The 225,643-nt window shown below is 67.9% G+C and carries 228 protein-coding genes and 4 tRNA genes (2 of these 232 running past the window's edge); 101 read left to right on the forward strand and 131 right to left on the reverse strand.

Translation table 11 applies throughout. From position 1 onward, the window contains the following. Positions 1-447: the 5' portion of an ABC transporter permease gene (locus EV652_RS03440; RefSeq protein ID WP_132207444.1), read on the reverse strand. 549 nt of this gene lie to the left of the window's left edge; 447 of the gene's 996 nt are visible here — the first part of the coding sequence; it begins with the start codon at positions 445-447; the stop codon falls past the left edge of the window. A 1,168-nt stretch (positions 448-1,615) separates the two neighbouring features. Here EV652_RS03440 and EV652_RS03445 point away from each other — a divergent pair. After that, positions 1,616-2,881 carry an MFS transporter gene (locus EV652_RS03445; RefSeq protein ID WP_132207445.1) on the forward strand — a complete coding sequence of 422 codons (1,266 nt, stop codon included), beginning with the start codon at positions 1,616-1,618 and terminating at the stop codon, positions 2,879-2,881. 58 nt (positions 2,882-2,939) lie between these two features. On the opposite strand, the gene EV652_RS03450 is transcribed toward EV652_RS03445, so the two are convergent. Further along, complete coding sequence (locus EV652_RS03450; protein ID WP_132207446.1) at positions 2,940-3,932, reverse strand: TerC/Alx family metal homeostasis membrane protein; 993 nt, start codon at positions 3,930-3,932, stop codon at positions 2,940-2,942. Between the two features lie 428 nt (positions 3,933-4,360). On the opposite strand from EV652_RS03450, the gene EV652_RS03455 reads away from it, so the two are divergent. The 7 genes from EV652_RS03455 to EV652_RS03485 all read left to right on the forward strand — a co-directional run bounded on the left by EV652_RS03455 (position 4,361) and on the right by EV652_RS03485 (position 10,176). Next, positions 4,361-5,632: an ATP-grasp domain-containing protein gene (locus EV652_RS03455; protein ID WP_132207447.1), complete on the forward strand. Its 1,272-nt coding sequence runs from the start codon at positions 4,361-4,363 to the stop codon at positions 5,630-5,632. Continuing rightward, positions 5,629-6,864, forward strand: coding sequence for an MFS transporter (locus EV652_RS03460; protein WP_132207448.1), 1,236 nt, complete (start codon positions 5,629-5,631; stop codon positions 6,862-6,864). The genes EV652_RS03455 and EV652_RS03460 overlap by 4 nt, the downstream gene beginning before the upstream one ends. A gap of 406 nt (positions 6,865-7,270) precedes the next feature. After that, positions 7,271-7,504 (forward strand): RlpA-like double-psi beta-barrel domain-containing protein, encoded by a 234-nt coding sequence (locus EV652_RS45065; protein WP_242001521.1) that lies wholly within the window; start codon positions 7,271-7,273, stop codon positions 7,502-7,504. A 13-nt stretch (positions 7,505-7,517) separates the two neighbouring features. Continuing rightward, a complete protein-coding gene (locus EV652_RS03470; protein WP_132207450.1) occupies positions 7,518-8,120 on the forward strand; it encodes a cell wall protein in 603 nt (200 codons plus the stop codon). Between the two features lie 13 nt (positions 8,121-8,133). Beyond that, positions 8,134-8,967 (forward strand): MauE/DoxX family redox-associated membrane protein, encoded by an 834-nt coding sequence (locus tag EV652_RS03475; RefSeq protein WP_132207451.1) that lies wholly within the window; start codon positions 8,134-8,136, stop codon positions 8,965-8,967. 259 nt (positions 8,968-9,226) lie between these two features. Continuing rightward, entirely contained in the window at positions 9,227-9,574 is a 348-nt protein-coding gene (locus tag EV652_RS03480; RefSeq protein WP_132207452.1) for a helix-turn-helix domain-containing protein, read from the forward strand. Beyond that, a complete protein-coding gene (locus tag EV652_RS03485; protein ID WP_132207453.1) occupies positions 9,571-10,176 on the forward strand; it encodes a mobile mystery protein B in 606 nt (201 codons plus the stop codon). Before EV652_RS03480 ends, EV652_RS03485 begins: the two co-directional genes overlap by 4 nt. 6 nt (positions 10,177-10,182) lie before the next feature. On the opposite strand, the gene EV652_RS03490 is transcribed toward EV652_RS03485, so the two are convergent. Next, a complete protein-coding gene (locus EV652_RS03490) occupies positions 10,183-10,704 on the reverse strand; it encodes an NUDIX domain-containing protein (RefSeq protein WP_199237973.1) in 522 nt (173 codons plus the stop codon). A 78-nt stretch (positions 10,705-10,782) separates the two neighbouring features. Here EV652_RS03490 and EV652_RS03495 point away from each other — a divergent pair, with 78 nt between their 5' ends. From EV652_RS03495 to EV652_RS03515, 5 genes are read left to right on the forward strand one after another with little or no spacing between them, the layout of a single operon-like run. Then, entirely contained in the window at positions 10,783-11,691 is a 909-nt protein-coding gene (locus tag EV652_RS03495; RefSeq protein WP_242001522.1) for a metal ABC transporter substrate-binding protein, read from the forward strand. Beyond that, positions 11,688-12,428, forward strand: coding sequence for a metal ABC transporter ATP-binding protein (locus EV652_RS03500; protein WP_132207455.1), 741 nt, complete (start codon positions 11,688-11,690; stop codon positions 12,426-12,428). The genes EV652_RS03495 and EV652_RS03500 overlap by 4 nt, the downstream gene beginning before the upstream one ends. After that, complete coding sequence (locus tag EV652_RS03505) at positions 12,425-13,294, forward strand: metal ABC transporter permease (RefSeq protein WP_132207456.1); 870 nt, start codon at positions 12,425-12,427, stop codon at positions 13,292-13,294. The genes EV652_RS03500 and EV652_RS03505 overlap by 4 nt, the downstream gene beginning before the upstream one ends. Beyond that, positions 13,291-13,971, forward strand: a complete 681-nt coding sequence (locus EV652_RS03510; protein WP_242001523.1) for a metal-dependent transcriptional regulator — start codon at positions 13,291-13,293, stop codon at positions 13,969-13,971. Before EV652_RS03505 ends, EV652_RS03510 begins: the two co-directional genes overlap by 4 nt. Then, positions 13,972-14,364, forward strand: a complete 393-nt coding sequence (locus EV652_RS03515; protein ID WP_199237974.1) for a VOC family protein — start codon at positions 13,972-13,974, stop codon at positions 14,362-14,364. A gap of 79 nt (positions 14,365-14,443) precedes the next feature. Here the strand turns inward: EV652_RS03515 and EV652_RS03520 are convergent, their stop codons facing one another. Both EV652_RS03520 and EV652_RS03525 read right to left on the reverse strand, forming a co-directional pair. Next, entirely contained in the window at positions 14,444-14,986 is a 543-nt protein-coding gene (locus EV652_RS03520) for a GNAT family N-acetyltransferase (protein ID WP_132207458.1), read from the reverse strand. A gap of 27 nt (positions 14,987-15,013) precedes the next feature. Further along, the gene (locus EV652_RS03525; protein ID WP_132207459.1) at positions 15,014-15,880 is read right to left on the reverse strand and encodes a LysR family transcriptional regulator; all 867 of its coding nucleotides are present in this window, start codon (positions 15,878-15,880) and stop codon (positions 15,014-15,016) included. Between the two features lie 71 nt (positions 15,881-15,951). Between EV652_RS03525 and dapA the strand changes: the two genes are divergently transcribed. Continuing rightward, positions 15,952-16,866: a 4-hydroxy-tetrahydrodipicolinate synthase gene (dapA, locus tag EV652_RS03530; RefSeq protein ID WP_132207460.1), complete on the forward strand. Its 915-nt coding sequence runs from the start codon at positions 15,952-15,954 to the stop codon at positions 16,864-16,866. A gap of 39 nt (positions 16,867-16,905) precedes the next feature. Continuing rightward, complete coding sequence (locus tag EV652_RS03535; protein ID WP_132207461.1) at positions 16,906-17,379, forward strand: iron chaperone; 474 nt, start codon at positions 16,906-16,908, stop codon at positions 17,377-17,379. Between the two features lie 72 nt (positions 17,380-17,451). Here EV652_RS03535 and EV652_RS03540 read toward each other — a convergent pair whose 3' ends face one another. Then, the gene (locus EV652_RS03540; protein ID WP_132207462.1) at positions 17,452-17,940 is read right to left on the reverse strand and encodes a DUF1269 domain-containing protein; all 489 of its coding nucleotides are present in this window, start codon (positions 17,938-17,940) and stop codon (positions 17,452-17,454) included. Positions 17,941-18,185: 245 nt separating this feature from the next. Here EV652_RS03540 and EV652_RS03545 point away from each other — a divergent pair, with 245 nt between their 5' ends. Beyond that, positions 18,186-21,308 (forward strand): ATP-binding protein, encoded by a 3,123-nt coding sequence (locus tag EV652_RS03545; protein WP_242001524.1) that lies wholly within the window; start codon positions 18,186-18,188, stop codon positions 21,306-21,308. A 2-nt stretch (positions 21,309-21,310) separates the two neighbouring features. Here the strand turns inward: EV652_RS03545 and EV652_RS03550 are convergent, their stop codons facing one another. The 5 genes from EV652_RS03550 to EV652_RS03570 all read right to left on the reverse strand — a co-directional run bounded on the left by EV652_RS03550 (position 21,311) and on the right by EV652_RS03570 (position 25,283). Beyond that, complete coding sequence (locus tag EV652_RS03550) at positions 21,311-22,147, reverse strand: DUF4097 family beta strand repeat-containing protein (RefSeq protein ID WP_132207464.1); 837 nt, start codon at positions 22,145-22,147, stop codon at positions 21,311-21,313. Between the two features lie 113 nt (positions 22,148-22,260). After that, positions 22,261-23,010 (reverse strand): ABC transporter permease, encoded by a 750-nt coding sequence (locus tag EV652_RS03555; RefSeq protein WP_132207465.1) that lies wholly within the window; start codon positions 23,008-23,010, stop codon positions 22,261-22,263. Continuing rightward, positions 23,007-23,948, reverse strand: coding sequence for an ATP-binding cassette domain-containing protein (locus tag EV652_RS03560; RefSeq protein WP_132207466.1), 942 nt, complete (start codon positions 23,946-23,948; stop codon positions 23,007-23,009). Before EV652_RS03560 ends, EV652_RS03555 begins: the two co-directional genes overlap by 4 nt. Before the next feature lie 210 nt (positions 23,949-24,158). Next, positions 24,159-24,518 carry a YciI family protein gene (locus EV652_RS03565; protein ID WP_132207467.1) on the reverse strand — a complete coding sequence of 120 codons (360 nt, stop codon included), beginning with the start codon at positions 24,516-24,518 and terminating at the stop codon, positions 24,159-24,161. Positions 24,519-24,710: 192 nt separating this feature from the next. Beyond that, entirely contained in the window at positions 24,711-25,283 is a 573-nt protein-coding gene (locus EV652_RS03570) for a CGNR zinc finger domain-containing protein (RefSeq protein ID WP_132207468.1), read from the reverse strand. A gap of 103 nt (positions 25,284-25,386) precedes the next feature. On the opposite strand from EV652_RS03570, the gene EV652_RS03575 reads away from it, so the two are divergent. After that, positions 25,387-26,559, forward strand: a complete 1,173-nt coding sequence (locus EV652_RS03575) for an epoxide hydrolase family protein (protein ID WP_132207469.1) — start codon at positions 25,387-25,389, stop codon at positions 26,557-26,559. 56 nt (positions 26,560-26,615) lie between these two features. Here EV652_RS03575 and EV652_RS45695 read toward each other — a convergent pair whose 3' ends face one another. Next, on the reverse strand, positions 26,616-26,834 hold the full coding sequence (locus EV652_RS45695; RefSeq protein ID WP_132207470.1) for a lycopene cyclase family protein: 219 nt from the start codon (positions 26,832-26,834) through the stop codon (positions 26,616-26,618). Positions 26,835-27,214: 380 nt separating this feature from the next. Here EV652_RS45695 and EV652_RS03585 point away from each other — a divergent pair, with 380 nt between their 5' ends. Further along, complete coding sequence (locus EV652_RS03585; RefSeq protein WP_242001525.1) at positions 27,215-27,676, forward strand: SHOCT domain-containing protein; 462 nt, start codon at positions 27,215-27,217, stop codon at positions 27,674-27,676. A 172-nt stretch (positions 27,677-27,848) separates the two neighbouring features. On the opposite strand, the gene EV652_RS03590 is transcribed toward EV652_RS03585, so the two are convergent. Continuing rightward, positions 27,849-28,676 carry an MBL fold metallo-hydrolase gene (locus EV652_RS03590; RefSeq protein WP_132207471.1) on the reverse strand — a complete coding sequence of 276 codons (828 nt, stop codon included), beginning with the start codon at positions 28,674-28,676 and terminating at the stop codon, positions 27,849-27,851. A gap of 238 nt (positions 28,677-28,914) precedes the next feature. Here EV652_RS03590 and EV652_RS03595 point away from each other — a divergent pair, with 238 nt between their 5' ends. From EV652_RS03595 to EV652_RS03605, 3 genes are all read left to right on the forward strand, one after another. Next, positions 28,915-29,928 (forward strand): IS110 family RNA-guided transposase, encoded by a 1,014-nt coding sequence (locus EV652_RS03595; protein ID WP_199237975.1) that lies wholly within the window; start codon positions 28,915-28,917, stop codon positions 29,926-29,928. Positions 29,929-30,388: 460 nt separating this feature from the next. Then, positions 30,389-31,111, forward strand: coding sequence for a 4a-hydroxytetrahydrobiopterin dehydratase family protein (locus EV652_RS03600; RefSeq protein WP_242001526.1), 723 nt, complete (start codon positions 30,389-30,391; stop codon positions 31,109-31,111). Between the two features lie 117 nt (positions 31,112-31,228). After that, positions 31,229-32,095, forward strand: a complete 867-nt coding sequence (locus tag EV652_RS03605) for a GNAT family N-acetyltransferase (protein WP_132207473.1) — start codon at positions 31,229-31,231, stop codon at positions 32,093-32,095. A gap of 173 nt (positions 32,096-32,268) precedes the next feature. Here the strand turns inward: EV652_RS03605 and EV652_RS03610 are convergent. The 6 genes from EV652_RS03610 to EV652_RS45700 all read right to left on the reverse strand — a co-directional run bounded on the left by EV652_RS03610 (position 32,269) and on the right by EV652_RS45700 (position 34,628). Continuing rightward, positions 32,269-32,341 (reverse strand) — tRNA-Ala (locus tag EV652_RS03610). Between the two features lie 251 nt (positions 32,342-32,592). Further along, on the reverse strand, positions 32,593-33,240 hold the full coding sequence (locus tag EV652_RS03615) for a histidine phosphatase family protein (RefSeq protein ID WP_132207474.1): 648 nt from the start codon (positions 33,238-33,240) through the stop codon (positions 32,593-32,595). Continuing rightward, the gene (gene rsfS, locus EV652_RS03620; protein ID WP_132207475.1) at positions 33,237-33,620 is read right to left on the reverse strand and encodes a ribosome silencing factor; all 384 of its coding nucleotides are present in this window, start codon (positions 33,618-33,620) and stop codon (positions 33,237-33,239) included. Before rsfS ends, EV652_RS03615 begins: the two co-directional genes overlap by 4 nt. 10 nt (positions 33,621-33,630) lie before the next feature. Continuing rightward, positions 33,631-34,242, reverse strand: coding sequence for a nicotinate-nucleotide adenylyltransferase (nadD, locus tag EV652_RS03625; RefSeq protein ID WP_132207476.1), 612 nt, complete (start codon positions 34,240-34,242; stop codon positions 33,631-33,633). Positions 34,243-34,263: 21 nt separating this feature from the next. Then, a complete protein-coding gene (locus EV652_RS44470; RefSeq protein ID WP_199237976.1) occupies positions 34,264-34,422 on the reverse strand; it encodes a hypothetical protein in 159 nt (52 codons plus the stop codon). A gap of 77 nt (positions 34,423-34,499) precedes the next feature. Continuing rightward, positions 34,500-34,628, reverse strand: coding sequence for a hypothetical protein (locus EV652_RS45700; protein ID WP_255512563.1), 129 nt, complete (start codon positions 34,626-34,628; stop codon positions 34,500-34,502). 149 nt (positions 34,629-34,777) lie between these two features. Here EV652_RS45700 and EV652_RS03630 point away from each other — a divergent pair, with 149 nt between their 5' ends. After that, positions 34,778-35,233 carry an Lrp/AsnC family transcriptional regulator gene (locus EV652_RS03630; RefSeq protein ID WP_132207477.1) on the forward strand — a complete coding sequence of 152 codons (456 nt, stop codon included), beginning with the start codon at positions 34,778-34,780 and terminating at the stop codon, positions 35,231-35,233. Here EV652_RS03630 and EV652_RS03635 read toward each other — a convergent pair. After that, the gene (locus EV652_RS03635; RefSeq protein WP_242001527.1) at positions 35,135-36,358 is read right to left on the reverse strand and encodes an MFS transporter; all 1,224 of its coding nucleotides are present in this window, start codon (positions 36,356-36,358) and stop codon (positions 35,135-35,137) included. The genes EV652_RS03630 and EV652_RS03635 overlap by 99 nt on opposite strands. Before the next feature lie 55 nt (positions 36,359-36,413). Between EV652_RS03635 and EV652_RS03640 the strand changes: the two genes are divergently transcribed. Then, positions 36,414-37,319, forward strand: a complete 906-nt coding sequence (locus tag EV652_RS03640) for a winged helix-turn-helix transcriptional regulator (protein WP_242001528.1) — start codon at positions 36,414-36,416, stop codon at positions 37,317-37,319. On the opposite strand, the gene EV652_RS03645 is transcribed toward EV652_RS03640, so the two are convergent. After that, positions 37,300-38,181 carry an alpha/beta fold hydrolase gene (locus EV652_RS03645; RefSeq protein WP_132207478.1) on the reverse strand — a complete coding sequence of 294 codons (882 nt, stop codon included), beginning with the start codon at positions 38,179-38,181 and terminating at the stop codon, positions 37,300-37,302. The two genes, EV652_RS03640 and EV652_RS03645, sit on opposite strands and share 20 nt — an antisense overlap. 66 nt (positions 38,182-38,247) lie before the next feature. On the opposite strand from EV652_RS03645, the gene EV652_RS03650 reads away from it, so the two are divergent. Both EV652_RS03650 and EV652_RS03655 read left to right on the forward strand, forming a co-directional pair. Then, on the forward strand, positions 38,248-38,817 hold the full coding sequence (locus EV652_RS03650; RefSeq protein WP_199237977.1) for a PadR family transcriptional regulator: 570 nt from the start codon (positions 38,248-38,250) through the stop codon (positions 38,815-38,817). Further along, on the forward strand, positions 38,814-39,446 hold the full coding sequence (locus tag EV652_RS03655) for a 4'-phosphopantetheinyl transferase family protein (protein ID WP_132207480.1): 633 nt from the start codon (positions 38,814-38,816) through the stop codon (positions 39,444-39,446). The genes EV652_RS03650 and EV652_RS03655 overlap by 4 nt, the downstream gene beginning before the upstream one ends. Here EV652_RS03655 and EV652_RS03660 read toward each other — a convergent pair. The 5 genes from EV652_RS03660 to EV652_RS03680 all read right to left on the reverse strand — a co-directional run bounded on the left by EV652_RS03660 (position 39,431) and on the right by EV652_RS03680 (position 43,969). Then, on the reverse strand, positions 39,431-40,675 hold the full coding sequence (locus EV652_RS03660) for a glutamate-5-semialdehyde dehydrogenase (protein ID WP_132207481.1): 1,245 nt from the start codon (positions 40,673-40,675) through the stop codon (positions 39,431-39,433). The genes EV652_RS03655 and EV652_RS03660 overlap by 16 nt on opposite strands. A 49-nt stretch (positions 40,676-40,724) precedes the next feature. Then, complete coding sequence (locus EV652_RS03665) at positions 40,725-42,101, reverse strand: aldehyde dehydrogenase family protein (protein WP_132207482.1); 1,377 nt, start codon at positions 42,099-42,101, stop codon at positions 40,725-40,727. Then, a complete protein-coding gene (locus tag EV652_RS03670) occupies positions 42,098-42,511 on the reverse strand; it encodes a cupin domain-containing protein (RefSeq protein ID WP_132207483.1) in 414 nt (137 codons plus the stop codon). Before EV652_RS03670 ends, EV652_RS03665 begins: the two co-directional genes overlap by 4 nt. A gap of 76 nt (positions 42,512-42,587) precedes the next feature. Further along, the gene (locus tag EV652_RS03675; protein ID WP_132207484.1) at positions 42,588-42,905 is read right to left on the reverse strand and encodes a putative quinol monooxygenase; all 318 of its coding nucleotides are present in this window, start codon (positions 42,903-42,905) and stop codon (positions 42,588-42,590) included. Continuing rightward, complete coding sequence (locus tag EV652_RS03680; RefSeq protein WP_132207485.1) at positions 42,902-43,969, reverse strand: Ldh family oxidoreductase; 1,068 nt, start codon at positions 43,967-43,969, stop codon at positions 42,902-42,904. Before EV652_RS03680 ends, EV652_RS03675 begins: the two co-directional genes overlap by 4 nt. Before the next feature lie 79 nt (positions 43,970-44,048). Between EV652_RS03680 and EV652_RS03685 the strand changes: the two genes are divergently transcribed. Beyond that, positions 44,049-44,705, forward strand: a complete 657-nt coding sequence (locus tag EV652_RS03685) for a GntR family transcriptional regulator (protein ID WP_132207486.1) — start codon at positions 44,049-44,051, stop codon at positions 44,703-44,705. Here the strand turns inward: EV652_RS03685 and EV652_RS03690 are convergent. Continuing rightward, the gene (locus EV652_RS03690; RefSeq protein ID WP_199237978.1) at positions 44,702-45,385 is read right to left on the reverse strand and encodes a response regulator; all 684 of its coding nucleotides are present in this window, start codon (positions 45,383-45,385) and stop codon (positions 44,702-44,704) included. The two genes, EV652_RS03685 and EV652_RS03690, sit on opposite strands and share 4 nt — an antisense overlap. After that, the gene (locus EV652_RS03695) at positions 45,382-46,998 is read right to left on the reverse strand and encodes a sensor histidine kinase (protein WP_199237979.1); all 1,617 of its coding nucleotides are present in this window, start codon (positions 46,996-46,998) and stop codon (positions 45,382-45,384) included. The genes EV652_RS03690 and EV652_RS03695 overlap by 4 nt, the downstream gene beginning before the upstream one ends. A 150-nt stretch (positions 46,999-47,148) precedes the next feature. On the opposite strand from EV652_RS03695, the gene EV652_RS03700 reads away from it, so the two are divergent. The 4 genes from EV652_RS03700 to EV652_RS03715 are packed head-to-tail and all read left to right on the forward strand — an operon-like array spanning position 47,149 to position 50,610. After that, positions 47,149-48,153 (forward strand): Bug family tripartite tricarboxylate transporter substrate binding protein, encoded by a 1,005-nt coding sequence (locus tag EV652_RS03700; protein WP_132207487.1) that lies wholly within the window; start codon positions 47,149-47,151, stop codon positions 48,151-48,153. After that, complete coding sequence (locus EV652_RS03705; protein WP_132207488.1) at positions 48,153-48,686, forward strand: tripartite tricarboxylate transporter TctB family protein; 534 nt, start codon at positions 48,153-48,155, stop codon at positions 48,684-48,686. The genes EV652_RS03700 and EV652_RS03705 overlap by 1 nt, the downstream gene beginning before the upstream one ends. Further along, positions 48,686-50,218, forward strand: a complete 1,533-nt coding sequence (locus EV652_RS03710; protein WP_132207489.1) for a tripartite tricarboxylate transporter permease — start codon at positions 48,686-48,688, stop codon at positions 50,216-50,218. The genes EV652_RS03705 and EV652_RS03710 overlap by 1 nt, the downstream gene beginning before the upstream one ends. A gap of 2 nt (positions 50,219-50,220) precedes the next feature. Then, positions 50,221-50,610 (forward strand): universal stress protein, encoded by a 390-nt coding sequence (locus EV652_RS03715; protein WP_132207490.1) that lies wholly within the window; start codon positions 50,221-50,223, stop codon positions 50,608-50,610. Here EV652_RS03715 and proB read toward each other — a convergent pair. The 7 genes from proB to EV652_RS03750 form a co-directional block, all read right to left on the reverse strand. Further along, positions 50,607-51,722 (reverse strand): glutamate 5-kinase, encoded by a 1,116-nt coding sequence (gene proB, locus EV652_RS03720; RefSeq protein WP_132207491.1) that lies wholly within the window; start codon positions 51,720-51,722, stop codon positions 50,607-50,609. The genes EV652_RS03715 and proB overlap by 4 nt on opposite strands. Positions 51,723-51,728: 6 nt before the next feature. Continuing rightward, the gene (gene obgE / locus EV652_RS03725; RefSeq protein ID WP_132207492.1) at positions 51,729-53,303 is read right to left on the reverse strand and encodes a GTPase ObgE; all 1,575 of its coding nucleotides are present in this window, start codon (positions 53,301-53,303) and stop codon (positions 51,729-51,731) included. 129 nt (positions 53,304-53,432) lie between these two features. Beyond that, entirely contained in the window at positions 53,433-53,693 is a 261-nt protein-coding gene (gene rpmA, locus EV652_RS03730) for a 50S ribosomal protein L27 (RefSeq protein ID WP_132207493.1), read from the reverse strand. A gap of 12 nt (positions 53,694-53,705) precedes the next feature. Next, a complete protein-coding gene (gene rplU / locus EV652_RS03735) occupies positions 53,706-54,023 on the reverse strand; it encodes a 50S ribosomal protein L21 (RefSeq protein ID WP_132207494.1) in 318 nt (105 codons plus the stop codon). A gap of 139 nt (positions 54,024-54,162) precedes the next feature. Beyond that, positions 54,163-57,264, reverse strand: a complete 3,102-nt coding sequence (locus EV652_RS03740; protein ID WP_132207495.1) for an Rne/Rng family ribonuclease — start codon at positions 57,262-57,264, stop codon at positions 54,163-54,165. Between the two features lie 142 nt (positions 57,265-57,406). Next, on the reverse strand, positions 57,407-58,234 hold the full coding sequence (locus EV652_RS03745; protein WP_132207496.1) for a TIGR03936 family radical SAM-associated protein: 828 nt from the start codon (positions 58,232-58,234) through the stop codon (positions 57,407-57,409). Between the two features lie 136 nt (positions 58,235-58,370). Continuing rightward, positions 58,371-58,871 (reverse strand): anthrone oxygenase family protein, encoded by a 501-nt coding sequence (locus EV652_RS03750; protein ID WP_132207497.1) that lies wholly within the window; start codon positions 58,869-58,871, stop codon positions 58,371-58,373. Positions 58,872-58,977: 106 nt separating this feature from the next. Here EV652_RS03750 and EV652_RS03755 point away from each other — a divergent pair, with 106 nt between their 5' ends. Next, positions 58,978-60,171 carry an RNA-guided endonuclease InsQ/TnpB family protein gene (locus EV652_RS03755; protein WP_132207498.1) on the forward strand — a complete coding sequence of 398 codons (1,194 nt, stop codon included), beginning with the start codon at positions 58,978-58,980 and terminating at the stop codon, positions 60,169-60,171. A 152-nt stretch (positions 60,172-60,323) separates the two neighbouring features. Here the strand turns inward: EV652_RS03755 and EV652_RS03760 are convergent, their stop codons facing one another. Continuing rightward, positions 60,324-62,585, reverse strand: a complete 2,262-nt coding sequence (locus EV652_RS03760; RefSeq protein WP_242001529.1) for a M64 family metallopeptidase — start codon at positions 62,583-62,585, stop codon at positions 60,324-60,326. A gap of 149 nt (positions 62,586-62,734) precedes the next feature. On the opposite strand from EV652_RS03760, the gene EV652_RS03765 reads away from it, so the two are divergent. The 5 genes from EV652_RS03765 to EV652_RS03785 all read left to right on the forward strand — a co-directional run bounded on the left by EV652_RS03765 (position 62,735) and on the right by EV652_RS03785 (position 68,505). After that, the gene (locus EV652_RS03765; protein WP_132207500.1) at positions 62,735-63,538 is read left to right on the forward strand and encodes a lysophospholipid acyltransferase family protein; all 804 of its coding nucleotides are present in this window, start codon (positions 62,735-62,737) and stop codon (positions 63,536-63,538) included. Between the two features lie 39 nt (positions 63,539-63,577). Continuing rightward, positions 63,578-64,456, forward strand: a complete 879-nt coding sequence (locus tag EV652_RS03770; RefSeq protein WP_132207501.1) for a prephenate dehydratase — start codon at positions 63,578-63,580, stop codon at positions 64,454-64,456. Between the two features lie 39 nt (positions 64,457-64,495). Next, positions 64,496-65,452, forward strand: coding sequence for a LacI family DNA-binding transcriptional regulator (locus EV652_RS03775; protein WP_255512564.1), 957 nt, complete (start codon positions 64,496-64,498; stop codon positions 65,450-65,452). 10 nt (positions 65,453-65,462) lie between these two features. Next, entirely contained in the window at positions 65,463-66,455 is a 993-nt protein-coding gene (locus EV652_RS03780) for a GNAT family N-acetyltransferase (protein ID WP_242001530.1), read from the forward strand. A gap of 118 nt (positions 66,456-66,573) precedes the next feature. Further along, complete coding sequence (locus EV652_RS03785) at positions 66,574-68,505, forward strand: TIGR03960 family B12-binding radical SAM protein (protein ID WP_132207502.1); 1,932 nt, start codon at positions 66,574-66,576, stop codon at positions 68,503-68,505. Positions 68,506-68,540: 35 nt separating this feature from the next. On the opposite strand, the gene EV652_RS03790 is transcribed toward EV652_RS03785, so the two are convergent. The 7 genes from EV652_RS03790 to pcaD form a co-directional block, all read right to left on the reverse strand. Beyond that, positions 68,541-68,915 (reverse strand): hypothetical protein, encoded by a 375-nt coding sequence (locus tag EV652_RS03790; RefSeq protein ID WP_132207503.1) that lies wholly within the window; start codon positions 68,913-68,915, stop codon positions 68,541-68,543. A gap of 51 nt (positions 68,916-68,966) precedes the next feature. Beyond that, entirely contained in the window at positions 68,967-70,331 is a 1,365-nt protein-coding gene (locus tag EV652_RS45970; RefSeq protein ID WP_132207504.1) for an HAD-IA family hydrolase, read from the reverse strand. Positions 70,332-70,335: 4 nt separating this feature from the next. Continuing rightward, positions 70,336-71,661 (reverse strand): M28 family metallopeptidase, encoded by a 1,326-nt coding sequence (locus EV652_RS03800; protein ID WP_199237980.1) that lies wholly within the window; start codon positions 71,659-71,661, stop codon positions 70,336-70,338. Position 71,662: 1 nt separating this feature from the next. Further along, positions 71,663-71,848 (reverse strand): hypothetical protein, encoded by a 186-nt coding sequence (locus EV652_RS03805; protein WP_132207505.1) that lies wholly within the window; start codon positions 71,846-71,848, stop codon positions 71,663-71,665. A 110-nt stretch (positions 71,849-71,958) separates the two neighbouring features. Continuing rightward, entirely contained in the window at positions 71,959-74,292 is a 2,334-nt protein-coding gene (locus EV652_RS03810) for a DUF8189 domain-containing protein (RefSeq protein ID WP_242001531.1), read from the reverse strand. Positions 74,293-74,566: 274 nt separating this feature from the next. Continuing rightward, positions 74,567-76,765, reverse strand: coding sequence for a KAP family P-loop NTPase fold protein (locus tag EV652_RS03815; protein WP_132207506.1), 2,199 nt, complete (start codon positions 76,763-76,765; stop codon positions 74,567-74,569). Positions 76,766-76,835: 70 nt separating this feature from the next. Beyond that, positions 76,836-77,579 carry a 3-oxoadipate enol-lactonase gene (gene pcaD, locus EV652_RS03820; RefSeq protein ID WP_132207507.1) on the reverse strand — a complete coding sequence of 248 codons (744 nt, stop codon included), beginning with the start codon at positions 77,577-77,579 and terminating at the stop codon, positions 76,836-76,838. A gap of 35 nt (positions 77,580-77,614) precedes the next feature. Between pcaD and EV652_RS03825 the strand changes: the two genes are divergently transcribed. Continuing rightward, on the forward strand, positions 77,615-78,613 hold the full coding sequence (locus tag EV652_RS03825; protein ID WP_132207508.1) for an asparaginase: 999 nt from the start codon (positions 77,615-77,617) through the stop codon (positions 78,611-78,613). Between the two features lie 90 nt (positions 78,614-78,703). Here the strand turns inward: EV652_RS03825 and EV652_RS03830 are convergent, their stop codons facing one another. Next, the gene (locus EV652_RS03830) at positions 78,704-79,114 is read right to left on the reverse strand and encodes a DUF2000 domain-containing protein (protein WP_132207509.1); all 411 of its coding nucleotides are present in this window, start codon (positions 79,112-79,114) and stop codon (positions 78,704-78,706) included. 79 nt (positions 79,115-79,193) lie between these two features. On the opposite strand from EV652_RS03830, the gene EV652_RS03835 reads away from it, so the two are divergent. Next, entirely contained in the window at positions 79,194-79,652 is a 459-nt protein-coding gene (locus EV652_RS03835; protein ID WP_132207510.1) for an Lrp/AsnC family transcriptional regulator, read from the forward strand. On the opposite strand, the gene EV652_RS03840 is transcribed toward EV652_RS03835, so the two are convergent. The 11 genes from EV652_RS03840 to EV652_RS03890 all read right to left on the reverse strand — a co-directional run bounded on the left by EV652_RS03840 (position 79,638) and on the right by EV652_RS03890 (position 89,916). After that, positions 79,638-80,525 (reverse strand): sigma-70 family RNA polymerase sigma factor, encoded by an 888-nt coding sequence (locus EV652_RS03840; protein WP_199237981.1) that lies wholly within the window; start codon positions 80,523-80,525, stop codon positions 79,638-79,640. The genes EV652_RS03835 and EV652_RS03840 overlap by 15 nt on opposite strands. Beyond that, entirely contained in the window at positions 80,474-80,917 is a 444-nt protein-coding gene (locus EV652_RS03845) for a carboxymuconolactone decarboxylase family protein (RefSeq protein ID WP_132207511.1), read from the reverse strand. Before EV652_RS03845 ends, EV652_RS03840 begins: the two co-directional genes overlap by 52 nt. A 55-nt stretch (positions 80,918-80,972) precedes the next feature. Then, positions 80,973-81,740: a hypothetical protein gene (locus EV652_RS03850; RefSeq protein WP_132207512.1), complete on the reverse strand. Its 768-nt coding sequence runs from the start codon at positions 81,738-81,740 to the stop codon at positions 80,973-80,975. 109 nt (positions 81,741-81,849) lie between these two features. Continuing rightward, positions 81,850-83,019, reverse strand: a complete 1,170-nt coding sequence (gene rodA / locus EV652_RS03855; RefSeq protein ID WP_242001532.1) for a rod shape-determining protein RodA — start codon at positions 83,017-83,019, stop codon at positions 81,850-81,852. Positions 83,020-83,026: 7 nt separating this feature from the next. After that, a complete protein-coding gene (gene mrdA / locus EV652_RS03860) occupies positions 83,027-85,084 on the reverse strand; it encodes a penicillin-binding protein 2 (RefSeq protein WP_132207513.1) in 2,058 nt (685 codons plus the stop codon). Next, positions 85,081-85,614, reverse strand: coding sequence for a rod shape-determining protein MreD (mreD, locus tag EV652_RS03865; RefSeq protein ID WP_132207514.1), 534 nt, complete (start codon positions 85,612-85,614; stop codon positions 85,081-85,083). The genes mrdA and mreD overlap by 4 nt, the downstream gene beginning before the upstream one ends. Before the next feature lies 1 nt (position 85,615). Beyond that, positions 85,616-86,581: a rod shape-determining protein MreC gene (mreC, locus tag EV652_RS03870; RefSeq protein WP_132207515.1), complete on the reverse strand. Its 966-nt coding sequence runs from the start codon at positions 86,579-86,581 to the stop codon at positions 85,616-85,618. A 10-nt stretch (positions 86,582-86,591) separates the two neighbouring features. Then, positions 86,592-87,620: a rod shape-determining protein gene (locus EV652_RS03875; RefSeq protein WP_132207516.1), complete on the reverse strand. Its 1,029-nt coding sequence runs from the start codon at positions 87,618-87,620 to the stop codon at positions 86,592-86,594. A 161-nt stretch (positions 87,621-87,781) separates the two neighbouring features. Beyond that, positions 87,782-88,192 (reverse strand): nucleoside-diphosphate kinase, encoded by a 411-nt coding sequence (ndk, locus tag EV652_RS03880; RefSeq protein ID WP_132207517.1) that lies wholly within the window; start codon positions 88,190-88,192, stop codon positions 87,782-87,784. A 39-nt stretch (positions 88,193-88,231) separates the two neighbouring features. Further along, positions 88,232-88,558, reverse strand: a complete 327-nt coding sequence (locus EV652_RS03885; RefSeq protein ID WP_132207518.1) for a DUF4233 domain-containing protein — start codon at positions 88,556-88,558, stop codon at positions 88,232-88,234. Next, entirely contained in the window at positions 88,555-89,916 is a 1,362-nt protein-coding gene (locus EV652_RS03890; RefSeq protein WP_132207519.1) for a bifunctional folylpolyglutamate synthase/dihydrofolate synthase, read from the reverse strand. Before EV652_RS03890 ends, EV652_RS03885 begins: the two co-directional genes overlap by 4 nt. Before the next feature lie 74 nt (positions 89,917-89,990). On the opposite strand from EV652_RS03890, the gene valS reads away from it, so the two are divergent. After that, a complete protein-coding gene (gene valS, locus EV652_RS03895) occupies positions 89,991-92,531 on the forward strand; it encodes a valine--tRNA ligase (protein WP_132207520.1) in 2,541 nt (846 codons plus the stop codon). A 147-nt stretch (positions 92,532-92,678) separates the two neighbouring features. Then, on the forward strand, positions 92,679-93,944 hold the full coding sequence (locus EV652_RS45080) for a hypothetical protein (RefSeq protein WP_242001533.1): 1,266 nt from the start codon (positions 92,679-92,681) through the stop codon (positions 93,942-93,944). 1 nt (position 93,945) lies between these two features. On the opposite strand, the gene EV652_RS03905 is transcribed toward EV652_RS45080, so the two are convergent. Further along, positions 93,946-94,872 carry an AEC family transporter gene (locus tag EV652_RS03905; protein ID WP_132207521.1) on the reverse strand — a complete coding sequence of 309 codons (927 nt, stop codon included), beginning with the start codon at positions 94,870-94,872 and terminating at the stop codon, positions 93,946-93,948. Positions 94,873-95,067: 195 nt separating this feature from the next. Between EV652_RS03905 and EV652_RS03910 the strand changes: the two genes are divergently transcribed. The 7 genes from EV652_RS03910 to EV652_RS03940 all read left to right on the forward strand — a co-directional run bounded on the left by EV652_RS03910 (position 95,068) and on the right by EV652_RS03940 (position 103,451). Continuing rightward, positions 95,068-96,363 carry a phosphodiester glycosidase family protein gene (locus EV652_RS03910; protein WP_199237982.1) on the forward strand — a complete coding sequence of 432 codons (1,296 nt, stop codon included), beginning with the start codon at positions 95,068-95,070 and terminating at the stop codon, positions 96,361-96,363. A 122-nt stretch (positions 96,364-96,485) separates the two neighbouring features. After that, positions 96,486-96,947: a YbhB/YbcL family Raf kinase inhibitor-like protein gene (locus EV652_RS03915; RefSeq protein ID WP_132207522.1), complete on the forward strand. Its 462-nt coding sequence runs from the start codon at positions 96,486-96,488 to the stop codon at positions 96,945-96,947. Positions 96,948-97,042: 95 nt separating this feature from the next. Then, positions 97,043-98,107 carry a LacI family DNA-binding transcriptional regulator gene (locus EV652_RS03920; RefSeq protein ID WP_132207523.1) on the forward strand — a complete coding sequence of 355 codons (1,065 nt, stop codon included), beginning with the start codon at positions 97,043-97,045 and terminating at the stop codon, positions 98,105-98,107. A 98-nt stretch (positions 98,108-98,205) separates the two neighbouring features. Continuing rightward, positions 98,206-99,591, forward strand: a complete 1,386-nt coding sequence (locus EV652_RS03925; protein ID WP_199237983.1) for an extracellular solute-binding protein — start codon at positions 98,206-98,208, stop codon at positions 99,589-99,591. Between the two features lie 74 nt (positions 99,592-99,665). Next, complete coding sequence (locus tag EV652_RS03930) at positions 99,666-100,532, forward strand: carbohydrate ABC transporter permease (protein ID WP_242001534.1); 867 nt, start codon at positions 99,666-99,668, stop codon at positions 100,530-100,532. Continuing rightward, entirely contained in the window at positions 100,529-101,380 is an 852-nt protein-coding gene (locus EV652_RS03935) for a carbohydrate ABC transporter permease (protein WP_199237984.1), read from the forward strand. Before EV652_RS03930 ends, EV652_RS03935 begins: the two co-directional genes overlap by 4 nt. A 25-nt stretch (positions 101,381-101,405) precedes the next feature. Then, the gene (locus tag EV652_RS03940) at positions 101,406-103,451 is read left to right on the forward strand and encodes a beta-galactosidase (RefSeq protein WP_199237985.1); all 2,046 of its coding nucleotides are present in this window, start codon (positions 101,406-101,408) and stop codon (positions 103,449-103,451) included. Here the strand turns inward: EV652_RS03940 and EV652_RS03945 are convergent. Beyond that, positions 103,445-103,942, reverse strand: a complete 498-nt coding sequence (locus EV652_RS03945) for a COG4315 family predicted lipoprotein (RefSeq protein WP_132207525.1) — start codon at positions 103,940-103,942, stop codon at positions 103,445-103,447. The two genes, EV652_RS03940 and EV652_RS03945, sit on opposite strands and share 7 nt — an antisense overlap. An 89-nt stretch (positions 103,943-104,031) precedes the next feature. Between EV652_RS03945 and EV652_RS03950 the strand changes: the two genes are divergently transcribed. Genes EV652_RS03950 through EV652_RS03960 form a run of 3 tightly spaced genes read left to right on the forward strand, consistent with a single transcriptional unit; the run spans position 104,032 to position 105,520 of the window. Then, on the forward strand, positions 104,032-104,535 hold the full coding sequence (locus EV652_RS03950) for a sigma-70 family RNA polymerase sigma factor (protein WP_132207526.1): 504 nt from the start codon (positions 104,032-104,034) through the stop codon (positions 104,533-104,535). Next, on the forward strand, positions 104,532-105,146 hold the full coding sequence (locus EV652_RS03955; protein ID WP_132207527.1) for an anti-sigma factor family protein: 615 nt from the start codon (positions 104,532-104,534) through the stop codon (positions 105,144-105,146). The genes EV652_RS03950 and EV652_RS03955 overlap by 4 nt, the downstream gene beginning before the upstream one ends. Before the next feature lie 14 nt (positions 105,147-105,160). Beyond that, on the forward strand, positions 105,161-105,520 hold the full coding sequence (locus tag EV652_RS03960) for a DUF4345 domain-containing protein (protein ID WP_132207528.1): 360 nt from the start codon (positions 105,161-105,163) through the stop codon (positions 105,518-105,520). Between the two features lies 1 nt (position 105,521). Here EV652_RS03960 and EV652_RS03965 read toward each other — a convergent pair whose 3' ends face one another. From EV652_RS03965 to EV652_RS03980, 4 genes are all read right to left on the reverse strand, one after another. Then, positions 105,522-106,787 (reverse strand): hypothetical protein, encoded by a 1,266-nt coding sequence (locus EV652_RS03965; protein ID WP_242001535.1) that lies wholly within the window; start codon positions 106,785-106,787, stop codon positions 105,522-105,524. Between the two features lie 7 nt (positions 106,788-106,794). After that, positions 106,795-108,336 (reverse strand): alkaline phosphatase D family protein, encoded by a 1,542-nt coding sequence (locus EV652_RS03970; RefSeq protein ID WP_132207529.1) that lies wholly within the window; start codon positions 108,334-108,336, stop codon positions 106,795-106,797. A gap of 143 nt (positions 108,337-108,479) precedes the next feature. After that, entirely contained in the window at positions 108,480-108,854 is a 375-nt protein-coding gene (locus EV652_RS03975) for a DUF1304 family protein (RefSeq protein ID WP_132207530.1), read from the reverse strand. After that, positions 108,851-109,291, reverse strand: a complete 441-nt coding sequence (locus EV652_RS03980) for a cupin domain-containing protein (RefSeq protein WP_132207531.1) — start codon at positions 109,289-109,291, stop codon at positions 108,851-108,853. The genes EV652_RS03975 and EV652_RS03980 overlap by 4 nt, the downstream gene beginning before the upstream one ends. 145 nt (positions 109,292-109,436) lie before the next feature. Here EV652_RS03980 and EV652_RS03985 point away from each other — a divergent pair, with 145 nt between their 5' ends. Next, entirely contained in the window at positions 109,437-110,486 is a 1,050-nt protein-coding gene (locus EV652_RS03985) for a helix-turn-helix transcriptional regulator (protein ID WP_132207532.1), read from the forward strand. Here EV652_RS03985 and EV652_RS03990 read toward each other — a convergent pair. After that, a complete protein-coding gene (locus EV652_RS03990; RefSeq protein WP_132207533.1) occupies positions 110,473-111,384 on the reverse strand; it encodes an AraC family transcriptional regulator in 912 nt (303 codons plus the stop codon). The two genes, EV652_RS03985 and EV652_RS03990, sit on opposite strands and share 14 nt — an antisense overlap. Before the next feature lie 119 nt (positions 111,385-111,503). Here EV652_RS03990 and EV652_RS03995 point away from each other — a divergent pair, with 119 nt between their 5' ends. Then, positions 111,504-112,355 (forward strand): SDR family oxidoreductase, encoded by an 852-nt coding sequence (locus EV652_RS03995; RefSeq protein ID WP_132207534.1) that lies wholly within the window; start codon positions 111,504-111,506, stop codon positions 112,353-112,355. A gap of 156 nt (positions 112,356-112,511) precedes the next feature. Here EV652_RS03995 and EV652_RS04000 read toward each other — a convergent pair whose 3' ends face one another. From EV652_RS04000 to EV652_RS04030, 7 genes are all read right to left on the reverse strand, one after another. Beyond that, positions 112,512-113,636: an N-acetylglucosamine-6-phosphate deacetylase gene (locus EV652_RS04000; protein ID WP_132207535.1), complete on the reverse strand. Its 1,125-nt coding sequence runs from the start codon at positions 113,634-113,636 to the stop codon at positions 112,512-112,514. Further along, entirely contained in the window at positions 113,627-114,370 is a 744-nt protein-coding gene (locus EV652_RS04005; RefSeq protein WP_132207536.1) for a sugar isomerase domain-containing protein, read from the reverse strand. Before EV652_RS04005 ends, EV652_RS04000 begins: the two co-directional genes overlap by 10 nt. 8 nt (positions 114,371-114,378) lie before the next feature. Further along, on the reverse strand, positions 114,379-115,104 hold the full coding sequence (locus EV652_RS04010) for a 6-phosphogluconolactonase (RefSeq protein WP_132207537.1): 726 nt from the start codon (positions 115,102-115,104) through the stop codon (positions 114,379-114,381). Then, positions 115,101-115,922, reverse strand: coding sequence for a fumarylacetoacetate hydrolase family protein (locus EV652_RS04015; protein ID WP_132207538.1), 822 nt, complete (start codon positions 115,920-115,922; stop codon positions 115,101-115,103). Before EV652_RS04015 ends, EV652_RS04010 begins: the two co-directional genes overlap by 4 nt. Continuing rightward, the gene (locus tag EV652_RS04020; protein WP_132207539.1) at positions 115,919-117,445 is read right to left on the reverse strand and encodes a hypothetical protein; all 1,527 of its coding nucleotides are present in this window, start codon (positions 117,443-117,445) and stop codon (positions 115,919-115,921) included. Before EV652_RS04020 ends, EV652_RS04015 begins: the two co-directional genes overlap by 4 nt. Positions 117,446-117,533: 88 nt before the next feature. Then, complete coding sequence (locus EV652_RS04025; RefSeq protein ID WP_132207540.1) at positions 117,534-118,394, reverse strand: carbohydrate ABC transporter permease; 861 nt, start codon at positions 118,392-118,394, stop codon at positions 117,534-117,536. Next, positions 118,394-119,311: a carbohydrate ABC transporter permease gene (locus EV652_RS04030; protein WP_132207541.1), complete on the reverse strand. Its 918-nt coding sequence runs from the start codon at positions 119,309-119,311 to the stop codon at positions 118,394-118,396. Before EV652_RS04030 ends, EV652_RS04025 begins: the two co-directional genes overlap by 1 nt. Before the next feature lie 194 nt (positions 119,312-119,505). On the opposite strand from EV652_RS04030, the gene EV652_RS04035 reads away from it, so the two are divergent. The 7 genes from EV652_RS04035 to EV652_RS04065 are packed head-to-tail and all read left to right on the forward strand — an operon-like array spanning position 119,506 to position 128,330. Beyond that, entirely contained in the window at positions 119,506-120,831 is a 1,326-nt protein-coding gene (locus EV652_RS04035; protein WP_132207542.1) for an ABC transporter substrate-binding protein, read from the forward strand. Continuing rightward, positions 120,828-121,883, forward strand: a complete 1,056-nt coding sequence (locus EV652_RS04040; RefSeq protein ID WP_132207543.1) for a Gfo/Idh/MocA family protein — start codon at positions 120,828-120,830, stop codon at positions 121,881-121,883. The genes EV652_RS04035 and EV652_RS04040 overlap by 4 nt, the downstream gene beginning before the upstream one ends. Next, positions 121,880-124,072 (forward strand): heparinase II/III family protein, encoded by a 2,193-nt coding sequence (locus EV652_RS04045; protein ID WP_132207544.1) that lies wholly within the window; start codon positions 121,880-121,882, stop codon positions 124,070-124,072. The genes EV652_RS04040 and EV652_RS04045 overlap by 4 nt, the downstream gene beginning before the upstream one ends. Then, positions 124,065-124,859, forward strand: a complete 795-nt coding sequence (locus EV652_RS04050) for an amidohydrolase family protein (RefSeq protein WP_132207545.1) — start codon at positions 124,065-124,067, stop codon at positions 124,857-124,859. Before EV652_RS04045 ends, EV652_RS04050 begins: the two co-directional genes overlap by 8 nt. Beyond that, positions 124,856-125,653 carry an amidohydrolase family protein gene (locus tag EV652_RS04055; RefSeq protein WP_132207546.1) on the forward strand — a complete coding sequence of 266 codons (798 nt, stop codon included), beginning with the start codon at positions 124,856-124,858 and terminating at the stop codon, positions 125,651-125,653. Before EV652_RS04050 ends, EV652_RS04055 begins: the two co-directional genes overlap by 4 nt. Next, positions 125,650-127,008 (forward strand): hypothetical protein, encoded by a 1,359-nt coding sequence (locus EV652_RS04060; RefSeq protein WP_132207547.1) that lies wholly within the window; start codon positions 125,650-125,652, stop codon positions 127,006-127,008. Before EV652_RS04055 ends, EV652_RS04060 begins: the two co-directional genes overlap by 4 nt. A gap of 14 nt (positions 127,009-127,022) precedes the next feature. Then, entirely contained in the window at positions 127,023-128,330 is a 1,308-nt protein-coding gene (locus EV652_RS04065; protein ID WP_158441085.1) for an aspartate aminotransferase family protein, read from the forward strand. 259 nt (positions 128,331-128,589) lie between these two features. Here EV652_RS04065 and clpX read toward each other — a convergent pair whose 3' ends face one another. The 6 genes from clpX to EV652_RS04095 form a co-directional block, all read right to left on the reverse strand. Next, positions 128,590-129,885, reverse strand: coding sequence for an ATP-dependent Clp protease ATP-binding subunit ClpX (gene clpX, locus EV652_RS04070; protein WP_132207549.1), 1,296 nt, complete (start codon positions 129,883-129,885; stop codon positions 128,590-128,592). Between the two features lie 279 nt (positions 129,886-130,164). Beyond that, positions 130,165-130,776, reverse strand: a complete 612-nt coding sequence (locus tag EV652_RS04075) for an ATP-dependent Clp protease proteolytic subunit (protein ID WP_132207550.1) — start codon at positions 130,774-130,776, stop codon at positions 130,165-130,167. A gap of 30 nt (positions 130,777-130,806) precedes the next feature. Further along, entirely contained in the window at positions 130,807-131,430 is a 624-nt protein-coding gene (locus EV652_RS04080) for a ClpP family protease (protein ID WP_132207551.1), read from the reverse strand. Between the two features lie 98 nt (positions 131,431-131,528). After that, positions 131,529-131,882 (reverse strand): hypothetical protein, encoded by a 354-nt coding sequence (locus EV652_RS04085; RefSeq protein WP_132207552.1) that lies wholly within the window; start codon positions 131,880-131,882, stop codon positions 131,529-131,531. A 239-nt stretch (positions 131,883-132,121) separates the two neighbouring features. Continuing rightward, positions 132,122-133,516 (reverse strand): trigger factor, encoded by a 1,395-nt coding sequence (gene tig, locus EV652_RS04090; protein ID WP_132207553.1) that lies wholly within the window; start codon positions 133,514-133,516, stop codon positions 132,122-132,124. Between the two features lie 75 nt (positions 133,517-133,591). Beyond that, positions 133,592-133,664 (reverse strand) — tRNA-Pro (locus EV652_RS04095). A gap of 91 nt (positions 133,665-133,755) precedes the next feature. On the opposite strand from EV652_RS04095, the gene EV652_RS04100 reads away from it, so the two are divergent. Both EV652_RS04100 and EV652_RS04105 read left to right on the forward strand, forming a co-directional pair. Further along, positions 133,756-134,613, forward strand: a complete 858-nt coding sequence (locus EV652_RS04100) for a methionyl-tRNA formyltransferase (protein WP_132207554.1) — start codon at positions 133,756-133,758, stop codon at positions 134,611-134,613. Positions 134,614-134,660: 47 nt separating this feature from the next. After that, positions 134,661-134,731, forward strand: a tRNA-Gly gene (locus EV652_RS04105). A 1,230-nt stretch (positions 134,732-135,961) separates the two neighbouring features. Here EV652_RS04105 and EV652_RS04110 read toward each other — a convergent pair. Then, on the reverse strand, positions 135,962-136,375 hold the full coding sequence (locus tag EV652_RS04110) for a cytidine deaminase family protein (RefSeq protein ID WP_199237987.1): 414 nt from the start codon (positions 136,373-136,375) through the stop codon (positions 135,962-135,964). 253 nt (positions 136,376-136,628) lie between these two features. Between EV652_RS04110 and EV652_RS04115 the strand changes: the two genes are divergently transcribed. Next, entirely contained in the window at positions 136,629-136,985 is a 357-nt protein-coding gene (locus EV652_RS04115) for a VOC family protein (protein ID WP_132207555.1), read from the forward strand. Between the two features lie 46 nt (positions 136,986-137,031). On the opposite strand, the gene EV652_RS46110 is transcribed toward EV652_RS04115, so the two are convergent. After that, entirely contained in the window at positions 137,032-137,787 is a 756-nt protein-coding gene (locus EV652_RS46110; protein WP_369409991.1) for an aminoglycoside 3'-phosphotransferase, read from the reverse strand. Positions 137,788-137,876: 89 nt separating this feature from the next. Between EV652_RS46110 and EV652_RS04125 the strand changes: the two genes are divergently transcribed. Continuing rightward, the gene (locus tag EV652_RS04125; RefSeq protein WP_242001536.1) at positions 137,877-138,428 is read left to right on the forward strand and encodes a kinase; all 552 of its coding nucleotides are present in this window, start codon (positions 137,877-137,879) and stop codon (positions 138,426-138,428) included. Here the strand turns inward: EV652_RS04125 and EV652_RS04130 are convergent. Beyond that, positions 138,403-139,623, reverse strand: a complete 1,221-nt coding sequence (locus EV652_RS04130; protein WP_132207556.1) for an MFS transporter — start codon at positions 139,621-139,623, stop codon at positions 138,403-138,405. The two genes, EV652_RS04125 and EV652_RS04130, sit on opposite strands and share 26 nt — an antisense overlap. Before the next feature lie 175 nt (positions 139,624-139,798). Between EV652_RS04130 and EV652_RS04135 the strand changes: the two genes are divergently transcribed. The 4 genes from EV652_RS04135 (at position 139,799) to EV652_RS04150 (ending at position 146,306) form a co-directional block, all read left to right on the forward strand. Further along, positions 139,799-141,697 (forward strand): phage tail protein, encoded by a 1,899-nt coding sequence (locus EV652_RS04135; protein WP_132207557.1) that lies wholly within the window; start codon positions 139,799-139,801, stop codon positions 141,695-141,697. Between the two features lie 326 nt (positions 141,698-142,023). Beyond that, positions 142,024-143,688 (forward strand): ABC transporter ATP-binding protein, encoded by a 1,665-nt coding sequence (locus tag EV652_RS04140; RefSeq protein WP_242001537.1) that lies wholly within the window; start codon positions 142,024-142,026, stop codon positions 143,686-143,688. Between the two features lie 115 nt (positions 143,689-143,803). Further along, positions 143,804-145,675 carry an ABC transporter ATP-binding protein gene (locus EV652_RS04145; protein WP_132207559.1) on the forward strand — a complete coding sequence of 624 codons (1,872 nt, stop codon included), beginning with the start codon at positions 143,804-143,806 and terminating at the stop codon, positions 145,673-145,675. A 130-nt stretch (positions 145,676-145,805) separates the two neighbouring features. Further along, positions 145,806-146,306: a GNAT family N-acetyltransferase gene (locus EV652_RS04150; RefSeq protein WP_132207560.1), complete on the forward strand. Its 501-nt coding sequence runs from the start codon at positions 145,806-145,808 to the stop codon at positions 146,304-146,306. Between the two features lie 228 nt (positions 146,307-146,534). On the opposite strand, the gene EV652_RS04155 is transcribed toward EV652_RS04150, so the two are convergent. Both EV652_RS04155 and EV652_RS04160 read right to left on the reverse strand, forming a co-directional pair. Next, on the reverse strand, positions 146,535-147,056 hold the full coding sequence (locus EV652_RS04155) for a hypothetical protein (protein ID WP_199237988.1): 522 nt from the start codon (positions 147,054-147,056) through the stop codon (positions 146,535-146,537). 395 nt (positions 147,057-147,451) lie between these two features. After that, positions 147,452-148,405: a Gfo/Idh/MocA family protein gene (locus EV652_RS04160; protein WP_132207562.1), complete on the reverse strand. Its 954-nt coding sequence runs from the start codon at positions 148,403-148,405 to the stop codon at positions 147,452-147,454. Between the two features lie 54 nt (positions 148,406-148,459). Between EV652_RS04160 and EV652_RS04165 the strand changes: the two genes are divergently transcribed. Next, positions 148,460-149,611, forward strand: coding sequence for an AAA family ATPase (locus EV652_RS04165; protein ID WP_132207563.1), 1,152 nt, complete (start codon positions 148,460-148,462; stop codon positions 149,609-149,611). On the opposite strand, the gene EV652_RS43915 is transcribed toward EV652_RS04165, so the two are convergent. From EV652_RS43915 to EV652_RS04170, 3 genes are read right to left on the reverse strand one after another with little or no spacing between them, the layout of a single operon-like run. After that, positions 149,608-149,766, reverse strand: a complete 159-nt coding sequence (locus EV652_RS43915; RefSeq protein WP_158441086.1) for a hypothetical protein — start codon at positions 149,764-149,766, stop codon at positions 149,608-149,610. The two genes, EV652_RS04165 and EV652_RS43915, sit on opposite strands and share 4 nt — an antisense overlap. After that, complete coding sequence (locus EV652_RS46455; protein WP_500784484.1) at positions 149,763-149,924, reverse strand: hypothetical protein; 162 nt, start codon at positions 149,922-149,924, stop codon at positions 149,763-149,765. The genes EV652_RS43915 and EV652_RS46455 overlap by 4 nt, the downstream gene beginning before the upstream one ends. After that, complete coding sequence (locus tag EV652_RS04170; RefSeq protein WP_132207564.1) at positions 149,921-150,136, reverse strand: hypothetical protein; 216 nt, start codon at positions 150,134-150,136, stop codon at positions 149,921-149,923. The genes EV652_RS46455 and EV652_RS04170 overlap by 4 nt, the downstream gene beginning before the upstream one ends. Positions 150,137-150,349: 213 nt before the next feature. Between EV652_RS04170 and EV652_RS04175 the strand changes: the two genes are divergently transcribed. Further along, the gene (locus EV652_RS04175) at positions 150,350-151,108 is read left to right on the forward strand and encodes an XRE family transcriptional regulator (protein ID WP_132207565.1); all 759 of its coding nucleotides are present in this window, start codon (positions 150,350-150,352) and stop codon (positions 151,106-151,108) included. A 2-nt stretch (positions 151,109-151,110) separates the two neighbouring features. Here the strand turns inward: EV652_RS04175 and EV652_RS04180 are convergent, their stop codons facing one another. From EV652_RS04180 to EV652_RS04190, 3 genes are all read right to left on the reverse strand, one after another. After that, entirely contained in the window at positions 151,111-152,013 is a 903-nt protein-coding gene (locus EV652_RS04180; protein ID WP_132207566.1) for a 1-aminocyclopropane-1-carboxylate deaminase/D-cysteine desulfhydrase, read from the reverse strand. 222 nt (positions 152,014-152,235) lie between these two features. Further along, positions 152,236-153,072: a hypothetical protein gene (locus EV652_RS04185; protein ID WP_132207567.1), complete on the reverse strand. Its 837-nt coding sequence runs from the start codon at positions 153,070-153,072 to the stop codon at positions 152,236-152,238. Beyond that, on the reverse strand, positions 153,073-153,801 hold the full coding sequence (locus tag EV652_RS04190; RefSeq protein ID WP_132207568.1) for a CDP-alcohol phosphatidyltransferase family protein: 729 nt from the start codon (positions 153,799-153,801) through the stop codon (positions 153,073-153,075). Positions 153,802-153,981: 180 nt separating this feature from the next. Here EV652_RS04190 and EV652_RS45705 point away from each other — a divergent pair, with 180 nt between their 5' ends. Continuing rightward, positions 153,982-154,113 (forward strand): hypothetical protein, encoded by a 132-nt coding sequence (locus EV652_RS45705; RefSeq protein ID WP_255512565.1) that lies wholly within the window; start codon positions 153,982-153,984, stop codon positions 154,111-154,113. Here EV652_RS45705 and EV652_RS04195 read toward each other — a convergent pair. The 6 genes from EV652_RS04195 to EV652_RS04220 all read right to left on the reverse strand — a co-directional run bounded on the left by EV652_RS04195 (position 154,110) and on the right by EV652_RS04220 (position 158,103). Then, positions 154,110-154,550 carry a nitroreductase family deazaflavin-dependent oxidoreductase gene (locus tag EV652_RS04195; protein ID WP_132207569.1) on the reverse strand — a complete coding sequence of 147 codons (441 nt, stop codon included), beginning with the start codon at positions 154,548-154,550 and terminating at the stop codon, positions 154,110-154,112. The two genes, EV652_RS45705 and EV652_RS04195, sit on opposite strands and share 4 nt — an antisense overlap. Positions 154,551-154,587: 37 nt before the next feature. Then, positions 154,588-155,091, reverse strand: coding sequence for an ArsR/SmtB family transcription factor (locus EV652_RS04200; RefSeq protein WP_242001538.1), 504 nt, complete (start codon positions 155,089-155,091; stop codon positions 154,588-154,590). After that, the gene (locus EV652_RS04205) at positions 155,088-155,525 is read right to left on the reverse strand and encodes an SRPBCC domain-containing protein (RefSeq protein ID WP_132207570.1); all 438 of its coding nucleotides are present in this window, start codon (positions 155,523-155,525) and stop codon (positions 155,088-155,090) included. Before EV652_RS04205 ends, EV652_RS04200 begins: the two co-directional genes overlap by 4 nt. 51 nt (positions 155,526-155,576) lie before the next feature. After that, the gene (locus tag EV652_RS04210) at positions 155,577-156,035 is read right to left on the reverse strand and encodes a hypothetical protein (protein ID WP_242001539.1); all 459 of its coding nucleotides are present in this window, start codon (positions 156,033-156,035) and stop codon (positions 155,577-155,579) included. A gap of 82 nt (positions 156,036-156,117) precedes the next feature. After that, entirely contained in the window at positions 156,118-157,212 is a 1,095-nt protein-coding gene (locus tag EV652_RS04215) for a PP2C family protein-serine/threonine phosphatase (protein WP_132207571.1), read from the reverse strand. A 63-nt stretch (positions 157,213-157,275) separates the two neighbouring features. Then, positions 157,276-158,103, reverse strand: a complete 828-nt coding sequence (locus EV652_RS04220; RefSeq protein WP_132207572.1) for an Fpg/Nei family DNA glycosylase — start codon at positions 158,101-158,103, stop codon at positions 157,276-157,278. 10 nt (positions 158,104-158,113) lie between these two features. Between EV652_RS04220 and EV652_RS04225 the strand changes: the two genes are divergently transcribed. Continuing rightward, positions 158,114-158,332, forward strand: a complete 219-nt coding sequence (locus tag EV652_RS04225; protein ID WP_132207573.1) for a hypothetical protein — start codon at positions 158,114-158,116, stop codon at positions 158,330-158,332. Here the strand turns inward: EV652_RS04225 and EV652_RS04230 are convergent. The 3 genes from EV652_RS04230 to EV652_RS04240 all read right to left on the reverse strand — a co-directional run bounded on the left by EV652_RS04230 (position 158,296) and on the right by EV652_RS04240 (position 160,279). After that, positions 158,296-158,763, reverse strand: coding sequence for a ribose-5-phosphate isomerase (locus EV652_RS04230; protein WP_132207574.1), 468 nt, complete (start codon positions 158,761-158,763; stop codon positions 158,296-158,298). The two genes, EV652_RS04225 and EV652_RS04230, sit on opposite strands and share 37 nt — an antisense overlap. Positions 158,764-158,773: 10 nt before the next feature. Then, on the reverse strand, positions 158,774-159,574 hold the full coding sequence (locus EV652_RS04235) for a serine hydrolase (protein WP_242001540.1): 801 nt from the start codon (positions 159,572-159,574) through the stop codon (positions 158,774-158,776). A 90-nt stretch (positions 159,575-159,664) separates the two neighbouring features. Continuing rightward, positions 159,665-160,279, reverse strand: a complete 615-nt coding sequence (locus EV652_RS04240; protein WP_132207575.1) for a mycothiol-dependent nitroreductase Rv2466c family protein — start codon at positions 160,277-160,279, stop codon at positions 159,665-159,667. 109 nt (positions 160,280-160,388) lie between these two features. On the opposite strand from EV652_RS04240, the gene pepN reads away from it, so the two are divergent. The 3 genes from pepN to EV652_RS04255 all read left to right on the forward strand — a co-directional run bounded on the left by pepN (position 160,389) and on the right by EV652_RS04255 (position 164,487). Beyond that, positions 160,389-162,959, forward strand: a complete 2,571-nt coding sequence (gene pepN / locus EV652_RS04245; RefSeq protein WP_132207576.1) for an aminopeptidase N — start codon at positions 160,389-160,391, stop codon at positions 162,957-162,959. A 71-nt stretch (positions 162,960-163,030) separates the two neighbouring features. Beyond that, positions 163,031-163,561, forward strand: a complete 531-nt coding sequence (locus EV652_RS04250; RefSeq protein WP_132207577.1) for a hypothetical protein — start codon at positions 163,031-163,033, stop codon at positions 163,559-163,561. Between the two features lie 335 nt (positions 163,562-163,896). Beyond that, positions 163,897-164,487, forward strand: coding sequence for a hypothetical protein (locus tag EV652_RS04255; protein ID WP_132207578.1), 591 nt, complete (start codon positions 163,897-163,899; stop codon positions 164,485-164,487). On the opposite strand, the gene EV652_RS04260 is transcribed toward EV652_RS04255, so the two are convergent. The 7 genes from EV652_RS04260 to EV652_RS04290 all read right to left on the reverse strand — a co-directional run bounded on the left by EV652_RS04260 (position 164,484) and on the right by EV652_RS04290 (position 170,280). After that, a complete protein-coding gene (locus EV652_RS04260; RefSeq protein ID WP_132207579.1) occupies positions 164,484-165,053 on the reverse strand; it encodes a GNAT family N-acetyltransferase in 570 nt (189 codons plus the stop codon). The genes EV652_RS04255 and EV652_RS04260 overlap by 4 nt on opposite strands. Then, positions 165,050-165,448: a DUF5130 family protein gene (locus tag EV652_RS04265; protein WP_132207580.1), complete on the reverse strand. Its 399-nt coding sequence runs from the start codon at positions 165,446-165,448 to the stop codon at positions 165,050-165,052. Before EV652_RS04265 ends, EV652_RS04260 begins: the two co-directional genes overlap by 4 nt. Continuing rightward, entirely contained in the window at positions 165,435-165,716 is a 282-nt protein-coding gene (ctaJ, locus tag EV652_RS04270) for an aa3-type cytochrome oxidase subunit CtaJ (RefSeq protein WP_132207581.1), read from the reverse strand. Before ctaJ ends, EV652_RS04265 begins: the two co-directional genes overlap by 14 nt. Before the next feature lie 75 nt (positions 165,717-165,791). Continuing rightward, positions 165,792-166,295 (reverse strand): hypothetical protein, encoded by a 504-nt coding sequence (locus EV652_RS04275; RefSeq protein ID WP_132207582.1) that lies wholly within the window; start codon positions 166,293-166,295, stop codon positions 165,792-165,794. Between the two features lie 81 nt (positions 166,296-166,376). Beyond that, on the reverse strand, positions 166,377-166,976 hold the full coding sequence (locus tag EV652_RS04280) for a lytic polysaccharide monooxygenase auxiliary activity family 9 protein (protein ID WP_132207583.1): 600 nt from the start codon (positions 166,974-166,976) through the stop codon (positions 166,377-166,379). A 120-nt stretch (positions 166,977-167,096) separates the two neighbouring features. After that, positions 167,097-169,214: a 4-alpha-glucanotransferase gene (malQ, locus tag EV652_RS04285; RefSeq protein ID WP_132207584.1), complete on the reverse strand. Its 2,118-nt coding sequence runs from the start codon at positions 169,212-169,214 to the stop codon at positions 167,097-167,099. Between the two features lie 64 nt (positions 169,215-169,278). Beyond that, on the reverse strand, positions 169,279-170,280 hold the full coding sequence (locus EV652_RS04290) for a DUF2157 domain-containing protein (protein WP_132207585.1): 1,002 nt from the start codon (positions 170,278-170,280) through the stop codon (positions 169,279-169,281). 66 nt (positions 170,281-170,346) lie between these two features. On the opposite strand from EV652_RS04290, the gene EV652_RS04295 reads away from it, so the two are divergent. Continuing rightward, on the forward strand, positions 170,347-171,147 hold the full coding sequence (locus tag EV652_RS04295) for a mechanosensitive ion channel family protein (protein ID WP_242001541.1): 801 nt from the start codon (positions 170,347-170,349) through the stop codon (positions 171,145-171,147). Here the strand turns inward: EV652_RS04295 and EV652_RS04300 are convergent. From EV652_RS04300 to EV652_RS04320, 5 genes are all read right to left on the reverse strand, one after another. Beyond that, positions 171,047-171,751 (reverse strand): GNAT family N-acetyltransferase, encoded by a 705-nt coding sequence (locus EV652_RS04300; protein ID WP_132207587.1) that lies wholly within the window; start codon positions 171,749-171,751, stop codon positions 171,047-171,049. The genes EV652_RS04295 and EV652_RS04300 overlap by 101 nt on opposite strands. A 93-nt stretch (positions 171,752-171,844) precedes the next feature. Beyond that, positions 171,845-172,276 carry an OsmC family peroxiredoxin gene (locus tag EV652_RS04305; protein ID WP_132207588.1) on the reverse strand — a complete coding sequence of 144 codons (432 nt, stop codon included), beginning with the start codon at positions 172,274-172,276 and terminating at the stop codon, positions 171,845-171,847. Between the two features lie 27 nt (positions 172,277-172,303). Next, positions 172,304-172,723, reverse strand: coding sequence for a globin (locus tag EV652_RS04310; protein WP_132207589.1), 420 nt, complete (start codon positions 172,721-172,723; stop codon positions 172,304-172,306). A 15-nt stretch (positions 172,724-172,738) separates the two neighbouring features. Beyond that, positions 172,739-173,158, reverse strand: a complete 420-nt coding sequence (locus tag EV652_RS04315; RefSeq protein WP_132207590.1) for an acyl-CoA thioesterase — start codon at positions 173,156-173,158, stop codon at positions 172,739-172,741. A gap of 118 nt (positions 173,159-173,276) precedes the next feature. Continuing rightward, the gene (locus EV652_RS04320) at positions 173,277-173,714 is read right to left on the reverse strand and encodes an acyl-CoA thioesterase (protein ID WP_132207591.1); all 438 of its coding nucleotides are present in this window, start codon (positions 173,712-173,714) and stop codon (positions 173,277-173,279) included. A 90-nt stretch (positions 173,715-173,804) separates the two neighbouring features. Between EV652_RS04320 and fabG the strand changes: the two genes are divergently transcribed. Both fabG and EV652_RS04330 read left to right on the forward strand, forming a co-directional pair. Further along, a complete protein-coding gene (gene fabG, locus EV652_RS04325; protein ID WP_132207592.1) occupies positions 173,805-174,560 on the forward strand; it encodes a 3-oxoacyl-ACP reductase FabG in 756 nt (251 codons plus the stop codon). 20 nt (positions 174,561-174,580) lie between these two features. Continuing rightward, entirely contained in the window at positions 174,581-175,036 is a 456-nt protein-coding gene (locus EV652_RS04330; RefSeq protein ID WP_132207593.1) for a MaoC family dehydratase, read from the forward strand. Here the strand turns inward: EV652_RS04330 and EV652_RS04335 are convergent. After that, the gene (locus EV652_RS04335) at positions 175,033-175,917 is read right to left on the reverse strand and encodes a GNAT family N-acetyltransferase (protein ID WP_132207594.1); all 885 of its coding nucleotides are present in this window, start codon (positions 175,915-175,917) and stop codon (positions 175,033-175,035) included. The two genes, EV652_RS04330 and EV652_RS04335, sit on opposite strands and share 4 nt — an antisense overlap. A gap of 137 nt (positions 175,918-176,054) precedes the next feature. Then, complete coding sequence (locus EV652_RS04340; protein WP_132207595.1) at positions 176,055-176,963, reverse strand: GNAT family N-acetyltransferase; 909 nt, start codon at positions 176,961-176,963, stop codon at positions 176,055-176,057. A 285-nt stretch (positions 176,964-177,248) separates the two neighbouring features. Between EV652_RS04340 and EV652_RS04350 the strand changes: the two genes are divergently transcribed. Continuing rightward, positions 177,249-177,794, forward strand: coding sequence for a hypothetical protein (locus EV652_RS04350; protein WP_132207597.1), 546 nt, complete (start codon positions 177,249-177,251; stop codon positions 177,792-177,794). On the opposite strand, the gene EV652_RS04355 is transcribed toward EV652_RS04350, so the two are convergent. Beyond that, complete coding sequence (locus EV652_RS04355) at positions 177,785-178,759, reverse strand: helix-turn-helix transcriptional regulator (RefSeq protein WP_132207598.1); 975 nt, start codon at positions 178,757-178,759, stop codon at positions 177,785-177,787. The genes EV652_RS04350 and EV652_RS04355 overlap by 10 nt on opposite strands. A gap of 53 nt (positions 178,760-178,812) precedes the next feature. Between EV652_RS04355 and EV652_RS04360 the strand changes: the two genes are divergently transcribed. After that, on the forward strand, positions 178,813-179,385 hold the full coding sequence (locus EV652_RS04360) for a TIGR03086 family metal-binding protein (protein WP_242001542.1): 573 nt from the start codon (positions 178,813-178,815) through the stop codon (positions 179,383-179,385). Between the two features lie 2 nt (positions 179,386-179,387). On the opposite strand, the gene EV652_RS04365 is transcribed toward EV652_RS04360, so the two are convergent. From EV652_RS04365 to EV652_RS04375, 3 genes are read right to left on the reverse strand one after another with little or no spacing between them, the layout of a single operon-like run. Beyond that, the gene (locus tag EV652_RS04365) at positions 179,388-180,143 is read right to left on the reverse strand and encodes an SDR family oxidoreductase (RefSeq protein ID WP_132207599.1); all 756 of its coding nucleotides are present in this window, start codon (positions 180,141-180,143) and stop codon (positions 179,388-179,390) included. Continuing rightward, entirely contained in the window at positions 180,143-181,363 is a 1,221-nt protein-coding gene (locus EV652_RS04370) for an acetyl-CoA C-acetyltransferase (protein WP_132207600.1), read from the reverse strand. The genes EV652_RS04365 and EV652_RS04370 overlap by 1 nt, the downstream gene beginning before the upstream one ends. 12 nt (positions 181,364-181,375) lie before the next feature. After that, positions 181,376-182,521: an acyl-CoA dehydrogenase family protein gene (locus tag EV652_RS04375; protein WP_132207601.1), complete on the reverse strand. Its 1,146-nt coding sequence runs from the start codon at positions 182,519-182,521 to the stop codon at positions 181,376-181,378. Positions 182,522-182,592: 71 nt separating this feature from the next. Here EV652_RS04375 and EV652_RS04380 point away from each other — a divergent pair, with 71 nt between their 5' ends. Beyond that, positions 182,593-183,192 carry a TetR/AcrR family transcriptional regulator gene (locus tag EV652_RS04380; protein ID WP_132207602.1) on the forward strand — a complete coding sequence of 200 codons (600 nt, stop codon included), beginning with the start codon at positions 182,593-182,595 and terminating at the stop codon, positions 183,190-183,192. 41 nt (positions 183,193-183,233) lie between these two features. Here the strand turns inward: EV652_RS04380 and EV652_RS04385 are convergent, their stop codons facing one another. Then, a complete protein-coding gene (locus EV652_RS04385) occupies positions 183,234-183,809 on the reverse strand; it encodes a YceI family protein (RefSeq protein ID WP_132207603.1) in 576 nt (191 codons plus the stop codon). 145 nt (positions 183,810-183,954) lie between these two features. Between EV652_RS04385 and EV652_RS04390 the strand changes: the two genes are divergently transcribed. Continuing rightward, the gene (locus EV652_RS04390) at positions 183,955-184,413 is read left to right on the forward strand and encodes a MarR family winged helix-turn-helix transcriptional regulator (protein WP_132207773.1); all 459 of its coding nucleotides are present in this window, start codon (positions 183,955-183,957) and stop codon (positions 184,411-184,413) included. Between the two features lie 13 nt (positions 184,414-184,426). On the opposite strand, the gene EV652_RS04395 is transcribed toward EV652_RS04390, so the two are convergent. Beyond that, on the reverse strand, positions 184,427-185,794 hold the full coding sequence (locus tag EV652_RS04395) for an FAD-dependent oxidoreductase (RefSeq protein WP_132207604.1): 1,368 nt from the start codon (positions 185,792-185,794) through the stop codon (positions 184,427-184,429). A gap of 92 nt (positions 185,795-185,886) precedes the next feature. Between EV652_RS04395 and EV652_RS04400 the strand changes: the two genes are divergently transcribed. Both EV652_RS04400 and EV652_RS04405 read left to right on the forward strand, forming a co-directional pair. After that, positions 185,887-186,342: a MarR family winged helix-turn-helix transcriptional regulator gene (locus tag EV652_RS04400; protein ID WP_199237989.1), complete on the forward strand. Its 456-nt coding sequence runs from the start codon at positions 185,887-185,889 to the stop codon at positions 186,340-186,342. Positions 186,343-186,385: 43 nt separating this feature from the next. Then, the gene (locus tag EV652_RS04405) at positions 186,386-187,279 is read left to right on the forward strand and encodes an aminoglycoside phosphotransferase family protein (RefSeq protein ID WP_132207605.1); all 894 of its coding nucleotides are present in this window, start codon (positions 186,386-186,388) and stop codon (positions 187,277-187,279) included. On the opposite strand, the gene EV652_RS04410 is transcribed toward EV652_RS04405, so the two are convergent. The 4 genes from EV652_RS04410 to ettA all read right to left on the reverse strand — a co-directional run bounded on the left by EV652_RS04410 (position 187,280) and on the right by ettA (position 190,543). Continuing rightward, complete coding sequence (locus EV652_RS04410) at positions 187,280-187,906, reverse strand: dihydrofolate reductase family protein (protein ID WP_132207606.1); 627 nt, start codon at positions 187,904-187,906, stop codon at positions 187,280-187,282. Beyond that, on the reverse strand, positions 187,903-188,379 hold the full coding sequence (locus EV652_RS04415; RefSeq protein WP_132207607.1) for an SRPBCC domain-containing protein: 477 nt from the start codon (positions 188,377-188,379) through the stop codon (positions 187,903-187,905). The genes EV652_RS04410 and EV652_RS04415 overlap by 4 nt, the downstream gene beginning before the upstream one ends. Next, positions 188,376-188,714, reverse strand: coding sequence for an ArsR/SmtB family transcription factor (locus EV652_RS04420; protein WP_132207608.1), 339 nt, complete (start codon positions 188,712-188,714; stop codon positions 188,376-188,378). Before EV652_RS04420 ends, EV652_RS04415 begins: the two co-directional genes overlap by 4 nt. A gap of 146 nt (positions 188,715-188,860) precedes the next feature. Continuing rightward, positions 188,861-190,543: an energy-dependent translational throttle protein EttA gene (gene ettA / locus EV652_RS04425; RefSeq protein WP_132207609.1), complete on the reverse strand. Its 1,683-nt coding sequence runs from the start codon at positions 190,541-190,543 to the stop codon at positions 188,861-188,863. 149 nt (positions 190,544-190,692) lie between these two features. Here ettA and EV652_RS04430 point away from each other — a divergent pair, with 149 nt between their 5' ends. Continuing rightward, positions 190,693-191,250 carry a single-stranded DNA-binding protein gene (locus tag EV652_RS04430; protein WP_132207610.1) on the forward strand — a complete coding sequence of 186 codons (558 nt, stop codon included), beginning with the start codon at positions 190,693-190,695 and terminating at the stop codon, positions 191,248-191,250. 78 nt (positions 191,251-191,328) lie between these two features. Continuing rightward, entirely contained in the window at positions 191,329-191,946 is a 618-nt protein-coding gene (locus EV652_RS04435; protein ID WP_242001543.1) for an SRPBCC family protein, read from the forward strand. 161 nt (positions 191,947-192,107) lie between these two features. Here EV652_RS04435 and EV652_RS04440 read toward each other — a convergent pair whose 3' ends face one another. The 3 genes from EV652_RS04440 to EV652_RS04450 all read right to left on the reverse strand — a co-directional run bounded on the left by EV652_RS04440 (position 192,108) and on the right by EV652_RS04450 (position 198,913). Next, positions 192,108-193,787 carry a P-loop NTPase family protein gene (locus EV652_RS04440; protein WP_199237990.1) on the reverse strand — a complete coding sequence of 560 codons (1,680 nt, stop codon included), beginning with the start codon at positions 193,785-193,787 and terminating at the stop codon, positions 192,108-192,110. Then, positions 193,784-197,359, reverse strand: coding sequence for an AAA family ATPase (locus EV652_RS04445; RefSeq protein ID WP_132207611.1), 3,576 nt, complete (start codon positions 197,357-197,359; stop codon positions 193,784-193,786). The genes EV652_RS04440 and EV652_RS04445 overlap by 4 nt, the downstream gene beginning before the upstream one ends. Positions 197,360-197,449: 90 nt before the next feature. Then, complete coding sequence (locus EV652_RS04450; RefSeq protein WP_132207612.1) at positions 197,450-198,913, reverse strand: PrsW family intramembrane metalloprotease; 1,464 nt, start codon at positions 198,911-198,913, stop codon at positions 197,450-197,452. 147 nt (positions 198,914-199,060) lie between these two features. On the opposite strand from EV652_RS04450, the gene EV652_RS04455 reads away from it, so the two are divergent. Beyond that, positions 199,061-199,134: transfer RNA gene (locus EV652_RS04455), tRNA-Arg, on the forward strand. Between the two features lie 247 nt (positions 199,135-199,381). On the opposite strand, the gene EV652_RS04460 is transcribed toward EV652_RS04455, so the two are convergent. After that, entirely contained in the window at positions 199,382-203,662 is a 4,281-nt protein-coding gene (locus EV652_RS04460) for an nSTAND1 domain-containing NTPase (protein ID WP_132207613.1), read from the reverse strand. Between the two features lie 165 nt (positions 203,663-203,827). Here EV652_RS04460 and EV652_RS04465 point away from each other — a divergent pair, with 165 nt between their 5' ends. The 6 genes from EV652_RS04465 (at position 203,828) to EV652_RS04490 (ending at position 209,308) form a co-directional block, all read left to right on the forward strand. Beyond that, positions 203,828-204,121: a hypothetical protein gene (locus EV652_RS04465; RefSeq protein ID WP_132207614.1), complete on the forward strand. Its 294-nt coding sequence runs from the start codon at positions 203,828-203,830 to the stop codon at positions 204,119-204,121. Between the two features lie 341 nt (positions 204,122-204,462). After that, a complete protein-coding gene (locus EV652_RS04470) occupies positions 204,463-204,777 on the forward strand; it encodes a hypothetical protein (RefSeq protein ID WP_132207615.1) in 315 nt (104 codons plus the stop codon). Positions 204,778-205,047: 270 nt separating this feature from the next. Continuing rightward, on the forward strand, positions 205,048-205,638 hold the full coding sequence (locus EV652_RS04475) for a dihydrofolate reductase family protein (RefSeq protein WP_132207616.1): 591 nt from the start codon (positions 205,048-205,050) through the stop codon (positions 205,636-205,638). A gap of 278 nt (positions 205,639-205,916) precedes the next feature. After that, positions 205,917-207,521: a multicopper oxidase family protein gene (locus tag EV652_RS04480; RefSeq protein WP_132207617.1), complete on the forward strand. Its 1,605-nt coding sequence runs from the start codon at positions 205,917-205,919 to the stop codon at positions 207,519-207,521. Then, on the forward strand, positions 207,518-208,594 hold the full coding sequence (locus EV652_RS04485; protein ID WP_132207618.1) for a flavin-containing monooxygenase: 1,077 nt from the start codon (positions 207,518-207,520) through the stop codon (positions 208,592-208,594). Before EV652_RS04480 ends, EV652_RS04485 begins: the two co-directional genes overlap by 4 nt. A 135-nt stretch (positions 208,595-208,729) precedes the next feature. Then, positions 208,730-209,308, forward strand: a complete 579-nt coding sequence (locus EV652_RS04490; RefSeq protein ID WP_132207619.1) for a hypothetical protein — start codon at positions 208,730-208,732, stop codon at positions 209,306-209,308. Between the two features lie 56 nt (positions 209,309-209,364). On the opposite strand, the gene EV652_RS04495 is transcribed toward EV652_RS04490, so the two are convergent. Continuing rightward, complete coding sequence (locus EV652_RS04495) at positions 209,365-210,123, reverse strand: DinB family protein (RefSeq protein WP_132207620.1); 759 nt, start codon at positions 210,121-210,123, stop codon at positions 209,365-209,367. A gap of 217 nt (positions 210,124-210,340) precedes the next feature. Between EV652_RS04495 and EV652_RS04500 the strand changes: the two genes are divergently transcribed. After that, positions 210,341-210,955, forward strand: a complete 615-nt coding sequence (locus EV652_RS04500; protein WP_242001544.1) for an AAA family ATPase — start codon at positions 210,341-210,343, stop codon at positions 210,953-210,955. A gap of 9 nt (positions 210,956-210,964) precedes the next feature. On the opposite strand, the gene EV652_RS04505 is transcribed toward EV652_RS04500, so the two are convergent. Next, positions 210,965-211,288 (reverse strand): hypothetical protein, encoded by a 324-nt coding sequence (locus tag EV652_RS04505; RefSeq protein ID WP_132207621.1) that lies wholly within the window; start codon positions 211,286-211,288, stop codon positions 210,965-210,967. Positions 211,289-211,427: 139 nt separating this feature from the next. On the opposite strand from EV652_RS04505, the gene EV652_RS04510 reads away from it, so the two are divergent. The 3 genes from EV652_RS04510 (at position 211,428) to dnaN (ending at position 215,257) form a co-directional block, all read left to right on the forward strand. Further along, positions 211,428-213,362, forward strand: coding sequence for a sensor histidine kinase (locus EV652_RS04510; protein WP_132207622.1), 1,935 nt, complete (start codon positions 211,428-211,430; stop codon positions 213,360-213,362). Then, positions 213,350-213,985, forward strand: a complete 636-nt coding sequence (locus EV652_RS04515; RefSeq protein ID WP_132207623.1) for a response regulator transcription factor — start codon at positions 213,350-213,352, stop codon at positions 213,983-213,985. Before EV652_RS04510 ends, EV652_RS04515 begins: the two co-directional genes overlap by 13 nt. A gap of 138 nt (positions 213,986-214,123) precedes the next feature. Next, a complete protein-coding gene (dnaN, locus tag EV652_RS04520) occupies positions 214,124-215,257 on the forward strand; it encodes a DNA polymerase III subunit beta (RefSeq protein WP_132207624.1) in 1,134 nt (377 codons plus the stop codon). 57 nt (positions 215,258-215,314) lie between these two features. On the opposite strand, the gene EV652_RS43920 is transcribed toward dnaN, so the two are convergent. Next, on the reverse strand, positions 215,315-215,488 hold the full coding sequence (locus tag EV652_RS43920) for a hypothetical protein (protein WP_158441087.1): 174 nt from the start codon (positions 215,486-215,488) through the stop codon (positions 215,315-215,317). Here EV652_RS43920 and EV652_RS04525 point away from each other — a divergent pair. Continuing rightward, the gene (locus EV652_RS04525) at positions 215,409-215,855 is read left to right on the forward strand and encodes an ElyC/SanA/YdcF family protein (protein WP_242001566.1); all 447 of its coding nucleotides are present in this window, start codon (positions 215,409-215,411) and stop codon (positions 215,853-215,855) included. The two genes, EV652_RS43920 and EV652_RS04525, sit on opposite strands and share 80 nt — an antisense overlap. Positions 215,856-215,908: 53 nt before the next feature. On the opposite strand, the gene EV652_RS04530 is transcribed toward EV652_RS04525, so the two are convergent. Beyond that, positions 215,909-216,679, reverse strand: a complete 771-nt coding sequence (locus EV652_RS04530; protein ID WP_158441088.1) for an alpha/beta fold hydrolase — start codon at positions 216,677-216,679, stop codon at positions 215,909-215,911. A gap of 193 nt (positions 216,680-216,872) precedes the next feature. On the opposite strand from EV652_RS04530, the gene EV652_RS04535 reads away from it, so the two are divergent. The 4 genes from EV652_RS04535 to EV652_RS04545 all read left to right on the forward strand — a co-directional run bounded on the left by EV652_RS04535 (position 216,873) and on the right by EV652_RS04545 (position 220,367). Further along, positions 216,873-217,823: a LysR family transcriptional regulator gene (locus EV652_RS04535; protein WP_132207627.1), complete on the forward strand. Its 951-nt coding sequence runs from the start codon at positions 216,873-216,875 to the stop codon at positions 217,821-217,823. A 105-nt stretch (positions 217,824-217,928) separates the two neighbouring features. Continuing rightward, the gene (locus tag EV652_RS04540; protein WP_132207628.1) at positions 217,929-219,095 is read left to right on the forward strand and encodes an NAD-dependent formate dehydrogenase; all 1,167 of its coding nucleotides are present in this window, start codon (positions 217,929-217,931) and stop codon (positions 219,093-219,095) included. Between the two features lie 149 nt (positions 219,096-219,244). After that, positions 219,245-219,406, forward strand: a complete 162-nt coding sequence (locus EV652_RS43925; RefSeq protein WP_158441089.1) for a hypothetical protein — start codon at positions 219,245-219,247, stop codon at positions 219,404-219,406. Between the two features lie 205 nt (positions 219,407-219,611). Further along, the gene (locus tag EV652_RS04545; RefSeq protein WP_132207629.1) at positions 219,612-220,367 is read left to right on the forward strand and encodes a GntR family transcriptional regulator; all 756 of its coding nucleotides are present in this window, start codon (positions 219,612-219,614) and stop codon (positions 220,365-220,367) included. A gap of 128 nt (positions 220,368-220,495) precedes the next feature. Here EV652_RS04545 and EV652_RS04550 read toward each other — a convergent pair whose 3' ends face one another. The 4 genes from EV652_RS04550 to frc form a co-directional block, all read right to left on the reverse strand. After that, entirely contained in the window at positions 220,496-221,029 is a 534-nt protein-coding gene (locus EV652_RS04550; RefSeq protein WP_132207630.1) for a hypothetical protein, read from the reverse strand. Between the two features lies 1 nt (position 221,030). Next, positions 221,031-222,530, reverse strand: a complete 1,500-nt coding sequence (locus EV652_RS04555; protein WP_132207631.1) for an Nramp family divalent metal transporter — start codon at positions 222,528-222,530, stop codon at positions 221,031-221,033. A gap of 163 nt (positions 222,531-222,693) precedes the next feature. After that, positions 222,694-224,850 carry an acetate--CoA ligase family protein gene (locus tag EV652_RS04560; RefSeq protein ID WP_132207632.1) on the reverse strand — a complete coding sequence of 719 codons (2,157 nt, stop codon included), beginning with the start codon at positions 224,848-224,850 and terminating at the stop codon, positions 222,694-222,696. Between the two features lie 50 nt (positions 224,851-224,900). Continuing rightward, positions 224,901-225,643: the 3' portion of a formyl-CoA transferase gene (gene frc, locus EV652_RS04565; RefSeq protein ID WP_132207633.1), read on the reverse strand. The gene runs 496 nt beyond the window's last position; the window shows 743 of its 1,239 coding nt (coding positions 497-1,239); its start codon lies off the right edge, out of view — the gene reads right to left on this strand; its stop codon occupies positions 224,901-224,903.

A 225,643-nucleotide genomic window follows, 5' to 3' on the forward strand; every position in this document is an offset into this window, starting at 1 on the left:
GATGAAGTACGGCGCGTAGGTGACCAGCTGGACGGTCTTCTTGAACCGGCCGTTGCGGATCTCGTTCAGCGCGATGGCCAGGATGATCGGGATCGGGAAGCTGGCCAGCACGGTGTAGGCGGCCAGGATGAAGGTGTTCTTCACCAGCGTCCAGAACACCGGATTGGCGAAGAACAACTCGAAGTTGCGGAACCCGACCCACTCGCTGCCCCACGGCCCCTTGACCGGGCTGTAGTTCTTGAACGCGATCACCGCGTTCGCGATCGGGATGTACTTGAAGATGACGAAGTACGCGAGCGGTACGAGGACCAGCAGGTACAGCTGCCAGTGCCTTCGCAGACTGCGGTGGGCCGCGGTCCGCCGGCTCGGGCGGGGTATCCGGGCGGGCGTCACCTTCTCCCCGCGGACCGGCGCGGGCGGCGCCGCCGGCTTCAACGTTGTGCTCACTCCTCATCCTTTCCAACCCAATATCCGATAGGATCCTAGGTTCTACTTCCGGGAGGATGACACAGAACCTCCGGCAGCGGAAGAGCCTCACCCCGGCCGAGACCAGACCTTGACCGATCGACTCAGATCCCTTGTTTTCAAGGGCTTTCCCACGTTGCTTCAGGCAACTAATAGGCGGGATGCACCGAATGATCCGATGGCTGGGCCACCGGATCCGGGCATGCGCCAGTCCCGGACGGAGTCGCTCTGAGCCGCCGACCCCGGTCCGAACTGCTGCCACCTCCCCCACCCCGGAACGAGGTACGGAGGCTTTTATTTCCTTTGTGAACTATATCGCAGTCAACCCGTCCGCCCCCATCGCTGTCAACCCGTCCAGCACGCTGAGGTTGGGATAGTTGGGTTGTGGAACTGACGTGGTGGGACGAGGCGGATGGGACGCGGCTGTATCTGCTGAGTGGATCGGCGCAGCTTGCCGGGCAGGAGGAACCGGCGCGGCTGCACGCGGCGGGTGAGGGGGGCGTCGGTAGGCCGGTGTTCGGGGTCAACCCGGAGTCGGAGCGGGATCGCGCGATGGTTGAGGCAGCCGGGTATCGGGTGGCCTTCACCATGATTCGGATGCAACGGGCGCTGAGCGAACCGGCAGCGGTTGCGTTGCCTGCCGGCGCCGAGGTGCCCGGCATCCGGCCGACTGGTGCCGTCGCGGCCTGGCCTCAGCACTGCTCCGGACCAACCACTCCCAGCTCTGGCAGTACGGCGTACGCGCGACCTCACTGTGGACGATCATGGAGAACCCGACCGGCAGTGTGGCTCTGTACGAAAGCCTGGGCTACCGCATCGCCGAACGGCTGCCGAGGTATCGCAAACCGTTCTAGTCCGCGATCGCACCGCGATTCTCTGGATCGGGGCGCGAAAAACCTGACCCGACCATCACGGGGGAACGGCCGGGCCAGGCACTATCGATGGTACCTCTGATCACCGCTCGTGGTTGCCTAAATCGGAGGCGGACTCGCCGGATCCTGCCCTACTCTGACGCCATGCAACGTCGATCCTGAAAGCGCACCTCCGCACTCGCCCACCGGGTGGGTCGCCGTCGTGCGTCACGCAAGCGTTTGACCTGTAGAAGGTCGCGCTTCGTCATGCCCGCACACGCTTTCGGGAGCGACCCACGATGCCTGTCTTCCGTTCGGCCGATCCGGTCCGGACCTATTACGCCTTCAACACCGCCTGGGCCTTCTTCGGCGCCCTCGCCTTCACGCTCAGCATGGTGTACTACGTCCGCGACGTCGGACTGGATCCACTCCAGATGGTCCTGGTCGGCACCACTCTCGAGCTCGCCTGCTTCCTGTTCGAGGTACCCACCGGCATCGTCGCCGACCTGTACAGCCGCCGGCTGTCCGTCATCATCGGCTTCGCCCTGATCGGCGCCGGTCTCCTGCTGCAGGGGCTGGTGCCGACGTTCCTGGCGATCCTCGCCGCTCAGGTGCTCTGGGGTGTCGGCTACACCTTCACCTCCGGCGCCGACCAGGCGTGGATCACCGACGAGGTCGGCGTGGATCGCGCGGCCAAGGCGTTCGTCCGGGGGCAGCAGTTCGCCCTGGCCGGCACGATCGCCGGGACCGTCTCCGCCGGCGCGCTCGGTCTGATCAGCTTGCCGCTGCCGATGGCGCTGGCGGGTGCCGGGATGATCCTGCTCGCGCTGGTGCTGGCGATGGTGATGCGCGAGGACAACTTCCACCGCACACCGAAGGGCGAGCGGGAGACGTTCAAGCAGATGGCCGAGACGTTCAAGCACGGTCTCGGGGTCGCTCGGCGGCGTCCCGTCGTACGGACGCTGGTGCTGATCAGCCTGATCTCCGGGCTGGCCAGCGAGGCGTTCGACCGGTTGTGGTCGGTGAAGATCCTGGACTTCCAGTTCCCGACGGTCTTCGGTACGTCGGCCCCCGCGTTCTGGTTCACGGTGTTCGCCCTGGTCGGGACGCTGCTGTCCCTGATCACGTCGGTGGTGCTGAACAAGCTGTCACCGGAGCGGCTGAGTGCCACGCATCCGAACGGCATCCTCGCGGTGCTGAGTCTGTTCGAGGTGGCCGCCGTGATCACGTTCGCGCTGCTGGACCACCTCTGGCTGGCGCTTGCCGTGCTGTGGATCAAGACGATCGCCGGCACGCTCGCGTGGCCGATCGAGTCCGCCTGGCTGAACCGGCACGTCGACTCCCGGTCCCGGGCCACAGTGATCTCGATGGTGTCGCAGGCCAACGCGATCGGTCAGGTCGTCGGCGGACCGCCGCTCGGCGCCGTCGGCCGCTCGTCCCTGCGCGCCGCCCTGCTCGCCTCAGGCCTGATCCTCACCCCCATCCCGCTCCTCTTCCTCCGCCTCCGCCCAGCCCGCGACAGCGCGCTTTCCGGAGAGAAATCGTCACTGGGGGCCGCCGATTAGTTTCCGCAAACCGGCCGCGACTCCACGGCGGTGGGTCGCGGCCGGCGTCGTACCGGAGTTACTCGTCGATCTTGATGCGGACCTCGATGCGGCGGCGGTCGTACGACGACTTGATCAGGCTGGCGCCCGTGGTGACGAACAGGGTGCCGGCGATGAAGCCGAGGGAGGTGAGGATGCCGATGTGCGGCAGGTGGATCGCGCCGATGTCGTCGATATGCGAACCGTGCAGCGCCTCGATGATCAGCTTCACGCCGATGAAAGCGAGGATCACCGACAGGCCGACGTTCAGGTAGATGACCCTCTCCAACAGCCCGCCGATCAGGAAGTACAGCTGGCGCAGACCCATCAGCGCGAACGCGTTGGCGGTCAGCACGATATAGGCGTCCTGGGTGAGCCCGAAGATCGCCGGGATCGAGTCGAGCGCGAAGATCACGTTCGCCATCCCGATCGCGGCGATCACGATCACCAGCGGCGTCACCATCCGGCGGCCGTCGATGCGAGTGGTCAGCTTGGCGCCGTCGTAGTCGTGCGACAGCGGCAGGATCCGGCGCATCCCTCGCAGTACGGCGTTCTCCTGGAAGTCCGTCTCGTCGTTGTCACCCTCGAGCGCCAGCCGGACAGCGGTGTAGACCAGGAACGCGCCGAAGAGGTAGAACACCCAACTCGCGGCCGCGATCGCCGCCGCGCCGGCCAGGATGAACACCGCCCGCAGCACCATCGAGACCACGATGCCGACGTAGAGCACCTTGTCCTGCGCCAGACTCGGTACGGCGAACCTGGCCATGATGATGACGAACACGAACAGGTTGTCGACGCTCAGGCTGTACTCGGTGATGTAGCCGGCGACGAACTCACCACCGGTCGTCCCCGACCCTGGGCTGAACAGGAACAACCCGACCGCGAACAGTGCCGCCAGGCCGACGTAGAACAGCACCCACCGGGTCGCGTCCTTGATCGTCACGGTGTGATCGCGCCTGGCGATCACGATCAGGTCGAAAGCGACGATCGCCAGCAACCCGACGATGGTCAGGACCCAGACGGCAGGGGGCATGACAGAGACCATGACGAACCTCCGGACGACGGCAACAGAGCTTGGTCCGGAGGTCTCTTCCGCCCGGTGGTCCGGGCCGGCAGCACCGGTTCGGCCGCCCAGGCCTCCCGTGATGACGACACTGCCGCGTTCGGGCGCACGTCACCGCGGCCCGAGAGGAATACTCCCCTCCACAAACACGCCGAGTGTATCCGTCACCAATGGAAATTACCGTGCACCAGGTCACAGCCAGCGTGTTCCGAACGATCGTATACCGCATACAGACTTCAGCGCTAGTTGGGGCGCTTCTCCCGCCGTGACGCCACGCCCGACTCCCTAGGACCTCCTCAGGACCAAGGATAGGGAGGAGTGCCTATGCGCCGGCCGACCTCAGACGAGCAGATTCTGGGATGCCCGGCAGGGAGCCGGCCGCCCCAGAGGAGCACCAGATGGTTACGAACGACTCGGTCAAGGCCACCACCGGACGGCGTCGCGTCCTGGTCATCGGCGGCAAGCTCAAGCATGTACGCAAGGCCCGGGAGCTCGGCCTGGACGTGGTTCACGTCCAGTTCCCGGACGAGTACGACCGCGGCCACTGGCCCTACGTCGATCAGGCACTGCTGCTCGACTACGGCGACATCGACCGGCTCCTGCCGCTGGTCCGGGTGTTGCACGAGGCGTACCCGTTCCAGGCGGCCGTGTCGCTGTTCGAGCTCGGGCTGCTGCCGGCGGCGCGGATCAACGAGGCACTCGGCCTCGACGGCGAGTCCGTCGCCACCGTGGAACTGCTGCTGGACAAGTGGCGGATGCGCCGGCACCTGGCCGCACGGGGCATCAGCCCAATGGCCTCCGCGGTCGGCCGTTCCGCGCAGGACGTTCGGGACTTCGTTCAGGCGCACGGGCTCCCGATCATCGTCAAGCCGATCCGCGAATCGGGCAGCCTGGGGGTGTTCCGCATCCGCGACCAAGCCGACGTGGACGTCGTCGCCGAAAGGTTCCGATCCCTCGACGACGGGCAGTGGGCCGCCAAAGACCTGTTTTCCGCCGACTCCTTCGACGAGTTCCTGATGGAGGAGTTCCTGGACGGCCTGGAGATCAGCGTGGAGACCCTGAGCTTCGACGGCCGGCATGTGGTCGTCGCGGTGACCGACAAAGAGATCGGCGGCTCCGGTTTCGTCGAGATCGGACATTCGCAGCCCAGCGGCTACTCGGCCGAGACGCTGCGCGAGGTCACGCGCTTGGTGACGGACTTCCTCGACGCGGTAGGGCTGCGCAACGGTCCAGGGCACACCGAGGTCAAGCTGACCTCGCGCGGCCCGCGGATCGTCGAGTCGCACAACCGCGTTGGCGGTGACCGGATCAACGAACTGGCCGAGATCGCCTACGGCGTTGACATGGAGCGGTACGCGCTGGGCGCCGGGTTCGGCCTGGTGGAGCCGCTGACCGCATCGCCCGAGCCTCGGGGCGGAGCAGCCGTCCGGTTCCTCACGCCGGAGCCCGGACGCGTCGTGGAGGTCACCGGCGTCGACGCCGTACGCGCGGACCCGGCGTTCGTCGACCTCCAGTTGGAGGTGGGGCCGGGTGACGACGTACCACCGCTGACCTGGAACGAGGACAAGGTCGGTCACGTCGTCGCCCGCGGCTCCACCGCCACCGAAGCGATCGCCCACGCCAGACGGCTGGCCGCGGCGATCCAGGTGCGTACCGAGGCCGTCGCGTGAGCAGCAGGCAGCCGGACCAGCCGGGCGTCGACGAGCCGCGATTCCGCGACGCGGTGCGCACCCTGCCCGGCCGGGTGTGGATCATCAGCGTCGGCATCCTGGTCAACCGACTGGGCAGCTTCCTGCCGGTGTTCATCGTGCTGTACCTGACCCAGCGCGGCTATTCCGCCGGCGCCGCGGGGTTCGTGCTGGGCGTGGCAGGTCTGGCCAACGTCCTCGGCAACGCCGTCGGCGGCTACCTCGCCGACAAGATCGGCCGGCGCTGGACCATCGTGGTGTCCGCCGTGCCCACCGCCGGTCTGACGGCGATGGTGCCGTTCGTCGAACCGTTCCCGATCCTCGTCGCGGTGGTAGGTCTCATCGGCGTGACGTCGCAGATCTACCGGCCGGCCGCGGCCGCCGTACTGCTCGACTCGGTGACGACCAACCAGCAACGACTCGCGGCCTTCGGGGTGTTCCGGTTCGCGATGAACCTCGGTTCGGCCCTGGGCGGCGTGATCGGCGGCGTACTGGCCAGCACCTCCTATGCGGGGCTCTTCCTGGCAAACGCCGCCGGATGCCTGCTGTTCGGCGTGGTCGTGGCGGTGCTGCTGCGGGACAAGCCCCAGCCGCCGTCCGGCCCGGACGACGCGGGCGCGCAGGCGGTGGGGTACCGGCAGGCGCTCGCCGACCGCACACTGGTGCGCTTCCTGGTGATGACCCTGGTCGCCGAGTTCGTCTACATCCAGTCCACCGTCGGCCTGCCCCTGCACGTCAACGCGGTGGACCTGAGCGCGCGCGACTTCGGTCTCCTCATCGGGCTCAACGGTCTGCTGGTGCTGGTGCTGGAGTTGCCCATCACCGGCGCGGTCTCCCGCTACCGGCCGGAGTACGTACTGGCCATCGGCAACCTGATCGTCGGAGTCGGTCTCGCGCTGACCGGGTTCACGACCGACATGGTCCTGCTGGCAGCGACGGTGGTGATCTGGACCTTCGGCGAGATGGTCACCAGCACCTACTCCCAGGCCTACCTGGGAAGCCTGACTCCGCCTGGGATGGTCGGGCGCTACCAGGGGTTGCACGGCGTCGCGTACACGATCGGTACAGGCGTCGGACCGCTCATCGGCGGCGCCGTGTACGCGATCGGCCCATGGGCACTGTGGGCCCTGGTCGCCGCGGCCGGACTGCTGTCCGCCCAGCTCTGTCTCCCGCGCCGCCGCGCGGCGTCCACAGTGAACGAACCAGATTCCTGACCATCAGCAGCCACGACGACGACCGCGGCAATCCAGCGAGCTCGCGAGCGCCTGGCTGCCGGCGTGGCACGCGACGGAGGAGCGTGCGTAGCGGGCTACGAGGGTCATCCTTGCGACCGTGGTCAAAAAGTTTCCGTTTCGGGGCTGAAGTCTGTGAGATTTCCCGCGATCGCGGTACAAAGAATTCCAGAAGGTCTGTCCGCCCCTAGACCTGGAGGAAATCGTCATGGCCGGAATCAACGGCGAAGTCTCATGGTTCTGTTGCGGTAACGCATGGGGACCCTGTGCGAGCACCGGACGAGGTGCTTGCGGAACCTGTCACTCGGGGAACTTCCAGCACGCCTGGCCGAACACCTCGGACGCGTGCTACGCCATCACCCGGCCGGACTCGTGCGGAATCACCGGGATGTCCCGGCGTACCTGCGGGTTCCGGCACTCCACGACCAACCTGTGCAACGGCGCGCGGGTGGTCACGTCGATCGCGGACTGCGGTCCGCAGACCGACCTGTTCTGTGGTGAGCGTGCCTGCTGCGGCGGCACGTGCGCCTCCAACCGGATCATCGACCTCACTCCGGCCGCGTTCTCCGCGATCGCGAGCCTGAGTGCCGGTCTGATCCCCTGCACCGTCGACGTCGGCTGAGGGGTGAGCTGAGATGACCACAACAATGGATCGCCGGTCCTTGCTCACCCGCGCCGCTCTCGGCGCCACCGGCCTGGTGGCCGCCAGCGCCATGGGTTCACTGGCCCCCGAGACCGCGTTCGCCGCGGCCACGCAGTACCCGGATGCCGACCAACCGGACCCGAACTTCGCCGAGGGCCTGATCATCGGCCGGAACCGGGATCTCCTGCAGGTGCAGGGCTCTGACGGCCGGATGCACCGGATCCAGCTGACCGGTGTGACCAGTGTCTGGAAGTTGCGGCCCACCACCCTGGACCAGGTCCGGGTCGGTGATGGCCTGTACGCCCGCGGCGTCCTGATGCCGGACGGAATCCTCGCCGCCGAGTCGGTGTGGGTGAACATCGTCAACCTCACCGTCGGCATCAACTCGATCGGGCGCTCGGCACTGCAGCTCGACCACCACGGCCAGAAGGTCGTCGGGCATCTGCAGCCCGGCCTCACCGCGGCCGTCTACAACGGCACTCCCGCGGTGTCGGACCTGTCGATGCTCAAGGTCGGCCGGCACGCCCAGGTGATCGGCGCCTGGCGACCGGGGACCAACGAGATCGACATCGCGACCATCTACGCCTCGAACTGACCGGGAGGCCGTGATGTTCGCACATCAGGTGGCGGCTGCCCAGCCGCTGCTCATCGGGTTGCTCTTGCTCTGGTCGTCATACGGCAAAGTCGTACGGCGGGACAGCGCAGAGCAAGCGAAACGTACGGCGTTGCCTGGGCTGGTCGGCGAGAAGCGTGCCGCACCGGTGTACCGCTTCGTCGGTGGAGTCGAAGCCGTGATCGCTCTGGCGCTGCTCGCGCCGCCGGTCTGGACTGTTGAGGCGATCCCGGCCGTGGCTCTGGCCGTTGGCTTCACCGGGTATCTGATCTACGCCAAGATCGTTGTCCCGGAGGCGTCCTGCGGCTGCGTCGGTTCGTCGGCCAAACCCGTCGACCGGCGGGCGATCGGCCGATCACTGTTGCTGCTGGCAACAGCATTGGCAGCGACCACGGCCAGCATCGAATGGTGGTCGGCCGGATCCGGAGCGGTCGTCCTGGTGCTGGAGGCCGCGGTGTTCGTCATGTTGTCCGCCGAGCTGGATCGGTACTGGCTGCTCCCTTTGCGTCGGCTGCGGTTGCGGATCACCCATCCACTCAGCGGCACCGCGACTGACGCCGTACCACTGGCTGCGACGCAGCGACGGCTGCTGCTCAGCCCGGCGTACCGTGCGGTCAACGGATTGCTGCGGTCCGATATCCACGACTACTGGGACGACGAGGACTGGCGGTTCGTCAGTTACACCGCCAGGTACGACGGCCGGCCGGCGACCGCCGTCTTCGCCGTACCGCATCACGACTCCACGCCGGAGTCCGTCCGGGTCGCCGTCGTCGACGAGACGTCGGGTCAGACCCTGTACCGCCCCACGGTGCTGGCCACCGCCGGGTAGGCGACACCTCGAGCCCTCGCGGAGCTGCTGACCGGCTCCGCGAGGGCTTCGTGCTGTTGACACCGATTGAGCGGCGGTGGCGTGACGCCGGACGTCATTAGGAAGGTTTCCTAATGATTGATTGACTCCCCTGCAAGAACGGCGGCACCCCGACCATCCTCATCGTCCGCCTCAAGTTCCCCTGATGCTTTGCGACGGTACTGTCACAGGGGCTACTCTGTGACAGTACCGTCACAGCAGGCGGGGACGGAGGATGGGCATGTCGATCCAGCAGATGGCTGGCCTGGGTGCGGCCGTTCGCGCCGAGCGACGTCGGCGCGGGCTGTCTCAGGCTGCCCTGGCCGCGCAGGCGGGCGTGTCGCGGGAATGGCTCAGCCGCCTGGAGAACGGGGCTCCCCGCCTCGAGGCGGACAAGGTCCTCACCATCATGGGTGTGCTCGGCTTCGCCGTACTCGCCCGCGACGAACAACCCACGCAGGCCGACATCGCGAAGGCTCAGAAGGTGGCTTGGACGATGGCCCTGGAGGCGCAGCCACTCACCGACGAGGGCTTCCAGCGAGTGCTTCGTAAAGTCGTCGCACGCCGCCAGGGTCGCTCCGCCGCGTGACGCAGCTCAGTAGCCACGAGGACGGTCAGACCCCAGTCGACGCCGACGATGCGCAGCACCTGACAGACAGCTACGCCTGGATCGGGACCCGCGACGAGCTGAACGACGCCGAGGCGTCGAACATCACCGATGCTCTGCTCTGGCTCGAGGATCAGGAGCTTGGAGCGAATGACCTGCTCAACCAGTCCGTGCTCCGCGAGCTGCACCGCCGGATGTTCGGCGAGGTGTGGAACTGGGCGGGTCTCCTCCGCCGGCGTGACACCACCATCGGCGTCCCGCCGGTCCAGATCCAGGAGCGGTTGCAGACGCTGCTCGGTGACACCCTCTTCTGGATCGAGCAAGGTACGTACGGCGCATCGGAGATCTGCATTCGGTTCCACCACCGGCTCGTCTTCATCCACCCGTTTGTGAGCGGCAACGGCAGACACGCACGCCTGGCCGCCGGCGCACTCGCCGACTCGCTCGGCCTCGGACCCGACCATCTGTCCTGGGGCGCACGCAGCGGTCAATCGCCGATCGAGGCTCGCCGTCGGTACCTCGATGCCCTTCGTGCCGCGGACAGAGGCGACTACACCGATCTACTGGCAACTGCCGTCCGCTAAGCGCGTTCAGCGGCCGAAGTCGGCGTACTTTGGGGTGCCGTCGGTGAGGGCCTGCTGGGCCAGGGTGAGGCGGCGGGTCAGGGAAGGGCGGAGGCGGTCGCGCGCTTCGTCGAGGGTGAGGAAGTCGTGGGCTCGGGCTTCCACCGGGTCGATCTTCAGTTGGGCGATGGTTGATGGATCGAGTACGCCGCCGTCGAAGATGAAGGCGAGGGCGTCGGACCAGACGCCGAGGGCCGGGACCCAGTCGACGACGAGGAGGGGGCCGATCTCCAGGGCCAGGCCGAGTTCCTCCTGGATCTCGCGCCGGCAGGCCTCGTACGGCGATTCGTCGTACTCGGCGATCCCACCGGGGATGTCCAGGGTCGGCTTGTAGGTCGGCTCGAGGAACAGGATGCGGCCGGCCTGATCGCGGATCAGCGCCCCGCCGGCCGCGGTCTTCCGCGGAAACCGGCCCGCGATCCCGGGATGGAACTCCTGCTCCGGCTCGCCCTCGGCGAGCAGATCGCCCCGGCGGATGTCGTCGTCCACGGCTCGCACCCTCCCAGTCGCGGTGCCGATCCGCAATCCGGCCTTGTTTTCGGTCCACCGAACTCTTATGTTTTCGGTGTGCCGAAAACAGTCGCGATCCTGCCGTTGCTGCTGGCTCTCGGGGTGTTGCCCGCGTGCTCGCCGAGCCAGGCCTCCGGCACCGACGAGCCGGTGGTGCTGACGACGTTCACCGTGCTCGCCGACATCGCGCGGAACGTGGCGGGCGACCACCTGAAGGTCGAGTCGATCACCAAGGTGGGTGCCGAGATCCACGGGTACGAGCCGACACCGGGTGACATCCGGAAGGCTTCGGACGCCGATCTGATCCTGGACAACGGTCTCAACCTCGAGGTGTGGTTCCACCAGTTCGTCGAGTCGGTCGACGTACCGCACAAGATCGTCTCCGACCGCGTCGCGCCGATGGACATCACCGAGGACTCGTACGCCGGCAAGCCGAATCCGCACGCGTGGATGAGCCCCAAGAACGTTCAGATCTACGTCGACAACATGGTCGACGCGTTCTCCGAGCTCGATCCCGAGAACGCGGCCGCCTTCGCCGCGAACGGCAAGACCTACAAGGCGGAGCTGCAGAAGGTGCAGGACGAGCTCGTGGCGGAGTTGTCGGCGGTGCCGAAGAAGCAGCGCGCACTGGTCAGCTGCGAGGGCGCGTTCTCCTACCTGGCGCGCGACGCCGGGCTCACCGAGAAGTACATCTGGCCGGTCAACGCCGAACAGCAGGCCACACCGCAGCAGATCGCCTCGACGACCGAGTTCGTGAAGACCAACGCCGTACCCGCGGTGTTCTGCGAGTCGACCGTGTCGGACAAGGCGATGCGACAGGTCGCGTCCGGCACCGGCGCCGAGTTCGGCGGCACCTTGTACGTCGACTCGCTGTCCGAGGCGGACGGCCCGGTTCCGACGTACCTGGACCTGATCCGGTACGACGCGGACACGATCATCCGCGGTCTGACGGGACGCACCTCATGACGGCGATCGAGGTCGAGAACGTCGTCGCTCGGTACGGCGACGTGGTCGCGCTGGACGGGGTGTCGCTGACCGTCGGGCCAGGCAAGGTGACCGGCCTGATCGGCATGAACGGATCCGGCAAGACCACGCTGTTCAAGGCGATCATGGGCATGATCCGTCCCGACCAGGGGCAGGTCCGGCTCGACGGCATCGACCCGGCGGTCGCACGCAAACGGGGCCGGATCGGCTACGTCCCGCAGAGCGAGGACGTCGACTGGACGTTCCCGGTGTCGGTGCGCGACGTGGTGATGATGGGCCGGTATGGGCATCAGGGCTTCACCCGTCGCACTCGTCCGGCCGACCAGGCCGCGGTGGCCGAGGCGCTGGAACGCGTAGAACTGACCGAGTACGCGGACCGGCAGATCGGCCAGTTGTCCGGCGGGCAGAAGAAGCGCGCGTTCGTTGCCCGCGGCATCGCTCAGGGCGCGCAGATCCTGCTGCTGGACGAGCCGTTCGCCGGTGTGGACAAGCGGTCCGAGGCCACCATGGTCGGCCTGCTGAGGGAGTTGGCCGCCGACGGCCGGACCATCCTGGTGTCGACTCACGACCTGCACGCCCTGCCCCAGTTGGCGGACGAGGCGATCCTGCTGCTGCAGCGGGTGCTGTTCCACGGCTCGGTGTCCGACGCGCTGCGTCCGGCCAATCTCGCCCGCGCTTTCGGTCTCGACGTACTCGAGCAAGAAGAGGGTGCGGCGTGAATCCGCTCGACTTTCTGCTGGAGCCGTTGCAGTACGACTTCATGGTCCGCGCCCTCATCACCACGGTGTTCGCCGCCGTCGTGTGCGCGGTGTTGTCGTGTTGGCTGGTGTTGCTCGGCTGGTCACTGATGGGTGACGCGGTCTCCCACGCCGTACTGCCCGGCGTCGTGATCGCTTACATCATCGGAGCCCCGTTCGCCCTCGGTGCGGTGGTGTTCGGGTTTCTCGCGGTGGCGCTCATCGGGATCGTCCGCGACACCAGCAGGGTGAAGGAGGACGCTGCGATCGGGATCGTGTTCACCACCCTGTTCGCCTTCGGTCTGGTGCTCGTCTCCGTCACCCCGAGTCAGACCGACCTGAACCACATCATCTTCGGCAACATCCTCGGCGTCTCGACCACCGACCTGGTCCAAATCGGCGTCCTGGCCGCCGTCGGCCTTGTCATCCTGGTGCTGAAGCGCCGCGACCTGACGCTCTATGCGTTCGACCCCATCCATGCCCACGCGATCGGCCTGTCACCGCGCCGGCTCGGCGCGCTGCTGCTCGGCATGCTGGCGCTCACAGCCGTGGTAGCGCTCCAGGTCGTCGGTGTCATCCTGGTGGTGGCGATGCTGATCATCCCGGGCGCTACGGCGTACCTGCTCACCGATCGGTCCGGCCGCATGCTCCTGATCGCGCCGATCATTTCCGCCGTATGCTCGGTCCTCGGCATCTACCTCAGCTACTGGTTCGACGCCGCCTCGGGTGGACTCGTCGTCGTGGTCCAGGGTGTCGTGTTCGCCTTGGTCTATCTGTTCAGCCCACGCCACGGCGTACTCGGCAGACACCTGACGACCAGTCGCCGGCGGGCGGCCGCGGTGGGATGAAGCGGAAGGACGCGATGGAATCCAGAGTCGTCGAGAACTACCTCAAGGCCGTCTTCAACGCCCGGGAGTGGTCCGAGGAACCGGTGACCGTCGGCGGTCTCGCCACCCGGCTGGGCCTGTCACCCTCGTCGGTGTCCGAACTCGTCCGCAAACTCACCGAGCGTGGGCTGCTCTCCCATGCCCGGTACGGCGCGATCGAACTGACCCCGGAAGGACAGCGGATCGCGCTCGCCATGGTCCGCAAGCACCGGCTGATCGAGACGTTCCTGGTCGACTACCTCGGCTACACCTGGGACGAGGTGCACGAAGAGGCGGAGATCCTCGAGCACGCGGTCTCCGACACCTTCATCGACCGGCTGGCGAGTCGCCTCGGCGAACCCGACCACGATCCTCATGGCGATCCCATCCCCCGCTCGGACGGCACCCTCCCGGACAACGACCAACTCCGGCTGGACACGGTTGGAGAAGGCGTACGGGCGCGGGTCGCGCGAGTTTCCGACAGCGACCCTGAGGTCCTCCGGCACCTCGACCAGCTCGGCATCACGATCGGCACCACTCTCACGGTCAACGGCCGCCATGACACCGCCGGCACGATCGACGTCGACCATGACGGGACGCCGGTAACCCTTGGTCTCGCGGTCGCTGATGCGATCCGCGTCGTACCCAAGGAGCGTTAAGTGTTGCGTGGACGATCAGACAAGGGGCATTGGTTCGGCACGGTGATCGACGCGCCGGATCCGCGGGCGCTCGGGCTGTTCTACCACCAGGTGTTGGGGTGGAAGGTCCACAAGAACGAGCCCAACGAGTTCGTCCTGGCGGTGCCGGGAAACTCGGAGACGTACCTGTCCTTCCAGTCGCAGACCTCGGCGAAATGGGTCCGGCCGATGTGGCCCGCTGTCGACGGTCAGCAGCAGATGATGATGCACCTGGACATCGAGGTCGGTGACCTCGACGCCGCCGTCGAGCACGCCCTCGAACTGGGCGCAACCCTCGCCGACGTCCAACCCCAGCAGGACGTCCGCGTCCTCCTGGACCCAGCCGGCCACCCGTTCTGCCTGTACGTCGGCTAGTTCGTAGCCGGGGTCTCAGGACGCGAAGGTGAGGCCTCGGGCGGTTAGTTCCTCCTCGAGGATGCGGATGGCCACGTCCTCAGGCATTCCGGGTCTCCAAGTCGCACGTCATCCAGATGGTGTTGCCACGCTGCGGGTCCTCGGTCACGCGACCGCTGTCGTGGAAGCCGAGCTTCTCGAGGACGCGGAACGAGGCCGCATTCCAGTCCCTCACCGTGGCCCACAGCCGCCGCCGACCGGTTGCTGCCGCGGCCTCCACGACAGCCTTGCCTGCTTCGGTCGCGTAACCGAACCCGTGAGCCCGTTGCGCTAGCTCGTAAGCGATCTCGGGCTCCTCGAAGCTTCCACGCCCGACCGTGAGTCCGCAGTACCCGATCAGGTCGCACTCGTTCCGCCGTACGATCGGCAGCAATCCCAGGCCAGGCTCTGCGGCGAGCGGATTCTTCACCAGCCACCCACGAATCTCCTCGACCGTGGGCCGCCCGTCGTCATCGATCCTGCGAACCGACCGGGGGTCGCGCTCTGCCCACAACCCTCGGTAGTCCTCGGCATCCGAAGGCTCCCAGACCCGCAATCGCAACCGCTCGGTCTCCAGCTGCTGCGGAAAGGCTTCGAAGCTCACCCCGCAACCCTATGCCGCGACTAGGCGTCAGGATGGTGCGGCGGCTTGCAGGGCGGTGCGTGCGGCCGAGATCGCTGGGTGGTTGCCGGTGCCTCGGCGATACGCCAAATGCGTTCTGCGTCGGATGGGTAGAGGGGTCAGCACGACGCTGGCGGGCGGCGCCACGGCGCCCAGGTCGGGGACAAAGGCAACGCCTTGACCGGCAGCCACCAACGCGAGTACGGCGCCGAAGTCGTCGGCGTGATGGCGGATGCGCGGCGTGAAGCCCGCTGCCTCGCAGGCCCTGATGGTCAGGGAATGGCAGAGCGTCCCCGGGGTGCCGGCGATCCAGGAGGTGTCGCGCCGGGCGGCCAACGGCTCGGCGGTCAGCGCGGCCAGGTAGACGGTCTCTTCCAGGAGCGGTTCGGTCTGCAAACCCTGATCAGATGCGATCGGTACGTAGTCGTACTCCTGGATCAGCGCGACATCGAGGCTTTCGTCGCGGAGGGCATCGGGCACCGCGGCCGGATCCAGTTCGGTGACCGTCAGATCCAGGCCGGGGTGGTCGGTGCTCAGGGCGACGAGGGCGGGCGTCAGGATCGTCTGTACCGCTGTCGGGAAGACCCCGATGCGCAGTGTTCCGGTGAGCGTTGAAGCGGTAGCCGCCAGGTCGGCGGCGGCCTCTTGCAGCGTTGCGAGGATCTCCTCGGTGCGCTCGACCAGCCCCAATGCGGCCGGGGTCAACTGCACCCGTCGGCCGGTCCTTTCCAGCAGCGGTACACCGGTCTCGCGCTCGAGGGCCGTGAGCTGCTGCGACACGGCCGACGGTGTGTAGGCGAGCGCCTCTGCGACGGCCGCGATCGTCCCGCGGTGAGCGAGTTCGCGGAGAAGCCGGAGTTTCCGTACGTCGAGCATAAGGGGAGCTTACGCTCGACGACAGAAATGCGAACTGGACCTGAACAGCAGACCTGGGTGATCGTCGAGGCATGTCACTCACTGGTCTCTACGTTCCGCTGGTCACGCCGTTCACACCGACAGACGAACTCGCTTCCGACGCGTTGGAGGCGCTAGGGCACGCCGTACTCGATGATGGAGCGGCCGGGATCGTTGCCTTGGGCACGACCGGCGAGCCGGCGACACTGACGGCCGCGGAGCGCCGCAGGGTCGTCGACATCTGTGCCGGTGTGTGCGTGCAGCGCGACGCTCAGTTGATCGTCGGTGCCGGGTCGAACTCGACCGCCGACTCCGCCGACCTGCTCGCCGACCTCGATCCGCGAGCCGCCGCCGCGCTCACCGTCGTTCCCTACTACACCCGCCCGTCCGAAGACGGCGTCGTCGAGCATTTCCGCCGGCTCGCAGCCGTCAACCCGGTGCCGTTGATTGTCTACAACGTCCCCTACCGCACCGGCCGATCCTTGGGAGCCGATGCTCTCGGCCGGCTGGCCCGCATCCCGAACGTTGCCGGGTTCAAGCACTCGGTCGGCAGCATCGACGACGCCACGATCGCCTTCATGAGCACCAGGCCGGCCGACTGCGCGGTCCTTGCCGGTGACGACCTGTACGTCGCTCCACTGCTGGCACTCGGCGCGACCGGAGCGATCCTGGCCAGCGCCAATGTGGCCACCCGCGCCTACGCGGACCTGGTCACGACCTGGCGAGACGGCCCGACCGACCAGGCCCGCCGCCTCAACAACCGCCTGCTCCCGCTGTCCCAAGCCCTCTTCGCCGAGCCCAACCCGGCTGTCATCAAGGCTGTCCTGTCAGCTCATGGCCGGATCCCCAGCCCACACGTCCGCCTACCGCTCCTGCCTGCCAGCACTCAAGCAACCACCTCGGCACTCGAGGCTGCGGAATCGATCAGTTTTCGAGAAGCCGCTGCAGTGGGTGGCTCCCTAGCATGAGAAGTGTTCCCCACCGGACCAGGTAGACAGGATCCTCCAATGACCCCGAAGAAGCGCACGGCGAAGAAGACTTCCACCTCGGCCTCGGGCCAGAAGTCGTACGAAGGTTTCACCGAGGAGGAGCGCGGCGCGATGAAGGAGCGCGCGCGGGAGCTGAAGGCATCCTCACGGGGCGGCAAGGTGGACGAGGAGGAGGCTGTGCTGGCGAAGATCGCCGAGCTGCCGGAAGCGGAGCGCCTCATGGCCGAACGGATCCACGAGATCATCAAGGCCAACGCACCCGAGCTCAAGCCGAAGCTCTGGTACGGGATGCCGGCGTACTTCAAGGACGGCAAGAACGTCTGCTTCTTCCAGGGCGCGGACAAGTTCAAGGCCCGCTACTCGACCTTCGGCTTCAACGACCCGGCCAAGCTCGACAACGGCACCATGTGGCCCACCTCCTACGCCCTGACCAAACTGACCCCCGCCACCGAAAAGCAACTAACCACCCTCATCAAGAAGGCCGTGAGCTAGGGCCGAGTTGGCCCGGTGTGGCCGTACGTGAAGGGAACGACCTGAGGTCGCAGCACCGGCGAGCGCCCGGTGTCACTTGCCGCCGAACGTTTCCATCAGCACCGAACGCTCGGCCTCGGTGAGGTTCGTGTCGATGAGCTTGCTGTGCATGCCATGGAAGCGTTCGCCCACCCGGTCGAGATCGCCGTGGTCGGTCACCACGAAGAGGGCCGAGGTTCCTGGTGTCACCTCGGTGCGGATCTTGTGCAGTTGCTCCTTGGTGATGCCGGCATCCTGTGTCATCTTGCTGATCGCACCGATCGCGGCCCCGGCCACGCCACCGATCACGGGCACGAAGAAGAGGGCCCCGAGGAGGATGCCCCAGAAGGCTCCCCACCCGGTCCCGCGCCAGTTCTCCTCGTGTCCCTGCTTGGTGGTCGGCTGCGAAGCGTCTTTGGGCCAGGAGACGATCGCGTGGTCGACGATCTTCACCAGCCCGTCCCGCGCGCAGTCCTTGAGGACCGATTCGGCGTGCTGAGCTCCATCCGGACCATCGAACTTCCACACCGTAAAGGTGGTCATGTCGCACTCCTCGCCTTCGATCAAACCGCGCACCCGTTGCCTCGGGTCACCACGGTTCCTGCCCAGTTCTCGTCCAGCCCGGCCGCGGTGTCGATGGCCAACCCGCCGCACCGCCCCCATCGTCTGCGCCAGAGGCCACCGCAACGTCACCCCGCCAGGATGAATCCGCCGCCCGAACTCATGCGCTGACGCGATGTCGGGGGCGTGCGACTGCCCATGGCAAGATCAGGCAGGTGCAGATCGGGATGCTTGGACCATTCGAGGTTCACACGGACGACGGTGTCTTGGTCGACGTACCGGGCGCCCGGTTGCGCGGGCTGTTGGTCGCCCTCGCCCTCACGCCAGGTCACGTGGTCCCGAAGGCGACGCTCGTCGACTGGATCTGGGGCGAGCACCCGCCTGCCGACGCGGCGAACGCCCTGCAGCGCTTGGCCTCCCGACTGCGGAAGGCGCTGCCGGGAGGCGTGGTCGAGGGGCAGACGGGCGGCTACCGGTTGGCGGTGGAGCCTGACGCTGTCGACGCCCTGCGGTTCGAGCGTCTCGTCGGTCAGGCCCGCAACGAGGAGGATTCACTGCGGGTACGGCGGCTGCGCGAGGCTCTCGCCTTGTGGCGTGGCGCGGCTATGCAGGATGTCGGGTTGGAGGACAGCGAACCGTTCGACGCGGCGGTCACTCGGCTCGAGGGGCTGCGCCTGGCGGCGATGGAGGATCGGTTCGACGCGGAGGTCAGTCAAGGTCACGGCGCCGAGGTGGTCGCGGACCTGACCGACGCGGTCACCGCGCATCCCCTGCGGGAGCGGCTGGTCGCTGCGCTGATGCGCGCTCTGGTGGCAGCCGGCCGCGACTCCGAGGCTCTGCTCGCCTACGAGCGACTGAGGGAAGCCCTGGCCGATGCACTGGGGGTCGACCCCTCGCCGGAGGTATCGGCTCTGCACGTCGCACTGCTGCGGGGCGAGTTGGGCCGGCGAGAGGAGAAGCGGAAGTCCAACGTTCGGGCCGAGCTCACCAGTTTCGTCGGCCGGGACGCGGACATCACCGCGGTCCGCGAGCTCATCTCTGCGCATCGACTGACCACCCTGATCGGGTTTGGCGGCTCGGGCAAGACCAGGCTGGCCACGGAAGCCGCACGGACGATGATCGGCGACCTGCCGGACGGGATCTGGTTGATCGAGTTCGCCCCCATCGGCACCGATGGTGACGTGGCGCAGACGGCACTGACCGGGCTCGGGCTCCGGGATGCCCTGCTCGGCGCGTCACCGAGCGCGGACCCCGTGGACGGGCTGATCGCTGCACTCCGCGATCGGGAGATGCTGCTGATCCTGGACAACTGTGAGCATGTGATCGAGTCGGTGGCGGCGCTGGCCGAACGGGTGCTTGGAGAATGCCGACGGCTGCGGATCCTGGCGACCAGCAGAGAGCCGCTCGGCATCACAGGTGAGGCGTTGTGGCAGGTCGAGCCGCTGGCCCTGCCGGCAGACGCCGGCCTGGCTGAGGTCGCCTCCTCGCCGGCCCTCCGGTTGCTGCGGGACCGGGCCGGCGCGGTGCGCAGGGACCTCGAGATCGACGAGCACACCACGGCGTTGATGGTTCGGATCTGCCGGGCGCTGGACGGAGTACCGCTGGCGATCGAACTCGCCGCTGCTCGGTTGCGCACCATGACCATCGAGCAGCTCGCCAACCGGCTCGACGACCGGTTCCGCCTGTTGACCAGCGGGAGCCGTACCGCATTGCCGCGACACAAGACGTTGCGCGCGGTGGTCGACTGGAGCTGGGAGTTGCTCACCGATGCCGAACGGACGGTGCTACGCAGGCTGTCGGTGTTCTCGGGCGGAGCGGGCCTGGAGGCAGCCGAGCGCGTCTGCCTCGGTGATGCCGTCGAGCGAGATCAAGTGCTGGAGTTGCTCACCTCGCTGGCCGAGAAGTCGCTCCTGGTCACCGCGGGCGACGGTGCTCCGCGCTATCGGATGCTCACCACGATCAAGGAGTACGCCGCGGATCGGCTCGCCGAAGCGGGAGAGTCAGACCAGGCCCGGCAGGCGCACCTCGCCTACTTCACCGAGCTCGCCGAGACCGCGGAGCCACATCTGCGCCGCGCCGAGCAACTGGAGTGGCTCGCTACGCTCGAGGCCGACCACGACAACCTCAGCGCCGCGGTGCGAGGGGCGATCGCGGCCGGTGACGCCCAGGCGGCGATGCGGCTCGCGGCCGCGGCCGGCTGGTACTGGTGGCTCGGCGGGCGCCGGACCCAAGGCCTTGAGCTGCTGGTCGCGGCCGCCAACCTCCCGGGCGAGGTGACCGATGACATCCGGGCCATCACGTACGGGCTGGTGGTGCTCTACGTGACCTCCGGACAGGGCGACGAACACCTGGGCGCGGAATGGATCCATAAGGCGTATCGGTTCAGCCAGCAGAGCCGGCACGACAACCCGCTGCTGGGATTCGTGGTCCCGCTGGAACGCCTGCTGCAGGCACCGGAGGAAGCAGTGACCGCGTTCGAGTCATTGCTGGACAGCGTTGACCCCTGGGTACGCGCCATGGCCCGGTGGCAGGTCGGCAAGATGCGAACCATGCTCGGCCAGGGCGGCCGGGACGTGGAGGCCCATTTGGAGCTGGCGCTCGCGGAGTTCCGGACGCTCGGCGAACGGTTCGGGATGTCGCTGGCCCTGTCCGAGCTGGCGAACCAACTAGCCATCCGGGGCGAATTCGCAGGTGCCTGCGAGTACTACGACCAGGCGATCGCGGTCCTGACCGAGGTCGGCGCCGTCGAGGATGTCATCGAGGTGCGGACCCAGCAGGCCCTGCTGTACTGGCTCAACGGCGATCGCGATGCCAGCGCCGCCACCATCGCCGCGGCGGAGCGGAGCGCCGAAGGTGTCGCCTGGCCGTACGCTCTGGTCTCCTTGGCGCTCGCCAAGGCGGGGCTTGCTCGCCTGGACGGCGACGCCGAGGAGGCTCGCCGTCAACTCGGCCTCGCGACCACCCTGTTGGGCGATGCTGCGGAGCAGGCGAGCGTTCGCGCCCAGATCTATGACCTGCACGGCTACCTGGCCGACGATGTGCGGGAGGCCCGGACCCACCGAATGGCTGCCTGGCAGGCGGCATCCGAGGCGGGACACGCCTTTGTGATCGCCCGGATCCTCGTCGGCGTCGCGGACCAGGCGGTTCGCCTCGACCAGTACGAACAGGCAGCGCGGTTGCTGGCGGCCAGCGTCGGCGTACGCGGACTGCTGGATCTCTCCCAACCGGATGCGGCCAGGATCGAGCGGGACGTACGACGTCACCTCGGCGAAGCACGCTTCGCCGAGGTGACGCAGGAGGGTACGCAGACGAGCTGGTCCGAGCTGGTCGAGGTCACGCTCGCGTCCTGAGGTCAGCCTGCCGCGCGTTGAAGGGTGATGTCGCCGTGCCGCGTGCGGGCGTGGACCGAGACCTTGGCGTCGGACGGGCCCGGCTCGCCCTGCGAGGAAACGAAGTTGTGCACCGCCCCGCGCTCGCTGTTGACGTCGATGGAGACCGCGGTTCCCTCGCTGATGCCGACCTCGATGTCTCCCGAGCCGTTCGTCAGCTTCGCCTGACCGTTGCTCATCCGGCCGATCCGGATGGCACCGCTCGCAGTCGAGCCGATGACGCTGCCGTCGGCGCGGTCGATGTCGAAGTCGCAGCTGGCGCTGCCGAGATCGACGTCGGACCAGGCATGGCCGATCCAGACCTGCCCGCCCGAGTTAGAGAGCCCGACCGTGCCCTCGACCTCGCCGATCCGCAGCGCGAACGCCCCGCCGTCGACCTTGGCGGGCCCGGCGATGTGGCCGATGGCGACCTCACCGGAGGCGATGTTCGCTTGCAGCTCGTCGATGCGATCCAGCTGGACCTGACCCGAGGCCATGTGCAGCTTGCACTCACCGAACGAGCCGCCGGTGTGCACGGCCGAGTGCGCGAGGTAGGCGGCCAGACTGGAGCCGGTGGGCAGGTCGATCGTGATGGTGACCGACCCGTTCTTGTTCCCGGAAACGGTCGTCTTGACCGACAGCTGACCGTCGGCGAACTCGACCTTGGTCTTGTCGGCCACCTTGACGTCCGACCGGTTCGACGCGTCGATGGGTTCGACCAGCACCACGGTGTCGGACCGGTCGGTCGCGGTGACCCGTACCTGAGCTCCGGCGACCTCCACGGTCGCGGCGATGGGCCCTGGGGTGGCGAATGTAGGCATGACAATTCTCCTCTTGACTCGTACCTGATCTGTTGGTGTGCGCCGCATCAGCTCGTCGCTCGCGGCTTCGGGTCAGCCCGATCGTGGTCCTCGGAAAGCCATCACCCGGGAGGTCACGCTCGCTTCGTGAAGGTGGAACGCGCCCACAGGTACCCGACGAGTGCGATCCCGAGGCACCAGGCGACGGCGGTGATCGCGTCGCTGGACGACGGTGTGCCGGCGAGCAGCCCACGGATGGTTTCGATGATCGGCGTGAAGGGCTGATACTCCGCGAACTGCCGGACGCCCGGCCCCATCTTGTCCGCCGGCACGATCGCGCTGCTGAAGAACGGCAGCATGATCAGCGGCACCGCGGCCAGCCCCGCCGTTTCCGGAGTCTTCGCCGCCAATCCCAAGGCGACCGTGAGCCAGGCGGTCGCGAACCCGAGCAGTACGACGATGCCCACCACGCCGAGCCAGTCGACGAAACTCGCCGACGGGCTGAATCCCAGCAGGAAGGCCACCCCGAGGAGGGCGGCGATGGCGACCAGGTTGGTCAGCACGCTGGCGACGACCTTGCCGGTCAACACCGCGCCACGGGGGACGTCCATGACCTTGAACCGGTTGATGATGCCCTTGGTCATGTCGGAGTTCGCCGAGATCGCGGTCGACCCCAGCCCGTAGCAGACGGCCAGCAGCATCATTCCCGGCGTCGCGTAGTCGACGTAGTCGACACCGACGCTGAAAGCGTCTCCGAGCAGGTACACGAACATGAAGAGCATCACGACCGGCATCAGGACCGCGTTGAACACCGAGGTCGGATTCCGGGCGATGTGGGTGAAGTCGCGACGCAACATGACGATCGAAGGGGACTTGGTGCTCATTTCGCGACTACCTCCGTGGTGTGGCCCGTCAGGGCGAGGAAAACGTCATCAAGGTCAGGTGTGTGCACCGAGAACTCCTCGGCACTGAGTGAGGACTCGTCGAGCCGGTCGAGCAGAGCCCGCAGCGACTTCGTCCCGCCGTCGCTGGGGACCCGCAGGGTCAGCGCCTCGTCGTCCCGGGTGGAGTCGGTGAACAGACGCGCGGCCGCGTCGAGTTGGTCGACGGTGGTGAACCGGAGCCGGACGTGCGTCCCGGGGAGCTGGCGTTTGAGCTCGTCGGGGGTGCCCTCGGCAACCAAGCGGCCCTGATCGAGGACCGCGACCCGGTCGGCGAGCTGATCGGCTTCATCGAGGTACTGGGTGGTGAGGAAGATGGTCACACCATCGGCCACCAACTCGCGGATGATGGTCCACATCGTGCGCCGGCTGCGCGGGTCCAGTCCCGTCGTCGGCTCGTCCAGGAAGATGATCCGCGGGTTGCCGACGAGCGTCATCGCCAGGTCCAGCTTCCGGCGCATACCCCCGGAGTACGTCGAGGCGGGCTTCTGCGCCGACTCCACCAGATCGAACCGTTCGAGCAGGTCCTTGACGATCCCCGTGCCGTCGCCGGAGGTCGCCCGGTTCAGGTCCACCATCAGCTGCAGGTTCTCCTGCCCCGTCAGCAGCTCATCCACTGCCGCGAACTGGCCGGTGACCCCGATCGCCTTGCGCACTGCCCGGGCCTCGGTCGCGATGTCATGCCCGGCAACGAATGCCGTCCCACCGTCGGCCTTCAGCAACGTGGTCAGCACGTTCACCGTCGTCGTCTTGCCCGCCCCGTTCGGGCCGAGCAGGGAGAAGACCGTGCCCGCCGGAACATCCAGATCGATGCCATCGAGGACGGTCTTGTCCTTGAATGCCTTGCGCAGCCCCGAGACTGCAATCGCCGAAGTTGTCATGCAGAAACCATCGCGAGCCGGCCAGCCACGCCCCTGACACGCCCCTGACACGCCCGCTGACACCGTCCTACCTCGTTGCAGCGACGGGCAGACCAGCGACTTCGACGGGGCGACGTACTCTCCGGTGAGTCACGCAAGAGGCCGGTCGCCCAAGCGGGAAACCGGCCTCTCACCTGACCGTGCGCGGACAGCTGCCGCGTCAGCGTGATCTCATTCGATCAGGTCCGGGTCGTACATGAACTTGCGGATGTCTTGCGCACAGCGGCAGGCGACCGCGATCTTTGCGGCCCACTCCAGGGCGGCCTCCCGGGTGGGTACGTCGACGATCATGACGCCGCCGATGAGCTCCTTGCTCTCCGGGTACGGGCCGTCGGTGACCACCCCGTCCGTGCCCACCACGGCGTGCTCCACGTCGCCGTCGTCGTACCTCAGCCCGCCGCCGAAGAGGAACACGCCGGCGTCCTTGGCCTCCTGGATCACGGCGTGGGAGGTCTTGCCCACCTCGGGGAAGTCCTCCTCGGGGATGTGGTCCATCGCACCCTTCTCGAACGAGATCAGGTATCGCGGCATCTCATCACTCCTTGTCCCGGCGGCCTCCCTCCGGCCGCCTCTCACCCCTGCAACGAACGCCTCACCCCGGATCCGACAGTCTCCCGGCAGAAATTCTCACAATCCGATCCATGGTCTCGCGTTCTCCACAGCCCTGGCAGCCCGAGGGCATCGCCAGCACGGAGTTAGGCGGGGCGGTCAGACCGCGAGGGATCATGCCGGCGTGGGGTTTTTGCGCCGGTTGGCATTGAAGCGCGCCTTCTTCTGACGATTCCCGCACGTGTTCATGTCACACCATTTGCGGGTGCGACTCTGGCTGGTGTCGAAGAAGGCGGCTTGGCAGGTTGGCGATGCACACAAGGCCAATTTTCCGTCTCGTTCGCCCGCGATGATGCTGATCGCGTCGGCGGCGATCACGCTGAGGGCATCTTCCACGCAGGAAGCCGAGCTGAGCCTCCATCGCCGCTCACCCTCGGGTGTCAGGATGGCCGCGGCCCGACCCTGAGCGCTGCAGTCGTTGATGACTTGGACAGCAGATGCAGGGAGAGCGTCCTGGATCGCGGCCGCTGTCGCGGCGGCGTGAATCGACTCCCTCAGTTCCCGGGCGAGTTCGAGCTGGGCGGTGGTGCAGGAGTCCACGGCGAGGCCGTTCACTGCCAGCCAGTCGACGAGTCGGTGCGGCGTGGGAATGCGCTCCACAGCGTCGCCATGACGCTCCGACAGAGTCCCCGTGAAGCTGGTCGCTAGCACGCTACCGAGGCGAAAGTCAGGGAACCCAGCACGCATGGAACCACCTTAGCTGGTTGCGCGCCGGCAGGAAGGCCTGGTAGAACCGTCTTAGCCGGTTCGCAACGGTTCGCAGCCGGTTCCGCGATGGCCAGGAGGTCTCATGCCCCGTCCAACCAGCGACGTGCAAGCATTTGAAGCCCACGCGACTGACGCTGACCTCGACGATCTGCGCGCCCGACTAGCCGCGGCGCGGCTGCCGGAGGCCGAGACGGTCTATCGCGCCGCGCCCGACCCTCGCCGATGGGAACAGGGCGTTCCTCTCGCCGACCTCGTCGACGTCGTGAACTACTGGCGCACCGGGTACGACTGGCGGTCGTTCGAAGAGCGCCTCAACTCGATTGGTCAGTTCCGCACGACCATTGATGATCTGGGAATCCACTTCCTGCACCGCCGATCCGCGCGCGCAGAGGCCACTCCTCTGATCCTGACGCACGGCTGGCCGGACAGCATTGCTCGGTTCGTCGACGTAGTAGACGAGCTGGCAGACCCGAAAAATGCGGACGCACCGGCGTTCCACGTCGTGGTTCCGTCGCTACCAGGCTTCGGCTACAGCGACAAGCCGGCCACCACCGGGTGGGGAACCGAAAAGATCGCGGCCGCCTGGGTGGAACTGATGGGAAGGCTCGGCTACAGCAAGTTCGCAGCCCACGGCGGCGACTGGGGAGGAAATATCACCACGGTCCTCGCCGGCAGGTTCCCGGCCCACGTTCTCGGCATCCACTCAACGTTCGCGGAGGGACCGCCCGGTCTGACAACCGACGGGCTGACGGCGGTCGAGCGCAAGTGGGCCGAGGAAACCCGCGATTTCTGGCGCCACCGCGCGGCGTACGCGAAGCAGCAGGCGACCCGGCCGCAGACCATCGGCTACTCGCTCGTCGACTCACCGGTCGGGCTGCTCGCCTGGATCCTTGACAAGTTCGCCGAGTGGTCAGACACCGAAGACAGCCCGTTCGAGACGATTTCCAGAGACCGCGTTCTCGACGACGTCACCCTGTATTGGCTGACGCGGACCGGCGCATCGGCGGCCCGCATCTACTACGAAAGCCACAACTCGCTGGACCCCGAACTTCGGGTCGACGTCCCGTCAGCAATCACTGCGTATCCCCGCGACGTCGAGAAGTGTCCGCGCCCTTGGGCACAGGAGCGGTACCGGCAGATCGTCCGATGGAGGTCGCCCGAAACCGGGGGACATTTCCCGTCGCTGGAGGTTCCCGAGTATTTCGTCAAGGATCTCCAAGAGGGCCTCGCGGCAGTGCTGGCCGCTGATCGGTGAACGCGGCCGGGTGCCGGCACCCCTGGCAACGTTTGCCAGGGGCACCATCCGCTGCTTCAGCCCGCGAGGCCGAACGGCCGGGTGGGGTAGTGCCACGCGGTTGCCGGGTCGCCCATTAGCTCGGTCGCGCCTCCCGGCATGGCGATGAGCGGGCTGGTGTCCTGACCGCCTGCCTCGACCAGCAACACGTTGACGGCAGGATTCTCGGAGAGTCGGTTGGCGAGCTCACACCCAGCTGAGCCTGCTCCGGCGATGACGTAGTCGAACCGAGTCACGGATTCCCTTCCTTCTCGGTGTTTCGCCTGACGACTTGCTCTCCCGGCCCGGTGTCAGAGCAAGTGAGGTCCTCGAAGTCGCAGCCTGGGGGAACCACGCACCGTCAGGGTCAAGTCACAGCCCGTGGGCACTGAGGCTGCCGAGCATCGACACATATTCGACACGGACACTCCCGGTCTGCCGACTCCGGTCACTCACTGTGATCCGACAACAACAGATCCGCGCCATATGTCCGCCGATTGAGGTGCGACAGGTCTAGGAGCCTGACGACCACGAGAGGGCGGCGACGCACCCCGATAGTTCATCCCTCGTGAGTGACGCACTGGACAGTCCGGACATGCTGCAATGCGAAGCGTGACGCCTGTCGGAGGCGCAGGTCATGAGGGCCGACCTGGGTGAACCGGGCGGCGCGTGCGCTCATCTCTTGGAGGGAATGGCCGTGGACGCAATGACGAATGACTTCGGGGAAGTTCTCCTATGGAGCTTCTGGTTCTTCATCTGGATCGCCGCACTGATGGTGTGGTTCCGTTGCCTGTGGGACCTGTTCGGTGACCGCGAGCTCAGCGGTTGGGCAAAGGCCGGCTGGGCGATCCTACTCATCTTCGTGCCGTGGCTGGGGGCACTGATCTACCTCATTGCTCGGGGCCGGAGCATGAACGAGCGGCAAAGGACGGCGCTTGCGCAGCGGCAGGCCGAGCAGGAGAAGTACATCCAGGAGGTTGCAAGCACTTCCACTTCCAAGAGCCCGGCCGAAGAAATTGCCAGCGCCAAGGAATTGCTCGATTCCGGAACGATCACGCAGACGGAGTATGACTCCCTCAAGGCCAAGGCGCTTGCCTGACCACACCGGACAGGAAGGAACTGGAGTCTTAGCCTCCCGGGTCAAACAGCAGGGGTCCTTTCCCAGTCGGGGAAGGGCCTCTGACTGCGGTGGAGCTTAGGGGATTCGACCCCCTGACCTCTTCCCATGCCATGGGCGAGGGTCATGATGGTTCGCTGGGCGGATCGGATCGCTAGTCGGGCGTCCCGTCGCCCTCGCTTCGTCGGGCGAGTTGCTGGAGTTGCCCTTCGTGTATGTCGCTCACCCACTCCCAGCCGGGCTTAGCCGATGGGCCGAGCCGCGGGTCGCTGGGAACGCGGCCGTCACGCAAGGCATGCAGGTACGCCCGATCCTGGTCGATCCGTGCGCGTACCTGATCAGCTCTGCCGACGGACCCGTGACCGGGGATGACGACATCGACGTCGTCCGCCACGCCCTCGAGCAGCTGCAGCCCAACGAGGTAGTCCTCGATCACGTCACCGGAGTCGTCGAGCATCGGAATCAGGACATCAGAAAGCATGTCGCCGGCGACGAGAACCCTGCGTTCCTCGATCAACAGCGCCGCATGGCCCGGGGCATGTGCCGGATGCTCAATAATCCGGACTTTAGGGCCATCCCAAGGAATCTGCGTCGTTCCGGCAGGCAGACCGGTAATGAGGCCGAACAGGTCCAGCGGTGTGTCCTCGGCGATTTCCGGCGGTAACCCCTCGGCGACGCGTGCCTTCCAGTCCGGGTTCGACCGCAGATCTCGCATAAAGGCCGCGCAGCGGGCGGTACCGTAGCGGGGCGCTTCGCCGAGCTTGGGGTGCCAGAGCACGTGATCCCAATCGGGATGCGTCGAGAAGCCTGCCACAACGGGCTGGCCCACATCGGACAGGTCGTTCGCGAGGCAAGCCATTTCATCGCCCGTTATGCCGGCGTCGATGAGCAACACGCCGGCCTTGCCTTGGACGACGACGGTGTTGTTCGCGATCAACTCGCTCTGGTGGATCAGCACACCCTCCGCGACCTGCTTCAGCACGGGTGGCTCCTTCCCCTGGTTGTTTGCAACCGCTGGTCGAGACCTTAGGCCAAGGTAGTGAACCAGGCCGGGCACGTCGCGTCTACGAGAACAGGTCAGGGGGCGGGAGTGCCTCCTGATGCGATGAAGGAGCGGGGCCTCCGCTCCTCGTGGGTCCCCGGCGGATGCTGGGGTTGCTCGCGTTTCACGACGAAGGAGGCCCCTGATGGAAGGCTACGCGGGACGGCAGTTTGTGGGTATGGATCTGCACCGTCGCCGGTCGGTGCTGGTGCGGATGACGGCCGCGGGGGATGTGCTCGAGCGGGTCCGGATCGTCAACGACGTTGATGGTTTGGCGGCGGTGATCGCCCGGGCCGGGGAGAGCCCGGAGGTGGTGTTGGAGGCCACCTATGGCTGGTATTGGGCGGTCGATGCTCTGCGGGAGCAGGGCGCGAGGGTGCATCTGGCGCATCCGTTGGGAGTGAAGGCGTTTGAGTACCGGCGGGTGAAGAACGATGAGCGTGATGCCGCTGACCTGGCTGATCTGTTGCGGATGGGGCGGCTGCCCGAGGCGTGGATCGCGCCACCGGCGACCCGGGAACTTCGTGAGTTGGTCCGGCACCGCCAGAAGCTGGTCGGGTTGCGTTCACACTGCAAGGCCGAGGTGCACGCGGTCCTGGCCAAGTGCGGGGTGCAGGTGGCGGTGAGCGACCTGTTCGGTGTCGAGGGCACCGCGCTGCTGGACCGGCTGGAGCTCGCGGCGCCGTATGCGGCCCGGATCGGGTCGCTGCGCCGGATCATGGACGCGCTCGACTTCGAGATCGATCACGTCGCCGGCATGGTGCGGGGCCGGCTCGCGGGCGATCCGGGCTATATCGCGGTGCAGCAGATCCCCGGGATCGGCCCGACCCTGGCCGCGGTGCTGGTTGCCGAGATCGGCGACATCGACCGGTTCGCGCGGCCGGAGCAGCTGACCTGCTGGGCCGGGCTCACACCGACCCATCACGAGTCCGATGCCCACGTCCATCGCGGCCGGATCACCAAGCAGGGCTCGCGGCTGGTCCGCTGGGCGGTGGTGGAGTCGGTGCAGATCCTGCCCGAAACCAGCGTGGTCGGGCAGTTCCGCGACCGGGTCGCTGCCCGCCGCGGACACAACATCGGTGTCGTCGCGGCCGGGCGCCGACAACTGGAGTACGTCTACTACTCGCTGCGCGACCACCACGTCCGCGCCCTGAACCATCAAACGAACCCTCCCGCGAGGACGGCGGCATGAGCCGCCAGTCTCGCCCCGGAACCGGTCGGCGCGGGTCGTGCAGGTCAAGACCCCCACTCGTGGCGTGGTCGCCCTTCTGATTGACCCCGCCGACCCAGGACCGCGAACCCCATCATGCCGCCCCGCCGCGGCGAAGGGATGACAGCAGCCCCCACCAGGACTGCCACCACCGGGACACCGGCCATGACGAGCGCTACGCCCAACCCATCCGACTCAGCAACGGAGCCCACCGCAAACTCCTTCTCCGCCGCCCACATCGTGCGCCGAACGACGCCGACGTCAAGGCCCTTCGGCCGCTATCGCGGTCGGGCTACGCCCGAGCCCTGACCCCGACGCCCTACTTCGGCGCGTCCCAAACCTCAGCGGAGAAGCAGAACAACGGTCACCAGCAACTCTTGACCGGCCCCGCTCCTTCAGGGATGACCTGCGGATCCTGCTGGTGGAGCTTAGGGCAGGCGGGGTGACCGTGGGGGGCTGCAAGGATGCGGCCATGGAACAGATATTGAGTCGGCAGAAAGCGTCGGAGGCGGTGCAGGACTCTGGGTGGCGCTACTTGCTGGGCACTTTGCGAACGTCGGTCCCGGTCGGGTCGTTGGCTCGGGCGATCGGCTTGGCAGCGGACGCTGTCGCGGCGTGCGGCGACGACGCCGACCGGCACCTTCGGGTCGATGTCCGCCCCGATCGGGTCGTCTTCACTCTGCAGTCGTTGGAGCGCGCAGCGGTTACCACCCGGGATGTCGAACTCGCGCTTCGGATCTCTGCCACCGCGGACAGGTCCGGGTTTCTGGCGGAGCCCGAAATCGGAACAGGGGCACCGCGATCCGTCCAGATACTGGAGATCGCGATTGATGCACTGGACATTGCCGGGATTCGGGCGTTCTGGAAGGCGGTGCTGGGCTACACCGATGAGGCGGGGGCCGAGGGACCGGAGGATCCGCTCGTCGACCCGGTCGGGCAGGGCCCGGCCATCTGGTTCCAGCAGATGGACCGGGCGCGGTCGCAGCGCAATCGCATCCACTTCGACATCTGTGTTCCGCATGACGAGGCACCACGGCGCGTCGAGACCGCACTGGCGGCTGGCGGCCGACTTGTGTCCGCGACGCGTGCCCCCGCTTTCTGGGTGCTTGCCGACCTGGAGGGGAACGAAGTCTGCGTGACCACATGGCAGGGCCGAGACGGCTGAAACTTCCGTGCTGACCGAGGGCGCCGAAGCGATGGACAAGATCCTGTCCCGAAACCGTTAGTCACTCAGTTACTTAATCGGTTGCACGCCACCGAGACGGGGTGTCAGATCCCGGCTATGACGATTTTGCTGAGTACGCCGACGGCCGACGGGGTGCGCGAGGCTATTGCGGCGCTGCGGGAGTGGCAGCACGACGAAGCGCCGATGCAGCTGCATCCCGGGGACATCGGCTGGAACTACCGGTTCGGAACGGCCGAGACGGCCGCGGTGGTCCGGACCTGGAGCCGGGACGGACGGATCCTCGCCGTCGGGATGCTGGATTCGCCGACACTGGTGCGGATGACAGTCGCTCCCGACGCTTTCCAGGACGAGGACTTGGCGCGGCGGCTCGTCGAGGACTTCTCGCTGCCTGAGCGCGGCGTGCTGCCGGAAGGAGCGGTGTCCATCGAGGCGCCGCAGGGCCTGCTGCTCCACGACCTGTTGACCAAGGAGGGCTGGGGTGTCGACGAGCCGTGGACGCCGCTCTTCCGCGACCTCGCCGAAGCGGTGGAGGACCCCGACGTGTGGATCAAGGCGATCGGCCTGGAACAGGCACAGGACTTCGCCGACGTCCTGCGGTCCGCGTTCAACACCACGAGGCCCACGCGCGAATACCGGCACGAGCTGTCCGCGGGACCGTTCTACGCCGACGCCCGATGCCTGGGTGCTTACGACGACCAGGGCAACACCGCGGCGGTGGTGACGGTCTGGTCGGCCGGCCCGGGGAAGCCGGGACTGGTCGAGCCGATGGGCGTCCATACGGACCACCGCGGCCGCGGCTATGGCCGGGCGATCACCGTCGCCGGGGCGGCCGCACTGCGAGAGATGGGCTCGTCGAGCGTGCGCGTGTGCACGCCGAGCTCTAACGTCGGCGGCGTCGCGACGTACAAGGCGGCCGGGTTCGCGGCGAGGCCGGAGATCGCCGACCGGATCCGGAAGGTCTGACGTCGGGGTCTCCGGACCATCTACCATGCCGCAGCACCACGTACGGCGGCCGTGCGCGGCAGCACCTCTCTGCCGCGCACGACGTGCTCTGCTCTCGACTCGATCGAACAGCCACTAGTCAGGTCATGCAAAAGGCCGGTGTCCCGAGTGGGAAACCGGCCTCTGAGCTGCGGTGGAGCTTAGGGGATTCGAACCCCTGACCTCTTCCATGCCATGGAAGCGCGCTACCAACTGCGCCAAAGCCCCGCGGTGTCTTGCGACTCCGGAAGTTTAGCGGATGAGTGGCGTCAAAGAAAAATCGGGTGGGGCCCCTCCACGGCAGTCGCCGGAGGCGGCCAGAAGACCTCCCGCGAAGCACCGACGTTGCCTTCAGTCACCCCTCCCAGTGCGCCCACTGGCCTCCCCAGGAGAGCCACCGAACACAGCGTGCCGGACAACGGTTCTCGGCTGCCGCCGGAGGCGGCGCGAAGAAGAGCCGCCGTGGAGCAGGTGTCGTTTCAGCGTTGGGGGTCGTCGCTCATGACGGGTTCGGGGAGGGAACCGGCGTTCCATTCTTCGATGCGCCAACGGTGGTTGCGGCTGGGGAGCAGGGACACCCAGTTGCAGTTGGAGAGACCGCCGAAGGCGGGCCAATGGTCCTGGGGGATGCCGAGGAAGAGGCAGATGCCGACGCGGGCGGCCAGGCCGTGGGTGGCGACGACGATGGTGTCTTCCGAGGTGCCCTGGGAGGCGACCCGGCCGAGGGCCTCGGAGAAGCGGAGGGCGACTTCTTCGACGGTTTCGCCGGCGGTGCCGCGGCGCTGGGGTTCGCCGGAGCGGATGCGGGCGGCGGCCTCGGGGTGGATGGCGGCGAGTTCGGCCATGGTCATGCCGGCCCAGTCGTCGACGTCGATCTCGCGGAGCGCTTCGTCGTACTCGATCTTCAACCCGGTGAGCGCGGCCAGTTCACGAGCGGTGGCGGCGGCGCGCTGGAGGTCGCTGGCGAAGAGGCGCGTCGGAGCCAACGATGCCAGCCGAGCGGCCGCGGCCTGGGCCTGGGAGACGCCGACGTCGTCGAGCGGGATGTCGGCCTGGCCCTGGATCTTGTCCTGCAGATTCCACTCGGTCCGGCCGTGACGCCAGACGATCAGACGGCCGGCGCTCATTCGGCGGCGGAACCAGGGACCGGCGACGGCAAGGCGATCGTCGGGCAGTCGCGCCAGAGCCGCTCGAGGGAGTAGAAGCTGCGCTCCTCGGAGTGCTGGACGTGGATGACGATCTCGAGGTAGTCGAGCAGCACCCAGCGGCCTTCGCGGGCGCCTTCACGGCGGACCGGCTTGGCGTCGAAGTCGACCCGGAGCTTCTCCTCGACCGCGTCGACGATGGCGCGGACCTGGCGGTCGTTCGAGGCGGACGCGACCAGGAAGGCGTCGGTGATGGCGAGCTGCTCGGACACGTCGAAGGCGAGGACGTTCTCGGCCTTCTTGTCGTGGGCAGCTTCCGCCGCCGCGGTGAGCAGCTCGATGGCACGTTCGCTGGCTGGCATGTAGTTCCTTCTAACGGTTGGTGTAGAGCTCACGCTTGGCGATGTACTGGACGATGCCGTCCGGGACGAGGTACCAGGTCGGATTCCCCTTCGCGACCCGCTCCCGGCACTCGGTCGACGAGATCGCCAGCGCGGGTACCTCGAGCAGGGTGATCCGATCCATCGGCAGCTTGTCGAGCGGCAGTTCGAGACCCTCGGTGCCGGGCCGGGTACAGCCGACGAACTGGGCCAGTTTGAACGTCTCGTCCACGTCGCGCCAGGTCAGGATCTGGGCGAGCGCGTCGGCGCCGGTGATGAAGAACAGCTCGGCGTCCGGGTACAGCTTGGACAGATCGCGCAGGGTGTCGATCGTGTACGTCGGCCCGGGCCGGTCGATGTCGACCCGGCTGACCGAGAACCGGGGGTTCGACGCGGTGGCGATGACCGTCATCAGGTAGCGGTCCTCGGGCGGCGAGACCTTCCGCTCGGATTTCTGCCACGGCTGGCCGGTCGGGACGAAGATCACCTCGTCCAGGTCGAAGTACGACTGCACCTCGCTGGCCGCGACCAGGTGCCCGTGGTGGATCGGGTCGAACGTGCCGCCCATCACGCCAAGGCGCCGTACCCGCTCCACAGATGCCACGTCAGCCCTTCGTCAAGCCGCTCAGCTGTGCGGCCGGCCGTTGCCCATGATGACTGTGATGACGAGGAGCAGGACGAGCACGAACAGGGAGAACCCGCCGTACCACCACGGCGAGATGTGCGACGCCTCGGAGCCGGCCTCTTCGACAGCCGCGAGCAGCGGCAGCAGGTGCGTTTGCATGACGCAGAGCCTATCTCGTGATCACCGACACGAGCGCGACCGGGCGCCCGGGCGGGCTACCGGTCGCGCGCATTGGGTCAGCTGTGGCGGATGTAACGGGTCAGCAGCCGGCGCCAGGCGGACGGTGCGGCGTGGGCGCGCTGGTACTGCGCGGCGACGCGATGCAGCTCGTCGATATGGGCACGGGCGACTTCGGGGGTGATCATGATTCCTTCACTGGGTTGATACGACGGTCTCGGGACGGACGATCCCGACATCACAGATTCTACGACGAACGTGCAGGCTATACAAACGAATTAAAGGTAGGCTAGGCCGCAGACCTTTGAATCTGTGGTGAACGGGGAGGTTCGTGCCGATGGACGCAATCGACCGCCAGCTGATCGAGGCACTCCGGGAGAACGGCCGGTCCAGCTGGGCCGAGCTCGGTCGCGTGGTCGGCTTGTCCGGCCCGAGCGTCCAGGAACGGGTCCGCCGGCTCGAGGAGCGCGGCGTGCTGCTCGGGTACCGGGCGGTGGTGGCGCCGGACCAGGTCGGGCTCGGCACCAGCGCGTTGATCGGGCTGTTCCAGCGCGACGACGTGGAGACCGACGACATCGTCGACCAGGTCCGCGAGATCGTCGCGGTCGAGGACTGCTGGTTCGTGGCCGGCGACCAGGAACTCGTGGTGAAGGTCCGCGTACCCGACGTCACCCAACTCGAGGCGGTCGTGGGTTCATTGCGCCGCGTCAACGGTGTGGTCCGCACCCGGACGACGGTCGTCCTGTCGACCCGCTGGGAGAGCCGCCCGGCGCCGCTCCCCGACCAGGATTAGTACGACGCCTGCCGCAAGTGCGAGCGCGGCAGCGACCGGAAAGAGCAACCCCGGCGCATGTTGATACGCCGATCCACCGAGAGCAGGCGCGAGGAACATGCCGCTGATCGACGCGGCGGCGTACAGACTCGAATACCTGCCGACCATCCCGATCGGCGCCGCGTCGGCGACGTGAGCGGTGGCCGTCGGCTTGTAGAGCATCTCCCCCGCCGTGATCACCACGATCGCAACCGTCGCCCCGGCCAACGCCGGCCAGATGCCGAGCACCGCCAACCCCGCCCCCACCAGCGCGAATCCCACCGCGATCACGCGCAAGGCCCGATGACCTCGCAGCCGTACGGCGAGCGGCGCCTCACAGCAGACGATTACCACCGAGCTCAACCCGATCAGTACGCCGTACGCGACCGCAGGCGACCCGGCATCCCGCAACAACAGCGGCATCGTCGCGAACACCTGCCGATACACCGTGTCCACCACCACGATCGTTGCCAGCAGCACCACCACGGACCGGTCCCGCACCAACGCCCGCCACATCCCTGCCGACGCGACAGCGACGGTACGACGCCCAGCCGGCACCCACCGCCACACGATCGCCGCGAGCACCAGACTCGACACCGCATCCAGGACGAAGACCAGCGAGAAGTCGTACGCCGCCAGCAGTCCGCCGAGCGGAGGCCCGATGGTGAAGCCGGCGTTGCTCGCCGTACGCGACAACGCGATGCCCTCCCGCCGACGCTCATCCGGCAGCGCGGTGGCGACCAGCGCACTCAGATTGGGCCGACTCGCTCCCCCGAAGAGCCCAGCCACTCCAGCCACAACTCCAAGACCAGCAGGGGGCACGACAGGCATCGCCACACACGCCACCGCCCACAACAACTGACTGGCCACCGCGGCTGACCGAAGGCCGAAGCGATCACCGAACCAGCCACCACCCAGATTCCCGCCGAGCAACCCCACGCCGTAGGCCGCCGCCGCGAAGCCGGCCTGTTGCGCGGACATCCCGCGGTCCTCGACCAGGTAGAGCGTCAGGTAGATCCACGCCAGCGCCCCTGCGGAGCTGACCAACTGACCGAGCATCACCGCCTTGAGCCAGCCCGGCAGTTCCGCGATCCGTCGCCAGTACATGGCACCCCCAGGTAGAGTGAGTTCCTAATAGGAACTTAGTTGCCGGGCTAGCGTGGTGGCAACCGGATTGGGGGTCGACGTGCGGCGGAGCAGCTTCGAACCCGAGCCGGACTGTGCGATCGCGCAGTCCCTCGGTGTGATCGGCGACGGCTGGGAACTGCTGATCGTCCGCGACCTGGCCCGCGGCCTCGATCGCTTCGACCAACTCGCGGAGTCGCTGCACATCTCCCGCAAGATCCTGACCGAGCGACTGACCGGCCTGCTCGACAGCGGGATCGTCGAACGGTCGGCGTACCAGGACCGCCCGACCCGCTACGCCTACCGCCTCACTCCACGCGGCCGCGCGCTGCTGCCCGTGCTGGTCGCGCTCCAGGACTGGGGCGACCGCTGGCTCCTCGGCGACGGCTCACTCACCGGCACCAACGCGGATGACGAACCGCCTGCGCAGCGACTCCACCAACTCGTCGGCCACCGGGTACCCGGGATCGAACTGCCTTCCACAGCCGGTACGACGCTCGACGTGGTGGACGCGGACGCCCGGGCAACCGTGCTGTTCGGGTATCCGGCAACCGGCCGGCCGACCCCGCTGCCGGACGGCTGGAGCGAGATCGCCGGCGCCAGCGGGTGCACCTTGGAGAACCGCCTCTTCGCCGCGCGGTACGACGAGTTCGCCGCCGAACGGATCGCGGTCCGCGGCGTCAGCACCCAGCGCCCGGACGAGCAGCGAGCCTTCGCAGCGTCCGAGGAGATAGCGCACACGCTCCTGTCCGACCTGGATCTGGAGCTGGCCGCCGCACTTCGGCTGCCGACCTTCCGCGCCGGCGGTTACGAACGCTTGAAGCGAGTCGTGCTCGTGGTCGGTCAGGACCGCGTCGTACAGGCAGTCCGCTATCCCGTCACCGATATCGCAGAAGCCGTCGACTGGGCCTACCAAACGGCCATCAAGACAAGAACGCCTTGATCTCTGCCGCGATCCGGCCGACCGCCTTCGCGCTTCCCCGCGGATTGGTCCCGCCCGGGTCACTCGACGCGCCGTGGTCGAGGCCGTCGAACTCGATCCGCCGGCAGTGCGGCAGCGCCTTCTCCAACGTGTCCCGCCACGGCTTGAGCGCCGCCAACCCCTTGCTGCCACCCATCAGCAGCACCTCCGCGGACACCTCGCGGTACGCGTCGAACGTCCCGGCCAGCTCGGCGATCAGCGCACCTTCCTGGTGGATGGTCGGTGCCAGCTTGCGCATGGTGATCGCGTCGGCGCCGAGCTGACGCTCTTCCTTGGCCAGCATCCTTTCGGTCATCCCCGTCAGCATCCGCCGCGGCATCACCTTCAGGAACGACGGCGCCAGGTGCAGACCGAACATGCTGGTGACCATCGCGCCCGGAATATCACCACGGGCGATCTCATGGTCGAAGCGCGCCAGCCAGACGCGATGGCTGTCGCCTTCCATCACCAGCGCAGGCTCATACACCGCCACCTTGCGAAGGACCGGCAGCGTGCGCGCCGCCTCCATCACGACTGCACCACCCGCACTCACCCCGAACGCCAACTCGGCATCAGCCAGTGTGAGCACGGCTTCGACGTCTTCCACCTCGGTACGGACGCTGTGGTCCGGCCGGTGTGGACCGGACAGCCCTCGCCCGCGCCGATCCAGCAGGTAGACGGTGAAGTCGTCGGCCAGCGCCTGGGCGAGCAGCGTATGGCTGCGGCTCGACTCCATGCTGCCGTGCACGAAGACGACCGCGGGGCCGTGACCGGTCTTCCAGTACCCGATCCGGGTGCCGTCGCGGGATTCCACCGCGCCCTGAGTGAGTTCCGTTGTCTCCATGGCTCGATAGTCACACACGATCTAGTTTCATTGCAACTAGTTTCGCAAACACGTAAGCTGACGCGCGTGACCCTTCGCCGTTCCCCTTTGGCCCTCGCGATCCTCGGCCTGCTCGAGAACGGGCCGCTGCACCCGTACGGGATGCAGCGGCTGATCAAGCAGTGGGGCAAGGACCAGGTAGTCAACGTCGGCCAGCGCACCAGCCTCTACCGGATGATCGACCGGCTGGAGGACGGCGGATTGATCGCGATCGGCTCGACCGAGCGGGACGAGCGCTATCCCGAGCGGACGACGTACCACCTGACCGAGGAAGGGCGCACCGTTTGCCGGCAGTGGCTCACCGAGATGCTCACCACGCCGCGCAACGAGTTCCCGGAGTTCCCGGCCGCGTTGTCGTTCGTGATGCTGCTGATGCCGGAGACCGCGGGCGAACTGCTTGCCGACCGCCGGGACCGCTTGACGCAACGCATCGCCGACTTCGACGCCGAACTGACCGGCGACCACGACATCCCCCGGTGGGCCCTGCTCGAGACCGAGTATCTGAGGGCGATCACCGAGGCCGAGGTGCGCTGGATCGACACGATCGTCGACGAGCTGCGGAGTGGTTCGCTGACCTGGAAGCCCGGACCGGTATGACCGAGGTCGAGGTGTGGTGGGGCCGGATCGAGCAGGTGCGGGACGAGTTCGCCGACGACCTGGATCCGGTCGAGCGGGGAAGGTACGCAGCCTACGTACGCGCCGACGACAAGGCCAGATTCCTGCTGGGATGCACGATCGTACGTCGGTTGCTGGCCAACCGACTGTCGTTGCCTGCAGCAAGTATCAGGCTGGATCGGACCTGCCCGGAGTGCGGGAAGCCACACGGCAAGGTGCGCGCCGACGGTGCCGAGTTGTCGGTGACGCATTCCGGTGACCTGGTCGGCGTTGCGATCGGCGACCGCCCGGTCGGACTCGATGTGGAGAAGGTCGATCCGGGCCTCGATGTTGACGGCCTGGCGAGGATCAGCCTGTCAGAAGCCGAGCTGGCGGCGCTCCCCCGGAACGGCGAGCGGGCCCGCGAGTTCACGACGTACTGGACGCGCAAGGAGGCGGTCGTGAAGGCTACCGGAGACGGGCTTCGCGCTGATCTGCGAACGATCACTGGTCCACCGGCTGGGTTCCAGCTCGTTGAGCTCGAGGTTGACGCCGGGTACGTGGCGACCCTGGCGGTGATGTCTCCAGAGCCGCCCGGCGTACGGACGAGGTCGGCTCAGGTCCTGATCTGACCCTCGCCGGTGACGACGTACTTCGTCGACGTCATCTCCGGCAGGCCCATCGGGCCGCGGGCATGCAGCTTCTGGGTGGAGATGCCGATCTCCGCGCCGAAGCCGAACTCGCCGCCGTCGGTGAACCGGGTGCTGGCGTTCACCACCACCGCCGCCGAGTCGACCGCGGCGACGAACCGGCGGGCCGCGGCCTGCGAGCGGGTGATGATCGCGTCGGTGTGACCGGAGCTGTAGCGGCGGATGTGTTGCACGGCCGCCTCCAGCGAGTCGACCACGGCCGCCGACAGGTCGAGCGAGTTGTACTCCTTGCCGAAGTCGTCCTCGGTCGCCGCGACCACATCCTTGCCAGCGGCAACCACTGCCGCATCGCCGTGGACCGTCACCCCCGCCTCGGCCAGCGCCGGCAGCGCTCGGGCCAGGAAGTCCGAGGCGACCGACGAGTGCACCAGCAGGGACTCGGCCGCGTTGCAGACGCTCGGACGCTGGGTCTTGGCGTTCAGCAGGATCGTCAGCGCGAGATCCAGATCCGCCTCGGAGTCCACGTACACGTGGCAGTTGCCGACGCCGGTCTCGATCACCGGCACGGTCGACTCGGTCACCACGGTCTGGATCAGCCCGGCACCACCGCGCGGGATGAGTACGTCGACCAGCCCGCGTGCCTGCATGAGCTCCTTCACCGCGGCCCGGTCCGTCGGCACGCCTTGGATCACATCAGCCGGCAGACCGGCTTCGGTGGCGGCTTCCCGCAGTACTGCGATGATCGCCTCGTTCGACGAAGCGGCCGATGACGAGCCGCGGAGCAGCACCGCGTTGCCCGACTTCAGGCAGATGCCGGCCGCGTCGGCGGTCACGTTCGGGCGGGCCTCGTAGATGATCCCGACCACGCCGAACGGCACCCGCACCTGACGAAGCTCCAGCCCGTTCGGCAGCGTGTAGCCGCGAACGACCTCACCGACCGGGTCGGTCAGCCCGGCGAGCTGCTCGAGACCGGCGGCCATCGCGTCCACCCGGGCCGGGTCCAGCGCCAGCCGGTCGACCGTGGACTCCGGCGTACCGGCGTCCCGCGCGGACGCCACGTCCTTTGCGTTCGCCGCGACGATCGCGTCCGTGTTCGCCCGCAACGCCGCCGCCATCGCGTGCAGCGCCGCGTCCTTGGTCGCCCGGGAGGCCTCCGCCAGTGCGTACGACGCCTCCCGCGCCCGGCGGGCCAGCTCGATGATCTCGCTCACCCTCCCATCGTAGGGTGAATCCCCGCCGGCCCGCCCAACCGTCTCAACCTCAGCCGGCCACCCAGTAGGTCCGGATGTTGGTGAACTCGCGGAGCCCGTGGGCAGCCAACTCACGTCCGTAACCGCTCCGCTTCGTCCCGCCGAAGGGAACCCGAGGATCAGAGGCCACAACAGCATTGACGAAGGCCGCGCCCGAGGTGATCTGCCGCGCCAGCTCGACGCCTCGAGAAGCATCCCGAGTCCAGATACTCAGGCCCAGCCCGTACTGCGTCGCACCGGCCAACGACGCCGCATGCGCAGCATCGCGAGCCACCGCCACCGCGGCGACCGGGCCGAACGTCTCCTCGTCGAACGCCGGCATCCCCGGAGCGGTCCCGGTCAGCACCGTCGGCTCGAAGAAGTACCCAGGCCCGTCGATGCTTCCGCCACCCGTCGCCAGCACCGCCCCAGCCGCAACGGACTCGTCCACCTGCCGCTGCAGGGCAGCCCGCAGATCGTCGCGAGCCAGTGGACCAACCGCCACACCACGATCGGTGGGATCGCCGACCGCCAGCCCTTTGACGCCGACGACGAAGCGGTCGATGAACTCGTCGGCCACCGCCGCCTCGACGATGAACCGCTTCGCGCACACACAGCTCTGCCCGGAGTTCGTGAACCTGGCCCGGACCGCCGCCGCGGCAGCCGCGTCGACATCCGCGTCGGCGAGCACCACGAACGCGTCCGAGCCGCCCAACTCGAGCACGGACCGCTTCGACGCGCGCCCGGCGGCCGCACCGACCGCGGCGCCGGCCCGATTGCTGCCGGTCAACGTGACCGCCGCGATCCGGTCGTCCGCGATCAGCCCTTCGATCGTCGCCGGTACGTCGGGCTCGTCCACCACCAGCGTGCGGACCAGATGCTCGGGGAACCCCGCGGCCCGGAACACCTGCTCGATCGCGAGCGCGGACCCGGTCACGTTGGGCGAGTGCTTCAGCAGGACCCCGTTGCCAGCGGCAAGCGTCGGTATGGCGAACCGCATGACCTGCCAGACCGGGAAGTTCCACGGCATCACCGCGAGCACCACACCGATCGGCTCGTACGACACCCAGGCCCGCGCACCGTCGACCGCGACCGGCTCGTCCGCGAGGATCGCGCCACCCTGAGCCGCGTAGTACTCAGCAGTGACGGCGGACTTCTCGACCTCGCCCTCGGCCTCACCGATCGGCTTGCCCATCTCGGCCGTCATCAACTCGGCGAGCCCGTCACCAGCGGCTCGAAGCTCCGCAGCCAGCCGGGTCAGCGCCTCCAACCGCGCACTGACCGGCACCGCTCCCCACGACGCCGCCGCCTCCGCAGCGTGTACGACGACCTGCTCGAGCTCGGCCGGGGTCATCGCGCCGTACTTCGCCAGCGTCTTCCCGGTGGCCGGATTGATCGTGGTGATCATCGGGCGCTCAGCCCGCCGCGGTCGTTCTCCGACAGGTGCTCGAAGGTCTCGCCCGTCGCGGTCATGGTGCGGGTGACGTCGCGGCCGCCGTACACCCAGTAGATCCGCATCGGGGTGGTGCCGCGGTTGAGGAACCGGTGCGGCACGCCGGCCGGGACCCAGGTCGCGTCGCCCGCGACCAGGTCGAACTGCTCACCGTCGATCTCCGCGATGGCGTCACCTTCGAGGATCAGAACCGACTCCTCGACGTTGTGGCTGTGCAGCGGAAGTCCAGTGCCCGGGGCGAAGACGGTCTGCCCGGTGGTGATCCGGTTGATCTCAGAGTTCCACCGGCCGACGTACGGCAGGGTGACGACCCCGTTGCCGCGGTCGAACGGGACGATCTCGCCCGGACGGATCAGGAAGCTCATCCACGTCCTCGCTTCGCTCCGGGCGCGGATGAGGCGCGAAGGATGCTGTCCTTGATGATGAACTCGCTCCGCTCGTTCATGAGTTGTCCTCGGATGCGTGGTGGATGAGACGGCGGGCCACGGTGACGGCCAGGCTGCCGGGTACGACGTGCTCGGCCATGGCTTCCCGCCACACCTTGAAATGCGGGGTCGATCGATGCGCCTCGAGCGCGGCCTCGTCGGCGTACAACTCGTACAGAGTGAAGTGGTCGTCGTCGGTGGTGTCCTGGCCGGCGTCGAAGTAGAAGCAGCCCGGCTCTTTGGTGAACGAGTTCTCGGCCTGGGTCCGGATCGCGTCGGCGAAGGCATCGCGATGTCCAGGGAGCACCTGGAAGGAGACGGTGAGGCTGATCATGCGGCGAGTTCCTCCGTGGGTGGTAGGTCGACCTGGGTCTCGGCGCCGAGGGTGACCAGGCTGGTCCAGGTGGTGGCGGTCAGGGTGATTCCGGTGACGATGTGCTCGGCGAGGTTCCGGTCTTCCAGTTCGCCCGGCACGAGGATCCGGTCCGCCCACGCGGCGGTCTCGGCCGATCGGGTCGCGTCGACGAGCGCTTCGACGCGTTCGGCGTACGACGCCGGGTCGTCCATCGCGGCGATGTCGATGGTGAGCAAAAGGTGCCCGACCCCACTCGGCGCATCCGGCTGGTAGGGCCCGGCGACATCGGCGCCGAAGGCACTGCCGGTGAGCACCCCGGCGAGTACGTCGAACATGAACGCCATCACGTAGCCCTTGGGCCCGGCCATCGGCAGGATCAGTCCCTCGATCGCGCGGCGCGGGTCGGTGGTCGGGTTGCCGTCGGCGTCAGCGGCCCAGCCCACGGGGATCTCGGTCCCGCGCTCCGCCGCGAGGTAGACCTTGCCGCGGGCAACGGCCGTGTTGGCCAGGTCCATCACCACGGTCCCGTGCCGTCCGGCAGGGGCCGCGATCGACCAGGGGTTGGTCCCGATGCTCTTGTGCCGACCTCCCCACGGCGCCATCGCCGGGCTCGCGTTCGTGCTGAGGAGGGCCACGCAGCCCTGATCGGCGGCCTTGCGCGTGAAGTACGCCGCGGTGCCGAAGTGGCCCGAATTCCGGACGCCGATCGCGCTCACGCCGTACTCGCGAGCCCGCTCGACGCCCAACGAGATCGCGTGGTCGGTGACCACCTGCCCGATGCCATTGGCACCGTCGAGCACCACCAGCGCACCGGAGTCGCGGACGCGCTCGATCCGGGTGACCCGTGCCATCGCGCCGCTGCGGAGGCGGGCGACGTACCAAGGCAGCCGCAGCATGCCGTGGGACGCGTGCCCCCAGAGCTCGGCGGTCACCAGGGTGTCGGCCAGGAGGTGTGCGTCGGACTCGGGCACACCTTCGGCGCGCAGGACGGCCTCGGTGAACGACAGCAGCGCCTCCGGGCGGGTCCGCTGCGCTGATGCCATCCGCTGCTCCGATCTGGCGGTTACGATGACTAGACTAAAGAAGCATACTTGTATACAAGTGTGCAAAGGGAGAGACCAGATGACGGACAAACTGCGGCGCGCCTCCGGCGGCCAGGTCGTGTACGCCGAGCTGAAGCGGCAGATCCTGTCGCTCGAGCTGCCACCGGGCCGCCGGCTGTTCGAGCCGGAGCTCGCCCAGCAGATGCAGGTGAGCCGTACGCCGCTGCGTGAGGCCCTCCGCCTGTTGCTCGCCGAGGACCTGGTGGATCAGCTGCCTACCGGCGGGATGGTGGTGCGGTCGTTGTCCGCCCAGGAGATCGACGAGCTCTACACCGTCCGGGCAGCGCTGGAGGGGTTGATGGCCGCGGAGGCGGCCGAGCGGATGACCGATGAGGCGGCGGAGACGCTCACCCGGCTGGTGGCGCGGAACGAGCGGCTGGTCGAGTTCGCCGAGGACGCGATGAACGCCGGTCACGACTTCCACCTCGAGATCACCGAGATCGCGGCCCACGGGTGGGCGGCCAGGCTGCACGAGCAGGTCGATGGTCAGATGGCGCGGTATCGAGCCTTCACGAACCAGTCGCAGCTGCGCCGGACCGCCGCGCTGGAAGAACACCGCGGCATCCTCGACGCGCTGATCACCCGCGACGCCGCCCGGGCCCGCGAACTCGCCGAGGCCCACGTCCTGACTGCGCGCGACACAGCCCTCGCAGCGATCGGCGAGCGACTCCCCTAGCGTCGCAGGAGGTGGTATCGACGCTCGGGCCGGCCGGCCACGCCGTACCTGGGCCGCATCTCCGCTTTGCCGATGGTCACGAGGTGTTCGAGATACCGACGCGTGCTGCTGCGGGACAGGCCGGTCACCGCCGCACAGTCGCTCGCGGACATGCCGTCGTCCGGCGCGTCTCCCAGCGCCTGGACCACGAGGTCCGTCGTCTCCGGGCTGATCCCCTTGGGCGCGGTCGAAGGCCCGCGGCTCCCCTGCGCGCGGAACACCCGATCGACTTCCGCCTGGTCGATGTCCGTCAGGCGCTGCAGCTCGGACCGATGCTCGGCGTACTCCGTCAGCTTGCTCCGCAGCGACTCGATCTCGAACGGCTTCACCAGGTACTGGAACACTCCGCCGCGCAACGCCGTACGCAGGCTGTCGAGATCACGCGCCGCGCTGATGACGATCACATCGACCGGGTAGTCGGCCGACGACTCGCGGAACCGCCGCAGTACCTCCAGACCGCTCATGTCCGGCAGATGGATGTCCAGCAGGACCAAGTCCGGCCGCAACGAACGTACGGCGGCGAGCGCCTCGGTGCCGTTGCGCGCGGCACCGACCACCTCGAACCCGGGCTGCCGGGACACCACGCTCGAGTGCAGCCGCGCCACCATGAAGTCGTCGTCGACGACCAGCACCTGGATCATGCCCGCACCACCGGAGCCAGCATCGGCAGAGTCGCCACGAACACGGCGCCCGCGTCGTTGTGCACGGTCACGTCGCCGCCGCGCTTCCGGCAGATCACCCGCACCAGCGCCAGCCCGATCCCGTGATCGCCGGCCTCGCTGTTCTTCGTACTGAACCCGTGCGCGAAGACCCGATGCTGCATCGCACTGTCCACGCCAGGCCCGGAGTCCCGGACCTGGATCCGTACGGCGCCATCACGCTCGAGCACCTCGACCGCGACGAACGGATCGGGAGCGCCCGCGGCGGCGTCGAGCGCGTTGTCGACCAGGTTGCCGAGGACAGTCGACACGTCGGTCGCGAGCCGCTCGTCCAAGCGCGGCAGCAGGCTGCCCGGCTCGATCTCGAAGACGACTCCACGCTCGACGGCCTGGGAAGACTTGGCGATCAACAGCGCGGCGACGGCCGGATCGGCCACCCGAGCGGTGACGCCCGCGGTCAGCTCGGTCTGGTCCGCGGCGACCTGCTGGATGTAGCGCAGTACCTCCTCGTACTCGCCCAGCTCGACGAGCCCGCTGACGATGTGCATCCGGTTGCTGAACTCGTGCGCCTGCGCTCGCAGAGTGTCGGTCGTGTTGCGGGTCAGGTCGAGCTCACGCTGCAGCTCGAGCAACTCGGTCCGGTCGCGGAAGGTCGCGACCCAGCCGATCTGCCGGCCGTGGCTGCGGACGGGCATCCGGCTCAGGGTGAGGACGCGGCCGTGCAGCGGCAGGATCTGGTCGGTGGTCGGCTCGGGCCGGTCGAAGATCTCCAGCAGCCGACCGGTCTCGTCCACCTCCCCCAGCGCACGCCCGGCCGAGGCCAGCGGGATGCCGAGCAGGTGGGCCGCCTGGTCGTTCACCATCGTGATCCGCCGCTGCAGGTCGACCGCCAGCACGCCTTCCTTGATGCCGTGCAGCAGGGCCTCGCGTTGCTCCACCAGCCCGGTGATCTCGCGCGGCTCCAGGCCAAGGGTCTGGCGCTTCACGGTTCTTGCCAACAGCAATGACCCGAGGATGCCGAGCAGGCTGGCGATGCCGAGATAGGTGAGCAGGTTGGGCAGTGCCTCCCGCAGGTTGTCCAGCACCGAGGGGTACTGCCGGCCGACCGCCACCACGCCGTCAGTCTTCCCGCTCACCCCGTTGAGGATCGGTGCCATCGCGAGTGCGGCGCCGGTCTCCTCGTCGTGCCCCACCCAGGAGCGGCCTTGGAACGCGTCCGTCGCCTGCAACCGTCGGACGGAGTTCTTCGGCAACGGATCGGAGGAGACGATGATGCGCCGGTCCCGCAAGGCGACCGCGACGTACGTCGAACCGGACAAGGTGCGGCCGGACTCCGCCTGGGTCTGCGCCTGGACGAGCAAGGAGGCGCCGTTCGTGGCGGCCGCGCCCCGGATGCCGGACATGACGGCCAACCCCTCGGCGATGTCACGGGCCCGCTTGCCCTCGGTCTCGTGGAAGCGGGCGTCGGACTGGGCCAGCGACACCGCGGCGACGCCGACCAGGACGACGAGGACGATCAGCAGCTGCATGGCCAGCATCCGTCCGGCCAGCGTCCATCGACGCCGGCCCAAGCGCGCTCGCCACCTCGCAGTCACGGCTTGATTGTGCTGCCGACGGCCGGATCGCGCCATCTTTGGCGTGAGCACAATGAACACAACGGAGTTTGCGTTCGTAACGGTGACACCTCCACCAGGCGCGCGGCACGCTGACGACAACTGGACCCCCCGCAGACCAAGGAGACCGCCGTGAAAGCACGGACCTGGTTCACCAGCATCACCGCCGTCCTGGCGCTCACCGCCGCGGCCACCGGCTGCGGTGTCAGCGCCGACGACGACGCCTCCGGCGGAACTGACAGCGGGCCCGTGAAGGGCCTGCGCATCCTCGTGCCCAACTCCCCCGGCAGTGGCTATGACACCACCGCTCGCGCCGCCGCGAAGGCGATGCAGGACGCCAAGCTGACGGACACCGTCGAGGTGTTCAACACCGCCGGTGCGGGCGGAACCGTCGGCCTGCAGCGGCTGGTGAACGAGAAGGGCAAGGAAGACATCATGATGCAGATGGGACTCGGCGTCGTCGGGGCCGTCTACACCAACAAGTCGAAGGCCACCCTGCAGGACACCGTCCCGGTCGCCAAACTGATCGAGGAGGCCGAGGCGATCGTCGTACCGAAGGGCTCGCCGTACACCAGCCTGGACCAGTTGGTCTCGGCCTGGAAGGCCGACCCGGGCAAGGTGCCGGTCGGCGGTGCCTCGAACGCGGGTGGCCCGGACCATCTGACCCCGATGCTGCTGGCGAAGGCGGTCGGCGTCGAGCCGAAGAGCGTCAACTACGTGCCGTACGACGGCGGCGGCGAGCTGCTCACCGCGGTACTGGGCAAGAAGGTCGCCTTCGCCGCGACCGGGATCGGCGAGGTCGCCGAGCAGGCCAAGACCGGTGACGTGAAGATCCTCGCGGTGACGACGGAGAAGCCGGTCGAGGGGATCGACGCACCGACGCTGAAGAGCCTTGGCATCGACCTGGTCTTCACCAACTGGCGTGGCATCGTCGCGCCGCCGGAACTGTCCGACGCGAAGAAGCAGGAGTTCATCGACCTGCTGACGAAGATGCACGACTCCCCGCAGTGGAAGCAGACGCTGGCCGACCAGGGCTGGGCCGACGCCTTCCAGACCGGTGACGAGTTCAAGTCGTTCCTCGACAGCGAGAACGACCGGGTCGCCGGGGTGCTGCGCGAATTGGGCCTCGTGGCCTGATGAGCACCCCGCCCACGAGCTCGACCCAGGGCAGCTCGGCCCAGGGCTCACCGGCACAGGGCCGCTCCGAGCTCGGAGTGGCCCTCCTGCTCCTGGTCCTCGGCGGCTGGGCCGTGGTCGACGCGCTGCGGCTTCCCGACCTCCAGACCCGGGGGCCGATCGACGCGAAGACGATCCCACTGCTCGTCGGCGGGCTGCTGATCCTGAGCGCCGTACTGCTGGCCGTCGACATCCTCCGCGGTGGCCGGGGTGAGCAGGAAGCCGGTGAGGACGTGGATCTCGGTCATGGCAGCGACTGGAAGACCCTCGGCCTGCTGACGGCATCGTTCGTGGCCAACATCCTGCTGATCGAGCGGCTCGGCTGGCCGGTGTCGGGGGCGGTGCTCTTCTTCGGCACCGCCTTCGCCCTCGGCAGCCGGCACCTGATCCGCAACGCGATCATCGCGATCGTCCTGTCGGTCGGCACCTGGTACCTGTTCAACGTCGCGCTGGGCATCGCCCTGCCGGTCGGCATCCTCAAGGGAATCCTCTGATGGACGCGTTCTCCGAACTGATGAACGGATTCGCCACCGCGGCGCATCCGACCAACCTGCTGTACGCCTTCATCGGCGTCCTGCTCGGTACGGCGATCGGCGTCCTGCCCGGCATCGGTCCGGCGATGACGATCGCACTGCTGCTGCCGCTGACGTACTCGCTCGAGCCGACCCAGGCCTTCATCATGTTCGCCGGGATCTACTACGGCGGCATGTACGGCGGCTCCACCACCTCGATCCTGTTGAACACACCAGGTGAGAGCGCGTCGGTGGTCACCGCGATCGAAGGCAACAAGATGGCCCGAAGAGGCCGGGCCGCTGCCGCGCTGGCGACAGCGGCGATCGGATCGTTCGTGGCCGGCACGATCGGCACCCTCGGCCTGGCCCTGCTGGCGCCCGTGGTGGTCAACCTGGCGATCAAGATGGGCGCGCCGGACTACTTCGCGGTGATGGTGCTGGCGTTCGTCGCGGTCACCACCGTGCTCGGCTCGTCGAAGGTCCGCGGCATGGCCTCGCTCGCGATCGGGTTGCTGATCGGCCTGATCGGGATCGACCCGACCTCGGGCCAGCAGCGGCTCACGCTGGGCCTGCCGGAACTTGCCGACGGCATCGATGTGGTCGTGGTCGCGGTCGGCCTGTTCGCGGTCGGCGAGGCGTTGTGGATCGCCGCCCACCTGCGCCGTACCCCGGCCGAGATCATCCCGGTCGGCGCGGCCCGGATGAGCCGCGACGACTGGCGGCGGTCGTGGAAGCCGTGGCTGCGCGGGACCGCGATCGGCTTCCCGTTCGGCGCGATCCCGGCCGGCGGTGCCGAGATCCCGACGTTCCTGTCGTACGTCACCGAGAAGAAGCTGAGCAAGCACCCCGAGGAGTTCGGCAAGGGTGCGATCGAGGGCGTCGCCGGTCCCGAGGCGACGAACAACGCGTCGGCCGCGGGCGGTCTGGTTCCCCTGCTCACGTTGGGGATCCCGACCACCGCGACCGCCGCGGTGATGCTCGGCGCCTTCCAGGGCTACGGCATCCAGCCCGGTCCGCGGTTGCTGGACACGCAACCCGAACTGGTCTGGGGACTCGTCGCCAGCCTGTTCATCGGCAACGCCATCCTGCTCGCGCTGAACCTGCCGCTCGCCCCGATGTGGGCCAAGCTGCTGCGGATCCCCCGGCCGTACCTGTACGCCGGCATCCTGTTCTTCGCCAGCATCGGTGCCTACGCCGCGAACCTGTCCACCTTCGACCTGTGGCTGCTGCTCGTCCTGGGTGCGCTCGGCTTCCTGATGCGTCGCTACGGTCTGCCCGTGGTGCCGGCGATCATCGGCATCATCCTCGGCCCGACCGCCGAGGAGCAGATGCGGCGCGCCCTGCAGATCAGCGACGGCGCGATCAGCGGGCTCTACAACACCTGGTTCTCCAAGGCCGTGTACTTCGTGATCCTGCTGGTGCTGGTGGTTCCGCCGATGGTCGGCCGGATCCGCAAGCGTCGTACGTCCCAGCAGGACGCCGTACCCCAGCACTCCGACCGGACAGGAGACTGATCGTGGCGATCATCGTCGGCTACGTACCGACCCCCGAGGGTTTCGCGGCGCTGGAGGGCGCGATCGAGGAGGCCAAGCTGCGGAAGCAACGGCTGGTGGTGGTGAACTCCAGCCGCGGCGAATCGCTGGTGGACAAGCGGTTCGCGTCCGGGGCCGAGTGGGAGTCGGTCGAGCACCGGCTGGCCGACTCCGGCGTCGAGCACGAACTGACCCAGCTCGTCGAGAGCAAGGACGCGGGCGACCAGATCCTCAAGCTCGCCCACGAGCTCAACGCGGAGCTGATCGTGATCGGCCTCCGCCGCCGGACCCCGGTCGGTAAACTCCTCCTCGGCAGCCAGGCCCAGACCATCCTGTTGCAGGCCGACTGCCCGGTCCTTGCGGTGAAGCCCTAGGTCAGCAGCACGAGGTCGTCGCGGTGGACGACTTCACGCTCGTACGCCGCTCCGAGCTCCCTGGCCAGGTCGCGGGTCGATCGGCCCAGCAGGTCAGGGAGTTCGGTGGCGTCGTAGTTGACCAGGCCGCGGGCGATGACGACGCCTGCGGGCGAGACCAGGTCGACGGGGTCGCCGGCGGAGAAGTTGCCTTCGACACCGGAGATGCCTGCGGGCAACAACGAACTACGGCGTTCTGTCACCGCGCGGACCGCGCCTTCGTCCAAGCACAGTCGGCCTTGGCCTGAGGTGGCGTGCGCGAGCCAGAGCAGGCGAGTCTTGCGGCGACGGCCGGTCGGGTGGAAGAGAGTACCGACCGGCAAGCCCTTCAGCGCCTCACCGACGCGGGCGGCCGACGTCAGCACGACCGGAATCCCTGCCTCGGTAGCGATTGCGGCCGCTTCGACCTTCGTCTGCATGCCTCCCGTGCCGACGCCTGACGAGCCGGTCCGGCCGATCCTGAGCTTCTCCAGGTCGGCGGCTCCACGGACCTCCGCGACCATCGACGTACCAGGTTTGCGCGGATCCCCGTCGTACAGACCGTCGACATCCGACAGCAGCAGCAACAGATCAGCGTGCACCAGGTGACTCGTCAGCGCAGCCAGCCGGTCGTTGTCACCGAACCGGATCTCGGTTGTCGCCACCGTGTCGTTCTCATTGACGATCGGTACGACGCCCAACTCGAGCAACCGCGCGAACGTCCGGTACGCGTTGCGGTAGTGGCTCCGCCGGGTCACGTCGTCGACCGTCAGCAACACCTGGCCGACGCGCAGACCGTGGGCCGCGAACGCGTCGCTGTAGCGGGCCATCAGCAGCCCCTGGCCGACCGACGCGGCCGCCTGTTGCGTGGCCAGGTCACGCGGTCGCGAGCGCAGCCCCATCGGAGCCAGCCCGGCCGCGATCGCGCCCGAGGAGACGAGCACGACCTCGGTCCCTTCCACCCGTCGCGCCGCGATGGCGTCGACGAGCAGCCGGAGACGTTCCAGGTCGATCTTGCCGCGCTGGGTCAGCGACGACGAGCCGACCTTCACGACGATCCGCGTGGCCTTGACGACCTCCGCGCGTTGTTTCATCAAGGGTCAACCGTTCTGGTCGAGTTCCTTCTGAGCGTCGAGCTCGCGCGCTTCCTTGCGCGCCAGCTTCTCCGCCTTCTCTGCAGCTCTCTTCGCCTCGGCCGGGGACATGTCCACCTCGTCCTCGACCCAGCCCTGCTTGTACTCGGAACGATCCGTCGACGCCCGCTGGAGGTGGTACTCGGTGTCCTTCTCCCGGCGCCGCTGCGCGGCCGGACGAGGCTCCTCCAGCCGGTGGTCCTCACCACGCCGGGCCAGGATCTCCGCGCCGGCCTGGACCTCGGGCGCGAAGTCGAACACGATCGCGTTCGGCCCGTCGCCGATGACGACCGTGTCGCCCTCGACCGCACCCCGCTCCAGCAGTTCCTTCTCCACCCCGAGCCGGTTCAGCCGGTCGGCCAGGTAGCCGGTCGCCTCCGCGTTCGCGAAGTCGGTCTGCTTGACCCATCGCTCCGGCTTCTCGCCCTGGATCAGCCAGCCACCGTCGTCCGGCAACATCTTCACCTTGAACTCAGGACCGCCCTGCACCTGCGGCCGGATCACGATCCGCGTGGTGTCGGGCTTCTCCGCCTCGGCCCGCTGCCGCCCGACGATCTCGGCCATCGCGAACTTGAGCGCCTCCAGGCCCTCATGGCTCGCGGTCGAGATCGGGAACACCCGCAGCCCGCGCTGCTCGAGCTCGGCCTGCACCATCCCGGCGATCTCCCGGGCGTCCGGTACGTCGATCTTGTTCAAGGCAACGAGTCGCGGCCGGTCCTCGAGCCCGCCGTGGGCCTGCAGCTCGGCCTCGATGGTGTCCAGGTCGCTGAGCGGATCACGGCCCGGCTCGTACGTCGCACAGTCGATCACGTGCACTAACGCCGCACACCGCTCGACGTGCCGCAGGAAGTCGTGCCCGAGCCCGCGTCCTTCGCTGGCTCCCTCGATCAGCCCGGGGACGTCGGCCACGGTGAACGTGGTGTCACCCGCGACGACGACGCCGAGGTTCGGGATCAGGGTGGTGAACGGGTAGTCGGCGATCTTCGGCCGGGCCCGGCTGATCGACGCGACCAGCGACGACTTACCGGCACTCGGGAAGCCGACCAGGCCGATGTCGGCGACCACCTTGAGCTCGAGGACGAGGGTGCGCTCCTCGCCGTCCTCACCGAGCAGCGCGAAACCAGGGGCCTTGCGCGCCGAGCTGGCCAGCGCGGCGTTGCCGAGCCCGCCCTTGCCGCCTTGGGCCGCGACGAACTCCGCGCCCGTTCCGACGAGATCCGCGAGCACTTCGCCGTCCGCCGTACTGATGACCGTGCCGTCGGGGACGGGCAGGACGACGTGGGCACCGTTGCTGCCGGCCTGATGGTCACCCTTGCCCTGGGCACCGTTCGTGGCGGTGCGGTGACTGGACCGGTGGTAGTCGACCAGGGTGGTCACATCGGAGTCGACGCGGAGGATGACGCTCCCGCCGTCGCCGCCGTTGCCGCCGTCCGGGCCGCCGAGCGGTTTGAACTTCTCCCGGTGCACCGAGGCGCAGCCGTTTCCGCCGCGGCCAGCGGTGACGTGCACCGTGACCCGGTCGACAAAGCTGGGGATCGCCATCGGTGGTGCCTGCTTCCTGTTTGGGATATCTCTCTTACATAGCTACTGTCTTGGACAGCAGAAGGGCGGGTGCGCGGTATTCCGCGACCCGCCCTTCTCAGAGCTTTGAAATACGTCCGGGTGGCGGTGTTACTCCGCCGGGACCGGGACGATGTTGACGACGCGGCGACCGCGCCGGGTGCCGAACTCTACGTGGCCCTCGGCCAGCGCGAACAGGGTGTCGTCGCCGCCACGGCCGACCAGGTTGCCCGGGTGGAAGTGGGTGCCACGCTGCCGGACGATGATCTCGCCGGCGTTCACCAACTGGCCGCCGTACCGCTTCACGCCGAGCCGCTGCGCGTTGGAGTCGCGACCGTTACGGGTCGACGCCGCTCCCTTTTTGTGTGCCATGTCTAGATCAGCTCACTTCTTCTTAGCGTCGATCGCGGTGACCTTGACCTGGGTGTAGTGCTGGCGGTGCCCCTGGCGCTTGCGGTAACCGGTCTTGTTCTTGTACTTGAGGATGTGGATCTTGGGGCCCTTGGTACGGCCCAGGACCTCGGCCGACACAGCCACCTTGGCCAGCGCGGCGGCGTCGGTCGTCACGGTGTCGCCATCGACGACGAGGACTGCGGGCAGCGAAACCGTGTCGCCGACCTGGTCCGTCAGGCTGTCGATCTCGATGACATCGCCGACGGCGACCTTCTGCTGGGTGCCGCCACTGCGCACGATCGCGTACACCGTGGATCTCGCTCTCTGCTGGTTCGGAAGTTCTTACGGGGGCCTGCACAGACCTGCTAGCGGCCCACACAAACATGGCACGCGGAACGCGCGCCGAAGCTCAAGTTTACGGGTCGCGTCACAGACGGGTCAAACCGGGTCAATTGCCGGTGGTGACCAGCTCAGTGGCGTCGCTCGCCGCACCGCTCCCCTCGTCACTCTGTCCGCCCGACTTGCCCCGGCCACGGCTGCTCCGCCGCCGCCTGGTGCCGTTGCGTCCGGAGCCGTTCTGCTCAGCGGTTTCCGCCTCAGCGGTCTCCGGTACGACGGATGTCGCCACGGCACCGCCCTCAGGGAACCCGGTCGCCTCGGCGCTCACCGGCTCGTCACCGGCAGCGGGATAGCCGGTCGGCTCCCCCGCCGTACCGGCGTCGCCCGTCTCCTCCGCCTTCTTGGCGTCGGTGACTGCGGACGCTGCCGCGATCTGGGCCAGCCGCTGGGCGGCGTCGCCATTGGCCTGCTGGGTCTCCGGCTCGGACTGCTCGTCCTCGCCGCGACCACGACCCCGGCCGCGACGGCGGGAGTTCTTCCGGCCACCCTCGTCGGCCTGAGCGGCGGGCTTCTGGTCCTGACTGCCACGGCTGTCGCGCCGGCGGGACTCCTTCGGCTCGTCGTGCAGGATCAGGCCGCGGCCACCGCAGTGGTCGCAGTTCTCGCTGAACGCCTCGAGCAGACCGGTGCCGATCCGCTTCCGGGTCATCTGGACCAGGCCGAGCGAGGTGACTTCGGCCACCTGGTGCTTGGTCCGGTCCCGGCCCAGGCACTCGACCAGCCGGCGCAGCACCAGGTCGCGGTTCGACTCCAGCACCATGTCGATGAAGTCGATCACGATGATGCCGCCGATGTCGCGGAGCCGGAGCTGCCGGACGATCTCCTCGGCCGCCTCCAGGTTGTTCTTGGTGACGGTCTCCTCGAGGTTGCCGCCGGAGCCGGTGAACTTGCCGGTGTTCACGTCGACGACCGTCATCGCCTCGGTCCGATCGATGATCAGCGAACCGCCGGACGGCAGCCAGACCTTGCGGTCCAGCGCCTTCTTGATCTGCTCGTCGATCCGGAAGTTGGCGAACACGTCGTTGTCGCCGGTCCACTTCTCGACCCGGTCGGCCAGGTGCGGAGCGACATCGGAGACGTACTCGCGGACCTGGTCGTAGGCGTCGTCACCGGAGATCACCAGCTTGGTGAAGTCCTCGGTGAACAGGTCGCGGACCACCCGGATCAGCAGATCCGGCTCGCCGTGCAGCAGCTGCGGAGCCTGGCCGTTCTTCGACTTCTTGTCGATATCGGTCCAGTACTTCTGCAGCCGGCTGACGTCGGCGGTCAGCTCCTCCTCCGACGCGCCCTCGGCCGCGGTCCGGACGATCACGCCGGCCTCGTCCGGGACGATGTCCTTGAGGATGCCCTTCAGGCGGTTCCGCTCGGTGTCGGGCAGCTTGCGGCTGATGCCGCCGTTGCCGCCGCGCGGGACGTAGACGACGTACCGGCCGGGCAGGCTGATCTGGTTGGTCAGCCGGGCGCCCTTGTGGCCGATCGGGTCCTTGGTCACCTGCACCAGGACGGCCTGGCCGGACTTCAGGACCTGCTCGATCTTGCGCGGGCCGTTCGCCCCGCCGAGCGTGGCCCAGTCGACCTCACCGGCGTACAGGACCGCGTTGCGGCCCTTGCCGATGTCGATGAACGCGGCCTCCATGCTGGGCAGCACGTTCTGCACCCGGCCGAGGTACACGTTGCCGATCAGCGAGACCTGCTCCTCCTGGGCGACGTAGTGCTCGACCAGGACGTTGTCCTCGGAGACGGCGATCTGGGTCAGGTCGCCACGGGCGCGGATCACCATGGTCCGCTCGACCGACTCGCGCCGGGCCAGGAACTCGGCCTCGGTGACGATCGGCGCGCGGCGGCGACCGGCGGCGCGGCCCTCGCGGCGGCGCTGCTTCTTCGCCTCCAGGCGGGTCGAGCCCTCGACCGCGGTGATCTCGTTCGCGGTGTTCTTGCTGCGCGGCTCCCGGACGCGGACGACGGTCTCGGCCGGATCGTCGGGCGCGTCGGCGCTGTCCTCGCCCTTGCGGCGACGGCGACGACGGCGGCGCCGGGACGAACTGCCCGAGCCCTCGCCCTCGTCGTCGGTGTCGGCCGCGGCGTCCTGCTCGTCGTCGGAGCTCGCCTCGGTGTCCGGCTCGTCCTGCTCGTCGTCGTCCGAGTGCTCGTCGGCGCTGTCCTCGGCGTCACCGGACTTGCGGCGGCGACGGCCACCGCGGCGACGGCGACGACGGCGGCTGCCCTCGCCGCCCTCCTCGCCGTCCTCGGACTGCGCGGACTCGGCGTCCGCGGTCTCGTCCTCGTCGGTGGGCTGAGCGGTCTCCTTGGCGGTCTGCTTGGCGGTCTCCTGCACCGGCTCGGCGACGACCTCTTCGGCCTCGCGGGCCTCGGTGTCGCGACCCCGGCGGTTCCGGCGGCGGCGCGTCGTGGTCGGCTGCTCGTCGGTCCCCGGCTCGGTAGCCGCCTCAGGCGTCGCCTGGGCAGCTTCAGGTTCCGGGGTCGCCTCGACCGGGCTGGTCGCCGCGGCCTGCGCGGGAGTCTTGGCCGGTACGTCGACCGGAGCCTGGAACAGCACCGGCGCAGCGGCCGGAGCCCGGCGCCGGGTCCGCCGCTGCGGAGCCTCCTCGGCCGGAGTGGCGTCAGCGTTCGGGGTGTCGGCCTGGGGGTCGGGCGCGGTGGCCGCGTCGGCGACCGGGCCGTCTTCGGTCAGCAGGTCGGCCCGCGCGGCCGCCCGCTTCGCCGTGCGCTTGCGGGTGGTCTTCTTCGCGGGCGCCGGGGTGTTCTCCGCGACCGGTCCACCGTCGGCCGGCGTGGTCTCCGCCGCGGCGTCAGCCTCGGTCAGCTCCGGGAACGTGTCCTGAGCCGTGGCCTTCTTGGCGGTTCGCTTGGCGGGCGCCTTCTTGGCTGCGGCCTTCTTCGCCGGAGCCTTCTTCGCGGCGGCCTTCTTGGCGGCCGTCTTCTTCACCGGGGCCGGATCGGCGGTCGCGCCGTCGGACTGGGTGGGCACCTCCTCGGCAGCGGCGGTCTTGGCCGTCCGCTTGCGGGTGGTGGTGGTCTTCTTGGCGGCGGCCTTCTTCGCGGTCGCCTTCGAGGTGCGCTGCCGGGTGGGCTGCTGCTGGGCGGAGGCAGCCGATTCGGCTGCTTCGGTAGTCGGCTCGTTGTCGAGCATGTGGTGCGGGTCTCCTCAAGCCCTCCGGCGCATCCTGCGACCCCTGTCACGGGTCCGGCGCAGCCACAGAGCGGTCACGGTTCGCTACGCCCGGCGTCGGTGCCGGCGTGGCGGAAGCCTGCTGGATCCGCTCCGCCCGTGCTCAGGGCTCGGTGGGAGCGGCGGCGTCGCCCTCCGCGAAATGCGTCTGGTGGTCTTCCGCCTGGCCGGTCGCGGTCGCCTGGGTGGCGTCGCGGTCACGAGCGAACGGGTCGTCCACCGTGCCGGAGGCCGCGATCAGCGGGCCCTGGGCGAGCCTGGTCAGAAGAGCCGGGCCCGTCACCGGGAGCGTCGCTACTTCGAGCACTCCGGCGAGAACGTCGTCGGGTCTCACGGCCGGGGTTCCGTGCCGTAACACCACTTGCAGTATCGCACACGTCGCAACCGGCACCGGTTCGTGCGCGACGGTGAGTCGCAGAACGGCGTCCCGACAGTCGAACGAGCGAAGTCCCCGTTTGGTCATGCGTTCGACCAGAATTTCGTCCCGGGCCAGGAACACCTCCACCGCGGCGGACGCCGCGGCCACATCGACGCCTGGCAGCGCGATCAGCCACTCGCTCGCCTCCAGCCGGTCGGCCAGCGACCCTGCGCCGGCGACGACCACCTCGAGCACGTCCAACCCCGGCGGCAGCGCCTCGTCCAGGGCGGCCCGGACCTGGTTGGCCGCCCGCTCGTGTGTGAGCGAAATCTCCAGATACTCCGCCTCCGACGCGGCTCCGGTCGGCGCGGCACCGGCGTACGAGATCTTCGGGTGCGGGCTGAAGCCGTGCGAGAACGCCACCGGCAACTCGGCCCGGCGGACGGCGCGCTCGAACGCCCGCTGGAAGTCCCGGTGTGAGGTGAATCGCAGTCGCCCCCGCTTGGCGAACCGGACCCGCAGTTTCTGGACCGCGGGAAGTTGCTGGGACGGCGGTGCTTGAACAGGTGCCACGAGGGCATTGTCTCAGCCTTCGCCGGCTGGTTCGCCGCTCCGGGGCCGCCAGCAGTACGACGACCTGCCACAGCGACCTGGTACACGCCTCGATGACCCGGCCCGGAAAGCGATTACCGGCGGACCGGCCGATCGCTCAGGGCTGCGCGGCTGACTTGCCGGTCAGATAGAGGGCCCAGCCGAGGAGGCCGAAGGCGATCGTGCTGAGCACGACCCGGACCAGGTTGAACGCCTGCCACTTGCCCTCGTCGAACGCGGCCCGGGCGGCGGCGACGTCGATCGTGGCCGGGTCGCCGGCCGCCTTGAGCGCGTCGTTCATCGGCACGTTCACCGCGATCGTGATGATCATCGTGACCAGGTAGAGCACGAACGCCACCGCGATCCACGGCAGCGGCTTCTCCTTCAGGCTGAGCAGACCGGCGAGCAGCGTGAACACCAGCGCACCGAGGAAGCCGAGCAGCAGGAACAACGGGTTCAGGATGGCCCGGTCGACCGCCTGGAAGGCGCCGACGAAGGTCTTGTCGTCGGTCTTCGCCAGGCCGGGCATGAAGGCGTTCGAGTAGATCCCGTAGATCCCCGCCATCAACCCCGTCGCCATCGTCGCCGCCAGCAACGAGGCCACCCGCAGTCCACTCATTTGATAGGTCGCGGAGAAATCCGCCTGTCAGGGCAGAGTGAAACCGCGACTCCCTCCCCTCAAAGTTGTCGCCGAACTGTCGGCGGTGCCTGATTGGATCTTGGGCATGTCTCGCTACCGCTTGTATCCCACACCAGTGCAAGCTGCTGGGCTGCTGGCGCAGTGCGGACATGCCCGATACGTGTGGAACCTGGCTCTCGAGCAATGGTCGATGTGGAGACACGACAAAGGGCCTGCTCCGAGTTCTGTTGAGCAGGCTCGGCAGTTGACAGAGGCGCGTGCCGCATTCGGCTGGTTGAGTGGTGGGTCGCAGACCGTCCAGCAGCAAGCGCTGCGGGACTTCGACCAAGCACGCCGGAGCTACTACGCCGGCAGCCACCGCCGTCCGAAGTGGCGCAAAGCCGGACGCAACGAGGGGTTCCGCATTGTCGGCCCGCAGGCCGGCCGGGTTGAGCAGGTGAGCCGAACGTGGGCGCGGGTGCTGGTCCCGAAGGTCGGCTGGGTACGGTTCCGGGTCAGCCGCGCGCTGCCCGACGCCAGGTCGTACCGGGTCACCCACGACAGCGTGGGTCGCTGGCACATCGCGTTCGCCGCCACGCGGGACCCGATCCCGGCACCCGGCAACGGCGAGATCGTCGGCGTTGACCGCGGGGTGACCGTGTCCGCCGCACTGTCCACCGGCGAACTGCTCACCTGCCGAGGACTCTCCGAGTCCGAGCAGCGGCGCCTCGGAAACCTGCAGCGGCGCCTCGCCAGAGCCCAGCCCGGCTCGAACCGTCGGAGGCGCGTCAAGGCCGCGATCGCGAAACTGCACGCCCGCGCCGCGGATCGCCGCAAGGACTGGGTCGAGAAGACCTCCACCGATCTCGCACGCCGGTTCGACATGATCCGCGTCGAGAACCTCCGGGTCGCGCAGATGACCAAGCGACCGAAGCCGAAGCCCGACCCCGCCAAGCCGGGCAGCTACCTGCCGAACCGGCGACGCGCCAAGGCCGGGCTGAACCGTGGCATCCTCGCCAGTGGCTGGAGCTTGCTGGTCCGGCGGCTCGAGGACAAGGCCGCCGGCCGGGTACAGAAGATCAACCCGGCGTACACGAGTCAGACGTGTTCGCGTTGCGGGCACTGTGCACCGGGGAACCGCGAGAACCAAGCGTTCCGGTGCCAGTCCTGCGGCCACAGCGACCACGCCGACGTGAACGCCGCTATCAACATCGCCGCCGGACGGGCGGTCACTGCGCGCCGAGACAAGCCTGTACGGATGTCTGTGAAGCGTGAACCTCAACTCACTACCTCCGCGTAGACGAGTGAAATCCCCGTCGTGCACGGCGGGGAGGACGTCAAGTCACCCCTCCAGTACGACGACGACGACGGGACCATCCCGCACCGGAAAAGCTAGAGCACCCGGACCGTGCACGGACATGTCACCGAAACTCACAACCATGTCCGCGAGACTCACAACCGCGCACACTGGCCGGTCCGTGGCCCGGAGACCTGGTTCGGCGCTTGCAGGTTGACCGGCGCCGGCGTGTTGCCCGAGCAGCTCAACGGCCCGTCCACCGTGTTCCCGGCCAGTACGGCGGCCTCCGTCGTACGCGACCCGGTCACGGACACCGGTCCCTCGACCGAGGACCCGACCGCAACCATGCTCCGGGTCACCCCGTCGACGCTCACCGGGCCGCTGACCCGGCTCCGGAGCAGGTGCAAGTCAGCCGCATCATCCGCCCGGAGCGGGCCCACCACGCGGCTGTCGGTGGCCACGAGCGACGCGCCCGGGCCGACCAGGACCGGGCCGTTGATGGTCGCGCCGACCAGGCAGGTCACGCCGGACCGCAGGTAGAGCGGACCGTCCCGTACCCCGGTAAGCGTCGAGGTACAGGCAGGAGCCGGGCGCAACAAGGTGACCGCGAACCGGTCCGGGGTTCCGATGTTGCCGGAGGCATCGATGGCCCGGTACTCGACCAGATGCCGGCCGTACCCGGACGGCACGTCGTCCCACGGCACCACCCGCGGCACCCCGAGCTTGCCGTAGACCAGCTGATCGATCTCGGTCCCCTCGGCGGTGAACCGGAACGGCGCGGACGCGTCGGTCGGCCAGCCGTAGTAGTTGTACCAACCGTCCCCGTTGACCTTGAACTCCGGAACGACGTACCCGTCGCTGTCGTCCGTCGCCGCCAGCCCCATGGTGAACGCGTCGTTGTAGATGTACTCCGGCCCGGTCGGCTTCTGCACCGTCAGCAGCGGCTTCGACAGGGTCGACGTCACCACCGGCTCGACCCCGTCGACCGACCAGGTCAGCGTGGCGCCACCCACGGTCGCGGTCAGCGTGTGCCGCCCGGTCAGCTTCAGCGGCTCGAGGTCGAAGTCGCGGTCGTTGCCCGGGTTCGCGACAAGTTTGCCGTCCAGCCGCCACTCGATCGGCGGCTGCGACGTGTCGGATTGGGTCGTCTCGGCGTAGACGACCTCGTCGGCGCTGACCGGATGCTCGGTCGACGTCGACCCGGTGAACTCGACCGGGTCATCGGATGGCTCAGCCGGGAGCGTGGTGTTGACGGTCCACGACCGGGAGGCAGTCGGCCGTACGGCGGGATCCCGGATGAACGGTGTCGGGTCGACGACCTTGGCCGTCAGCGTGTGCAGACCGGGTGACAGGTCCACGGTCGAGAGGTCGACGGCACGACTGTTCGCGGTCGACAGCGTCGTACCGTCCAAGGTCCAGCTGACGTCGAGCTCGTGGCTGACCGGGTGCAGCGTCTGCAGCCAGACGACCTGGTCGGGGCCTACCTGGCCGGTCGGCGTACTGCCCTGGAACAGGTTCGCCCGGGACGAGATCCGCTGCGTCATCCGCTCCCGCGACACCTGGTCGAAGTAGTAGCCGAGGGTCTTCATCATCGAGTGCCGGCTCGGTCGCCAGACTCCTGAGCCGGCGTACATACCGGCCTCGTACCGGCCGATGGTGCCGCCGGACTCGGACGGCTCACCGAGCCAACGGAACCACTTCTTCTGCTGATCCAGCATTTGCTGCTCGGTCAGCAACGTGTGGTGGATCGAGGAGGGTTCGGGCCCCTCGTACGGCGCGCCACGCTCGCCGCGGGCGTAGTAGTCGTACTCGTCCTGCAGGCCGCCGAGCGAGTGGCCGAGCTCGTGCGGGGTGATCAGCGCGGACAGCGCATTGCCGCCGGAAGCAGTCGCGTAGGTCCCACCGGCACCGCCGTACGTGTCGCTGTTGCCGATAGCAAGAATCTGGCGGTTGGCGGCGGTGGTGCCGGCGACCAGGCCGGCGTACTGGGTGGCCGCGGTCGAGCTGACAGTGAGCAGGCGCTGCACGCTGTTCGGGTTGCAGCCGCCCCAGAAGCCCATCTGCAGCGGGGTGTCGATCGTGGGCGAGGTGAGGTTCGGGTCACAGTCGACGCCGCTCTCCGGTGACGGGATCTCGACCGCGTAGACGTTCAGGTAGTTCCGGTACGACTTGAACGGCTCGATGCTCCAGAGCACGTTCAGGTGCTTGTCGACCTGCTCGCGGAACTTGGGCAGCTCGGCCGCGGTGTAACCGTCGCCCATCACGACCAGGTTGAACCGCGACTCGGCCGGCCCGGTGACCTGGATCGGGACCACCGTCGCCTCGGCTTCCGTCGTACTGGCTCCGGCTGCGACCGGGAGGCCGGCGAACACGGTCGCGACCACCCCGAGCACTGCTGTCAGTCGTCTGGTCCTCACATGCCCTCCCCAGCCCGGCGACATTGCCGTGAGCAGCTTACGAAGGTGGACCGACCCGTGTCAGGAGTTCACGCGTGCCGACGTACACGCCAATCAGGGCCCGCGTGCGGCATCATGAGGGGTCGGGGAACTGTGAGGAAAGGACATCGATGACGGAACCGGCGCAGTCGCCGCGGCCCGAACCGGACCGCGGACGACCGGTGGACGACGCCGGTGACGGCGACGGCAAGGGCATCTACTGGGTGCTGAAGAACGTGCTGATCGGCCCGCCGGTCAGGCGCATCTTCCGGCCGAACGTGATCGGCGCCGAGAACGTCCCGCAGCTCGGCCCGGCGATCCTGGCCAGCAACCACCTGTCGTACGCCGACTGGATCTTCATGCCGCTGGTGTTGCGCCGCCGCGTCACCTTCGTGGCGAAGTCCGACTACTTCACCGGCGCCGGGATCAAGGGCCGGTTCCAGCGCGGCTTCTTCAAGGGCACCGGCCAGGTGCCGATCGACCGGTCCGGCGGATCGGCCTCCGAGGGCGCGATGCGGGCCGGCATGAAGGTGCTGGAGCGCGGCGAGCTGTTCGGCATCTACCCCGAGGGCACCCGCTCGCACGACGGCCGGCTGTACAAGGGCCGCACCGGCGTCGCCCGGCTCGCGCTGGAGGCCAAGGTCCCGGTCATCCCGTGCGGCGTGATCGGCACCGACGTGGTCGCGCCGCCCGGCAAGATCGTCGCCTCGGTCGCCTCCCCCACGATCAAGTTCGGTGAGCCGCTGGACTTCTCCCGGTACGAGGGGATGGAGGGCGACCGGCTGATCCTTCGCGCCGTCACCGACGAGATCATGTACAAGATCATGGAGCTGTCCGGCCAGGAGTACCTCGACATGTACGCCACCAAGGCCAAGCAACTCGAGGGCCGCGCGGTCACCGGCGCACCGAAGAAGGTCCGCAAGTCGGACACCTGATCCGGGACCTGAGACAGCGGGGGTCTACCCTGGGAGATCGTGGACGGACCGATCGCTTACCAGGGTGAGCCAGGCGCCAATTCGGCGATGGCCTGCACCGACATGTACCCGGACCGCGAGCAGTTGCCCTGTACGACGTTCGAGGACGCCCTCGAGGCGGTCAGCAGCGGCCGGGCCGGGCTGGCGATGATCCCGGTGGACAACTCGATCGCCGGCCGGGTGGCGGACATCCACCACCTGCTGCCGGAGTCCGGGCTGCACATCGTCGGCGAGTACTTCCTGCCGATCCACTTCCAGCTGCTGGGCGTCCCCGGTACGTCGATCGACCGGATCCGGACCGTCCGCAGCCACGTGCACGCCCTCGGGCAGTGCCGCAAGATCATCCGCGAGCACGGCTGGTCGACCGTCGTTGCCGACGACACGGCCGGGTCCGCCCGCGAGGTGTCCGAGCTCGCCGACCCGACCGTCGCGTCGCTGTCCCCGCGGGCCGCTGCCGAGCTGTACGGGCTGGAGACGCTGGCCAGCGACGTCGAGGACGAGCACCACAACACCACCCGATTCCTGGTGCTGTCCCGCGAGCCCGAGGTGCCGCCGGTCGGCTCCGGCCCGATCATCACCAGCTTCGTCTACCGGGTCCGCAACGTGTCGGCCGCGCTGTACAAGGCGCTCGGCGGTTTCGCCACCAACAACGTCAACATGACCAAGCTGGAGTCGTACCAGCTCGGCGGCATGTTCTTCGCCACCCAGTTCTACGCCGATATCGAAGGCCACCCGGACGAGCCGAACGTCGCCCTTGCGCTGGAGGAGCTCGCCTTCTTCTCGGTCGAGGTCCGGCTGCTCGGCGTCTACCCGGCGCACCCGTTCCGCGCCCAGATCGCCGAACCCGCCGCGAACCGGGCTCTACGTCCGCACCACTAGCGCGTTCAGGCGCCAGTGCTTTCCGGCTCGAAGTCCACCGTGTCGCGGGTCATGAACGACACCCCGAATGTCGATCCGCAGATCGTGACCCGGGTCCGTGACGCCGCCGCGCGACTGGGCTACCGGCCCAGCGGTACGGCGCAGAACCTGTCCCGCGGCCGGACCGGGATCGTCGGTGTCCTCGTCCCCGACCTGGCGAACCCGCTGTTCGCCACCATCCTCAAAGGCATCTCGGCCGAGGCGGAGACCGACGGCTACCGGACACTGGTTGCCGATGCCAACGAACAGCCGGGCGAGGAGCTCCGCCACCTGCACGAGCTGGCCCGGCAGAGCGACGGCCTGATCCTGTGCGGTCCCCGGATGAGTACGCCGGACCTGGCCGGCCTGACCGAGCTCGACGTACCAATCGTCATCGTCAACCGCAAGCCGGCCGGCAGTCTCTTCCCGTCGGTGACCGTCGACAGCCGGGAGGCGGTCGCGGAGCTGTGCCGGCATCTCGACGCGTTCGGTCACACCCGGCTGTGCTACCTGAGCGGTCCTGCGCACGCGGCCGCGGATGCCGAGCGTTGGTCGGCCCTGACGTCCTCGATCCGGAGCCGGACCAAGCTGTTCCGGGTCCCGGCCGGCGCGATGCTGGACGACGGCCACGCCGCGGCCGAGGCTGCCCTCGCCACCGGCGCCACCTGCCTGATCGGTTTCAACGACTTGGTCGCGCTCGGCGCCGTGGCCAGGCTGCAGGAGCTCGGCATCACCGTCCCGGACCAGATCTCCGTCGCCGGCTTCGACGACATCGTCTACGCCCGCTTCACCTCCCCCGGCCTCACCACCGTCGCGATGCCCCAGACCGAGTTCGGCCAGGAAGCCTGGCGCCTCCTCTCCCCCTACCTCCATGCCCGCAAAACCCGCCGCACCCGAACGCTGTCCGCCCACCTCATCATCCGCGGCAGCACCGGTCCCCGGCAGAATTCGGGAGCGCGACCGGGACCGGCCGCATAAGGTTCGGCCCGTGCATATCGTGACGGTCGACGGCCGGGATCCAGACGTCTTCAAGCAGTTCTTCCAGATCAAGGACGGCGTACGGCGGGAGGAGCTGGAGTTCCCGGCGGGCCTGGGCCTGGAGGAGGCCCGGGTGCTGATGACGGGGAACCACTCCGACCTGCGGGCCGACGGGCTCGGGCTGGTCGACGGGGACACCTGGGCGGGGATCGTCTGGCTGGACTGGTGGTTGCTCGACAACACCCAGACGGTCGACGTCGAGTTCGCGGTCGATCCGTCGTACCGGCGGCGCGGGGTCGCGACCCGACTGCTGGAAGCGGTCATCGACCGAGCGCGCGCCGAGGGCCGCCGGGTGTTGTCCGGCCTGAACATGGCCGGTGATCCGGTCACAGGCGAGAGCCCGGGTACGGCGTTCGCCGCGGCGCGCGGGTTCGTCCGCAAGCACGCGGAACTGCACCAGGTCCTCGAGCTGCCGGTGCCGGACGAGCAACTGGCGGCGTTCGACCAGCCGATCCCCGGCTACCGGATCGTGCAGTGGCGCGAGCATGCGCCCGAGGAATGGCTCGAGCAGTTCGCCGAGTTGCTCACCGGGATGGCCGAGGACGTTCCGCACGGCGACCGCACCGTCGAGGCGACCCGGTGGACGCCCGAGCTGATCCGGGAGGCCGAGGCCCGCCGGATCGCTCAGGGTCGCTTCACCTACACCACGGCCGCCGTCCACAGTCAGTCCGGCGAGCTGGCGGCGTACACCCAGATGGGCGGCTCTCCGGCAACCCCCGACCGCCGCAACCAGTACGACACCTACGTCCGCCGCTCCCACCGCGGCAACCGGCTCGGCATTGCCGTCAAGGCGCCCAACCTCCGCGCCCTCCAGGCAGACCTCGCCCAATCCGTCGCCCTGCACACCTGGAACGCTCCCGAGAACGCCCCGATGATCGCGGTCAACGACAAGCTCGGCTTCCGTCGCGTCGCCCAGCGCACGATCTGGGAGCTCAGCATCTAGGGCGTGGAGTTCCAGGTTTCGCTTCGTACCCGGACCTGGACCGAGCGCAGTGGATGCAGGGATATCCAGGGGCGAGCGTTAGTCTGGTAGGCGCTCTGATCCCGACCGGAAGTGCCCGATGACTGTCGAATCGTTGTTCCCGCGCCTGGAGGCGTTGCTGCCGGGGGTGCAGAAGCCGATCCAGTACGTCGGGGGTGAGCTGAACTCGGTCAGTAAGGACTGGGACTCGGTGAGTGTCCGCTGGGCGCTGATGTACCCGGACGCGTACGAGGTCGGGCTGCCGAACCAGGGTGTGCAGATCCTCTACGAGGTGCTGAACGAGCGCGACCACCTCCTGGCCGAGCGGACCTACTCGGTCTGGCCGGACATGGAGAAGGTGATGCGGGACAACGGCATCCCGCAGTTCACCCTGGACAGCCACCGGCCGGTGCGGGCGTTCGACGTCTTCGGGCTGTCGTTCTCGACCGAGCTCGGCTACACCAACATGCTGACCGCGCTCGACCTGGCCGGTATCCCGCTGTACGCCGTCGACCGGACCGACGAGGACCCGATCGTGCTGGCCGGCGGGCATGCCGCGTTCAACCCCGAGCCGATCGCCGACTTCATCGACGCCGCCGTCCTCGGTGACGGCGAGGAGATCGTGCTGGCCATCTCGGACGTGATCCGGGAGTGGAAGGACGAGGGCTCCCCGGGTGGGCGCGACGAGGTGCTGATGCGGCTGGCGGCGTCCGGCGGTGTCTACATCCCGAAGTTCTTCACCGTCGAGTACCTGGCCGACGGACGGATCAAGCGGGTCGCTCCGAACCGTCCCGGCGTCCCGTGGCGGACGGCCAAGCACACCGTGATGGACCTGGACGCCTGGCCGTACCCGAAGAAGCCGCTGGTCCCGCTGGCCGAGACCGTGCACGAGCGGTTCTCGGTGGAGATCTTCCGCGGTTGTACCCGCGGCTGCCGGTTCTGCCAGGCGGGCATGATCACCCGGCCGGTGCGCGAGCGCAGTATCACCACGATCGGCGACATGGTCGAGAACGGGCTGAAGCAGTCCGGGTTCGAGGAGGTCGGGCTGCTCAGCCTGTCCTCGGCCGACCACAGCGAGATCGCCGAGGTGGCCAAGGGCCTGGGCGACCGCTACGAGGGCAGCAACGTCTCGCTGTCGTTGCCCTCGACACGGGTCGACGCGTTCAACATCACGCTGGCCAACGAGTTCTCCCGTAACGGCCGGCGCAGCGGCCTGACCTTCGCCCCCGAGGGCGGGTCGGACCGGATGCGCAAGGTGATCAACAAGATGGTCAGCGAGGAGGACCTGATCCGCACCGTCGCGGCGGCGTACAGTCACGGCTGGCGGCAGGTGAAGCTGTACTTCATGTGCGGCCTGCCGACCGAGACCGACGAGGACGTGCTCGCGATCGCCGACCTCGCCAAGCGGGTGATCGCCACCGGCCGCGAGGTGTCCGGCCGCAACGACATCCGTTGCACCGTGTCGATCGGCGGGTTCGTGCCGAAGCCGCACACGCCGTTCCAGTGGGCCTCGCAGCTCGGCGTCGAGGAGACCGACGCCCGGCTGGCCAAGCTCGGTGCCGCGATCCGTTCGGACAAGAAGTACGCGAAAGCCATCGGCTTCCGGTACCACGACGGCAAGCCCGGCATCATCGAGGGCCTGCTGTCCCGCGGCGACCGGCGGGTCGGCCGGATCATCGAGCAGGTCTGGCGCGACGGCGGCCGGTTCGACGGCTGGAGCGAGCACTTCTCCTACGAGCGCTGGGTCGAGTCGACCGAGACGGCGCTGGCCGACGAGCCGATCGACCTGGCCTGGTACACCACCCGCGAGCGCGAGTACGCCGAGGTCCTGCCCTGGGATCACCTCGACTCCGGTCTCGACCGCGACTGGCTGTGGGAGGACTGGCAGGACTCGCTCGAGGAGGACGGCGCGATCGAGGTCGAGGACTGCCGCTGGACCCCTTGCTTCGACTGTGGCGTCTGCCCCCAGATGGGCACCGAGATCCAGATCGGCCCCACCGGCAAGAAGCTCCTGCCGCTGTCCGTCGTCTGACCTGGGCCTGCTCGGCAGACCCAGGCCAGCACCCGTCAGTTGCAGTAGTACGCCGGGCTCGGCGTCGTCTCGGTCTGGTCCTGCCAGTGGGCCACGCCGATGTAGTAGCCGCAGCCGGTGCCCTCGTCGAACCAGGCGCCGCCACCGGAGTAGGCGTACGTCTCGGCGACCGTGGTGAAGGGACCGGAGGCGCTCGGGCCCTTCTGCAGCTCGACCCGGACCTCGGTGACGCTGGTCGAACAGCCTTCGAGACCGACCGCGACGTACAGCATCAGCGCGCTGTAGCCGACGCTGTTCGCCGTCACCAGATCGCAGGTCTGTGTCCCGGTGGTCGAGGCCTGGGCCGGCGTACCGACTGCCAGGCCGGCGGCGACGGCGGTCGTCAGCGCGGCGCCAAGAAGCTTCTTCATGGTGTTCCTCTCTGAGGCGGTGAGAAACTTACAGAGAGCAACTAGAGTAGGTCACTCAGTTACAGCGGTCGACGCCGAAAGAAGCAGCTCGCTGAGCAAGAGCTGGTCAGCGCTGCCCAGAACCAGGTCGGCCGCGGCGACGTCGGCCTCGCCCACATACGGATTCGGGATCGCGACCGCGAACATCCCCGCCGCCTGTGCCGCTGCTACTCCGTGCGCGGTGTCTTCGACGGCGATCGCTTCCTCACCAGGTACGTCGAGACGCCGCAGAGCCAGCTCGTAGATGGCCGGATCGGGCTTGTGCGTCGCGACCTCGTCACCGGTCACGATCAGATCGAACAGCTCGATCGCATCCACGCGCTCCAAGTGACCACGAACCCACGGCCGCGGCGAACTGCTCGCAATAGCCACCGCCAGCCCCAGCTCCCGCGCCGCCGAGATCCACTCCCGGATGCCCGGCCGGAAGTCCAGCTCCTCGTGCATGCGGTCGCGGTGAGCGGTCCGTCGCGCATGACTCGCCGCCCGGTCGAAGGCGGTACCGACCGCCGCGCCGAGCAGCTCGTAGCGCGTCTCGGAGATGTCGCCGCCGTGACCGGGCCAGAAGTCGTCGAGATCGAGCTCGAGCCCGTGGTGTGCCCACTCCGAACGCCAGCTCTCCACCATCGTCGTCTCGGTGTCCATCAACAACCCGTCGAAGTCGAACACCACCGCCCGCACCTCGACCGGCACCAACCGCACCGCCAGCCGATGGACCTCGGCCGCCGTCAGCCCGCATTCCGCCAGATACGCCCGCACGCCGCCGTAGCGCCGGTCCACGTGATCGAGCGAGTCGAGGATCGTCTCCGGCAACGTCCGCGAGATGATCTCGGCGGCCTGCCGCTCGTCCGCAGGCAGCTCGGCGAGCCGCGCGAGGACGCCGAGCCGCTCCTCGCTCACGGCATAGTCGTCCGCGATCACCTTGCGCGGTACGCCGACGAGGTCGAGCCACAACGCGATCAGCAGTCCGGTCCGGTCCTTGCCGGCCTTGCAGTGCACGACGACCGGCGCGTCATCCGGCGCCGCGATCAGCGCACGGAACGCCTTGGCGATCTGGCTCTTGTTCCGGTCGAGACTGCCGCGATAGATGTCGGCGAGCAGAGGCTCGGCAGCCGCATCGCGGTGCACTTCGGCAGCCGGGTCGATCCACGGGATCCGCTGGTACGACGCCGAGTCGTCGAGCAGATGGAGTTGCTTGATCTCCCAGTCGGAACGCAGGTCGAGCACCAACCCGGCGCCGGCGGCAGCGAACGCGGCCCGTCCTTCGTCGTCCAGGTTGTCCGGTGAGTCCGTCCGGAACACGCTCCCACTGCATGTCGGTACGCCGTACCGCGTCGGAAGTCCGCCGATGTCACGCGCATTCAGGCATCCGCTCCACACGCGGTCAGCTTAGAACAACACCGCCGAGCGATTCGAAATCTTTCCACGTACCGTCGAACGCCTTGTGGTGCATCGCCGAGTCGATCCCGACCGCGAAGACATCGAGCCGGCCGGGACCCCAGGCCACCACCGAGCCGGCCGGTCTGGGCCGGGTCACAGCAGCGGCCACCAGTTCGAGCCAGCCGGCCAGCGCGGCCACGTTCATCCGCAGGATCTCGGCCGCCAGCGCCCAGTCGAGGAAGTTCAGCGTGTCGGTCGCCGTGTGGATGTGCCCGTTCGCGCTGTCCGCTCCTTCGATCGTCAGCACGGCCGGGATCCCAGCGTTGATGAACGGCACGTGGTCACTCGCGAACGGATTCAGCGACGTCTCGACCTTCAGCGCGGTGTACGTCGCGGCCGCCGTCGCCAGGTCGGCCATTTGAGTCGACGACAGGTTCGCACCTTCCAGCAGCACGGTCGGCACGGCCGTGTTCTTGCTCGCGATCATGTCCATGTTCAGTACGGCGCGGATCCGCGCACGCTCGGCCGGCGGCAGCGCGGCGACGTACTGCTTGCTGCCGAACAGCCCCTGCTCCTCCCCACCGAACAAGATCAGCCGTACGTCGTGCCGCCACGACCTGGTCGACAACAGCCGACCCAACTCGAGCACACCGGCCGAACCGCTCCCGTTGTCGTCCGCGCCGGGAGCGTTGGCGGCGGGACCACCGGCTTGGTTGACCGAGTCCAGGTGCGCGGTGATCAGCACGACTCCGCCGCCACCGGTCCCCGGCCGATCCCCGATCAGGTTCTGCGACTGACCGCCGCCGACCGTGACCGACGTCCGCGTCACTCCGTAGCCGAGGGCAACCATCCGGGCGGCGGCGAAGTCCATCGCGGTAGTGAACGACGGACTGAGCGAGTGCCGCGTCGGCAGACTCGCGAACCAGGTCAGATCGGCCTGGTACGACGTCGGCGACAGTTCACCGACGAGGTCCGCGACGGCCGGATCCACTCTGGCCGCGGCCACTGACGGTACGTCGACGACCGTCGTACCGGCGCGCAACGGCTCGACCCGCCAGCAGTTGTTCGACCGGCGGCGGGGTTTGTCGGTGGACGAGATCACCAGATGGCGGCCGTGGTCGACCAGCGGGGTGACGTCGGGGAAGTCGTCCTGGAAGCTCCGGCCCACCTGCGTGACCAGCAGCAGGCCGGGTGCGGTCCGGGAGGCCCGGCCGAGGCGTTGGTCGGCCGGGACCCAGAGGAGGGTCTTGTCGCCGAACCGCGCCGAATGCGCGCCCTCGGCGGCCTCCACAGTCGGTACAACGAGGTAGCGCACAGGTGTCGTGCTCATATCAGTCCTGCCATCTGATCTCGAGGCGGTCGGGCTCGGCGGTGACGATCTGGCCGGAGCCTTGTTCGCCGCCGGGGTCACGGGTGATCCGGCCGGTGGGATCCCACCGGCCGGCCGGGCGAGCCTCGGGTGCGTCACCGCGACCGATCGCCCAGTCCACCCAGGTGCCGTCCGGGCGGAACTCCACCCCCCGCCGGCCACGGGCCGGCGGGAAGGCGAAGTCGTCCCGGCGGTAGACGCTGATCCCGTCGTGATCCTCCTCGAAGGAATGCGTCCACCGCCCGGGAGTGTGCTCGCTCAGCTCAGCACCGCCTGTTCGATCGATGCGGGCGACTCCGGCACGGTCACCTTGAAGTCGCTGATGATGCCGCCGAGCGGTTCGTAGCCGGTGACCGACGGTCCCCAGGCGGAGCCGTCCCACCACTTGTGGTACAGCTGCTTGTCGATGCCGGTGACGAACACGTCGAGCCGGTTCGCGCCCCACGAGACGACCCGCGGCTCGTCGGTGCAGATGCCGCCCAGGTACTCCCAGTCGGTGAGCGACGGTCCCCAGGCGGACCCGTCCCACCACTTGTGGTACAGCGCGGAATCCGTGCCGAGCACGAACACGTCGAGCCGGTTCTCGTCCCACGAGACGACGGTCGGGGCCGTCGTACAGATGCCGCCCAGGTACTCCCAGCCCGACCAGGCCGAGCCGTCCCACCACTTGTGGTACAGCGCGGAATCCGTGCCGACGACGAACATGTCGAGCCGGTTCTCGCCCCAGGCAACGACCCGCGGCGGCGAAGCGCAGACGCCACCGAGGTACTCGTACCCGTCTACCGACGGCCCCCAGCTCGAGCCGTTCCACCACTTGTGGTAGACCGCGTTGTCGGTGCCGACGACGAACACGTCCAGCCGGTCGCTGCCCCAGGCAACGACTTCGGGCCGGCTCATACAGATGCCGCCGAGGTACTCGTACCCGTCGACCGACGGTCCCCAGCTCGAGCCGTTCCACCACTTGTGGTACAGCGCGCGGTCCGTGCCGAGGACGAACGCGTCCAGCCGGTCCGGGCCCCAGGTGGCCAGGCGTGGCGGACTCATGCAGACCCCGCCCAGGTACTCGTACCCGGTGACCGACGGTCCCCAGTTCGAGCCGTCCCACCACTTGTGGTAGACCGCGTGATCGGTGCCGAGGACGAACGCGTCCAGCCGGCCCGGCGCCCAGGACGCGACTTCAGGAGCACTCATACAGACACCACCCATGTATTCGTAGCCGCCGACGGACGGTCCCCAGGACGATCCGTCCCACCACTTGTGATACATCGCCAGATCGGTGCCGACCACGAACGCGTCCAGCCGGTTCGCACCCCACGCCACCACGGATCCGGCGGGTTCCGGCGTACCACCGGCGCCGCCGCCCGTGATCAGGCCGGGGCGGACGGTGTCCAGACAGGCCTCCATCCGGGCCACCTGGTCGTCGGTGAACATCACCATGCCGCGGTCGTCGGTGTAGTCCATGTAGTCGTAGAACAGGTCACCGTTCGGACCGTTGCTGCAGGTCACGTGCGGGAACGTCGGTACGCCGAAGTTCGGGCCGGCCTGGTTCGGGGTGTCGGCGACCTCGTCGCTGCCGCTGCAGCCGGTGCCGTCGTCGCCCCAGATGTGGAACAGGTTCAGGTAGTGCCCGATCTCGTGGGTCGTGGTCCGGCCCAGGTCGAACGGCGCGGCCGCCGTACCGTTGGTGCCGAACCCGCTGTGCAGGATGACCACGCCGTCGGTTTCGGCCGGGCCACCTGGGAACTGCGCGTACCCGAGCAGGCCGCCGCTGAGCTGGCAGACCCAGATGTTCAGGTACTTGTCGGCCGGCCACGGGTCGTGGCCGCCGGTCGCCGATGCCTTCACCTTGTCGTCCGAGCCGAACCCGTTGACGGTCGTCTGGGTCCGGGTGACACCGGTCGTCGGGTTGCCGTCCGGGTCCTCGGTGGCCAGATAGAACTCGATCCGCGCGTCTGCGATCAGCCCGTTGAACGCGGCCGGCACGATCCCGATGTCGGCGTTGGTCGCCCGGAAGTCGTGGTTCAGTACGTCGACCTGGCTGTCGATCTGGGCCTGTGAGATGTTCTGTGCCGCGGTCTTCCAGACCACGTGCACCACACAGGGGATCCGCGCTATACCGGCAAAACGTTGCTGGCGGGCCACGTACAGCGTCGTCGCGTTCTCGATGGCCGACCGCGCGATGGCGTACTCGGGTGAGGTGGAGAGCAGTCTGCGGTGTACGTCCATCACGCCGCACTGCCGTCTGGTCGGAGTCTCGATTCGCCCGTCCGCGCCGCTCATACCCGCACCACCGGCTCCGGCTCCGCCACCCATTCCGGCACCGCCCGCTTGGCCGCCGCCGCTCATCCCGGCACCGCCACCGGCACCGCCGCCACTCATCCCGCTGCCTCCGCCGGCACCTCCGCCACTCATGCCGCCGGGCATGTTGCCGGATCCACCTGCTCCCTGCGCACCGCTGCCCGAACCCATCGACATCCGCTCGCCGGGCATCCCGTTGACGGCCGGCGTTCCGTTCGCGGACCGCGCCTCGCCCGGCATCCGGTGGTCGTCGTCGCGGTGCTTGTCCGCTCTCCCGTTGGCCTTCCTCGGCATCTCTCCCCCTTCCAGCGGGGGCGCACAAGCAGGTCGGGACCAACCGAGATCCCGGACCGACAAGGATTCCCCCAGCCCACCCCTCGATCGAAGACGGTCCTACCCGCCTTCCCCCACCGAACAGCCAGCCCCCAAGTCACTGCTCTCTGTTCACCTTCCACCCATCACCGCACGCGCACAACCCTTCGCACCAAGACAGTGAACTTTCCCCCGAACCCCCTGCCCCCGTTGAAGAATTGCTTGAAACCTCAAGAGGGATTCCGTTGCGCCGAGGTCAGCGCAGGGCGATGAACCGGATGCCGTTGACGGTCAGAGATGTCTTGACGTTCGCAGCGTTGCCTTTGACCACAGCGATGACGTCGGGCTCCGTGAACAGTGGGAGCAGATCGGACGGGATGCCGGGCTTGGGCTCATCGGAACCGATGTCGATCAGCCGCTCCGGGCACCTGGCGAGGTACGCCCCGAGCTTGGGCCAGCGAAGGGTGAGGATGGTCCACAGAGCCGTCTGCTGCTCGTGCGTCTCGTCGTTGTCCAGGTTCACACCTTGCAGAGTCTCGATGCCACGCGCAATGCCGTAGGCGTTGACGAGTCGCTTCATCATGCGGGGGTTCGGATCATCACCCAGCAGCGCGCGGAACGGCTCCAACGTGTGAGTGTCGGCCACCCGCGCCCGTTCGCTGACCATCTCGACTGCCACGAGCTCGCGCCGGGCCTGCACCTCGGCCACGGAGCTTCCTTGGTTCCTGGCGACTTCTCGCCGTACGTCGTCCGGCGGGAGACTACCGAGTTCGCTGGCGGCCGCCGTCCGCGCCGCCTCGAGGTCCGCCTCTCCCGGCACGGACGGCGAGCGCAGAATGCGCCCCCAGAAGGCGTCGATCCGGTCGCGCACCTGCGGCAGACCGGTCGAGATCTGGAACGTCTTCTCCAGGAACAGGTAACCGACCGGCCGGCCGGGCTCTCCGGCCAGGCTGCCGAAGGTCGCGTACTCGCTCGCGTAACTGTCGGCCAGCCAGTCGCGGTCTGCGGCGACCACGTAGGTCACCGGGATCTCGCGGAAGAGTGTCTGGATACCTTCCAGGAGTTCCACCACGTACGGGCTCTTGCACCGGTCCAGGTCGTCGATCATCACCACGATGTCGTGGTGGATCCACTGGGTCAGGTCGGCGAGGTGTTCCTGGACCACACGCATCGGATCGCTGGTGTTGGCGATGAATCGCCTGGCCCCTCTGGCCGATGTGCTGAAGACCCAGCGTCCCATCGCGTGCAGGAGTCCCCAGACGGTGAGCGCCGGTGTGATGATCGCGGCCGCGGTGACGACGAACCCCTTGAACGTGGCCGGCGAGAACAGCTCCTGGTTCCCCGCCCCGCCGAACCAGCCGGCCCGCCACGCGAGGAAGACGAGGCCGGCGACCAGCACCAGCGCCAGGTACCCCGGCCAGCCGCCCTTGGACCGCCAGATCCACTCGCGGATCCGGACGGTCAGCGCCCGGCGCCGGTCGAACGTGTCGAGCTCACGGACCGCGCCGGAGTACAGCGCCCGCATCAGCCACCACCACGGCGGCTCGATGCGCTGATGGCGCCAGGCGTTGAAGTCGACCACCACCGACCGCTTCGCATCCGCGGCCGGATCGTCCTTGCGCAGCTCGGCGGCAAGGAAGTTGAGCACGGACGTCTTCCCGGCACCCCACGGCGCATGCAGGTGAAGGATGAACGCACCCCCACGCCTGGCCTGCGGATCGGGCGCGTGCTTGCTGTTGCGGGTCTCCTCCGTGCGGGCATCCCGGATCCGCCGCGCCAACACCTTCGCAAACCCCTGCCGCCCCAACTCGTCCACCACCGCCGGCCCATCTGTATGCGTCGGCACAGTCTCGACCGGCCAGGACGGCGCAGGAGCCTTGTCTTCTTCGCCGGCGCTCTCTGAGACGTCCTCGAGCGACCACGTGAGGTACTGGTTGCTCAACTGGTCGTACTGCGCTTGATCCCGCACGTAGATCTTGACCGGCAGGGATGGGGCTGAATAGACGGCAGGCGGTGTGTCCTGTCGGGTGACGCCGGCGACGATGGCGTTGAAGGATTCCTCGGCCTCCAAAACGCCCGCGCCGCTACCGAGCAGCGGGAGGCCAAGTGTTCCGCCACGGTCCGACGCGAGCCTGGCGGCCCGGGCGGCGGCCGACCGTACCCACTCCGCCTTCGACCCGACGCCGTCGACGACCACGGCCGCCAGCAGAATGGTCGTCGGCCCCGGCCGTCGCTTGACCTTCCCGTCGGCTTCCCAGGCGCGCACCACCTGTCCCGGTTCCAGTCGACGGGGCATGTCGAGCGTGTAGTCCACCAGTCGCGTGCTGAAATCCGGCGCGATGCTGCCGGACGTGCTGCACGGAATGACGACGACGTCGTCGCGACCGAGAAACAGGTCGCCGAGCACCACTTCGACCGGACCAGCGTGCGCCGTTGCCGATTCCTGCGCGGCCATGGGCTCCCCCTCGTCACACGATCCGCATCCTCCCTCGCAGGTTAGTGCGAACCAGCGACTACGGACAGTGTCAACTGAGGTGCGCCAGCAGGAGGGGGTTGATCACCTCGGGGTGGGAGTAGGTGACGAGGTGGGCGGCGTTCTCGATGATCTCGAGGTGGGCGCCGGGGATGGCGGAGGCGAGCGGGATGACGGTTTCGGGTGGGATGGAGGTGTCTTGTTCGGTGGTGATGAGGAGGACCGGGGCGGTGATGTCGCCGAGTTTGTCGCGCAGGTCCGTCGTACCGAGGGCCTCGCAGCAGGCGGCGTAGCCCTCGTCGGGGGTGTTGAGGAGTTGCTGGCGGAGCGGGTCGACGTCGGGGAAGTCGGGGAGGAACCAGCGCTCCAGGGTCGCGTCGGTGATGGCTTGAGTGCCTTCGGCGCGGACGGTGGCGGCTCGGTCGGTCCACATCTGGGCGTCGTCGGACGGGTTGGACGGCGGACAGAGCAGCGCGAAGCGGTGGAAGCGGTCGGGTGCGTTCTGAGCCAGCCAGAGGCCGACCGCGCCCCCGAGCGAGATGCCGACGTACGACGCCTGGTCGACGCCGAGGGTGTCGAGGAGTTCGAGTACGTCGCCGCCGAGGTCGTCGATCGTGTACGGCCCGGGCGGCGCCTCGGACTCGCCGTGGCCGCGGTGATCGAACGCGATCACCCGGAACCGCTCTGCCAGGACGCTGACCTGCGGCGCCCACATCGCGTGCGTCGTCCCGAGCGAGGACCCGAGCAGAACCACGGGCGCGTCGTCGGGACCGGTCTCCGCATAGTTGAGTCGCATAGGCCCACACTACGGACGCTGCTACTCTCCGCGGCATGACCAAGGGTGTGCCGGGCCTGGAATCTGTCCGCGAACTGGCAGCGGTGGTCCGCGGCGGGTTCGTCGAGAGTCGCCACTTCGGGATCGCGGTCGCGGTCGATCCGGGCGGTACGCCGATCGTCACGGTCGGGGACGTGGACGCGGTGGTGTTGCCCCGGTCCACGACGAAGCCGCTGCAGGCGGTCGGGTGCATCGCGGCCGGCGCCTCGCTGTCGGGTGAGGAGACCGCGATCACGGCGGGCAGCCACACCGGCGAGGACCGGCATGTCGCCGTGGTGGACCGGATGTTGGCGGCCGCCGGGCTCGATCGAGGCGACCTGATGTGTCCGCCGGACCTGCCCCAGGACGAGGAGACCCGGAACCGGTTGATCGCCACCGGCATCGGTCCGTCCCGGGTACTGATGAACTGTTCGGGTAAGCACGCCGCGATGCTCGCGGCAACAGTTGCTACAGGCAACGACACGTCCGATTACCTCGATCCGGCCGGCCCGGTGCAGAAAGCGGTCACCGCGGAGATCGAGCGGTTGACCGGGGCAACAACTGGGATCGTCACCGTGGACGGTTGCGGCGCTCCTCTGGTCGGCGTGCCGCTGCGCGGGCTGGCAGTCAGCTTCGGCCGGCTCGCCACAGCTGCCGAGGGTACGGCGGAACACCAGGTCGCGGAGGCGATGCGGCAGTTCCCGGAGCACGTCGGCGGTCGCGGGCACCAGAACAGCCTGGTGATGCAGGCGCTGCCAGGCGTCATCGCCAAGGGCGGTGCGGAAGGCGTGATCGCGATGGCCGCGCCGGACGGTCACGCGGTGGCGGTCAAGGTGATCGACGGCAATCAGCGGGCCACGACGGCGCTCGGCCTGATGCTGCTGAGCATGTGCGGCGTGGACGTCACCGCCGCCGCGGAACTGCTCGAGGTCCCGGTCCTTGGTGGCGGCCAACCCGTCGGCGCGATCGAACTCCAGCTTCAGCCGGCCCGCCGCGGCCGCTCGTCCTCGCGGTAGCGGGTGCGCGTTAGCGGTAGCGGGTGCGCGTTAGCGGTAGCGGGTGCGCGTTAGCGGTAGCGGGTGCGCGTTAGCGGTAGCGGGTGCGCGTTAGCGGTAGAGGGCCAGGGCGCCGGTGAGGGAGTCGACGGCGGCGCGAGGGCCGTAGAGCCCGACGCCCAGATACTCGACGTCTTCGGCCTTGGTCCCGCTCAGGGTCGCGGACATCTGCTCGTAGGTCCGGGCGCGCTGGGCGATCTGGTGCATGTCGTGCACGGTGACGCCGTCCCGAGCCGCCGCCTGCGCGCGGAGGTCGTGCAGTTGTTCGGCGGTTGCCCGCAGTACCGGAATCGGGTGCGCACACATCCCGGTGTGCGGGTTGCCGGAAGCATCCTCGGTGTCCGGGCCGACCACGTCCTCGTGGTGGTCGCCGAGGGCGACGCCGAGCAGGGCGGCAGTGTTCAGGGCGACGCCGACCGGCGCCTCGGCCGCGATCACCACGACCATCTTGTTCGTCAGCACGCAGTAGAACCTAGCCGCTTGGCCAGGATTCGCACCCGACTACCGAACATCGTTCGGCAGATCTGCGAAACTTCCTGCTATGGACGAACTTGATACGGCGCTGCTGCGGATGCTGCAGAACGACGCGCGCCGGACCAACCGGGATATGGCCGCCGAGCTCGGCATCGCGCCGTCCACCTGCCTGGAGCGGATCCGCGGCCTGCGCGACCGCGGGGTGATCAGCGGCTACCACGCCGAGGTCGACCTGAAGGCGATCGACCGGTCCACCGAGGCGATCATCTCGATCAAGCTCCGCCCGCAGGCGATGGCGGTGGCGACCGCGTTCCAGGACTACGTCAACCAGTTGCCGGAGACGCTGGCGATGTTCATGGTGTCGGGTGCGTCCGACTTCCTCGCGCATGTCGCGGTCAAGGACACCCGGGCGTTGCGCGACCTGGTCCTCGCGCTGGCCAAACGGCAGGAGATCGCCGACATCCGCAGCTCGGTCGTCTTCGAGCACCACCGCCGTACGACGATCATGCCCCTACCGGAGCGCTAACAGCTTGTCCGGATTCGCCTGGACCCGGATGGCGACGATCTGGCCACCGTCGAACTCCAGGTCGAGGACGTGCCGGAACGCCGGCACGCGCACCTCCAGCGCCGGCCCGGTCACCAGTTCGAGCGGTACGACGCTCACCTCGCCGCGCGCGTAGATCCGGCTGAAGAACTTGGCCACCTGCTCCCGTCCGGTCACCGGCTTGCGCGCGACCCGGGGCATGCCGCCGCCGTCACTCCACTCGGTCACCGACTCCTTGAGCATCGACTCGAGCCGGACGAGATCACCGTCGCGCGCCGCCGAGACGAAGTCGAGCAGCAATCGCTGCTGCTCCACCGGTGACGGCTCGAACCGCGATCCCTCGCGCCCGAGCGCCTTGCTCGCCCGCGTGTGCAACTGCCGGCAGTCCTCCGCGGACCGCCCGAGGATCTCCGCGATCTCGTCGTACGGGAGAACGAACGCAGTCCGCAGTACGTAGACCGCACGCTGCGGCGGGGTGAGCCGCTCCATCAGATGCAGTACAGCGAGGGACAGGTCGGAGGTGTCGACCGAGGCGAACGGGTCCGACGGCGCCGGCTCGGGTAGCCACTCCCCCAGATAGCTCTCGCGCCGCGCCTGACGAGTCCGCAGTACATCGATCGCGAGCCGCGTCACCACCCTGGTCAGGTAGCGACGCGGCTCGAGCACCTGCGCGCGGTCCACACCGGACCACCGCACGTACGCCTCCTGCAGCACGTCCTCGGTGTCCTGCCAGCTCCCGAGCAGCCGGTACGCGAGGCTCGCGAGCATGCCGCGCGCCGACTGGAACTCGGGCAGAGTGCTGGTCAAGCGGCGAGCACCGGCTGCTTCCTGCTCGTGATCGTCAGACGGTTCCACAGGTTGATGGTCCCAATCGCGAGGAGCACGTTCGCAGCCCCCTCCTCCCCGAACTGCTCGACCACGCCGTCCCACACCTCGTCCGGTATGCCGGTCCGGCCGAGCAGGGTGACCGCGTCGGTCAGGGCCAGCGCCGCCCGCTCGCGCTCGTCGTAGAAGGAGGATTCCCGCCAGGCCGCCAGCCCGAACAGGCGTTGGGTGCTCTCGCCGTCCTTGAGGGCGTCCGTGGTGTGCATGTCCACGCAGTATGCGCACTCGTTGACCATCGAGGCCCGCACCTTGATCAGGTACAGCACCGTGTGGTCCAGGGCGCCCTGGACGTACTTCTCCAGGCCGAACACGGCCCGGAAGCCGGCCGGCGCGACTTTGCTGATATCGATTCGCTGTTCCATACCGACACGACGGGCGCCCACCGGCCTGACGTGACACCGGCGGCTGTGACTCCGGTCACGCGCCTTTCTTGAGCACCTGCTGGGCCTTGGAGACCGCGGCTTCGGTGGCGCCCTCGAGTTCACCTTCCTGACCGGCCAGCAAGGTGACGGAGACGACGACGTCCTCGACGCCCGTGGTGGCTGCGGTGAACTCCAGACCGCGGCGCGAACCGGAGGTGGCGGTGAGGCGGAAGGCGAACGGGTCCATGCCGAACTGCGGAGCGGAGATCTCCTCGACCTTCATCGAGTAGGTGCCCTCGCCGATCTTCATCGTCACCTTCGGGCAGGAGGTGACCGCCTTCTTGTACGCGTGCTGCAGGTAGGCGACCTCGTCCTTGTTGCCCATCGCATCGATTCCGAAGTCGAGGAACGTCCCCTCCTGTCCGGCCGAGAACGAGCGGTGCGTGGTGGCCTTGGCTCCCGGCGCCTCGGTGGCGTTGAGGAATTTGACCAGCGTCTTGCACTTGCTGCTCGTCGACGAGAACGGCTTCTCGGCGTCGCCGGCCGGTTCGTCCTTCTCCAACTGGTAGCCGTCGGGCAGATCGGCGATCTCGAGCAGCGCCTTGGCGAGCTCGGCCGAGGTGCGCTTGACCGCGACGGCCGGCGTCCCGCTCACATCAGGTGTCTCTGGCGTGACGGTCGGCGTCGGCGTGCTCGCGGCCGGATCCGACTGAGCGGCGTCCTTGTCGTCGCCACCGCAGGCGGTCAGCGACAAGCTGAGAGCGGTGACAAGGACGAGCGGAAACGACCCGCCGCGCCGGAGGCGTGGCATCGATAGAGTCATGGAACTCCCAGAACCTTTGAGGGCCGGGCGGACCCACCGGTGGTCGAGCAGGCAGCAGCGTACCTGACCCGTCAGGTCTCTTCGTGCCAAGCCGGGTGACCCCGGCGCGTCAGAAGCGATGCGAGCGCAGGTGGATGTTCTGGAGTAGACCAATGGCGAGCAAACACGCGAACATCGACGAGCCGCCGTAGGAGACGAACGGGAGCGGCAGCCCGGTGACCGGCATGATTCCGAGCGTCATCCCGATGTTCTCGAACGCCTGGAACGCGAACCAGCACACGATTCCGGTCGCCACCAGCCGGCCGAACGCGTCCCGCGCGTTGATCGCGATCCGCAGCCCCCGCAGCAGCACCAGCGCGAACAGCACGATGATCGCGCCGGCCCCGATCAGCCCGAGCTCCTCCCCCGCGACAGTGAAGACGAAGTCGGTGTGCTGCTCGGGCACGAACGCGTTCTGCGTCTGGCCGCCGTGGAACAGCCCTTGGCCGAACACACCGCCGTTGCCGATCGCGATCCGGGCCTGGTTCACGTTGTACCCGATGCCCTGCGGGTCCTGGGACGGATCCGCGAACGCGATGAACCGGGCCAACTGGTAGTCCTTCAGCACCTGCAACTTGATCGCCAGCGCCGCCACCACCACACCCGCGGTCACCAGTCCAAGCATCCAGCGCTTCGGTACGCCGGAGACCGCGATGATCCCGAACACGATCGAGCCGAGCACCATCACCGTGCCCAGGTCGGGCTGCAGCATCACCAGCACCACCGGTACGGCGGCGACCCCGATCGCCTGCGCGACGTCGACGGTCCGGGCTGTGTCGTGGTGGTCGGTCTCGCCCTTCTCGGCGATCAGCAGCGCCATCCCGACGATCACCGCCAGCTTGGCGAACTCACTGGGCTGGATCGACATCCAGGGCAGCTGGATCCACGACCGCGAACCGTTGATCACGGCACCGACCCCGGGCACCAGGACCAGGATCAGCCCGACGACCGAAGCGGCATACAGGACTGGGGCGAGGATGCGGACCCGGCGGGGGTCGGTGACGGCGGCGCCGATCGCGAGCACCAGGCCGATGGCGAAGTTGAGCGCGTGCCGAAGCAGGAAGGCGTACTGGTTCCCATCGGTCAGCGAGGTCCGCCCGTGGGTCGCGGACCAGATCAGCATCGCGCCGATCGACGACAGCGCGACCACACCGAGCACCAGGACCCAGTCCACGTGCCACACCGTCGACCGCCGGTCCATCCGCGGTCTGGTCCGGATGGGCGTCAGCAGCGCCATCATCGCGACCTCATGGTGTCGGCTGCTTCGGCTGCTCGGCCGGCGGCGTCGGCTTGATGTTGTAGAGCGTCTCGTAGATCTTGCGGACCGCCTCACCACCGGCGCCCGAACCCGTACCGGCCTGGCTGATCATCATCACCACGGCATAGCGGTCCGTGTACGACGCCATCCACGAGGTGGTCTGTTTGCCGTAGACCTCCGCCGTACCGGTCTTGGCCCGGATCTGCACCTGGTCGACCGGGAACCCGTTGAACTTCCAGGCCGCCGTACCGGTCTTGACCGTCTCCTTCAGGGACCGGTCGATATAGCGCAGCGTCGCCGCCGACACCGGCAGCTTCGAGTTCACCTTCGGCTTGATCTCGTGCGGCTTGCCGTTCGCGCCGATCCACGACTGCACGACCCGCGGGGAGTACAGCGTCCCGCCGTTCGACAGTGCCGAGTAGACCGTTGCCAATTGCAGCGGGGTCAGCGTGGTATCGCCCTGGCCGATGGCGAAGTTCACCGCATCGCCGGCGCGGTACTTGTAGCCGTCGACGCAGAACTCACGCGAGAACTGCTTCAGGAACGCCGAGGTCCCGGCCGGCGGATTGTCCGCGAGCTTGCAGTAGTAGTCCTTCTGCGAGTCGTAGTACTGCTTCTTCCACTTGCGGTCCGCGATCCGGCCGCTGACCTCGCCGGGCAGGTCGACCCCGGTCGGCTTGCCGAGGCCGAACTTCTGCGCCATCTCGACCAGCGGGTCGCGGGTGCTGACGTCGCTGGAGTTGCCGCCCTCCTTCAGCCAGAGCGCGTACGCGATCCGGTAGAAGAAGGTGTCGCAGGACAGCGCGAGCGCCTGGTCGAAGCCGATCATCCCGTAGGACGCGGACTCGTAGTTCTTGAACCGGCGGTTGCCGACCTCGAAGTACGACGAGCAGTCCAGCCGGGTCTTGGTGCTGTACCCGGCGCCCATCGCGGCCGCGGTGGTGATCGGCTTGAACGTCGATCCGGGAGCCAGCTGTCCCTGCACGGCTCGCGAGACCAGCGGGGTGCCGGACTTCGTCGAGTACAACGCGTCCAGCTCGCGCTGGGTGATACCGCCGACCCAGACACCCGGGTCGTACGTCGGGTAGCTGGCCATCGCGACGATCCGGCCGGTCTTGGTGTCCATCACGACCGCGGCACCGGAGTCGGCGACGTACTTGCGCTTGGTGATCTTGTCGTACTGCTTCCGCGCGGTCATGATCGCGGTGCGCAGTTGCGCCTCGACCGACGCCTGGATCCGCGCGTCGATCGTGGTCACCAGGGTGGCGCCAGGCACCGGCGCGGTCTGCTTCCGGACGCCGGTGGTGTACCCGACCGCGTCGACGATGACGTCCTTGACGCCCGGCGAACCGCGCAGGAGCTTGTCGTACGTGCGCTCGACACCGGCCCGGCCGACCAGGTCGGAACGGTGCGGCACCGAGTCCTGACCGGCCTTCTCCAGGTCGTCCAGTTCCTCGGTCGTGATCGGTGAGAGGTAGCCGAGGATGTGGGCGGCATTCATCTTGAGCGGTGAGGGATACGCGCGCAGCGTCTGCGATTCCGCGGCGACGCCCGGGAAGTCCTCGCGGCGTTCCATCACCTCGATCGCGACCTGCTCGTTGACGTCCTTCGCCACCGGGATCGGCTGGTACGGCGTACCGTTCCAGCACGCCGGCGGTTTCGAGGCACCGGGCTCACCGCACAGCATCGTCCGCGCCTTGAGGTCCCTCGGCTTCTGGCCGAGCACCTTCGCCAGCCGGACGATCACCACGTTCTGCTGGCTCTCCGGCAGTTTCGCGAGCACCGAACGGTCGACGGTGATGACCAGCGACACCCGGTTGCCGACCAGCGTGCGACCTTGCGAGTCGACGATCGTGCCGCGCGGCGCCGGCACCAGCACCTGACGGGTGTGGTTCTGCGTCGCGGCCTGGGTGTAGTCCGCGTTGGACATCACCTGCATGTACCAGAGCCGCCCGAACAACGTGGAGAACAACGAGAAAACCAGCACGCCGATCACGAACAACCGCAGTCGTGCTTTGAGCGGTGCTTCAAACCCGTCAAAGCTCATGGCAACACCCGGCGCCGTTCTCTGGTAGCGACGACGCGGCCCATGATCCACATGACCAGTGGGATCACCACGATCGCGCCGACCACGTCGTACCCGGCGGCGATACCGAGGCGGACCCCGAACTCACCCCAGTCGACCGACGGGTCGTGCAGCAGCGATCCGGTGGCGCAGTAGATAAAGAGCGACAGCGAGGCCCCGAGCACGACCGTCGCAGCCACGATCAGCGGTCCGACCGGGCTGGTTGACGTCTCACGCCGGATCAGACCGGCCACATACCCGGCGATGGCGAGCGCGAGCGCCCAACGGCCGGCGGTGTGGTCAGCCGGCGGTACGACGTCGAGCAGCAGGCCACCGGTGAAGCCGGCGATCGCACCCCACTCGGATCCACGGGACAGTGCCAGCGCGATGACCACGATCAGCACCAGGTCACAGGTGACCCCGGCGACCGCGATGTTCGACAGTACGGACGTCTGCACGGTGACGGCGACCATCAGGAAGAGGGCGGCCAACCCGATACGTAGTGCGATCACGTCAGTTCCCCTTTCCCTTTGTCACGGAGGTCGTCGGTGTGAGTTGTGCGCGCGGCGTCCGGGCCGGCGGACCGGTCACCACACCCACGGTGTCGATCCGGGTCGGATCGACGTACGGCTTGATGGTCGCTGTGGACCCGAGAGCTCCCTGGTTCGGCGTCACCGAGGCGACCACGCCGATCGGCACGCCCGGCACGTACGGCGCGTTGCCGCTCGAACCCCAGGTGACGATCCGGTCCCCGACCTTCGGCCTGGCCTTCAGGTCGACCAGCTTGTAGTCGAGGGTGCCTCCCACCTCGCCCCGGCCGGAGACGAAGCCGAGCGCCATCGAGGCGTTCAGCCGGCCGCCCACGGTCGAGTTGCGGTCGCCGATCAGCAGCACGGTCGCGGTCGCCTGGGTGGTCCGGACCACCCGGCCGACCAGGCCGTCCCCGTTCAGCACGGTCATGTCGACGTGGACGCCATCCGCCGTACCGGCGTCGAGCGTGACCGTGTGGTTGAAGCTCTGCGCACTGCCGATCCCGATCACCCGGGCAGGGGTGATCGCGTACGCCGGCGCGAGTTTGAGCAGCCGATCCAGCTCGGCCGCCCGGTTGCGGGCGTAGTCGGTGGTGTTCAGATCCTGGTGGAGCTTCTCGTTCTCACTCTTCAGTTTTTCGTTCTCTGCTTTCAACCTATCCATTTCCGCGAAGCGGTCGCGGAGGTTGTCCACAGGCTGCCGGGCCGAGCTCGCGGTCGACTCGAGCGGCCCGAACACACTCGCGGCGGCGTGCCGCAACGGGTCGACCGGCGAGCCGGCCGAGCGACGGGCGTCGAGCACGATCAACGTGAAGCACGCCAGGATCACCAGCACGAGCACGGTCCGCCGACGGCGGACCGTCCCGGGTGTACCCGCCGAGCGGAGCGGCGCCTCGCCGGCCGAGCGGAAGGCGCTCCTGGCCGTCGGAGTACCGAGGTCTTTGAGCATCGGTGGAACCTTAGCGCCGGTTGTCGGTGACCAGGATGCGGTTCAGGGTCTCGATGTTGTCGACACACTTGCCGGCGCCGAGGACGACGGCGTCCAGCGGGTTGTCCGCGACGTGGATCGGGATACCGGTCTCGTGCCGCAGCCGCTCGTCCATCCCCTTCAGCAGCGCTCCGCCGCCGGTCAGGACGATGCCGCGGTCGACGATGTCACCGGCCAGCTCGGGCGGGGTCTTGTCCAGGGTGGCCTTGACTGCGTCGACGATCGCCGTGATCGGCTCCTCGATCGCCTGCCGGATGTTCGACGAGGACACCTTCACGGTGCGCGGCAGGCCAGAGACCATGTCCCGGCCGCGGATCTCGGAGTCCGGCCCGTCGGTGGTCGGGAAGGCCGAGCCGATGGTCATCTTGATCTGCTCGGAGGTGGCCTCGCCGAGCAGCAGCGAGTACTCCTTCTTGCAGTAGTTCACCACCGCCTTGTCGATGGCGTCGCCGGCCACCCGGATCGACTGGCTGGTGACGATGCCGCCGAACGAGATGACCGCGACCTCCGTCGTACCGCCGCCGATGTCGACCACCATGTTGCCGGTGGCGTCGCGGACCTCGAGGTTCGAGCCGAGCGCGGCGGCCATCGGCTCCTCGATGATGTAGACCTTCCGGGCACCGGCCATGTAGCCGGCGTCGCGGACCGCGCGCTGCTCGACCGCGGTGATCCCGGACGGTACGCAGACCACGATCCGCGGCTTGGCGAAGTACCGGCGCCGGTGCACCCGCTGGATGAAGTAGCGCAGCATCTGCTCGGCGGCGTCGAAATCGGCGATCACGCCGTCCTTGAGCGGGCGGATCGCGGTGATGTTGCCGGGTGTCCGGCCGATCATCTTCTTCGCCTCGTGCCCGAACGCGACCGCTTCGCGCGGTTCGTCGGTCCGGGTGGCGACCACCGACGGCTCGTTCAGGACCACACCGCGGCCGCGCACGTAGACGAGGGTGTTCGCCGTACCGAGGTCGACCGCCATGTCGCGGCCGAGCATGCTGTTCGCCATCGCGGCGCCTCCCGCTCGATCCGGTTCTCAGGCTAAGCGCGCGACCGTGGTCGCCGGCGCATCGACACGGGCCCGGGTCCGGATCACCAGGTCGACCGCATACGCATCGTATCCGACCGATGACCAGACGGATGTCTCGGCCCCGAACGGGTTCAACGGCTTCAGGGCAGGTCGGGGAACCAGATTTTGATCTCGCGGTCGGCGGACTCTGGCGAGTCGGAGCCGTGCACGAGGTTCTCGCGGTTGGACAAGGACAGGTCGCCGCGGATGGTGCCCGGGGCGGCCTTGCGGCCGTCGGTGGCGCCGTTCAGGGCGCGGACCACCTCGACCGCCTCGTCACCCTCGAGGACCAGGGCGACCAGCGGGCCGCTGGTGACGAACTCGCGCAGCGGCGGGTAGAAGTCGCGCTCGACGTGCTCGGCGTAGTGCTGGTCGGCCAGGTCGCCGTCGATCGCGCGCAGGTCCATCGCCACGATCCGGAGCCCCTTGGCCTCGAAGCGGCCGAGCACCTCCCCGACCAGGCCACGGCGTACCGTGTCGGGCTTCAGCAGGACCAGGGTGCGCTGCGACATCAGTCAACTCTCTCTCGAAGTAGGTCGGGCGCGCTGAGCCTAACCGGTGTGGGCCTGCTTCGCCGCCTCGATGCGGCGGCCGAGCACGATGGCTGCCACCCAGAACGAGGCGAACGCCAGGCCGAGCACGAACATCACCGGTACGACGAACCCGAGACCGACCGCACCGGCCTGGACCACCCAGCCGAGGGCGTACCCGACCTGACTGCGCAGCAGCCCGGTCGCCACCAGCGCCAGGACGGCCAGCCCGAGGCAGACCGGCAGCGCGACCGCGGGACGGACGTCGGCAATGGAGATCATCACCGGCGTCACCAAGGCGATCACCAGCGACTCGAAAGCGAGCACGATCGACGCCAGTGACCTCATTGCTCGGCCTTCTTCGGCTTGCGGACAAGCAGGGCGCGGGCCTCGCCGGCGGTGATGACGGATCCGGTGATCAGTACGCCGCCGGTGCCGAGGGCGATCGAGTTCTCCTCGGCCAGCCGGATCGCGTCGTCGATCGCGTCGACCAGGTGCGGCCGGACCAGCACCCGGTCCTCGCCGAACACCTCGGCGGCGAGTTCACCGAGTTCCTCGGCCGGCATCGACCGCTCGACGAAGCTGTTCCGGGTGCAGACGACCGTCTCCATGATCGGTTCGTACGCCTCCAGGAGGCCGTACACGTCCTTGTCCTTCATGCAGCCCAGTACGCCGATCAGCGGCTGGAAGGCGAACGCCTCGGACACCGTGGCCGCGGTCGCCTCGGCGCCGTGCGGGTTGTGCGCGGCGTCGACGATGATCGTCGGGCTGTTCCGCACGACCTCCATCCGGCCCGGGCTGGTCACCTCGGCGAAGCCGGCCTGGACGAGCTCGGTGGTGACCCGGCCCTCGGTCTGCGGGCTGGCCCCGAACAGCGCCTCCACGGCGGCGACGGCGGTGGCGGCGTTGTGGGCCTGATACTCACCGTGCAGGGGGAGGAAGATCTCGTCGTACTCGCCGCCCAGGCCCTTGATCGCGATCAGCTGGCCGCCGACCGCCACTGAGCGGGCGGTGACGCCGAACTCGATACCCTCGCGGGCGACCTGCGAACCGACCTCGGCGGCCTTGCGGAGCAGGACCTCGAAGACATCCAGGCTCTGCTGCGCCATCACCGTCGTACCCCCGGGCTTGATGATGCCGGACTTGTCCTGGGCGATGGTCACCGGATCCGCGCCGAGGATGTGCGCGTGGTCGACCGCGACCGGGGTGATCACCGAGACGGTGCCGTCGGCGACGTTGGTGGAGTCCCAGGTGCCGCCGAGGCCGACCTCGATGATCGCGACGTCGACCGGTGCGTCCGCGAAGACGGCGAAGGCCATCGCGGTCATCACCTCGAAGAACGACAGCGGGTGTTCCTGCTCGGCGTCGACCACGTCCAGGTACGGCGCGATCTCGTCGTACGCCTCGACGAAACGCTGCTCGCTGATCGGTTCGCCGTCCAGGGTGATCCGTTCCCGGACCGACTCCAGGTGCGGGCTGGTGAACCGGCCGGTGCGCAGCCCGGCCTCGCGGATCAGGGCGTCGATCATCCGCGCGGTGGAGGTCTTGCCGTTGGTCCCGGTCAGGTGCACCACGGGGTACGCCTTCTGCGGATCGCCGAGCAGCTCGACGAGCCGCTGGACCCGGTCGAGCGTGGGTTCGATCTTGTGCTCCGGCCAGCGCTGCTGGAGGCGTGCCGATACCTCGGCGAAGGAGAGGTCGCTCATCAGACTGCCCAGTCTAGGAGGGCGTGTGGATAACCGGTCGGAAGCACCCCTTGACAACCACTACGATTGTGCGCATGAGCCATACGTCCCGTGTTCCAGACAAGCCCACCCTCGATGGCCTCGAGGAGAAGTGGGCTGCCGTATGGCGGGAGCAGCAGACCTACTCCTTCGACCGGACGGCCGAGCGCGCCGATGTGTACTCCATCGACACGCCGCCGCCGACCGTCTCGGGGTCGCTGCACGTCGGGCACATCTTCAGCTACACCCACACCGACCTGGTCGCCCGCTACCAGCGGATGCGGGGGAAGAAGGTCTTCTACCCGATCGGCTGGGACGACAACGGCCTGCCGACCGAGCGCCGGGTGCAGAACTACTACGGCGTCCGCTGCGACCCGTCGCTGCCGTACGACCCGGACTTCACCCCGCCGGCGAAGCCGGACCCGAAGAAGCAGCTCCCGATCAGCCGGCAGAACTTCGTCGAGCTGTGCGGTGAGCTGACCCACGTCGACGAGCAGGCGTTCGAGTCGATGTGGCGCCGGGTCGGCCTCAGCGTCGACTGGTCGTACCTCTACACCACGATCTCCGAGGACTCCCGCCGTACGTCGCAGCGCGCCTTCCTGCGCAACTTCGCCCGCGGCGAGGCGTACCTGGCCGAGGCGCCGACGATGTGGGACGTCACGTTCCAGACCGCGGTCGCGCAGGCCGAGCTCGAGGCACGCGACTACCCGGGTGCGTTCCACCGGATCGCGTTCCACGGCCCGGCGGGCCCGATCTACATCGAGACCACCCGGCCGGAGCTGATCCCGGCCTGTGTCGCGCTGATCGCGCACCCGTCCGACGAGCGCTACAAGGACCTGTTCGGTACGACGGTCCGCACGCCGCTGTTCGACGTCGAGATCCCGGTCCTGGCGCACGAGGCGGCCGAGCCGGACAAGGGCGCCGGTATCGCGATGTGCTGCACGTTCGGTGACCTGACCGACGTCCAGTGGTGGCGTGAGCTGCAGCTTCCGGTCCGCACCGTCATCGGCCGCGACGGGCGGCTGCTGCGCGAGACCCCGCCCTGGCTGGAAGGCTCCGAGCTGTACGGCGAGCTGGCCGGCAAGACCGTGTTCAGCGCGCGCGAGCTGACCGTCGCGAAGCTCCGCGAGAGCGGCGACCTGGACGGCGAGCCGACGCCGACCAAGCGGATGGCGAACTTCTACGAGAACGGCGACAAGCCGCTCGAGATCGTCTCGACCCGGCAGTGGTACATCCGCAACGGCGGCCGGGACGCGGACCTGAAGGCCGAGTTCATCGACCGGGGCAACGAGCTGGCCTGGGTCCCCGAGCACATGCGACACCGGTACCTGAACTGGGTCGAGGGCCTGAACGGTGACTGGCTCGTGTCGCGGCAGCGCTTCTTCGGCGTGCCGTTCCCGGTCTGGTATCCGCTGGACCACGACGGCGAGCCGGACTACGACCACCCGCTGCTGCCGAGCGAGGCCGAGCTCCCGATCGACCCGACCTCGCAGGCACCGCGCGGGTACGACGAGTCGCAGCGCGGCAAGCCGGGTGGCTTCGAAGCCGATCCCGATGTGATGGACACCTGGGCGACCTCGTCGCTCACCCCGCACATCGTCTGCGGCTGGGAACGGGACAACGACCTGTTCGCCCGCACCTTCCCGATGGACCTGAACACGCACGCGCACGAGATCATCCGGACCTGGTTGTTCTCCCGCGTCGTCCGGGCCCACTTCGAGAACGGCACGCTCCCGTGGGCGCGGTCGATGATCTCCGGTTTCGTCGTCGACCCGGACCGCAAGAAGATGTCCAAGTCCAAGGGCAACGCGATCGTCCCGTCGGAGATCCTGGAGAAGTTCGGCTCGGACGCGGTCAGGTGGCGGGCAGCGATGGCCCGGCCGGGGCTCGACTCGCCGTTCGACGAGTCGCAGATGAAGGTCGGCCGCCGGCTGGCCATCAAGGTTCTGAACGCGTCGAAGTTCGTCCTCGGGTTCGGCGCGACCACAGTGGACGCGTCCGCGGTCACCGAGCCGGTCGACCTGGCGATGCTGCAGCGGCTGCGGTCCGTGGTCGCGGACGCGACGGCGGCCTTCGACCGGTACGACTACACCGGTGCACTCGAGGTCGGCGAGCGGTTCTTCTGGACGTTCTGCGACGACTACGTCGAGCTCGTGAAGGAGCGCGCGTACGGCGGTCAGGGTGAGGCGGCTGCTTCGTCGGCCAAGGCGGCGCTGGCTGTTGCGTTGTCGGTCCAGCTGCGGCTGCTCGCGCCGTACCTGCCGTTCGCGACCGAAGAGGTCTGGTCGTGGTGGCAGGAGGGTTCGATCCACCAGGCCCGCTGGCCGGAGCCGGATGTCGACCTCGCTGTCGCGGCGCAGGAGCCCGAGGTGCTGGACGCGGTCGCCGAGGTGCTCGCGGGGATCCGCGGCGCGAAGTCGGAGGCGCAGGTCTCGATGAAGACCGAGGTCAGCAAGGTCGAGGTCAGCGGTCCGGCGGCCCGCCTGGCGCTGGCCGAGCGGGCTGAGCCCGACCTGCGCGCGGCCGGCCGGATCACCGGCGAGATCGTCTGGAGCCCGGACGAGTCCGCCAACGTCACCGTCGTCGCGACCCTCTGAGGTCATGCTCCAGTTGGCGCCCGTCTCCTTCCGCGGAGGCGGGCGCTACTGTTTCAACTTGAACGACTACGCTGCGAAACCGGCTTTGTTCCGATGTGGAACCATCAGGTCGAACCGCGTGACCGCACAGTCCCGAGGAGCCCCCACATGAGCGACCCCACCACCCCGGACCGCCGCCCGACCTCCGAGGCTCCCAGCACCAACCCCACCCGCGCGGCAAACTCAGCCGAATCGGCAGCAAACCGCAGCGAGGCCCAGTCGAGCTCCCCCAAGTCAACCAAAACCACCACCGGCACAGCTCCCACCTCCCGCGAATCAACCGGAGGAGCAGCCGAGGCGGCGGGAAGCCCCGTCGGCAAGGCAGGGGCTGCCGGCGGACGGGCGGGCGACGGGCGTGCGACCGGCGAGGCCGCGGCGACCGGGAGCACCTCGGCGGGCGCAGCGAAGGCGGGCTCCGAGAACCCCGCGGATGCCAGTGCGGCAGCTGGACGGGCGGGTGACGGCGGCAAGGCCGGCGAGGCTGCGGCGGCCGGGAGTACAGCGGCGGGCGCGGCGAAAACAGGCTCCACCGCGAAGACCGCGGATGCCGACACAGCAGCTGTGAGCGGCGCGGCAGGTGTGAGCGGCACGGCGCGCGAGGGCGCGGCGAAGGCGGGCTCCACCGAGAAGACTGCGGATGCCGGCGCGGCAGCTGTGAGCGGCGCGGCGGAGGGTGGGGACGGCGGTCGGACGGGTGCGGGTGACGACGGCGGTAAGAAGGTCGCTACTGACGACACCGTTGAGATCGGCAAGGTCGACGGTGGTGAGAAGCCGGCGGAGGCTGGACCTCAGGCGGGCGCCGGTGCGAAGGCGACTGAGGGGAAGACGAAGGCTGACAAGAAGCCGTGGCGGCTTCGGATCAAGCGCGGTCCCTGGCTGACAGTTGGCGGAATCGTCGTCGTGCTCGCCGTCCTCGCGACACTCGGCTTCGTGTGGGGGCTGGGGCCGATGAATCGGCTGAACGCGGAGCGGGGGATCACGCCGCCGGCGAAACTCGGTGGGCTCGACCGGATCACCGATCAGGACACTCGTGACCAGCTCCAACTGAATCAGACCCGGGAGCGGCTGAGTCAGATCAACGACGGCAAACAGGTCACGGTGGAGGCGTACGGGAGTATCGAGGGCGACCGCCTGTACATGCTGATCGCGCTGCGCGGGAAGGTCGACATCGACAAGACCGTGGCGGATTCCGGCGCGACACCCGATCAGATCAAGAAGGTCGGCCAAGCCACCTGCGTTGAGACCGGCAACCTGCCGACTCAGTGCTACCGCGGTTCCAACACCCTCACCGTGATCGCTCAGACCGCGAACGAAGACGTCACCGTCGACGCCGTAGGCCCGGTGGCCGAGGAAGCCTTCAACGCGATGAAGTGACTCAGCCCAGGATTCCGGTGATCGCGGTCATCACCGGGATGGAGAGCAGGGTGCTGAGGAGGACTGCGCTGCGGGCCAACGTCCGGCTGGCGCGGTAGTGGACCGCGTAGACGTAGACGTTCTGGGCTGTCGGGAGGGCCGCCAGCAAGGTCGGGGCGATGAGGGCGGGGCCGTGCAGGTCCAGCAGCCAGCGCGCGACGGCGTACGCGGCGATCGGTTGCAGGGCGGTTTTCAGCACGACGGCCAGTACGACGTCCCGCCGGAACGTGATGGAGCCCTTGGTCCCTGCGCTGAGGCTCAGCCCGTAGGCGATCAGGCCGACTGGGACGGCGGCTGCGGCGAGCAGGTCGATCGGGCGCATCAGCAGCGCCGGCAGCTGCACATCGAGTGACGCGACCAGCAACCCCAGCAGCGACGCCACCGTCAGCGGATTCCGCAACGGCCGCGTCAGCAAGGCCCGCAGCGACACCCGCCGCCCGGACCCCTGCCGATCGCCATCGAGTACGGCGAACGCCACCGGCGCCATCACCAGCAACTGGAACAACACGATCGGCGCAACCAGCGCACCATCACCGAGCACATACGCGGCCACCGGCACACCCAGGTTGCCCGCGTTCACGTACGACGACGCCAGTACGCCGATCGTCGCCTCGGACCGGGTACGACGCCAGATCAGCGCCGCCACCACCAGAAAGACGAACTGCACCACGAACAAGCTGGCCACATTGGTGACCAGCACCGCCGAGAAGATCGAGTGCAGATCCGCCCGCGCCACCGTCGTGAACAACAACGCCGGCGTGGCCACGAAGAACGCCAGCCGCGACAGGACCAACTCGTCCTGAGCCCGCAGTACGCCGGTCAGCCCGACGACGTAGCCGAGAACGGCGACCGAAACGAGCGCGACGAAGGCACCAACGACGGCTGACACAGCCGATCAGGCACTCAGCGACTTCGACACGGCCGCGATCGTATACGAAATCGCGCCAGGCCTTTCCTGACGACTCACCCACCGGACACCCCGCGAGCCCTCCCCGGCACCGGCACGAAACCGTAACCTGTCAGATGCTGACGAGTCAGCGGCTGGATCCGAAAGATTCCACCATCGACGAACAGGATGGCCGGCATGACTACTTCCGCGCGACTCCCCCGCGCCGCGGTGATCGCAGCTTCCGTGCTCGCGACCGTGGCCACACTGAGCGCCGTACCGACGGCGTACGCCGAAAGCAGTGCAACCGACGCAACGGTCGCGACCGGGCTGCCGCTCGGCGACCAGGACCTGGCCGAGACCCGGACCAGCGAGACGCTGGCCAAGGGCGTGACGCTGACGAAGATCGTGCGCGGTACCGAGCCCGCGCCGCCCGACCAGATCAACACGACGACGCGCGGTCCGTGGGTGATCAACGTCCTGACCATCGACCCGCGCGAAGCGAAGGGCCGGCTGAAGGCGACGTACGGGCCGGACCTGGCCAAGGTGGAGAAGACCTCGGACCTGGTCCGCACCTCCGGTGCGCTGGCCGGGGTGAACGCGTCGTTCTTCACCTTCACCGCCAGCGTTCTGTACCCGGGTGACCCGGTCGGCCTGGGCATCTTCGACGGCAAGCTGCTGAGCGAGCCGTTGACCGACCCGGCCGAGGCCAATCTGCTGATCGATGCCAACAGCAACAAGGTTCTGACCGGCCACCTGCGCTGGTCAGGCGAGGTCCAGAACCGCGACACCGGCGCTGAACTCCCGCTCGAGTTCGTGAACCACCCGCCGGTGATCCCGACCGCGTGTGCCGAACTGCCCGACCAGACCACGTGCGCGGAGCCGGGTGACGTCGTCCTGTTCACCCCCGAGTTCGCCGCCGCGACCCCGGCCGGCCACGGCATCGAGGTCGTCCTCGACCGGCGCGGCTGCGTCGTCCGGACCGCGACGACCCGAGGCACCAGCCTCACCGCCGGCCAGACCTCCCTGCAGGCCACCGGCAAGGACACCGTCGCCCTCCAGGACGTGGTTGCGAACGGATGCCTCACCAAGGACATCAAGGTGTCGGACCAGAACGGCGAGGAGGTGCCGCTGCGCAACGGCTTGTACGGCGTGACCGGTCGATACCAGCTCACGTCGGGCGGCGAGATCGTCGTACCGGACGGCACCGGAAGCTTCTTCGACCGCAACCCGCGCACGATCGCCGGTACGACGCGGGACGGCAAGATCCTGCTGGCGACGATCGACGGACGGCAGACCACCAGCGTCGGTACGACGATGGACGAGACGGCCGCGGTCGCGGACGCGCTGGGGATGCACGACGCGATCAACCTGGACGGCGGCGGGTCGACCGCGATGGCGCGGCAGGACGGGACCCTGGTCAACCACCCGAGCGGAACCGGTGGAGCCGAGCGGTCAGTCGGTGACGCGATCGTGTTCGTGCCTGGCCGTTAGCTACTGCTCAACGGTCGTGCGACTCTGAAGGAGTGCGACTGCGGTTGCTGCCATTGTTCGTGACCTGCCTGGGGGTGGCCGGGTGTGGCGGCGCGCAGTCGGAGTCCGCGAAGGAGCCGGCCATGACCGCACCCAGCAGCATCACGGTGACCAGCAGGGCGTTCCAGGACGGCGGAAAGATCCCGAAGAAGTACAGCTGCGACGGCGACGACGTATCGCCACCGCTGGCCTGGAAGGGCCTGCCGGTGAACACCGGCGCGGTGGCGGTGGTCGTCGACGACCCGGATGCGCCGCGCGGGACCTTCACGCACTGGGTGCTGCTCGACCTGGAGCCGATCACCACCAGCATCACCGAAGGACAGGTTCCGGCCGGCGCCAAGCAGGCCAACAACTCGGCGGGCAGGCCCTCGTACTTCGGGCCCTGCCCGCCGAGCGGCACGCACCACTACCGGTTCACCGTCTACGCGCTGTCCGAGGCGACCGGCCTGACCGACGGCGCCAAGCTCGACGACGCCCTCCACGCGATCGACTCCAGAACCCTCGCCCGCGGCCGCCTCTCCGGCCTCTACGCGCGATCGCGATAGTCACAGTCCAGTAACTAGGGATTGACGTTTCTGACTACGTAGACACATTCTGACTACGCAGTCAGAACGACTGCCCGGCATTAAGGTGAGGGCCCATGAGCGAGGCGAAACCGGCACCTGACGGCGGACGTACCCGCCGTCCGGGCAGCACGGACGTCGCACGGCTCGCGGGTGTCTCGCAGAAGACCGTGTCCCGGGTCCTGAACGGTGAGCCGTACGTGAAGGAGGAGGTCCGCCTCCGCGTCCAGGCCGCCATGCGTGAACTCGGCTACCGCCGCAACAACGTCGCCCGGGCCCTCAACTCCGGCCGCACCCGGCGGATCGGAGTGGTCTGTCTCGGTACTGCGCTCTTCGGGCCGTCGACCCAACTGGTCGCGCTCGAACGCACCCTGCGCAGTACCGGCTACTCACTGAGCATCGTCAACACCCTCGAAGGTGACACCGGCGGTGTCGCGGGTGCCGTCGACCACCTGCTCGAGCAAGGGGTGGACGGCATCATCGTGTCCGAGCCGATCGACGAAGGTGACAACCAGCCGATCGACCTCGACATCCCGGTGCTCAGCTTCGGGCGGTTCCCCGGACTCAGCGGTCGTTCCACGCTGTACACCGGCGGCGACAACACCAGCGCCGGCCGCCTCGCGACCGAGCACCTGCTCGGCCTCGGGCACCGGACCGTCTGGCACGTCGCCGGGCCGCAGCGCTGGTGGGCGGCCAGGGAGCGGCTCGACGGCTGGCGACAAGCGCTGGCCGCCGCCGGTGCTCCCGAACCGCCTGTCCTGGAAGGCGATTGGCTGCCTGCCTCCGGCTACCAGGCCGGCCGGCAACTGGCCGCGAACGACGAGGTCACCGCGATCTTCGTCGCCAATGACGACATGGCCATCGGCGTCCTGCGCGCGCTCGCCGAGGCCGGTCGAGCTGTCCCCGACGACGTCAGCATCGTCGGGTTCGACGACATACCGTCCGCGGCGTTCCTGACGCCGCCGCTCACCACCGTCCCGCAGGACTTCGACGAGCACGTCGCCCGCGGGATCGCCAATCTGGTCACGGAGATCGAGTCGCCCACCGACGACCGCTCCCCCGCGCCGGAGCCACCACCGCTCCGGCTGGTCATCCGCCACTCCACCGCCGCTCCGCGCGGGCGGAGCAGCAGCCACAGCTGAAACGCCCACGTCCGCCGGGCCTTGCCGACGGTCCCTCACTTGCCGGCCGAGGCCGCGACTCGGGCGATGTCTGCCCACATCCCAAGGAGTTGTTTCACGTGTTCCGTTTCCAACGCACACCCTTGCGCCGGCGGGCTGCGCTCGCCGCGGCGCTCGTCCTCACCGGCAGTATCGCCCTGGCCGCCTGCGGCGGTGGTGACGACGACGCCGGCGGTCAGGCCACCCAGGCGCAGGCCGTCAGCCAGGCCGACATCGACAAGGCCATGTCCACGCCCACCGAACTGACGTTCTGGACCTGGGTGCCGAACATCCAGAAGGAGGTCGCCCTGTTCCAGAAGAAGTACCCGGCCATCAAGGTGAAGGTGGTCAACGCCGGACAGGGCGAACCGCAGTACACCAAGCTGCGCACAGCCCTCAAGTCCGGGACCGGCTTCCCCGACGCCGTCCAGATCGAGTTCCAGTACATCCCCACGTTCGCGCTCACCAAGAGCCTGATGGATCTGCGACCGTACGGCGCCGCGGCGCTCAAGGACCAGTTCGTCCCGTGGACCTGGCAGCAGGTGGTCGGCTCCGGCGGCGAGGTCTGGGCCGTCCCACAGGACAGCGGGCCGATGGGCATGCTGTATCGGAAGGACATCTTCGACAAGCACGGCATCGCCGTACCGAAGACCTGGGACGAGTTCGCCGCCGCGGCCCGCAAGCTGCACGCCGCGGACCCGAACGTCTACCTGACCAACCTCGCTCCCAACCAGGCCGGCGTATGGTTCGGTCTGCTCTGGCAGGCCGGCGTCAAGCCGTTCGAGAACCCGAGCCAGGACACGGTCAAGATCAACCTCGCCGATGACGGGTCGAAGAAGCTCGCCGACTACTGGAACGGCCTGATCAAGGACGGTTCGGTTTCTGCCGATCCGGACTTCACCGACGCGTGGTACCAGGCGTTGAACCGCGGAAAGTACGCCACCTGGCTCACCGCCGCGTGGGGCCCGGTCTTCCTGGAGAGCAGCGCCAAGGCGACCAGTGGCAAGTGGCGTGCGGCGCCGCTCCCGCAGTGGGACGGGAGCAAGCAGGTCTCCGGCAACTGGGGTGGCTCGACCACGGCCGTCGTCCAGGGCACGAAGAACCCGATCGCCGCGGCGAAGTTCGCGGAGTTCCTCAACACCGACCCCGAGTCGACGAAGATGTTCGCGACCGAGCAGTTCCTCTTCCCGGTCAAGAAGGATCTCCTGGCGGATCCCTCCTTCACGCAGCTCAAGCCGGCGTTCTACGGCGGGCAGACCGTCAACCAGCAGTTCGCGGACATCAGCAACACCGTGGACACGAACTTCGAGTGGCCGCCGTTCCTGGACCAGGCCGTCAACGACTGGGACGAGACGGTCGGCAAGTCGTTCGCGGACAAGAGTGACACCAAGGCAGCACTCGATCAGTGGCAGCAGCGGATGACGTCGTACGCGCAGAACCAGGGCTTCAAGGTCGAGGGGCAATGACCGGCAACACAACCCTTCCGCGCGCCGAGCGCCGAACGGCGAGCCGTCGGGAGGAGGTTCGGAGGCGGCGTGGTGTGAGCCACGCCGCCACCGGCTACCTGTTCGTCGCGCCGTTCATGCTGGTGTTCCTGGCCATGTTGGTGTTGCCGCTGGCCTACGCGGCGTACCTCAGCCTGTTCCAGGAACGGCTGATCGGCGGCACCGTGTTCGCCGGGATCGACAACTACACGCGGGCCCTGACGGATCCGCGGCTGCTGGAAGGCATCGGACGGGTCGCGCTGTTCTTCCTGATCCAGGTGCCGATCATGCTCATGCTCGCTCTGCTGGCGGCGCTGGCGATCGACAGCGGTCTGCTCCGGCTGGCGAAGGCCTTCCGGCTCGGGATCTTCCTGCCGTTCGCCGTACCGAGCGTGGTCGCCGCGCTGATGTGGGGCTACCTGTACGGCCCGGACTTCGGCCCGTTCGCCCAGCTGGCCGACAAGCTGAACGTCGCGCGGCCGCAGTTCCTCAGCAGCGACTGGATGCTGGGGTCGCTGGCGAACATCGTCACGTGGGAGTTCACCGGCTACAACATGATCATTCTGTACGCCGCACTGCGCGCCGTACCGCATGATCTCTACGAGGCAGCGGCCGTGGACGGCGCCGGCGCGATCCGTACCGCGTGGAGCATCAAGATCCCCGCGCTCCGGCCGGCCCTGCTGGTCTGCGTCATCTTCTCGGTCATCGGCAGCTTCCAGCTGTTCGCCGAGCCGCAGTTGATGCAGCGGCTCGCGCCGAGCGTCATCGACAGCGCCTACACGCCGAACCTGTACGGCTACTCGCTCGCCTTCACCGGACAAGAGGTCAACTATGCCGCGGCGGTCTCGTTCCTCCTCGGCGCCGTCATCGTCGTCGCCTCGTACGCGGTCCTGCTGATCACGACCCGGAGGAGCCGATCATGACACAACGACGGAGCAACGTCCTCACCCTCGGCATGCTGGCGTTGCTGATCTACTTCCTGCTGCCTCTGTTCTGGTTGGTCGTGGCTTCGACGAAGACGGTCGGCGACCTGTTCTCGAGCTTCGGCCTGTGGTTCGCGGACGACTTCTCCCTGCTCGGCAACATCCGTGAGACCGTCACGTACAACGACTGGGTGTTCGCCCGATGGATGGGCAACACGGTCGTCTACTCGGTCGTCAGCGCGGGCGGCGCGGCGTTCCTCTGCGCGCTCGGTGGGTATGGCTTCGCGAAGTACCGCTTCCGCGGGAACGGCGTCCTGTTCGGACTGGTTCTGGGCGCCATCATGGTGCCCACCACGGCACTCGCGATCCCGACGTACCTGCTGTTCAGCCGGGCCGGGTTCGTGAACACGCCGTGGGCGATCATCCTGCCGTCGCTGGTCAGCCCGTTCGGCTTGTACCTGATGCGCATCTACGCCCAGGACGCCGTGCCGGACGGCATCATCGAAGCCGCCCGCATCGACGGCGCGGGAGAGTTCCGGATCTTCTTCCAGGTCGCGCTGCGCATGCTCGCGCCTGGCATCGTCACCGTGCTGCTGTTCACCCTGGTCGCGACCTGGAACAACTATTTCCTTCCGCTGATCATGCTCAACAACCCGGACCTGTACCCGATCACGGTCGGACTGGCCAGCTGGTCGTCACAAGCCACCGGTGGTGGTGGGGCAACCGGCGCACTGCTGTCGTCGGTCGTCACCGGTTCCCTCCTGTCGATCATCCCGCTGATCGCGGCGTTCCTCCTGCTGCAGCGGTACTGGCAATCGGGTCTGTCCACCGGCAGCGTCAAAGGCTGAGTCACTCACACCCATTGGAGAAACTGTGCAAGAGCGTGTGCTCTTCGGAGCTGCGTACTATCACGAGTACCAACCACATCACCGGCTCGAGCAGGATCTCGACCTGATGGCCGAGGCCCGGTTCTCGGTGATCCGGGTCGGTGAGTCGGTCTGGTCGACCTGGGAGCCCGAGAACGGGCGCTTCGACCTGGACTGGTTGCAGCCCATCCTCGACGGTGCGCACGACCGCGGCATCGCTGTACTGCTGGGCACCCCGACGTACGCCGTACCGCCATGGCTGGTGCGGCTCTACCCGGAGATCGCGGGTGAGCGGAAAACGGGCCAGCGGATCCCGTGGGGTGCCCGGCAGGAGGTGGACTTCACTCATCCCGGCTTCCGCTTCCACGCCGAGCGGGTGATCCGCAAGATCATCGGCCGGTACGCCGACCATCCGGCAGTGATCGGGTTCCAGGTCGACAACGAGCCGGGGAACGAGCTCTTCCACAACCACGGGGTGTTCCAGCGGTTCGTGGACAGGCTGCGGCAGAAGTACGGCGACGTACAGACGCTCAACGACGAGTGGGGGCTCGTCTACTGGTCACACCGGTTGTCGGACTGGGCTGACCTGTGGACACCGGACGGCAACTACCAGCCGCAGTACGACGTCGCATGGCGGCAGTTCCAGGCCGACCAGACCACGGAGTTCATCGGCTGGCAGGCCGACATCGTCCGCCAGTACGCCCGCCCCGACCAGTTCGTCACCACCTGCATCTCCTACGACCGCCCTGCCATGGCAGACGACGACCTGGTACGACGCCTCGACGTGACCGCAGGCAATCCGTACTACGCGATGCAGGACGGACTGCTGCATCCGCAGACCACTCCAGCCAAGCAGCACTGGACCACCAGCGGCACCTGGGCGCTCTACCTCAGCGCGGACCGGATGTACTCGTCACAGCAGCGCCCGTTCCTCGTGACCGAGACGAACGCACAGTCGATCGGGTACCCGTGGGACAACCGGCCTGCGTACGACGGCCAGTGGCGACAGGCAGCGTGGGCACTCGTCTCGCGTGGGGCCAAGATGATCGAGTACTGGCACTGGCACACGTTGCACTTCGGTGCGGAGACCTACTGGGGTGGTGTGCTCCCTCACAACGGCAAGCCCGGACGCACGTACAAGGAGGTCGCTCGACTGGGTGCTGAGCTGGAGACAGCCGGGGCGCTTGTTGCTGACCTCACGCCGGACAGCGACGTGACGATGCTGTACTCGCTGCCGAGCAAGTGGCTGATGCAGAAGTACCCGCCGCTCTCACACGAGGACGGCAGCCCGGACGAACGGTCGTACCACGGTCTCTTCGATCCCTTCTATCGTGGGGCTTTCGACGCCGGTCTGCAGGTCCGCATCCAGCACACGAGCCAGTTCACCGGTGACGTCGCAGAGCACCCTGTGCTCGTCGTACCGGGGTTGTACCTGGCAGACGACGGGTTGCTGGAGCAGTTGGTGGCGTACGCCGCTGCTGGTGGTCACCTGGTCGTCGGACCGCGCACTGGCTACGCCGACTCAGAGGCGCGGGCTCGCACTGCCACGATGCCGGCTGGACTCGCCGCAGCGGCCGGTGTCTCGTACGACGAGTTCAGCAACCTGTCCGGTGAGCTGCCGGTTTCCGGTTCGCGACTCGCGCTTGGTCACGACGCAGCGGGCACCCGGTGGGCGGACGGTCTGCAGGTCGACGACGCCGAAGTACTCGCGACATACGAGCACCCGCACTTCGGTCGGTGGCCGGCGATCACCACGCGGGCTCACGGCTCAGGACGGATCACCACTGTGGGCACCGTGCCCAACGTGCCGCTGGCCGCCGCGTTGTTCCGGTGGATCGCACCCTCCACGTGGACCGACCTACCGTCCAGCGTGACGGTCACGTCGGCGACCGCCGCGGACGGCCGACGGCTCCGGTTCGTCCACAACTGGTCGTGGGACAGCGTGAGTGTCGACATTCCGGCAGCGGTTCACGACGTCCTCGCGGACACGTCGGTGAGCGACAAGCTGGACCTCGGCCCGTGGGACGTGCGGGTGTTGGTCGAACCTCAGTAGCCGTAGTCGGTGCCTGAGCTGGGTGGCGCTTGGGTCGGGGCGGCAGCCGTGGTGGCAGCGCGCCAAATGAAGGTGGTGTTGCCGAAGGCATCCTCGAGGTTGTTGCCCTTGCTCTGCCCCGGCCCGGTGTCGAGTTTGAACGTGTAAAGCGGTTTGCCCTCGAAGGTGAGCTGGCTCACGCCGGTGTCGGACCGTTTGACGACCGCCAATCCGTCCATCGATTTCGCCGTACTCTCGGTTCCTTCGACCGGGAACCAGAAGGTCAGGCAGCTTTCGGTGCACTTGATCGTGCCATCGGCTTCCTGGTCGGCGAAGTACAGCGTCTTGCCGGCCGAGTCGACCAGGGTCTGGCCCACGCCGTCGACGTCCTTCACGGAGACCGCACCGCTCGCGGCGGGTGGGTTGGCCGCCTCCTGCGCTTCTCCACCACCGCACGCGGTCAAGGTGGCCAGCGCTGCGGTTGCTCCAAGCAACATTGTCACGATTCTCATCCGGGTAGCTCCTCTCCCGGACAAGTACGCATCCACACCGCGACCGGTTCAGTTGAACCTTTGACGGCTCGGCTGCGTAGTTCCTAGGTGTGGAGGACGAAACGGTAATCCGCTCGCTGTACGACAGATACCGGCGACCGCTGTTCGGTTACGTCCTGCGTTCGGTCGGCGGAGACCACCAGTACGCCGAGGACATCGTCCAGGAGACGATGACGCGCGCCTGGGCACACTCGGCCGAGCTCGAACCGGACCGGGCCGGGCGCTGGTTGTTCACGGTCGCGCGGAACCTGATCATCTCCGGGCAGCGCAAGCGGGCCGCTCGGGTGACCGAGGTGGCGATCGAAGGGCGCGAGTTCCCAGCGCTCGGTGACGACATCGACCGGGTGCTGCAGGTGTGGCAGGTGACCGAGGTGCTGCACGGGCTGAGTCAGGATCACCTGCAGGTGATCATCGAGCTGTTCTACCGGCGACGCACCGTCGCGGAGGCGGCCGTCGTACTGGGGATCCCACCCGGGACGGTGAAGTCGAGGAGTTACTACGCGCTGCACGCGTTGCGCGCTGCCCTGGAAGAACGAGGAGTGACGGGCTCATGACGTGTCCGGAGACCATCGCGATCGGCGCCTACGTCCTCGGTGCCCTGGACACCGCGGAACGCCGTGCCACCGAAGAGCACCTCAGCACGTGCGAGTCCTGCCGCGAGGCCCTCCTCCAATTCGCCCCTCTTCCCGGGCTCCTCCACGCCGTACCCCTCGATGACATCCAGGCGGAGGAGGAGCCCGAGCCGACACCACCGCTCCAGCTGCCGGTACGCCGAACGCCCCGCCGGACTCTGCTCGCGGCCGCAGCGAGCGTGATCCTGGCAGTCGCAGGTCTCATCGGCTGGCAAGTCCTGGACGACGCACCACAAGCTTCAGTCACGTGGACAGCGACCAAGGGCATCGACGTAGCAGCCAAGCTGACCAGCCAGCCCTGGGGCACGGACATCCAACTGCGGATGGCCGAGCTGCGTCCGGGGGAAAGCTGCAGTCTCATCGTGCACGGGGCGGACGGGACCACGGAGACAGCCGGCTGGTGGGCGACGACGAGCACCTATCAGGCTGACGTGCCGGCCAGTACGTCGATCCCGTTCCGCGACATCGACCGCCTCGAAGTGGTGACAGCCAGCGGCACCGTACTGAGCACGCTCACACCGGAGAGCCGGTGAGGTAGCCTCTTGCAATGATTGCAATAGTGGTCGTGGCGGTGTTCTTCGCCGGCATGGGGCTGTTCGGGCTCGCCGCGCCGGCCGCGCTGGTGCAGCCGTTCGGAATCCAGGCGACCGGTCCGCACGCGCGCACCGAAGTGCGAGCCGTGTACGGCGGTTTCGGCCTGGCGATCGCTGCGCTGCTGGTAGTCGCGGCGATCGACGAGGGGATCCGCCGGGGTGCGGTGATCGCGGTCGCGGTCGCGCTGGCCGGGATGGCGGCCGGCCGGTTGGTCGGGCGAGTGGTCGACCGGCCGGCCGCCTTCTATCCGATCTGGTTCTACTTCTGGGTCGAGGTCGTACTGGCCGCGGTCCTGTGGTTCGCGGTCAACTGAATCACCAGCTGTTGTTGGAGATGTCCTGGCCCAGGTAGATCTGGTCGTAGGTGTTGCCGTCGTTGTCGTCGGTGTAGGCGACGGCGACTTGGGCGAAGGGCGACACGGCGACCGTCATCTGTTCCTGCCGGCCGTCGGGGAGGGAGTTGAGTTGCTGGGCCGACAGCCGGCCCGTGTCCGTGCCGTCGGTGCCGAAGCCGCGGACCCAGACGTTGAGGTCGGTGGCCTGGACCGTCCAGCCGACCACCGTCTGGGACTGGTCGTCGATGCCGATCGACGGCGCCTTCCCGCCGGCGGCAACCTGGACGTCGGCGAACCGGGCGGCGCCGGTCGAGGTGAAGGTCCGCGTCCACGCACCCGCCGTACCGGTGTGGTCGGACTCCCAAGCGGCGGCGAAGTCGCCGTTGAAGTTGGCCGCCACCGACGGCCGCGTCTGCTGCCCAGCGGTGTTCGAGTTCGCGACCCGGCGAGACAGCGTGGCCGCACCGTTGGTCCGGCCGAGCCGGATCAGCCCGATCTCGTACGACGAGTTGGCGTCGCCGTCGTCGTCCCACACCACGACTGCGTCGCCGGAGGCGGACACCCCAACGTCCGGGTTGTGATGCTGACCGGTCGTGGCCGAGGCAGTGACTTCCCAGGCCCGCGTTGTCGGACCGGTGTACCCGGCCGCCTTCACGGTTGCCGGCGTACCGGTCTGGATGTCCTCCCACACCACGGTGAATGCGACCGCTCCACCAGCCGGGGCACCATCCGGGTCGACACCCACCCGCGGATTGATCTGCTGACCGGTCGCACTGCTGTTGGCGCTACCCGATGCGGTGACCGTGCCAGCAGTGTTCACCACGCGATAGGGGATGTTGTAGAAACCGTTGCCGTCCGGGTCATCCGCCCACACCACAACGGCGTTGCCCTTGTCGTCCAGCCCGACGTCCGGGTGCAGATGCCGCCAGGTGGTCACGCCACTGCTGCCTCCGGCGGACAGCTTCACCTCGTACAGCGCCGTACCGTTGCGGAACGTCCGTAGCCAGATGTCGCTGTGCACGTTGTCGGTCCCGTTGTCCGTGTCGCGGTCGTCCTCCCACACCACGGCGACGTAGCCGTTGCGGTTGGTCGCGATCGCCGGTGCGTCCTGGTCCCCCGTCGACACGCTGTTGGCTGTCGACCAGGTCGGTGTGGCGATGTGGGCCTCTGCGGCCGGCGCGGTGAACACGAAAGACGATGCCGCCACGACGGCGATCGCCAGTGTCTTCTGCAGTGTCCTCGTCATAGCTCCCTCACACCGCCTGCAGGCCGGGCAGGCCCTCTTGGATCACGAACGACTTCACCGTCGACGCCGCGGCGCCGTGTTCGGACACCTTCGCGACGTTCCGGAAGTCGGCCCGCAGCTGGGTCGGGCTGATCGTCGTACGGACGTAACCGCGCCGGTTGTTGTAGAACTTCAGCCACGGGTTGGTGGCGAGATCCGGGATCGTGGTGGACCCGTCGCCGTCGCCGCTGGAGCTGACCGAGCTGGTGACGAGCTCACTGCCGATGGTGGCCGAACTCGCGTTGTTGTAATCGGCCTTCAGGTCACTCGCCCAGGCACGGTGCACGTCACCGGTGAGTACGACGGGATTGCGTGTCCCGCGAGCGACCCACCCCTGCTGGATCCGGGCCCGGGAGGCGCGGTAGCCGTCCCACGAGTCCATGCTCCCGGCGCCGGACGAGTTGAAGCGGCGGGCGAAGAAGACCTGCTGACCGATGATGTCCCAGGTGCCGTGGTGCTGGGCCAGACCGTCGAGCAGCCAGGTCTCCTGGGCGTTGCCGGGCAGACTGCGCGACGCCAGGTCCGCATCGGAGCAGACCTGCCAGCCGTCTCCACACGCCTGGTCGTTGCGGTACTGCCGGGTGTCGAGCATGTGGAAGGTGGCCAGGTTCCCCCACCGCAGCCGCCGGTACAGCGGGATGCTGTTGCCACTGTTCGCCTGTGCGGGCCGCAGCGGCATGTTCTCGTAGTAGGCCTGGTACGCCGACGTCCGACGAGCCGTCCACTGTGCAGTGGTGAGTGACGGCGTACTGTCCGCGCGCACCATGCCGGCGTAGTTGTTCTCCACCTCGTGGTCGTCCGTCACGACGATCCACGGTGCGACCGCGTGTGCGGCCTGCAGGTCCGGGTCGGTCTTGTACTGCGCAAAGCGCCGGCGGTAGTCCGCGAGTGTCACGATCTCGGTGGCACCTGCGTGCGTACGGGTTCGCCCGGCCACAGCGCCGTACTCGTAGATGTAGTCGCCCAGGTGCAGGATCAGGCCCGGGTTGTCCTCGGCCATCCGGCGATAGACGTTGTAGTACCCCTCCTCGTAGTGCGCGCAGGAGGTGAACGCCATGACCAGGTCTCGCCCGGCTGCACCGAGGGCTGGAGTCGTCCGCGTCCGGCCGACGGGTGAGAGGTGGCCCTGGGCGCGGAAGCGGTAGAAGTAGTCCGAGTCGGGATTGAGGCCGCCGGCAACGACATGCACCGAGTGGGCGCTCGCGTACCGCGCGGTGACCGAACCCGACGCGACCAGCGTGCTGAACGTGTCGGTGGTGGAGACCTGCCAGTCGACGGTCACGTCGGCGTTCGCCATCCCGCCCTGACCGTCGGCGTTGAGGGGCGATGGCGCCAGCCGGGTCCACAGCACGACGCTGTTCGCGTCCGGTTCACCGGACGCGATGCCCAACTGGAACGGGTACGGGACTGCAGCGGTCGCCGCGATCACAGCCGAGCGGACCGGGAGGGCGCTGACACCGGCGGCGGCAAGCCCGCCGAAGACAAGGGTTCTGCGACTGATTGGGCTCATGAGCCTCACCTTCACTACTACTCAGGGCGGGGGTTCCCCGGACGGATGAAGCTTGAGGAGCCATCCAGGGAACCTTGAGTGTGCGTGGTGCTTGATACCCATGATGAGACAGTTTGTGTAACTTTCCTACCGTTCAGAGCTGCCTAGTTGAGGGCAAGCGCGAGCAGAATCGCGGCAGGAACGCCTTCCAGCAAGGTGTTCAGCCAGAGCCTCCGCTCGGTGAAGACCAGTACGACGGCCAGGAACGTGTGCTGCGCTGCGGTGAAGATGATCAGCGCCTCACCCTGCGGCAGATGATCGGTCTGCACGAGTACGACGCCCGCCAGCAGAGCCACCGCGGTCGTCAGGTTGTAGAAGCCCAGGTTCACCGTCCACAGCCGGACCGCGTCGTAGTCGCCGGGTTTGGTGAGGAACAGCGGGTAGAGCCGCGGCTGCCGGTAGAGAAACGACTCCATCACCCACACCATGACCAGGGTCGCCGCGATGACCACGGCCAGGATCTGGGCCGCCGTACTCATGATGTCGATCCAGCGAGCGTGACCCCGTGCCGGCTCGAGATCTCCCCCAGCGCGGCGAAGTCGGTCGGGTCGGCTGTGGCCAGGTCGGCGAACAAGTCGCCCATCTTCCCGGTCTGACTGACGGCGAGGAACTTCGCCGACGGGGTCAGCACCGAGAACGTGTTGAGCGTTCCGGCCGGGATGCTGATCGACGCCCCGGGTCCGAGGTCGTAGCCCTGGTCGCCGGCCTGGACCAGGATCCGGCCCTGCAGCACGTAGAACGCCTTGCTCCAGGTCTCGCTGTGCGGCGGCGCAGCCGGTCCGCGGGGTGCGTCGATCTCGAAGATCTCGTACTGCGCGCCGGTGTGCTCGCTGCCGACCTTGACCGTGACGGTCGCGTCCGGAGCGACGTACTCCGCGCCCGTGCCGGCTGTGCTCAGGTGCACCGATTCCGTCATGATGTCCTCCCCTGGTGGTTTGTTGACCTGACGGTAGGAATCAGCGGGAGGCGGATCCATCCCGTCCGGCGGGGCTTCTCGCGGCACCGGAATCCCCACATTTCGGGGATAGGCGGGGCGATTGACAGCGGCGCATACTGAGCGCATGTGGGAGGGCCGGGCCCGGGCCGCGCGGCGGGACATCGCGGCACTGGCGACGTCGGGACTGGGCGTCGCAGAACTGCACGCCGCCGCGATCGAGGTGGTCGAGCACGTGATCGGCGACGACTTGACCTGCTGGGCGGCGATGGATCCCGGCACGCTGGTGGTCAGTTCGATGACCAGCGGCCGCGTGCGGATCGCACCGGAGTACGAACCGCGACTGGCCGAGACGGAGTACTCCGCGAACAACCCGAACTCGTTCGCCTCGCTGGCCCGGCGGCCGTACCCGGTGGCCCGGCTGTCCGACCTGCCCTACCGGGAGGTCGTCGGATGTCGCCGACTGAACGAAGTGTGGCGACCACTCGGGATCGAGCACGAACTGCGGGCAGCGTTCACGGTCGACGGGGACTGCTGGGGTGCGGCCGGATTCATCCGGGGCGGGACGGATTTCACCGATCGCGAGGTGGAGTTCCTCGGCTCGGTTGCGCCGGCGATCGGTGCGGCGACGCGAGTGGCGGTGCGAACCGATGCCCACGGGTATCGAGGCGGGGTCGGACCGTCAATCGTGGTGACCGGACCGGGCGGTGAGCCGCGGGCGATCACCCCGGCCGCGCGGAGCTGGCAGGACGCGCTGAACGAGATCGCGCCCGGACGGTTCAACGTCTTGCTGCGGGCTGTCGTGACCGGCACGCAGGCGGCGGCGACCGGGACGTTCCAGGCGCGGATTCAGACCGCGACCGGTGGCTGGGTGGTCCTACAGGGCAGCCGGTTGATCAGCGACGACGACCAGTCAGAGGTCGTGGTGACGATCGAGCCGGCGTCCGGACATCACCTGGTCGGCATGCTGCTGGCGGCGTACGGCTTGACCACCCGGGAGCGGGAGATCTGCCTCGAGGTGATCTCCGGGCACACCACCGCGGAGATCGCCGATCGGTTGTCGATCTCGCCGCACACCATCCAGGATCACCTGAAGGCGGCATTCGCCAAGGTCGGCGTCCGCAGCCGGGGCGAGCTGGTGGCGACGCTTCGCCCGGACGATCTCACGTACCGCTGACCGCCAACTGCTTGCGATAGGCACCGGGCGCGATCCCGAAGTCACGCTTGAACGCCTTCGCGAAGGCGAACTCCGAGGTGTACCCGATCTCCTTGGCGACAGTGGCGAGCGGGCGATCGTGATCGCGCAGCAGCCGCGCGGCTGTCGTCATCCGCCAGCGGGACAGGTAGGTCAGCGGCGGTTCACCGACCGCCTCGGTGAAGCGGCGCGCGAACGCGGCCCGGGACAGGCCGACATCCGTGGCAAGATCGGCGACGGTCCAGGTCGCACCGGGCGCGGCATGGATCAGTTCGAGTGACTGTGCGACCGCCGTATCGGTCAGCGCCCGCGACCAGCCGCTTTCCGTCGGGCAGCTCCGGTCTTCCAGCCAGGCGCGCAGAATCAACACCAGCAGGGCATCGACCAGCGGCGGTACGACGGCCGCCGCGCCCGGCCGGTTGGCGTCGAGCTCCTCGCCCATGACGCCGATCGTGGTGTGCAGGGTCCGATGCCGCCCGGGATCCGCCGGCACATGCACGACCTCCGGCAGGTTGCTCAGCACGGGATGCGGCCGCTGCCGATCAAGCCGGTACGTGCCGCACAGCAACAGCGACCGGGCTCCCGTGCTGCCCGGCGACAGGTCGTCAACAGTCGGATCGAAGTCGACCAGCGGCGTCGTGGGATGATCCGCCAGCCCGTGCTCGAGACCTCGCGGCAGCAGCACCGCATCACCTGGCCCCATCGCGAGCGGCTCGCCGCCGTCGGGTGGCAGAAGCCAGGAACTCCCCTGCAGGACCAGGTGGAACGTCGCGCCCGCGGACTGCGTGAACCGCAGGCCCCACGGCCCGCGTACGTCGGTCCGGCCGGAGGTGGCCGGCCCCGAGCGCATCGCGGTGACGACGTCGGCAAGAACATCCATGCTGGCATCATACGCCAGACGCCAAAGACGATCAGACATAAGACAGCGCCAAATGGACATAGAGCCGCTCTCGGCCGCCACCTACGCTCGGTGACACACCCCCAAAACATGGAGAAAAGATGAGCATCGTCGTCACCGCCGCCACCAGCCAGCTCGGCCAACTCGTCATCCACGAACTCCTCGAGCGCGTCCCGGCCGACCAGGTCGTCGCCGTCGCCCGGGACGCCGGGAAGGCTGCTGGCCTCGGGGCCCGTGGCGTCGAGGTCCGGATCGCCGACTACAACGACCCGGCCGCGCTCGCGAACGCCTTCCAGCCAGGCGACACCGTCCTGCTGATCTCCGGGACCGAGCCCAACCGCGTCGACCAGCACCAGGCCGTGATCGACGCCGCCAAGGCTGCCGGAGTCTCCCGGCTCGCCTACACCGGCGTCCTCGGTGGACCGGAGGCCGACTTCGACCTGGCCGCCGACCACAAGGCGACCGAACAGGCGATCCTCGACTCCGGCCTGACGTACACCTTCCTCCGCAACGGCTGGTACAACGAAAACTACACTGCTCAGCTGGCCGTCCAGCTCGAGCACGGCGTCGTCGGGAGCGCCGGCGACGGGCGGATCGGCTCGGCGTCCCGTCGCGATTTCGCTGCCGCCGCGGCCGCCGTACTGACAGGTGTCGGTCATGAGAAGAAGGCGTACGAGCTGAGCGGCGACACCTCCTGGTCGCTGGCCGAGTACGCGGCCGAGCTGTCGAAGCAGTCCGGGAAGGACGTTGCCTACAACAACGTTCCGGCCGAGGTACTCCTCGGCATCCTGACCGGCGCCGGGGTTCCGGAGGGGTTCGCCCCAATCCTGGTCAACGTCGACAAGGCCATCGAGCGCGGCCTGCTGGCCGGCCGCGGCAGCGACCTCAGCCGCCTGATCGGCCGCCCGACCACCCCGATCGCCGACTCGATCGCCGCCGCGCTGCAGGCGTAGACGCCGGTACGGGCGAACAGACGCTGGTACGACGTACGCGCCTGTTGCCGTACGTCGTACCGCTGTCCAGGCTGTCCACACTGCAAGCTGGAAGCGCTCCCAGATTGAGCCTGCGACGCACGCCTCAGTGCGACGCCTGACCGTCTCTGATCCTGGTCACGCTAGGGCGCCGACTGTGATCTCCGACAGGTTGCCGTCGATGTGCGACCAGTGGAAGGTGATCACGCTCGACACCGGAACACCGGGACACAGCTGACCGACCGTGCCGCCGACGATCCGCCCGGGGTTCGCGGTCGCCATGGTGAGTGCCTCCGGCAACGAGAAGGCGGCGGCCGCCCAGGCGACCCCGTCCGCCAGTGGTGCGGCCGCTCCGGCGAGGTACGGCGTACCCCTGACCAGCAACCGGCCGTCGTCGGTGAGCTCCACGTCGCCACCGACGGCGGTCGAGTACTCGCCCGGCGGTCGCCCGCCGATCGCCACCGAGTCGGAGACCAGGAAGGCCCGATCGAGGCCCTTCGCGCGCACCATCGCCACGAATGCCTCGACTGGCAGGTGGTGCCCGTCGGCGATGAACCCCGCGCTGAGGCGGTCGTCGGCCAACTGTGCCCACAAGTAGTTGGGGTGACGCGGCAACTGTGCGTGGGCGCCGTTGCCGAGATGGGTGGACAGGGTCGCGCCGGCGTCCACCGCGGCGCGGATCTGGGCCGTGTCGGCATGGGTGTGGCCGACCGCCACGCGGGTGCCGGTGGATCGCACCGCGGCGATGAACTCCGCACTGCCCGGCCAGTGCGGAGACAGCGTGATCAGGCCGATGAGCCCGTCCGCCGCCTGCTGACACTGCTCGAACTCGGCGAGATCGGGCGGCCGGACGAAGGTCGCGTCATGGCAGCCGCGCGGCCCGTCCTGATCCGAGATGTGCGGTCCCTCCAGGTGGACGAACGGAATTGCCTGAGCCACCTCGGGGTGACGGCGGCGGGCCTCGGCCACGACGGCGACCGCGTGGCTGATTCGGTCCGCGCTCGCGGTGACGAGAGTGGGCACGAACGTCGTCACACCGACCGCTCTGAGGGCCTCCCTCAGTCCCACGACTGTGGCAATGTCGAGGTCGTCGCCGTTCAGGTCGAAGCCGCCGTACCCGTTCACCTGAAGGTCGACCAGCCCTGGGCTGATCCACGGCAGGTCCGCGTCGCCGGACTCCCGGTGCACCGCGGTGACGCGGCCATCGGCGTACTCGAGGCGCAGGATCTGCCCCGACCACGGATCACGCCCGATCAGAGCCATCGGACCCGGTCCCGGAACCTGCCGATGAACTCTGCGTTCGCCTCATCACCGCCAGGCGCGTTGCCGCTCCGCCACACCGGCGGTACGACGCCTGCCTCGATCAACTGCTCGATCGTGTGCACCACCATCAGGTTGAGGGTGAACGCGTTGGCGAACGTCGAGACTGCGGCAACCCGCTCGGGCATCCCGGCCAACTGGATCACCGCGTCCCCGATCGGGACCTTGGTGTCCACGGCGACATCGACGAGTTCGTGCAGGTTGGCGCCGGACGGATGCCTGGCGGGATGGGTTGGAGCGGTCTGCTCGGCGTGCGTCCGCGAGCTCACCCCGATCGTCCGCACGCCCCGCTCCTTCGCGGTGAGGGCGGCGTCGATGAGGGCCGCGTTGATCCCGTACGCGTTCACCAGCAGGAGCAGATCGTCCGGACCAAGCCCGGCGTTCTCGATCACGATCCGACCGTAGCCCGGCGTACGCTCGACGGCCATCGACCGCAACGCACCGTTGGACAGCAACGTCCCTTCGTCGAGCAGCGCCGAGACGTGCATCAGTCCGCCGGCCCGGAAGAAGATCTCCTGCGCGGCGAGGTTGGAGTGACCGCCCGGACCGTAGACCTGGATCAGCCGGTCGGCCGCCACCTGGTCGGCCATCAACCGGGCCGCGGCGGCGATCGAGTCCTTCTCCTCCACCTCGATCCGGCCGAGGAGTTCCGTGATCGCGGTCAGGTACTCACTCATCGGGCTGGTCACTCATCTGGATGGGCCTCCTGGTCGAGAAACAGTCGGGTCCGCGGATGCGTGTGCAGAGCACTCGCCGGTACGGCGGGATCCACCGCGCCGGCCAGAGTCCGCCGAACCGCGTCCCGCTTCGCCGGGCCCGACACCATGCAGAAGATCTCGCGCGCCGACAGCAGGAAAGGAACAGTCAGCGTCCACGCATGCGTGGGTACGTCGGCCAGCTCAGGGAACAGGCCTTCGTCCACCTGCTGGGTCCGACTCGCATTGTCCAGAGCAACTACCTGGACGACGTCGGTCGTGGTGAAGTCGGCCGGCGGGTCATTGAAGGCGAGGTGCCCATTCACGCCGATACCGGCCAATACGATGTCGATCGGCGCGGCGCTGACCAGCTCCGCGTAGCGAGCCGCCTCTGCGTCTGGAGCTGCGCCGCCGTCCGGATCGATCAGGCTGAGCGGCACCCGGTCGGTGAAGTGCCTGCGCAACCACCGACCGAAGCGTTGCTCCGAGTCCGGCGGCAGACCGACGTACTCGTCCATGTGGAACGCCTTGACCCGGGTCCAGTCGATGCCCTCAGCAACGGATAGCGCGGCGAGGGTGTGCAGCTGACTCGGCGCGGCGGCGAGCACCAGCCGGGCCGAGCCCTGCGCCTGGATGGTCCGGCGCAATGACTCGGCCGCTGCGGCTGCCGCAGCCGCCCCGACGGCAGCAGGATCCGGCAAGACCTCGACGTTCATGCAGAAGTCAGTCGGGTGTGTTGTTCGCCCAGACCGTCGGCCCAGACCCGGAGTAGGTCGCCCTCCTTCAGATAGCGCGGCGGCTTCTGGCCGGCGCCGACTCCGGCCGGCGTACCCGTGCTGATCACGTCGCCAGGGTAAAGGGTCATGAACTGGGAGATGTACCGGACCAGGTAGGCGACGCCGAAGATCATCTCGGCCGTCGAGCTCTCCTGCAGCACGTCGCCGTTGACGTCGAGACCGAGCTTGATCGCCTGCGGATCGGCGACCTCGTCGGCAGTCAGGATCCAGGGGCCGATCGGGCAGAACGTCGGTGCGTTCTTGCCCTTGTCCCATTGGCCACCGCGCTCCAACTGGAAGTGCCGCTCCGAGACGTCGTTGACCAGGACGTAGCCCGCGACGTGCTCCAACGCCTCCTCGTCGGTCTCCAGGTAGGACGCCGTACGCCCGATCACCACGCCGAGCTCGACCTCCCAGTCGGTCTTCTCGCTGCCGCGCGGGATGAGCACGTCGTCGTTCGCACCGACCACGGTGTCGGGTGCCTTCATGAACAGGATCGGCTCGGGCGGCGCTTCCTGACCGCCCTCGGCCGCGTGGTCGGCGTAGTTCAGCCCGACGCAGACGATCTTGCCGGGACTGAGCGGCGCGGCAAGGCGCACGTCCTGGAACGCCACACCTTCGAGGGCCGCCGCGCCACGCTCCCGCAGGCGAGCCGGATCGAACGCCTCAGGCCCCCCGGGCAACGTCGCGACCCTGCCGTCCTCGGTCAGGACAGCGTCCCGGAGACCCTCGTCAGTATGGACACGCAGAAACTTCACTGCTTCCTCCAAGCTCCTTGTTTCGCCCAGTTCAGGTATGCGATCCCGAGTGCGTGCGACCCCTGCGACGGGACGAGCTGTACGGCGTCGTACACCCGAAGTGACTGCTGGTAGACGAGTACATCGTGCTCAGCGTAAGCACCCCAGCGGGCGCACTGGACCGCATTGGCCGGTGCGGCGTCCGTCGTACCGTCGACGCGGAGCCAGACCTCGGTCGCGGACCGGATCACCTTCTTGGTGAACGTCGCGGTGAACCGCTGGACGTCCGCGGCCAGACCGTCGTCGATCCCCGCCTCGTACGCCGCTTGGACGAACTCGAGACTGATCGCCGCGTGGCTGATGTCCTCGATCTGCCGGGAGGCCGGGTACGACGGCGTGTACTCCGAGATCCCCGCAGTGTTGGGGTAGCCGGCGTACAACTGGCTGTACGGCGGCCAGTACGGCCAGACGTACGCTCCGTCGGCGCCGAGAGTGAGCCCGACTCGGTAAGCCTTGAGCAACTGCTCGACTCTCGTGCGGAAAGGCCGCTCTCCGGTGGCGCGGTACAGCTCCACCAACACCTGGCCGAGACCGTGACTCTGGTTGTACGGCTGGATCGTGCCGTCGAACGGAATCGGCGCGCCCTTCGGCCAGACATAGTCGCCTGATCCGTCCGGGCGGGCGACGTACTCACCGTCATGGAACGCGACGGCCGCGCGGACCGCACCGAGGATCTCGTTGGCCTTGCGAAGGCGAGCGCCGCGCCGCAGCCGGGGAGAACGCATGACCATCCGCACATAGCGCGCGAGCGGGAAGGCGACCATTCCGGTGTGTACGGCGAACACGTAGAACTGCGGCTGGAACGTGATCGTCGCCGGGCTCGGCGGGGTCGCCGGGCCAGGTGATGTCCTGAGATCGGCGGCCGTCCAGCGGAGCCCGGCGGTGTAGGCGTTGTTCACCGCGGTCACGACGTACGTCGTGGCAGACGGGTCGAGCGAGACGCCTTGCAGTGTCACGACGGCGGTGGTGCCGGGGTTGCGGAGGATCAGGTCGAACGTGCTGCCGGAGACGTTCGCGACCTCGGCCGTCGACTCGCCCGACCTCGCACCGGCCCAGCGGAGTTGGATGGCTGCGCTGCCGCTGCTGTCGGGCAGCACGCCGTGGCCGGCCGTGTAGGCGCCGGCGGCACGCCACACCTTTCCGGATCGGCCGAGGTAGTCCGTCACTCCACGAGCCTGGTCGGTCGTTGCCATCACGTGCGTGGCTCGTTGCTCGAAGGTCTGCAGGTAGCGCATGTCGCCGTACGCCTCGTACATCCTGAGCAGGCCGAGGAGGAAGTAGGACTCACCCCAGGCGTAGAGGCCGGCTTCGTTGTGCTGGGCATTGGTCGCGAGGTAGGCCGCTTGCGCCGTGTCGAAGGCTTCGGGTGAGTCATAGACGAGTGCGTCGGCGAAGGCGGGGACGGCTGACGTGCCGGTCCAGGCGAGGACTCCGGTGGCGGCGGAGCCCAACAGCAGTGTGCGTCTGGTGATGTGCGGGTTCATCTCGTTGCCTCACTTGCTGACGGGGGTGGGCGGCGCGGGAGGAGGAGGTGGGCGGGGAGGGAAGGGCGGGCGGGGTGCGGATGAGCGGTCAGCCTTTGACGGCGCCACCCATGCTGTCGAGGATGCGTTTCTGGAGCAGGAGGAAGACCGCGACGACCGGGATCAGCGAGATCACCGTGCCGGCCGCGAGACCGCGGACGTCGGTCCCGCTGACACCGCTCAGGTAGGCGATGCCGAGTGCGATCGGGAACTTGGACTGACTGGTCAGCGTGACCATCGGCCAGATGAAGCTGTTCCAGACCGAGACGAAGCCGAGGATCGCGAGCACCGCCAGGGTCGGGGCGACGATCGGCACCGCGATCCGCCAGAAGATGGCGAACTCGTTCGCACCGTCCATCCGGGCCGCCTCGACGATCTCGTCCGGGATCTGCGAGAACGCCTGGCGGAGCAGGAAGATGCCGAGCGAGGACAAGATGGCGGGCAGGATGACGGAGGCGAACGTGTCGGTCAGTCCCAGCTGGCTCATCACCAGGAACCGCGGGATCAGCATCAGCTCACCCGGCAGGAACATGATCGACAGGAACAGCATGAAGAACAGCCCGCGGCCGCGGAACGCGATCCGGGCCAGCGGGTACGCCGTCAGCGCCGACACGACCAGATAGACCGGGACGGTGATACCGACGTAGATCAGCGAGTTCACCAGGAAGCGGGCGTACGGGATCGTCGTCCAGGCTTCCCGGAACCAGTCGAGCACCGGCGGCCGCGGAATCAGGTCCGGCGGGAACCCGAAGACGTCCTGGTCGGCCGGCTTGATCGCCGAGCTGAGCAGGATCAGGAACGGGCCGATGAACAGCGCAGCCACCGCGATGAGCAGGAGGTAGAAGCCGATCCGCCGTACCGTTCGCTGGTCGATCTGCGGCGTACGCCGGTACAACCGCCGGGCCGCCATCAGACGTCCTTCCGGCGGGTGATGACCAGGTTGACCGCGGCGAGGACGATCATGATCGCCCACAGCACCAGGCCGACCGCACTGGCATAACCCATGTCGTAGTCCTCGAAGGCCTTCGACCAGATGTAGTAGCCGAGAGTGAGAGTGGAGTCGAGCGGACCGCCGCGGGTCAGCACGTAGACGGACTCGAACGCGCGCATCGCCTCGAGCATGCTGAGGATCAGCGTGACCGCGAACGTCGGCCGCAGCGACGGCACGATGACGTGCCACAGTCGTTGCCGCCCGTTCGCACCGTCGATCTTGGCCGCCTCGAGATGGTCGGACGGCACTGCCTGCAGGCCGGCGAGGTAGATCATCATGAACAGACCCGCGTTCTTCCACGCCTCCAGCAGGACGACGGTCGGCAAGGCCCAGTGCCGGTCGAGCAGGAAGTCGATCGGCCCGAGCCCGACCATCTGGAGCAGCCAGTTGACGACGCCCTCGCGGTTGAACACGTACTTCCAGGCGACCGCGACCGCCACCATCGACGTGATGACCGGCAGGTAGTACAGCATCCGGAACGCCTGGATCGCGCGCAGCTTGACGTTCACCAGCATGGCCAGGAACAGCGGCGCGATCACGGTCAGCGGCAGGAACATGACCAGGAACAGCAGCGAGTTCCGCAGCGCGATCCAGACCCGCGGGTCGTGCACCAGCCGGACGAAGTTGTCCAGGCCCGACCACTGGATCGGGTTGACGATGTCGTAGTCGGAGAAGGAGAGCTGGATCGCGATCACCGCCGGCCAGGCGAACATCGCGGCGTACAGCAGTAGCCCGGGCACCATGAACAGGTACGGCGTGTACCAGCGCTGGCCGACCACGCGGCCGCGGAGACCTGGTCGGCCACCGGCACCCAACCGGCCACTGAGACCCGACATACACGCCGCCTCTCGCGTCTGAAACCAGGCTTACGGATTTGTATTGCAGATGACCGTAGCTCAGAAGGCAGTCGGTCGCCAGCCGTAACTACAAGGATTTTCCACAACAACGAGTTGACGGCAGCAGCCGGCGTCGACCACGATGATGTCTGGAAGCACCGTTTAGGACATTCCATCTCTGTGAGGAGCTCGCGATGGCGCGAAGCACACGATCCCTGCTGCGGGGGCGGCTTGTTCCCACCCTCGCCATGGCCCTCGGGCTGTCGATGGCGCTTGGCGCCTGTGTGTCCGGCAGTCCGGCCACCGGGGACGCGCCGGAGCAGTCGGGTGACGCGTATTCCGGTGAAGTCGAGTGGTGGACGATCAACCTGCAGAAGAACTACGGGCCGGACATCCAGAAGTGGATCGACGCCTACGAGAAGGAACATCCCAAGGTCACCATCAAGTGGGTCGACGTCCCCGGCCAGGACATCACCACCAAGCTGCTGGCCGCGCTCGCCAGCGGCAAGGTGCCGGACGCGGTCAACATCACCTCCGCGACCACCGGCCTGTTCGCCGGCTCGATGGCGGACCTGAACTCCTTGTTCAGCAAGGACGAGATCGCGGCCTACGCGCCCAACCTGGCCGACCCACTGGTTGCCGACGGCAAGCGGATCGCCATCCCCTGGTACAACGGCGGCACCTCGCTCGGCTTCTACAACAAGGACCTGCTGGCCAAAGCCGGTTTCGACCCGGCCAAGCCGCCGAAGACGTACGACGACGCACTCGCGCTGGCCACGGCGTACAAGACCGCCACCGGGAAGTCGGCCACCAACTTCATGGCCTACTCCAGCGTGGTCCAGGCCAACGGCATCCCGCTGCTGTCGCCGGACAAGAAGACGGCCGCCTTCAACACCCCCGAGACGCTTGCCCTGGTGGAGAAGTTCAAGCCGCTTTTCGACTCCGGTGCGATCGCACCGGGCAGCCTCGGCGCCAACCCGCGTGAGCTTCCCCAGTCGCTGGAGAACCGGCAGATCGCATTCAACCCGGCGGCCGTGTCCAGCAGCCTGCTGAACATCGAGAAGAACTCGCCGGCCGTCTACGGTTCGATCGTCGTCGGTCCGCCGGTGACCGGGGCGGACGGGAAGTACTACATGTCCGGCCAGCAGATCGTCACCGTCCCGGCGAAGTCGGACAACCAGGCCGCCGCGGCCGCGTGGCTGAAGTTCGTCACCGCACCCGAGCAGCAACTCGCGCTCTGCAAGCTGGTGCCGATCTACCCGTCGTCGGTGAAGGCACTCGAGGATCCGTTCTTCACCGACATCGCCGGCACCACCCAGGCGGACCAGGCCCGCAAGGTCCTGCTGGACACGTTCAAGAACAGCGTGGACGCGTCCCTCGGCTCCGGGAACGACGAGCAACTGCGCAAGCTGTTCGACGACCAGATCCGGGCGTACATGTCAGGCACGACGTCGGCCAAGCAAGCGCTGGACACCGCCGAGAAGGCGTGGAACGAAACCCTCGCGAAGGGCAGCAAATGAGCAGCATCATCCGGATCGGCATCGTCGGCGCCGGGATCATGGGACGCGGTAACGCGCTGTCCCTGTCCGGTCTGCCCGAGGTCGAGGTCGCGGCCGTCACGAGTCGCTCGGCGGACAGCGCCGGGCGGCTGGCCGACGAGATCCAGGGCCGCGGTGCCCCGCGGCCGACGATCCATCCGGACCTCGATGCCTTGCTGCAGGACGAGAACGTCGACGCCGTCGTCCTGACCACCCCGGACCACCTGCACGGCGAGATGATGGTGCGCGCGGCCGAGGCCGGGAAGCACATCTTGGTGGAGAAGCCGCTGACCACGTCGGTCGCCGAGGCGGATGCCGCGGTCAAGGCGATCCGTGCGCACGGTGTGGTGGCGATGTGTTTGTTCAACCACCGTTGGGTTCCCGCCTACGCGCAGGCGCACGAGTTGCTCGCGGATCTCGGCGACGCCGCGGTGGCCTACGCACGCAAGGACGACACCATCTTCGTCCCCACCGAGATGTTGTCCTGGTCCGACCGCACGACCTGCGCCTGGTTCCTGTCCAGCCATGACATCGACCTGGTCTCCTGGCTGTTGCGCGACCAGGTCCGCCGGGTCTACGCGACTGCCCGCTGGGGGAAGTTGCGCTCGCTCGGCATCGAGACTCCGGACGCCATCCAGATCCAGGCCGAGTACTCCCGTGGCGCGGTGGCCACCTTCGAGTCGGCGTGGATCTACCCGAACACCTTCCCGACCACGGTCGACTCCTACGTGTCGGTCGTCACCGACAACGGCGTGGTCCAACTGGACCGGCAGAAGGAGAGCGTCGTCCTGGCGACTCCGGATCGCTATGCCTACCCGAGGAACATGCTGCAACGGGTCATGCACGGCATCCCGGCCGGTGCGTACGCCGACGCGATCGCGCACTGGATCAGGTGCTGCCGCACCGGCGAGCAGCCGCTCATCACGATCGAGAGCAGCCGGAACGTGACCGCCGTCCTCGAGGCCGCGCACACCTCGATCGAGACCCGGCAATCCGTCGACGTCTCCATGCTGGCCGACCCGGGGAACGGATGACGACGAACAAGAGTCCCGAGAAGCCGCGGCACATCGACGCCCGCGTCAACCGGATCGGGATCGACGACCTCATCACGGCGTTCGGGGCGCCCGACGGTGTCCACGACCTCGCCACGTTGCGGGCCTTCGTGGGCGGTCGGCTGCGGCGGCCGGCCTGGCCGTTGCCGGAGTGGACCGACGCGATTCGGTCCACACCGGCCGCGGACACCGTCCTCGCCGACGCGGCCCCGCTGCTCACCGGTGTGGAGGTGACGGGGCGCGAGCACGGTCGCTCTCGTCGCTATGGCTTCCACTACCTCAACTGGTTGTCGCCTGGTGTCCACGCGTGGCTGCTGACGGGCGACGATCAGTACCTCCACGCGTTCGAACAGCACTTCGACGACTGGGTCGAGCAGCGTGACTCGGTCACCGGCGAATGGCCCGGCCTCGATGTCATCTGGTACTCACTCGGGACTTGGGCGCGGTGCCGGAGTTTCCTGCCGACGTTGGAGGTCCTGACCGACTCGGCCCTGTCGGACCGGGTGTGGGGCCGGCTGGTTGTGACTCTCGTCGGCGGTGCACGGTGGGCGTACGACGAGCACGACGTGTTCCGGCATGGGAACTGGCAACTCGTGTGCGCGACCGAGCTTCTGCATATCAGCGCCGTACTGCCCGATCTGATGGAGGCGGACAGTTGGGCTTCGCGAGCGCGGCAGCGGATCGACGAGCATCTGTTACTGGATGTCTACGGCGACGGGGGGCACTACGAGCGCTCCCCCGGCTATCACAAGATGTGTCTGAGCGCGCTGCAGACGGCCGCGATGATCGACAGCCGATTCGCCGAGCACCCGAAGCTGACGGCAATGCACGACTGGTTGTGCGAACTGGTGTCCAGCGGCGGTTGGATCCCACACCTGCAAGACAGTCACATCGAGTGGCCGGCGTTGAGTCTGCTGCGTGGCAGCTACGTGCTCGACAACCCATTGCTGGCTCGCATTGCGGCGCAGTGGCTGTCGCCCGAGGCGTTTGCCACCGAGGCGGCGGCGCTGCCGGCGTGGGCTGATGCGGCCCGCCAGCAGCGGTGGATGGACACAGTGGCGACTGCTTATGACCACAAGGTCCCTGCGCCACCGCCTAGTACCGTGCTGGCCGACTCTGGCTATGTGGTCCTGCGCGCTGACGAGCTGAGGGCCGTGATCAACTACGGCCCGCACATCGAGCACGAGCTCGAGTCGCACTCGCATCGCGCCGTACTCGATCTGGTGCTGGATGGCTGGGACCAGCCGTTGCTGTGGGAGGCAGGTGGTCCGCCGAGCTATGACGATCCGGAGTACCTGACCTGGTACCAGTCGGGTCGGGGACACAACACGGTTCTCGTGGACGACCAGGAGCTGGGTACCGATCGCGGTGTGAGCATCGAACCGCTCGTCGACACTGGGCGCGTCGCCGTGTTCACGGGCCGGCACCGCGGGAACGTCGTCCCGCAGTCACGGACCGTCACGATGGTGCGGCAGGAGCCGGCCTTCGTGGTGGTGTCCGACAGCGCATCGGCGGATGGACATGTGTTCCGGGCGTGCTGGCAGGCGATCAGCCCCTGGCGACAGGTTGGGTCGCTCGCGTACGACGCTTCGGCGCCGGATGGGCCCGGGTTGCTGCTGGTCGAAGTTGGAGACGCTGAGACGACTGAGGTTGCGTCGACTGAAGGGGTCGCGCGGCGTCCATTGGCCGGTGGGGTGGCGGACTATGGGCCGTTGCACTCGCTGGTGCTGACGCGGGACAGCGGGGTTTTCACGACCGTTCTCGTTCCGCATGAGGGAGCGCAGCCGGCTGACGTTCGGGTGACTGCACTGGGGTCCTCGCTGACCGTCGACCACGGGAACACCGTCGATCGGATCGACGCGTCCAGCTGGGTGCGGACCGTCGGCGGACTGTTGTCCTGGGCAACTGGTTGGCGGGTCCGGGAGCTGCGTGACCGTGAGCAGGTGCTGTTCCGGAGTGCGGCCGAGGTGGATGTCGAGGCCACGGTTGTCGAGGGTGGGCTCCGCCTTGAGGTGACCTGTGCGGGTCGATGCGGGCTCCGGGTGCCGCACGGCCGGGGGTTGCTGCTGAACGGCGTATCGATCACGGCCGAGAGCGACGACGAGGGGTGGGCTCACCTCACCTTGCCGTACGCCGGGCGCTGGATCGTCGAGGGGGCACGTCATGACTGAGGACGTCACCAGCGGGTGGTTCGACGCTCGCATCGTGACCGGGGCACACCCTGCGGCCCTCGTGCAGAGCAGCGATCGGGATGCGATTGCGGCACACCTCGACACCTATGCGATGTCGGGTGCCCTCGTCAGCGCGATGGCTTCGTGGCTGCACGATCCGGTGGGTGGCAATGCGGAGGCGAGTGCGGTGGCGCGCAGCCTGGCGGACCGCGGCGTCCTGGCTTGCTGGACCGCCGTGCCACCAACGCCCGGTGAGCTGCAGTCCCTGGACGGGCTGGTTGATCAAGCGGTGGCCGAAGGGGTTGCGGCGTTCCGGTTGCATCCGCGTTCGCATGGGTATTCGCCGGTGGCGACCGCAATGCATAAGCTCTACGCCGCGCTCGCCGCCAACGGCCTGCCGTTGTGTGTCGACTTCACCGAGGTCGATTGGCACCACCTCGACCACATCGCCACCCGATTCCCCGCGCTGCCGATCGTCGTCTCGAACCTCGGGTACCGGCAGTTGCGCAACCTCTGGGCGGCCATCCGCGACCACGAGAACCTGTACGTCGATCTCGTCGACTTCGCCGGTCACCAGGCGATCGAGTGGCTCGCGGCCCGAGGGCTGGCCGACCGGTTGTTGTTCGCGACCGGGCTGGGTCTGCGCGATCCCGGCGAGAGCATCGTCCGGCTCGCGTGGTCGGGTCTGGACGACGACACGGTGGCGCGCATCGGTGCCGGGAATGCGGATCGGTTGTTCGGCGTCCGTCGTACCGCGATGGCAGAGCAGTTGGGAGGGCGAGCATGATCGGCAGGCGACCACAGCGGAGGGTGGTCGACGTTCACGCGCACCTCGGTCCGTACTCGCTGTTCTACATCCCCGAGCCGGACGCCGCGGCGATGGTCGGAGTGATGGACCGGACCGGGACCGAGGTCACGGTGGTCGCCGCGAACCGTGCTATCCAGCAGGACGCACATCTGGGCAACTCGCAGGCGCTGGCCGCCGTCGATGCGCATCCGGGCCGGCTCGCGGCGTACGCGGTCATCAATCCGTGGCAGGACCCGGAGCGTGAGCTCGAGCGGCTCGCGGCCGACGACCGGTTCGTGGGCATCAAGGTGCACCCGACCCTGCACCGCTACCCGGTGACGGGCTCGCGGTACGCCGCGGTCTGGGCGTTCGCCGAGGAGACCGGCTGCCCGGTGCTCAGCCATTCCGAGCATCAGTCGGCGTACGACGCGCCGCCGCTGTTCGAGATGGTCGCGGCGAAGTACCCGCGGGCAGCGGTGATTCTCGGGCACGCCGGGATCACGCCGGCCGGTGTCGACGAGTCGATCGAGGCCGCCGCCCGGCATGAGTCGCTCTGGCTCGAGGTCTGCGGCTCGCAGATGACCGGCCCGCTGATCATGGCGATGGTGGAGCGGGTCGGCAGTCAGCGGGTCCTGTTCGGCTCCGATTTCCCCTTCATCGACCAGCGGATGTCGCTCGGGCGAGTGGTGTGCGCGCCCCTGACCGACGGTCAACGTCAAGATGTTCTGAGCGGGAACGCCCGCAGACTGTTCCGGTGGCGACCGCTGCCGGGAGATCCAGGGGTGGAGCAATGAGCGAGGAAGTATTTTCGACGGCGGGTGAGCGGCTGCCTCCGGTGACGGTCGGGCTGTTCGGGCCGCGCAAGCTGGTGAAGACCATGGCGGAGGTCGGGCTGCAGATCACCGACCGGTCCCCGCACGGCGTGAAGTTCGTGTCGGCTGGGTACGACGACCAGGCCGAAGCCGAAGAGCGGTACCTGAAGCTGCGGGACCGGATCGACTCGGCCGTGTTCCCCGGGCCGTGGGTGTTCGACCTCGCCACGGCCGGACACTGGCTCACCGTTCCGTCGACGCACCTGCCGCTGACCGGTGCCGCGTTGTACGCCGCCCTGCTGCGCGCCTCCCTGACCATCGACGACGTCGACCTGTGCCGGGTGAGCATCGACTCGCTGTCCGCGGCCGACGTCGAGGAGGCGTACGGCGAGATCGGTCTCGACACCGCCGACGTGTACGACATCCCGTACGAGGGACCCGAGTCGGTGGCCGGATTCGCGGCGTTCCACCGGGAGAAGTGGGAGCAGGAACGCACCACGCTGGCGCTGACCACGATCCTCTCGGTCGAACGCGAACTGCGTACCCAAGGCATTCCGGTACTGCGGATCGCGCCCACCCGCTCGAGTGTGCGCGATGCACTCGAGACCGCGGTGCTGCTCGGCCAGGGCACGCGGATGGGTGCACACCAGCTCGCGATGATCGCCGTACAGCTGATCCCGACCGGTACGTCCCGGGCCGAGTCCGGCGACTACTGGCAGCAGGAGCTCGCCGTGCTCACGCATCAGAAGCTGCTGTCGGAGGCACGTCAGGTGGGCGCGACGGTCGCACGTCGCTCGGACACGCTGTTCCTCGTCACGACCACTCACGGAGCGCTGACCCGGCTGACTGAGCAGTTCACCGTGGCGCCCTTCCTGGGTGCGTTGACTGCGCAGCTCGGCGTACCGGTTGCGGTGGGGGCGGGCGCGGGCCAGACAGCGCGGGCGGCTGAGGCCAACGCGCTGCTCGCGGTCGAGGACTCGGTCGGCCGCGAAGGCAAGGTCGCGGTCTACCTGGACGGTACGACTGTCCGGACCGAGCTGCCACCAGGTCGAACAGTCGCGCCACCGATGGCGGTCGACCTCATCTCACCGGTCGACCAGCGCGCCTACGAGATCGTCACCTCGATCGCCGCGGCGACCGCGCCGGAAGCCGGCCAGCAGGTAGTCGTGGACGTCGAGAGCGTCGCCGACATCATGCAGGTCACCCAGCGGACCGGGCGGCGGATGCTGAAGGAACTCGTCGAGGCCGGTCTGGCCTGGCCGCTGCCACCCGCTCGGTCGACCGGAGGCGGCCGGCCCCGCCAGCAGTTCCGACTGCTCACCGAGAAGCTCGACTGACCCCTGGAGGACCTGTGCAGACCGTTGCCCGAGGCCACGAACAGACCGATCGCCTGTACGACCGCGCCAAGCGGGTCATCGCGGGCGGAGTGTCGAGCGACGCCCGCCGCGCGGACCAGCCGCTGTTCGTCGACCACGCGCGCGGCGCCGAGCTCTGGGACGTGGACGGCAACCGGTACGTCGACTACGTCCTCGGGCAGGGACCGAACCTGCTCGGCCATGCCTCCCCGATCGTGGCCGAGGCGGTGTCCGCCCAGGTCAGCCGCGGGGTCGCGTACGCCGCCCAGCACGAACTGGAAGCGATCGTCGCCGAACGCCTCTGCCGGATGGTGCCGTCGGCCGAGCTCGTGCGGTTCAACAGCGTCGGGTCGGAGGCGGTGCACGGCGCGCTCCGGTTGGCACGCGGGCACACCGGTCGGCCAAAGATCGTGAAGTTCGAGGGCAACTACCACGGCTGGCTCGATCCGGTTCTCTACAGCGTGCACCCCGACCTGGCGCTGGCCGGGGACGCCCGGCATCCGGCAGCGGTGGGCGGTACGGCGGGCCAGCCCCGAGGTGGCGCGGACGATCTGATCGTGCTGCCGTTCAACGATCTCGCAGCGGTGTCGGCGGTGCTGGAGGACTGCGGCGACGAGATCGCGGCCGTGATCCTCGAGCCGCTGCTCTGCAACACCGGCTGCATCACGCCCGCGCCCGGCTATCTCGAGGGCCTTCGCGAGCTGACCTCACGGTATGGCGCGTTGCTGATCTTCGACGAGATCATCTCCGGGTTCCGGGTCGCTCCCGGTGGTGCTCAAGAGTTGCTGGGCGTCGTACCGGATCTGTCGGCGTTCGGTAAGGCGATGGCCGGTGGGATGCAGGTGTCGGCGCTGGTCGGCTCACACGAGGTGATGGGTTCGATCGCCAATGGGACCGTGGCCCACGCCGGCACGTTCAACTCGCATCCGGTCGCGATGGCCGCGGCCGACGCGGTGCTCAGGCATCTCGACGAGAACCGTGACGCCGTCTATCCCCCGCTGGTTGCTGCGGGCCAACGACTGATGGCTGGTCTGCTTGATTCGGCGCAGCGTCACGGCGTACCGATGCTCGTCGATGGCCCGGGGCCGGTCTTTCAGAGCTACATCACCGATCAGCCTGCGGTGACCGACTACCGGAGTTTCGCGGCCTGCGACAGGCCCGCGATGGCGAAGTTCCACGCGGGCCTGTTCGCAGCCGGGATCAACATCGTGCCCCGGGGGCTGTGGTTCCTGTCCACCGAGCACACCGATGAACAGCTCGACGAAACGATCGCCGTCGCCGACTCGGTGCTGGCGTCGCTCTAAGCGGGACCTCTTACAGCCCAGGACCCCCCAGAACAGCCTGGCCTTCGTCGGCGCCGGATCGAACGGCTTGCGGTCCTGGCTGCAGGTCGAGCCGTCGGCCGGTGCCTTCAAGGTGGTGAGGTCAGAGCCACAGGCGCATCCGCCCGAAGTGCGGCGCGCGCTTGTCCGCGGCGGCCGACTCCTGTCGCGTCCATCAACAGAAGGAGGCCGGCAATCCACCGTACAGCGGATTCCCGGCCTCCTTCGTCGGAACTAAAACTCAGGCAGTCTTCTCGCGGCGCTCGCGCTTGCGCTCGATCTGGTCGCGCGGGATCAGCGTCGGGTTCACGTTCTCCAGCACCACCTCGCCGGTGACGACGACCTTGGCGACGTCCTCACGGCTGGGCACCTCGTACATCACGTTGAGGAGAACCTCTTCCATGATGGCCCGAAGCCCGCGGGCGCCGGTGCCGCGCAGCAGCGCCTGGTCGGCGATCGCCTCGACCGCGTCGTCACTGAACTCCAGCTCGACGTTGTCGATCTCGAACAGCCGCCGGTACTGCTTGACCAGCGCGTTCTTCGGCTCGGACAGGATCTTGATCAGCGCGTCGCGGTCCAGCGGGGACACCGTGGTGATCACCGGGAGCCGGCCGATGAACTCGGGGATCAGGCCGAACTTCAGCAGATCCTCCGGCATCACGTCGGAGTAGCCGCCGGCCTCCTTCGGCTTCTCCGGCTCACGCGAGGTGTTGAAGCCGAGCGTCTTCTTGCCGACCCGCTGCTCGACCATGTGGTCCAGGCCGGCGAACGCGCCGCCGACGATGAACAGCACGTTGGTGGTGTCGATCTGGATGAACTCCTGGTGCGGGTGCTTGCGTCCACCCTGCGGCGGCACCGAGGCCGTCGTACCTTCCAGGATCTTCAGCAGTGCCTGCTGGACACCTTCGCCGGAGACATCGCGGGTGATCGACGGGTTCTCGCTCTTGCGGGCGATTTTGTCGACCTCGTCGATGTAGATGATCCCGGTCTCGGCCTTCTTGACGTCGTAGTCGGCCGCCTGGATCAGCTTGAGCAGGATGTTCTCGACGTCCTCACCGACGTACCCGGCCTCGGTCAGGGCGGTGGCGTCGGCGATGGCGAACGGGACGTTCAGCATCCGGGCCAGCGTCTGCGCGAGGTAGGTCTTGCCGCAGCCGGTCGGGCCGATCAGCAGGATGTTCGACTTGGCCAGCTCGACGGCCTCGTCCTTGGCGTGCCGGCCGGCGCTCGAGCTGCCTTGTCCGTCACGGACCCGCTTGTAGTGGTTGTACACCGCCACCGCGAGTGCCTTCTTGGCCACGTCCTGTCCGACGACGTACGCGTTGAGGAAGTCGTAGATCTCCCGCGGCTTGGGGAGTTCGGTGAGGCCGACCTCGGAGCCCTCGTTCAGCTCCTCCTCGATGATCTCGTTGCAGAGATCGATGCATTCGTCGCAGATGTAGACGCCGGGACCGGCGATGAGCTTCTTGACCTGCTTCTGGCTCTTACCGCAGAACGAGCATTTCAGCAGGTCGCCGCCGTCACCTATGCGTGCCACCGGGACAGATCCCTTCTCTGAGCAGTCGAACCGTGGGCCAAGGGGGCGTAGGCCGCTCGGGCCGGGTGCTGTACTGCAAACCCGGATCCGATTCGACGGTACCGCGCCTGAGGCCGAAACGCCGCGCCCGCCGCCGCGTTGTGACTACGCCGGTGGCGAACGGGCTGCGCTCTTGACAGACCCATGTCAGCACCGTCGGAGCGGGTCGGACGTGATAGGAGCACTTCAGTCCGCGCTCCCGGCCGCGTTGGACGGCGGCCGGGACGCACGGATCGAGGCTCAGACGCCGGCCGGGACCGGGGACTTGAGGGTCTGCAGGACATCGTCGATCAGGCCGTACTCGATCGCCTGGTCGGCGGTGAGGAACTTGTCCCGCTCGATGTCGCGGGACACCTCCTCCAGCGACTTGCCGCTGGCGTCGGCGATCATCTTCTCCAGCAGCGCCCGCAGCCGGAGGATCTCGTTCGCCTGGATCTCGATGTCGCTGGACTGGCCGTAGGTGCCCTCGGTGGCCGGCTGGTGGATGATGATCCGGCTGTTCGGCAGCGCCAGCCGCTTGCCCGGCGTACCGGCGGCGAGCAGCACGGCGGCGGCCGAGGCGGCCTGGCCCAGGCAGACCGTCTGGACGTCCGGCTTGATGTAGCGGACGGTGTCGTAGATCGCGGTCAGCGCGGTGAACGAGCCGCCCGGGGAGTTGATGTAGATGCTGATGTCGCGGTCGGAGTCCATCGACTGCAGGCACAGCAGCTGGGCCATCACCGCGTTCGCGATCTCGTCGGTGATCGGCGTACCGAGGAAGATGATCCGGTCCTCGAACAGCTTGGTGTAGGGGTCGATCCGGCGCATGCCGTACGACGTGCGCTCCTCCCACTGCGGGATGAAGTAGTTCATGGGTGCGTCCTTAGCTGACGGAGTGGGAGATCAGGAGTTCGGGCTGCCGCTGCTGAGCTGGGCGGCGCTGGCGACCACGTGGTCGATGAAGCCGTACTCCTTGGCCTGCTCGGCGGTGAACCAGCGGTCCCGGTCGGCGTCGTTCTCGACCTGCTCGAGCTGCTGGCCGGTGTGCTCGGCGATCAGCTTGAACAGCTGTGCCTTGATGTGCAGCGACTGCTCGGCCTGGATCTTGATGTCGCTGGCCGTACCACCCATACCGCCGGACGGCTGGTGCATCATGATCCGCGCGTGGGGCAGCGCGAACCGCTTGTCCTTCGCGCCGGCGCAGAGCAGGAACTGGCCCATCGAGGCGGCCAGGCCCATCCCGACGGTCGCGACGTCGTTGGAGATCCACTGCATGGTGTCGTAGATCGCCATGCCGGAGTCCACCGAGCCGCCCGGGGAGTTGATGTACAGCCAGATGTCCTTGTTGGGGTCCTCGGCGTTGAGGAGCAGCATCTGCGCGCAGATCGCGTTCGCGTTGTCGTCGCGAACCTCGGACCCCAGGAAGATGATCCGGTTCTGCAGCAGGCGCTGGTAGATGTGGTCGTCGAGTCCGCCGGATCCGTTGCCGCCCGCGGCGGTGGGGCTGGCTGCAAATGTCTCGTTCACGAAGCCGACATTACTGGGCCGGGGCGACAGACCTAAGGCTGGGCCACAGGTGTTCGCTTACGGCGCACCGCGTCTGCCCTGAGCGAATTTCTTTCCGCTCAGCAACTTTCACCCCGCGGGCTGCTACCGCCCGTTCCCGGGCGTGAACTCCTCGACCGTGCCGATACCCGTTCACCAGCCACAGAGCGCAACTGCGGCGAAGGCGTGCACCTCGTCGTACCCACCGGCGGCGGATCCTCGTTCGCGTGCACCACCGACTCGCTCCCCAGGTGCTTGAGCCGTCGGCCGATCGGTTGCAGGTACGTCGTGTTGATCGCGGTCGCGTCGTCGTACAGCCGGCTCGGTCTTCCTTCCTTGGCAATGAGCGCCGTTCCGAACTCGCAGTCGGGGCGGCCGACAGGGGTCCCGTACGTGACGTACTGGATGCCCTGGCAGCCATAGGCAAGGCTCATCGAGATCTGCCACAGCAGTTCCTCCCGCGTGGGCGATCTGAGGTTCCAGTCACCGCGGCGGCCGCGGCCGGCAGGCTCAGCTTCATCAGGCGTCCCCCAGGGCCGACTCTTACGGTGCGCCGGTAACGCTAGGGAGCGCCGCTTTCAGATCGCTTTCAGCGGGCTGACACGCGACGACGGCCCGGATCCACGGGGGATCCGGGCCGTCGCGCCGTACTGCTGTCAGGTACTGCCGGGTGTCAGGCCTTCGCCGGCTCCTCGGCCGGGGCGTCCGCCTCGGCCTCGGTGGTCTCGGCCTCCGGGTCGGCGTACGAACCGTCCGGCTGCAGGGTCTTCAGCTCGACCACGTTGCCGGAGGCGTCGGTCACCTTGGCGTTCTCGACCAGGTGGGCCAGCGCCTTGCCGCGGACGACCTCGGAGACCAGGCTCGGCACCAGGTTGTTCTCAACCGCGTGCTGGGCGAACTGGTCCGGGCTGACGCCGGAGCGCTGCGCGTGCCGGACGATGTGCTCGGTCAGCTCCTGGTCGTTGACGCTCAGCTCCTGCTGCTCGGCCACCAGGTCCAGCACGAACTGGGCCTTGATCGCGTCCTCGGAGCGCTTCTTCAGGTCCTCGTCGAACTCGTCCTGGGACTGCTCCTCGCCCTCCAGGAACTGCTCGAACGTCATCCCGGAGTACCCGAGCTGCTGCTCCAGGTTCTCCTTCCGGGCGGCGAGCTCGTCGACCAGCAGACCCTCCGGCACCGGTACGTCGACCAGCGTCAGGATCTTCTCGAGTACGGCGTCCCGCGCCTCGCCGGCCTGCTCCAGCCGCTTACCGCGCTCCAGCCGGCCGCGGACGTCGGCCTTCAGCTCGTCGGCGGTGTCGAACTCCGACGCGGTCTGGGCGAACTCGTCGTCGAACTCCGGCAGCTCCTGCTCCTTGACCGCGGTTACGGTCACCGCCACGTCGACGTCCTCGCCCTTCAGCGCGCCGCCGACCAGCTGGGTGACGAAGGTCTTGCTCTCACCCGCGTTCAGCCCGGTGACCGCCTCGTCCAGACCGTCCAGGAGCTGGCCGCTGCCGACCTGGTAGGACAGGCCGGTGGCCTGCGCCTCCTCGACCTTCTCGCCGTCCTTGCTCGCGGACAGGTCGAGGGTGATGTAGTCCTTGTCCTGGACCGCGCGCTCGACCGGGTTCAGCGAGCCGAACCGCTGCCGCAGCGCCTCGATCTGCTCGTCCACCTCGTCATCGGAGATGGCGATGTCCTCGACCTCGGCCTCCAGGCCCTCAAGGTCCGGCAGGGTGATCTCCGGGCGCACCTCGACCTCGGCGGAGAACTGCAGGCTCTCCTGGTCGTTGAACTCGGTCACGTCGACCTCGGGCCGGCCGATCGCCTTGACCTGGTTGTCCTGCACCGCCTGCGAGTACAGCTTCGGCAGCGCGTCGTTGATCGCCTCCTCGAGCACCGGCCCACGACCGACCCGCTGGTCGATCACCTGCGGCGGCACCTTGCCCTTGCGGAACCCCGGGACGGTGATCTGCTTCGCGATGCTCTGGTACGCCGCGTCGAGGCTCGGCTTGAGTTCCTCGAACGGCACCTCGACGATGAGCCGGACCTTCGTCGGGCTCATGGACTCGACGGTGCTCTTCACGGTGGCGGTTCTCCTTGATCGATGACTTCACAGCACGGGGACAGCCCGCGCTGCAGGGGTACTGCAGGGGGTTTGTCGGGGCGACAGGACTCGAACCTGCGGTCTCCTGCTCCCAAAGCAGGCGCGCTAGCCACTACGCTACGCCCCGCAGTGACCGCACGAGTCTAGTCGACCCGACACAATGCTCGCGCCACCACCCTCCCCCGGCGGTTACGCGCGTCACCTAGGAGACGCTGGTCATGCTACGCATCGTCAGTCTGCACGCCTCCCTGGCCGGCTACCGGTTGGTGGCGGACTGGGCTGCCCGGCATGGTCACGAGCTCGCACTCGTCGTCACGCCGAGTGCGGATGACGCGATCCGTCGTTACGGCGGCGACCAGACCCCGCTCGCACTGCAGCTCCCTGGGCTCGGCCAGCCCTGTCTGCCGACCGACCGGCTCCTCGAAACCGCTGCTCCGGCTGTTGCCGCTCTCCAGCCCGACCTGGTGATCTCGGCGACGTACCCCCGCCTGATCCCCGCGGAGATCACCGGCACACCGGCGTACGGCGCGGTGAACCTGCACCCGTCCGCACTGCCACGGGGCCGGGGACCGAATCCGCAGCGACTGATCTATGCGGGCGACCCGACCGCCGGAGCCACGCTGCACCGGACCGCGGCTTCGTTCGACACCGGCGCGATCCTGTCCCGGCGCGAGGTCCCCCTGCCCGACCCGCTCACCGCGCGCGTCCTCCGCGACCTCTGGGCTCGGCTGCTCGGCGAGGTCCTCGAGGAGGGTGTCGGCCGGCTTCTGGCCGGCGACCCCGGCGTACCGCAGGACGAAACCCTCGCAACCACGGCCCCGCACTTCACCCAGGACGAACGCTGGCTCGACCTGACCGAGCCCACGGTCACGCTCCAGCGCCGTACGGCAGCCCTGAACCTGGCCGCCCCGTCCGCCCTCGCCCGAATCGGCGACCAGGACGTCATGGTCCTGGGCATCGAGGCCGTCGACGGCCCGCGGTACGACGTGAAGCCAGGCGCTCTGATCCACTGGGAAGCCGAGGAAATGGTCCTCGTCCAATCTGGCACCGGCCCGATCCGCCTGCACATCTGCTAACCGGTTTGCCAACACCCGACCCCGGTGTGGAATCATGTCCGAGCACCGCGGGTGTAGCTCAATGGTAGAGCCCCAGTCTTCCAAACTGGCTACGCGAGTTCGATTCTCGTCACCCGCTCGGAACGCGAAAGGCCCCTAGCCACAGGAATCCTGAGGCTGGGGGCCTTCGTCATGCGGGGACCGGATTCGAGTGCCGTGCCCTCCACGTGCCCTAAGGGACCGGGACCAGCACCCCGGCGGGCCTATCCTCATCGTCCGGCGTGCCCCCGTCACCGACCGTGGCTTCTCGCTCAACTACTGCGTTCAGCCGGTCGGTGATCTCCCGAGCCCGCTCGTCCGTGGCGTGCTGGTAGATGAGCGCCGCGCGCATCGTCGAATGCCCATGCGCTGCATCAGCTCGCGCGTGGACGCACCACTCAACGACGCCAGGTGGTTACCCGTGTGACGCAGGTCATGGAACGTGAACCCCTTGGGAAGGCCAGCCTCTGCGACCCGCTTGGTCCACTTGACAGTGGCAAGCCGACTCTTGGCGTGGGCCGCGCTGGCCTGGGTTTGGCAGCTATTAGGGGGACGGGGCAGGTGTGGATGTCTGTGCAGTCATCGCGCCTACACGGTCCAGGAGACAACCACAAGGGAGCCGAGTACTAGACCTACGTACCAACCGGCGGTTACGCCGACCACAAAGCTCGCAGCCCACAGCCGAACAACTCGTATTGCACAAAGACCTGTACCGACGACAGCAGGTGTCACGAGCGGCAGGTAGAACTCCACCACGGCATCGAGTTTGCCGGTCTCGGCAGGCATTCCGATTGCGTGTAGGACCAGGACAATTCCCGTCAACCAGCAGGCAGTCATCCCGATAATCATGCCCGCCGCCATGAACCCAGGTTCCTTTAACCACCTGGGGTCCGTCGAGGGTTCCTGCACGCAGCACACCGTCTCACATCGGTACCTGCCTGGAGAACGACGTTAAGCAGGCAGTTGGCTGAACGGACTAGGGAAGACAAGTTCGTGCCCTTTACGTGCCCTAGCAGGTGGTCGTTGGTGGTCAGTCACGGGCTGTGGCGGGTACGGGTTTCAGGCGTGGAGGTCCCGATCCGCGAGGGCGCTCGGCCGCACTTCCAAACGGGCTACGCGAGTTCGATTCTCGTCACCCGCTCCAACAACAGAAGGCCCCCAGCCACAGGGAATCGGTGGCCATGGGCTTCTTTCACGTCTGGGCCAGCTCAGGCCGCGTGCGATTAGCCGACCCGGCTGGCAGCTATCGGGGGGCGGGGCAGGTGTGGCGACGTTCGAGCTGGCTGTGGGGGATCAAGGGGAGCGCGGCAGATCCAAGCTCCCGCAACGCTCAGTCCAGCGGCGCGGTCCAGTCAGTAGCGGGCAGCAACTCCCGGAGCCTCGACGTTCGGTGCCGTCCTAGAACCACCTCGGTGTCAAGGTTCGCCGGGTCAATCTGGCGGATGAACTCTCGACAGCGGCCGCACGGCGGCACAACGTGCAACGGGCCCTGGTCCTCGCCTCGCCAGACGGCCACGATCTTCGCGATTCTGTACTCACGGGCAGTCACCATCGCCGCGATGGCAGCGTGCTCGGCACAGAATCCCGTACCGGAGGCGGTGTCGATACATACACCGACGTACACGCTGCCGATGTCAGTGATGAGAGCCGACGCCACATCGCCGAAGACTCGATCACCGACATGGTGAGGATGCAGCACGGCCACGGCCGCATCGATGAGGCCGTCGTTATCTTGAGCGATCACGCACGGAAACCTAGCGACCTTGTCCAGCTCGGGGCGATGGGATTTTCGCCAGGGCCGCTTGGGACGCTCGTGCGTGTCGTGCGATTAGCGTGCGATTACGAGGGGTCAGCCGGGGTCAACTGAGGTCACTCGGAGGGCATCGGTCTGCGCGCCAGTGTGCCCTGGTTCCTGGTTTTGATTTGGCGTTCAAGTAGCTCGCTCGTTCTCCGAATATGGGCCTGCTCTGGAGCCCTGGCGGGTCTAAGCTCTGCGGATGAGCTTGGAATGGGAGCAGGTTATTGTCCACTCGGTCGATCCGGTGGCCTTGGGTCAGTGGTGGGCTACGGCGCTTGGTTGGGTGGTGGTCTACTCCTCCGATGACGAGTTCGAGATCCGCCCGGAGCCCGATCGCCTGCCGGGGTTGGACTTCGTCCGGCTTGATGAGGCCAAGAAGTCCAAGAGCCGACTGCATCTCGACTTCAGGCCTGAAGACCAGGACGCCGAGGTGGCGCGTCTGGTGGCTCATGGCGCACAGCGTGTTGACATCGGCCAGGGTGAGCAAGCGTCGTGGGTTGTCTTGGCAGACCCCGAAGGCAACGAGTTCTGCATCCTCAGCCAGCGACGTCAATAGGCGCGTTCGCCTAGCTGACTCCTGACGTGCGCCGCGCCGGCGGCTGTCAGGGGGACGTGGCCGGTGTGGTCTCGAGCTCCCGCAGCATGCGGTAGTACTCGGTCCGGCCCGGATCGGGGTCGACTCCGTAGGCAGAGAGGAGGGTTTCCTCCCAGCCGGGCCCGTAGTTCCACTCAGTACTCCACGTCGCCACAGCGAGATCGGCCCAACGGTCAGCCGTGCCGAGATTGGCCATGTCGACATGGCCCGAGCACTGACCGTCGGGTGTGACAAGCGTGTTCGGCACACATGCGTCACCGTGGCACACCACCAGCTTGTCTATCGGCGGCGTGACTGGAAGACCGCTAATAGCGCCAGTCATGGCTTCGCCGATCCGGTCCTCCACCGACCACGTGAACGGGCACGCTTCAACCGGCAGCGCATCGTGCAGCCTACGTAGCCCTACACCAGCCGCCTGGACGGCCGTCGCAGGATCTGCTTTCCAACGATCGCTGACGGCGCTGTCCCCAGGCAGACCCGCCGTAAGCATCCAGGCTGCGTCAGCGTCTGCTCCGTAGTCGAGGACGACGGGTACCGAGGCGAACTGAGACGCCCATTGCAGCCGCACGACTTCTGCCGTCAGATCGAGTCCAGATCCGGCCGGTGCCCACTTTGCGAACCTGCGCGATGGACCGCTACCTAGCTGAAAGGTCAAGCCTCCACGCCCATTGCGCCACACCGGCGTCATGGACTGATCGTCGCCGAGTCGACGAATCTGCACAGGTACGGCGACGTCATCGGCCGGGATGCCACTGATCAACACGAACCGATCCTTTCGCGCTCGGGGGCCGAACGACTACCAGATTCGCTCGCTGGTCTTCGGGTGACATCGCCGTCGTCTAGGGTCTCGGCGTGTCGATACTCGGGGATGCGACGACGCGGCTGGCGGTGATCCGGGGGAACTCCGGGTCGGGGAAGAGCACCACGGCGCAGGAGGTACGGCGGCGGGTCGGGCGCGGGGTGGCCTGGGTCGAGCAGGACTACCTGCGCCGGATCCTGCTCCGCGAGCACGACCGTCCGGGTGCCCCGAACATCGGCCTGATCGACCAGACCGTGCGCTATGCACTCGATGCCGGCTACCACGTGATCCTGGAAGGCATCCTCTACAGCCCGACGTACGGCGCGATGGTCCGGCAACTGATCGCCGACCACGCCGGCCCCACCGGCGTGTACTACTTCCAACTCCCCTTCGACGAGACCATTCAGCGGCATGCCACCCGCCCACTCTCGAAGGTCGTCACACCGGAACAGATGCGTGACTGGTATCAGCCCTGCGACCTCCTCGGCGTACCAGGTGAGCAGGTGATCGACATCTCCAGCACGCTGGACGACTCCGCCAATCGCATCGTCACCGATCTCGCCTGGACAGGTGGGGGCGCTATCGCGCACCCAGTTGAGGACTGACGGGGTCCGGGAGGGTTTGGAGGGTGCGGAGGGGTGAGAGCAGCCCGATGAGGGTGGCTCCGAGCATTGCGGTGGTGGAGACGACGAGGGTGGGGCGGAGGCCCATGGTGGTAGCCAGGAGGCCGGAGGTCAGTGCGCCCACGGACTGACCTCCGATCACCAGGGTGCGCCAGGTGGCACTGACTTGAGCTAGTTGGTGGGGTGCGACGAGGGACTGGCGCAGGGTGCGTTGCGGTACGGCGAACAGCGACATGCCGAGGCCCGCGAACGCCTGCCCCAGAAAGATCAACGGTGCGAAGCCGACTGCAAGAGCCGCTCCAGTGAGGGACGCGATGAACTGCCCGGTGAGGTAGCCGCGGCCGATGCCCACCCATCGGATCCACGCGGGTGCGACGAGCGAGCCGGTAACAGCGGCCACACCGAAGGCCGTGATCGCCACACCGACCAGCGCAGGCGCCCATTGCAGCTCGCGGACCAGGTACAGAACGATCAGCGGACCCTGCAACGAGCCGGCGATCGCACCGACCGTCGCAGACACCGCCAGCGGCGCCAGGATGGGACTGCCGAACATCGCCCGCAGTCCACCGGTCAGCTGTACCTCCGACCGCTCCACCGATGCACGCGGAGGCTCACGGATCAGGTACGACGCCACCGCCGACACGACGTAAGACACCGCATCGAAGAGGATCGCGAACGGTGCAGTCACCAACTGCACCAGCAGGCCCGCCACCGACGGTCCCGCCGTAGACGCGACGTTCACGTTGAGCAGGTGCGCGCTGTTCGCCCGGATGAGGTCGTCACGCGGTACGAGCGCCGGCAGCAACGTCATCGACGCCGTCTCCGACAGCAACGTCAGCACACCAGTCAGCACAGCCACCACGTACAGCTGCCACATCTGCAACGCCCCGACAGCAGCCGCCAGTGGGATGCACCCGAGCAGTACGGCGCGCCCGACGTCCGTCACCACCAGCACGCGCCGCAGCGACCACCGGTCCACCCAGACACCCGCAGGCAACCCGAACGCCAGATGCGGGAGCACAGTCAGCGCCGCCAATACGCCCATGTCCACAGCCGACGCGTCGAGCGTGACCACGGCGACCAGCGGTAGCGCGACGGTGGTGATCGCACTGCCCGACGCGGAGACCAGCTGCCCGACCCACAGCTTTCTGAACTCACCCCTGACGACCCAAGCCATAGCGAGCAACCTGTCACTGAGAAGAGTCGTCCGACCACGCCTGTTCGCCCCCAGCGGAGCGTGTTCACTGCCCGCGAACTGGTCCAGACCATGCACACTTCCGTTACCGGTGGTTACTGGCTAAGGTGCCGCCCTGTGTCGAGGGCGCGCTGGGGAGTGCGCCAAGGGGGTTCCTGTGGTCAGGTTGCGGGTCAAGGTGGCCGCGGTCGCCTGTGCGTTCGTGCTGGTACCGGTGGTGGCGAGTCAGGTGATGGCCGCCGATCCGCCGGAGCACCTGGGCGTGGGCGTACCGGTCGCCAACCGAACAGCCACGGCACAGGTCGGCGATGTCGGCCTGTCCGGCGCACGGGTGGTCACAACAGACCTGGTCGATCACACCCTCTGGGAGACCAGCAACAACGGCACGACCTGGACCGCGACGGGCGGCTCCAACGACACCAAGCCCTTCCAACTCGAGGGCTCGAGCCTGCTGAGCTTCCAAGCAGGCTCGGCCAAGGTCAACGGCCTCACCTTCCCTGCGGCCGACGAGGTGATCCTGGGCAAGGGCGGCAAGCTCGTCTCCCACCGCACCCCGAACGCAGCCACGGCAGAGGTGTACGACGTAGCAACCAAGACCAAGGCGGCCGACTTCGCACCGCCGTTCGCCATGTCCGACTCGACCGTCTGGAAGATCACCGAGCCCGGCCACCTGACCGGCAAGGACCTCACCACAGGCACGGTCAAGACCGTCCTGGTCGCCAGTGCGTGCACAGTCGGACCGGACCGCGTCAACGGTCGCTGGGCGCTGCTCAGCGGCTGCAACCAGGTCGTTGACGTGAAGGGCCCAGAAGCCCCGCGCAACCTCACCGTCGCGGCCGACTCCCAGCTCGGCAACGGCTTCACGGTCCAGAAGACCACCGACCAGGACCTGCTCGTCACTGACCTCAACGACCAAGGACTCGGTCAGCGCCGCTACGGACCGGTCCGCGGCACCCCCGCCAGCTTCCGCGCCGACGGTTCCGGCCTGGCCAAGATCGTGTACGCCGACCCGGACTCGAAACCGCGCGTGATCACGCTGAGCTGGCTCACCGGGGACCCGCAGCAGCGACCGGACACCGTCGCGCCAGTACTGTCCAGCGCGTCGGCGGGCGACCGGATCCGCGACAACACGAGCCTGTCGTTCGAGTGGGCGTTCACCGACCCGCAGGACCCCAACTCCCCCGCGACCGGCGTCGACTCGTACGACCTGCGCATCCAACAGCGGCCTAACCGCACCTCGCCGTACGGCGCCTGGAACCAGGTCCCCTCGTGGCAGGGTCTGAAGACGACCGGCGCCAGCTACACCGCACCGATCGGCACCGACACGTGCTGGCAGGTCAGGGCGCGCGACTACGCGGGCAACCTCAGCGCGTGGAGTACGTCGTACTGCAGTGAGGTCGATGGGACCGCGCCGTCGCTGGTCACGCTGCGGATCGGCGACCGGGTCGCGGTGACCGCACCCGTCACCTTCCGCTGGGCCTACAAGGACGACACCGACGTGGCGTCGTACGACGTCGTCTACAAGGTCGCCGCGCCGGGCGTTGCCCTGGGCAAGTGGATCTACCCGCCAACCTGGCAGAACACCAAGATCACGTCGATCTCCTGGACACCCCGGCTGGGCTGGGACGAGTGCTTCCTGGTCCGCTCCCGCGACTACCTCGGCAATCTGTCCGCCTGGTCGCCGCAGATCTGCAGCGTCGTGCCCCAGGACGACCGCGCCCTGACGTCGGCCGGGTCCGTCACCCGCTCCACCAGCACGCTCGCGTTCCAGGGCACCACCTCGATCCTCAAGGCGAACGGCGCCTACCTGACCAAGGCGACCGAGGCTGGCGCCCGGATCGCGCTGGTCGCCATCCACGGCCCGGGCCAGGGCCGCGTCGACGTCTACCACGCCAACATCAAGATCGGCACAGTCTCACTGGCAGCCACCACCACAGCCCGGAAGGTGACCTACCTTCCGATCACCCCGTTCCGGACCGGCGCGGTCAAGATCGTGTCCACCTCGACCGCCCCGGCCACCATCGACGGCATCGCGTTCCTCAGGGTCAATCCCTAGACCTATCGCGATCCGTAATGGCTGTGACCCCCGTCACCGCGTGGTGGCGGGGGTCGCCTATTGCGACACGAGGTAATTCATCACCAAGGAATGGAATTCGAAAGACAAGCGCTTACCCGTAGGCGATACTGGAAAGTGCGCCGTTTTCCGGTCGCGACCCTCCTTCTACGCCAAGCATGATGGGAAGTGCGCCCGTCCAGATGCCGTCAGAAAGACCTGCCCAAGCGCCGTCGATTGCAGCCCCTACCACCCGAGCACCCGAACGCAGCCGCAACCTCTGGCGGCTCCGCCCCTATCTCAGACCGCACAAGTGGCGCCTGGCGGTGATGTTCTCCACCGCCATGCTGGGCGTCGGGGTCAGCCTGACCGTCCCACTCGTCACCCGCGCCATCATCGATGGTCCGGTCACCCGTCGCGAACTCGACCTGCTGGTTCCCCTCGCTCTCCTCGCCCTCGGCCTCAGCATCAGCGAAGTACTGCTGGTCTGGGTCCGCCGCTGGGCCCAGTCCCGGACGGTCAGTGACCTCGAGGCCACGCTCCGGCACGACCTCTACGTCCGGTTGCAGTCCCTCCCGATGGAGTTCCACACCCGCTGGCAGAGTGGCCAGCTACTCTCCCGCGTCACCACCGATCTGTCCACCATTCGCCGGTTCATGGGCTTCGGCCTGCTGTTCCTGGTGATGAACATCCTCCAACTGGCGGTCGTCACCGCCCTGCTGCTGCGGCTGTACTGGCCGCTCGGCGTCGTCGTCCTGGCGGCGGCGGTGCCGATCATCGTGGTGTCGCTGAAGTTCGAGCGCAAGTACCTGGTGATCTCGCGCCAGGTCCAGGACCAGCAGGGCGACCTGGCCACCCAGATCGAGGAGTCCGCGCTCGGTTTCAGGGTGATCAAGGCGTTCGGCCGGCGTCAGCACGTCCAGCGGCAGTTCGACGACGGCGCGGTCTCCCTCTACGACACCTCGGTCGCGAAGGTCCGGCTGGCGTCGAGGTTCTGGAGCTTCCTCGGCGTGATCCCGAACCTGACCCTGGTGATCGTGCTGCTGCTCGGCGCGCTCGCCGTCGGCCGGCAAGCGATCACGCTCGGCACGCTGGTCGCGTTCATCACGCTCATGCTGTCGCTGATCTGGCCGGTCACCTCACTCGGCGCCATCCTGGCGATGGCGCAGGAGTCGATGACCGCGGCGGACCGGATCAGCGAGATCCTGGACACCTGGTCCACCATCCAGTCCGGCGATGAGGAGCTGAAGCACCCGCGCGGCCACCTGCGGTTCGAGAACGTCAGCTTCCGGTTCTCACCCGACTCCCCCGAGATCCTGCACGACGTCAACCTCGACCTCACCCCCGGTACGACGCTCGCCCTCGTCGGTGCGACCGGGTCCGGCAAGACCACCCTGACCGCACTGGTGCCGCGCCTGTACGACGTGACCGGTGGGCGCATCACCATCGACGGGCACGACCTGCGCGACCTGACCCTGCAGTCGTTGCGCGGCGCGGTCGCCTCCGCCTTCGACGACCCGACGCTGTTCTCGATGAGCGTCCGGGAGAACCTCACTCTCGGCCGGCCGGACGCGAGCGAGGCCGATATCGAGCAGGCGCTCCAGGTCGCCCAGGCCGAGTTCGTCAAGGACCTGCCGTGGGGCCTGGAAACCCGGGTCGGCGAGCAGGGCATGTCGCTGTCCGGTGGCCAACGGCAACGACTCGCACTGGCCCGGGCCGTGCTCGCCAAGCCCGCGGTCCTGGTCCTCGACGACACGCTGTCGGCACTCGACGTCCACACCGAGGCGCTGGTCGAGGAGGCGCTGCGCAACGTGCTCGCCGACACCACCGGCATCGTGGTGGCACACCGCGCGTCGACGGTGATGCTGGCCGACAAGGTCGCCCTGTTGCAGAACGGGACGATCACCCACGTCGGCACGCATCACGAGCTGCTCACCGACGTCCCGGCGTACCGGCTGCTGCTCGCGGCCGAGGAAGAGGAGGTGCACGCATGACTGTGCTCATGGCGACGCCTCCGGCGCCGCGGGTCATGAGGCTCGACTCCCGGCCTTCCCTCGTCACTCCAGTCGCTGCGCTCCCTGCGCTCCTCAGTCCAGGCCGGGAGGCCTCATGACCACGACCCAGCAGACACCTCCGAAGGCTGAGACCGAGGAGGAGCGGCCGGCCGAGGAATCCTGGCGGGGGTACTTCGACGACGAGGGCGACCGGGAGCTGACGCGGGCGACGACCATCCGGCTGAAGGAGGATTCCCGCAAGCTGCTCGGCGAGCTGCTCCGCCCGCACCACAAGATGATCTGGGTGCTGGTGGCGATCGTCATCGTCGAGAACGGCGCCCGGCTCGCGGTGCCGTACCTGGTCCACCTCGGCATCGACAACGGCATCCCGCCGATCCTGGCCGGTGAGGGTGCGACGACCCTGATCACCGTCGTGAGCACCGTGTTCGCGATGGCGTTGCTGCAGGCGTTCGCGCGGCAGCTGTTCCTGATGCGATCCGGGAAACTCGGCCAGACCATCCTGCTCGGCCTGCGCCGCCGGGTGTTCGACCACTTCCAGCGGCTCAGCCCGTCATTCCACGACAAGTACACCTCCGGCCGGGTGATCTCCCGGATGACCTCGGACGTCGGCGTCATCGACGAGATGCTGGCGAACGGGTTCGATGGCCTGGTCACGGCGCTGCTGACCTTGATCGGTACGGCGATCCTGCTGCTGACGCTGGACTTCAAGCTCGGGTTGCTGGCGCTGCTGTCGTTCCCGGCCCTGATCCTGATCACCGCCTGGTTCCGGCGCCGGTCCGCCGTCGTCTACCGCCAGACCCGCGAGGCCGTCGTACTCGTCATCGTGCACTTCGTCGAGTCGATGACCGGGATCCGCGCGGTGCAGGCGTTCCGCCGGGAGCCGCGCAACGAGGAGATCTTCCATGGTGTCAACGACCGGTACCGGGCGGCGAACCTGGAGTCGTTCCGGCTGAACGCGATCTTCATGCCGTCGATCAAGGGCGTCGGCAACATCACCATCGTCGCGATCCTGGCCTACGGCGGTTACCAGGCCTACCACGGGCACGTGACGGTCGGTGTGCTGACCGCGTTCCTGCTGTACCTGCGGCAGTTCTTCGAGCCGCTGCAGGACATCTCGCAGTTCTACAACACCTTCCTGTCCGCGAGTGCGGCGCTGGAGAAGCTGTCCGGTGTGCTCAACGAGAAGCCCGACGTACCGGAGCCGGTCAAGCCGGCGCGTCCCGGTAAGGCCCGCGGGCACCTCGAGCTGCGCAACGTGCGGTTCCAGTACGTCGACGGCGTACCGGTACTGCCAGGCCTCGACCTGGACGTGCCGGCCGGTCAGACCCTCGCCCTGGTCGGTACGACGGGTGCAGGTAAGACCACCATCGCCAAGCTGGTGGCACGGTTCTACGACCCGACCAGCGGTCACGTGCTGCTGGACGGGACCGACCTGCGTGATTTCACCGAGGACGACCTGCGTGAGCGGGTGGTGATGGTGACCCAGGAGAACTTCCTGTTCACCGGCACGGTCGCGGACAACATCCGGTTCGGCAAGCCGAGCGCCACGCTGGACGAGGTGGTCGAGGCGGCCAAGGTGATCGGCGCGCACGACTTCATCATGGCGTTGCCGGAGGGCTACGAGACACAGGTGGAGAAGCGCGGCAGCCGGCTGTCCGCCGGCCAGCGGCAGCTGGTCGCGTTCGCCCGGGCGTTCCTCGCGGATCCCGCCGTACTGATCCTCGACGAGGCGACGTCCAGCCTGGATATCCCCAGCGAGCGGCTGATCCAGCGCGCGCTGCGGACCATCCTGGCCGACCGTACGGCGATCGTGATCGCGCACCGGCTGTCCACGGTGGAGACCGCGGATCGCGTGCTGGTGCTCGAATACGGCCGGATCATCGAGGACGGCGCACCCACCGACCTGGTCACCACCGGAGGCCACTACTCCGGCCTCCACCAGGCCTGGGAAGACTCCCTGGCCTGAGCCAACGTGGAGGTGGGCGCGTGGGTTGGTCTGACCCACGCGCCCACTCTGCGCGCTCCTCCCTGGGCACGGAGACGGGTACTGGAAATGCTGTGGCGGTGGCCGGCCCAAGGGTGACAAGGTGACGCGTATGCCCGAAGTCGTGCTACCGCTGACGGTGAGAGACCTGACTGCCGAGGACCTGCATCCGGGCTTCTCCGGGTGGTCAGCGACCTATCGTCAGGGCACATTCACCGCGCTCGACCGGGCGAAGCGCGGCGAGGTCGACTTCCTCGCAGTCTGTCCGCCCTCGGGTATTCCGGTGGCGACCGGCGGGGTCGACTACGCCAAGCCCTCGGGTATCCCAGTGCTGTGGCAGCTTTCGGTTGATGCGCCGCTGCGTTCCTGTGGCATTGGAACGGTCCTTGTCCGCGCCTTGGAGCAGCGGATCCGCGGACGCGGCCTCACCTGGGCCGAACTGGGAGTGGACGAGAACGAGTCACGCCCGCGCGCACTCTATGAACGCCTCGGCTACGTCGTCACCGGCCGCGAGCCCGGATCCTGGGACCAGGAGGCGCCGGACGGCACAGTCACCCGCTACGAAACGATGATCACGGTCATGCGCAAGCAACTTGCCTGGACCTCTGCCTAAGAGCTCGCACATCGGATCGATCTACGCCTGCAAGGCAGGCGGCTGCCGCCCGGGCAGTTCGCCCGGGCGCGTGGGAAAGCGGTCCGCTGTTCGGGGCCACTCGCTGTGAGCCGTTACCTGCGGCGGGAGACACGCCGCGCGGTGCGGCGCCCGGTCCGGCGCGCGACCCTGCGTGATCCAAGCATCGGTTCTCCTCCTCCCTGTGCGGTGGCGAATGACGGCGCTCGGTCAGCGTGCGGCGCCCGCAGTTTCCATCTCGTGCAGTTCCTTGGCTTCCTCAGCCGATACCAGCCCGATCTCGATGAGGTCCAGTGGGCTGATGAAACCGTCGCTGATACGGAACCCCCCGGCCCGGGCAATGGCATCCCGGAGCGGCACTGCCCAGTGGTGCTCCAGCAGGATGAGCGCCGCGGCGGAGTCATTCGGGATCTCCTCGAGCACATCCCAGGCCTCCTCGGCGGTGAACGCGCTCACACCGCCCTGCTCGGCAACCGCCTCGGCGCCGGCTTCCGCGCCGGCCACCATGCCCTCCTCGCCCTCGAAGCCCAGGCCGATGAGCGCCCCGATCTTGCTGCCCAGCTCGATCGCTTCGTCCTCGGACAGGTTGCTGAGATGCTCGGCCTCCAGGTCGCCGTCCGCGCTCTTGTAGACCGCCAGCGAGTCGATCACGCGGACGGTGTCGCTCTCACGGAGCCGTTCGAGTTCGGCGATGATCTCACCGTGGAATTCAGGGTGCTGGAATCCCAGCACGATGAGCTGTACAGGTCCGATTGCCATGTTCCGCTCTCCCTCTCCTCTCCTGAGCATCCCCGCTCACAGCCGCAAAGTCATCTCGGCTTGTGGTCCGTGGGTGCTGTCAGGAGGCGTCGATATGCCTGCGCTCCACACTGGTGCGCGCGTCACCTCCACGCGTCATCCACAACGGATGAGCGTGGGGCCGAACCGGCGGAGCAAGGCCGATCAGCCGCTGCGACCTCGGCCTGCTCATGCTCGAACTCGGCTGAGGTCACGGCCGTGATCCGGCGGCCCGCACCGACCTGCGGCTTGCGAGGAGAGCCGCTTGGAGTAACGCCTCAGTCACTCCACGTCCACGCGACTCGACCGGGCGGACGATCAGCGGGCGACGAAGGAGCGCGCAGGTAGACCTAGGCGCTGTGGAAGGCCTCGACGACCTGTTGGACTCGGTAGGCGCTGGCGAAATCGGCCAGGTCGGGGGTTTGCTCGCCGCGGATCGCGCGAGCGAACAGGGACAGGCGGGTGGTCTCCGAGCCGGGTTCGCCGGTGAGGTCGACCGGTTGCCAGCCGTTGCCCTCAGCAACGAACAGGTCGCGCCAGTTGCTCAGGCGATAGGACTGCCGCGACCCCCGCAGTACCCACTCATAGGTCGTCGGCTGAGCGCCCACCACACCGGTCAACTGCACCGGGATGTCGCCGGCCCGCATCAGGCCGTACGCCGCCGTCTCGCTGCCCGGACCGCGATGATCCAGTACGCCGTGAACCAACTCCAGCGGCCCGACCAGCCGATCGGTCAGATACGCGAAATGCGAGAACACCTCGCGGACGAACCCGCCTTGCGCCCGCTCACCCACCCAGGTCGCCGCGGCCTGGAACTCACGCGGCCAGACCGGGAAGGCCAGCCGGATCTCCACCGCCAGCACCTCACCGACTCGACCGTCCGCGATCGCCGCTTCGACGTACCGGGTGGATTGCCGATCCGACAACGAGAAGTTGACCGCCGCCGCGCGGCCACTCGCCTTCGCGGCTGACAGCATCGCCTCCGCGTCAGCGGCCGATACCGACAGCGGCTTCTCGCAGAACACCGCCTGCCCGGCCTGCAGAGCCGGTACGACGAGCGCCGCGTGCGTACCGGGTGGTGTCGCGATGTAGACCGCGTCCACCCCATCCGCACCGATCACGTCTTTGGGCTCGGTGCTGAACACAATGCCAAGGTGCTCGGCGGCCAGGCGCGCGATCATGGCGGGGTCGAGGTCGGCTGCCCGCGACACAACGAAGTCCGGGTGCGGGAGGGCCGCGGTGAACAACCCCTGGCCCATCGCGCCGAGTCCGACGATGCCGAGGCGGATCGGAGTCGAAGTCATGCGGCCAGTCTCTCGCGACGAGTCCTGTCGGAGCAGGCCGGTAGCGTGACGGACATGCTGACGACGCTGGCGGTGGAGAACTACAGGTCACTGCGGCGGTTGGTCATGCCCCTGCGCGGTCTGAACGTCGTCACCGGCGCGAACGGCACCGGGAAGTCCAGCCTCTACCGCGCACTCCGTCTCCTCGCCGACGCCTCCCGCAACGGCGCCGTCGCAGCGTTGGCCCGCGAAGGCGGCCTCCAATCGACGCTGTGGGCAGGCCCGGAGCACGTCCGCAAAGACCGCCCGGTGCAAGGGACCGTCCGCACCAAGTCGGTCGGGTTGCGGATGGGATTCGCGGGTGACGACTACGGCTACCTGATGGATCTCGGGCTACCGGTGCCGAACGGCTCGGTGTTCGATCTCGATCCGGAGATCAAACGGGAAGCGCTTTGGTCAGGACCCTTCCTGCGACCAGCCGCGCTGCTGGTGGAGCGCGTCAACCGCGAGGTGCGAATCCGTTCCAATGACGGCGACTGGCAACGGGGCGGACATCACCTGCAGACGTTCGACAGCATGCTCAGCGAGTTCGCCGACCCCGAGCGCGCCCCCGAACTCCTGACCGTCCGGGACCGGCTCCGCTCGTGGCGCTTCTACGACCACTTCCGCACCGACGCCGCCGCACCCGCACGACGCGTCCAGATCGGCACCCGTACGCCGGTCCTCGGCCCGGACGGTGCCGATGTCGCGGCAGCGCTTCAGACCATTCGCGAGATCGGGGCCAAGGGAGCCCTCGACGAGGCGATCGAGTTGGCGTTCCCGGGCAGCCAGGTGCAGATCGTCAACGCCGCGGGCCGCTTCGAGATCGCCTTCCGGCAGCACGGGCTGCTCCGGCCGCTGTCCGGCGCCGAACTCTCCGACGGCACACTCAGATACCTCCTCTGGGTCGCCGCCCTGCTGACCCCACGACCGCCCGAACTCCTGGTCCTCAACGAACCCGAGACCAGCCTGCACCCGGACCTCCTGCCCGCCTTGGCGAACCTCGTCGTCACCGCCGCAAAGGAGGCGCAGGTCATCGTCGTCACCCACTCCCGCCCGTTCCTCGCCTCACTCGAGGCCCTCGCCGACGACCTACAGACCATCGAGCTCATCAAAGACCACGGCGCCACCACCATCGCCGACCAAGGCCCCCTCGACGAACCACCTTGGAAGTGGCCGTCCCGCTAGTGAATCCAGATCGCGCCGCCGTCGTACTCGACACACGCGGCGTCTCTGTGTTCGCTCGGCCAGTCGACGTTGTCCTTGTCGATCCATTCGATGGTGGTCCGACCGCCATTCTGGTGGGCGATCAACTGATCCAGTGACGTCCACGAGGAGGTCACGACAGGTGCCCCGGCCAGTGCAGCGCGACCTGCCCGCTGCTCCAGACGGCTCCCTCGGCAACAATCCCTGTCTCGCTTTCGGCGGCCCCACGATGGCGTCGTACAAGCCAGAACCGACGCGGCGGTGTGAGATCGGGGTCGAGCGCGTCGCTGCTCATCTCAGCCTCTCCGGGACGTCATCGCCCACCCAGGCTGCTGACCGCAGTACTGGCCAGCCCCGGTCGGTGAGTTTGACCGGACGCTGCTTGAGCGGTGGATCCAGCAACCCGCGGAGCATCCGGATCGTGTCTTCGGCGGCGCGGTGCACATCGAGGATCCCTCGCACCTCCGCCAGCACAGCCGTTGGCTCTCTCGGTGCCGACTGGTTCATCGTTGCCCCCGTAGATCTTGCAGCGAGTTGGAACGGCCAGGGCGACAGGGCAGGAAGACGGCGCACCGCCCTACGCACTCGAAGCTCACCCACCGCCCTGGCCTCACCACAGACTCTGCCGTCAGTCACCCACCGAAACCACCGAGGCGGTCTGTGATCATTCCAGGCATTTATCCCCGCCTGACAGGGACGTTTCGTGGCACCATGGGTACGGTGAGTATCGACCCCTCCCCTCGCTCCGCCGCAGCCGGAACGAGCCTGCGCCAACAGCGGCGACACTGGGCCGCCGAACTGCGAGTGCAGGGCTCCACTTGGGTCGAGGTAGCGGAAGCATTCTCCGACAGGTACGGCGTCAACCCACGCGTCGCCTTCCGCCTCGCTCACGACTGGAGCCAACGCGATGCCGCGGACCGGTGGAACCAGCGATGGCCCGCCGACCCGAAGACCTTCAAGAACTTCTCCTACTGGGAGCAGTGGCCGGCGGCGACCGGCTACGCGCCGTCGCTCGAAGTGCTAGCCAGGCTGGCGGAGCTGTACCAATGCTCCGTTGCCGATCTCGTCGCCGACCTGGCGGACTTCAGGTGGACGGACTCAGCTCATGCGGCCGGTGGGAACCTGACCGGTTCGTGGGTCTCCCGGTACACCTACTACTCGTCCGGCCGAGGTGAGGAGCTGCACGGCGAGCACACGGTCCGGCTACGCCACTCCGGTGGCCGGATACTCGGTACCAATGATCCAGGGGAACTTGGATCGAGGCTCACGCTGGACCTGTCCCTCAGCGGAGCGATCGCCACCGGGACCTGGACCGAGCGAACGTCATCTGTGGGTTACTACCGAGGGGCCGTGTACCACGGAACGATCCAGCTCGTCGTCAGTCCACAGGGGCGCTCGATGACAGGCCGGTGGCTCGGATTCGACAAGGAGTTCAACGTCAACTCTGGCGACTGGCGCCTTGAATGGCTCGAGGGTTGAACTCACAGCTCGGGGACCCCAACGGATCCGCTGATGAGGGCAATGATCGTCGTGTCTCTGGCGAACGCTCCGCGAGTGACCTGGTCGAAGAGCGCGTACATCATCTTTGCCTCGTAGACCCAATCGAGCAGCAGGCCGTGTCTCGTGTCGAAATCCTCGATGAAGTCGTCCAGCTCAGGTGTCCGCTTCGCATAGCCACCGAAGTGGTAGTCGCCTTCGAGGCGCCACGTGCCAACTCGTGAGCCGTACGTCGCCTGCTGCAGTTCGACGATCTCATCCTCGAGGAATTCGCCGCCTTTCAGCACCGGAACGCCAACCACCTGTTGATGCGCAGCCATTCCTGCTGCGACGCCGGCCAGCGTTCCGCCGGTACCAACCGCACAGAACAGCGCGTCGAACGGCTCTTTCAGTTCAGCTGGCAGTTCTGCGCATCCAAGTACAGCCGTACTGTTGCTGCCGCCTTCAGGGAGCAGGTAGAAATCACCGAACTCTCGGTGCAAAGAGCTGATCACAGCATCCGAGGTCTTGGCGCGGTAAGTGGTGCGATCGAGATAGGTGAGCCGCATACCGCGGGCCGTGGCGTAGGCGAGCGAGGGGTTCAGCGGCACATGCTCCTCGCCCCGGATCACGCCGATCGTCCTGAAGCCTCCGTAGTGGCCAACCGCAGCGGTCGCCCGAATGTGGTTCGAGTAGGCGCCGCCGAAGGTCAGGAGCGTATCCAAGCCGCGTTCGCGCGCCGTGGAAATGTTGTACTTCAACTTGCGCCATTTGTTGCCGGGGATCTCTGGGTGGATGAGATCGTCACGCTTGAGCAGGACACGAACGGCCGAACTGGCCAGGCGATCGTCGTGAAGCTCCGACACCGGCGACGGAAGCTGAAGATCGACCGACTGAAGCTCACGCACCACCCCAGCATCGCACGACGACACCCCGGTCGCTCGACCGCTGCCGACCGTCCACGGTCTGCTGCAGATCCACCTGCTGGCGACACCACGGGGTAGTTGCGGAGCGGGCGACGAAGGAGTCCGCGCACAGCGCGTGGCAGCGCGCAACGCAAGACCGGGCGGGCGGGAGCACCGGCGAGCACGCGACGTAGGAGCGGGCGTAGTGGTGCGTGGGTAGATCAGCTAGTCCTTGACGGATTCGAAGCGGACGAGGATGAGGGAGCCTATTGCGGAGAGGACGAAGCCGGCGATGGCGCCGGGCCACCAGCCGGAGCGGACGGCGTCGTCCAGGACGAAGACTCCGACGGCGGCGGGCGTGATCGTTTGGAGCGCGATCATCGGGGTGGTGGCGAGCGTTACCGAACCTCGTTGCAGTGCCAGCGAGTAGAGGATGAAGGCGAGCGCTCCGCTGATCGGCAGGGTGTACGTCGTTGGGCTGCGGAGCAGCTCGCTGATCGAGCCGTCCTCGAGCAACCGGGCTGAGATGGCGACACCGGCGTACCCGAGACCTGCCAAGAGACCGAGCAGGGCGGTGGAGATGCCGTGTTGTGAACGACTGGCGAGGGCACCGAGTACGGCGATGACCACGAGGCCGACGATGATGCCGATGGTGAGGCCCTGGTGGCGGGCGCTGTCACCCGCGTCGCCGGCAGACACGGCAAGCAGGCCGAGGCCGACGCAGACCGCGATCACTGCGGACCATTCGAGTCCGCTCAACTGGTCCGACATCAGCCGGGTCGCGAGCAGGGCGGTGACCACCAGGCTGGCTGCGATCCCGGCCTGGGCGAGGTAGAGCGGAAGCAGGCGCAGGGCAACGAAATGCAGTGCGAAGCCGGCCAGGTTCAGCGCCAGCGCGGCAAGAAACGCCGGTTGCTTGAGCAACGCGACGATGAACCCGCCGAGCCGCCGCGGATCGAGCTCCGACTCGGTCGGCACCTTGCGCGAACCGACTGCCTGCAGGATCGAGGCGATACCGAAGAGCACCGCGGCACTGAGTGCCGCGCCGAGACCAAGAAGCACTTACGCGACCTTGCGTCGGGGTACCCAGAAGGTCAGGTACAGGCTGAGGACCCCGTAGTACAGGAGATACGACAGCGAGACAGCGACCACGATGGCGTTCGGGTTCGGCATCTGGGCGAGCAGGACGGCGTACGACGCCAGCCAGATCGCGGTGGTGAGCAGGTTCAGCGACCGGAACGCCTTCGTCCGAGACGGGTAGACGTACTTCACCGGTACGAACACCAGGATCGAGCAGACCACCAGGATGACGCCGGTGGTGACCGGGCTGAGGCCGAGGATCACCACGTAGAACGCGACCACGTTCCAGTAGCTGGGGAAGCCGAGGAAGAAGTGGTCGTCGGTCTTCGCGTCGACCCGGCAGAACTGGTAGCTGGAGGCAAGCAACGGCAACGCGGCCAGCGCCGCGCCCCAGCCGCCGGACGGCAGGTAGTCGCCGGTCCAGAGCAGCACGATCGGGGCGAAGGCGTAGGTCAGGTAGTCGACGATGTTGTCGAGCATCGCGCCGTCGAACCACGGGATGGTCTCCTTCACCCGCAACCGGCGTGCGAGCATCCCGTCGGTCCCGTCGATCACCAGTGCGGCCAGACCGAGCCAGAGCGCGCGGACGGCGTCCCCGTCGATGGCGGCGATGACGATGAGCAGCGCGAGCACCGTTCCGCTCGCGGTATAGGCATGCAGTGCCAGTCCGGCCAGACGCAACCGCGTCGACCCGACGAACGGTTCCTGCACCGCGTCGTGTGTGGTCAGGACGACTCCCAGAACTCGGTCGACGCAGCGCGCGCCGGGCCCGGTCAACGCAACCGCGCCGGCCCCAGCGTCTCACAACCGCTGGGCTGCTTCGCTCACCCAGTACCCTTCCGCCGTGGATCTGTTCACAGACCTTACGAGGACGGCCCGGACCTTCCCCTGATGCGCGGCGGCGTGGTCGTCGAGGTCGGCCTATTGGTCCCCGGCATCCGGTACCGGGTGCTCTGGGTGACCGACGGCGTCGTGAAGATCGCCGCCGGCTCCAGCATGGTGTGGCTCAGCTACCGGGTCTAGTTGACCGGCTCCAGCACGAACTGCGGGATCTTGCGGGAGGTCTTGGTCTGGTACTCGGCGTACGGCGGGTAGGCCGCGACCGAGCGCTGCCACCACTCGTCGTACTCCTCGCCCTCGATCTCACGGGCGACGTACTCCTTGGTGACGTCGCCGTCCTGCAGCGTGAGCTTGGGGTCGGCCTTCAGGTTGTAGTACCAAACGGGGTTCTTGGGCGCGCCGCCGAGCGAGGCGACGGCGGCGTACACACCGTTGTGCTCGACGCGCATCAGCGGCACCTTGCGGAGCTTGCCCGACTTGGCGCCGCGCATGGTGAGCAGCACGACCGGCATGCCCATGATGTCGACCGCGCCCGTGGTCCCGGCCGCCTCGACCTTCTCCACCTGGTTGCGAACCCAGCCGGTCGGGCTCGGGGCGTAGTCGTCACTGTTCGATGTCATGTGACCGATCATAATGGTGATGCGTCACCATCAACAATCACCGCGCGTCGCCGCCCGATTCCCGGACAGCTCGTGGGGCTGTCGCCGGACCGCCGGACAGAGTCGCGGGACTGCCAGACTGAGTCGCGGGGCTAGCGGACAGATCAGCGGGCGACGCCGGGTTCTCGGACAGCACGGCCTCGACCTGTGCCGTTTCGGCGATCTCCGCGATCACGGCCAGCCGGCTGTCCCACTGGGCAGCGACATCCGCGATCCAGGCCGCGGTCTCGGTCAGCGCCTGAGAGCACAACTCGAAGCGCACATCCCGGCCCAACCGGCGACTCTCGACCAGCCCGGCCTCCCGCAGTACGGCGAGATGCTGCACTACGGCCTGCCGTGTCACCGGCAACTCCCCCGCCAACGACGTCGCCGTCCGCCCACCACCGGCAGCCAGCAACTCCACGACGGCCCGCCGAGTTGCATCACCCAACGCCCCCAGCACCCCGTCCACGCGTACGGCGGGAGCCCCGGAGCCGAGCGACGAGTCCAGTACGTCACTCACAACGACGGCGCCAGCTCCGTGAGAGCGGCAAGACCACCATCCCAGCCCTGCGCCGACTCGTCGGCCCGCTTGAGCTGCTCCTGCGCCGAGACCTCCAGCCGATCGAATCCGCTCTCCACGACCAGCAGCCTGGTCCCCTCACCTTCCGGCGTGAGGGTGAACTCCACCAGGTTCGAGTTCCCCGGCATCGGATCCACACCCGGATCGACGGCGTACCGGTACGCGAACCGCCGCCCCGGCTCCACCTTCTCCACGAACCCGAGATACTCCCCGTGCTCGTCCCACCGCATCACCAGCCGCCCACCCGGCCGCAGGTCGATCTCCGCCCCGCCGAACGCATACCAGCGGGCAAAGTTCTCCGGTTGCGTCACGGCCGCCCACACCACCTCCGGCCGCGCCTCGACGTACACCTCACGCTCCACCCTGCTCTCCATACCTCCAACCCTGCCACTCGACAGCAGGATGTGCAAGTCACCACTTGCACATCACGGAGCGCAGGACTGAAGCTGGGTCGCGGTGGCAATGGTGGCCTCGATCCAGCGGCGGCGCAGGAAGTGCGCCTTGAGCAACCGGTGGACGCCGTCCAGGACGACCAGGCGACCGCGGTAGGCGACCAGGTTGATCGGGCGCTCCAGGTCGGCATCCATCACGCGCTGGTAGGGGGCACGGAAGTTCATCGGGGTGGCGGCGACCTGGTTCGGGGTGACCTTGAAGCGTTCGCCGTCGAGCTGCCACAGCGGCAGGTCGAACATCCAGATCAGATCGGCGACCTCCACCGGCTCGACCTTCAGGTCGAGCTCCCACAGCTTCTCCAGCTGCCATCGGTACGGCGGGAACGCATCGCGGACCGAGTCCGGCATCAGGGCGAGCAGTTCCCCGAACGAGACGTCCGGCGCAGCCCGATCAGCATCCGCGTCGAAGGAGACATCCTTGTCGATCGTCACGGTCGTGCAGGCTACGCCATCCCCAGAGCCATTCGCGGAGGCATCCGCGAAGGCATCCGCTAGGCATCCGCGGACCGCGGCCTCAGCCGAGCGCCGTGCGGTGGATGATCACGATCGCGGAGTCGTCCCCCGGACCGCCGGCTGCGTCGACCAGCACATCGGCACCGCCCTGGAACCCCTGTGCGACCAGGCGTTCCGCGGCCCCCGCCAGCCGGTCGGTCCCCCGGCCGATGTCCCGCAGCGGCGTCTCGACCATCCCGTCGCTGTACAGGAACAACGCGTCCCCCTGCTTCAACTGCCCGTGGTTCACCGAGAACTCCGGCGCCTCCATCAGCCCGAGCAACGGCCCGTCGGCGTCCCGCGTCTGCCACCGCCCCGACCACGCGTCGAACTGGATCGCGGGCGGATGACCGGCCGTCCGAACGTCGAAGTTCCCGGTCCTCAGATCGACGGCGACATGCACCACGGTGGCGAAGTCGTCGTCCCAGTCCTGGCGCCGCAGATACCGGTTCGCCGATGGCAGGAACTCCTCCTCCGGTACGACGCCGAGCAGTCCGCCGAACGCTCCGGACAACAGCAGCGCCCGGGTCCCCGCGTCGATTCCCTTGCCCGAGACATCGACCAGTGCAACCTCGAGTACGTCGCCGCGGGTCGTCGACACGACGAAGTCACCGGAGAACGTCGAACCGCCGGCCGAGCGGATCGCCACCTCGGCGAGCCAGCCGGCCGGCAGCGGCGGCAACTCGCCCTGCGCGGTGAGGATGTCGCGCAACTCCATCAGCATCGACTCACCGCGCGTCCCCGGCACTCCGAGCCGGCTGCGCACCTTGGCATTGGTCAGCATGATCCAGCCGATGACCGCGAGGACCAGCACAAAGCCGATCCGGGGCAGCGTCAGTCCGCGGGACAGGACGACGTACGCGCCGAACGTCACCGTGATCCCGGTCAGCGCCACCAGTTCGCGGAACCTCAGCAGCAGGCCGCCGAGCACCAGCGGGATGATCAGCAAGGAGGCCGGTACCAACGTCTGCCAGACCAGGCTGGAGACGGCAAAGACGACAGTCGTCAGCGCCAGCGCGACGAAGGCGAGCCGATGGGATCGGCGGGCACGTCGCCCCAGCCATTCGACCCGGCGGCCGATCCGTCGTACCTCAGCGAGACCGCCACTCCTGTTCATGGTGTGAAGAAGATAACGGCACTGGCTGGTCCGCGCATCCAGTCGTAACACAACTGATGAATGTCAGCTCTTGCGCGTGAGGCCGGTGCGCTGGCACTTCGGGCACCAGAACAAGTTGCGTCCGGCCAATATCTCGGTCCGGACCACCGAATGGCAGACGTGGCAGCGCTGCCCCTGCCGGCGGTACACATACACCTCGCCACCATGGTCGTCCTGACGTGGATCGCGGCCCATTGCCTCGGGTGTGTGGTCGTCGGCCACGGTATCGATCCGGCCGGTCTCGACGCCGTACTTCATCAGCTCGAGCAGGTCGTCCCACATCCCCTGCCACTCGCGCTTCTTCACCAGGTGGCCGCGTGTCATCGGATGCAGCTTCGCCCGGAACAGCACCTCGGCGCGATAGACGTTGCCGACGCCGCTGAGTACTTCCTGGTCCATCAGCAGTTGCCCGATCGGCAGCTTGCTGCGGTGGATCCGTTTCCAGGCCAGCTCAGGGTCGGCGTCGTCGCGCAGTGGGTCCGGACCGAGCCGGGCCATCAACGCCTCGCGCTCGGGATCGGTCAGCACCTCGCACACGGTCGCTCCGCGCAGATCGGCGTACGACGTCTCGTTCTGCAAGCGGAGCCGGACCTGACCGACCGGCTCGGGCACCGGGGCCGGCCCGAAGTCGACCTTGCCGATCAGGCCGAGGTGGATGTGGAGCCAGCCTGCGCCCTCGAAGTCGGCGAGGAAGTGTTTGCCGTGAGCCTCGGTCTGGCGCAGGACCTGCCCGTTCAGCCGCGCGGCGCCGTCGACGAACCGGCCCTGCGGGCTGGACGCCTGGACCGGGCGGCCGCCGAACGCGTCCCAGACGTCGTTCGCCAGCCGGTGCAGGGTGTGACCTTCAGGCATGATTCCTCTTATGGGTATAACAGGTTCGTCAGGAGCCAAGGGCCGCAGCGGCCCACCCACCCCGGCGGTCGTCGGCACGGGCCGCTCGATGCGGGCCCGTGACGTCTCCCGCCCACGTCACCCGGTCAACCGCCGCCCGGTCGAACCGAAGCCCTCCGAGCCGGAGCCGGCCGATGACGACAAGCCGGAGGCTCAAGGCAACGGCGGCAGCTCGCCGGTCGACTCGTAGGCGGACAGCATGTCGATCCGTCGGGTGTGCCGGTCCTCACCCGAGTAGTCGGTGGCCAGAAACGTGTCGACGAACCCGGTCGCCTCGTCCTCGGAGTGCATCCGCGCCCCGACGCTGATCACGTTCGCGTTGTTGTGCTCGCGCCCGAGCCGCGCGGTGTCGGTGCTCCAGGCCAGGATCGCCCGGACCCCCTTCACCTTGTTGGCCGCGATCTGCTCACCGTTGCCGGAGCCACCGATCACGATGCCGAGGCTGCCCTCGTCCTTGGCCACCCCCTCACCGGCCCGCAGGCAGTACGGCGGGTAGTCGTCGACCGCGTCGTACACGGCCGGGCCGTGGTCGACGACGTCGTGTCCGGCAGCCTTGAGGTGCTGGACCAGGTGATTCTTCAGTTCGAAGCCGGCATGGTCGGAGCCGATGTGCACTCGCATGGCCTGCAATCTACTGTCCGCCGCCTTGCGTGCGTACGCCGCCCGGCACTGTCAGCGCCGCGGTCAGCCGCGTCACCTCGGCGTAGGCCTTCTCGTACTGCGTTCCGGACGGGTGCAACGTGAACACCGCGACGATGGTCCGGTCGCTCGGCCCGACCGTCCCCGTGGTGTGCAGTGCATCGCTGACGAGGTCGACCGGCGTATCGACCGGCTTGGCCGTGTCCTTGCGGTAGCCGCTCGACCCGAGGAAACCCGACCAGCCCTGCTTGATGCTGAAATCAGGATCGAAGACCGACGCGATCCCGAAGTACTGGTCGAAGCCGTCCGTGCCGAGGCGGGTCGGCTGGTGCAGCAGGCCCATCACCAACTCCCGCACCGGCTCGGGTGCCCGATCCAGGATGTAGCGATAGATCTGGACAGTGTCGGCGGCGGTGATCGCGACGTACCCCCAGAAGCCGGGGTGGGTGGTGGGCGGCCCGGCCGTGTGGGTCAGGCCGAGCCGCTGCACCATCCGGTCGACGATGGCGGCACCACCGAGCTCGTCCCAGTAGTAGCTCGCCGCGTCGTCGTCGCTGCTGCGCAGCATCACCTCGAGCCGGGTCCGGTCCGCGGCCGGTACGTCGTACGCCGGCGCACGGTCCCAGAGGTAGTCGAGCACGATCAGCAGCTTCACCACGGACGCCGACCGGAACCGGTGATCCGCGTTGTGCCGCTGGACGAACAGCCCGGTCCTGCGGTCGAAGACGGCGATCCCGGCCGTCACGCCGTCGGATACCGCATCGATCTCGGGCAGCTCATCACGCAGCGTCATCTGGAACCTACTCACCACTCGGGGGATTCGTTGGTGAGCAACCTTCACCAGCCGGCGCGGTTCGAAACAAGCCCTGAACCACAGACCGAATCAGTCGAAGATCGGGCCGCGGTCCCGGGTCCGCTTGATCTCGAAGAAGCCCTCGGTGCCGGCCACCAGGCGGACGCCGTCCCAGAGCTTGCCGGCCGCCTCACCCTTCGGGGCGGGCGTGACCACCGGGCCGAAGAAGGCGGTGCCCTCGACGGCGATGACCGGCGTACCGACCTCCATGCCGACCAGGTCCATGCCGGCATGGTGCGACTTCTTCAGGGCATCGTCATAGCGGTCGGTCTCGGCGGCCTCGATCAGCGACGCCGGCAGCCCGACCTCCGCGAGAGCCTCCTTCACCACGTCACCCTTGCCGTCGCCGACGCCACGACCCTCGACGTGGATCCGCTGGCCGAGCGCGGTGTAGAGCGGCAGCAGCACCTCGTTACCGTGGGCCTGCTCGGCCGCGATCAGCACCCGGACCGGGCCCCGGAGGTTGCGCAGGTTCTGCTTGTACTTCTCGTCCAGATGGTCACGCCCTTCGTTCAGGACGGCCAGGCTCATCACGTGCCAGGTCGTCGTCACGTCCCGGACCTGCTCGACCTCGAGCATCCAGCGAGACGTCATCCAGGCCCAGGGGCAGGCCGGGTCGAACCAGAAATCGGCGGAGGCAGTCATATTCACCATCATACAAAATCGAACAACTATGCACCGGTTTGGTATCCATGCCCCAAGATCGCGGGGAAACCGTCGGCGAACCGGCCAGCCAGGTGCATAGGATGCCGACATGCCTGGAACCAACCTCACGCGCGACGAGGCGCGTACCCGTGCCGGGGTGGTCAGCGATGTCGAATACGCGATCGAGCTCGACCTGACCAACGCCCCGAGCGGCGCTCCGACCTTCCGGTCGGAGACCACCATCACATTCGCCGCCACCGCCGGCGCGAGCACCTTCGCCGACCTGATCGCGGAGAAGGTGCGTGAGGTGACCCTGAACGGCCGCTCGCTCGACCCGGACACCGTGTACGACGGCGCCCGCGTGCAGCTGGACGAGCTGGCGGAGCGCAACGAGCTGACGGTGATCGCGGACTGCACCTACTCGCGCACCGGTGAAGGGCTGCACCGCTCGGTCGACCCGGCCGACAAGGAGACCTACCTCTACACGCAGTTCGAGGTACCGGACGCCCGCCGGGTGTTCACCACCTTCGAGCAGCCGGACCTCAAGGCCCCTTTCACTTTCACCGTGTCCGCGCCGGCCCGCTGGGTGGTCATCTCCAACGCGCCGACGCCCGAGCCCACGTCGTACCAGGGTGAGAACGGCGAGGAGCTGGCCCGCTGGGAGTTCCCGCCGACCGAGCGGATGTCGACGTACATCACCGCGGTGGTGGCCGGGCCGTACCACGTCGTCACGGACTCGTACGACGGCCCGCACGGCAGCTACCCGTTGTCGCTGCTCTGCCGTCCGTCGCTGAAGGAAGCCCTCGACGTCGACGACCTGTTCGAGGTGACCAAGCAGGGCTTCGAGCTGTTCGAGCAGGCCTTCGGGACGCCGTACCCGTTCCACAAGTACGACCAGGCGTTCGTGCCGGAGTACAACATGGGCGCGATGGAGAACGCGGGGTGCGTCACGCTGCGGGACGAGTACATCTTCCGCAGCCGGACGACGCACGCGGAGATGGAAGCCCGCGCGAACACGGTGCTGCACGAGCTCGCGCACATGTGGTTCGGCGACCTGGTCACGATGACCTGGTGGGACGACCTGTGGCTGAACGAGTCGTTCGCCGAGTGGGCCAGCCACTGGGCCCAGGCGGTCGCGACGACCAAGTACGCCGGTGCCTGGACGACCTTCTGCAACGCGCGGAAGAACTGGGCCTACCGGCAGGACCAGCTGCCCTCGACACACCCGATCGCGGCCGACATGGTCGACTTCCATGCGGTCGAAGTGAACTTCGACGGCATCACCTATGCCAAGGGCGCCTCGACGCTGCGGCAGCTGGTCGCGTTCGTCGGTGAGGACACCTTCATCAGCGCGCTGAAGGAGTACTTCTCCGACCACGCGTTCGGCAACACCGAGCTGACCGACCTGCTGAAGCCGTTGGAGAAGGCGTCCGGGCGCGACCTGGACGACTGGACCGAGCGCTGGCTGCGGACGGCCGGCGTCAACACGCTGCGGGCCGACTTCGCGGTCGACGCCGAGGGTGCGTTCACGTCCTTCGCGATCGAGCAGACCGCGGCGGAGAACTTCCCGGTCCTGCGGCCGCACCGGCTGGCTGTCGGCCTGTACCGCCGTACCGATGAAGGCCTGGTCCGGACCGAGCGGTTCGAGGTCGACATCGACGGACCGCGCACCGAGCTGGCCGAACTGGTCGGCGCGACGCAGCCGGACCTCGTGCTGCTGAACGACGACGACCTCACCTACGCCAAGATCCGGCTGGACGAGCGGTCCCGGGCCACCCTGGTCGAGTCGATCGACCAGCTGACGGAATCGTTGCCCCGGGCCCTTGCCTGGGGTGCGGCCTGGGACATGACCCGCGACGCCGAGATGCCGGCCAGCCAGTACGTCGGCATCGTGCTGCGCGGGATCAAGGCCGAGACCGACCTGACCGGCGTACGGTCGCTGCTCGGCCAGGCGACCAGCGCGATCAACCTCTACGCGGCACCGGCGAACCGGCCGACGCTGCGGGCGCAGTTCGAAGAGACGCTGGCCGAGCTGCTCGTCAACGCCGAGCCGGGCAGCGACCACCAGCTCGCGTTCGCCCGGGCCTACAGCTCCGCGGTGTTCTCCGATGCCGGCGCCGACCGGCTGGCCGCGTGGCTCGACGACCGCGACCTGCCCTCGGGGCTCGTGGTGGACACCGATCTTCGCTGGACGCTGATCGTCGCGCTGGCCCGGCTCGGCCGGATCGGTGCCGACGAGATCGACGACGAGTTGACCCGGGACACAACCATCACCGGGCAGGAGCGGGCCGCCCAGGCACGGGCCGCCCGGCCGACCGCCGAGGCCAAGGAAGACGCGTGGCGGATCGCGGTCGAGTCCGGGGACACCCCGAACGAGACGCAGTTCCGGACGATCCTCGGCTTCCAGCAGCCAGGTCAGGAGGAGCTGCTGCGGCCGTTCGTCGCGAGGTACCTGAGCGCGGCCAAGGACGTCTACACCCGCCTCGGCTCCTCGATGGGCGAGAACGTGCTGGTCTACCTGTCGCCGCGGAATCTGGCGGAACAGCCGACGCTCGACGCACTCACGTCCTGGCTGTCGACGGAGTCCTCGTCGGTGGACGCTCCCACCTTGCGCTACGTCAGCGAGGCCCAGGCCGACCTGACCCGCGCCCTCGCGGCCCAGGCCCGCGACGCGAGCTGAACACGACACCGGCGGTCTCTCGTTGAGACCGCCGGTGTCGAATTGGACCAGGGTGGGGTAAGACTGGGGCGGTGCCCGCTTCTGACCCCGCCCTGGCAGGTGCGGCAGCCGTTGCGCTGACCGGACTGGCAGAGGCGTACCGCCCTCGCCCTGTCACTCCACTGATGCCCTGGCGCTATCCGCATCGCCTGGTGAAGCCGTACATCATCACTGCCCGCGGACGGCAGTGGGACGACCAGATGGTCGACGCCGCCCGCGCCACCGCCACCCGGCAGCTCGAGTTCGACGACGCGATGGGTTCGGTCGGGCTCGGCGTCGTCGTACTGCACCTCGGCGACGACGGGATCTACCTCGTCGTGCAGAGCTGGGCGAAGGATTTCCAGTCCCGGCAGAGCATCTTCAGCGGCATGGACGTCGACGACCTCCGGCCGGCCCCGATCGGTGCGGCCCCATGCGTCTGGGAGCTGGAGGTCCTCAGCCACGAACGGGCGTCGTACGTGAACCACATCCTCGGCGCCGACGTCGATGTGGACGCCTGGCTCGACGACGCCCTCGACACCCGCCCCCAGCCGAAATACGACGGCATCCCCTCCGGGACCTAGGGCACGTCGCAGATCGCGGTAGCGCGAACGCTGCCAGTGAGAGTCAAACGCTTGTTGTTCGGCGGATAGTGAGGTGCCGACTCCGGGGCGCGATTCCTTGTCCCGAAGGAGATTCTCATCACGTGAGCAGTACTCATTTATTCAGTGGTTCGGTTTAAGCTGCAGCAAATATCCACCACCGGGGAATCTGGGGAGGGACCCTTGTCGTGACACCCGTGGATCACCGGAGGCCACCCGCCCGGCGACAACCGAAGAGCCCTTCCCGGCAGAGTCATTCCCCGCACAGTCACTCCCGCAAGCCCCAGCGCTCGCACAGTGCGGTCGGTGCGGCGATCGTGGCCGCCGCCGCGATGGTCGCCGTGTTCGCGTTCATCCTGACCCGGGGATCGTCGACCCCGCCCACCGACGACGGCCTGCGGGTGGGCGGCGCCGCGAACGGCGGAGCGGGGCCACCGGCGGCGGCCGCGCCGAGCCAGAGTACGGATCCGTCCCCGTCGGTCAACACCTCCAAGGCGGATCGCAAGCCGCCGGCGTCCTCGGCGTCGCCGAAGGCCAAGGTGCAGACCCCGCCGAGCGCGACGCCGAACACCGGCGCGACCTCTCCGGCCTTCAAGCGCGGCCAATGGATCGTCGTGATGGAGAAGTACCCGACCGACGTCGGCATGGACGCGGATCAGCTCGCCAAGGCCACAGCGGTCAAGATGATCACGGCGGGCGTTCCGGCCAAGGCGATGCTGGTCAACGGGCAGTATCCCGGGATCTCCAACAGCTCCATGGAGCCGGTCACCGACACCTGGATCGTCTACCTCGGTCCGGGCACATCGTCGGGGCAGATGCTCGACCTGTGCTCCGATCCGAGGACACAGCGCGTCCACAGCAGCCCCGCTTGCCCCACCTTCGAACCAGCCGGTGCCCCAGGCAGCTAGGCGATTGGGTCGGTCGCCAGCCGGGCGTGCAGGTGAGAGTCGTGCCGCTCGCCGGTCGGCTCGACGAAGAACTCGCGCATCGTGCCTTCCAACGGAAAGCCGGCCCGGACTGCGACCCGGCATGAGCCCTCATTGACGAGCGCGTGATCCAGCGACAGCCTGTGCAGCCCCAGTCCGTCCTTCGCGAAGGACCAGCGAGCTGCTGCATCCAGCGCGCGAGCAGCAAGCCTCCGGCCTCGTGCACCCGGGCTGACCCAGTACGCGACGACTGCCTGGTCGGGAACCCGGTTGACCTCACGGATCGACACCGTGGCCAGCACGTAGTCGCTGGTGGCGTCCGCGACCGCGAAGACCGCGTTGCCACGCTCCCAGCCGTCGACCCGCGTCTCGAGCCACCGTTTCGCCCGCAGGTCCGCGGGTGTGCGGATCACCGCCGTACCCGCGGTCCAGCGAAGGATCTCCGGGTCCCGCAGTGCTTCGGCGACCGCCGGCTCGTCCGTCCACCCGAACGGGCGCAGGACGAGGTCGTCCAGCTCGATGCGGTGTGGCCGGAGCCGCTGGCTCACTGCTTGTGCGGCTCGTTCGCGTGCAGCAGCGGAGCCTGGTGAGCGTGCGTACCCAGCTGCTGTACGCCGGTGACGAGACCGCCGGTCAGGTCACCGGTGGCGAACGAGGTCTGCATGGCCAGCGCCGCCAGACCGGCCGCGGTGTCCGAGAGCTGCCGCTTCGCGAGGGCGCCGGTGACGATCTCCAGCCGGCGTCCGGCCGGGTCGACGTACACCAGGACGGTGTTGTCCGGGTCGTCCAGTTCGTTCAGCAGCTCCAGCGCGAACGGCCGGGTCTCGGAGTCGGCACCACCGACGTACACGGAGAAGTGCAGGCCGGAGGCCTCCTCGGCGTGCCGGACCGCCCTCTCGATGTCGTAGAGCTGCTCAGGGGTGAAAGCGTCACCAGCTGGCACTTGCGCCTCCGGTAGAACGGGCGACGCCGGCACCGGCGCTCGCAGTGGTCCCCGGTGCGCCAGGCAACTCGGGCAGGTTGGCTGGGTCCGGCTTCGTCGCGGTCGGCCCGTTGATCCAGACCGGCGGAGCCCACCAGGACAGGCCAGGGCGGTAGCGCGGTCCGTTCGCGATCGACGGCGCGAAGACCAGGAGCGCCACCACCGCGATGACCAGTGCGGGGATGCCGACGAACACCAGCAGGGTGTGGCCGGAAACTTCAGTGATCACACCCAGAGCCTAGTCCCCAGCCCTCCGGCCCACGCCAGGGCCTCACCCCGGCGTGGGCCTGAGCACGGCGCCTGACTAGCAGCCGCCGCAGTTGTAGTAGGTGATGTCCCAGTGGTTGCCCTCGTTGGCGTAGATGTTGCCTGCGCCCGAGCGCCACTGCTGGGCGCCGTCACCGCGGTCGGCGATCCGGGTGAAGGTGTTGCGGATGTAGTTGCTGACACAGGTGTAGACCGAGATGTCGACCTTGTACCCGTTGCGGTGGCTGTAGGTGCCGGAGGCGTGGCCGACCTCGGTGCCGCCGGTGATGTTCACCGCGCATCCGCTCGCCTGCTTCAGCGTGCGTACGCCGTACACGGTGCTGTCGTTGATGTTGGTGAACGACGTGCAGGTCGGGATGTTCCAGTCGGAGCAACCGCCGCTGGACGACCAGGTGATCCCGGCGGCCCGGAAGATCGCGGTGGCCTGCGAGTGCGTCATCTTGGTGAGCGCGGCGGCCTGATCGACAGCGACCACACCGGGCAGCAGGCCGGCGAGGACGGCGACGAGCGGGACGAGAACTCGGCGGAGCACAGTCTTCATGGGGACACTCCTTGAAATACGGGGCGGATATTTCAAGGAGTGCACTTCCCCGGAAAGTTATTGACGAAACGTCCGGTTGAATCAGAAACGAACATCCGAACACTGGTAGAAGGCGTTCACCGTGTCGTGGATGGTCCAGACGGCGATGATCATGTGCCGCCCGGTCCGGCCGCTCGGCACGGTGCCGGCATGACTGACGTTGTTGGCCGGCCGCGCGCCGTTCATGGTGACGGTCAGGAACGGATTCAGCTCGAGCGCCGACCGGGTCAGCGGAGCGTTCTGATCCCAGCCCTGCTTGGTGATGTAGTACTTGAAGTCCGTGGTGGCGTGCGGTGCGGTCAGGTACCAGCGGAAGTTGTAGCTCTGGCCGGCCGTGAGCTGCTCCGCCGGCCAGGCTCCACCACGCTGGTCGTCCAGCTCGGCGAACTGGGACAGCCCGGCGGAGCAGAGCTTGCCGTCGGCCGGACCTGCCGCAGGGAAGCCCTTCGGGCCTTCGACACTCTGCGGCTCCCACTGGATCTGGCCGCAGTTCTGGACGGTGCCGTTCTGGCAGTGTTTGGCGCGACTGGTCGGGCCGGTCGTGTAGCCGTGACCGTACGCCAGCGGCACCGAGGTGCTGACCGTCAGCGCCAGTGCACCGACGGCGATTCCGGCCAGGCTGAGCTTTCGTGCTCGGAGCATGCGGACAACTCCTTCAACTGTTGGGGCGGAAAGACAGTGAAGGAAGGCGCCTTCTTGACAGATAGAAAACAACCGTTCAAATCTATTGTCAACGGCTCGTGAGCGGTTGTTTACGGATAGCTAGATGTTCAGCGCGCCGATCAACCGGCGGAGACGCTGGTTGTTGGGCAGATCCTCGATCAGCACCGGCGACCCGTCCGGTCCGCCGAGCGGCACCCGCCAGTTCGGGTACTCGTCCGTGGTGCCCGGCTGGTTCTGCGTACGACGCTCGCCCACTGCATCCGTCAACGCCACGCCGACCAGCTTCGCCGGCGTATGAGCGACGTACTGGTGAAGGGCCTCGACGAGGCGTTCGACGTCGCCGTCGGTGTCCCTCAGCAGGTGGCGCTCGCGCAGTGCGTTCAGCCACGAATCCCGCTCGGCCTCGTCAACCTCGAGCTCCTCGGCAACGGGCCTGGTCAGCAGGCCGAGCTGGTGACGCAGCTCCACGTGGTCCGCGGCCAGGTAGCCGGCGGTGGGAGGCAGGTCATGGGTGGTGACCGTGGCCAGGCACAGCTCACGCCACCGCTCCGGTGCGAGCGGCTTCCCCTGTGCGTCTCGCTCGAACCACAGCACCGACGTACCGAGGATGCCGCGCTCGGTCAGGTAGTCGCGTACCCACGGCTCGACCGTGCCGAGGTCCTCCCCCACCACGGTCACACCGGCTCGGGTGGCCTCCAGGACGAGGATGCCGACCAGCGCTTCGTGGTCGTACCGGACGTACGTGCCTTCGGTCGGGCGCTCCGGCGACGTCACCCACCAGAGCCGGAACATGCCGAGGATGTGGTCGATCCGCAGCCCACCGCCGTGCCGCATCACTGCACGGACCAGATCCCGCCAGGCGGCGTACCCAGTCTCGGCGAGCGCATTCGGGCGCCACGGCGGCTGCGACCAGTCCTGTCCCTGCTGGTTGAACGCGTCCGGCGGAGCACCGACGTGGATACCGGGTGCCAGTACGTTCTGCAGCGCCCACGCGTCCGCCCCGTCCGGATGCACGCCGACAGCCAGGTCGTGTACGACGCCCAGCGACATACCGGCCGCCTTGGCCCGGGCCTGGGTACGGGCGAGCTGGTCGTCCAGCTGCCACTGCAGCCAGCAGTGGAACTCCACCGCGTCCGGGTTCTCGTTGCGGAAGGCAACGACGGCCGGAGAGGTCGGTTCCTGCAGTTCCTCGGGCCACTTGCTCCACTCCGGCCCGTGGACATCGGCGATCGCGGCCCACGTGGCGAAGTCGATCAGGCCTTGGCTCTCCCGGTCGCAGTAGGCGCCGTACTCCGCGATCCGGCCGATCGACGGCCGTACGCCGAACAGCAACTGCAGTGCCTCCCGCTTCGCCGCCCACACGGTGTCGCGGTCCAGTGCGGTCGGGTCCTCGCTCAGTGCCCGAGTCTGCAGGCTCAAGGCCCGGACCCGATCCCGCTCGGCCGGCGCGAGGTCGCCGTACTCGTCGATGTCCTCGATGCGGAGATAGATCGGGTTGCCGAAGCGCCGCGAGGCAGGCAGGTACGGCGAGGGCTCCATCCGCCCGGAGGTCTCCGCGGCGTGCAGCGGGTTCACCAACACGAAGCCGGCGCTCAGGTCGGTCGCCGACCAGGCAGCCAGGTCTGCGAGGTCGTGCAGGTCGCCAATGCCCCAGGACCGACGCGAGCGGACGGAGTACAGCTGCAGCACCCAGCCCCAGGTGCGGTGCAGCTTCTCCGGCTCCAACTTGCGTGGGGTGACGATGAGCGTGCTGACCGAGATCTCCGGGTTGCTGCCGATCCGCGCGCACAGCCGGTGGTACCCGATCGGCAGGTCGCCCGGCAGCTGGAACGTCGCCTCACCGACCTGTACGCCGTCGATCCACTCCGGCTCGACCCAGTGGTCTTGCTGCGCGATGTCCCGCCGGTGCCCGCCGTCTTCCAGGTCCACCCACACCTCGGCGGTGGACCCGTGCGGCAGGTGTACGGCGAACCAGGGCGTCCAGCCCGCCCGCATCACCACAGTGCCCGGCAGCGTACGACGCCAACGCGCCTGCCGGTGCTCGTCCAGCGCCTGCGCCGCCTTCTCCGGTGTGGAAGCGTCGACACCGAGTGCCGCGAGCACGGTGGCCACCACCTCACTGGAGACGATCACATGCTCGCCCAGCCAGTTCCAGTACTCCGTCGCCACGCCATGGGCAACCGCTAGCTCGACAAGGGCCGGAGTAGGAGCAGTCACCTCAGCGAGTCTGCCGTATCAACCCCCTCAACGCGCATATGCCGCGCGCCGAGGCGGTGTCTGATTACCGGTTCGCGCGCCTACGACTGAGCAGCAGTACGGCGACCAGCAAGACGGCACTGGCGACCACCAGGCCAATGGCGACACCTGCCATGTTGTCGGTGAGCTGGTAGAGCGCTGTCGGCCAGATGACCAGCAGGATCGCGCACCCCACCACTGCGTACGCCGACGCCTGCCGGCGACCGTAGGCGACCAGGAGGGCGGCCGGACCAGCGGTGCCGACCGCGAGCGCCATGATCTCGCCGCGCTCCTGGATCAGCCAGCAGATGGACGAACTGAACATCGCGGCCCCGGCCAGCGACCACGAGGTCACCTGGTCCCGGACCAGCCCGAGCATCGCCATCACGAACGCGACCAGGATGAACCCGGTCCCGGCGATCCCCGCGCTGGTGTCCGCCGACCCGGTGTCCGGAGTGAGGACATCTGCCGTGATCACCAACACACCGACGGACAGGATCGCAAAAGTTGCCACCAGCAACGATGAGCCGGCCAGCCACCAGAGTCCGGCCCCGGCCAGTGCGAGCGCGACGGCGACCCCGATGACGCGACCGGTCTCGCCTTCGATCGCGACGTACGTCGCGAAGCCGGCCACACAACACCCCAGCGACGCCAGCGCCGAACTGAGTTGCTCGTGACGCCGCAACACGCCGAGGACGGCCGCCGCGCCGAGCAGGATCACCGCAGCGCTGGAGCCGGTGCTCACGCGGGCGGCCTGCCCCATCTCGCCCCAGTTCGCGACCGTGAGCAGTGCGACCGCGCCGAGGAGTAACGCGCCGCCGATGTAGCCGAGCACCTCGATCAAGGCACTCGAATGCGTCGCCGTCGGCGGTGTCCTGGGCTTCGCGGGAGACGACTCGGCCGGTGGTTGCGGCTGGGGCCGGCCGGGGTCGGCCAGTGCCGCCGCGACCTCGGCGTCCGCGGCGTCCCGCAGCGTGTCGGCCTGGTACTGGCGCAGCACACCCGCGCTCACGAGCCTGGTCAACTCGTCATCCAGCCGGCTGGGCATGCGATCGTCTCCCTTGTCTGACTACTAAGATCGGGCGGCGAGATGCCTATTCTGACCAGCTACCTTGTGTCCTTAGTCAGTCACCCCCTGCTTTCACTGCCCGAGTCGTTCCCGACCTTCTTCCGGTACGGCAACGACGGCAACCTGGAGGTGACCGACCAGATCGTCATGGTCCCGGCCCGGATCGCCGGGCTGATCATCGGCTTCTTCGTGCTCCGCTGGGTGCTGCACCGGGTGATCCGCAGGTTCGCCCGCCGACCGGCCAGCAGCGGCGCGGTGGCCGGCATGCTGTCGAAGTCGAAGATCGGCCAGGGCTTCGTCGAGAACACGCTGGCCAACGAGCGCCGCACCCAGCGGGCCGAGACGATCGCCTCGCTGCTGTGCAGCACGGTGACGATCGTGCTGAGCGCCGTCACGGTGGTGATGGTGCTGGCCGAGCTCGGGTTCAACATCATGCCGGTGATCGCCTCGGCGAGCATCATCGGCGTCGCCCTCGGCTTCGGCGCGCAGACGCTGGTGAAGGATTTCCTGGCCGGCGTCTTCATGATCTTCGAGGACCAGTACGGCGTCGGCGACCTGATCGACATGGAGAAGGCGACCGGTGTCGTCGTCGCCGTCGGCCTGCGGATCACGACCCTGCGCGGCGACGACGGCACCACCTGGTACGTCCGCAACGGCGAGGTCCTCCGGATCGGCAACCTCACCACCCGCGACCCCGAGAGCACCGCGCCCTCAGGTGTCGGCAGCGCCACCGAACGCGAAGAGGCTAGGCCGGAAGACGAAAGTGCGGCGACCGGAACACCGGACGGAAGCCGAGTTTCAGATACAGCCGCTCAGCAGTCGAGCCCTCGACGACCTGCAAGGTGAGCCGCCCGCCGGCCGCGTCCCGCCGCGCCTGACCCAGCAGCGTCGAGGCCAGCCCTCTCCCCCGGTACGCCGGTTTGGTCGCGACCGCGTAGATGCCGAAGACCTCGCCGGTACCGAACACCAGCGTGATCGAGGCCGGGTCACCGTCGACCCGGAGCAGGTAGAAGGACTGGTCCGGCTCCGCGTAGTTGCGCAGCGCCATCTCCCGGAGCTTCTGTCGCCACCAGTCGACGTCCGGATCGTCCTCGCCCAGGAAGGCGGCGGCCTGTACCTCGGCGAACGCGACCGCGTCCTCGTCCGTGCCGACCGCGGCCAGCGGCTCACCAACAGTCTCCGAAGCAGGTGCCTCCATGTGCACCAGCACTTCAGCCGGCTCGAACCCGGCCTCCGTCAGCCGCTGCTCCCACCCGTCCCCACTCCACGGCACCAGCCGCACGGCCGACGTCCCGTCCGGGATGCCGGCATCCGCACTGAGCGGGATCCAGCAGGAGAAGAAGTCGTCCTCGCCGATCACGTCGATCCCTGCGGCGCTCCGCCGTACGTCCCCTCGATGCGCAGCCAGGAAGGCGAGGTGGTTGTCGAGCAGCACAGCATCGTCCGGCACACCCGCAGTATGCGCTCGGCCGGGAGGCCTGTCTGGCGACAACACGACGCCGCCCCCACAGCTCGGCTGTGAGGGCGGCGTGCGGTGGAGCTGTCAGGCGGTGAAGCTGACGTCCAGGGTGATGGTGGTGCCGGTCAGGGCCTGGGAGACCGGGCAGTTCTTCTTGGCGTCCTCGGCGTACTGGGCGAACTCGTCCGCGGTCAGGCTCGGAACCTTGCCGTTCACCGAGATCTTGCTGCCGGTGATGCCCTCACCCGGCTGGAAGGTCACGTCGGCGGTGGTGTCGAGGGACTCCGGCGCGTGGCCGGCCTTGGCCAGGATGTTCGAGAGGGCCATGTTGAAGCAGCTCGAGTGCGCCGCTGCGATCAGTTCCTCGGGGCTGGTCTTGCCCTCGGCCTTGTCGTTGGTCCGGGCGGCCCAGGTCACGTCGAAGGTGCCCAGGCCCGACGACTCGAGGCTGACCTGACCGGCCCCCTCCAGCAGCGAACCTTCCCAGTGGGCCTTGGCAGAACGGGTTGCGGCCATGCTCGTGTTGTCTCCTTCGAATGGGATTCAGCGGCCGGACACGTCGATCGCGCCCGGGTACTGCGGTTCGTCGGTGTTCACCATGCTGTGCGCCGCCATCACCATGTAGGTCCAGATCTCCTCGTCCCGATCCGGTGGCAGTGCGATCTCGTCCAGCGCGGCACGCATGTGGCCGAGCCAGCGGTCCCGGGCGCTCGGGGTGACGGCGAACGGGGCGTGCCGCATCCGCAGCCGGGGGTGCCCGCGCTGCTCGGAGTACGTCCGTGGGCCGCCCCAGTACTGCTCCAGGAACATCCGGAAGCGCACCTCGGCCGGGCCGAGGTCCTCCTCCGGGTACATCGGGCGCAGCTCCGGGTCGGCGGCGACGCCGCGGTAGAAGGCCGCCACCAGCCGGTGGAACGTCTCTGCCCCGCCGACAGCGTCGTAGAAGCTCAGTTGCTCAGTCATAACCGTCCCAGTGTCTCAAGCCGTCACAACGTGCTCGAGCAGGGCGTCCCGTTCACTGGACGCGAGCGGCCGCTTGGCATGCGTCTCACCGTCCACGGTGACGATCACCGACACCGCCTTCGCGTAGACATCCGCACTCTCGCCGCTGCGGTCGATGATCCTGGAGCCGAGCGTGTACGACGTCGTACCGACGGACTCGACCCACACGTCGACGTCGTACGGCGGATGCCTCAGCAGGATCGGTCGCAGGTAGTCGACGGTCTGGCTGACCAGGACACACGGGTGATCGGCGAAGAAGTCGCCCGTCGTACCGATGACCTCGGACAGGAAGGCGATCCGGGCCTCCTGCAGGTAGTCGAAGTACCGGACGTTGTTGACGTGGTCGTAGGAGTCAATGTCCGACCAGCGAACCAGGACGGGGTGAGTGAAGGTCATGGGGCCTCCCGGCCTGGACTGAGGAGCGCAGGGAGCGTAGCGACTGGAGTGACGAGGGAAGGCCGGGAACCAGGGCCCCATGACCACGCCGGTGCCGAAGGCCCGGCCAAAAGCACTGTCACGAGCCCACCAGCTTGGACAGGGCCTCGCGCTCGACCGGGCTGATCCGGCGCAGGCGGTTGGCGGCGAAGTCGAACGGCACCAGCCGGGTGCGCGCCTCGACGTACGTCTTCCGCTCCGGCTCGGCGTCCAGGATCTCGTAGTCGACGGTGAACGAGGCGGCCTTGATCTCGCTGATCCAGAGCTCGATCCGGACCGGTGCAGGCCGGAAGCGCAGCGGCGCGCGGTACTGCACCTCGTGCCGGGCCACCAGCAGCCCGGTCTCCAGGTCGTCGGCGCCGAGTTCCTTCGCGGTCCGGAACAGGAAGTCGACCCGGGCGTCCTGGAGGTAGTCGACGTACCGGCCGTTGTTGACGTGGCCGAGTGCGTCTTGGTCTCCCCAGCGCAGCGGACAGTGATACACGTGGCGGTTCTCACCGGTGCTGTGATGATCCACACGGCGATCATCGCATCCTGGGTACTTCCGACGTGACGGAGCGTGGGTAATGTCATCCCCGGCATCACCATGGACTGATAGGAGCAGCCGATGACCGAGCAGCGGGTGGCGATTGTGACCGGGGCGGCCCGGGGAATCGGCGCGGCTGTCGCCCAGCGGCTCGCCAAGGACGGGAACGCGGTCGCCGTGCTCGACCTCGACGAGGGCGCCTGCGAGGCCACCGTCAAGGCGATCACCGAGGCGGGCGGCAAGGCCGTCGCGGTCGGCTGTGACGTCAGCAAGCAGGACCAGGTGACCGCAGCGGTCGAGCGGGTGGTGTCCGAGCTGGGCGCGCCGACGATCCTGGTGAACAACGCCGGCGTGCTGCGCGACAACCTGCTGTTCAAGATGTCCGAGGACGACTGGGACACGGTCATGTCGGTGCACCTCAAGGGCAGCTTCCTGATGTCGCGGGCCTGCCAGGCACACATGGTCGAGGCCGGCTACGGCCGGATCGTGTTCCTGTCCTCGACCTCGGCACTGGGCAACCGCGGCCAGGCGAACTACGCGTCCGCGAAGGCCGGCCTGCAGGGACTGGCGAAGACGCTGGCGATCGAGCTGGGCAAGTTCGGCGTCACCGCGAACGCGATCGCCCCCGGCTTCATCGAGACCGATATGACCGCAGCCACCGCGGCCCGGGTCGGCGTCGACTTCGAGGAGTTCAAGAAGGCGACCGCCGCGACCATCCCGGTGAACCGGACCGGCACGCCGGACGACATCGCCGCGGCCGCGTCGTACTTCTGCAGCGAGGAGGCCGGGTTCGTCTCCGGTCAGGTTCTGTACGTCGCCGGCGGACCTCGTAACTGACATCCACTGAGGAGCAGCAGATGGCGCAGTCGTTCACCGGTATCGACGAGGTCGTGCACGCGGTCGGCACCCAGCTGGGTGAGTCCGAGTGGCTCGAGATCACCCAGGAGCAGGTGAACACCTTCGCCGACGCGACCGGTGACCACCAGTGGATCCACGTCGACGTCGAGCGCGCGAAGAAGGGCCCGTACGGCGGGACGATCGCGCACGGCTATCTCACCCTGAGCCTGATCGCGCGGTTCGGCGACGAACTGTTCTCGATCAGCGGGGTCACTGCCAAGCTCAACTACGGCGTGAACAAGGTCCGCTTCCCGGCCCCGGTCCCGGTCGGCTCCCGCGTCCGGGCCAGCGCCTCGATCTCCAACACCTCCGAGACCCCGGCCGGCATCCAGGTCTCGCTGAACTGGGTCATCGAGCTGGAGAACTCGACGAAACCCGCCTGCGTCGCGGAAACCGTCGTACTGCTCGTGCCTTAGAGCGGGCAGATCAGGACGGCGTGGGTGGCGACGCGGTGGTAGCCGAGCCATTCGTTGACCGCGATCATCGGGGTGTTGCCGTCGTAGTTGGCGGTGTAGGCGCCCTCCACGCCCGCGTCGGCGGCCCGGTGCAGCGCGGCACACTTGACCAGCTTGGCCAGGCCGCGACCGCGGTACTCAGGCATCGTCGCTGTCATCTGCGACCAGATCTTGGTGTGGTCGCCGTTGCCCAGGGTGAACCCGATCACCCGGCCCTCGTACACCACCGCCATGCTGAGATCCAGCACCATCGCCGGTGACTTCCACACTCCGGCCAGCCAGTCGTCGTACGGCCGTGTGGTGATCTTCGCGTCGCCGGGCTTGGTCCGCTGGGCGACCAGGTCCGCCTCGTAGAGGCTGCGCGGGTCGACCTCGTTCAGCGGCACCAACTCCACCCCGGACGGGATGCCGGGAATGTCCGGTGCCTTCCGCGGATCGATCCCGGCATAGTGCACCTGCCGGGTCTGCTGGTATCCCCAGCGAGCGGCCCATTCGACCGTCGACGGATCCGCGAACACCCGCGCGCTCGTCGCCCCGCCCGTCCGCAACTCCTCGTGCGTTGCCTCCAGCAACTTCGCGCCGATCCCCCGGCCGCGGTGGTCCGGCCGGACCAGCACCCGCAGCTGCCCGTCCAGCGGATCCGATCCCGCGATCAGTGCGGTCGAGGCCCAACCGACCACCTCGCCCGCGTCCAGCGCGGCGAACGTTCCACGGCCCGGCACGGGAGCGGATCCGAGCCCGCGGCGCAGCGCCGAAGCCGTGACCACCAGGTACGGCGCATGCGCGTCGTGCAACGCGATCGCGCCTTCGACATCCCCCGGCTCAGCACGCCTGACTTCCATGCGAACTCCTTCGGCGAAGTTCTCCGGAACATAACGCGTGTCAGGCGCAGACCGAATGCGAAATCGATTACAGCTCTGTCTCAGCGCTTTCTTTACACTGCTCGAAGATCAGCCACGTCGGAGCCGAGGGTGACCAGCTACGAACCCAGCGGGCGCAGCAGTCCCAGCTCCGTCTGCACCCGGCGATAACCGAGCCAGTTGTTGATGGCAAGCATCGGGCCGTTCTCGTCGTCGTTCGAGGTGTAGGCGGCGGTGATCCCGGCCTCGGCGCAGCGACGCAGCGCGACCGACTTGACCAGCTTGGCCAGCCCGCGGCCCCGGTACGACGGAATCGTCCCGGTCATCCCCGACCAGGCACGATCGCTGTCCGTCTCGACCGCGGTGAAGCAGGCCACCTCGTCACCGGCCAGTGCGGCGACGCTGAGTGACTTGTCGACGGCCGGACCGTTCCAGATCTCCTCGACCCAACGGTCGTAGTCGATCGAGTCGATCGGAGAATCGCCCGGCTCGTCCAGTGAGGCGATCGAGTCGGCGGTGTACGCCTGGCGTGGATCGAGCTGATCCATCGTCACCAGCTCGATGCCGTCCGGGGTCGGGGGCTGGTCGGGCAGTGCGCGCGGATCGACGCCTGCGTAGTGCATCTGCCGCGTTCCGTCGTACCCGAGATTCCGGGCGAACTCGAGGCCGTCAGGGTGCACGAACGCGCGCGTCCGGACGGCGCCGACCTCGCTGAGGTGCTGGTGCAGCCGGTCGGCCAGCGCACTCCCGATGCCCTGTTTGCGATGGTCGGGATGCACGTAGATCGAGGTGTGGCTCTGACCCGGTTCGCTGGTCCAGATGTTCAGCCCGGCCGATCCCCAGGCGACCAGCTCGCCACCGGACTCCGCGACCAGCGCGAGGAAACGCTCCTTCGGAGCCGACACGGTGATCATGTGCCGGGTGGCTGCCGGCGACATCACCTTGTACGAGTAGACCGCCCGCCGTACCGCCGCCACCCCGTCGGCGTCGTCGCCCACGGCCGACCGGATCACCACCCGACTCGTCATGCCCGGACCCTAACCAGCACACCTGCGGACCGCCACGGATTAACCGGGGACGAACAGCAACGCGATCGCAACAGGTGCGCGCTCTCTGTGATTCTGCCGTGTAGCGGACTGGCATTAGAGTGGCCCGGTGCTGTCGGACTGATCGCCCCGACCGCCGGAAGCGCCATCGTGCTGGGACACGACGTGGTCACCGGCGGCGGGCAGTCCACAGGCCCCCTCCTTCCGCCCGAGAGAAGCAAGGGCGCTCTTGACAGACCCCATGGGTGTCAGGAGTAAATAGCATTTATGCAGATTACGGATGGTGCGGCGGCCGCCGAGGTGCTGGCCGGTCTGATGGTGTCCGACGAGCCGCGGCCCGAGTTCGCCGAGGCCTTCCAGCCGTTCGCGCGACTCATCGGCAGCTGGGATCTCGACGTCAGCTGGTACGACGATGACGGCAACGTCACCCGGCAGACCAAGGGCGAATGGCACTTCGCCTGGGCCCTGGACGGCCGTGCGGTCGCCGACATCTGGATCACTCCCAGCCGGGCCGCCCGACCCACCGACGGCGACGGCGAATGGGGTCTCACCATCCGCATCCACGACCCGGAGCTCCAAGCCTTCCGCTCCACCTGGATGGGCCCGAAGTACGCCTTCGTGATGACGTTCATCGGTCACCCCGGCGAGAACTCCATCACGCTCGACGCCCGCGAACCCCTCGCCGCCAAGACCCGCTGGATCTTCACCGACATCAGCGAGTCCGGCTTCCACTGGCGCAACGAGGACGAAGACGCCGAAGGCACCATCATCGTCCGCCAACGCTTCGTCGCCACCAGGCCGGCTCAGCCGTAGATCCGCACCGCCGCGGTCGCGAGCTCCAGCATGCGCCGGCGAATGTCCGGCGGCTCGAGCACCTCGACGTCGGTGGCGAACCCCAGTAGAACGCCACACGCCGCCTCACGCACCCGGAAGTGCATGGCGAGGTGCGGCCAGTCGTCGTCCGACGGTACGTCTCGCGCCTGCTCCCCCTTGGCCAGCATCGGTGTGGCAATCCGTCGTACCTGCTCAACCACTTCGGGGCGCACTCGCACAACCACATCCACCCCGACCGGGAGGTTCTGCTCGAGTCCGGAGCGCAACCGGTCCCACTCCGCCCGCAGGTCCAGGTCAGGCGGCCGGTCGGCGTGCTCCTCCAGTACGTCGACCTCCTGCACCCGTGACACCCGGTACATCCGCGCCACCCCGCGATGCGCAGCGACGAGATACCAACGGCCCGCCTGCTCGACCAGCCCCCAAGGATCGACGGTACGACGCTGAGGCCGCCCAGCACTCGCCGACGCGTACAGCACTCGCACCCGTCGCCGAGTCACCACGGCTTGCCGCAGTACGGGCAAAGCGCCAGTGTCCTCGACCTCCGCGAACCACCGGCGACGATCCACCACGATGGCACCCGACAAGGCCTCGGCATCGCCTTGGAGCTCCAGCGGCAACGACGACGACAGCTTGCCCATTGCGGACTGCAACGCGTCCCGCAGCCCGAGCTCCTCCGACAGAGCGGCCCGCCCCGACCACGCGAACAACGCCTGCGCCTCCCGCGGCGTCAGACCACTCACGTCAGCGCGGTAACCAGGCAGCAGCACGCACCCACCATTGCGACCGCGCTCGGTGTACACCGGTACGCCGGCCGCCGACAACGCCTCCATGTCGCGCATCACCGTCCGCGTGGAGACCTCCAGCCGCTCGGCCAGCTCCCGCGCACTCAACCGCGCATGGCGCTGCAGCAACAGGATGATCTGCAGCAACCGGTCGGCTCGCACGACTTCAGAATATGCGACAGAAGATGTCTCATATCCACCCCGAAGCTGTCTCCATGACCGATTTCGTGAATGACCCCCGCCCGATGTTCGTCCGTGCACTCGACCAGATTCAGCAGCTGATCGACGCAGTCGAGCCGGACGACCTGGACCTGCCGACACCGTGCCAGGAGTACGACGTCCGCACCCTGCAGGGTCACCTGCTGTCCGTGGTGGGCAGGATCAACCTCGCACTCACCGGCGGGAACGCACTCGACATCCCGTCGATCACCACCACCGCCGATGTCATGGGCACCTGGAAAGAACGCCGGGCGCGACTCGACCTGACGCTGGCCAACGACGCCGTCCTCCACCAGACCTGCAAGCTGCCCTGGGGCACTCTCCCCGGCGCAGCAGCCATCGCCGCCTACACCGGTGAGCTCACCACGCACGCATGGGACCTGGCCAAAGCGACCGGCCGCCTCGACCGGCTCGACGACGACCTGGCGACCTACCTGCTTCCCCTGGTCCAGCAGTTCATCCCGGCTGAGCCCCGCGGCGGCCACGTCCCGTTTGGCCCCGTCGTACCGGTCGCCGACGACGCATCGCCGTATGACCGGCTGGCCGCCTGGCAGGGCCGGCAGCCGTAAGGTCAGCCGACGATCCCGCCGTTGAGGGTGAGGCCGCCGTCGATGGTGATGGTCTGGCCAGTGATCCAGGACGCCTCGTCCGACAGCAGGAACCACACCAGCGAGGCGACGTCCTCCGGCGTACCCAGCCGTTGCAGCGGGTAGGTCGACGCGACCTTGTCCTCACGGCCTTCGTAGAGGGCTCCGGCGAACTTGGTCTTCACCACCGCCGGAGCCACTGCGTTGACCCGGATCTCCGGCGCCAGCTCGACCGCCAGCTCAGCCGTCACCCGGGACAGCATCGCCTTGGTCGCGCCGTACCAGCCGATCCCCGGTGACGGCGCCAGGCCGGCCACCGAGGACAGGTTGACCACCGCGCCGCCGTGGGCGCGCATCCACGCGTCCCGGCAGGCCTTCACCCACGCGATCGTGGCCAGCACATTGGTGTCGACCATCTTGGTCGCGACGGCCGGGTCGACGTCGAGCAGCTTGCCGTAGATCGGGTTGATGCCGGTGTTGTTGACCAGCAGGTCCACCGACCCGTACGTCGCCACCGCGGCGGCCACCACACTCGCACGGTGCTCCGGGTCGGCCGCCTTACCCGCGACGGCGAAGGCGTGGGCCCGGCCGCCGAGAGACTCGACCGCCTGGTCGAGCGTCTCCTGGGTACGGCCGGTGATGACGACGCGCGCGCCATCGGCCACCAGGCGCTGCGCGATCGCCAGCCCGATCCCCCGGGATGCTCCGGTGATGATCGCCGTACGGTCCTGCAACGACATCAGCTGAGACGCTCGAGGATGACGGCCATCCCCTGGCCGCCGCCGACGCACATGGTCTCCAGGCCGAACTGCTTGTCCTCGAACTGCAGCCCGTTCACCAGGGTCGTCATGATTCGCGCACCGGTCGATCCGAACGGGTGGCCGAGCGCGATCGCACCGCCGTGCACGTTCAGCTTGTCCTCGTCGATGCCGAGTTCGCGGGCCGAGCCGATCACCTGGACCGCGAAGGCCTCGTTGATCTCGACCAGGTCGATGTCGTTGATGCTCATCCCGGCCCGGGCCAGCGCCTGCTTCGACGCCTCGATCGGACCGAGGCCCATGATCTCGGGCGACAGGCCGCTGACTCCGGTCGACACGATCCGCGCCAGCGGGGTCAGACCGAGCTCGCTGGCCTTGGTGTCGCTCATGATCACGACCGCGGCGGCGCCGTCGTTCAGCGGGCAGCAGTTGCCGGCCGTGACCGTGCCGTTCTCCCGGAACACCGGCTTGAGCTGGCTGACGCCCTCCAGTGTCGTCCCGGCCCGCGGGCCGTCGTCCTTGCTCACCACGGTCCCGTCCGGCAGCGTCACCGGGACGATCTCGCGGTCGAAGAAGCCGTTGCCGATTGCCTTCTCGGCCAGGTTCTGCGAGCGGACCCCGAACGCGTCCTGGTCGGCCCGGGTGATCCCCTTCAGCGTCGCCACGTTCTCCGCGGTCTGACCCATCGAGATGTAGATGTCCGGGATCTGCCCGTCGGAGCGCGGATCGTGCCAGGTGTCGTTGGTCTCGGCGTACTTCTCGGTCCGCTGCACCGCGTCGGCGAAGGCCTCGTTGAACGAACTCGGGTCGCCGACCCCGGCCGAGCCGAAGTTCTTGTACCGCGACACACACTCGACGCCGGCGCTGACGAAGATGTCGCCCTCACCGGACTTGATCGCATGGAACGCCATCCGCGCGGTCTGGGTCGAGGACGCACAGAACCGGTTGACCGTGGTCGCCGGCGTGTTGTCCCAGCCGAGCTGCACCGCGATCCGGCGGGCCATGTTGCCGCCGTGCTCGTCGTGCGGCTCCGCACACCCGACCGCCAGGTCCTCGATCTGGTCACCGGTCAGCCCCACCTTGTCGACCGCCGCCTTGATCATCTGTACGGCGAGGTCGTCCGGCCGGATGTCCTTGAGCGACCCCTTGTACGCGCGGCCGATCGGCGAACGCGCGGTGGACACGATGACTGCTTCAGGCATTGCAGGTCCTTCCTAGAGGCCCAAGTCGCGGCCGATGAGTTCCTTCATGATCTCGTTGCTGCCGGCCCAGATCTTCGTCACCCGGGCGTCCCGCCAGGCGCGCGCCACCCGGTACTCGTTCATGTACCCGTAGCCGCCGTGCAGCTGGACGCACGCGTCCAGGATCTCGTTCTGCACCTGGGCGCTCCACCACTTCGCCTTCGCCGCGTCCACGGCCGACAGCCGGTTCTCGTCGTGCGCGACGACCGCGTTGTCGACGTACGCCTGGGTGACCTCGGCCTTGGTCACCAGCTCGGCGACCAGGAACTTATTGAACTGGAACGAGCCGACCGCCTGGCCGAACGCCTTGCGCTGCTTCACGTACTCGATCGTCTCGGCCAGGATCTGGGTGGCCTGCGCGATGTTGCAGACCGCGGCGCCGACCCGCTCCTGGGCCAGCCGCTCCATCATGTGGATGAAGCCCCGGTCCACCTCGCCGAGCACGTTCTCGTCCGGGACGAACACATCCTCGAAGAACAGTTCCGACGTACCGGACTCGGTCTGGCCGACCTTGTCGAGCTTGCGGCCGCGGGCGAACCCGTCCATGCCCTCCTCGATCACGAACAGGCTGATGCCCTTCGCGCCCTTGGCCGGATCGGTGCGGGCGGCGGTGATGACGAGGTCGGCCATGTCGCCGTTGGTGATGAAGGTCTTCGACCCGTTCATCAGCCAGCCGCCGTCGACCTTCTTCGCCGTCGTCTTCAGCGCGGCCAGGTCGGAGCCGCCGGACGGCTCGGTCATCCCGATCGCGGCGACGTACTCTCCGGAGCAGAACTTCGGCAGCCAGCGCTGCTTCTGCTCCTCGGTGCCCAGATCCACCAGGTACGGCGCCGCGCAGTCGAAGTGGATGCCGAAGCAGCTCGACAGCGACGCGGAGACCTTGGACACCTCCTCGGCGAACACCGCGTTGAACCGGTAGTCGCCGACGCTCGAACCGCCGTACTCCTCCGGCACGTCCAGCCCGAGGAAGCCCTGCTTGCCGGCCTCCAGCCAGGCGGCCCGGTCGATCGTCTTCTCCTCGAGGAACTGCTCCATCCGCGGCACCAGCGAGCGGTCGCAGTACTCCTTCGCGCTCGCCCGGAAAGCGTGGTGGTCCTCATTGAAGATGACGCGTTCCATGGGGCCTCCGAGGATTGAGACAGGTTGCTAAGCGCTTGCTTAGCTTCGCGAACTTGAGGCAGGGTGTCAACGTGTCCGCAGTCACCAGTCCCCTCGTCTGGGAGCACGTCCAGCCGGCCGCCGCACGCCGGCTGCTGACCGGCGCCATCGACGCGTTCGCCGAGCGGGGTTTCCAGGCCACCACCACCCGCGACATCGCGTCGCGGGCGGGGATGAGCCCGGCCGCCCTCTACGTGCACTACCCGTCCAAGGAGCGGCTGCTCTTCGAGATCAGCCTGTACGGCCACCGTGCGGCTCTCGACGTACTGCGGAACGCCGACCAGGGCTCGTCACCGGCGGACCGCCTGCGCGGCATGATCTCCGCGTTCACCGCGTGGCATGCCGAGCACCACACCATCGCCCGCGTCGTGCAGTACGAGCTGGCAGCACTCACCCCTGAGCACCTGGCCGAGGTGGCCGCGATCCGCCGGGCCATCTCCAGCCAGCTGGAGCAGGTCCTGACCGACGGCATCCGCGACGGGTCCTTCGCCGTCTCCGACCTCCCGGGTACGACGCTCGCCGTACTCTCGCTGGCCATCGACGTCGCCCGCTGGTACACGTCGCATCGCGGGGACCCGGAGGCTTTGGGCACGCTCTACGCGGATCTGGCCCACCGCATGGTCCAGACATAGCAAAGACCCCGCACCAAGAGGTGCGGGGCCTTGAAGCTGCGTCAGACCTGGAGGGCGGCCTGAACGTCCAGGTGGATGTCCACCTTGTCACCGATCAGCAGCTTGCCACCCTCGAGCGGCACGTTGAAGTCGATGCCCCACTCCTTGCGGCTGATCTGCGCGGAGGCCTCGAAGCCGATGATGGTCTGGCCGTAGGCGTTCTGGTCCACGCCGAGGAACTCGACCGCGAGCTCGATCGGCTTGGTCACGTTCTTGATGGTCAGCTCGCCGGCCAGGACGTAGTCGTCACCCTCCGGCTTGAGGGCGATGCTGGTGAAGGTCATCTTCGGGCTGTTCTCGGCGTCGAAGAAGTCGCCGGACCGCAGGTGACCGTCGCGCTGCTCGCTGCGGGTGTGGACGGAGCCCAGCTCGACGACGACGTTGGCGGTCGACTCCTCCAGGGAGTCCTTGACGACGATGTCGCCGGCGTACTCCTGGAAGGTGCCGCGGACCTTGGTCATCAGGTGCCGGACGGTGAAGCCGATCTCGCTGTGCGCGGGGTCGATCGCGTAGGTACCGGCGACCAGGCCGGGGATGGTGCTGGTCGGGGTTGTGCCGGTGGTAACGGTCTCGCTCATTGGTTCCTCTCGGGTCTTACGTGGGGGCGTGCTGGTCAGGGTCGACGCAGCCAGGGGGAAGTTCAATGTTCAATCTCTTAGCTACGACACTAGAGAGGAACGGTTTAAATGTCAACTACATTCCCGGTACACTGATCCCGTGACGATGACGACTGAGACCCGGTGGCTCAACGCCGAGCAGCAGGTGGCGTGGCGCGCGTACCTGCTGGGCACCGCGCGCCTGATGGCGAAGCTGGACGACGACCTGCGTCAGTTCGGCATCGGTATCAACGACTACGAGATCCTGGTCCGGCTCTCCGAAGCCCCCGACCGCCGTCTCCGCATGGCCGACCTCGCCGACCGACTGCACCAGAGCCGCTCCCGGCTGACCCACACCGTGGGGCGCCTCGAGGCTGCCGAGCTGGTCCGCCGTACGTCGTGCACCAGCGACAAGCGCGGCGTCTGGGCCGAGCTCACCGAGGCCGGCCTCACCCTCCTGGAGCAGGCCGCCCCCACCCACGTCGAGGGCGTCCGCGCCAACCTCGTCGACCTGGCCGACCCGGACGATTTCGCCGCGGTCGGACGTGTCTTCGATTCCGTCTCGGAGCACATCGGCCAGCGCTGACTCCCCGCCCCGGTCAGCTCACCGGCGCGGGCGGAGTGATCTCGAGAGTCAGTTCGGTGCGGTCGGCGCCGCGGTAGGCGAGCATCGAGTCGCGCATGCGGCGTTTGGCCGGTGGCAGGTGATTCACCGCGCGCATCGCCGTTCGCATTCCGGCGAGCGCCAACCGGCCGACCACCGGCTTGTGGACCGGGTCGTCAGCCGTCATCTGCGCCCGCGACTTGATCACCGCATCGAAGCCGTACTCGATCATCTTCGCCTCGTATTCACGCACGGCCGCGATCAGCTCCTGTCGCCCATCGCGTACGGCGATCAGCTGCCTGCAGAGGTTGACCGCATCGCGCAGCGCGGTGTTCGCGCCGACTCCGCGGCCTGGCGTCATGGTGTGGATCGCGTCGCCGAGGAGCGTCACGTTGGTCGTCTGCCACGGCTCGAGCGGGACCGAGGTCCAGATGTTCACCGGGAAGGCGGTGCCGGGATCGGTCAGCTCGAACAGCCGGCGCAGATTCGGGTGCCATCCGGGAGTCAGCCGGAGCGCCGCATCGATCAGCTCACGCCCGCGCAGCTCCATCACGTTCGCCGGCAGCTTGTCCGCGGTCGCCGACAGGCCCCAGTTGATGTAGTCGCGGGTGTTGTCGAACTGGAGCCCCGGCCAGCGCCGGATCAGCTCCTCGGTGTTGCCACCGATACCGCTCTTCACGTTCCCGTCGCGGTCCCACTGGAACTCCATCACGTGCAGGATGCACGCCAGCCCGCGTGGAGCGGTCACCATCGTGATGCCCTCGAACACCTTCGGCGGCACGAGTTTCGCGCTCTCCTCGGTGATCGGCAGCTTCCCGGCGATCGCGATGATCCCGGTCTCCTCCGTCGTCGCCTGCGGCAGGTATTGGCGTCGTACGCGCGAATGAGCCCCGTCGGCCGCCACCAGCAGGTCACCGGTCGCCTGTGTCCCGTCCGCGAAGTACGCCGTGACGCGATCGCCGTCCTGCTCGAAGCGGGTGAACTCCTTGCCGAACTCGACCACATCCTCGAGTCCGGTCAGCAGCACCTGGCGCAGCGTCATCCGGCTGATCGACTTCTCGCTCGCCACCGGGTCGGTGACCGGCGGCAGGTCGAGCGACAGGACCTCCTTGAGGTCCTCGGTGAGCATGTTGAAGTACTTCGGGTCGCGCGCCCTGGTCGCCACGAACGTGTCGTACAACTCCTTCGGCAGCAGCGCGTGCAGCGCTCGGCTGCCGTCCGGATCGATGCCGACCCGGTAGCCGTGCAGCCCGTCGGTCCGCAGCGCGTCCCGCTCGAACACGGTCACACCGATCCCAGCGCGCTTCAGACCGTGCGCCAGCGCCAGACCACCGGTCCCGCCGCCGATCACCAGCACCTTCATCTCCAACTCCTCATCTCGGATCTTCAAGTATCTTGGTATTCCGAGTATCTTGGAGATCCGAGAGAAATACAAGCCCTATGCTGAGGCGAACCATGACCAGTTCCCGAGAAGAGCTCGCCGCCGAGATCCAGGAGCGGATGGTCCGGCTGATCGCGGATGTCATCCTGTTCAACCACGCGGTCTCCGCGAAGGTGGGCCTGGGCGCCAGCGACTCCCAGTTCATGACGCTGTTGCAGACCTACGGCCCGCTGACACCGCGGCAGCTCGCAGAGCACACCGGCCTCACCTCCGGCACGGTCACCGGCGTCATCGACCGGCTGGAGACCCTGGGGCTGGTCACCCGCAGGCCCGACCCGCACGATCGGCGCAAGGTCGTGGTCACCCCGTCGCCCGAAGCGATCCAGGAGAAGCTCGTCCCGCTGTACGCCGAGCAGGGCGCCCGGATGCACGCGATGCTGGCGACCCGCAGCGTCGACGAACTCCGGACGATCTCGGCGTTCCTGGCCGACGCGGTCGGGTCCGATACGAACGTTGTAGCGGAGAGCTAAAAGGCTTGGACACCCTCCACCGTGCCCCGGAGAATCCCGTGGCGTGACGGACTTTCACCAAGACGGCCGAGCCGGGATCGACGCCGCGCTGGTACGGCGCTTGATCGCGGATCAGTTCCCGCAATGGGCTCACCTGCCGGTGACACCAGTGAAGATCGACGGCTGGGACAACCGGACCTACCGCCTGGGCGAGGAACTGACGGCACGACTGCCCACGCACGAGAGCTACACCGCTGCCGTGCACAAGGAGCACCAGTGGCTGCCGATCCTCGCGCCGGCGTTGCCCGTGCCGATCCCCGAGGCTGTGGCCAAGGGTGAGCCGGGTCAGGGCTACCCCTACCACTGGGCGATCCGCCGCTGGATCGACGGCCGGACCGCGTCGCACGACACCGTCACGAACCTCGACGACTTCGCGCGGTCGATCGCCGAGTTCATCCGCGCCCTGCAGAGCGTCGACGCGACCGGCGGTCCTGAAGCCGGCGCGCACAGCTTCTACCGCGGTGCGCCGCCGGAGTACTACCACGACGAGACGATGGAGGCGCTCGCCGTACTCAAGGGCCGGATCGACACCGACCTGGCGCGTGAGGTCTGGGAGACCGCACTGGAGATGCCGTGGGACGGGCCCGCGGTGTGGTTCCACGGCGATATCGCGAGCGGCAACCTGCTGGTCCAGAACGGTCGACTGTCCGCCGTGATCGACTTCGGCACATCAGGAGTCGGCGACCCCGCCTGCGACCTGGTCATCGCCTACACGTTCTTCAGCGGGGCCTCCCGCGAGACCTTCCGCACCGCTGTCGCCCAGGACGCAGGCACCTGGGCTCGCGCCCGCGCCTGGGCACTCTGGAAGGCCCTGATCACTCTGGCCGCCGACCGCGACACCGAGGTCAATCACCAGGTGATCACCGAGGTCCTGGCCGATCACCAAGCCCAGGCCTGACTACACGAACGCCGCGACTCCCTCGTACGCCGCGACCGGGGCGGCGCCGACTGCCTCGTACTCGAGTACCACCAAGCCGCTCGGCGTCACTTGCTGCTCGACGAGTCGAAGGCCGACGGCTTCGCCTGGATGCTCGATCAGCCGTCGCCCTGAACCGACTACGGTCGGGGCCACTACGAGCCTGAGCGTGTCGACGAGACCGGCCGCCAGCAGGGCATTGCCTAGTCGCGCGCTCCCGTGGATCTGCAGCTCACGTCCCGGCTGGGTCTTGAGATCCCCGACGGTCTGGACCGCGTCGCCGCGCAGCACGGTCGTCGGGTGCCAACTCCCCTCGGTGAGGGTGTTGGTCACGACGTACTTCGGTAGCGAGTTCATCCGCGCGGTGTACGGGTCATTCGGGTCGGTGATCTGCGGCCAGTCCCGGGCGAACGCCTCGTAGGTCCGCCGGCCGAACAAGATCCCGTCGGCGAGGTCGAGCCAGTCGGAGGTACGCCGGACGAACTGGTCGTCCAGGTAGGGCACGAGCCAGCCGCCCCGGGTGAAGCCGTCACTGGTGTCCTCGGTCGGTGAACCAGGCCCCTGGCTGACCCCGTCGAGGGAGACGAACTCGGTCAGGACGAGCTTCATCGCGAGGCCTCGCTCTCCGCGACGTCGGCGAGTTGCTTGGTGACCGAACCCCAGCCATCGGCGAAGCCGAGTTCCTCGTGGCGGGCACGGGCGGCCGGATCGCCGTGCCGGACCACGATCCGGTAGTCCGTGCCCTCCGGGTGATCGGCCAGCCTGATCTCGGCCGTCATCGCGATCGGTGCGGGATCCGCGGGACGCCAGGTGCTGTCGATCGCATTCGTGTACACGAGCCGCTCGAGCTCGTCGACCACAAGGAAGGTCGCGTCCAGATGCGGGCCGAACTGCACGCCGTCGTCGCTCAGTTGCGTCACGATAGCGCCGCCGGGCCGGACGTCCAGTCGTTCGACCCGGCACACGGCCGGAGCCGGCACCCACCACTGCGCGAAGCGGGCCGGATCGGTCCACGCCCTCCAGACCACGGCGCGTGGAGCGCGGATGACCCGCTCCAGGGTCAGGTCGAGATCCGGGTTCATGCCTGCTCCTCCAGTGAATCGGTGACGAAACGTTCGAGCCGGTCGGTGCGGTCTTCCCAGATCCGGCGCTGCTCGGCGAGCCAGTCGTCGACGAGAGCGAGCCGGTCGCGGTTGAGCACGCAGGTGCGCACCCGGCCGACCTTGACCGTGCGGATCAGGCCGCTGCTCTCCAGCGTGCGGACGTGCTTCATGAACGACGGCAGCGTCATCGGGAACTCACCGGCGAGCTCACCCACACTCGTCGGGCCGCGGCCGAGCCGCCGGATGACGCGGCGCCGGGTCGGATCGGCGAGGGCGACGAACACACCGTCGACATCCGACGAATACTGTGCCATGTGGCTAAGTATTGCGGCCGCAGATACTTAACGCAAGGGCTAAGTATGAGTTCGAAGGAGCCCACCGAAAACGCCGGCGCCCACCTCGCGTGCGGCGAGGTGGGCGCTGGAACGTCTTCTGCTCAGTCTCGAGTGAGCTCTTCTGCTCAGTCCCGCGTGAGCTTCCGGTAGGTCACCCGGTGCGGACGAGCGGCTTCCGGGCCGAGTCGCTCGACCTTGTTGGCCTCGTACGACGCGAAGTTGCCCTCGAACCAGAACCACTTCGCCGGGTCCTGCTCGGTGCCCTCCCAGGCCAGGATGTGCGTCGCCACCCGGTCCAGGAACCACCGGTCGTGGGATACGACCACGGCACAGCCCGGGAACTCCAGCAGCGCGTCTTCGAGCGACTGCAGGGTCTCCACGTCCAGGTCGTTGGTCGGCTCGTCGAGCAGCAGCAGGTTGCCGCCCATCTTCAGGGTCAGCGCGAGGTTCAGCCGGTTCCGCTCACCGCCGGACAGGACGCCGGTCGGCTTCTGCTGGTCCGGGCCCTTGAAGCCGAACGAGGCGACGTACGCCCGGCTCGGCATCTCGAAGTTCGCGACCTTGATGTGGTCGAGGCCGTCGGAGACCTGCTCCCAGACCGTCTTCTTCGGGTCCAGGCCGCCGCGCGACTGGTCGACGTACGAGATCCGCACCGTCTCGCCGAGCTTCAGCGAGCCGGCGTCCGGCGTCTCCTGACCGACGATCATCCGGAACAGCGTCGACTTGCCGACACCGTTCGGGCCGACCACACCGACGATGCCGGCCCGCGGCAGCGAGAAGTTCAGGCCGTCGATCAGCTTGCGGTCGCCGAAGCCCTTCTCCAGCTTGACGGCCTCCAGGACCGTACTGCCCAGCCGCGGACCCGACGGGATGTTGATCTCGTCGATGTCGAGCTTGCGGGAGCGCTCCGCCTCGGCCGCGAGCTCCTCGTACCGGGCCAGCCGGGACTTGCTCTTGGTCTGCCGGGCCTTCGCGTTCGACCGGACCCACTCGAGCTCGCGCTCCAGGATCTTCTGCCGTTTCGCGTCCTTGCGGCCTTCGACGACCAGACGCTCCTGCTTGGTCTCCAGGTACTTCGAGTAGTTGCCCTCGTACCCATAGGTCCGGCCGCGGTCCATTTCCAGGATCCACTCGGCGACGTTGTCCAGGAAGTACCGGTCGTGGGTGATCGCCATGACGGCGCCCGGGTACTTCTGCAGGTGCGACTCCAGCCACTGCACGGACTCGGCGTCCAGGTGGTTGGTGGGCTCGTCGAGCAGGAGCAGGTCGGGCTGCTGCAGCAGCAGCTTGCAGAGCGCGACCCGGCGACGCTCACCACCGGACAGGTTGTCCACCAGCAGTTCCGCCGGCGGGCAGCGCAGCGCGTCCATCGCCTGCTCCAGCTGAGCGTCGATGTCCCAGGCGTTGCGGTGGTCCAGCTCGGTCTGCAGGTCCCCCATCTCGGCGAGCAGCGTGTCGTAGTCCGCATCGGGGTCGGCCAGCTCGGCGGAGATCTCGTTGAAGCGGTCCAGCTTCTGCTTGGTGTCGCCGACACCTTCCTCAACGTTCTCCAGGACCGTCTTGCCCTCGGTCAGCGGCGGCTCCTGCAGCAGGATCCCCACCGTCGCGTCGTCGGCCAGCCGCGCTTCGCCGTTGGAGGGCTGGTCGAGCCCCGCCATGATCTTGAACAGCGACGACTTGCCGGTGCCGTTGGGCCCGACCACGCCGATCTTCGCGCCGGTCAGGAAGTTCAGCGTGACGTTGTCGAGAACGACCTTGTCGCCGTGTGCCTTCCGGACGTTGCGAAGCGTGTAGATGAAATCCGCCATACCCCAGAGCCTATGTGCTCGCCCCCACCCGAACCCAATCTGTCCGCTCAGTTGTCCACAGATCAGGAATCGGTACGACGGAACGCGCCGCGTCGCCTGCATCTTCTCCGGTGACAGCGCATCCGCGATCGAACGGAAGGGTGACCACCATGAGTCTCGGCGAGACCTATGTGACCGTGCAGGGCTGGGTCGGCAGCGACCCGGATTTCAAGGAGATCGGCGGGCAGACGGCCCGCGCGACGTTCCGGATGGGCTCGACACCACGACAGTACGACCGCACCCTCGGCACGTACGTCGACAAACCCACGACCTGGTTCACCGTCGAGTGCTGGCGCGCCCTGGCCCAGAACGCCTTCGACTCGGTGCATGTCGGCCAGCCGGTCATCGTCACCGGCCGGCTGCGAACCCACGAATGGACCGACGAAGCCGGCGAATCCCGCAGCCGCGTCGTCCTCGAGGCCTTCTCCCTCGGCCACGACCTCACCCGAGGTACGACGACGTTCACCAAGACCCCTCCGCGCCCAGCCAGCGCGTCAGCCACCGTCGGCGGAGAAACCGCCTCCGAGGCCGCGGCGTCACCCGGCGCGCTCGGCATCGCTCCTTCGTCGGACCCTGCCGAGGCGACCGCTTCGCCGTTCCCAGCCGATGAGTACACCGCGGCTCCGATCCCGCTCTCCCCCACCACCCGGGAGTCGGAGGCGGCATGACTATCTCAGTCTTGACTTATATAAGTCAAGAACGGCATTCTGGGCTGCACCACAGCCGGAAACGAGAGGGAAACAGCCGTGATCGACATCCTCGAGCACATCAACGCGGTTCAGCGCGAAGTCAGCCGGACCGGCGAGACGGTCACCGTCGTGATGCGCCGGTCGTACCGGGCCGAGCCCGAGGAGCTCTGGGACGCCCTGACGGATCCGGAGCGGATGCGCCGCTGGTTCATGCCGGTCACCGGCGACTTGAAGGTCGGCGGCGCCTTCCAGCTGGAGGGCAACGCCGGCGGCGAGATCCTGGAGTGCGAACCACCCAAGCGGTTCAAGGTCACCTTCGGCGGCCCGACCAGCCTGCTCGAGCTCCGTTTGCTCCCAGGCCCCGGGGCTTCGACCGAGCTGGAGCTCGAGCACTCGATGAGCGAAGCTCCGGCCCCTGGCGGCTCCGGAGCGCTCTGGGTCGGCCCGGGCTGGGACGGCGGCCTGCTCGGCCTTGCTCTCTACGTCGCCGGCGAACTCGACGAGAACACCAACCCGGTCGAGATGGCCGACTCCCCCGAGGTCATCAAGTACAACGAGCAGTCGGTCCGCGTCTGGATCGAAGCGATCCGCTCCTCCGGGACCACCTCAGAAGACGACCTCGCGGAAGCCGCCAAGATCTCCATGGCACAGTACGCGCCCGACGCAGAGGTCTGACCCGAGCGCAGGACCCTAGAACGACGAACGTCCCGCCGGGGAGTGCGCCTGCACAGGGCACTCCCCGATCGGCACTCCACCGGGCACACTCTCCTGGTCGCCGGACGTTGACCACATCCACTGCCCACAGGTTGCCGCAGGTGGACGACCGGGGTGGAGGTTCAGCGGCGGGCGGTGGCCAGGCTGTCGCGGCAGGTGGTGTAGGCAGCGAGCTCGTCGCGCGCCGGCGCCACAACGTGGCTGTCGGCAACCTTTTCCAGTTCGGTGCGGAGGGCCTTGGCGACCAGCCGGCTGCGGCGCGCCGCTCCGCTGGTGGCGAAGAGGCGGCAGGCGAAGGAGACGCCGACTCCCAGGATTGCGCCGCCGACCAGCATGATCGTGGCGTACGGGATGCCGTTCCATTTCGGCAGCGGCGGATCATCCAACTGCAGGAAGCCGAACACGGCCATCGCGGCCAGCCAGAGCCCACCGCCGAGCGCCACCAGGAACAGCACCCACTGGATGAACCGCATGGCACTCCACCAGCTCGGGTTGTTGCTCGCACCGAGGTCGGTCCGGGCGACTGCCTGGTCGAGCTCGTCGCCGAGCGACTCCTCCCGGCGGCGGATCGCCGAGCGAACGGAGTCGGCCCACGGGCGGGACAGCCCTTCGGCGGCCTTGTTGGTGATGGTGCGGACGGCGGTGTCCATCCGGGCCCGCTGCACCGGAGTTGCCGCAGGCAACGAAGAGCGCGCGATCGCGACCTCGTGGGACGCCGACTTGCGCAGCGCCTTGCCTTGTTGCCTCGACACCTGATCCAGGTGCAACCGTCGCAGCGGATCCGGCCGGAACCGACCGAGCCACTTGGTGACCGGCCAGCCCGTCGCGGCACCAGCACGCTGCTGGTAGGAGCGGCGTACCGCATCGACCACGACCGGGACACCACTCGCGTCGGACAGCGCGTCGACGAGCTCGGTGATGTCGCTCTTGGCGATCTCCGGAGTCTTGGCATTGCCACACTGGCTTGCCATCCGGTCCGCCACGCGATCGACATCAGCGGCGAGCCGTTCACGCGCGGCCCGCTTGTTGTTGACCCGCTTGACCAGCAAGGCGCGCAACTCGTCCAGGCCGTCGCCGCTCACCGCAGAGGTGGCCACGACGTTCGGCGACTTGAGGCCGTCCGCCTTGAGCAGGCGGTCGAGGTCGTTGAGGCAGCTCTTCCGCTGGTCCGGCGTGAGCTTGTCGATGTGGTTCAGCGCGAACACCATCACACCGGAGTGCGAGGCGAAGGGCTTGATGTACCGGTTGTGCAGCGCGGCGTCGGCGTACTTCTGCGGATCGACCACCCACACGAGCACGTCGACCAGCTCGACAAGCCGGTCGACGATCAGCCGGTGCTCGACCTCGGTCGAGTCGTGGTCGGGCAGGTCAAGCAGCACCAGACCGTCCAGGTCCTCCGACTGTGCTTCCTCCAGGGAGCTGCGGTGCTGCACCTGGTGACGCCGCGGGATTCCCAGCCAGTTCAGCACTTCGCCGGCTGGCTCCTCGCCCCACACGCAGGCGAGCGGCATCGAGCTCGTCGGCCGGCGGGTACCGATCGCGGCCAGGTCGAGCCCGGTCATCGAGTTGAACAGCGACGACTTGCCGGAACCCGTCGCACCGGCCAGCGCGACCACGGTCAGCTCGCCGGACATCCTGAGACGATGCCCGGCCCGCTCCACGATCTGCGTGGCCTCGGTGAGTACCACCGGGTCCAGCCGGCCCTGACCGGCCTCCGCGGCCGCCTCCAGTGCCTCGATCTTCGTCAGGACATCGGTCGAGCCCCTCACCAGGCCTTTGACCGTATCCACAATTCCCGTCACGTGCAGTCCTCCACCGCGCGCGCGGCCTCCGTCAGTTGCCTGGCCGCCTCGGGATCGACCGGATGCTGGTCGAGGACAGCCAGATAGCGGGCGAATTCAGCATCCATCAGGGCATGAACCCTACCGTCTAAATCTTCGCGAGCCTTGGTCACCAGCGTCCGAACGGCCTGATCGCCGAAGACTGCCTCCAGCAACTTCTGCCCCACCACGGCGGTTCCCGCGCCCACACCCACCTCGGCACCGGTGATCCCGGCCGTACTGGCGAAGATCACCACCATCAGCGAGAGGCCCAAGCCGTTCACGCCGTACGCAAGGATGCGCGCGGTCGAGCGCTTGTCGGCGCCCTCCTTGCGGACCAGGTCGAGCACGTAGCCCTGCCAGTCGCGGACCGCGCGACCGGCCGCGGCCGGGAAGTCCTTCGACATCCGGCCCAGGTCGCGGTCGCCGGCGGCGAGCAACTGGCGGCCCGGAGCCGTGGACTGCCACGACTCCTCGGCCCGTTCGGCGGCCGCCTCCGCGTGCTCGCGGAGCAACGACTCCAGCCCGGACTCGACCGCGTCGTTGAGATCCCGGGTCGGGGGCGGCTTGCCGACGACCGTCGCCTTCATCTTGTCGCGCATCCGGCCGACGTTGGTCTGCAGGCCCTTCAGCAGTTCGCCGGTGCCGACGAACTCCTGCCAGCGGGCCAGCACCTCACCGCGCAGCAGCGTGCCGTCCTGCGTCGCCTTCGCGATGTCCTTGACGGCCCGGTCGTACGCCGTCTCCGCCGTCGACCGCAACTCGATCATCGTCTCGGCCTGCGCCCGGACCGCGGTCGCGAACGCCGGCGTCTTCTTGACCATCGCCGTGACCGCGCCGTGCAGGGTACGACGGACGACCGCCGCGCGAGCCTCCGCGTCAGCCGCCAGGTCGATCAGCCAGTCCTTGATCGAGGCAACGGTATCGGCCGGCAGCATGCCGTTGCCGTCGACAACCGTCTCCCGGATCGAGAACAGCGGCGAGTCACCCAGCCCACGCTCGAGCAACATCTGCGCGAGGTGCCCGGTGATGTCGTCGATGGTGTCTTCCGGCGCCCGGTCCAGGACCACGGCGACCGCCGTACTGCGGTCGGACGCACTCTGCAGGAAGTCCCACGGGACGGCGTCGGCGTACCGGGCGGCCGTGGTGACGAACAGCCAGAGGTCCGCTGCCGCCAGAAGCTGGGTGGCGAGATCGCGGTTCGCCTCGACCACCGAGTCGATGTCAGGAGCGTCCAGGATCGCCAGACCCTGCGGAACGGTGTCGGCGGCAACCAACCGCAGCTGACCCGGGTCCTCCGTTCCACCCGGGCTGTCGCCGCTCGACCGCGCCATACCAGGCAGCACCCGATCGCCGGCGAACCACTCCGCGTCGGCCGGGTGGTGGATCAGGACGGGCGAGCGAGTAGTCGGACGCAGCACACCGGGCTCGCTGACGACCTTGCCGATGATGGTGTTCACCAGCGTCGACTTGCCCGCGCCGGTCGAGCCGCCGACGACCGCGAGCACCGGAGCCTCGAGCTGTACCAACCGCGGCAGGATGTAGTCGTCCAGCTGATCCAGCATCGCCTTCTGCTGCTGACGAGCCTCGTCGGCCCCCACCACATCAATCGGCAACTGACTAGCAGCCACAGCCCCACGCAACCGCATCAGCGCCGTAATCAACGCCATCGCAGCCTGCTCAGCAGCCATCCGCTCAGCCATCTGCTCAGCAGTCAGCTCCTCAGCAGCCTCCCCCTCAGCACCCTGCTCCGCATCGGATGCCGCGTCACCCTCCGCACCGGACTGCTCAGCCGCCGCGCCCGCCTCCTCGGCCGAGCCCTCAGCCTCCGCGTCAGCCGACTCGTCACCATCAGACTCCGCGCCCTCGGACGCAGAACCCTCATCGGACTGCTCAGACTGGTCAGCCGCCGCGCCCGCCTCCTCGGCCGAGCCCTCAGCCTCCGCGTCGGCCGACTGCTCGCCCTCGGACCCCGCGCCCTCGGACGCAGAACCCTCATCGGACTGCTCAGACTGGTCAGCCGCCGCGCCCGCCTCCTCGGTCGAGCCCTCAGCCTCTGCGTCAGCAGGCTGGTCACCATCAGACTCTGCACCCTCGGATGCGGACAGGCCGTCGGACTGGTCGGCCGCCGCTTCGGTTTGCTCGGAGGTCGCGTCAGCTTCTGCTGCCGCCTCAGCCTGGTCAGCACCCTCGGGCTGCTCGGTTGCCGACTCTGGCTTGCCGGAGGCTACTCCGGCGTGCGCAGGCGCCTCGTCGGACTGCTCAGCCGTTTCGGACTGCTCGGATGCCTCGGGCTGCTCAGGTGTCTTGTCTGCCTCGTCCGATGCGGCCTCGGCATCTATAGGAGCCGGCTGGTCATCGGCTGGCTGCGCCTCTGTGGACTCAGGTCCCGCCTCGGACTGCTCGTCGGGCTGCTCCGGGGCCTCGGGCTGGCCGTCCGTGGACCCTGCTTCTGCGGACTCAGGTGTCGCGTCGGGCTGCTCGGACGCGGTTTCGTCATCGGACGGACCCGGCTGGGCGTCGTCGCCGGTCGGGGTCGATTCGGCCGAGTCAGCTGGGCTGGTCTCGTCGGACGCCTCTGAGGCGGCCTCTGCAGGCTCCTGTAGCGCCTCGGCGGGCTCGTCTGCGGGTTCGCCCTGGGTAGAGGTGTCAGCTTCCGCCTGGGCGGGCTCAGGTGCGTCGTCGTCTGCAGCGTCCGGAGTGCCTTCAGCCGCGGCCTCCGCGGGCTGGTCGGCCGATGTCGACGTCGGGTCGGCTTCTGCCTGAGCCGCGGACTCGGCGGGCTCGTCGGTAGCGGGTTTGGCTGCACCCGACTGCTTCGGCAGACCGACGATGATGTTGCCGAACTCCAGCGGGAAGCCGTCCGGCGACTCGTCCGGCTCGTAGACGACACCCACGGTCCGGCGTGACGGCTCATCCTCGGCGGGCTCGGCGGCAGCCTTCTCCGCCGCAGGCGCGTCAGCAGCGGACCCCTCGGCAGAGACTTCCTCGGCAGGCGAATCGTCGCCGGCACCCTGTCCGGCGGCAGACTGCCCGGCAGCTGATTCCTCGGCAGCAGGCTGCTCGGTGGTGGCAGCGTCCTCGGCAGCTGCTACGTCGGCAGCCGCCGAGGACTCGGCGTCCTGAGCTTCACCAGCCGACGCGTCTGCTGTCCCGTCGGCAGTTGGTTCCTCGGCCTTCTCGGCCTCCGCCTTCGCCTCGGGCGCCGCCTCGACGCCGGCCTCGGACGTCTGAGCCTGGGACGACTGAGATTCGGGCGTCTGAGTTTCGGGCGACTGCGCCTCGGGGGTCTGAGCGGTGGTGTCCGGTGCCGCCGCGTCTACCTGGGGCGTGGGCTCGGTCGGCTTCGGCTCGGGGTCGGCGGCGGGCGTCGTACCAGGGGGTGAGGTCGGGGCTTCCGGCGTACTGGCGGACTTGCGGCGCCGGCGGCGCCAGAAACCTTTGCCTTTGGCATCCGACTGGGCGATCAGGTTCGCCAGCTCCTGGGCAGGCTGATCCCGGCCCGGAACCCGCGGCTCCGAACCCTCACCAGCTGCTGACCTGGTGTCAGCCACGGTGTCCGCCCACGAGCACAGAGTGCCCGGTCGGACAGCGCAGAAGCAAAGTCATCGTCATCCCCGTTTGGCGGCGTGGACGGGTGGCAGTCACTGCGATGGTGGATACGGACCGTATCCCCCCGGCGGTCCTTGCTGACCAGGGGGTCCCGGTGGGTAACCGGATTGGCTCACTGGGTAACCGGCTTGACCCGAGGGATACCCCGCCTGAGCGGGCGGATAACCACCGGGCGGCGGACCGCCCGGTGCCGTGGGCCCCGGAGGCGGCGGCCCCTGCGGTCCGCCCGGCCCAGGGAACTGAGGTGCGGCCTGGGCGAACGCAGGCATCGGCGGGAACGGCACGCTCGGGCGCCGGGCCCGCAGCTCGTCGAGCAGCCGCTTCTCGGTCTGCAGCGCGTCCGGTCCGATCACCTGGCGGACGATCTTGTCCCGCAGGTAGGCCAGGTCGGTCGCGTTCTGCTGGAACGCCTTCGCGGCCGCTTCGGCCTCGGCGCCGTACCGCTTCGCGTTCTGCCGCAGCGCCTTGCGGCCGCGCAGTGTCGCGATCAGCGGTACGTCGGGGGCGACCAGCCAGCCGAATCGGACGTAGTCGTACAGCCGGGACGCGATCATCTTGCCTTCCCGGGACCGCATCACCAGGGCGAAGACGACCATGCCGATGAAGATCGGCACCATCAGGAACAGGTAGGCCATCAGGAAGCCGGTGCCGTTGGCCCAGCTCGCGACCGCGTTCCACAAGCCGTGCGCCAGTACGGCGGTGAGGAAGCCGACGAGCGGGGCCAGGTAGCGGACCGCCGTACTTCGATGTCTGACCGCTATGCCGATCCCGATCGCGGTGAACGAGGTGAAGAGTGGATGCGCGAACGGGGAGAGGAAGCCGCGTAAGAAGAACAGTACGAACACACCACGCAGGCCGGCGTCGCTGCCGGCCTCCTGCGAGAGCTCACTGAAGATGCGGCCGTAGTAGAGGATGTTCTCGGTGAAGGCGAAGCCGACCCCCACCATCCCGGCGTACACCAGTCCGTCGATGATCCCGTCGAACTCCTTGCGCCGGATCAGCGCCAGCAGGAGGATCACGGCCCCCTTCGCGAACTCCTCCACCGGTGGCGCGACGAACACGGCCGACCGGAAGCCGCCACTGCCGGTCTCCTCCAGCAGCATGGACACCTTGGTGTTGATGAACAGTGCCACCAGTGTCGCGATGAAAGCACCCCAACAGAGCGCGAACAGGATGTACTTGGTCGGCTCCGGTTCGTAGCGGTCCAGCCAGAGATACAGCGCGATCACCGGGATGACGGGGACGAACGCGAAGACCAGCCCCCAGGTGAAGCCTCCCGTGCCGGTCGACTTCGCCACGATGCTGAAGATCACCAGGCCCGCGATCGCGAACACGACCGCGATCACGATGCCGATCAGGATGCCCTGGTTGCGCCGCTGGCCGGGGACCGGATGGCTGCCGAGTACGTTCGGCTGCGGGTACGGTCCGCCTGGCGAGTACGCCGACCCCGCCGCGGGTTGCGGCGAGCCGGCCGGGCCGGGTGAGGGGTAACTCATGCCCGCAGCCTAGTTGGAGACCCGATCCGGTGGCAGGACCGCCCACGCAGCGTTACCGGGATGGAACGACAAGCCTGTACTTCGACCCGCCCAGCGGTAACCCACGCGCACGATCCACCTCCCATCTGAGAGACTCTTCCGTGCCACGCGCCCGTAGCTCAGCTGGATAGAGCGTCGGACTTCTAATCCGTTGGTCGCAGGTTCGAATCCTGCCGGGCGCGCCTCGTGTGACCAGGGCAGATGCAGGCGGCGGCATCTGCCCTGGCTCCTCTCTGGAACAGATTTTCGAACACCCCGGCAGCGGCACCGTCTGAATCCTCACCCATCCGCGAACCCGGGACCCGTCACCGTCACCCGCAAACAGGCATAGCCCCGGACAGACAAGAACCCCAGGTCAGCTGCAGCGTGGCCTGGTCTGGTGGCGCGCTCCTTGGGCCCTCGCCCCCCCTGCCTGGTGCTGCGCACGCTTCAGCAAGTCTTCGTGTAGCGCCGATCGCCGAAGTTCTCCCGCCACTCCGCTGCGGTCAGATCGCGCCCAGCCATCCGGCAGGCGGTGTCGACGGCGTGCCCCGGTCGGGTGTCCCAGTGATAGACGCCGTCGTCGTACGCGGCGACCGCGACAGTGTGGCCGTCTGGCAGGAAATCGGCGGTGACCATGTGCGGGTGGGGCGTCTCGATCGAGCCGAGCAACGCCGCGGTCTTGCCGTCGAAGAGACTCACGCCGGCGTCGAAGCCAGCCGAGACCAGCAGCGAACTGTCGGGCGAGAAGGCGATCCCGTTGACAAAGCCTTGATGGACGAGCTGCGGTGCCGCGATGTCCTTGCCGGTCGCTGGATCCACGATCAGCACCTCTCCCTCCTCACTGCCGACGGCCACCCGCGTCCCGTCCGGGGCGAATGCGACGATGCTGGGGACGCTCATCGAGAAGCTCCCACGCCGGACCACCCGGCCCGCCATCAGGTCGACCAACGCCCAACGATTGGAGTCAACGTCAAGCCGGTCCGAGATGTGGCGGCCTCCGATCACCACGAAGGCGGACCGATTGTCCGGGCTCGCCGACAGCCAGGCGACAGGACCACCAACCTGAACGGGCTTGCTGAGCTCGCGGAGCGTGGCTCCATCCAGCAGCCTGGCGAGGCCGGACTCGTCACCAACGACCAGGCGGCTGCCGTCCAGTCCGCTGTAGTCGAGATCCAGCACACTGGCGGCCGCCACCTTCCGGTTGGCCAGCAAGCGACCTGTCCGGGCATCCTCGACAAAGACCTTCCCGTTCGAATCGCCCATCGCGAACCTGTCTCCATGCGGGTGCCAGGTGCCGCAGGATTGTGTCGAGACGCCGATCTGGCTCGCATCGAAGCGGACGACCTTTCCGGTGGCGCTGTCGACAAAGCCTCCGGCGGCCGGACCCGGGTCCAAGTAGCCGGCATCGTAATCGAGAAGCCGGAAGTAGCGGCTCCCGCCGGGAGCAATAACGCGACATCCGGACTGGAAGTTCTGCGCGGTCCGCTGCCAGCTGACGTAGCGATGTCGCCCGGGCAGATCCCAGCTCCGGATGGCACCATCGCCTCCCGACGTGTAGAGCGTATGGTCATCCGGGCTGAACCCTGCCGTAAGAGTGCCACTGTCAGGGATCCGCATCTCCTCCAACGGCTTTCCGCTCGCGGTGTCCCACACCACGACGCGATAGTCGGCTCCGGTCGACACCAACCACTTGCCGGTGTGGGAGAACCGCACATGACGGAGTCCGCTCGTGTGCTTGCTCAAATGATGCACAGTTGCTCCCGTCGACGCGTCGAGCACCAGCACATCTCTGTACTTGGCGCTGGAGGTGTCCTTGGCCTCCCACGCGAGTGCGAGTGACTTCCCGTCGGGACTGACGTCGGCGTCGACGAAGGCGAGATCGGCTCTCGACCAGAGCTGCTTGCCGGTGGCAACTTCGTAGGCGGCCACCGGCTTCGTCAGATAGAACCGATCGCCGGCCGGACTGAGTACGACATCCTGAACAGCTACGGCTGGAAGCGGCATGACCTTTCGCAAGGCGGGCGAAGCGCCAGGCGTGATGGTCCAGACGAACACTGCACCGGCGCTGAAGTCGCTGGTCGCGCCGTTGCCGTAGTACTGGATCATCGCTACGAGTGAGCGTCCGTCGTGGCTGTACCCGACGTGCGTCGCACGAGCAAGTGTCTTGGTAAAGCCCGGAAGTCGGCTGCCGGTCGGCTTGAGCGTCGTGGGATCGAGCAACAGGACTGGTTCCGTGGTTGGTGGCGGCGTCCCGACCGCGAGCACCCGACCGCCAGGGCTGAGTGCCATCGGGCCCAGGAAGTCCTGGTGATGTGCCCCACCCGATCGGTTCGGCGGCTCGTACGAGGCGATGGGGTTTCCGGTGGTCAGGTTGTGGCTGAGTACATGGTTCGTCGCGGTGTAGATGAATGCCTGGTGTCCATCCGCGCTGACCTCCAGGCCGTAGGAATTCACCCGTTTGGTCTCGAGGGACCTGATCAGCTGCGGGTGTTTCGCGAGCGCTGCGAGCAAGTTCGCTCGCGACTCGGGCGACGGGTTCATCCGGACCGCGGCCACCGCGAGGAGGAGTGAGGTGTCGATGTCGCTCTGTACGACGGCCTTCGCACCGGCCCGGCCGGCCGCGGCGATCGTCGCGGACCGTTCCGCTGCAGCCGCCTGGCGATCGGCTCGCTGTGCCTGGCCGGCCGCCAGGAAGCCGGCGATCAAGGCACCGACCAGCAGGGTGGCGGCCAGGGCGAGCGCGGCACGGAGCCGCTGGTTGATCCTGGCTTCATGCCTGGCCCGGTTCTCGGCCGCACGGAGTTCCGCATCTGCGAGCTGTTTGCTCGCGGTGAGGAAATCTTGTTCCGTCGCGGTCAGGTCGGGGGCCGCCTGGTCGCGCCACTGCCATGCCTTCGCGAGGCGGACGCCGCGGTACAGCTCGCTGTCCGGGCGGCCCAGGGAATCCCAGGAGTCGGCTACCTGGGTGAGGTGGTGGAGGATTTGCTGGCCTTCGAGGTCGTCGTCGAGCCAGCCGCGCAGTCGGGGCCAGGCTCGCGCGAGCGCCTCGTGCGCCAGTTCGACGACGCCGTCGTCGCTGGTGACCAGGCGGGCGCTGATCAGCAGGTTCACGAGCTGATCCGACTCCGGGCCGGTGACGACCGAACGCCGCGGCAGCCGGCTGCGCACGGGCTGACCGTCCGGCCCGGGCGTCACAAGACGCAACAGCAATGCCTTTAGCATCGGCCGTTGCTCCGGGGTGAGCTGTGCGTAGACCTGCTCCGCCGACTGCGCCACTGCGCCCTGGATGCCTCCGGACGCGCGGTAGCCCGCGACTGTCAGGGTCCGGCCTTCTCGGCGTTGCCAGGTCTCGGCCAGGGCGTGGGACAGCAGCGGCAAGGCGCCTGGCCGGCCCGCAGCCTCAGCCACCAGCAGGTCGACCAGTCCTGGTTCGACGATCAGGGAGGCGAGTCGCGCGGGCTCGGTGATCGCTGCTCGGAGCTCTGCTTCGGACATACCGGTGAGCAGGTGCAGCCCTTCTTCGATGGCATGGGCAAAGCCCGGATGTGAGGAGATGTCTGCGAGCCGGTCGGCTCGGAACGCCAGGATCAGGGCCGCACCGGTAGCGTGCTCGGTCAACCGGGCCAAGAAGGCCCGCCGCTCGCCTTCGTCCTGACACAGCGAGAAGACCTCCTCGCACTGATCGACGACCAGAGTCGGCCGCGGCCCAACGCCCGGCAGCGCGGCAGTGAGCGCCTTCATCGGATGGAGCCCCGGCGTGATCGCAACGACATGGCCGCCGTCGGCACGCAACGCTGCGGCGACGCCTGCTCGGATCAGTGAGGACTTGCCACAACCGGACGGACCGGCGACAGCGAGGATCGAATGATCGGACAGCTTCCGCAATCCGGCAGCGACCTCGGTGTCCCGGCCGAAGAACAGTTCGGCGTCGTCCACGTCGTACGGCCTCAGCCCTTGGTACGGACAGGCCGCGCTCGGTTCCGGCAGAGCGCTCGGACTCGACAGCGCCGGATCCTGGCGCAGGATCGCCTGCTCGAGCGCGTCGATCTCCGGGCTCGGGTCGAGCCCGAGCTCGTTGTCGAGGACCACACGCAGCCGTCGCAGAGTCTCCAGCGCCTCTCCCTGCCGGCCGGCCTGGTACTGCGCTGTCGCGAGCAGGGCCCATCTCCGCTCACGCAGCGGCGCCTCCGCGGTCAAGGCCTTGGCCTGGCTCAGGACCCCGTCATGGCCGCCGGACCGCAGCGCGGACTCGATGTACAACTCCTGTGCGAGCTGCCGTAGTTCGGTCAGCCGGGCCAGCTCGATCCGGGCGCTGTCCCACTCCGCGATCTCCTCGAACGGCGTGCCGCGCCAGAGCGTCAGTACGTCGGCCAGCACGACCGCCGCGCGTTCTGCCTCGCCGGCCGCCAGCAGCGCACCAGCCCGTCCGACCGCACGCTCGAAGCGCTGACTGTCGATCTGGTCGTGCGGGATGGTCAGCCGGTAACCGTCCGGTGACGTCTCGATCGAATGGCTGCCGAGCGACTTCCGAAGCCGGACCACACAGCCCTGGATCACCTTGACCGCCGAGGCGGGCGGTCGTTCTCCCCACAGCGCGTCAGCGAGCACCCCAGCGCTGACAACCTCTCCCGGATGCACTGCGAGTGCAACCAGGACGACGCGATCGCGTCGTGCGAGGTTCCTCCACTCCCCCTCGATGGTTAGTGGGCCGAGTACGGCGATAACCACGCTTTCGACAGTCCACCACTGTCAGGCACCCGTCAAGGCGACTGATACCGCGCTGATACCGCTGTCCGCCGCCCCGATACCGCCGCGCGCGACAACAGTGCCAACACCTCGAGGCGCATCTGGATCGTCGACCACGGAGGTCCCGCCGACAGAGGAGAGGAAGCCATGACCAACGCCGTACGCACCACGAAGCAGTCCATGACCACCCGGCTCGCCCGGTTGGCCGCAGGCGCCGCAGTCAGCGTCGCCTTCATGACAACCGCCGCGCCGGCGATGGCGCAATATTCACCCGAGCCGGGTGACGTGTACGTCCCCGCGCCCGAGCAGCCGGAACCCGCTGTCGACGTGAGTTCAGCCGCGCTCGGTGCATTGGGCGGCATCGCACTGGGTGGCGTAGGTCTAGGGATCGCGTCCGGCATCCAGCGCCGCCGCGACCACTCGACGGCGCATCCCGCCTGATCGCCGACGACGTACCGGGACCCGTGCTCTCGGGCTCCGGCGAGGACGGCGCCCCAGCGCCGCCCGCCGCCGGGGCCCTTGATCCACAACAGCCGAAACCGGCGAACTGTCGGCAGTCGCGCCCGTCGCTGTTGCACTGCGGCACACCAGTCCAGCTCAGCCGCAGACCGGTCTCGGCACTGCGGAACGGCATCGAGCGGTCCGGGGTGTGGGCAACGAGGTGCGAGGCGACGATGCGGTGGGGATCTGGCGCCGCGGGAAAGCGACTGAAAGCGAATTGAAAGCCGCGCTTGGCAACGTTCGGAGGGCAAATCCACGTCGCCAAAATGCGAGGAGAACCGATGAACAGATCATTGATCAGGTCGATCTCGAGTGCTGCACTGGCCAGCGGGATCGTCGCCGGAACGGCAGTGATCTCAGCACCTGCCGCTCACGCCGCCACCTGCACGCACTATGTCGGAATGAACTACTCGGCCGCATTCGCCTACTGCGCAGCCGGGCCAGGCATCACCGAGTACCGCGCGGTGGCCTACTGCATCGCCATCAGTGGCTACAAGTGGGTGGCATTCAGCCCCTGGACGAGGGAGGGGCAAGGCGGCGTCTGGGCGTGGTGCTCTCCTGATCGCGCCTACGACTCGGGTGTGCAGTACCGCTGACGTCGATCAGTGGGGGGTCAACGGTTCGAGGTCCCGGACGGTGTCCTGCCCGGACCTAATCCTGCAGGCTTTGGGGTGCCACCGGCGGTCAACAGCGGTGCCGCCGGCTAGCGCCTTCCGTGGCCGCGGCTCGCCGCCGGTCGAGGCCCAAACGAGTGCTCCACTGGGCCTCGGGCTGGTAGGCGAGCCGGCCACCACCTACGACTGGCAGAGCCGGCTGATACGGCAAGTAGATTCGACCGAGGCGCCCACGGACGAAAGGACTCGGCTATGAGTCGTGTTGTCGTGATCAACTTTGTTTCTCTGGACGGGATCATCCAGGCGCCGTTGAGGGCGGACGAGGATACTGACGGCGGTTTCGCCCACGGTGGCTGGGTCCACCCGTTCATGGACGAGACCGTGGCGACGTTCATGAGTGGCGCGACCAGCCGGGCGGCCGGCCTGCTGCTGGGCCGGCGTACGTACAAGAACTTCGTCGTGGACTGGGAACAGACCGACGCGACCGACCCGGCGATCGCCGCGATGAACCGGATCCCCAAATACCTGGTCTCGCGGACGCTGACCGATCCGTCCTGGCACAACACGATCCGGCTCGGCCCGGACCTTCCGGCCGAGGTGCAACGGCTTCGCGATGGCGGAGACGGAGAGATCCTAGTGTTCGGCAGCGGGCAACTGGTGCCGTTACTGCACCAGCATGACCTCGTTGACGAGTACCGGCTGTTGATCTTCCCGATCCTGCTCGGCAGCGGGAAACGGATGTTCGCCGACACGGCCGGGCTGACCACGTTCCGGCTCACCGACAGCCGGGTCAGCGACTCGGGCGTGACGATCAACTCCTACCGTCGTACCCGTTCCGACTGATCCGGCACGCTGCGGCCGACAGCGCTAGGTGGCGCAGACGGGTGCCGCCGGGGACCGCTTGGTGAGGAGGAACTGGTCCGTCGCGTCATCGTCTCGATCCAACGTTCGATTGACCAGCCGGCAAAGGTTGTGTCGCCTTCTCGCCTCGGGTCAGCCGCACATTGATTGCCCAAGGCAACCTCATCCTCCTCGGGCCCTGTTTGTTGTCGGTATCTCAGCGTAGGTTGGCGTTGCCGACCCGCCGTCGAACGCAGACGACATCATGAAAGTAGAAGCAGATGGACTCTCACGACGTATTCAGCACAGAAACGGCCGGACTGGCTGGTGTGGCGCCCACGGGTGTGGTGCGACTGCGTGACGGCGATCTGCTCGAGCTCGGCATCGGTGCGGTGCGCAAACGCATCGAGGGCTCCGAACTGCGCATGCTTGCCTACAACGGGTCCATCCCGGGCCCGACCCTGCAGGTGGATCAGGGGTCGGAGATCTCGGTGCGGGTGCGGAACGAAGGTGACGTTGAGACGACCGTGCATTGGCACGGCCTGCGGTTGGAGAACCGGTACGACGGGGTCCCGCACGAGACTCAGGAGCCGATCGAGATCGGTGGGTCGTTCACGTACAAGGTGCAGTTTCCCGACGCCGGCCTCTACTGGTACCACCCGCACATGCGGGAGGACTTCGCCCAGGAGATGGGCCTGTACGGCGCGATCGTCGTCGAACCGTCGGACTCGACGTATTGGCCTGCGGTCGACCGGCAACTGACTCTCACCTTGGACGATCTGCTGGTCGAAGACGGACATATCGCGCCGTTCAACCGTTCCGGGCCGACCTTCACCGCAATGGGCCGGTTCGGCAACGTCATGCTGATCAACGGGGAGACCCAGTTGTCCGGCCACGCGACGCGGGGGGAGGTCGTGCGCCTGTATCTCGTCAACACGGCCAACACCCGGATCTTCAACGTCGCCATCCGCGGCGCCCGGGCGAAACTGGTCGGCGGCGACAGCGGCCGGTACGAGCGCGAGACGTTTGTCGAGGCGGTACTGCTCTCCCCCTCGGAACGCGCGGTCGTCGACGTACTGTTCGACACTCCCGGGGACGTGCGATTGGAGCATCGCACGCCGGACCGGGTATACGACCTCGGCGGATTCACTGTCACCGATGGCGCCGACGGCGATGCTGCTGCGTCGTTCGAGGAGTTGCGCACCGACCCCGACCTCACCGCCGAACGCCACTCGATCGGACCCGACCTCGACCGGCCCCCTGACAAGGTCCTCGCCTTCCTCGCCCGCATGCCGCTCCTGTACGGCGCAGACGACGTACCAGCATCCAGCTACGCCTGCCCGATGCACCCCGACGTCACCGCCACCGAACCGTCGACGTGCCCAAAGTGCGGCATGAAGCTGATCCCCTCCACCGCGACACCGCAGGAGGGTGCAGTGCACGACGGCCACGATCACGGCGATGGCCTGGAGTGGGAGGACCTGATGCCGGAGATCAACCGCGCATCGGATCCCGGCAACATGATCTGGCAGCTCGTCGACCGGGAGACCGGCGCCGAGAACGAAGCCATCACGTGGGCTTTCGCCGTTGGCGACCGGGTGAAGATCCGACTGGTCAACGAGATGGACTCCGACCATCCGATGCACCACCCGTTCCACATCCACGGCGCTGGTCGCTTCCTCATCCTGTCCAGGGACGAGGAGCCGGAGGCCAACCTCGTCTGGAAGGACACCGTCCTTGTCAGGGCCGGCCAAACGGTGGACATCCTGCTGGACGTCTCCAACCCAGGGCTGTGGATGGCGCACTGCCACATCGCCGAACACACCGAGAGCGGGATGATGTTCAGCTTCAACGTGGCGCGACGTCCCGAGCCGGCGTCGTCATGACGGACATCCTGGACGTGCTGGTCATCGGCGGCGGCCAGGCCGGCCTGGTGATGGGCTATCACCTGGCCGAGCGTGGGCACCGCTTCCTGATCGTGGACGCGGGCGCGGACATCGGCCACGCGTGGCGCTCGCGATGGGATTCCCTGCAACTGTTCACACCGGCCCAGTTCGACAACCTGCCAGGGATGCCCTTCCCCGCCACGAGGGACACCTACCCCGGGAAAGACGACGTCGCGGACTTCCTGCAGGCCTACGCGGCCCGGTTCCAGCTACCGGTGCAGTTGAACACGACCGTCGATTCGCTGACCAGGAGCGACGACAGGTTCGTCGTGACGACGGGGCGAGGCGACGTGCAGGCACGGCAAGTGGTGGTTGCCACCGGCCCCTTTCATACTCCGTTCGTCCCACCGATCGCGAACCGCCTCGACGCCGACATGCCCCAGATCCACAGCGTGGAATACCGCCGACCCCAAGCCATCCCCGCCGGAAAGGTCCTGGTCGTAGGGGCCGCGAACTCGGGCTGCCAGATCGCCCTGGAGCTCAGCGCCACCCACACCGTCGAGCTGGCAACCGGCCAACGGATCCCGACGATCCCCCAGCGGCCGTTGGGCCGCGACGTGTGGTGGTGGGCGAGCGGGATCAGACTGGACCGAGTCACCGTCGGCTCCCGGCTAGGAAAGCGCCTGTCCGGGCGAGACCAGGTGATCGGCGACGGCCCGCGACAGCTTGCCAAGCGACACGGCGTCCGAATCCGCGCCCGCGCGACGATGGCGACCGGCCGGACCGTGACCTTCGCCGACGGCACCGCGTCCGAGTACGACGCCGTCGTGTGGGCGACCGGATTCACCGCCAACTACAGCTGGATCGCCGTACCCGGCGTACACGACGAACAGGGACGCATCCTGCACCAACGTGGCGTCACCCCATCGCCCGGTCTCTACATGCTCGGTCTGACATGGCAGCACACCAGAACCTCCGCCCTCCTCGGCTGGATAGGCTCCGACGCCTCCTACCTGGCCAACCAAATCGCAACCGCATCAGACAACCTCACCGGACACCAACTCCACCCCTAGGCGAAGCTGAAGGTCACCAGCGGGTCAAGGCCCGTCGGGCTCTGACGGGGCCATTGCGCACCCTGTCGACCAGGCGTATGCCGGGGATGGGGGTGTCTTCGAAGTGCCTCCCACCAACCATCCGGGGAGGGCACCATGAAGCGATCTCGTGCAATGACAAGTGCGGTGGCAACACTGGCCGGCTTGGCCTTGGCCGCGGTCGGTACGACGGGCGCCTCGGCCGCGCCGACCGAGTGGCAGACCTTCCGCGACCCGCCGTATACCGAGGACCTCGACGACTTCTGTGACGTGCCCGGCCTCACGGTCCACCTCGAGGGCGGTTCTGAGGGTCGGGAGAGGTTCACTCCCCACGGCGTCGACGGTCTGCTCCACCTCCAGGTGCAGGCGCAAGACACTGAGGTCTACACCAACCGAGCGAACGGGAAGTCGGTGACTTGGGTCACCGAGAGGCAGGGCCAAGAGCTCCACGTTACGGATAACGGCGACGGCACGCTGACGTACGTCGTGAACAACACCGGCAACGGCGTGCTGTACGCCGAAGACGGCACAATCCTCGCCCGCCAGGCCGGTCTGTTCCGCTACCAGATCGTGTACGACTATGCCGGCACCCTGACGGACCGATCCGACGACATCAAGATCGGGCGACCTGTCATCCTCAAGCAGACCGGCCGGCAGGACGACCTCTGCGCGGCGATGGTTCCGGCGATCAGCTAGCGGCCAACAGGTCCGGCCAGAGAAGCTGCGGGTCAGAGCGGCGTTCTGGGGGTGGGTTAGGGGTTGGTCTTGGCCTCGATGGCGGCGAGGTCGCGGACGGCGTAGCGGTGGTGCTCCCACTCCTCCTCGAGGATCACGTGCAGGCAGGACAGGACGGTCTCGGGGTAGTCGGGGGCGTGGGGATTCTTGCGTGCCGCGGCCAGTGCCTCCGGGGTGACTGTGGCGAGGAAGTCGCGCACCATCGCGACGCGACCCGCCCGGACCTCAAGCACTTCGGCGTACGACGGTGTGGCCGTCACGAAGTTCGACTTGTCCAGACCGCCGTCCTCGGCGCTGGTGTCCGTTTGTCCGATCGGGTGGAACGGCTGTTCGATCTCCAGGATCGCCCGGCCCAGCCACATGTCCGTGGCAAGGACCAGGTGCCGCAGCGTCTGCGCGAACGACCACTCGCCGCCCACCGACACGTCGACCGCGTCAGCCGGCATCGCCGCGACACGCTCGAGTGTGGCCGCCCAGGTGCGCTCGAGTGCGGCCCAGGCCGTGCGCAGACCGTCCGGATCTCCGGCCCGCCGGTCGGCGCGGCCGGGAAAACGGCGGTTGAGTTCGGCCTCGACGAGCGGGATCACATCGACGTCGTTGACGCGCAAGAAGGTCTCACCGTTGGAGAGCCACGGTGCGTCGATCTCCATCTCCCGCACGTCCACGCCGCGCATCACAACCCCGGACAGGTCAGCCCCGATGAACCGGGTGCCACGCAGGTCCGCGTCGACGAATTTCGCTCCGCGCAGGTCGTCGGACCGAGTGAAAGTTCCCATGACATCTCCTTGTCGAGCGCCCTTGAGCCGTTGAGGCGAGCGAGGCTGGCATTTTCCTCAACGATCCGCACCGCTGTCGAGGCCGCGGACGATAAGTCTTCCTGGCGGCTCTCAGGGTTTTCCTACCGAGTTCTTAGCGTGCTCTGTGGGCGATGCGGGAACGTCGTCCGTCTAACTGGTTGTTGACACCAGTACGGACGAGCGGACGGGAGTTGCTGTGACAGGTTTGGGGATCGCCGAGGCGCCGGGGACCCTCCTGGCGCAGGACAGGGCTGAGTTGCGGTGCCCGGCGGACTCGGTGGTGGTGCTGGCCGGGATTCCGGGGGCCGGGAAGAGTACGTTGCTTCGCCGGCTGTTCCCGGACGGCGGTGACCACCAGGGCGTGCGGGTGTTCGACTCCGAGCGGCTGCGGGCTCGCTGGATGCCGGTGCTGGGCTCCGTCCCGTACGCGTGGTGGCGGCCGCTGCTGCACCTTGCGTACTACGTGAAGGTCCTCAGCGCGATGCGCACGGGCCCGATGATCCTCCACGACTGCGCCACTCGGCCGTGGGTACGGCGACTGATCGGTTGGCGTGCCAAGCGGTCCGGACTGGCGGTGCACCTGGTCCTGCTCGACGTACCCGGCGATGTCGCCCGCTCTGGTCAGTGGGCCCGCGGCCGGGTCGTGCGGTCGGGGAGCATGGAGACCCACTGCCGCCGCTGGCCTGACCTCCTGGCCCAGGCAGCCGCCGACCCGAGCCAGGTCGTACCCGGTGCTGTCTCCGCCGTTGTCCTCAGCCGGGGCCAGGCGAGCCGGCTCGAGCGGATCGTCTTCGAGTCGGCTCAAAGCTGACCCAGGCGGTCAGGTGGCTGGTTGGTCGAGGCGGATTTCGGGAGCGGTACGGCGCCGGTTGCGGAGCCAGTGGCCAAGGGTCACCAGGGCGAAACCGACCGCGTAGATCATCGAGGTGAAGGCGAAGTAGCCCAGGGTGCCGTCGAGCAATTGGTTCGACTGGCTCCCCGGGAACGCGTGCGTCGAGCCGTTGACCCATTCCATCACCAGATTCGCGGTCTGGAACGTGTACACGTGGCTGAACGCGATGGCGAAGACGAGGTACGCCGCGAGTCGGTTGCGCACCAACAGGCCGAGCGGCAGGGCGACGAGGATGGTCAGAATGGCGATCATGGTGGTCCTCCAGGACTCAGGTTGCTGACGAGACCACCGTCCTCGGCCAACGCGGTCTGAGGCATCGAGGCCATCGCTGGACCTCGGCCCAGTGCTGGCACGGAATCCCGCCGGCCGCGACTCGGTGGACAATCTGGCCATGAGGCGTGGGCTGATGCTTGGGGCGACGGCGGTCTGCGTCGTGTCCTGGGCCGCCCTCGTGGTGGCTGCCGCTACCGACGCAGGTAACGCCCTTGCCACCGTGGCGGACCTCTTGGGGCTGGTGCCACTCGGCCTCGCCTGGCTGATCGCCGTACGCGTGCCAACAAGCCCGGTGGGGCCGGCGCTGGCCTGGCTAGCGGCTTGCCTAGTGGGCACGCGTGCCGTCGAGACCTGGGGTGACACCACGTGGTGGGGCTCCGACGTGGTCGCTGTGATCGGTGCGGGGGCCTGGCCGTGGCAGCTGGTCGGATTCCTGATCCTGCTGCTGGTGTTTCCGACCGGTCTGCTCCCCGGTCGGCGGTGGAGGGTCCTCTGCTGGCTGGTGCCCGCCTCGGCGGCGCTGATGAACGTCGCCTTCGTCCTGTCGATGAACTACGACGACGTACCTGCGGCTCACTCGCCGATCGCCGTACCAGAGCCGCTCTGGATGCCGCTGATGTTTGCAGCCCTGGGCGTCGTCCTCGCGGTGACAGTGGGATGTCTCGCGAGTGTCGTGGTCCGCTACCGGCACGGCGATGAGCGGACCAGGCAGCAGTTGCGCTGGCTGATCCTCGCCGCCGGTGCAGTCGTGGTGCTGATGGTGGCCAGCTGGGTGGTGACCTCGCTCGGCTGGATGGGTGATGGCGCGTACGCCGGCTTCCTGCTGGGTATCGTCGTACTCGTCCCGGCCGCGGTCACCATCGCGATCCTGCGCCACGACCTGTTCGAGATCGACCGCGTCCTCAGCGACTCGGTCGCGTGGGCCCTGACTACTGCGGTGGCCGCGCTACTGACGGCCGGCCTCGTGATGGCCACCGGCTACCTGGTCGGGCGCGACTCGGTGGTCGGGCTGAGTGCCTCGGTGTTCCTGGTCGCCTTGGTGGTCCTCCCACTGCACCGGTGGTTCCACAACGCTGTCGGGCGGGTCATCGACCGGGACCGCGTCGTACTCCTCGAACGGATCAGACGGTTCGTCGACCAGGTCCGTGAGGGCTCTGCCGAGCCGGAAGCGGTCGAGCAGGTACTCCGCGACGCTGTTGGCGACCCTGCTCTGTCCCTGCTGCTGACGAGTGTTGACGATGGCCGGTACGTCGATCTGTCCGGTGAGCCTGTGCACCTGCCGCAAGACGCCGTACGCGTGCCGCTACGAACGACCGACACCGAGATCGGCCTCCTGCTCGTGCGTGACCCGTCGGCCCGGCACCTGCGACGAGTGCAGCTCGCTGTGTCAGCGGCACGCCTGCCGATCGAGGTCAGCCGGCTGCGGTTGGGGCTGCACCGGGCACTGCAGGAAGTGGACGACAGCCGCAACCGGATCGTCGCTGCCACAGTGGCCGAACGACACCGTTTGGAGCGTGACCTGCACGACGGCGCTCAGCAACAGTTGCTGGCGATCGGAATGCAACTGCGGGCCGCACAGCGCCAGCTCCCACCAGGGCATCCGGTGCTCGGTGAGCTCGACCAGGCAGTAGAGGGTCTCGAGCAGACGGTCCGCGAGCTGCGTCGCCTCGCCCACGGTGTGCGTCCGGCGAGCCTCGACGACGGTCTGGCCGCTGCACTGCGGCGACTGGCGCCTGACTGCCCGATCCCCATCCACTTCACCGTGCCCGAGGTGATGCCGCCCGAGATCGTCGCCACGACCGCCTACTTCGTCGTCGCCGAGGCGATCGCGAATGCACTGAAGCACGCGCAGGCCACCCGGATCGACGTCATCGTCCGTGAGGTTGATCAGCACCTGCATGTGTCAGTGACCGATGACGGTGTCGGCGGTGCGCCGTCGCACGGCCTGGTCACACTGCGGGACCGCGTCAATTCCGTCGGCGGCCGGCTGACCATCTCCAGCCCGCCACGGTCCGGTACGGCGATCGAGGTGGTGCTGCCATGCGCGTCCTGATCGCGGAAGACTCCGTGCTGTTTCGCGAGGGCCTCGTACGACTGCTGACTGAGTCAGGCCACGACGTGGTCGACACGACTGCGACTGCGGATGGTCTACCCGAACTGGTCCACTCAGTAAGCCCCGACATCGCCGTGATCGACGTACGTATGCCGCCGACGATGACGGACGACGGTGCGCTGGCAGCACACCTCATCCGGCAGGCCCAACCGACTCAGCCCATGCTCCTGCTGTCTCAGCATGTCGAGACCAGGCACTCGGTCCATCTGGTGTCGACTGGCGCGTTCGGCTACCTGCTGAAGGACCGCGTGCTCCGGGTCGGCGACTTCCTCGACGCCGTCGAGCGCGTGGCGGCCGGCGGCTCCGCGCTCGACCCTGACGTCGTCGCCGCGTTGCTGTCGGCCGCCGACTCCGGGCTCGGCAGGTTGTCCGCACGGGAACGCGACGTCCTAGGACTGGCCGCGGAGGGTCACTCAAACGCGGCTGTCGCCGCCCGCCTGGTGATCACCGAGCGAACTGTCGAAACCCACATCCGGTCCGTCTTCCAGAAACTCGACATCCACGAGTCGCCGCTCAGCCACCGCCGCGTCCTCGCGGTGCTCGCCTACCTACGCTCCAGCTAGGGCCGTCAGGCGGAGGCATCCGTGACGACGCTCGATGGTGCGTGAGCATGGCCACAGGATGCGCGTCGGTCCGGCTTGCAGAAGAGAACTGTCGGTGGCGGGTGATTGGCTCGAAGTTCTTGATGGGGAGGAGTGCGAGTGAAGGTTCGGGTTGGGCATGAGGTGCTGGCTGACGCGGTCGGGTGGGTGGCCAAGGGGCTGCCGAGCCGGCCGAGTGTGCCGATCCTGGCCGGGATGCTGGTGGAGGCCGGCGACGGGCAGGTGACGTTGTCCGGGTTCGACTACGAGAGTTCGGCACAGGTGAGCGTGCCGGCCGAGGTGGCGGACGGTGGGCGGTATCTGGTGTCGGGCCGGTTGCTGGCCGACATCTGCCGCAGCCTGCCGGGCGACTCGGTGGACCTGGGTGGCGAGGCGGCCCGGGTGCGGGTGGGCAGCGGGAGTTCGCGCTTCGTGCTGCAGACCCTGCCGCTCAGCGAGTATCCGGCGCTGCCCGAGCTGCCGACGGCGACCGGTGTGGTGAGCGGTGAAGTGTTCGCCCGCGCGGTCGGTCAGGTGGTCAGTGCGGCCGGTCGGGATGACACCTTGCCGGTGTTCACCGGGATCCGGGTGGAGATCCGCGGGTCGACCGTCTCCCTGCTGGCCACCGATCGGTACCGGCTCGCCCTACGGACCTTCGAATGGGAGCCGATCGATCCCACTGTCGAGGCGAATGCGCTGGTGCCGGCCCGGATGCTCGCCGACGTGGCCAAGGCGATGGCCGGTGACGAGCTCACTCTCGCGCTCGGTTCAACCCGCACAGGGGACGGGTTGATCGGGTTCGAGGGAGCCGGCCGGCGGGCGACGAGCCGGCTGATCGACGGCGACTTCCCGAAGGTCCGCAGCCTGATCCCGGCGGCGTCCGCGATCACCACCACTGTGCGGGTCGACACGGCCGTGCTGATCGAGGCGGTGAAGCGGGTCGGACTGGTGGCGGAGCGTTCGACGCCGGTGCGTCTGACCTTCGCGGACGGTACGGCGACCTTGGACGCAGGCAGCGGGGACGAGGCGCAGGCGTCCGAGTCGGTGGACGTCGTACTGACCGGCGAGCCGGTGGTGACCGGGTTCAACGCGGGCTACCTGCTGGACGCTCTGGCGTCGATCGGTGCCCCGGTCGCGCATTTCGCGTTCACCCAGCCGACCAAGCCGGCCAATCTCACCGGCCTCCACTCCACCGACGACAATCCGACGGACGAGTCGGCGTACATCCTGATGCCTATGCGCCTGCCGAACTGATGTCAAAACGCCGCGGCGGCTTCCGACCAGGAGGTGACGAGAACCCGAGTGAAGGAGTCACCGATTGAGTTCGAGCGGCACTGCGAGCTGATGCCGCCTCAACGTCGACACCAGCGGACGACCGGAGTCCCACGTCTTCTGCGAGCTGCTCATCAGCCGGTACGACGTACCGCCACGAGCGATCGCGGTCGAGGACCGATCAACCAACTGTGGTGAGAACGCGGACTTCACCCGGCGGATGGTGGATCGGCCGGGCCGGCTGTTGCTGATCCAGGATCCGACGATGCAGCGGCGGACGCATGCCTGCTTCGAGCGGTCCTTCAACGAGGACACGCGCCTCATCAGCCAGGCGCCACTGATCCCGTGGGTCGGCCCGGACCGGGTGAGTGCCGGTCCGGGCCTCCCGGAGATCTGGAGCCGCCGGCGCTTCAGCTCGCTGATCCTCGGCGAGATTCGAAGGCTGCGCGACGACGCCGATGGCTACGGTCCACGCGGCCGGAACTTCATCGATCACGTCGACATCCCCGAGCCGGTGCTTGCCGCCTACGAGCGGGTCGCGGCCGAGCACCCCGAGCTCGTGCGAGCAGCTGGGGCCTGAGGCAACCAGTTGGGGGCCCCACACCACGAGCGCCTGCTAGGGCGCGGGAACCGTCAGCTCGCCCCGGTGAAAGAAGCAGTCAGAGCCGCGGCCAGCGTCTCCGGCGGGATCGTGTGGAACGTCCCGTCGTACCCCTCGACCTTTCCGTGCGGCAACGCGGCCGCCGCCTGCCTCACCGAGTCCTTCAACCACTCCGGGCTGGCGTTGCTGTAGAGCGCAAGCGTCTCGGCGGAGACAGTCGACAACAGCGAAACGGGTACGGCGCTGTCCCGCATCTGCAGGCCGTCGTACACGAGGGTGTGCGCCATCGCCTCCAGTCCCGCCCACATCGGCGTCTCCCGGATCTGGTCGACCACTTCCTTGGGCTGACCGACCGCCTCCACCATGAACAGCTCGGCCGCACCGCCGGGGTTGCCGGCGTCGACGTACTCCTGCAGCCGCTCGAGGTACCGCTCCGGCGCCGGCGGAGCGCCCTCGACCCGGAACGGCGGCTCGACGATCGCCAGCTTCTCGAATGGCAGACCGGCCTGCAGCAGCACCATCACCCCGGACGAGAACGCGCAGGCGTACCGCGCACCCGTCGCCGTGCGCACCGCGTCCAGGTCCTCCCACTCACGCTCGACCGCGTACGGCGTGGTGTCGCCAGAGTCACCGCGGCCACGCCGGTCGTAGTTGACGACGGTGAACGCGGCGGACAGCGCCTCGGCGTACCCGACGTTGAACGACCGGTCGGTGAACGCCCCGGCGATGAGCACCAGTCCCGGCCCGCTGCCGGAGGTGTCGTACGCGATCTCAGTGCCGTCCTTCGAGACAACCTTGTCCATCACAGCTCCTTCTCGACGTCGTTCTCTGCCCATCCGTCGAACGGAGGCCGCCCAGGGAGACATCGTGGACTGTGATCCACGTCACATGACACAAGCGCGACCAGCGAAACCTTCCGGCGTCCGGCGCCCATCACTACAATTGGTTTATGTATACAGACGACTGGTATGCGGTCCACACTTTGGGCCGGTCCTGATGCTGCTCCGCCAGCTGGAGTACCTCGTCGCCCTGGCCCGGGAGAAGCACTTCGCCCGGGCGGCCGACGCGTGCTACGTGTCCCAGCCGTCACTGTCCGCCGCGATCCGCAAGCTCGAGCAGGAGCTGGACGTACCGATCGTCCGCCGCGGCCGCCGGTTCGAGGGTCTCACTCCCGAGGGTGAGCGGGTGCTGCTCTGGGCCCAGCGGATCCTGGCCGAGCAGGACGCCCTGCGACACGAGCTGTCGGTGATGCGCGGCGGTCTGACCGGGACGCTCCGGCTCGGCGCGATCCCGACCGCGATGCCCGTCGTCTCACTGCTCACCACCCCGTTCTGCGAACGGCACACGAACGCGAGGGTGACCATCGAGTCGCTGTCATCGCGCGACATCACCCAGAAGCTCGCCGAGTTCGATCTGGACGTCGCGATGACCTACCTCGACGACGACACCCTCGGCCAGGTCCGCAAGACCCCTTTGTACGAGGAGCGCTACCTCCTGCTCACCCCGCAACACAGTGAGCTCGCCGAGTTGCCGGTGGCAACATGGGCGCAGGTCGCCGAGCTGCCACTCTGCCTGCTCTCCCCCGACATGCGTAACCGCCGGATCATGAACGGCTACTTCACCGACGACGGCGCCACCGCCGCACCGGCGATCGAGAGCGACACGGTCTCCGGCCTCTACAGCCACCTGCACGGCAACCACTGGTCGACGGTGATCTCGCACGCGTGGTTGCACATGTTCGGGGTGCCCGAGGGCATGCGCGTCGTACCGCTGAAGAGTCCGGCGCACGGGCCGCGGGTCGGCCTGGTGATCGCGGCGCGCAGCCCCGAGCCGGTGCTGGCCCGCGCACTGCTCGACGTCGCCCGGCAGGCCGGTGTCCACAACGCACTGGACGAGCTGCTCGACGTGCACCTGATGGGATCGGGCTATTCCGCGCAGTTCACCTGATAGCGCGGCCCTATCTCGACATAGCAAGCAAGTCTTTGACCATGGCGCCCTGGCGGGACAACTGTGGAAGGGACGAAATCCCTTCCACACAAGGAGTTTCCCACCATGGCCAAAATCCTGTGCGTCCTGTACGACGACCCCGCCGACGGCTACCCGACGTCGTACGCACGTGACGACCTCCCGACCATCGACCACTACCCCGGCGGCCAGACGACGCCGACTCCGAAGGACATCGACTTCACGCCTGGCCAACTGCTCGGCAGCGTCTCGGGTGAACTCGGACTGCGCACCTTCCTGGAGAGCCAGGGCCACACGCTGGTCGTCACCTCGGACAAGGAGGGTGCCGACTCGGTGCTGGACCGGGAGCTGCCCGACGCCGATGTGGTGATCTCGCAACCGTTCTGGCCGGCGTACCTGACCGCCGAGCGGATTGCGAAGGCGCCCAACCTCAAGCTCGCCATCACCGCCGGTATCGGCTCCGACCACGTCGACCTGGATGCGGCGATCGGGCACGGCATGACCGTTGCCGAGGTCACCTTCTCGAACAGCATCAGCGTCGCTGAGCACGTGGTGATGATGACGCTGGGCCTTGTGCGGAACTACCTTCCGTCGCACCAGGTCGTCCTCGACGGCGGCTGGAACATCGCGGACTGCGTCGCCCGCTCGTACGACCTCGAAGGCATGCAGGTCGGCACGGTCGCGGCCGGCCGGATCGGGCTCGCCGTACTGCGCCGGCTGGCGCCCTTCGACGTCAACCTGCACTACACCGACCGGCACCGGCTGCCCGAGTCGATCGAGCGCGAGCTCAACCTGACCTTCCACCCCGACGCGGCCGACATGGTGCCGCACTGCGACGTTGTCACGATCAACGCACCACTGCACCCGGAGACCGAGGGCCTGTTCGGCGACAAGTTGCTCGGCACCATGAAACGCGGCGCCTACCTGATCAACACGGCCCGCGCGAAGATCGTCGACCGCGACGCCGTCGACCGGGCGCTCCGGAGCGGCCAGCTCGCCGGGTACGCCGGTGACGTCTGGTACCCGCAGCCGGCGCCGGCCGACCACCCGTGGCGGACGATGCCGCATCACGGCATGACGCCGCACATCTCCGGCTCGTCGCTGTCCGCCCAGGCCCGGTACGCCGCCGGCACCCGGGAGATCCTGGAGTCGTGGTTCGCGGGCACGCCGATCCGCGACGAGTACCTGATCGTCGACGGCGGCCGGCTGGCAGGCGCCGGCGCCCACTCGTACTCCACCACCACACCCGTGTAACGGGGATCACGCCCGGGGTAACCGGGATCACGTGAGACAAGGGCATAACCGGTCAGTACGACTGGTTGAATGTATACAGAAGCCAGTATTTCCCGGATCAACCGATCGGGGAACGGAGAGTCTCCGGATGGTTCCGGAGCGGAAAGGCCATGATGATCTTCACCCGTAGGTTCGGTGCTCTGGCGGCTCGCCCGCAGTTCCCGGATGCCCCGGAGCTGCAGCAAGAGCTCGACCTGGACGTCGAGCTCGCCCGCGAGCTGGCCCACCTCACCGACGAGGACACCCAGCGCCGCGACGAGACCGCCGCCTGACCGACCGCCACCATCTCAGGTCATGGGGCCCCCGGCCTGGACTGAGGAGCGCAGGGAGCGCAGCGACCGGAGTGACGAGGGAAGGCCGGGAGCAAGGCCCCATGACCACGCCGGTGCCGAAGGCCCGGCCAAAAGTACAGCACTTGGTAGACTGTCTACCAAGTGCCATCATGATCTCTTCAGCGCTTGTTCTGGGAAGGACCTCATGACGACCATCAGTGCGGGTGCGACCGACCCCATCTCCCCTGGCGTCCGGCACGTCAAGCGACCGACGCCGTTGCGTGAGTCCGTCTATGAGGCCCTGACCGAGATGATCATCGACGGGACCCTCGAGCGTGGCCGGCACCTGGTCGAGGTCGAGCTGGCCGGCATGCTGGGCGTTTCCCGGCAGCCGGTCCGCGAGGCCCTCCAGCGGCTCAACAACGAGGGCTGGGTGGACCTCCGGCCGGGCTTCGGCGCGATGGTGCATGTGCCCGCCGAGGACGAGGTCGACCAGTTGCTGGCCGCCCGGGCGGCGCTGGAGTCGGAGTCCGCGCGGCTCGCGGCCCGGCACGCGACCAAGGACGACGTGGCCAGGCTCAAAGAGCTGTGCAAGGTCGGTACGGCGTACCACGAAGCCGGAGATATCGACGGCGCGGTCCGGACGAACGGCGAGCTGCACAGCCTGATCACCCAGATGTCCGGCAACAGGTTCCTGGTGGACTTCGCCGCCCAGGTGGACCGTCGGGTCCGCTGGTACTACACGCCGGTGGCGCCGGTCCGTGGTGCCGCGTCCTGGCGGGAGCACAACCGGCTGGTCAAGGCGATCGAGGTGGGCGACGAGGACAAGGCCGCGCAGACCATGCGCGAGCACACCGAGCACACCCGCAAGGCCTACCACGACCTCCAGGCCGGCAGCACCGCCGAGCCGGCCACCGACCCCGACCCGGCCCCGCGCACCCGACGCCGCCGTACGACCTGACGCCCCAGCCCCACCAACGGCCATTTGAGGGGATAACCCCCCAAATGGCCCCTTCTCCCCTCGGAATTTCAGGGGAGAAGGGGCCACATCAGCGGATATCCGTTCAAATGTCATGCGGCGCGCACACGTCACGCGACGCGTTTCTTGCGGCCGCGGCCGGTGGCGGCTTTGCGGGCCTCCAGGGCGGCGGCGAGGTGGACGTACTGCTGGACCGTCCGTTGTGCGTACTCGTTGCGATCCAGGATGCGCGGCCACCAGTGGCGGCCGACCTGCTCGTGCATCCAGAGGAAGCCGATCGCGAATCCCATGCTCACCAGCGCACGGAAGGCGAGGAACTTCCACGGCTCGACCGGCAGCCCCGGGCTCCCGGTGACGGACCACTCGGTCGCCACCGCGTGCACCAGGAGTGCCAGCGGGAAGCCGATCACCCAGTAGACCGCGGCCGGTGCGAACACCCCGGCCGGGATCTTGCCCAGTGCCAGCAGGACCGCGTACCCGGCGCCGAGCAGTACCAGTGGTACGCCGAGCGCCAGGCCGCTGACGATCGCCCAGCCGGCCGATTGTCCGACCACCGCACCCAGGGCACCGGCAACCAGGCCGCCGGCCACCCCGACCGAGGCGGCCGGGACCGAGAACTCCGCGAGCTGCTTCAGATCGACCATGTCAACCCACGACCACACCGAAGCGCACCAGGCTGTAGAACAGCAGGCCGAGGTAGAACACCGCGCCGAACCCGATGATCACGTTGCGCACCGGCCCGGGCCTGATCGGCTTGGGCAGCAGCTTGTTGTTCACCAGCAGCAACACGACGCAGTAGGCACCCATCGCGAACGTGGACAAGAAGGCGAGAATGTCCAGGATTCCCGCCGGACCGTCAGCCGGCCCGAACAGCAGGATCAGGATGCCGAAGGTGATCACACCCCAGAGGAATCCGGCGTACAGCCTCGACATCGAGAACCGCTTGGCTCCCGGCACGAAGTAGTACGTCATGTCCGCCTGACCGCGGGAGAACGAGTCGAACAGACCGAGGGTCGCGTTCAGCCCGATCAGTGCGATGAAGCCGAAGAACAACGAGCCGAGGATCGGGCCGCCGGCCGAGGCGAAGGCATCCGACATGGCGCTCAGCGCGGCCTCCCGGTCACCACCCTCGATCAGCCCGGCAACGTCCGGGTTCGTCCGGGCCGCCGACATGGCCAGCACCGTGAACGAGACCGTGACCAGCATGGTGATACCCCAGAAGAGCAGCAGTGCGTCGAATGTGACCCACTTGCGCCAGCCCTTCCACTTCGCCATCTCGGCCGGGTCGTCGGTGTCGAACATGAAGCCCCGCGACGGCATCGACTCGGCCTCATCGGCCGAGCGCAGGCCGCGCACCTTCGGGATGTGCGCACCCATACCGGCCCCGCTGTCGCGCAGTTGCAGGGTGTACCACATCTGCTGCATACCGGACGGCCCGGCGAAGGCGATCGAGCCGACCACGATCGGGAACCAGGCCTCGGACAGGGCCTTGTCCGGGAAGTACCCGAACGCGAACATGCCCGACAGCGTGCTCGCCAGGTCGTCCCAGCTGCCAACGATCGCCGCGATCACCGACGTACCGACGACCAGGAGGCCGATCAGCAGGCCGAGGAGCTTCTCGAGGAAGTTGTAGATCACCGAGAGCATGCTGAACAGCACACCGACGAAGATCAGCGCGACACAGGCAGACACCTGCCAAGGGATGCCGCTGACCTCCTCGAACGCGGCAGCCCCGGCCGACAGGTGGCCGGGCCACATATAGATCAGGATCGCCGCGACGTAGAAGAACCACATCAACGGTTTGAAGATCCGGGCCGCACCGAAGAAGATGCTCTCTCCGGTCGCCATCGCATAGCGGGCCATCTCCAGCAGCACGAACGCCTGCAGGGTGACGCCGACCATGAACAGCCAGCGGATGTCCGGCCCGAACACCAGGACGAGCCGGGGCCACATGTAGGACTCACCCATACCGACACCCAGCGCGACCAGGAAGACGGTCGGACCGAGGATGTGTATCGAGGGCGGTGCGTCCGGAAGCTTCCGGATCGGCATCGGTTCGAGCCGGCCCGCACGCCAGACCCGCTCGGTGACGGGCGCGGCGGCAGGCTCTTCGGGTACATCTGAGGTCTTGCTCGTGACGTCCAAGGCGGACTCCTTAGATCGACGCCAGCTGCTGACTTACCGCTCCCCCGTGCACTCCCCCCGGTCCAAAAGCATCACCGGCTTCCTCCAAGCGATGAACAATCGGGCTAGGGCAGGTTTGATGGTCCAACGCCGCACCGAGTGCCGCGCAGTAGGCGGGGGGCCATCAGACCTGCCCTGGTGAACCGAGCGGACCCGCGTTCCGGGCCCAGCGGTACTTGGCACCGAGTACCTGGACCGGCGTCTCGGTGGTGTACGGGTAGGCGACCACACCGTGGTCGAACAGGTACTGACTGGCTTCCTCGACCTCGACGTCACCGGACAGCGAGGCGACCACCGGCTTGTCGATGCCCTTGGCCCGGTACTCCTCGACCACCTCGGCGACCAGCTTCGCGAACACCATCGGCGGTGTCACGATCGTGTGCCAGTAGCCCAGGATCAAGGCATGGATCCGGTCATCGGAAAGCCCGAGCGCGATGGTGTTCCGGTACGTCGACGGCGGCTCACCGCCGGTGATGTCGACCGGGTTGCCGGAGGCACCGAACGGCGGGATGAACTTCTTGAACGCCTCGTCCAGATCGGCCGGCATCGACATCAGCTGCAGGCCGTTGTCCACACACGCGTCCGACAGCAGTACGCCGGAACCGCCCGCGCCGGTGATGATGACGACGTTCTCGCCCTTCGGCGTCGGCAGCAGCGGGATGCCGCGGGCGTACTGGAGCATCTCGTTCAGCCCCGGCGCCCGGACCACACCGCTCTGCCGGAGGATGTCGTCGTACACCTTGTCGTTGCCGGCCAGTGCACCGGTGTGCGAGCTGGCCGCCCGCGCGCCCATGTCGGTCCGGCCGGCCTTCAGCACGACGACCGGCTTCTTCTTCGACACCCGGGACGCCGTCTCGGCGAACGCCCGGCCGTCCTTCAAATCCTCCAGATGCATGGCGATCAGGTTGGTGTTGTCGTCGTTCTCGAAGAACGTGAGGAGGTCATCCTCGTCGATGTCGGCCTTGTTGCCTACCCCAACGATCGCCGAGACGCCCATCCGGCTGGACCGGCTGAAGCCGAGGATCGCCATCCCGATGCCTCCGCTCTGTGACGACAACGCGACACTGCCGCGGACGTCGTACGGCGTGCAGAACGTCGCGCACAGGCTCTCCGGCAGGTAGTAGTAGCCGTAGATGTTCGGCCCGAGAATGCGCACGTTGTGCTTGCGCGCGATCGCGACGACCTCGTCCTGCAGTTCCTGCTCGCCGGTCTCGGCGAACCCGGACGGGATCAGGATCGCCCCGGCCACGCCCTTCTCACCGCACTGCTCGAGCGCACCGCCGACGAACTTGGCCGGTACGGCGAACACCGCGACGTCCACGTCACCCGGTACGTCGGTGATACTCGGGAACGCCTTCAGCCCGAGGACCTCACCGCCCTTGGGGTTGATCGGGTAGATGTCACCCTGGTACCCGCCGTTGACCAGGTTCTTCATCACCGAGTTGCCGATCTTGCCGGTCTCGTTCGAGGCCCCGATCACCGCGACCGCGCGCGGTTTCATGATCCGGGTCATCGCGGTCAGGATCTCCTCCTGGCTGTACCGCTCGACCGGCTTGCCGGCCTCGGCGTCGACGATAATCCGGAAGTCCACCGCGGTGGCACCGTCCGGCCCGGCCAGCACCGGGTTCAGGTCCACCTCGGCGAACTGCGGGAAGTCGGTGACCAGGTCGGACACCCGCTGGACCAGGTCGGCCACGGCGTCCTTGTCCACCGGCTTGGCACCGCGGACGCCGTCCAGCATCTCGTGCGCGCTGATCCCGTCGATCATCGAGCGAGCCTCGTCGGCCGACAGCGGGGCCAGCCGGAAGGTGACGTCCTTGAGCACCTCGACCAGGACGCCACCCAGCCCGAACGCGACCACCTTGCCGAACGTCTGGTCGGTGACCGCACCGACGATGACCTCCTGCACGTCACCGCCGGTGACCAGCATCTTCTGCACCTGTACGCCGGTGATGTCCGCGTCGGCCTGGTAGGCCTTCGCGTTGGTGACGATCTGGTCGAAGGCCTTCACCGCCGCCTCGGCGGAGTCGACGCCGACGACCACGCCACCGGCGTCGGTCTTGTGCAGGATGTCCGGCGAGACGATCTTCAGCACGACGGGGAAGCCGATCTCGGCCGCGAGACCGGCGGCTCCCTCGGCAGTCGTGGCCAACCCTTCACCCGGCGTCGGGATGCCGTACGCGTCCGCGACCTGCTTGGCCTCGGGTGCGCTCAGTGAGGTGCGGCCGTCCGCCAGAGCCTGGTCGAGGATGGTCTGGACTGCTGCCTTGTCATAGGTCATGCCTGAGCTCCTTCTTCAGGGATGCGACGGTGCTGCCATCAGGTGGGGCGTCAGACGACGCCGGCGGCCTTGAGTTCCTCGAGTTCGCTCGTGTCGATGCCGAGCGAGCCGTAGATGACGGAGTTGTGTTCGCCGAGACCGGGTGAGGTCTCGACCTGGACCGGGGAGTCGGACAGCTTGATCGGGCAGCCGACGGTCTTGAAGCTGCCGCGCTGCGGGTGCTTCACCTCGACCACGGCGCCGAGCTCGGCCAGCGTCTCGTCCTCGATCAACTCACGCGTGGACATGATCGGCCCGCAGGGCACGTTCAGCGCGTTGAGCTTGTCCATCACCTCGAACTTGGTGTGCTGCTCGGTCCACTGCTCGATCAGCGCGAACATCTTGTCCAGCTTGTCGAGCCGGGCGGCCGGCGTGGACCAGTCCGGGTCGTCGGCCAGCTCGGGCTTGCCGATCAGGCTCGCGATCGGGGCCCAGCCGGGCGGCTGGACGATCACGTAGATGTAGTCGTTCGGACCGCCCGGAGCGCACCGCAGCGCCCAGCCGGGCTGGCCGCCGCCGGAGGCGTTCCCGGACCGCGGCACCTCGTCGCCGAAATGCTCGTTCGGGTACTCAGGCAGCGGCCCGTGGGCGAGTCGCTGCTGGTCGCGCAGCTTGACCCGGCTCAGGTTGAGCACGGCCTCCTGCATCGCCACCGTGACCCGCTGGCCCTTGCCGGTGTTGGTCCGCTGGTAGAGCGCGGCCAGGATGCCGGCGACCAGGTGGATCCCGGTGCCGGAGTCACCGATCTGGGCGC

Source organism: Kribbella steppae (genome assembly GCF_004342025.1).
GTDB classification, from domain to species: Bacteria; Actinomycetota; Actinomycetes; order Propionibacteriales; family Kribbellaceae; genus Kribbella; species Kribbella steppae.

Excerpts from the sequence above, each read along its gene's own strand:
- EV652_RS04505 (WP_132207621.1), bottom strand. The coding sequence starts at position 211,288 with ATGATCGCCATTCTGACCATCCTCGTCGCCCTGCCGCTCGGCCTGTTG.
- EV652_RS03445 (WP_132207445.1), top strand. The coding sequence starts at position 1,616 with ATGCCTGTCTTCCGTTCGGCCGATCCGGTCCGGACCTATTACGCCTTC.
- EV652_RS04470 (WP_132207615.1), top strand. The coding sequence starts at position 204,463 with ATGAACAGATCATTGATCAGGTCGATCTCGAGTGCTGCACTGGCCAGC.
- rsfS (WP_132207475.1), bottom strand. The coding sequence starts at position 33,620 with ATGCCAGCCAGCGAACGTGCCATCGAGCTGCTCACCGCGGCGGCGGAA.
- EV652_RS03960 (WP_132207528.1), top strand. The coding sequence starts at position 105,161 with ATGATTGCAATAGTGGTCGTGGCGGTGTTCTTCGCCGGCATGGGGCTG.
- EV652_RS03635 (WP_242001527.1), bottom strand. The coding sequence starts at position 36,358 with ATGTACTGGCGACGGATCGCGGAACTGCCGGGCTGGCTCAAGGCGGTG.
- EV652_RS04370 (WP_132207600.1), bottom strand. The coding sequence starts at position 181,363 with ATGCCTGAAGCAGTCATCGTGTCCACCGCGCGTTCGCCGATCGGCCGC.
- EV652_RS03510 (WP_242001523.1), top strand. The coding sequence starts at position 13,291 with ATGAAGCGGAAGGACGCGATGGAATCCAGAGTCGTCGAGAACTACCTC.
- EV652_RS03975 (WP_132207530.1), bottom strand. The coding sequence starts at position 108,854 with ATGAGTACGGCGGCCCAGATCCTGGCCGTGGTCATCGCGGCGACCCTG.
- EV652_RS03450 (WP_132207446.1), bottom strand. The coding sequence starts at position 3,932 with ATGCCCCCTGCCGTCTGGGTCCTGACCATCGTCGGGTTGCTGGCGATC.
- EV652_RS04335 (WP_132207594.1), bottom strand. The coding sequence starts at position 175,917 with ATGGAAGTCAGGCGTGCTGAGCCGGGGGATGTCGAAGGCGCGATCGCG.
- proB (WP_132207491.1), bottom strand. The coding sequence starts at position 51,722 with ATGAAACAACGCGCGGAGGTCGTCAAGGCCACGCGGATCGTCGTGAAG.
- EV652_RS03630 (WP_132207477.1), top strand. The coding sequence starts at position 34,778 with ATGGACGCAATCGACCGCCAGCTGATCGAGGCACTCCGGGAGAACGGC.
- EV652_RS03750 (WP_132207497.1), bottom strand. The coding sequence starts at position 58,871 with ATGAGTGGACTGCGGGTGGCCTCGTTGCTGGCGGCGACGATGGCGACG.
- EV652_RS04235 (WP_242001540.1), bottom strand. The coding sequence starts at position 159,574 with ATGACGCTGCGTGATGAGCTGCCCGAGATCGATGCGGTATCCGACGGC.
- EV652_RS04085 (WP_132207552.1), bottom strand. The coding sequence starts at position 131,882 with ATGAGCCTTGCCTATGGCTGCCAGGGCATCCAGTACGTCACGTACGGG.
- EV652_RS03955 (WP_132207527.1), top strand. The coding sequence starts at position 104,532 with ATGACGTGTCCGGAGACCATCGCGATCGGCGCCTACGTCCTCGGTGCC.
- EV652_RS04035 (WP_132207542.1), top strand. The coding sequence starts at position 119,506 with ATGGCGCGAAGCACACGATCCCTGCTGCGGGGGCGGCTTGTTCCCACC.
- valS (WP_132207520.1), top strand. The coding sequence starts at position 89,991 with ATGAGCCATACGTCCCGTGTTCCAGACAAGCCCACCCTCGATGGCCTC.
- EV652_RS03990 (WP_132207533.1), bottom strand. The coding sequence starts at position 111,384 with ATGGATGTTCTTGCCGACGTCGTCACCGCGATGCGCTCGGGGCCGGCC.
- EV652_RS04100 (WP_132207554.1), top strand. The coding sequence starts at position 133,756 with ATGCTACGCATCGTCAGTCTGCACGCCTCCCTGGCCGGCTACCGGTTG.
- EV652_RS04385 (WP_132207603.1), bottom strand. The coding sequence starts at position 183,809 with ATGAGCGAGACCGTTACCACCGGCACAACCCCGACCAGCACCATCCCC.
- fabG (WP_132207592.1), top strand. The coding sequence starts at position 173,805 with ATGACCGAGCAGCGGGTGGCGATTGTGACCGGGGCGGCCCGGGGAATC.
- EV652_RS04495 (WP_132207620.1), bottom strand. The coding sequence starts at position 210,123 with ATGGGAACTTTCACTCGGTCCGACGACCTGCGCGGAGCGAAATTCGTC.
- EV652_RS04390 (WP_132207773.1), top strand. The coding sequence starts at position 183,955 with ATGACGACTGAGACCCGGTGGCTCAACGCCGAGCAGCAGGTGGCGTGG.
- EV652_RS04020 (WP_132207539.1), bottom strand. The coding sequence starts at position 117,445 with ATGAACCCGCACATCACCAGACGCACACTGCTGTTGGGCTCCGCCGCC.
- EV652_RS04450 (WP_132207612.1), bottom strand. The coding sequence starts at position 198,913 with ATGAGTTACCCCTCACCCGGCCCGGCCGGCTCGCCGCAACCCGCGGCG.
- EV652_RS03985 (WP_132207532.1), top strand. The coding sequence starts at position 109,437 with ATGTGGGAGGGCCGGGCCCGGGCCGCGCGGCGGGACATCGCGGCACTG.
- EV652_RS03550 (WP_132207464.1), bottom strand. The coding sequence starts at position 22,147 with ATGCCTACATTCGCCACCCCAGGGCCCATCGCCGCGACCGTGGAGGTC.
- EV652_RS03920 (WP_132207523.1), top strand. The coding sequence starts at position 97,043 with ATGAGCGAGGCGAAACCGGCACCTGACGGCGGACGTACCCGCCGTCCG.
- EV652_RS04410 (WP_132207606.1), bottom strand. The coding sequence starts at position 187,906 with ATGAAGCTCGTCCTGACCGAGTTCGTCTCCCTCGACGGGGTCAGCCAG.
- EV652_RS04275 (WP_132207582.1), bottom strand. The coding sequence starts at position 166,295 with ATGAAGACTGTGCTCCGCCGAGTTCTCGTCCCGCTCGTCGCCGTCCTC.
- EV652_RS04365 (WP_132207599.1), bottom strand. The coding sequence starts at position 180,143 with ATGTCGTTGCAGGACCGTACGGCGATCATCACCGGAGCATCCCGGGGG.
- mreC (WP_132207515.1), bottom strand. The coding sequence starts at position 86,581 with ATGCTCAAAGACCTCGGTACTCCGACGGCCAGGAGCGCCTTCCGCTCG.
- pepN (WP_132207576.1), top strand. The coding sequence starts at position 160,389 with ATGCCTGGAACCAACCTCACGCGCGACGAGGCGCGTACCCGTGCCGGG.
- EV652_RS04420 (WP_132207608.1), bottom strand. The coding sequence starts at position 188,714 with ATGGCACAGTATTCGTCGGATGTCGACGGTGTGTTCGTCGCCCTCGCC.
- EV652_RS04515 (WP_132207623.1), top strand. The coding sequence starts at position 213,350 with ATGCGCGTCCTGATCGCGGAAGACTCCGTGCTGTTTCGCGAGGGCCTC.
- EV652_RS03500 (WP_132207455.1), top strand. The coding sequence starts at position 11,688 with ATGACGGCGATCGAGGTCGAGAACGTCGTCGCTCGGTACGGCGACGTG.
- EV652_RS04315 (WP_132207590.1), bottom strand. The coding sequence starts at position 173,158 with ATGACCTTCACTCACCCCGTCCTGGTTCGCTGGTCGGACATTGACTCC.
- EV652_RS04215 (WP_132207571.1), bottom strand. The coding sequence starts at position 157,212 with ATGAACAGGAGTGGCGGTCTCGCTGAGGTACGACGGATCGGCCGCCGG.
- EV652_RS04230 (WP_132207574.1), bottom strand. The coding sequence starts at position 158,763 with ATGCGAGTGCACATCGGCTCCGACCATGCCGGCTTCGAACTGAAGAAT.
- EV652_RS04535 (WP_132207627.1), top strand. The coding sequence starts at position 216,873 with ATGCTGCTCCGCCAGCTGGAGTACCTCGTCGCCCTGGCCCGGGAGAAG.
- EV652_RS03910 (WP_199237982.1), top strand. The coding sequence starts at position 95,068 with ATGACTACTTCCGCGCGACTCCCCCGCGCCGCGGTGATCGCAGCTTCC.
- EV652_RS03915 (WP_132207522.1), top strand. The coding sequence starts at position 96,486 with ATGACCGCACCCAGCAGCATCACGGTGACCAGCAGGGCGTTCCAGGAC.
- EV652_RS03845 (WP_132207511.1), bottom strand. The coding sequence starts at position 80,917 with ATGGAACAGCGAATCGATATCAGCAAAGTCGCGCCGGCCGGCTTCCGG.
- EV652_RS03965 (WP_242001535.1), bottom strand. The coding sequence starts at position 106,787 with ATGACGAGGACACTGCAGAAGACACTGGCGATCGCCGTCGTGGCGGCA.
- EV652_RS03680 (WP_132207485.1), bottom strand. The coding sequence starts at position 43,969 with ATGGCATCAGCGCAGCGGACCCGCCCGGAGGCGCTGCTGTCGTTCACC.
- EV652_RS03875 (WP_132207516.1), bottom strand. The coding sequence starts at position 87,620 with ATGGCGAACAGCATGCTCGGCCGCGACATGGCGGTCGACCTCGGTACG.
- EV652_RS04330 (WP_132207593.1), top strand. The coding sequence starts at position 174,581 with ATGGCGCAGTCGTTCACCGGTATCGACGAGGTCGTGCACGCGGTCGGC.
- EV652_RS44470 (WP_199237976.1), bottom strand. The coding sequence starts at position 34,422 with ATGCAAACGCACCTGCTGCCGCTGCTCGCGGCTGTCGAAGAGGCCGGC.
- EV652_RS03765 (WP_132207500.1), top strand. The coding sequence starts at position 62,735 with ATGACGGAACCGGCGCAGTCGCCGCGGCCCGAACCGGACCGCGGACGA.
- EV652_RS45705 (WP_255512565.1), top strand. The coding sequence starts at position 153,982 with ATGCGCGGCGGCGTGGTCGTCGAGGTCGGCCTATTGGTCCCCGGCATC.
- EV652_RS04140 (WP_242001537.1), top strand. The coding sequence starts at position 142,024 with ATGTTCTCCACCGCCATGCTGGGCGTCGGGGTCAGCCTGACCGTCCCA.
- EV652_RS03615 (WP_132207474.1), bottom strand. The coding sequence starts at position 33,240 with ATGAGCGCCGGCCGTCTGATCGTCTGGCGTCACGGCCGGACCGAGTGG.
- EV652_RS03690 (WP_199237978.1), bottom strand. The coding sequence starts at position 45,385 with ATGATCCAGGTGCTGGTCGTCGACGACGACTTCATGGTGGCGCGGCTG.
- EV652_RS04530 (WP_158441088.1), bottom strand. The coding sequence starts at position 216,679 with ATGGACAAGGTTGTCTCGAAGGACGGCACTGAGATCGCGTACGACACC.
- EV652_RS03535 (WP_132207461.1), top strand. The coding sequence starts at position 16,906 with ATGACCCCGAAGAAGCGCACGGCGAAGAAGACTTCCACCTCGGCCTCG.
- EV652_RS03685 (WP_132207486.1), top strand. The coding sequence starts at position 44,049 with ATGACGGACAAACTGCGGCGCGCCTCCGGCGGCCAGGTCGTGTACGCC.
- EV652_RS04170 (WP_132207564.1), bottom strand. The coding sequence starts at position 150,136 with ATGAACCAGTCGGCACCGAGAGAGCCAACGGCTGTGCTGGCGGAGGTG.
- EV652_RS04160 (WP_132207562.1), bottom strand. The coding sequence starts at position 148,405 with ATGACTTCGACTCCGATCCGCCTCGGCATCGTCGGACTCGGCGCGATG.
- EV652_RS03545 (WP_242001524.1), top strand. The coding sequence starts at position 18,186 with ATGCTTGGACCATTCGAGGTTCACACGGACGACGGTGTCTTGGTCGAC.
- EV652_RS03605 (WP_132207473.1), top strand. The coding sequence starts at position 31,229 with ATGACGATTTTGCTGAGTACGCCGACGGCCGACGGGGTGCGCGAGGCT.
- EV652_RS03455 (WP_132207447.1), top strand. The coding sequence starts at position 4,361 with ATGGTTACGAACGACTCGGTCAAGGCCACCACCGGACGGCGTCGCGTC.
- EV652_RS03935 (WP_199237984.1), top strand. The coding sequence starts at position 100,529 with ATGACACAACGACGGAGCAACGTCCTCACCCTCGGCATGCTGGCGTTG.
- EV652_RS03665 (WP_132207482.1), bottom strand. The coding sequence starts at position 42,101 with ATGATCACCACGATCAATCCGGCCACCGGGAAGACGCTGGCGAAGTAC.
- EV652_RS04150 (WP_132207560.1), top strand. The coding sequence starts at position 145,806 with ATGCCCGAAGTCGTGCTACCGCTGACGGTGAGAGACCTGACTGCCGAG.
- EV652_RS04280 (WP_132207583.1), bottom strand. The coding sequence starts at position 166,976 with ATGCTCCGAGCACGAAAGCTCAGCCTGGCCGGAATCGCCGTCGGTGCA.
- EV652_RS03710 (WP_132207489.1), top strand. The coding sequence starts at position 48,686 with ATGGACGCGTTCTCCGAACTGATGAACGGATTCGCCACCGCGGCGCAT.
- EV652_RS04360 (WP_242001542.1), top strand. The coding sequence starts at position 178,813 with ATGACCGATTTCGTGAATGACCCCCGCCCGATGTTCGTCCGTGCACTC.
- EV652_RS04350 (WP_132207597.1), top strand. The coding sequence starts at position 177,249 with ATGCAGATTACGGATGGTGCGGCGGCCGCCGAGGTGCTGGCCGGTCTG.
- EV652_RS45080 (WP_242001533.1), top strand. The coding sequence starts at position 92,679 with ATGAGCGACCCCACCACCCCGGACCGCCGCCCGACCTCCGAGGCTCCC.
- dapA (WP_132207460.1), top strand. The coding sequence starts at position 15,952 with ATGTCACTCACTGGTCTCTACGTTCCGCTGGTCACGCCGTTCACACCG.
- EV652_RS03885 (WP_132207518.1), bottom strand. The coding sequence starts at position 88,558 with ATGAGGTCACTGGCGTCGATCGTGCTCGCTTTCGAGTCGCTGGTGATC.
- EV652_RS04465 (WP_132207614.1), top strand. The coding sequence starts at position 203,828 with ATGACCAACGCCGTACGCACCACGAAGCAGTCCATGACCACCCGGCTC.
- EV652_RS04005 (WP_132207536.1), bottom strand. The coding sequence starts at position 114,370 with ATGAGTGAGTACCTGACCGCGATCACGGAACTCCTCGGCCGGATCGAG.
- EV652_RS04430 (WP_132207610.1), top strand. The coding sequence starts at position 190,693 with ATGAGTCTCGGCGAGACCTATGTGACCGTGCAGGGCTGGGTCGGCAGC.
- EV652_RS04400 (WP_199237989.1), top strand. The coding sequence starts at position 185,887 with ATGACCAGTTCCCGAGAAGAGCTCGCCGCCGAGATCCAGGAGCGGATG.
- EV652_RS03570 (WP_132207468.1), bottom strand. The coding sequence starts at position 25,283 with ATGCGTGCTGGGTTCCCTGACTTTCGCCTCGGTAGCGTGCTAGCGACC.
- EV652_RS04045 (WP_132207544.1), top strand. The coding sequence starts at position 121,880 with ATGACGACGAACAAGAGTCCCGAGAAGCCGCGGCACATCGACGCCCGC.
- mrdA (WP_132207513.1), bottom strand. The coding sequence starts at position 85,084 with ATGAGCTTTGACGGGTTTGAAGCACCGCTCAAAGCACGACTGCGGTTG.
- EV652_RS03565 (WP_132207467.1), bottom strand. The coding sequence starts at position 24,518 with ATGCCGCGATACCTGATCTCGTTCGAGAAGGGTGCGATGGACCACATC.
- EV652_RS04340 (WP_132207595.1), bottom strand. The coding sequence starts at position 176,963 with ATGACGAGTCGGGTGGTGATCCGGTCGGCCGTGGGCGACGACGCCGAC.
- EV652_RS45065 (WP_242001521.1), top strand. The coding sequence starts at position 7,271 with ATGTCCCGGCGTACCTGCGGGTTCCGGCACTCCACGACCAACCTGTGC.
- EV652_RS03475 (WP_132207451.1), top strand. The coding sequence starts at position 8,134 with ATGTTCGCACATCAGGTGGCGGCTGCCCAGCCGCTGCTCATCGGGTTG.
- EV652_RS03815 (WP_132207506.1), bottom strand. The coding sequence starts at position 76,765 with ATGGCCGCGCAGGAATCGGCAACGGCGCACGCTGGTCCGGTCGAAGTG.
- EV652_RS04475 (WP_132207616.1), top strand. The coding sequence starts at position 205,048 with ATGAGTCGTGTTGTCGTGATCAACTTTGTTTCTCTGGACGGGATCATC.
- EV652_RS03945 (WP_132207525.1), bottom strand. The coding sequence starts at position 103,942 with ATGAGAATCGTGACAATGTTGCTTGGAGCAACCGCAGCGCTGGCCACC.
- EV652_RS03540 (WP_132207462.1), bottom strand. The coding sequence starts at position 17,940 with ATGACCACCTTTACGGTGTGGAAGTTCGATGGTCCGGATGGAGCTCAG.
- EV652_RS03890 (WP_132207519.1), bottom strand. The coding sequence starts at position 89,916 with ATGAGCGACCTCTCCTTCGCCGAGGTATCGGCACGCCTCCAGCAGCGC.
- EV652_RS04060 (WP_132207547.1), top strand. The coding sequence starts at position 125,650 with ATGAGCGAGGAAGTATTTTCGACGGCGGGTGAGCGGCTGCCTCCGGTG.
- EV652_RS04115 (WP_132207555.1), top strand. The coding sequence starts at position 136,629 with ATGAGCTTGGAATGGGAGCAGGTTATTGTCCACTCGGTCGATCCGGTG.
- EV652_RS04025 (WP_132207540.1), bottom strand. The coding sequence starts at position 118,394 with ATGGCGGCCCGGCGGTTGTACCGGCGTACGCCGCAGATCGACCAGCGA.
- EV652_RS03560 (WP_132207466.1), bottom strand. The coding sequence starts at position 23,948 with ATGACAACTTCGGCGATTGCAGTCTCGGGGCTGCGCAAGGCATTCAAG.
- EV652_RS04415 (WP_132207607.1), bottom strand. The coding sequence starts at position 188,379 with ATGAACCCGGATCTCGACCTGACCCTGGAGCGGGTCATCCGCGCTCCA.
- EV652_RS04550 (WP_132207630.1), bottom strand. The coding sequence starts at position 221,029 with ATGGTCGATCTGAAGCAGCTCGCGGAGTTCTCGGTCCCGGCCGCCTCG.
- EV652_RS03825 (WP_132207508.1), top strand. The coding sequence starts at position 77,615 with ATGACCAAGGGTGTGCCGGGCCTGGAATCTGTCCGCGAACTGGCAGCG.
- EV652_RS03670 (WP_132207483.1), bottom strand. The coding sequence starts at position 42,511 with ATGAGCTTCCTGATCCGTCCGGGCGAGATCGTCCCGTTCGACCGCGGC.
- EV652_RS03525 (WP_132207459.1), bottom strand. The coding sequence starts at position 15,880 with ATGCTCGACGTACGGAAACTCCGGCTTCTCCGCGAACTCGCTCACCGC.
- pcaD (WP_132207507.1), bottom strand. The coding sequence starts at position 77,579 with ATGCGACTCAACTATGCGGAGACCGGTCCCGACGACGCGCCCGTGGTT.
- EV652_RS04490 (WP_132207619.1), top strand. The coding sequence starts at position 208,730 with ATGAAGCGATCTCGTGCAATGACAAGTGCGGTGGCAACACTGGCCGGC.
- EV652_RS03705 (WP_132207488.1), top strand. The coding sequence starts at position 48,153 with ATGAGCACCCCGCCCACGAGCTCGACCCAGGGCAGCTCGGCCCAGGGC.
- EV652_RS04030 (WP_132207541.1), bottom strand. The coding sequence starts at position 119,311 with ATGTCGGGTCTCAGTGGCCGGTTGGGTGCCGGTGGCCGACCAGGTCTC.
- EV652_RS04290 (WP_132207585.1), bottom strand. The coding sequence starts at position 170,280 with ATGCCCAGCCGGCTGGATGACGAGTTGACCAGGCTCGTGAGCGCGGGT.
- EV652_RS03970 (WP_132207529.1), bottom strand. The coding sequence starts at position 108,336 with ATGAGCCCAATCAGTCGCAGAACCCTTGTCTTCGGCGGGCTTGCCGCC.
- EV652_RS04240 (WP_132207575.1), bottom strand. The coding sequence starts at position 160,279 with ATGACTGCCTCCGCCGATTTCTGGTTCGACCCGGCCTGCCCCTGGGCC.
- EV652_RS03755 (WP_132207498.1), top strand. The coding sequence starts at position 58,978 with ATGTCTCGCTACCGCTTGTATCCCACACCAGTGCAAGCTGCTGGGCTG.
- EV652_RS04510 (WP_132207622.1), top strand. The coding sequence starts at position 211,428 with ATGAGGCGTGGGCTGATGCTTGGGGCGACGGCGGTCTGCGTCGTGTCC.
- EV652_RS03810 (WP_242001531.1), bottom strand. The coding sequence starts at position 74,292 with ATGCCGAGGAAGGCCAACGGGAGAGCGGACAAGCACCGCGACGACGAC.
- EV652_RS04480 (WP_132207617.1), top strand. The coding sequence starts at position 205,917 with ATGGACTCTCACGACGTATTCAGCACAGAAACGGCCGGACTGGCTGGT.
- EV652_RS45700 (WP_255512563.1), bottom strand. The coding sequence starts at position 34,628 with ATGATCACCCCCGAAGTCGCCCGTGCCCATATCGACGAGCTGCATCGC.
- EV652_RS03850 (WP_132207512.1), bottom strand. The coding sequence starts at position 81,740 with ATGACTCTATCGATGCCACGCCTCCGGCGCGGCGGGTCGTTTCCGCTC.
- rodA (WP_242001532.1), bottom strand. The coding sequence starts at position 83,019 with ATGATGGCGCTGCTGACGCCCATCCGGACCAGACCGCGGATGGACCGG.
- EV652_RS03675 (WP_132207484.1), bottom strand. The coding sequence starts at position 42,905 with ATGATCAGCCTCACCGTCTCCTTCCAGGTGCTCCCTGGACATCGCGAT.
- EV652_RS03740 (WP_132207495.1), bottom strand. The coding sequence starts at position 57,264 with ATGCTCGACAACGAGCCGACTACCGAAGCAGCCGAATCGGCTGCCTCC.
- EV652_RS04000 (WP_132207535.1), bottom strand. The coding sequence starts at position 113,636 with ATGGCTCTGATCGGGCGTGATCCGTGGTCGGGGCAGATCCTGCGCCTC.
- EV652_RS04145 (WP_132207559.1), top strand. The coding sequence starts at position 143,804 with ATGACCACGACCCAGCAGACACCTCCGAAGGCTGAGACCGAGGAGGAG.
- EV652_RS03835 (WP_132207510.1), top strand. The coding sequence starts at position 79,194 with ATGGACGAACTTGATACGGCGCTGCTGCGGATGCTGCAGAACGACGCG.
- EV652_RS04010 (WP_132207537.1), bottom strand. The coding sequence starts at position 115,104 with ATGAACGTCGAGGTCTTGCCGGATCCTGCTGCCGTCGGGGCGGCTGCG.
- EV652_RS03995 (WP_132207534.1), top strand. The coding sequence starts at position 111,504 with ATGAGCATCGTCGTCACCGCCGCCACCAGCCAGCTCGGCCAACTCGTC.
- EV652_RS04375 (WP_132207601.1), bottom strand. The coding sequence starts at position 182,521 with ATGGAACGCGTCATCTTCAATGAGGACCACCACGCTTTCCGGGCGAGC.
- EV652_RS04395 (WP_132207604.1), bottom strand. The coding sequence starts at position 185,794 with ATGAAGGTGCTGGTGATCGGCGGCGGGACCGGTGGTCTGGCGCTGGCG.
- EV652_RS03980 (WP_132207531.1), bottom strand. The coding sequence starts at position 109,291 with ATGACGGAATCGGTGCACCTGAGCACAGCCGGCACGGGCGCGGAGTAC.
- ndk (WP_132207517.1), bottom strand. The coding sequence starts at position 88,192 with ATGTCGCAGCGCACCCTGGTCCTGCTGAAGCCCGACACGGTACGCCGT.
- EV652_RS03555 (WP_132207465.1), bottom strand. The coding sequence starts at position 23,010 with ATGAGCACCAAGTCCCCTTCGATCGTCATGTTGCGTCGCGACTTCACC.
- EV652_RS04040 (WP_132207543.1), top strand. The coding sequence starts at position 120,828 with ATGAGCAGCATCATCCGGATCGGCATCGTCGGCGCCGGGATCATGGGA.
- EV652_RS04305 (WP_132207588.1), bottom strand. The coding sequence starts at position 172,276 with ATGGCCGCAACCCGTTCTGCCAAGGCCCACTGGGAAGGTTCGCTGCTG.
- EV652_RS04545 (WP_132207629.1), top strand. The coding sequence starts at position 219,612 with ATGACGACCATCAGTGCGGGTGCGACCGACCCCATCTCCCCTGGCGTC.
- EV652_RS43925 (WP_158441089.1), top strand. The coding sequence starts at position 219,245 with ATGATGATCTTCACCCGTAGGTTCGGTGCTCTGGCGGCTCGCCCGCAG.
- EV652_RS04225 (WP_132207573.1), top strand. The coding sequence starts at position 158,114 with ATGGGTATAACAGGTTCGTCAGGAGCCAAGGGCCGCAGCGGCCCACCC.
- EV652_RS04075 (WP_132207550.1), bottom strand. The coding sequence starts at position 130,776 with ATGAACTACTTCATCCCGCAGTGGGAGGAGCGCACGTCGTACGGCATG.
- EV652_RS03800 (WP_199237980.1), bottom strand. The coding sequence starts at position 71,661 with ATGAGCACGACACCTGTGCGCTACCTCGTTGTACCGACTGTGGAGGCC.
- EV652_RS04540 (WP_132207628.1), top strand. The coding sequence starts at position 217,929 with ATGGCCAAAATCCTGTGCGTCCTGTACGACGACCCCGCCGACGGCTAC.
- EV652_RS03790 (WP_132207503.1), bottom strand. The coding sequence starts at position 68,915 with ATGAAGAAGCTTCTTGGCGCCGCGCTGACGACCGCCGTCGCCGCCGGC.
- EV652_RS04130 (WP_132207556.1), bottom strand. The coding sequence starts at position 139,623 with ATGGCTTGGGTCGTCAGGGGTGAGTTCAGAAAGCTGTGGGTCGGGCAG.
- EV652_RS03470 (WP_132207450.1), top strand. The coding sequence starts at position 7,518 with ATGACCACAACAATGGATCGCCGGTCCTTGCTCACCCGCGCCGCTCTC.
- EV652_RS04205 (WP_132207570.1), bottom strand. The coding sequence starts at position 155,525 with ATGGAGAGCAGGGTGGAGCGTGAGGTGTACGTCGAGGCGCGGCCGGAG.
- EV652_RS04055 (WP_132207546.1), top strand. The coding sequence starts at position 124,856 with ATGATCGGCAGGCGACCACAGCGGAGGGTGGTCGACGTTCACGCGCAC.
- EV652_RS03575 (WP_132207469.1), top strand. The coding sequence starts at position 25,387 with ATGCCCCGTCCAACCAGCGACGTGCAAGCATTTGAAGCCCACGCGACT.
- EV652_RS03645 (WP_132207478.1), bottom strand. The coding sequence starts at position 38,181 with ATGGAGACAACGGAACTCACTCAGGGCGCGGTGGAATCCCGCGACGGC.
- EV652_RS03785 (WP_132207502.1), top strand. The coding sequence starts at position 66,574 with ATGACTGTCGAATCGTTGTTCCCGCGCCTGGAGGCGTTGCTGCCGGGG.
- obgE (WP_132207492.1), bottom strand. The coding sequence starts at position 53,303 with ATGGCGATCCCCAGCTTTGTCGACCGGGTCACGGTGCACGTCACCGCT.
- EV652_RS04485 (WP_132207618.1), top strand. The coding sequence starts at position 207,518 with ATGACGGACATCCTGGACGTGCTGGTCATCGGCGGCGGCCAGGCCGGC.
- EV652_RS46455 (WP_500784484.1), bottom strand. The coding sequence starts at position 149,924 with ATGAGCAGCGACGCGCTCGACCCCGATCTCACACCGCCGCGTCGGTTC.
- EV652_RS03595 (WP_199237975.1), top strand. The coding sequence starts at position 28,915 with ATGGATCTGCACCGTCGCCGGTCGGTGCTGGTGCGGATGACGGCCGCG.
- EV652_RS03585 (WP_242001525.1), top strand. The coding sequence starts at position 27,215 with ATGAGGGCCGACCTGGGTGAACCGGGCGGCGCGTGCGCTCATCTCTTG.
- EV652_RS03480 (WP_132207452.1), top strand. The coding sequence starts at position 9,227 with ATGTCGATCCAGCAGATGGCTGGCCTGGGTGCGGCCGTTCGCGCCGAG.
- EV652_RS04220 (WP_132207572.1), bottom strand. The coding sequence starts at position 158,103 with ATGCCTGAAGGTCACACCCTGCACCGGCTGGCGAACGACGTCTGGGAC.
- EV652_RS03655 (WP_132207480.1), top strand. The coding sequence starts at position 38,814 with ATGACCGAGGTCGAGGTGTGGTGGGGCCGGATCGAGCAGGTGCGGGAC.
- EV652_RS04560 (WP_132207632.1), bottom strand. The coding sequence starts at position 224,850 with ATGACCTATGACAAGGCAGCAGTCCAGACCATCCTCGACCAGGCTCTG.
- rpmA (WP_132207493.1), bottom strand. The coding sequence starts at position 53,693 with ATGGCACACAAAAAGGGAGCGGCGTCGACCCGTAACGGTCGCGACTCC.
- ettA (WP_132207609.1), bottom strand. The coding sequence starts at position 190,543 with ATGGCGGATTTCATCTACACGCTTCGCAACGTCCGGAAGGCACACGGC.
- EV652_RS04165 (WP_132207563.1), top strand. The coding sequence starts at position 148,460 with ATGCTGACGACGCTGGCGGTGGAGAACTACAGGTCACTGCGGCGGTTG.
- EV652_RS04310 (WP_132207589.1), bottom strand. The coding sequence starts at position 172,723 with ATGACTGAGCAACTGAGCTTCTACGACGCTGTCGGCGGGGCAGAGACG.
- EV652_RS04195 (WP_132207569.1), bottom strand. The coding sequence starts at position 154,550 with ATGACATCGAACAGTGACGACTACGCCCCGAGCCCGACCGGCTGGGTT.
- EV652_RS04050 (WP_132207545.1), top strand. The coding sequence starts at position 124,065 with ATGACTGAGGACGTCACCAGCGGGTGGTTCGACGCTCGCATCGTGACC.